This is a genomic window from Pseudomonas alcaligenes (genome assembly GCF_041729615.1).
Taxonomy (GTDB): domain Bacteria; phylum Pseudomonadota; class Gammaproteobacteria; order Pseudomonadales; family Pseudomonadaceae; genus Aquipseudomonas; species Aquipseudomonas alcaligenes_B.
The window spans coordinates 116001-342922 of sequence record NZ_CP154874.1 but is presented as its reverse complement, the minus strand read 5'-3'; the positions used below and the strand labels follow the sequence as shown (position 1 = coordinate 342922).

General features: G+C 66.0%; 200 protein-coding genes, 1 other RNA gene and 1 pseudogene (2 of these 202 cut by a window edge). 61 read left to right on the top strand and 141 right to left on the bottom strand.

Going from position 1 to position 226922, the window contains the following annotated elements; all coding sequences use genetic code 11:
- The 3 genes from AAG092_RS01595 to AAG092_RS01585 form a co-directional block, all read right to left on the bottom strand.
- On the bottom strand, nucleotides 1–435 hold the 5' portion of the coding sequence (locus AAG092_RS01595; protein WP_373388250.1) for an isovaleryl-CoA dehydrogenase. 729 nt of this gene lie to the left of the window's left edge; 435 of the gene's 1164 nt are visible here — the first part of the coding sequence; its start codon is at nucleotides 433–435; the stop codon falls past the left edge of the window.
- A 47-nt stretch (nucleotides 436–482) separates the two neighbouring features.
- Complete coding sequence (locus tag AAG092_RS01590) at nucleotides 483–863, bottom strand: MerR family DNA-binding transcriptional regulator (protein WP_110683131.1); 381 nt, start codon at nucleotides 861–863, stop codon at nucleotides 483–485.
- 145 nt (nucleotides 864–1008) lie between these two features.
- Complete coding sequence (locus AAG092_RS01585) at nucleotides 1009–1950, bottom strand: LysR family transcriptional regulator (protein WP_373388249.1); 942 nt, start codon at nucleotides 1948–1950, stop codon at nucleotides 1009–1011.
- A 131-nt stretch (nucleotides 1951–2081) separates the two neighbouring features.
- On the opposite strand from AAG092_RS01585, the gene AAG092_RS01580 reads away from it, so the two are divergent.
- Nucleotides 2082–3311 (top strand): acyl-CoA dehydrogenase, encoded by a 1230-nt coding sequence (locus AAG092_RS01580; protein ID WP_373388247.1) that lies wholly within the window; start codon nucleotides 2082–2084, stop codon nucleotides 3309–3311.
- A 186-nt stretch (nucleotides 3312–3497) separates the two neighbouring features.
- Here the strand turns inward: AAG092_RS01580 and AAG092_RS01575 are convergent, their stop codons facing one another.
- The 4 genes from AAG092_RS01575 to xthA all read right to left on the bottom strand — a co-directional run bounded on the left by AAG092_RS01575 (nucleotide 3498) and on the right by xthA (nucleotide 7092).
- Complete coding sequence (locus AAG092_RS01575; protein WP_309146487.1) at nucleotides 3498–3677, bottom strand: hypothetical protein; 180 nt, start codon at nucleotides 3675–3677, stop codon at nucleotides 3498–3500.
- Entirely contained in the window at nucleotides 3677–4666 is a 990-nt protein-coding gene (locus AAG092_RS01570) for a TerC family protein (RefSeq protein ID WP_373388246.1), read from the bottom strand. The genes AAG092_RS01575 and AAG092_RS01570 overlap by 1 nt, the downstream gene beginning before the upstream one ends.
- Before the next feature lie 158 nt (nucleotides 4667–4824).
- Nucleotides 4825–6192: a substrate-binding domain-containing protein gene (locus AAG092_RS01565; RefSeq protein ID WP_373388244.1), complete on the bottom strand. Its 1368-nt coding sequence runs from the start codon at nucleotides 6190–6192 to the stop codon at nucleotides 4825–4827.
- An 87-nt stretch (nucleotides 6193–6279) separates the two neighbouring features.
- Nucleotides 6280–7092 (bottom strand): exodeoxyribonuclease III, encoded by an 813-nt coding sequence (gene xthA / locus AAG092_RS01560; protein WP_373388243.1) that lies wholly within the window; start codon nucleotides 7090–7092, stop codon nucleotides 6280–6282.
- Between the two features lie 133 nt (nucleotides 7093–7225).
- Here xthA and AAG092_RS01555 point away from each other — a divergent pair, with 133 nt between their 5' ends.
- The 6 genes from AAG092_RS01555 (at nucleotide 7226) to AAG092_RS01530 (ending at nucleotide 17471) form a co-directional block, all read left to right on the top strand.
- Nucleotides 7226–7867, top strand: a complete 642-nt coding sequence (locus tag AAG092_RS01555) for a GNAT family N-acetyltransferase (protein ID WP_110683124.1) — start codon at nucleotides 7226–7228, stop codon at nucleotides 7865–7867.
- 82 nt (nucleotides 7868–7949) lie between these two features.
- Nucleotides 7950–8450, top strand: a complete 501-nt coding sequence (gene tpx, locus AAG092_RS01550; RefSeq protein ID WP_373388242.1) for a thiol peroxidase — start codon at nucleotides 7950–7952, stop codon at nucleotides 8448–8450.
- Nucleotides 8451–8621: 171 nt separating this feature from the next.
- Nucleotides 8622–9824, top strand: a complete 1203-nt coding sequence (locus AAG092_RS01545; protein WP_373388241.1) for an MdtA/MuxA family multidrug efflux RND transporter periplasmic adaptor subunit — start codon at nucleotides 8622–8624, stop codon at nucleotides 9822–9824.
- Complete coding sequence (locus AAG092_RS01540) at nucleotides 9821–12919, top strand: MdtB/MuxB family multidrug efflux RND transporter permease subunit (protein WP_373388240.1); 3099 nt, start codon at nucleotides 9821–9823, stop codon at nucleotides 12917–12919. The genes AAG092_RS01545 and AAG092_RS01540 overlap by 4 nt, the downstream gene beginning before the upstream one ends.
- Nucleotides 12916–16023, top strand: coding sequence for an efflux RND transporter permease subunit (locus AAG092_RS01535; RefSeq protein WP_373388238.1), 3108 nt, complete (start codon nucleotides 12916–12918; stop codon nucleotides 16021–16023). The genes AAG092_RS01540 and AAG092_RS01535 overlap by 4 nt, the downstream gene beginning before the upstream one ends.
- Nucleotides 16020–17471: an efflux transporter outer membrane subunit gene (locus tag AAG092_RS01530; RefSeq protein WP_373388236.1), complete on the top strand. Its 1452-nt coding sequence runs from the start codon at nucleotides 16020–16022 to the stop codon at nucleotides 17469–17471. The genes AAG092_RS01535 and AAG092_RS01530 overlap by 4 nt, the downstream gene beginning before the upstream one ends.
- A gap of 1 nt (nucleotide 17472) precedes the next feature.
- Here the strand turns inward: AAG092_RS01530 and AAG092_RS01525 are convergent, their stop codons facing one another.
- The 5 genes from AAG092_RS01525 to AAG092_RS01505 form a co-directional block, all read right to left on the bottom strand.
- The gene (locus tag AAG092_RS01525; RefSeq protein WP_373388235.1) at nucleotides 17473–17922 is read right to left on the bottom strand and encodes a nuclear transport factor 2 family protein; all 450 of its coding nucleotides are present in this window, start codon (nucleotides 17920–17922) and stop codon (nucleotides 17473–17475) included.
- Nucleotides 17923–18071: 149 nt separating this feature from the next.
- Nucleotides 18072–19460, bottom strand: a complete 1389-nt coding sequence (locus AAG092_RS01520) for an efflux transporter outer membrane subunit (RefSeq protein ID WP_373388234.1) — start codon at nucleotides 19458–19460, stop codon at nucleotides 18072–18074.
- Nucleotides 19457–22636, bottom strand: coding sequence for an efflux RND transporter permease subunit (locus AAG092_RS01515; RefSeq protein WP_373388233.1), 3180 nt, complete (start codon nucleotides 22634–22636; stop codon nucleotides 19457–19459). The genes AAG092_RS01520 and AAG092_RS01515 overlap by 4 nt, the downstream gene beginning before the upstream one ends.
- An 11-nt stretch (nucleotides 22637–22647) precedes the next feature.
- Nucleotides 22648–23889 (bottom strand): multidrug efflux RND transporter periplasmic adaptor subunit MexE, encoded by a 1242-nt coding sequence (mexE, locus tag AAG092_RS01510; RefSeq protein WP_373388231.1) that lies wholly within the window; start codon nucleotides 23887–23889, stop codon nucleotides 22648–22650.
- Between the two features lie 158 nt (nucleotides 23890–24047).
- Nucleotides 24048–24965, bottom strand: coding sequence for a LysR family transcriptional regulator (locus tag AAG092_RS01505; protein WP_110683114.1), 918 nt, complete (start codon nucleotides 24963–24965; stop codon nucleotides 24048–24050).
- 185 nt (nucleotides 24966–25150) lie between these two features.
- On the opposite strand from AAG092_RS01505, the gene AAG092_RS01500 reads away from it, so the two are divergent.
- From AAG092_RS01500 to fhuF, 11 genes are all read left to right on the top strand, one after another.
- Entirely contained in the window at nucleotides 25151–26173 is a 1023-nt protein-coding gene (locus AAG092_RS01500) for a zinc-dependent alcohol dehydrogenase family protein (protein ID WP_110683113.1), read from the top strand.
- Between the two features lie 174 nt (nucleotides 26174–26347).
- Nucleotides 26348–26872, top strand: a complete 525-nt coding sequence (locus tag AAG092_RS01495) for a sigma-70 family RNA polymerase sigma factor (RefSeq protein ID WP_258371551.1) — start codon at nucleotides 26348–26350, stop codon at nucleotides 26870–26872.
- A 22-nt stretch (nucleotides 26873–26894) separates the two neighbouring features.
- Nucleotides 26895–28565 (top strand): multidrug ABC transporter permease/ATP-binding protein, encoded by a 1671-nt coding sequence (locus tag AAG092_RS01490; protein ID WP_373388229.1) that lies wholly within the window; start codon nucleotides 26895–26897, stop codon nucleotides 28563–28565.
- A gap of 124 nt (nucleotides 28566–28689) precedes the next feature.
- Entirely contained in the window at nucleotides 28690–28893 is a 204-nt protein-coding gene (locus AAG092_RS01485) for an MbtH family NRPS accessory protein (RefSeq protein ID WP_061904411.1), read from the top strand.
- The gene (locus AAG092_RS01480) at nucleotides 28893–29618 is read left to right on the top strand and encodes a thioesterase II family protein (protein WP_110683110.1); all 726 of its coding nucleotides are present in this window, start codon (nucleotides 28893–28895) and stop codon (nucleotides 29616–29618) included. The genes AAG092_RS01485 and AAG092_RS01480 overlap by 1 nt, the downstream gene beginning before the upstream one ends.
- Before the next feature lie 23 nt (nucleotides 29619–29641).
- Nucleotides 29642–40429 (top strand): amino acid adenylation domain-containing protein, encoded by a 10788-nt coding sequence (locus AAG092_RS01475; RefSeq protein WP_373388228.1) that lies wholly within the window; start codon nucleotides 29642–29644, stop codon nucleotides 40427–40429.
- Nucleotides 40426–45810 carry an amino acid adenylation domain-containing protein gene (locus tag AAG092_RS01470; RefSeq protein ID WP_373388227.1) on the top strand — a complete coding sequence of 1795 codons (5385 nt, stop codon included), beginning with the start codon at nucleotides 40426–40428 and terminating at the stop codon, nucleotides 45808–45810. The genes AAG092_RS01475 and AAG092_RS01470 overlap by 4 nt, the downstream gene beginning before the upstream one ends.
- Before the next feature lie 113 nt (nucleotides 45811–45923).
- Nucleotides 45924–48083: a TonB-dependent siderophore receptor gene (locus tag AAG092_RS01465; RefSeq protein WP_373388225.1), complete on the top strand. Its 2160-nt coding sequence runs from the start codon at nucleotides 45924–45926 to the stop codon at nucleotides 48081–48083.
- Nucleotides 48073–49071: a GNAT family N-acetyltransferase gene (locus AAG092_RS01460; protein ID WP_373388224.1), complete on the top strand. Its 999-nt coding sequence runs from the start codon at nucleotides 48073–48075 to the stop codon at nucleotides 49069–49071. The genes AAG092_RS01465 and AAG092_RS01460 overlap by 11 nt, the downstream gene beginning before the upstream one ends.
- A gap of 116 nt (nucleotides 49072–49187) precedes the next feature.
- The gene (locus AAG092_RS01455; RefSeq protein WP_373388223.1) at nucleotides 49188–50483 is read left to right on the top strand and encodes a lysine N(6)-hydroxylase/L-ornithine N(5)-oxygenase family protein; all 1296 of its coding nucleotides are present in this window, start codon (nucleotides 49188–49190) and stop codon (nucleotides 50481–50483) included.
- 16 nt (nucleotides 50484–50499) lie between these two features.
- Entirely contained in the window at nucleotides 50500–51249 is a 750-nt protein-coding gene (gene fhuF, locus AAG092_RS01450; RefSeq protein WP_373388222.1) for a siderophore-iron reductase FhuF, read from the top strand.
- A 109-nt stretch (nucleotides 51250–51358) separates the two neighbouring features.
- Here the strand turns inward: fhuF and fhuB are convergent, their stop codons facing one another.
- The 4 genes from fhuB to AAG092_RS01430 all read right to left on the bottom strand — a co-directional run bounded on the left by fhuB (nucleotide 51359) and on the right by AAG092_RS01430 (nucleotide 57333).
- Nucleotides 51359–53374, bottom strand: coding sequence for a Fe(3+)-hydroxamate ABC transporter permease FhuB (fhuB, locus tag AAG092_RS01445; RefSeq protein ID WP_373388220.1), 2016 nt, complete (start codon nucleotides 53372–53374; stop codon nucleotides 51359–51361).
- Nucleotides 53371–54228, bottom strand: coding sequence for an ABC transporter substrate-binding protein (locus AAG092_RS01440; RefSeq protein WP_373388218.1), 858 nt, complete (start codon nucleotides 54226–54228; stop codon nucleotides 53371–53373). The genes fhuB and AAG092_RS01440 overlap by 4 nt, the downstream gene beginning before the upstream one ends.
- Nucleotides 54228–54995 carry an ATP-binding cassette domain-containing protein gene (locus tag AAG092_RS01435; RefSeq protein ID WP_373388217.1) on the bottom strand — a complete coding sequence of 256 codons (768 nt, stop codon included), beginning with the start codon at nucleotides 54993–54995 and terminating at the stop codon, nucleotides 54228–54230. Before AAG092_RS01435 ends, AAG092_RS01440 begins: the two co-directional genes overlap by 1 nt.
- 193 nt (nucleotides 54996–55188) lie before the next feature.
- Nucleotides 55189–57333 (bottom strand): tetratricopeptide repeat protein, encoded by a 2145-nt coding sequence (locus AAG092_RS01430; protein ID WP_373388215.1) that lies wholly within the window; start codon nucleotides 57331–57333, stop codon nucleotides 55189–55191.
- 603 nt (nucleotides 57334–57936) lie between these two features.
- Between AAG092_RS01430 and AAG092_RS01425 the strand changes: the two genes are divergently transcribed.
- The gene (locus tag AAG092_RS01425) at nucleotides 57937–60189 is read left to right on the top strand and encodes a heavy metal translocating P-type ATPase (protein ID WP_373388213.1); all 2253 of its coding nucleotides are present in this window, start codon (nucleotides 57937–57939) and stop codon (nucleotides 60187–60189) included.
- Between the two features lie 25 nt (nucleotides 60190–60214).
- Here AAG092_RS01425 and AAG092_RS01420 read toward each other — a convergent pair whose 3' ends face one another.
- Nucleotides 60215–61417, bottom strand: coding sequence for a PilT/PilU family type 4a pilus ATPase (locus tag AAG092_RS01420; protein WP_373388212.1), 1203 nt, complete (start codon nucleotides 61415–61417; stop codon nucleotides 60215–60217).
- A 145-nt stretch (nucleotides 61418–61562) separates the two neighbouring features.
- Between AAG092_RS01420 and AAG092_RS01415 the strand changes: the two genes are divergently transcribed.
- A complete protein-coding gene (locus AAG092_RS01415) occupies nucleotides 61563–61841 on the top strand; it encodes a peptidylprolyl isomerase (RefSeq protein ID WP_373388211.1) in 279 nt (92 codons plus the stop codon).
- A 103-nt stretch (nucleotides 61842–61944) separates the two neighbouring features.
- Entirely contained in the window at nucleotides 61945–63531 is a 1587-nt protein-coding gene (locus AAG092_RS01410; RefSeq protein ID WP_110683098.1) for an ABC-F family ATPase, read from the top strand.
- A 54-nt stretch (nucleotides 63532–63585) separates the two neighbouring features.
- On the opposite strand, the gene AAG092_RS01405 is transcribed toward AAG092_RS01410, so the two are convergent.
- Entirely contained in the window at nucleotides 63586–64092 is a 507-nt protein-coding gene (locus AAG092_RS01405) for a DUF1993 family protein (RefSeq protein ID WP_110683097.1), read from the bottom strand.
- Nucleotides 64093–64168: 76 nt separating this feature from the next.
- Here AAG092_RS01405 and AAG092_RS01400 point away from each other — a divergent pair, with 76 nt between their 5' ends.
- Nucleotides 64169–64507: an MmcQ/YjbR family DNA-binding protein gene (locus tag AAG092_RS01400; protein WP_373388210.1), complete on the top strand. Its 339-nt coding sequence runs from the start codon at nucleotides 64169–64171 to the stop codon at nucleotides 64505–64507.
- Here AAG092_RS01400 and AAG092_RS01395 read toward each other — a convergent pair.
- Both AAG092_RS01395 and AAG092_RS01390 read right to left on the bottom strand, forming a co-directional pair.
- Nucleotides 64504–65184, bottom strand: a complete 681-nt coding sequence (locus AAG092_RS01395) for a DUF1294 domain-containing protein (protein WP_373388209.1) — start codon at nucleotides 65182–65184, stop codon at nucleotides 64504–64506. The two genes, AAG092_RS01400 and AAG092_RS01395, sit on opposite strands and share 4 nt — an antisense overlap.
- Nucleotides 65184–66017, bottom strand: a complete 834-nt coding sequence (locus tag AAG092_RS01390; protein WP_110683094.1) for an undecaprenyl-diphosphate phosphatase — start codon at nucleotides 66015–66017, stop codon at nucleotides 65184–65186. The genes AAG092_RS01395 and AAG092_RS01390 overlap by 1 nt, the downstream gene beginning before the upstream one ends.
- A 198-nt stretch (nucleotides 66018–66215) precedes the next feature.
- Here AAG092_RS01390 and AAG092_RS01385 point away from each other — a divergent pair, with 198 nt between their 5' ends.
- The 8 genes from AAG092_RS01385 (at nucleotide 66216) to AAG092_RS01350 (ending at nucleotide 73554) form a co-directional block, all read left to right on the top strand.
- Entirely contained in the window at nucleotides 66216–67847 is a 1632-nt protein-coding gene (locus tag AAG092_RS01385) for a methyl-accepting chemotaxis protein (RefSeq protein WP_373388208.1), read from the top strand.
- A 10-nt stretch (nucleotides 67848–67857) separates the two neighbouring features.
- The gene (locus tag AAG092_RS01380; RefSeq protein ID WP_373388206.1) at nucleotides 67858–68472 is read left to right on the top strand and encodes a hypothetical protein; all 615 of its coding nucleotides are present in this window, start codon (nucleotides 67858–67860) and stop codon (nucleotides 68470–68472) included.
- Nucleotides 68473–68808: 336 nt separating this feature from the next.
- Nucleotides 68809–69258, top strand: coding sequence for a hypothetical protein (locus AAG092_RS01375; protein WP_373388205.1), 450 nt, complete (start codon nucleotides 68809–68811; stop codon nucleotides 69256–69258).
- A complete protein-coding gene (locus AAG092_RS01370) occupies nucleotides 69258–69833 on the top strand; it encodes an adhesin (RefSeq protein ID WP_373388203.1) in 576 nt (191 codons plus the stop codon). Before AAG092_RS01375 ends, AAG092_RS01370 begins: the two co-directional genes overlap by 1 nt.
- 50 nt (nucleotides 69834–69883) lie before the next feature.
- Nucleotides 69884–70789: a hypothetical protein gene (locus tag AAG092_RS01365; RefSeq protein ID WP_110683089.1), complete on the top strand. Its 906-nt coding sequence runs from the start codon at nucleotides 69884–69886 to the stop codon at nucleotides 70787–70789.
- A 49-nt stretch (nucleotides 70790–70838) separates the two neighbouring features.
- Nucleotides 70839–71525 (top strand): C39 family peptidase, encoded by a 687-nt coding sequence (locus AAG092_RS01360; RefSeq protein WP_110683088.1) that lies wholly within the window; start codon nucleotides 70839–70841, stop codon nucleotides 71523–71525.
- Between the two features lie 44 nt (nucleotides 71526–71569).
- A complete protein-coding gene (locus AAG092_RS01355) occupies nucleotides 71570–72283 on the top strand; it encodes a hypothetical protein (protein ID WP_373388202.1) in 714 nt (237 codons plus the stop codon).
- Nucleotides 72284–72318: 35 nt separating this feature from the next.
- Nucleotides 72319–73554, top strand: coding sequence for a hypothetical protein (locus tag AAG092_RS01350; protein WP_110683086.1), 1236 nt, complete (start codon nucleotides 72319–72321; stop codon nucleotides 73552–73554).
- 11 nt (nucleotides 73555–73565) lie between these two features.
- Here AAG092_RS01350 and AAG092_RS01345 read toward each other — a convergent pair whose 3' ends face one another.
- Nucleotides 73566–74897, bottom strand: coding sequence for a sigma 54-interacting transcriptional regulator (locus tag AAG092_RS01345; RefSeq protein WP_373388201.1), 1332 nt, complete (start codon nucleotides 74895–74897; stop codon nucleotides 73566–73568).
- Between the two features lie 232 nt (nucleotides 74898–75129).
- Between AAG092_RS01345 and AAG092_RS01340 the strand changes: the two genes are divergently transcribed.
- Entirely contained in the window at nucleotides 75130–77010 is a 1881-nt protein-coding gene (locus AAG092_RS01340; protein ID WP_373388200.1) for a di-heme-cytochrome C peroxidase, read from the top strand.
- Nucleotides 77011–77022: 12 nt separating this feature from the next.
- Nucleotides 77023–78168: a catalase family protein gene (locus AAG092_RS01335; protein WP_373388199.1), complete on the top strand. Its 1146-nt coding sequence runs from the start codon at nucleotides 77023–77025 to the stop codon at nucleotides 78166–78168.
- Nucleotides 78169–78201: 33 nt separating this feature from the next.
- Here the strand turns inward: AAG092_RS01335 and AAG092_RS01330 are convergent, their stop codons facing one another.
- The 6 genes from AAG092_RS01330 to aroC form a co-directional block, all read right to left on the bottom strand.
- A complete protein-coding gene (locus tag AAG092_RS01330) occupies nucleotides 78202–78585 on the bottom strand; it encodes a hypothetical protein (protein WP_373388197.1) in 384 nt (127 codons plus the stop codon).
- 16 nt (nucleotides 78586–78601) lie between these two features.
- Nucleotides 78602–79285, bottom strand: a complete 684-nt coding sequence (gene mtnC, locus AAG092_RS01325) for an acireductone synthase (RefSeq protein WP_373388196.1) — start codon at nucleotides 79283–79285, stop codon at nucleotides 78602–78604.
- A 61-nt stretch (nucleotides 79286–79346) separates the two neighbouring features.
- On the bottom strand, nucleotides 79347–79892 hold the full coding sequence (locus tag AAG092_RS01320) for an acireductone dioxygenase (protein WP_373388194.1): 546 nt from the start codon (nucleotides 79890–79892) through the stop codon (nucleotides 79347–79349).
- A 10-nt stretch (nucleotides 79893–79902) separates the two neighbouring features.
- Nucleotides 79903–80514: a methylthioribulose 1-phosphate dehydratase gene (locus AAG092_RS01315; RefSeq protein WP_373388192.1), complete on the bottom strand. Its 612-nt coding sequence runs from the start codon at nucleotides 80512–80514 to the stop codon at nucleotides 79903–79905.
- Nucleotides 80511–81665: an MFS transporter gene (locus AAG092_RS01310; protein ID WP_373388191.1), complete on the bottom strand. Its 1155-nt coding sequence runs from the start codon at nucleotides 81663–81665 to the stop codon at nucleotides 80511–80513. Before AAG092_RS01310 ends, AAG092_RS01315 begins: the two co-directional genes overlap by 4 nt.
- A complete protein-coding gene (gene aroC / locus AAG092_RS01305) occupies nucleotides 81662–82753 on the bottom strand; it encodes a chorismate synthase (RefSeq protein ID WP_373388190.1) in 1092 nt (363 codons plus the stop codon). The genes AAG092_RS01310 and aroC overlap by 4 nt, the downstream gene beginning before the upstream one ends.
- A gap of 169 nt (nucleotides 82754–82922) precedes the next feature.
- On the opposite strand from aroC, the gene AAG092_RS01300 reads away from it, so the two are divergent.
- The gene (locus AAG092_RS01300; RefSeq protein ID WP_373388188.1) at nucleotides 82923–83705 is read left to right on the top strand and encodes a hypothetical protein; all 783 of its coding nucleotides are present in this window, start codon (nucleotides 82923–82925) and stop codon (nucleotides 83703–83705) included.
- A 172-nt stretch (nucleotides 83706–83877) separates the two neighbouring features.
- Here AAG092_RS01300 and prmB read toward each other — a convergent pair whose 3' ends face one another.
- Nucleotides 83878–84792, bottom strand: coding sequence for a 50S ribosomal protein L3 N(5)-glutamine methyltransferase (gene prmB, locus AAG092_RS01295; protein ID WP_373388187.1), 915 nt, complete (start codon nucleotides 84790–84792; stop codon nucleotides 83878–83880).
- Between the two features lie 146 nt (nucleotides 84793–84938).
- On the opposite strand from prmB, the gene AAG092_RS01290 reads away from it, so the two are divergent.
- From AAG092_RS01290 to AAG092_RS01280, 3 genes are all read left to right on the top strand, one after another.
- Nucleotides 84939–85532, top strand: a complete 594-nt coding sequence (locus AAG092_RS01290) for a cysteine hydrolase family protein (protein WP_373388186.1) — start codon at nucleotides 84939–84941, stop codon at nucleotides 85530–85532.
- Nucleotides 85533–85607: 75 nt separating this feature from the next.
- Nucleotides 85608–85937 carry a hypothetical protein gene (locus AAG092_RS01285; protein ID WP_373388185.1) on the top strand — a complete coding sequence of 110 codons (330 nt, stop codon included), beginning with the start codon at nucleotides 85608–85610 and terminating at the stop codon, nucleotides 85935–85937.
- A 34-nt stretch (nucleotides 85938–85971) separates the two neighbouring features.
- Nucleotides 85972–86532 (top strand): Smr/MutS family protein, encoded by a 561-nt coding sequence (locus AAG092_RS01280; protein ID WP_373388183.1) that lies wholly within the window; start codon nucleotides 85972–85974, stop codon nucleotides 86530–86532.
- Here AAG092_RS01280 and AAG092_RS01275 read toward each other — a convergent pair whose 3' ends face one another.
- Nucleotides 86533–87081, bottom strand: a complete 549-nt coding sequence (locus AAG092_RS01275; RefSeq protein WP_373388182.1) for a carboxymuconolactone decarboxylase family protein — start codon at nucleotides 87079–87081, stop codon at nucleotides 86533–86535.
- 79 nt (nucleotides 87082–87160) lie between these two features.
- On the opposite strand from AAG092_RS01275, the gene AAG092_RS01270 reads away from it, so the two are divergent.
- Both AAG092_RS01270 and folE read left to right on the top strand, forming a co-directional pair.
- On the top strand, nucleotides 87161–87502 hold the full coding sequence (locus tag AAG092_RS01270; RefSeq protein WP_373388180.1) for a winged helix-turn-helix transcriptional regulator: 342 nt from the start codon (nucleotides 87161–87163) through the stop codon (nucleotides 87500–87502).
- Between the two features lie 87 nt (nucleotides 87503–87589).
- Nucleotides 87590–88135: a GTP cyclohydrolase I FolE gene (folE, locus tag AAG092_RS01265; RefSeq protein WP_110683069.1), complete on the top strand. Its 546-nt coding sequence runs from the start codon at nucleotides 87590–87592 to the stop codon at nucleotides 88133–88135.
- A 54-nt stretch (nucleotides 88136–88189) separates the two neighbouring features.
- Here the strand turns inward: folE and AAG092_RS01260 are convergent, their stop codons facing one another.
- The gene (locus tag AAG092_RS01260) at nucleotides 88190–88531 is read right to left on the bottom strand and encodes a YggL family protein (protein WP_110683068.1); all 342 of its coding nucleotides are present in this window, start codon (nucleotides 88529–88531) and stop codon (nucleotides 88190–88192) included.
- A 175-nt stretch (nucleotides 88532–88706) separates the two neighbouring features.
- On the opposite strand from AAG092_RS01260, the gene dacB reads away from it, so the two are divergent.
- The gene (gene dacB, locus AAG092_RS01255) at nucleotides 88707–90140 is read left to right on the top strand and encodes a D-alanyl-D-alanine carboxypeptidase/D-alanyl-D-alanine-endopeptidase (protein ID WP_110683067.1); all 1434 of its coding nucleotides are present in this window, start codon (nucleotides 88707–88709) and stop codon (nucleotides 90138–90140) included.
- Nucleotides 90141–90146: 6 nt separating this feature from the next.
- Here dacB and AAG092_RS01250 read toward each other — a convergent pair whose 3' ends face one another.
- The gene (locus AAG092_RS01250) at nucleotides 90147–92564 is read right to left on the bottom strand and encodes a diguanylate cyclase (protein WP_373388179.1); all 2418 of its coding nucleotides are present in this window, start codon (nucleotides 92562–92564) and stop codon (nucleotides 90147–90149) included.
- A gap of 76 nt (nucleotides 92565–92640) precedes the next feature.
- Nucleotides 92641–94824 (bottom strand): bifunctional 23S rRNA (guanine(2069)-N(7))-methyltransferase RlmK/23S rRNA (guanine(2445)-N(2))-methyltransferase RlmL, encoded by a 2184-nt coding sequence (gene rlmKL, locus AAG092_RS01245; protein ID WP_373388178.1) that lies wholly within the window; start codon nucleotides 94822–94824, stop codon nucleotides 92641–92643.
- Nucleotides 94825–95229: 405 nt separating this feature from the next.
- Between rlmKL and rmf the strand changes: the two genes are divergently transcribed.
- On the top strand, nucleotides 95230–95445 hold the full coding sequence (gene rmf / locus AAG092_RS01240; RefSeq protein WP_110683064.1) for a ribosome modulation factor: 216 nt from the start codon (nucleotides 95230–95232) through the stop codon (nucleotides 95443–95445).
- A 99-nt stretch (nucleotides 95446–95544) separates the two neighbouring features.
- Here the strand turns inward: rmf and AAG092_RS01235 are convergent, their stop codons facing one another.
- The gene (locus AAG092_RS01235; protein ID WP_373388176.1) at nucleotides 95545–96570 is read right to left on the bottom strand and encodes a quinone-dependent dihydroorotate dehydrogenase; all 1026 of its coding nucleotides are present in this window, start codon (nucleotides 96568–96570) and stop codon (nucleotides 95545–95547) included.
- Between the two features lie 110 nt (nucleotides 96571–96680).
- Nucleotides 96681–96902, bottom strand: a complete 222-nt coding sequence (locus tag AAG092_RS01230) for a DUF2835 domain-containing protein (protein ID WP_110683314.1) — start codon at nucleotides 96900–96902, stop codon at nucleotides 96681–96683.
- A gap of 134 nt (nucleotides 96903–97036) precedes the next feature.
- On the opposite strand from AAG092_RS01230, the gene AAG092_RS01225 reads away from it, so the two are divergent.
- The gene (locus AAG092_RS01225; protein ID WP_373388174.1) at nucleotides 97037–97927 is read left to right on the top strand and encodes a DUF6685 family protein; all 891 of its coding nucleotides are present in this window, start codon (nucleotides 97037–97039) and stop codon (nucleotides 97925–97927) included.
- 51 nt (nucleotides 97928–97978) lie between these two features.
- On the opposite strand, the gene AAG092_RS01220 is transcribed toward AAG092_RS01225, so the two are convergent.
- From AAG092_RS01220 to AAG092_RS01205, 4 genes are all read right to left on the bottom strand, one after another.
- Nucleotides 97979–98335, bottom strand: a complete 357-nt coding sequence (locus AAG092_RS01220; protein WP_373388172.1) for a ribonuclease E inhibitor RraB — start codon at nucleotides 98333–98335, stop codon at nucleotides 97979–97981.
- 243 nt (nucleotides 98336–98578) lie between these two features.
- Nucleotides 98579–99340, bottom strand: coding sequence for an SDR family oxidoreductase (locus AAG092_RS01215; RefSeq protein ID WP_373388170.1), 762 nt, complete (start codon nucleotides 99338–99340; stop codon nucleotides 98579–98581).
- Nucleotides 99337–100263, bottom strand: coding sequence for an alpha/beta hydrolase (locus AAG092_RS01210; protein ID WP_373388168.1), 927 nt, complete (start codon nucleotides 100261–100263; stop codon nucleotides 99337–99339). Before AAG092_RS01210 ends, AAG092_RS01215 begins: the two co-directional genes overlap by 4 nt.
- Entirely contained in the window at nucleotides 100247–101719 is a 1473-nt protein-coding gene (locus AAG092_RS01205) for a flavin-containing monooxygenase (RefSeq protein WP_373388166.1), read from the bottom strand. Before AAG092_RS01205 ends, AAG092_RS01210 begins: the two co-directional genes overlap by 17 nt.
- A 103-nt stretch (nucleotides 101720–101822) precedes the next feature.
- Between AAG092_RS01205 and AAG092_RS01200 the strand changes: the two genes are divergently transcribed.
- Nucleotides 101823–102830: an AraC family transcriptional regulator gene (locus tag AAG092_RS01200; protein WP_373388164.1), complete on the top strand. Its 1008-nt coding sequence runs from the start codon at nucleotides 101823–101825 to the stop codon at nucleotides 102828–102830.
- Nucleotides 102831–102835: 5 nt separating this feature from the next.
- Here the strand turns inward: AAG092_RS01200 and AAG092_RS01195 are convergent, their stop codons facing one another.
- From AAG092_RS01195 to AAG092_RS01180, 4 genes and pseudogenes are all read right to left on the bottom strand, one after another.
- Nucleotides 102836–104902 (bottom strand): LTA synthase family protein, encoded by a 2067-nt coding sequence (locus AAG092_RS01195; protein ID WP_373388162.1) that lies wholly within the window; start codon nucleotides 104900–104902, stop codon nucleotides 102836–102838.
- 161 nt (nucleotides 104903–105063) lie between these two features.
- Nucleotides 105064–105160, bottom strand: an RNA gene (gene ffs, locus AAG092_RS01190) — signal recognition particle sRNA small type.
- A 129-nt stretch (nucleotides 105161–105289) separates the two neighbouring features.
- Nucleotides 105290–106069: a methyl-accepting chemotaxis protein gene (locus tag AAG092_RS01185; protein WP_373389543.1), complete on the bottom strand. Its 780-nt coding sequence runs from the start codon at nucleotides 106067–106069 to the stop codon at nucleotides 105290–105292.
- Between the two features lie 78 nt (nucleotides 106070–106147).
- A pseudogene (locus AAG092_RS01180) lies at nucleotides 106148–106885 on the bottom strand (MCP four helix bundle domain-containing protein); the annotation flags it as partial.
- Between the two features lie 239 nt (nucleotides 106886–107124).
- Here AAG092_RS01180 and AAG092_RS01175 point away from each other — a divergent pair.
- Entirely contained in the window at nucleotides 107125–107412 is a 288-nt protein-coding gene (locus AAG092_RS01175; protein WP_110683054.1) for an HU family DNA-binding protein, read from the top strand.
- Nucleotides 107413–107424: 12 nt separating this feature from the next.
- On the opposite strand, the gene AAG092_RS01170 is transcribed toward AAG092_RS01175, so the two are convergent.
- From AAG092_RS01170 to AAG092_RS01105, 14 genes are all read right to left on the bottom strand, one after another.
- Nucleotides 107425–108459 carry a tetratricopeptide repeat protein gene (locus AAG092_RS01170; protein WP_373388160.1) on the bottom strand — a complete coding sequence of 345 codons (1035 nt, stop codon included), beginning with the start codon at nucleotides 108457–108459 and terminating at the stop codon, nucleotides 107425–107427.
- A gap of 1 nt (nucleotide 108460) precedes the next feature.
- Entirely contained in the window at nucleotides 108461–109432 is a 972-nt protein-coding gene (locus AAG092_RS01165) for a type II secretion system F family protein (protein WP_110683052.1), read from the bottom strand.
- An 8-nt stretch (nucleotides 109433–109440) separates the two neighbouring features.
- Entirely contained in the window at nucleotides 109441–110427 is a 987-nt protein-coding gene (locus AAG092_RS01160) for a type II secretion system F family protein (protein WP_110683051.1), read from the bottom strand.
- Nucleotides 110424–111851 carry a CpaF family protein gene (locus tag AAG092_RS01155; protein WP_373388158.1) on the bottom strand — a complete coding sequence of 476 codons (1428 nt, stop codon included), beginning with the start codon at nucleotides 111849–111851 and terminating at the stop codon, nucleotides 110424–110426. Before AAG092_RS01155 ends, AAG092_RS01160 begins: the two co-directional genes overlap by 4 nt.
- A gap of 3 nt (nucleotides 111852–111854) precedes the next feature.
- The gene (locus AAG092_RS01150) at nucleotides 111855–113054 is read right to left on the bottom strand and encodes an AAA family ATPase (protein ID WP_373388156.1); all 1200 of its coding nucleotides are present in this window, start codon (nucleotides 113052–113054) and stop codon (nucleotides 111855–111857) included.
- Complete coding sequence (locus AAG092_RS01145; protein WP_373388155.1) at nucleotides 113048–113551, bottom strand: TadE family protein; 504 nt, start codon at nucleotides 113549–113551, stop codon at nucleotides 113048–113050. The genes AAG092_RS01150 and AAG092_RS01145 overlap by 7 nt, the downstream gene beginning before the upstream one ends.
- Nucleotides 113548–114018, bottom strand: a complete 471-nt coding sequence (locus AAG092_RS01140; RefSeq protein ID WP_373388154.1) for a TadE family protein — start codon at nucleotides 114016–114018, stop codon at nucleotides 113548–113550. The genes AAG092_RS01145 and AAG092_RS01140 overlap by 4 nt, the downstream gene beginning before the upstream one ends.
- Before the next feature lie 9 nt (nucleotides 114019–114027).
- On the bottom strand, nucleotides 114028–115452 hold the full coding sequence (locus AAG092_RS01135; RefSeq protein ID WP_373388153.1) for a pilus assembly protein TadG-related protein: 1425 nt from the start codon (nucleotides 115450–115452) through the stop codon (nucleotides 114028–114030).
- 13 nt (nucleotides 115453–115465) lie between these two features.
- Nucleotides 115466–115735 carry a hypothetical protein gene (locus AAG092_RS01130; protein WP_373388151.1) on the bottom strand — a complete coding sequence of 90 codons (270 nt, stop codon included), beginning with the start codon at nucleotides 115733–115735 and terminating at the stop codon, nucleotides 115466–115468.
- 13 nt (nucleotides 115736–115748) lie between these two features.
- On the bottom strand, nucleotides 115749–117218 hold the full coding sequence (locus AAG092_RS01125) for a type II and III secretion system protein family protein (protein ID WP_373388150.1): 1470 nt from the start codon (nucleotides 117216–117218) through the stop codon (nucleotides 115749–115751).
- Between the two features lie 78 nt (nucleotides 117219–117296).
- A complete protein-coding gene (cpaB, locus tag AAG092_RS01120; protein ID WP_110683758.1) occupies nucleotides 117297–118091 on the bottom strand; it encodes a Flp pilus assembly protein CpaB in 795 nt (264 codons plus the stop codon).
- A gap of 12 nt (nucleotides 118092–118103) precedes the next feature.
- Nucleotides 118104–119423, bottom strand: coding sequence for an AAA family ATPase (locus tag AAG092_RS01115; RefSeq protein ID WP_110683757.1), 1320 nt, complete (start codon nucleotides 119421–119423; stop codon nucleotides 118104–118106).
- 12 nt (nucleotides 119424–119435) lie between these two features.
- A complete protein-coding gene (locus tag AAG092_RS01110; protein WP_110683756.1) occupies nucleotides 119436–119951 on the bottom strand; it encodes a prepilin peptidase in 516 nt (171 codons plus the stop codon).
- 14 nt (nucleotides 119952–119965) lie between these two features.
- The gene (locus tag AAG092_RS01105) at nucleotides 119966–120172 is read right to left on the bottom strand and encodes a Flp family type IVb pilin (RefSeq protein WP_373388148.1); all 207 of its coding nucleotides are present in this window, start codon (nucleotides 120170–120172) and stop codon (nucleotides 119966–119968) included.
- Between the two features lie 386 nt (nucleotides 120173–120558).
- On the opposite strand from AAG092_RS01105, the gene AAG092_RS01100 reads away from it, so the two are divergent.
- Nucleotides 120559–121431 carry a response regulator transcription factor gene (locus AAG092_RS01100; RefSeq protein ID WP_373388147.1) on the top strand — a complete coding sequence of 291 codons (873 nt, stop codon included), beginning with the start codon at nucleotides 120559–120561 and terminating at the stop codon, nucleotides 121429–121431.
- Between the two features lie 20 nt (nucleotides 121432–121451).
- Nucleotides 121452–123509 (top strand): sulfatase-like hydrolase/transferase, encoded by a 2058-nt coding sequence (locus AAG092_RS01095; protein WP_373388145.1) that lies wholly within the window; start codon nucleotides 121452–121454, stop codon nucleotides 123507–123509.
- Here AAG092_RS01095 and ligA read toward each other — a convergent pair whose 3' ends face one another.
- The 13 genes from ligA to ccmA form a co-directional block, all read right to left on the bottom strand.
- Nucleotides 123510–125867, bottom strand: a complete 2358-nt coding sequence (gene ligA / locus AAG092_RS01090; RefSeq protein WP_110683752.1) for an NAD-dependent DNA ligase LigA — start codon at nucleotides 125865–125867, stop codon at nucleotides 123510–123512. It abuts the gene before it with no gap.
- A 67-nt stretch (nucleotides 125868–125934) separates the two neighbouring features.
- On the bottom strand, nucleotides 125935–126744 hold the full coding sequence (gene zipA, locus AAG092_RS01085) for a cell division protein ZipA (RefSeq protein ID WP_110683751.1): 810 nt from the start codon (nucleotides 126742–126744) through the stop codon (nucleotides 125935–125937).
- Between the two features lie 174 nt (nucleotides 126745–126918).
- Nucleotides 126919–130407, bottom strand: a complete 3489-nt coding sequence (gene smc / locus AAG092_RS01080) for a chromosome segregation protein SMC (protein ID WP_373388144.1) — start codon at nucleotides 130405–130407, stop codon at nucleotides 126919–126921.
- A 159-nt stretch (nucleotides 130408–130566) separates the two neighbouring features.
- The gene (locus AAG092_RS01075; protein WP_110683749.1) at nucleotides 130567–130881 is read right to left on the bottom strand and encodes a hypothetical protein; all 315 of its coding nucleotides are present in this window, start codon (nucleotides 130879–130881) and stop codon (nucleotides 130567–130569) included.
- Nucleotides 130878–132074, bottom strand: coding sequence for a c-type cytochrome biogenesis protein CcmI (gene ccmI, locus AAG092_RS01070; protein WP_373388142.1), 1197 nt, complete (start codon nucleotides 132072–132074; stop codon nucleotides 130878–130880). The genes AAG092_RS01075 and ccmI overlap by 4 nt, the downstream gene beginning before the upstream one ends.
- A complete protein-coding gene (locus tag AAG092_RS01065) occupies nucleotides 132074–132556 on the bottom strand; it encodes a cytochrome c-type biogenesis protein (protein WP_373388140.1) in 483 nt (160 codons plus the stop codon). The genes ccmI and AAG092_RS01065 overlap by 1 nt, the downstream gene beginning before the upstream one ends.
- A complete protein-coding gene (locus AAG092_RS01060) occupies nucleotides 132553–133086 on the bottom strand; it encodes a DsbE family thiol:disulfide interchange protein (RefSeq protein WP_373388139.1) in 534 nt (177 codons plus the stop codon). Before AAG092_RS01060 ends, AAG092_RS01065 begins: the two co-directional genes overlap by 4 nt.
- Nucleotides 133083–135056: a heme lyase CcmF/NrfE family subunit gene (locus tag AAG092_RS01055; protein ID WP_373389542.1), complete on the bottom strand. Its 1974-nt coding sequence runs from the start codon at nucleotides 135054–135056 to the stop codon at nucleotides 133083–133085. Before AAG092_RS01055 ends, AAG092_RS01060 begins: the two co-directional genes overlap by 4 nt.
- Before the next feature lie 11 nt (nucleotides 135057–135067).
- On the bottom strand, nucleotides 135068–135523 hold the full coding sequence (ccmE, locus tag AAG092_RS01050) for a cytochrome c maturation protein CcmE (protein ID WP_373388138.1): 456 nt from the start codon (nucleotides 135521–135523) through the stop codon (nucleotides 135068–135070).
- On the bottom strand, nucleotides 135520–135696 hold the full coding sequence (ccmD, locus tag AAG092_RS01045) for a heme exporter protein CcmD (RefSeq protein ID WP_373388136.1): 177 nt from the start codon (nucleotides 135694–135696) through the stop codon (nucleotides 135520–135522). Before ccmD ends, ccmE begins: the two co-directional genes overlap by 4 nt.
- A complete protein-coding gene (locus AAG092_RS01040) occupies nucleotides 135693–136448 on the bottom strand; it encodes a heme ABC transporter permease (protein ID WP_373388135.1) in 756 nt (251 codons plus the stop codon). The genes ccmD and AAG092_RS01040 overlap by 4 nt, the downstream gene beginning before the upstream one ends.
- 18 nt (nucleotides 136449–136466) lie before the next feature.
- Nucleotides 136467–137138: a heme exporter protein CcmB gene (gene ccmB, locus AAG092_RS01035; protein WP_110683743.1), complete on the bottom strand. Its 672-nt coding sequence runs from the start codon at nucleotides 137136–137138 to the stop codon at nucleotides 136467–136469.
- Nucleotides 137135–137770 (bottom strand): cytochrome c biogenesis heme-transporting ATPase CcmA, encoded by a 636-nt coding sequence (gene ccmA / locus AAG092_RS01030; protein WP_373388134.1) that lies wholly within the window; start codon nucleotides 137768–137770, stop codon nucleotides 137135–137137. The genes ccmB and ccmA overlap by 4 nt, the downstream gene beginning before the upstream one ends.
- A 149-nt stretch (nucleotides 137771–137919) precedes the next feature.
- Between ccmA and AAG092_RS01025 the strand changes: the two genes are divergently transcribed.
- Both AAG092_RS01025 and AAG092_RS01020 read left to right on the top strand, forming a co-directional pair.
- Nucleotides 137920–139467 (top strand): flagellar hook-length control protein FliK, encoded by a 1548-nt coding sequence (locus tag AAG092_RS01025; protein ID WP_373388133.1) that lies wholly within the window; start codon nucleotides 137920–137922, stop codon nucleotides 139465–139467.
- Nucleotides 139464–139814 carry an EscU/YscU/HrcU family type III secretion system export apparatus switch protein gene (locus tag AAG092_RS01020; RefSeq protein WP_373388132.1) on the top strand — a complete coding sequence of 117 codons (351 nt, stop codon included), beginning with the start codon at nucleotides 139464–139466 and terminating at the stop codon, nucleotides 139812–139814. The genes AAG092_RS01025 and AAG092_RS01020 overlap by 4 nt, the downstream gene beginning before the upstream one ends.
- On the opposite strand, the gene AAG092_RS01015 is transcribed toward AAG092_RS01020, so the two are convergent.
- From AAG092_RS01015 to AAG092_RS00705, 63 genes are all read right to left on the bottom strand, one after another.
- The gene (locus AAG092_RS01015; RefSeq protein WP_110683739.1) at nucleotides 139774–140235 is read right to left on the bottom strand and encodes a rhodanese-like domain-containing protein; all 462 of its coding nucleotides are present in this window, start codon (nucleotides 140233–140235) and stop codon (nucleotides 139774–139776) included. The two genes, AAG092_RS01020 and AAG092_RS01015, sit on opposite strands and share 41 nt — an antisense overlap.
- 116 nt (nucleotides 140236–140351) lie before the next feature.
- Nucleotides 140352–140756: a DUF2802 domain-containing protein gene (locus AAG092_RS01010; RefSeq protein WP_110683738.1), complete on the bottom strand. Its 405-nt coding sequence runs from the start codon at nucleotides 140754–140756 to the stop codon at nucleotides 140352–140354.
- Nucleotides 140757–140759: 3 nt separating this feature from the next.
- Nucleotides 140760–141239: a chemotaxis protein CheW gene (locus AAG092_RS01005; RefSeq protein WP_110683737.1), complete on the bottom strand. Its 480-nt coding sequence runs from the start codon at nucleotides 141237–141239 to the stop codon at nucleotides 140760–140762.
- 83 nt (nucleotides 141240–141322) lie between these two features.
- Complete coding sequence (locus AAG092_RS01000; RefSeq protein WP_373388131.1) at nucleotides 141323–142141, bottom strand: CheW domain-containing protein; 819 nt, start codon at nucleotides 142139–142141, stop codon at nucleotides 141323–141325.
- 86 nt (nucleotides 142142–142227) lie between these two features.
- Nucleotides 142228–143016: a ParA family protein gene (locus AAG092_RS00995; protein ID WP_373388130.1), complete on the bottom strand. Its 789-nt coding sequence runs from the start codon at nucleotides 143014–143016 to the stop codon at nucleotides 142228–142230.
- A 51-nt stretch (nucleotides 143017–143067) separates the two neighbouring features.
- Nucleotides 143068–143949, bottom strand: coding sequence for a flagellar motor protein MotD (motD, locus tag AAG092_RS00990; RefSeq protein WP_373388129.1), 882 nt, complete (start codon nucleotides 143947–143949; stop codon nucleotides 143068–143070).
- Between the two features lie 13 nt (nucleotides 143950–143962).
- Nucleotides 143963–144703: a flagellar motor protein gene (locus AAG092_RS00985; RefSeq protein WP_373388128.1), complete on the bottom strand. Its 741-nt coding sequence runs from the start codon at nucleotides 144701–144703 to the stop codon at nucleotides 143963–143965.
- On the bottom strand, nucleotides 144703–145821 hold the full coding sequence (locus tag AAG092_RS00980) for a chemotaxis response regulator protein-glutamate methylesterase (protein WP_373388127.1): 1119 nt from the start codon (nucleotides 145819–145821) through the stop codon (nucleotides 144703–144705). The genes AAG092_RS00985 and AAG092_RS00980 overlap by 1 nt, the downstream gene beginning before the upstream one ends.
- A 39-nt stretch (nucleotides 145822–145860) precedes the next feature.
- Nucleotides 145861–148062 (bottom strand): chemotaxis protein CheA, encoded by a 2202-nt coding sequence (locus AAG092_RS00975; RefSeq protein ID WP_373388126.1) that lies wholly within the window; start codon nucleotides 148060–148062, stop codon nucleotides 145861–145863.
- A gap of 29 nt (nucleotides 148063–148091) precedes the next feature.
- Complete coding sequence (locus AAG092_RS00970) at nucleotides 148092–148880, bottom strand: protein phosphatase CheZ (protein WP_110683730.1); 789 nt, start codon at nucleotides 148878–148880, stop codon at nucleotides 148092–148094.
- Between the two features lie 19 nt (nucleotides 148881–148899).
- A complete protein-coding gene (locus tag AAG092_RS00965; protein ID WP_181418812.1) occupies nucleotides 148900–149274 on the bottom strand; it encodes a chemotaxis response regulator CheY in 375 nt (124 codons plus the stop codon).
- 82 nt (nucleotides 149275–149356) lie between these two features.
- Nucleotides 149357–150100 carry an RNA polymerase sigma factor FliA gene (fliA, locus tag AAG092_RS00960; protein WP_110683728.1) on the bottom strand — a complete coding sequence of 248 codons (744 nt, stop codon included), beginning with the start codon at nucleotides 150098–150100 and terminating at the stop codon, nucleotides 149357–149359.
- On the bottom strand, nucleotides 150097–150930 hold the full coding sequence (fleN, locus tag AAG092_RS00955) for a flagellar synthesis regulator FleN (protein ID WP_110683727.1): 834 nt from the start codon (nucleotides 150928–150930) through the stop codon (nucleotides 150097–150099). The genes fliA and fleN overlap by 4 nt, the downstream gene beginning before the upstream one ends.
- A gap of 97 nt (nucleotides 150931–151027) precedes the next feature.
- Nucleotides 151028–152347 (bottom strand): flagellar biosynthesis protein FlhF, encoded by a 1320-nt coding sequence (gene flhF, locus AAG092_RS00950; RefSeq protein ID WP_373388125.1) that lies wholly within the window; start codon nucleotides 152345–152347, stop codon nucleotides 151028–151030.
- Between the two features lie 12 nt (nucleotides 152348–152359).
- Nucleotides 152360–154483, bottom strand: coding sequence for a flagellar biosynthesis protein FlhA (gene flhA, locus AAG092_RS00945; RefSeq protein ID WP_373388124.1), 2124 nt, complete (start codon nucleotides 154481–154483; stop codon nucleotides 152360–152362).
- 113 nt (nucleotides 154484–154596) lie between these two features.
- A complete protein-coding gene (gene flhB, locus AAG092_RS00940) occupies nucleotides 154597–155733 on the bottom strand; it encodes a flagellar biosynthesis protein FlhB (protein WP_373388123.1) in 1137 nt (378 codons plus the stop codon).
- Between the two features lie 9 nt (nucleotides 155734–155742).
- Complete coding sequence (fliR, locus tag AAG092_RS00935; RefSeq protein ID WP_373388122.1) at nucleotides 155743–156519, bottom strand: flagellar biosynthetic protein FliR; 777 nt, start codon at nucleotides 156517–156519, stop codon at nucleotides 155743–155745.
- Nucleotides 156519–156788: a flagellar biosynthesis protein FliQ gene (fliQ, locus tag AAG092_RS00930; protein ID WP_110683722.1), complete on the bottom strand. Its 270-nt coding sequence runs from the start codon at nucleotides 156786–156788 to the stop codon at nucleotides 156519–156521. The genes fliR and fliQ overlap by 1 nt, the downstream gene beginning before the upstream one ends.
- A 10-nt stretch (nucleotides 156789–156798) precedes the next feature.
- Nucleotides 156799–157554 carry a flagellar type III secretion system pore protein FliP gene (gene fliP / locus AAG092_RS00925; protein ID WP_110683721.1) on the bottom strand — a complete coding sequence of 252 codons (756 nt, stop codon included), beginning with the start codon at nucleotides 157552–157554 and terminating at the stop codon, nucleotides 156799–156801.
- On the bottom strand, nucleotides 157551–157985 hold the full coding sequence (gene fliO, locus AAG092_RS00920) for a flagellar biosynthetic protein FliO (RefSeq protein WP_373388121.1): 435 nt from the start codon (nucleotides 157983–157985) through the stop codon (nucleotides 157551–157553). Before fliO ends, fliP begins: the two co-directional genes overlap by 4 nt.
- A 7-nt stretch (nucleotides 157986–157992) precedes the next feature.
- Nucleotides 157993–158463 (bottom strand): flagellar motor switch protein FliN, encoded by a 471-nt coding sequence (fliN, locus tag AAG092_RS00915; RefSeq protein WP_110683720.1) that lies wholly within the window; start codon nucleotides 158461–158463, stop codon nucleotides 157993–157995.
- 85 nt (nucleotides 158464–158548) lie between these two features.
- Nucleotides 158549–159520, bottom strand: coding sequence for a flagellar motor switch protein FliM (fliM, locus tag AAG092_RS00910; RefSeq protein ID WP_110683719.1), 972 nt, complete (start codon nucleotides 159518–159520; stop codon nucleotides 158549–158551).
- A 13-nt stretch (nucleotides 159521–159533) separates the two neighbouring features.
- The gene (fliL, locus tag AAG092_RS00905) at nucleotides 159534–160073 is read right to left on the bottom strand and encodes a flagellar basal body-associated protein FliL (RefSeq protein WP_110683718.1); all 540 of its coding nucleotides are present in this window, start codon (nucleotides 160071–160073) and stop codon (nucleotides 159534–159536) included.
- A gap of 212 nt (nucleotides 160074–160285) precedes the next feature.
- Nucleotides 160286–161590, bottom strand: a complete 1305-nt coding sequence (locus tag AAG092_RS00900) for a flagellar hook-length control protein FliK (protein WP_373388120.1) — start codon at nucleotides 161588–161590, stop codon at nucleotides 160286–160288.
- Nucleotides 161591–161670: 80 nt separating this feature from the next.
- Nucleotides 161671–162021 carry an Hpt domain-containing protein gene (locus AAG092_RS00895; RefSeq protein ID WP_110683716.1) on the bottom strand — a complete coding sequence of 117 codons (351 nt, stop codon included), beginning with the start codon at nucleotides 162019–162021 and terminating at the stop codon, nucleotides 161671–161673.
- Between the two features lie 87 nt (nucleotides 162022–162108).
- Nucleotides 162109–163797 (bottom strand): SpoIIE family protein phosphatase, encoded by a 1689-nt coding sequence (locus AAG092_RS00890; protein WP_373388119.1) that lies wholly within the window; start codon nucleotides 163795–163797, stop codon nucleotides 162109–162111.
- A gap of 5 nt (nucleotides 163798–163802) precedes the next feature.
- Entirely contained in the window at nucleotides 163803–164108 is a 306-nt protein-coding gene (locus tag AAG092_RS00885) for an STAS domain-containing protein (RefSeq protein ID WP_021702607.1), read from the bottom strand.
- Between the two features lie 68 nt (nucleotides 164109–164176).
- On the bottom strand, nucleotides 164177–164626 hold the full coding sequence (gene fliJ / locus AAG092_RS00880) for a flagellar export protein FliJ (RefSeq protein ID WP_110683714.1): 450 nt from the start codon (nucleotides 164624–164626) through the stop codon (nucleotides 164177–164179).
- A 3-nt stretch (nucleotides 164627–164629) separates the two neighbouring features.
- Entirely contained in the window at nucleotides 164630–165988 is a 1359-nt protein-coding gene (fliI, locus tag AAG092_RS00875) for a flagellar protein export ATPase FliI (protein ID WP_373388118.1), read from the bottom strand.
- Nucleotides 165978–166748, bottom strand: a complete 771-nt coding sequence (fliH, locus tag AAG092_RS00870; RefSeq protein WP_373388117.1) for a flagellar assembly protein FliH — start codon at nucleotides 166746–166748, stop codon at nucleotides 165978–165980. The genes fliI and fliH overlap by 11 nt, the downstream gene beginning before the upstream one ends.
- Before the next feature lie 3 nt (nucleotides 166749–166751).
- On the bottom strand, nucleotides 166752–167768 hold the full coding sequence (gene fliG / locus AAG092_RS00865) for a flagellar motor switch protein FliG (protein WP_110683711.1): 1017 nt from the start codon (nucleotides 167766–167768) through the stop codon (nucleotides 166752–166754).
- Nucleotides 167761–169545: a flagellar basal-body MS-ring/collar protein FliF gene (fliF, locus tag AAG092_RS00860; RefSeq protein WP_373388116.1), complete on the bottom strand. Its 1785-nt coding sequence runs from the start codon at nucleotides 169543–169545 to the stop codon at nucleotides 167761–167763. The genes fliG and fliF overlap by 8 nt, the downstream gene beginning before the upstream one ends.
- A gap of 17 nt (nucleotides 169546–169562) precedes the next feature.
- Nucleotides 169563–169895 carry a flagellar hook-basal body complex protein FliE gene (gene fliE / locus AAG092_RS00855; protein ID WP_110683709.1) on the bottom strand — a complete coding sequence of 111 codons (333 nt, stop codon included), beginning with the start codon at nucleotides 169893–169895 and terminating at the stop codon, nucleotides 169563–169565.
- A gap of 171 nt (nucleotides 169896–170066) precedes the next feature.
- Complete coding sequence (gene fleR / locus AAG092_RS00850; protein WP_373388115.1) at nucleotides 170067–171503, bottom strand: sigma-54-dependent response regulator transcription factor FleR; 1437 nt, start codon at nucleotides 171501–171503, stop codon at nucleotides 170067–170069.
- Nucleotides 171504–171507: 4 nt separating this feature from the next.
- Nucleotides 171508–172722: a PAS domain-containing sensor histidine kinase gene (locus AAG092_RS00845; RefSeq protein WP_373388114.1), complete on the bottom strand. Its 1215-nt coding sequence runs from the start codon at nucleotides 172720–172722 to the stop codon at nucleotides 171508–171510.
- 158 nt (nucleotides 172723–172880) lie between these two features.
- Nucleotides 172881–174356, bottom strand: coding sequence for a sigma-54 dependent transcriptional regulator (locus AAG092_RS00840; RefSeq protein WP_373388113.1), 1476 nt, complete (start codon nucleotides 174354–174356; stop codon nucleotides 172881–172883).
- A gap of 194 nt (nucleotides 174357–174550) precedes the next feature.
- Entirely contained in the window at nucleotides 174551–174847 is a 297-nt protein-coding gene (gene fliT, locus AAG092_RS00835; protein ID WP_373388112.1) for a flagellar protein FliT, read from the bottom strand.
- Between the two features lie 23 nt (nucleotides 174848–174870).
- A complete protein-coding gene (gene fliS, locus AAG092_RS00830) occupies nucleotides 174871–175251 on the bottom strand; it encodes a flagellar export chaperone FliS (protein ID WP_373388111.1) in 381 nt (126 codons plus the stop codon).
- A 79-nt stretch (nucleotides 175252–175330) separates the two neighbouring features.
- Nucleotides 175331–175726, bottom strand: coding sequence for a flagellar export chaperone FliS (gene fliS / locus AAG092_RS00825; RefSeq protein ID WP_110683704.1), 396 nt, complete (start codon nucleotides 175724–175726; stop codon nucleotides 175331–175333).
- 2 nt (nucleotides 175727–175728) lie between these two features.
- Nucleotides 175729–177483 (bottom strand): flagellar filament capping protein FliD, encoded by a 1755-nt coding sequence (gene fliD / locus AAG092_RS00820; RefSeq protein WP_373388110.1) that lies wholly within the window; start codon nucleotides 177481–177483, stop codon nucleotides 175729–175731.
- Between the two features lie 76 nt (nucleotides 177484–177559).
- Nucleotides 177560–177940, bottom strand: a complete 381-nt coding sequence (locus tag AAG092_RS00815) for a flagellar protein FlaG (RefSeq protein ID WP_373388109.1) — start codon at nucleotides 177938–177940, stop codon at nucleotides 177560–177562.
- A gap of 72 nt (nucleotides 177941–178012) precedes the next feature.
- Nucleotides 178013–179599 carry a flagellin gene (locus tag AAG092_RS00810; protein WP_373388108.1) on the bottom strand — a complete coding sequence of 529 codons (1587 nt, stop codon included), beginning with the start codon at nucleotides 179597–179599 and terminating at the stop codon, nucleotides 178013–178015.
- 268 nt (nucleotides 179600–179867) lie between these two features.
- A complete protein-coding gene (locus AAG092_RS00805) occupies nucleotides 179868–180632 on the bottom strand; it encodes a cephalosporin hydroxylase family protein (protein ID WP_373388107.1) in 765 nt (254 codons plus the stop codon).
- 20 nt (nucleotides 180633–180652) lie between these two features.
- Nucleotides 180653–181573, bottom strand: coding sequence for an NAD-dependent epimerase/dehydratase family protein (locus AAG092_RS00800; protein WP_373388106.1), 921 nt, complete (start codon nucleotides 181571–181573; stop codon nucleotides 180653–180655).
- Nucleotides 181574–181575: 2 nt separating this feature from the next.
- Complete coding sequence (locus tag AAG092_RS00795) at nucleotides 181576–182322, bottom strand: TylF/MycF/NovP-related O-methyltransferase (protein WP_373388105.1); 747 nt, start codon at nucleotides 182320–182322, stop codon at nucleotides 181576–181578.
- A gap of 15 nt (nucleotides 182323–182337) precedes the next feature.
- Complete coding sequence (locus tag AAG092_RS00790) at nucleotides 182338–183570, bottom strand: methyltransferase domain-containing protein (RefSeq protein ID WP_373388104.1); 1233 nt, start codon at nucleotides 183568–183570, stop codon at nucleotides 182338–182340.
- On the bottom strand, nucleotides 183567–184127 hold the full coding sequence (locus AAG092_RS00785) for a dTDP-4-dehydrorhamnose 3,5-epimerase family protein (RefSeq protein WP_373388103.1): 561 nt from the start codon (nucleotides 184125–184127) through the stop codon (nucleotides 183567–183569). Before AAG092_RS00785 ends, AAG092_RS00790 begins: the two co-directional genes overlap by 4 nt.
- Entirely contained in the window at nucleotides 184124–185206 is a 1083-nt protein-coding gene (gene rfbG, locus AAG092_RS00780) for a CDP-glucose 4,6-dehydratase (RefSeq protein ID WP_373388102.1), read from the bottom strand. Before rfbG ends, AAG092_RS00785 begins: the two co-directional genes overlap by 4 nt.
- Nucleotides 185188–185961, bottom strand: a complete 774-nt coding sequence (rfbF, locus tag AAG092_RS00775) for a glucose-1-phosphate cytidylyltransferase (protein ID WP_373388101.1) — start codon at nucleotides 185959–185961, stop codon at nucleotides 185188–185190. The genes rfbG and rfbF overlap by 19 nt, the downstream gene beginning before the upstream one ends.
- Nucleotides 185958–188780, bottom strand: a complete 2823-nt coding sequence (locus AAG092_RS00770) for a tetratricopeptide repeat protein (protein ID WP_373388100.1) — start codon at nucleotides 188778–188780, stop codon at nucleotides 185958–185960. The genes rfbF and AAG092_RS00770 overlap by 4 nt, the downstream gene beginning before the upstream one ends.
- A 128-nt stretch (nucleotides 188781–188908) precedes the next feature.
- A complete protein-coding gene (locus tag AAG092_RS00765) occupies nucleotides 188909–190582 on the bottom strand; it encodes a flagellar hook-associated protein 3 (RefSeq protein WP_373388099.1) in 1674 nt (557 codons plus the stop codon).
- 14 nt (nucleotides 190583–190596) lie between these two features.
- Nucleotides 190597–192660, bottom strand: coding sequence for a flagellar hook-associated protein FlgK (gene flgK, locus AAG092_RS00760; RefSeq protein ID WP_373388098.1), 2064 nt, complete (start codon nucleotides 192658–192660; stop codon nucleotides 190597–190599).
- Between the two features lie 10 nt (nucleotides 192661–192670).
- Complete coding sequence (gene flgJ, locus AAG092_RS00755) at nucleotides 192671–193846, bottom strand: flagellar assembly peptidoglycan hydrolase FlgJ (protein ID WP_373388097.1); 1176 nt, start codon at nucleotides 193844–193846, stop codon at nucleotides 192671–192673.
- Between the two features lie 11 nt (nucleotides 193847–193857).
- Entirely contained in the window at nucleotides 193858–194958 is a 1101-nt protein-coding gene (locus tag AAG092_RS00750; RefSeq protein WP_373388096.1) for a flagellar basal body P-ring protein FlgI, read from the bottom strand.
- Between the two features lie 14 nt (nucleotides 194959–194972).
- Nucleotides 194973–195686 (bottom strand): flagellar basal body L-ring protein FlgH, encoded by a 714-nt coding sequence (gene flgH, locus AAG092_RS00745; RefSeq protein WP_373388095.1) that lies wholly within the window; start codon nucleotides 195684–195686, stop codon nucleotides 194973–194975.
- A 59-nt stretch (nucleotides 195687–195745) separates the two neighbouring features.
- On the bottom strand, nucleotides 195746–196531 hold the full coding sequence (gene flgG, locus AAG092_RS00740) for a flagellar basal-body rod protein FlgG (RefSeq protein ID WP_373388094.1): 786 nt from the start codon (nucleotides 196529–196531) through the stop codon (nucleotides 195746–195748).
- A 46-nt stretch (nucleotides 196532–196577) separates the two neighbouring features.
- On the bottom strand, nucleotides 196578–197321 hold the full coding sequence (locus AAG092_RS00735; protein WP_373388093.1) for a flagellar basal body rod protein FlgF: 744 nt from the start codon (nucleotides 197319–197321) through the stop codon (nucleotides 196578–196580).
- Nucleotides 197322–197520: 199 nt separating this feature from the next.
- A complete protein-coding gene (gene flgE / locus AAG092_RS00730) occupies nucleotides 197521–198828 on the bottom strand; it encodes a flagellar hook protein FlgE (RefSeq protein ID WP_373388092.1) in 1308 nt (435 codons plus the stop codon).
- 44 nt (nucleotides 198829–198872) lie between these two features.
- On the bottom strand, nucleotides 198873–199541 hold the full coding sequence (gene flgD / locus AAG092_RS00725) for a flagellar hook assembly protein FlgD (protein ID WP_373388091.1): 669 nt from the start codon (nucleotides 199539–199541) through the stop codon (nucleotides 198873–198875).
- A gap of 22 nt (nucleotides 199542–199563) precedes the next feature.
- Entirely contained in the window at nucleotides 199564–200007 is a 444-nt protein-coding gene (gene flgC, locus AAG092_RS00720; RefSeq protein ID WP_373388090.1) for a flagellar basal body rod protein FlgC, read from the bottom strand.
- A gap of 14 nt (nucleotides 200008–200021) precedes the next feature.
- Nucleotides 200022–200429: a flagellar basal body rod protein FlgB gene (gene flgB, locus AAG092_RS00715; protein WP_373388089.1), complete on the bottom strand. Its 408-nt coding sequence runs from the start codon at nucleotides 200427–200429 to the stop codon at nucleotides 200022–200024.
- Nucleotides 200430–200660: 231 nt separating this feature from the next.
- Complete coding sequence (gene cheR, locus AAG092_RS00710; protein WP_110683764.1) at nucleotides 200661–201488, bottom strand: protein-glutamate O-methyltransferase CheR; 828 nt, start codon at nucleotides 201486–201488, stop codon at nucleotides 200661–200663.
- 44 nt (nucleotides 201489–201532) lie between these two features.
- A complete protein-coding gene (locus tag AAG092_RS00705; RefSeq protein ID WP_110683681.1) occupies nucleotides 201533–202465 on the bottom strand; it encodes a chemotaxis protein CheV in 933 nt (310 codons plus the stop codon).
- 80 nt (nucleotides 202466–202545) lie between these two features.
- Between AAG092_RS00705 and flgA the strand changes: the two genes are divergently transcribed.
- The 4 genes from flgA to AAG092_RS00685 all read left to right on the top strand — a co-directional run bounded on the left by flgA (nucleotide 202546) and on the right by AAG092_RS00685 (nucleotide 205122).
- A complete protein-coding gene (flgA, locus tag AAG092_RS00700) occupies nucleotides 202546–203304 on the top strand; it encodes a flagellar basal body P-ring formation chaperone FlgA (protein ID WP_373388088.1) in 759 nt (252 codons plus the stop codon).
- A 134-nt stretch (nucleotides 203305–203438) separates the two neighbouring features.
- Entirely contained in the window at nucleotides 203439–203780 is a 342-nt protein-coding gene (flgM, locus tag AAG092_RS00695) for a flagellar biosynthesis anti-sigma factor FlgM (RefSeq protein ID WP_110683679.1), read from the top strand.
- A gap of 49 nt (nucleotides 203781–203829) precedes the next feature.
- The gene (locus tag AAG092_RS00690) at nucleotides 203830–204297 is read left to right on the top strand and encodes a flagella synthesis protein FlgN (RefSeq protein ID WP_373388087.1); all 468 of its coding nucleotides are present in this window, start codon (nucleotides 203830–203832) and stop codon (nucleotides 204295–204297) included.
- Between the two features lie 84 nt (nucleotides 204298–204381).
- Nucleotides 204382–205122, top strand: a complete 741-nt coding sequence (locus tag AAG092_RS00685) for a flagellar brake protein (protein ID WP_373388086.1) — start codon at nucleotides 204382–204384, stop codon at nucleotides 205120–205122.
- Between the two features lie 31 nt (nucleotides 205123–205153).
- Here the strand turns inward: AAG092_RS00685 and AAG092_RS00680 are convergent, their stop codons facing one another.
- The 3 genes from AAG092_RS00680 to AAG092_RS00670 all read right to left on the bottom strand — a co-directional run bounded on the left by AAG092_RS00680 (nucleotide 205154) and on the right by AAG092_RS00670 (nucleotide 208000).
- Nucleotides 205154–206392: a glutamine synthetase family protein gene (locus AAG092_RS00680; protein ID WP_373389541.1), complete on the bottom strand. Its 1239-nt coding sequence runs from the start codon at nucleotides 206390–206392 to the stop codon at nucleotides 205154–205156.
- 182 nt (nucleotides 206393–206574) lie between these two features.
- Complete coding sequence (locus AAG092_RS00675) at nucleotides 206575–206811, bottom strand: glutaredoxin family protein (protein ID WP_110683675.1); 237 nt, start codon at nucleotides 206809–206811, stop codon at nucleotides 206575–206577.
- A gap of 46 nt (nucleotides 206812–206857) precedes the next feature.
- Nucleotides 206858–208000 (bottom strand): DUF5610 domain-containing protein, encoded by a 1143-nt coding sequence (locus AAG092_RS00670; RefSeq protein ID WP_373388085.1) that lies wholly within the window; start codon nucleotides 207998–208000, stop codon nucleotides 206858–206860.
- Nucleotides 208001–208151: 151 nt separating this feature from the next.
- Between AAG092_RS00670 and AAG092_RS00665 the strand changes: the two genes are divergently transcribed.
- Nucleotides 208152–210110, top strand: coding sequence for a cation:proton antiporter (locus AAG092_RS00665; RefSeq protein WP_373388084.1), 1959 nt, complete (start codon nucleotides 208152–208154; stop codon nucleotides 210108–210110).
- A gap of 1 nt (nucleotide 210111) precedes the next feature.
- Here the strand turns inward: AAG092_RS00665 and AAG092_RS00660 are convergent, their stop codons facing one another.
- Nucleotides 210112–210663, bottom strand: coding sequence for a TetR/AcrR family transcriptional regulator (locus AAG092_RS00660; RefSeq protein ID WP_110683672.1), 552 nt, complete (start codon nucleotides 210661–210663; stop codon nucleotides 210112–210114).
- A 128-nt stretch (nucleotides 210664–210791) separates the two neighbouring features.
- On the opposite strand from AAG092_RS00660, the gene AAG092_RS00655 reads away from it, so the two are divergent.
- The 4 genes from AAG092_RS00655 (at nucleotide 210792) to AAG092_RS00640 (ending at nucleotide 214545) form a co-directional block, all read left to right on the top strand.
- Nucleotides 210792–211388, top strand: coding sequence for a glutathione S-transferase family protein (locus AAG092_RS00655; protein ID WP_373388083.1), 597 nt, complete (start codon nucleotides 210792–210794; stop codon nucleotides 211386–211388).
- A gap of 10 nt (nucleotides 211389–211398) precedes the next feature.
- Complete coding sequence (locus AAG092_RS00650; RefSeq protein WP_373388082.1) at nucleotides 211399–212307, top strand: pyridoxamine 5'-phosphate oxidase family protein; 909 nt, start codon at nucleotides 211399–211401, stop codon at nucleotides 212305–212307.
- A 2-nt stretch (nucleotides 212308–212309) separates the two neighbouring features.
- Nucleotides 212310–213167 carry an MBL fold metallo-hydrolase gene (locus AAG092_RS00645; RefSeq protein ID WP_373388081.1) on the top strand — a complete coding sequence of 286 codons (858 nt, stop codon included), beginning with the start codon at nucleotides 212310–212312 and terminating at the stop codon, nucleotides 213165–213167.
- Between the two features lie 112 nt (nucleotides 213168–213279).
- Nucleotides 213280–214545 carry an OprD family porin gene (locus AAG092_RS00640; protein ID WP_373388080.1) on the top strand — a complete coding sequence of 422 codons (1266 nt, stop codon included), beginning with the start codon at nucleotides 213280–213282 and terminating at the stop codon, nucleotides 214543–214545.
- Nucleotides 214546–214603: 58 nt separating this feature from the next.
- Here AAG092_RS00640 and AAG092_RS00635 read toward each other — a convergent pair whose 3' ends face one another.
- Nucleotides 214604–215812: an ammonium transporter gene (locus AAG092_RS00635; protein ID WP_373388079.1), complete on the bottom strand. Its 1209-nt coding sequence runs from the start codon at nucleotides 215810–215812 to the stop codon at nucleotides 214604–214606.
- A gap of 451 nt (nucleotides 215813–216263) precedes the next feature.
- Between AAG092_RS00635 and AAG092_RS00630 the strand changes: the two genes are divergently transcribed.
- Complete coding sequence (locus tag AAG092_RS00630; RefSeq protein WP_373388078.1) at nucleotides 216264–217430, top strand: EAL domain-containing protein; 1167 nt, start codon at nucleotides 216264–216266, stop codon at nucleotides 217428–217430.
- Nucleotides 217431–217440: 10 nt separating this feature from the next.
- Here AAG092_RS00630 and AAG092_RS00625 read toward each other — a convergent pair whose 3' ends face one another.
- Complete coding sequence (locus AAG092_RS00625; RefSeq protein ID WP_373388077.1) at nucleotides 217441–218553, bottom strand: GGDEF domain-containing protein; 1113 nt, start codon at nucleotides 218551–218553, stop codon at nucleotides 217441–217443.
- Nucleotides 218554–218739: 186 nt separating this feature from the next.
- Here AAG092_RS00625 and AAG092_RS00620 point away from each other — a divergent pair, with 186 nt between their 5' ends.
- The 3 genes from AAG092_RS00620 to AAG092_RS00610 all read left to right on the top strand — a co-directional run bounded on the left by AAG092_RS00620 (nucleotide 218740) and on the right by AAG092_RS00610 (nucleotide 224170).
- A complete protein-coding gene (locus AAG092_RS00620; protein ID WP_110683663.1) occupies nucleotides 218740–220071 on the top strand; it encodes a deoxyguanosinetriphosphate triphosphohydrolase in 1332 nt (443 codons plus the stop codon).
- A 4-nt stretch (nucleotides 220072–220075) separates the two neighbouring features.
- On the top strand, nucleotides 220076–221134 hold the full coding sequence (locus AAG092_RS00615) for an FUSC family protein (RefSeq protein WP_373388076.1): 1059 nt from the start codon (nucleotides 220076–220078) through the stop codon (nucleotides 221132–221134).
- Nucleotides 221135–221212: 78 nt separating this feature from the next.
- Nucleotides 221213–224170, top strand: coding sequence for an HD domain-containing phosphohydrolase (locus tag AAG092_RS00610; protein WP_373388075.1), 2958 nt, complete (start codon nucleotides 221213–221215; stop codon nucleotides 224168–224170).
- 40 nt (nucleotides 224171–224210) lie between these two features.
- Here the strand turns inward: AAG092_RS00610 and AAG092_RS00605 are convergent, their stop codons facing one another.
- Both AAG092_RS00605 and AAG092_RS00600 read right to left on the bottom strand, forming a co-directional pair.
- Complete coding sequence (locus tag AAG092_RS00605) at nucleotides 224211–224813, bottom strand: glutathione S-transferase family protein (RefSeq protein WP_373388074.1); 603 nt, start codon at nucleotides 224811–224813, stop codon at nucleotides 224211–224213.
- On the bottom strand, nucleotides 224813–225979 hold the full coding sequence (locus tag AAG092_RS00600) for a PLP-dependent aminotransferase family protein (protein ID WP_373388073.1): 1167 nt from the start codon (nucleotides 225977–225979) through the stop codon (nucleotides 224813–224815). Before AAG092_RS00600 ends, AAG092_RS00605 begins: the two co-directional genes overlap by 1 nt.
- 82 nt (nucleotides 225980–226061) lie before the next feature.
- Between AAG092_RS00600 and AAG092_RS00595 the strand changes: the two genes are divergently transcribed.
- Entirely contained in the window at nucleotides 226062–226514 is a 453-nt protein-coding gene (locus AAG092_RS00595; protein ID WP_110683658.1) for a MarR family winged helix-turn-helix transcriptional regulator, read from the top strand.
- Nucleotides 226515–226517: 3 nt separating this feature from the next.
- Here AAG092_RS00595 and AAG092_RS00590 read toward each other — a convergent pair whose 3' ends face one another.
- Nucleotides 226518–226922 carry the 3' portion of a hypothetical protein gene (locus AAG092_RS00590; RefSeq protein ID WP_110683657.1) on the bottom strand. Its footprint extends 237 nt past the window's final position, so 405 of the gene's 642 nt are visible here — the last part of the coding sequence; its start codon lies off the right edge, out of view; the stop codon is at nucleotides 226518–226520.

Here is a 226922-nt window from a genome sequence, read left to right as displayed (position 1 = left end):
GCGCAGCTTCATCGACACCACGTCGGAGCCGGCATTCGGCTCGCTCATGGCCAGGGCGCCGATGTGCTCGCCGGAGCACAGCTTGGGCAGGTACTTGGCCTTTTGCTCGTGGGTGCCGTTCTTGCGGATCTGGTTGACGCACAGGTTGGAGTGGGCGCCGTAGGACAGGCCGACCGAGGCCGAGGCGCGACTGATCTCCTCCATGGCGATGACGTGGGCCAGGTAGCCCATGTTAGTGCCGCCGTATTCCTCTTCGACTGTCATGCCGAGCAGGCCCATGTCACCGAACTTGCGCCACATGTCCATGGGGAACTCGTTGTCGCGGTCGATCTGCGCCGCGCGCGGCGCCAGCTCGGCCTGGGCGAACTGGTGGACCGCGTCGCGGAGCATGTCGATGGTCTCGCCGAGACCGAAGTTGAGGGTCGGGTAGCTCATGGTTCCACCTGTGATTGTCTTTGTTAGGTTTGGTAGATAAGTGCCTGTCAGGCTTGAGTTTGTTCGAGCGCTGCGAGGCAGCGCTCCTCGGCCGTGTCGAGCTCCAGCTGCATCTGCCGGATATCCAGCAACTGCTGTTCGAGCTGGGCGCGGCGCTCGGCGATCTTGCTCATGAAGGTCTCCAGCTGCAGGCGGTTGCCGCCGGCCGGGTCGTACAGTTCGATCAGTTCCTTGCATTCGGCCAGGGAGAAGCCGATGCGCTTGCCGCGCAGGATCAGCTTGAGGGTAACCTTGTCCTTGGCGCTGTAGACCCGCTCCTGGCCGCGCCGTTCGGGGGCCAGCATGCCCTGTTCCTCGTAGAAGCGGATGGCGCGGGTGGTGATGTCCAGCTCGCGGGCCAGGTCGGAGATGCTGTAGTTGGCGGCCATGGGCAACCCTGGGAAGTCTGCTTTACGTTAACGTAAGGCAGGTTAACGTTAACGTCAACGTCAGGTGCAAGGCCGGCGACACTGGAAGTGACAGGCATAAAAAAGCCTCGCAGGTGCGAGGCTTATGATTCAGTAGCTTAGCGCATCAAGTTGAAGTCTTTGTTTCACTCTCGGCACGTTTTTCCTGGACGCCGATCTGCTGCGCCAGCTCGATCAGCTGTTCGCGCATCCAGCGATTGGCCGGGTCCTGGTCGGTGCTTTCGTGCCAGTACAGGTGGGTTTCCAGGGCCGGCACGTCGCTGACCGGCAGCGCCGCGAAGTGCAGGCCGTGGCGGCGAGCGAAGCGTTCCGGCACGGTCATCAGCATGTCGGTGGCCTGCAGCACGCTGGAGGCCATCAGGTAGTGCTGCGAACGCAGGGCGACCTTGCGCTGCAGGCCCATCTTGCCCAGCGACAGGTCGATGTAGCCGAGGCCGCTGCGGCGGCTGGAGATCTGGATGTGCGCCTGCGACAGGTACTCGTCCAGGCTCAGCTTGTCCTTGGCCAGCGGGTGGCCGGGGCGCATGGCGCACACGTAGCGGTCTTCCATCAGCTTGACGTGGCGCACCTGCGGGTCGGTGTTGAGCGGGGCATCGACGGCGAAGTCCAGGCGGCCGGCGGCCAGCTCCTTGGTGGTTTCGCGGCGCTTGGCCTGGAAGCTCTCGATCTGCACCGCCGGGGCCAGCCGGCGCAGGCGCTGGAACAGCGGCGGCAGGAGGATCTGCTCGGAGAGGTCGGTCATGCTGATGCGGTAGGTCTTGCTCGCCTGCTTGGCGTCGAAGGTACGGCTCTCCTGCACCGACACGCGCAGCAGCTGCAGGGCGTTGCGCACCGGGCCGATGATGTTCTGCGCCATCGGCGTGGGCACCATGCCCTGGGCGGTGCGCACGAACAGCGGATCGTTGAAGGTCTCGCGCAGGCGGGCCAGGGCGTTGGACACGGCCGGCTGGGTGATGCCGACGATCTGCCCGGCGCGGGTCAGGTTGGCCTCGGTGTAGATGGCATCGAAGACGATGAAGAGGTTGAGGTCTACCTTGTTCAGATTCATGGTCTTCTCCGTGCTTCAAGCCTTATCTCATATTGCTTATGAATGTTGATAAGGCAGGAAAATAGCTTAGATAAATCGTGGGTGCTGTTCTAGCATCATTCCACATCGAAGCCAACCACCAAGGTGTCCCCATGGATTTCGCCTATTCCCCCAAGGTTCAGGAACTGCGTGAGCGCGTCACCGCGTTCATGGAAGCCTATGTCTACCCGGCCGAAGCCGTGTTCGAAGAGCAGGTCAACCAGGGCGACCGCTGGCAGCCGACCGCGATCATGGAGGAGCTGAAAGCCAAGGCGAAGGCCGAGGGGCTGTGGAACCTGTTCCTGCCGGAATCCGAGTACGGCGCCGGCCTGACCAACATGGAATACGCGCCGCTGGCCGAGATCATGGGCCGTTCGCTGATCGGCGCCGAGCCGTTCAACTGCTCCGCGCCGGACACCGGCAACATGGAGACCCTGGTGCGCTACGCCAGCGAGGCGCAGAAGAAGCAGTGGCTGGAGCCGCTGCTGAGCGGCGAGATCCGCTCCGCCTTCGCCATGACCGAGCCGGGCGTGGCCTCCTCGGACGCCACCAATATGCAGGCCAACGCCGTGCGCGATGGCGACGAGTGGGTGATCAACGGCCGCAAGTGGTGGACTTCCGGCGCCTGCGATCCGCGCTGCAAGATCATGATCTTCATGGGCCTGACCAACCCGGACGCGCCGCGCCACCAGCAGCACTCGATGATCCTGGTGCCGAGCGACACCCCCGGTGTGAAGATCGTCCGCCCGCTGCCGGTGTTCGGCTACGACGATGCCCCGCACGGCCACGCCGAGGTGGTGTTCGAGAACGTCCGCGTGCCTTATGAGAACGTGCTGCTCGGCGAGGGCCGCGGCTTCGAGATCGCCCAGGGCCGCCTCGGCCCGGGCCGCATCCACCACTGCATGCGCTCCATCGGCATGGCCGAACGCGCGCTGGAACTGATGTGCAAGCGCGCCGTCAGTCGCACCGCCTTCGGCAAGCCGCTGGCGCGCCTGGGTGGCAACATCGACCACATCGCCAATTCGCGCATCGAGATCAACCAGGCCCGCCTGCTGACCCTGAATGCCGCGTACATGATGGACACCGTGGGCAACAAGGTGGCCGCCAGCGAGATCGCCCAGATCAAGGTGGTGGCGCCCAGCGTCGCGCTCAACGTGATCGACCGCGCCATCCAGATCCACGGCGGCGCCGGTGTGTCCAACGACTTCCCGCTGGCCTACTGGTACGCCATGCAGCGCACCCTGCGCCTGGCCGACGGCCCGGACGAGGTGCACCGTGCGGCCATCGGCAAGTACGAAGTGGGCAAGTACGTGCCGCGTGACGTGATGAAAGCCAGCCGCTGACCGCGATGGCAATGCACGAGGCCCGCATCTGCGGGCCTCGTCGTTTCTGGCTAATCGGATGCCGACTGCCCCCTCTCCCCTCGGGGAGAGGGCCAGGGAGAGGGGGCTTGGTCGGGTTGCGGATTCTTACCCTCTCCCCCAGCCCCTCTCCCGTAAACGGGAGAGGGGAGCAGTGCTGCGTTCGTTTCAGCCTTCCTTGCCGTCCTCGGCCAGGCTCTTCTGGTTCAGCCAGCCCAGGCGCAAATGCAGCTGGGCGGCGAAGGTGCGCGCCGCCAGCTCCTCATGAAAGGTCAGGCTGCGCCGGCCCATCTGCACCTGCCAGAGTATCCGGCCCTTGCGTTCCAGCCTGTCGATCCGCACTTCCATCAGGACTCCTGCTCGTGGCGATTGCGAGTTCTCAGTAGCGACAGCAGCACGCCGCCGGCCAGCAGGCCGAAGGTTACGCCAAGGGAGAGCAGGGCGGGAATCTTGCCGATGAAACCGTGCAGGAAAATCTTGCCGCCGATGAACACCAGTACCAGCGCCAGGGCGTACTTCAGGTAGACGAAGCGGTGCATCAGCGCGGCCAGGGCGAAGTACAGCGAGCGCAGGCCGAGGATGGCGAAGATGTTCGAGGTGTAGACGATGAACGGGTCCTGGGTGATGGCGAACACCGCCGGCACGCTGTCCACGGCGAACACCAGGTCGGCCAGCTCGATCAGCACCAGGGCGAGGAACAGCGGTGTCGCGTAGAGCAGATGATGCGTGGCGCCTTCCGGGCGCTTGCGCACGAAGAAGCGCCCCTCGTGCAGTTCATCGGTCACCCGGATATGCCGGCGCAGGAAACGCAGCAGGGGATTCTGCGCCAGGTCCGGGTGCTGCTCCTCGCGGCTGAACAGCATCTTCACCCCGGTGAACAGCAGGAAGGCGCCAAACACGTAGAGAATCCAGTCGAACCGCTGCACCAGCGCCGTGCCCAGGCCGATCATGATGGCGCGCAGCACGATGACCCCGAGGATGCCCCAGAACAGCACCCGGTGCTGGTAGCGCCGGGGTATGCCGAAGAAGCCGAAGATCATCGCCATGACGAACACGTTGTCCATCGACAGCGACTGCTCCACCAGCAGGCCGGTGTAGAACTCCAGGGCACTCTGCGCGCCCAGCTCGTGCCAGACCCACAGGCCGAACAGCACGCCGACGCTGAAGTAGCCGCTGTACAGCAGCAGGCTCTCGCGCATCTCGATCTCGTGCTGGTCGCGATGGAGGATGCCGAGATCGAGTACCAGCAGGGCGATGACGATGCCGAGGAAGCTCAGCCACAGCCAGGTGGCCGTGCCGAGCATGGGGGTGTTGAGAAAGTCGAGTAGCTGATCCATGGGCCCCTCCGTCGCTGCCTGATCGACAGTGACTCCGACATCGCGGCGTGGGGGCGCCGCCAGAGGGGCCCGGCGTCACTGATGGCCGCATGCCGGCTCTGGCGAGCGGTGGCCATCAGGGTCAAGGCTAGTGCCAGTCGCCGCAGGCGGCAAATGGCTCAGTACACCCAGACTTCCACCCGGCGGTTCTTCATGCGGCCCTCGTCGCCGCTGTTGGCCGCCACCGGCATCTGCTCGCCGAGGCCGGTGATCTCGCGGAAGATCACGCCGCCCTTGGACAGGTCGCGGCGCACGGCCATGGCCCGCAGCTTGGACAGCAGGGCGGCGCGCGCGGGGTCGTTCTTCGGGTCGCCGAAGCCGACCAGCACGGCCTTCTGGCGCAGCTTGTCGTTGGCCTTGAGGTACTCCAGCACCCGTGCCACGTCGCGCCTGGCCTTGTTGTCCAGCTCGGCGCTGCCTTCCTGGAAGCGGAAGTTGACCGACAGGCGCTTGGCCTCGCTGGCCAGCCTGCGGTAGTCGGCCGGCATGCCGGCGCTGGGCTCGACCTCGACCGCCTGCACGGTCTGCGGGATGAAGCCGCTCTGCTCGACGATGGCCTGGCCGGCGGGGCTGTGGGCGAACTGCACCAGGGCATTGACCCACTCGTTGGCCGTGCCCGGCGGGTTGTACAGGAACAGGCGTCGCGACAGCGGATAGTCCTCGGTGGCGATCAGCGTGGTGCTGGGCAGCATCGGCTGTGACTGGCCGTCGGCGATGGCCAGCGGCTTGCTCTGGCGCACGTAGGGCAGGCCGATGAAGCCGATGCCGTCCGGGTCCTGGCTGACCTGGTCGGACAGCTGAGTGCTCGATTCGAAACGCTGGGCGCCGGCTGCCAGGCTCTTGCCATGGGCGGCCAGAACCAGCTCCTTGAAGGTGTCGAAGGTGCCGGACTTGTCGTCGCGGGCATACAGGCGAATGGCGCCGGGCTGGCCGCCCAGGGCGCCCCAGTCCCTGATCTCGCCGGCGAACACGGCGGCCAGCTGCTCGGTGGTCAGCGCCTGCACCGGGTTGCGCGGGTGGACGATGATGGCCAGGCCGTCGATGGCGATCACCTGTTCGGCGTCTATGCCGCGCATGTCGCCGAGGGCCTGCAGGCTGGCGGCCTCGGCATCCTTGATCGGGCGCGAGGACGCGGCCAGGTCGGCGCTGCCGTCCTGCAGGGCGACGAAGCCGGTGCCCGAGCCATGCGCGGCCACCAGGCTCTGCAGGGGGCGGCCCAGCTTGTCCTCGGCGAGCACCAGCTGCTCGTTCTCCGCCGCCCCGGGGGCGATGCGCACATTGCTCAGGCCCTGGCTCTGGTAGAGGCCGCCGATCAGCGCCGGGCCCAGCTTGGCGCCTATGGTGTTGGAGCCCTGCAGGCGCAGCAGGGTGGTGGCTTCGGCGGCGAATACCGACCAGGGCAGGGCATAGCAGATGAAACCGAGCAGGAGCCAGCCATAGGCATGGCTCCAGGAGTGCCGTTCGGAGACGGGCAGGTCGCGCGACATGTGGCAGACACCTTGTGCTAGAGGGCTTTGCGGGTGCCGCGCAGATTAAGTCGGAATGATTTCAGGCAGGTTACAGCGGGCCCGGCTTCAGCTCAGCTCCAGCCAGATCGGCGCATGGTCGGAGGGTTTCTCCATGCCGCGCAGCTCGTAGTCGATGCCGCCGTCCTTGAAGCGCGCCTGCAGCGGTGTGCTGGCGAGGATCACGTCGATGCGCAGGCCGCGCTTGGGGTCGTCCTCGAAACCGCGGCTGCGATAGTCGAACCAGCTGAAGCGATCGTTCACCTGCGGATGCAGCTGGCGGAAGCTGTCCACCAGCCCCCAGCCCTTGAGCCGGGCCAGCCATTCGCGCTCCTCGGGCAGGAAGCTGCACTTGCCGGTCTTCAGCCAGCGCTTGCGGTTCTCCTCGCCGATGCCGATGTCGCAGTCCTCCGGGCTGATGTTGATGTCGCCCATCACCACCAGGGCCTGCTGCGGCGTGAAGCGGGTTTCCAGCAGGCTCTGCAGGTCCTCGTAGAAGCGCTGCTTGCCGGGGAACTTGGTCGGGTGGTCGCGGCTCTCGCCCTGCGGGAAGTAGCCGTTCATCACCGTCACCGGGTTGCCCTGCTTGTCGCTGAAGGTGCCGTAGATGAAGCGCCGCTGGGCATCTTCCGCGTCGCCGGGAAAGCCCTTGTGCAGCTCCAGCGGCGCTTCGCGCGAAAGCAGGGCGACGCCGTAGTGGCCCTTCTGGCCGTGGTAGTGCACGTGGTAGCCGAGCTGGCGGATCTCGTCTTCCGGGAACTGCTCGTCGGCCACCTTGGTTTCCTGCAGGCCGATCACGTCTGGCTGGTGCTTGTCGATCAGCGCCTGCAGCTGGTGGGGGCGGGCGCGCAGGCCGTTGATATTGAAGGAAACGATCTTCATGGAAAGCTACCGGCGGAAGAAAAGGCCGATGCTAGCCCAGCACCGGGGCGGCGGCCAGCGCCTGGCAGGTCCACAGTGCCGGTGCTAACGTGGCAGCTGGCCCGCAAAACCTACAACAACCGAGGTCAGCCCGATGCCCCATCGTACCGCCGAAGTTCGCTTGCTCGACCATGGCTACGTCCGCGAGGCACGCTCGCTGCTGTACCACGCCTACCGCCACGATCCGACCTTCGCCTACCTGTTCGAGAGTGAGCGGCCCGGCTTCGACCAGCGCGTGCGCGCCACCGTGCGCGAGCTGGTGCAGCAGCATTTCACCGAGGAACTGCCGGCCATCGGCCTGCTGATCGAGGAGCGCCTGGTCGGCATCGCCCTGATCGCCCCGCCGGTGCGCCGGCTGGACATCACCGAGAGCTGGGGCTGGCGCCTGCGCATGCTGATGACCACCGGCTTCCGCTGCACCAAACGCTACCTGGAATACCACGACGCGGTGCTCGCCTGCCTGCCGCCTGGGCCCTACCACGTGCTGCCGCTGCTCGGCGTGCACCCGCAGTTCCAGGGCCAGCACCTCGGTGAGCAACTGCTCGGTGCCCTGCACGACTGGTGCGCCGAGGATGCCGGCTCGCAGGGCGTGGTGCTCGATACCGGCAACCCGCACTACCTGGAGTTCTACAAGCGCCAGGGCTACCAGGAGATCGGCGAAGTGGCCGTGGGGCCGATCCGCGAGCACGTGTTCTTCCACCCCAATCCACAGCCTTTGCAGCAGGCCAGCGCCTAGCCGGGTTGCCGGCGGCCTTGCGCCTGTTCAGACTGCAGGGGTTTCGCCGGACAACCCGGCTTCACCACAAGGAAAACATCCCATGGCTCAAGTAACCCTCAAGGGCAACCCGGTTCAGGTCGACGGCCAGCTGCCGCAGGTCGGCCAGCAGGCCCCGGCGTTCAGCCTGGTCGGCAAGGACCTGTCCGATGTGACCCTGGCCAGCCTGGCCGGCAAGCGCAAGGTGCTGAACATCTTCCCGAGCATCGACACCCCGACCTGCGCCACCTCGGTGCGCAAGTTCAACGCCGAGGCCAGCGCGCTGCCCAACACCCTGGTGCTTTGCATCTCCGCCGACCTGCCGTTCGCCCAGGCGCGCTTCTGCGGGGCCGAGGGCCTGGACAAGGTGATCAACCTTTCGACCATGCGTGGCGCCAGCTTCCTCAAGGACTACGGCGTGGCCATCGCCAGCGGCCCGCTGGTCGGCGTCGCCGCCCGCGCCGTGGTGGTGCTGGACGAGCAGGGCAAGGTGCTGCACAGCGAGCTGGTCGGCGAGATCGCCGACGAGCCGAACTACGCCGCCGCCCTGGCCGCGCTGAAGTAAGGCGCGCCTGCGCTGCCGACGGCCTGCCTTGTGCAGGCCGTTTTTATTGGCGAGCGGCTAAATTCCTAACGTCTTGTTACGTCAAACTAGGGTAAATAGGCGGTAAAGACCCTTTGCCTGGTTGCTGGGAGTACTTATCGTTCATCCTCCCCAGGCAAGTGATTCCGCACCATGTCCGATTTTCCCTCCGCTTCGCGCTTCTCACGTCCCTGGCTGGTCGGCTCCGCCGTGCTGCTCGGCGGCCTGCTGCTCTGGTGGCTGCTGCCCGCTGGCGACAGCCCGGAACAAGAGAAGCCAGAGGGGCCCTGGGATGGCCCGACGCCGGTGCGCCTGACCGAGGTCGGCCAGGGCGACTTCCACGTCGAGCTCAAGGCCCTGGGTACCGTCACTGCCCTGAATACCGTCAACGTGCGCCCGCGCGTGGATGGCCAACTGGTCAAGGTGCTGTTCGAGGAGGGCCAGCTGGTCAAGGCCGGCGACCTGCTGGCGCAGATCGATCCGCGCCCCTACCGGGTGGCGCTGCAGCAGGCCGAGGGCGCGCTGGCGCAGAGCCAGGCGCAGCTCAGGAATGCCGAAGTCGACCTGGCCCGCTACCAGGGCCTGTACGCCGAGGACAGCATCGCCAAGCAGACCCTGGACACCCAGGCGGCGCTGGTCGGCCAGTACCGTGGCACGGTCAAGAGCAACCAGGCGGCGGTGGCCGAGGCCCGCCTGAACCTGGACTTCACCGAGGTCCGCGCGCCCATTTCCGGGCGCCTGGGCCTGCGCCAAGTGGATGTCGGCAACCTGGTCGGCAGCGGCGACACCACGCCGCTGGTGGTGATCACCCAGGTCGAGCCGATCGCGGTCAATTTCACCCTGCCGGAAAAGGACCTGCCGCCGGTGCTGGCCAGGGTGCGCGACAACCAGATGCTGCGCGTAGAGGCCTGGGACCGTGGCGAGCAGCAGCTGCTCGCCGAAGGCGTGCTGCACAGCCTGGACAACCAGATCGACGTGGCCACCGGCACGGTCAAGCTCAAGGCGCGCTTCGCCAATGCCGGCGAAGGCCTGTTTCCCAATCAGTTCGTCAATGTTCGTCTGCGCGTGGAGACCCGCCAGCAGGCCACCCTGATTCCTTCGGCCGCCGTGCAGTACGGCGCGCGCGGCACCTTCGTGTTCGTCGTCGGCCAGGATGACAAGGTGCAGCTCCGCGATGTGCGCATCGCCGCCAGCGACGGCGCCACCAGCCTGGTGGAAGAGGGCGTCAAGGTCGGCGAGCGCCTGGTGCTGGAAGGCACCGACAGGCTCAAGGACGGCAGCGAGGTGGAGGTGATCGGCGAGCCCGGCGCCCTCGCCCAGCCGCAGGGCCAGGCCGCGCAGAAGCAGGGCGCATGAACGTCTCGCGCCTGTTCATCCTGCGTCCGGTCGCCACCACGCTGCTGATGGTGGCGATCTTCCTCACCGGCCTGATCGCCTACCGCCTGCTGCCGGTCTCGGCGCTGCCGGAGGTGGACTACCCGACCATCCGCGTGCTGACACTGTATCCGGGCGCCAGCCCGCAGGTGATGACCAGTTCGGTGACCGCGCCGCTGGAGCGCCAGTTCGGCCAGATGCCGGGCCTGAAGCAGATGTCCTCGGCCAGCTCCGGCGGCGCCTCGGTGATCACCCTGCGCTTCTCACTCGAGGTAGACCTGGAAGTGGCCGAGCAGGAGGTGCAGGCGGCCATCAACGCGGCCAGCAACCTGCTGCCGGACGACCTGCCGGCGCCGCCGGTGTACAACAAGGTCAACCCGGCCGACACCCCGGTGCTGACCCTGGCGATCAGTTCGCCGACCCTGCCGCTGACCGAGGTGCACGACCTGGTCGACACGCGCATGGCGCAGAAGATCGCGCAGATCAGCGGCGTCGGCCTGGTCAGCCTGGCCGGCGGCCAGCGCCCGGCGGTGCGCATCAAGGTCGATCCCGAGGCCCTGGCCAGCCATGGCCTGAGCTTCGCTGACGTGCGCCAGCTGATCGCCGCGCAGAACGTCAACCAGCCCAAGGGCAACTTCGACGGCCCGACCCGGGTCTCCCAGCTGGACGCCAACGACCAGCTCAAGTCGGCCGTGGAATACCTCGACCTGATCCTCAAGTACGAGAACGGCGCGGCGCTGCGCCTGCGCGATGTCGCCACGGTGGTCGACGGCGCCGAGAACGAGCGCCTGGCGGCCTGGGCCGACCGCAACGAGACGGTGCTGCTGACCATTCAGCGCCAGCCCGGTGCCAACGTCATCGAGGTGGTCGACCGCGTGCAGGCGCTGCTGCCGCAGATCACCGCCGCGCTGCCGGCCAGCCTGGAGGTCAAGGTGCTCACCGATCGCACCCAGACGATCCGCGCGGCGGTCAGCGACGTGCAGTTCGAGCTGGTGCTGGCCATCGCCCTGGTGGTGCTGGTGACCTTCCTGTTCCTGCGCAAGGTCTCGGCCACTGTAATTCCCTCCATCGCTGTGCCGCTGTCGCTGATCGGCACCTTCGCGGTGATGTACCTGGCCGGTTTCTCCATCAACAACCTGACGCTGATGGCCCTGACCATCGCCACCGGCTTCGTGGTGGACGACGCCATCGTCATGCTGGAGAACATCGCCCGTCACCTGGAGGAGGGCGAGACGCCGCTGAATGCCGCGCTCAAGGGCGCCAGGCAGATCGGCTTCACCCTGATCTCGCTGACCTTCTCGCTGATCGCGGTGCTGATCCCGCTGCTGTTCATGGCCGATGTCGTGGGGCGCCTGTTCCGCGAGTTCGCCATCACCCTGGCGGTGGCCATCCTGATTTCCCTGGTGGTGTCGCTGACCCTGACGCCGATGATGTGCGCGCGCCTGCTCAAGGCCGAGAAGGACCAGCAGCAGGGGCGTTTCTACCGCTCGGCGGGCGCCCTGATCGACGGCCTGATCGCGCGCTACGCCCTGGGCCTGACCTGGACCCTGCGCCACCAGGGCCTGACCCTGCTGGTGGCCATCGGCACCCTGGCGCTCACCGTGCTGCTCTACCTGGCCGTGCCCAAGGGCTTCTTCCCGGTGCAGGACACCGGGGTGATCCAGGGCATCTCCGAGGCGCCGCAGTCGATTTCCTTCAGGGCCATGAGCGAGCGCCAGCAGCGCCTGGCCGAAGTGATCCTGCGCGACCCGGACGTGGTCAGCCTGTCGTCCTACATCGGCGTGGACGGCGACAACCCGACGCTGAACAGCGGGCGCCTGCTGATCAACCTCAGGCCGCATGCCGAGCGTGACGTCAGCGCCAGCGAAGTGATCGAGCGCCTGCGCCCCGAGCTGGCCAGGGTGCCGGGTATCACCCTGTACCTGCAGCCGGTGCAGGACCTGTCGATCGAGGACCGGGTCAGCCGTACCCAGTTCCAGTTCAGCCTGGAGTCGCCGGACGGCGCGCTGCTGGAGGAGTGGACGCCCAGGCTGCTCGCCGCGCTGGGCGAGCAGGCGGAGCTGCGTGACGTCGCCAGCGACCTGCAGAACCGCGGCCTGCAAGTGTTCCTCGAGATCGACCGCGACGCCGCCTCGCGCCTGGGCGTGAGCGTGTCCAGCATCGACGATGCGCTGTACGACGCCTTCGGCCAGCGGCAGATCTCCACCATCTTCACCCAGGCCAGCCAGTACCGCGTGGTGCTGGAGAGCGAAGGCGCCGGTGAGCTGGGCCCGCAGGCCCTGCAGCGCATCCATGTGGCCACCGCCAGTGGCGGCCAGGTGCCGCAGGCCGCGCTGGCCCGCGTCACGCAGCGTCCGGCCAGCCTGCTGGTCAACCATATCGGCCAGTTCCCGGCGGTCACCGTGTCGTTCAACCTGGCGCCGGGCGTGGCCCTGGGCGAGGCGGTGGCGGCGATCGATCAGGTCAAGCAGCGTATCGGCCTGCCGGCCGGCATCCAGACCCAGTTCCAGGGCGCCGCCGAGGCCTTCCGCGCCTCGCTCAGTTCGACCCTGCTGCTGATCCTGGCGGCCATCGTCACCATGTACATCGTGCTGGGCGTGCTCTACGAGAGCTATATCCACCCGATCACCATTCTCTCCACGCTGCCCTCGGCCGGGGTCGGCGCATTGTTGGCGTTGCTGCTGACCGGCAACGACCTGGGCCTGATCGCCGTGATCGGCATCATCCTGCTGATCGGCATCGTCAAGAAGAACGCCATCATGATGATCGACTTCGCCCTGGAGGCGGAGCGCCAGCAGGGCATGGCGCCCGAGGCGGCCATCTACCAGGCCGCGCTGCTGCGTTTTAGGCCGATCCTGATGACTACCCTGGCCGCGCTGTTCGGCGCCATCCCGCTGATGCTGGCCTCGGGTTCCGGCGCCGAGCTGCGCCAGCCGCTGGGCCTGGTGATGGTCGGCGGCCTGCTGCTATCCCAGGTGCTGACGCTGTTCACCACGCCGGTGATCTACCTGGCCTTCGATCGCCTCTCCCGGCGCCTGCTCGGCCGCAGCGCCTCGGGGGTGGTGCTGGCGCCATGAACCTTTCCGCGCCCTTTATCGGCCGTCCGGTGGCGACCCTGCTGCTGAGCCTGGCCATCCTGCTGCTCGGCGCGGTGAGTTTCCGCCTGCTGTCGGTGGCGCCGCTGCCGAACATGGATTTTCCGGCCATTGTGGTCGACGCCAGCCTGCCCGGCGCCAGCCCGCAGACCATGGCCTCCAGCGTGGCCACACCACTGGAGCGCTCGCTCGGCACCATCGCCGGTATCAGCGAGATGACCAGCCGCAGCAGCCAGGGCAACACGCGCATCATCATCCTGTTCAACATCGGCCGCGACGTCGAGGCGGCCGCGCGCGAGGTGCAAGCGGCCATCAACGCGGCGCGCAACCTGCTGCCCAGCGGCATGCGCCGCATGCCGACCTACCGCAAGTTCAACCCCTCGCAGGCGCCGATCATGGTGCTGTCGCTGACCTCGCCGCAGCTGGACAAGAGCCAGCTGTACGACCTGGCCTCCACGGTGATCGCGCAGACGCTGGCGCAGGTGCAGGGCGTGGGGCAGATCCAGATCGGCGGCAGCTCGCTGCCGGCCGTGCGCGTGGAGCTGGAGCCCCGCCTGCTCGACCAGTACGGCATCGCCCTCGACGAGGTGCGCAGCGCCATCGCCAGCGCCAATGTCGACCGCCCCAAGGGCGACGTGGCCGATGCCGAGCGGCAGTGGCAGATCCAGGCCAACGACCAGCTGGAGCGCGCCGCCCAGTACCAGGACCTGATCATCCGCTACCAGAATAGCGCCGCCGTGCGCCTGGCCGACGTGGCCACGGTGCGCGACTCGGTGGAGAACCGCTACAACAGCGGCTTCTACAACGACCGGCAGGCGGTGCTGCTGGTGGTCAACCGCCAGCCGGGCGCCAACATCATCGAGACCATCGAGGGCATCCGTGCCGAGCTGCCGGCCCTGCAGGCGGTGATTCCGGCCAGCGCCGAGCTGGAAGTGGCGATGGATCGTTCGCCGGTGATCCGCGCCACCCTGCACGAGGCCGAGCGCACCCTGCTGATCGCCGTGGGCCTGGTGATCCTGGTGGTGTTCCTGTTTCTCGGGCGCTGGCGCGCCTCGCTGATCCCGGCGCTGGCGGTGCCGGTGTCGCTGGTCGGCACCTTCGCCGTGATGTACCTGCTGGACTTCTCGCTGAACAACCTGTCGCTGATGGCGCTGATCATCGCCACCGGCCTGGTGGTGGACGACGCCATCGTCGTGCTGGAGAACATCTCGCGGCACATTGAGGCCGGCGAGAAGCCGCTGGCGGCGGCCTACAAGGGCGCCCAGGAGGTCGGCTTCACCCTGCTGTCGATGAACCTGTCGCTGGTCGCGGTGTTCCTCTCCATCCTGTTCATGGGCGGCATCGTCGGCAATTTGTTCCGCGAGTTCTCCATCACCCTGACGGTGGCGATCCTGATCTCCATGCTGGTGTCGCTGACCCTGACGCCGATGCTCTGCGCGCGCTGGCTCAAGGCCGAGCCCCAGGAGCGCGCCCCCGGGCGCCTGGCCCGCCTCGGCGCGCGGGCGCAGGAACGCCTGCTGGCCTTCTACGGGCGCAGCCTGGACTGGGCCCTGCGCCATGCGCGGCTGACCCTGTTCAGCCTGCTGGCGACGATCGGCCTCAACGTCTACCTGTTCGTCGAGGTGCCCAAGACCTTCATGCCGCAGCAGGATACCGGCCAGCTGATCGGTTTCGTGCGCGGCGACGACGGCCTGTCCTTCCAGGTCATGCAGCCGAAGATGGAAGCCTTCCGCCGCGGCCTGCTGGAGGACCCGGCGATCCACAGCGTGGCCGGCTTCATCGGCGGCGAGAGCGGTATCAACAACGCCTTCCTGGTGATCCGCCTGAAGCCCATCGGCGAACGCGAGCAGTCGGCCCAGCAGGTGATCGACCGGCTGCGCGAGAACCTGCCCAAGGTGCCCGGGGCGCGGCTGATGCTGATGGCCGATCAGGACCTGCAGTTCGGCGGGCGCCAGGGGCGCAGCTCGGAGAACGAATACGTGCTGCTGGCCAGCGAGCTGGAGCTGCTCCGCCAGTGGCTGCCCAGGGTGCGCGACGCGCTGGCGGCACTGCCCGAACTGACCGATATCGATGCCAACGAAGGCGAGGGCGCCCAGCAGATCAGCCTTGTCATCGATCGCGTCACCGCGCAGCGCCTGGGCGTGGACATGGCGATGATCAGCAGCGTGCTGAACAACGCCTTCAGTCAGCGGCAGATCTCCACCATCTACGACACTCTGAACCAGTACAGCGTGGTGATGGAGATCAATCCGAAGTACGCCCAGTATCCCGAGGCGCTGGACCAGATCCAGGTGATCGGCGCCGATGGCGCGCGCGTACCGCTGTCCAGCTTCGCCCGCTGGGAGCGCAGCCTGGAGGAGGACCGGGTCAACCACCAGGGCCAGTTCGCCGCCGAGAACATCGGTTACTCGCTAGCCCCCGAGGTGACCCAGGAGCAGGCCAACGCGGCGATCCGCCGGGCAGTGGCCGAGGTCGGCCTGCCCACCGAAGTGCAGGGCCTGCTCGGCGGTACCGGCGGAGCCTTCGAGAAGGAGGCCAAGGGCCAGCCGATCATGATCCTCACCGCGCTGCTGGTGGTGTACATCGTCCTCGGCATCCTCTACGAGAGCTACATCCACCCCCTGACCATCCTCTCCACGCTGCCCTCGGCCGGGGTCGGCGCGCTGCTGGCGATCCTGCTGACCGGCGGCGAGTTCAGCCTGATCTCGCTGCTTGGCCTGTTCCTGCTGATCGGCGTGGTGAAGAAGAACGCCATCCTGATGATCGACCTGGCCCTGGAACTGGAGCGCAGCGAACAGCTGAGCCCGCAGGAGTCGATCCGCCGCGCCTGCCTGCTGCGCTTTAGGCCGATCCTGATGACCACCCTGGCGGCCATGCTCGGCGCGCTGCCGCTGCTGCTCGGCCAGGCCGAGGGCGCCGAGATGCGCCAGCCGCTGGGCCTGGCCATCGTCGGCGGGCTGATCCTCAGCCAGATCCTCACCCTCTACACCACCCCGGTGGTCTACCTGTACCTCGACCGCCTGCGCCATCGGGTCAACCGCTGGCGCGGCGTACGCAGCGACGCCGCCCTGGAAACTCCGCTATGAAACCTGCCTTGCCCCGCATTTCCCTCTTGCTGCTCGCCCTGCTGGCGGCCGGCTGTGCCGTCGGCCCGGACTACCGGCGCCCGGACAGTGCCGCCGCGGCACAGTTCAAGCAGGCCGCCGGCTGGAAGGCCGCGGCACCGGCCGACACTGCGCTGCGCGGCGACTGGTGGAAGCTGTATGGCGACGCCGAGCTGGACGCGCTGGTCGAGCGCCTCAACGCCAACAACCAGAGCCTGGCCAGTGCCGAGGCCCAGTACCGCCAGGCCCGCGCCCTGGTGCGCGGCGCGCGCGCGGCCTTCTTCCCGACCCTGGGCCTGAACAGCGGGGTGACCCGCGCCGGGCAGGGCGGCGGCGACAGCACCATCGGCACCAGCGGCGGGGTCAGCGTCAGCGGCGCCAACGCCTCGCAGGTATCCAAGACCTACGAGGCCAGCCTGGGCGTGAGCTGGGAACTGGACCTGTGGGGCAAGCTGCGCCGCCAGCTGGAGGCGGAGAACGCCGGCCTCGACGCCAGCGCCGCCGACCTTGCCGCCGTGCGCCTCAGCCAGCAGTCCGAGCTGGTGCAGAACTACCTGCAGCTGCGCGTGCTGGATCAGCAGAAACGCCTGCTCGAGGAGACGGTGGCGGCCTACAAGCAGGCCTATCGCATCGCCGAGAACCAGTACCGGGCCGGCATAGTGCCGAAGTCCGACGTGACCCAGGCGCTGACCCAGCTCAAGGGCACCGAGGCCGAGGCGGTGGACCTGGAATACCAGCGCGCGCAGCTGGAACACGCCATCGCCGTGCTGGTGGGCGTGGCGCCGTCGGCGTTCGAGCTGGCGGTGCGCGGCCAAGTGCCGGCGCTGCCCGCCGTACCAGTCAGCCTGCCGTCGAGCCTGCTGGAGCGGCGCCCGGACGTGGCCGCCGCCGAGCGCCGGGTGATGGCCGCCAACGCCGAGATCGGCGTGGCCGAGGCCGCCTACTACCCGCAGCTGAGCCTGAGTGCCAGTGGCGGTTACCGCAGCGGCGGCCTGGACGACTGGATCAGCTCGCCCAACCGCTTCTGGTCCATCGGCCCGGCCTTCGCCATGACCCTGTTCGACGGCGGCCTGATCCGCTCGCAGGTCGAGCAGGCCGAGGCCAGCTACGACCAGACGGTGGCCGACTACCGGCAGACGGTGCTGGAAAGCTTCCGCGAGGTGGAGGACTACCTGGTGCAGCTGGCGGTGCTGGAGCGCGAGGCGCTGGTGCAGCAGGAGGCGCTGGACGCCGCCCGCGAGTCGCTGCGACTGATCCTCAACCAGTACAAGGCCGGCACCGTGGAGTTCACCGACGTGGTCAGCGTGCAGGCCAGCGCGCTGGCCAACGAACGCACCCGCCTGACCCTGCAGGGCAGCCGCCTGACCGCCAGCGTGCAGCTGATCGCGGCCCTGGGCGGCGGCTGGCAGGGCGTGCCGGAAGGCGAGTGACTCAGGGCTTGATGGTCGCCTCGATGCGGGTGATCTTCGGCTGCCCGTCGATCAGGCGCAGGCTGGCGACTTCCTGCATGCCGGTACTCATCTCGTGGCCGCCCATCGACAGGGTTTCCTGGGTGGTATCGGTGACCGTGGCACTCTGGCCGTCCTCGGCGATCTCGATCGATTCGATGTCCACCTCCATGCGGTAGCTGTCCAGCCTGCTCCAGCCCTGCTTGAGCAGCTGGCGGTACTGGGTCGCGTCCAGCTCCAGGCTGCCCTTGGGCGCGGAGATGTGGATGCGCACGTCCTCGCTCATGTGCGCCAGGGTGGCCTCGATGTCGCGCTGCGTGGCCGCCGCGGTCATGTCAGCGTAAAGCGCGCGGATATTGGCTTCGGTCAGGGCCGGTTCGGCGTGGACCAGCGGGGCGAACAGGCAGAGCAGGGACAGCGCGAGCTTTTTCATCGACCTTCCTTGAATTGTCGCCTCCGAACTGAAGGCATGCCGCGATCCTAACCCGGCCGGAGCTGGTAAAAAAATCCCCACGGCCAGGAGCTGGACCGCGGGGACAAGGGTTGGCCGACAAAGGGCGGTGTCGGCCCAGGAGGTAGGGTTCAGGCGCTGGGCTGCCAGCCGCCGCCGAGCGCCTTGTAGATGGCGACTGTGCCGCGGTACAGCTCGATCTCGGCCTGGGCCTGGGCATCCTCGGCGGCCAGGCGCTCGCGCTCGGCGTCGAGCAGCACGAGGAAGTCCTCGGTGCCCTCGCGGTAGCGCACCGCCGCCTGCTCGGCCGCGGCGCGGCTGGCTTCGACCTGGCGCACCAGCGAGACCAGGCGCTGCTGGCGCTTGGCGTAGTCGCTGAAGGCGTTCTCCGACTCTTCCAGGGCCAGCAGCACCTGCTGCTCGTAGCTGGCCAGGGCGCCGTCGGCGTCGGCCTCGGCGCCGCGCAGGCGGGCGCGCACGCTGCCCAGGTCGAAGGCCGCCCAGCTGATGGTCGGCGCCACGCCCCAGGCATTGGCCGCCGCCGCGCCCAGTTGCGAGCCGCGGCCGGCGGTAAAGCCGAGGAAGCCGGAGAGGCTGACCCGCGGGAACAGGTCGGCGGTGGCCACGCCGACATTGGCGGTGGCCGCGGCCAGCTGGCGCTCGGCGACGCGCACGTCCGGACGGCGGCGCAGCAGCTCGGCGGGATCGCCGATCGGCAGGGCCTTGGCGATCACCGGCAGGGGCCGGGGCGACAGGTCGACGCTCAGCTGCTCGGGCCGCTGGCCGAGGAGGGTGGCGATACGGTGACGGGCACGCGCCTCTTCGGCCTGCAGCTGCGGCAGGCTGGCCTCGGTGGCGGCCAGGCGCGCATCGGCGCGCAGCACGTCGAGTTCGCTGCCGATGCCGGCGTCGCGCAGCTGCTCGGTGAGGGCGCGCGACTGGCTCTGGTTCTTCAGGTTGTCGCGGGCGATGCGTTCGCGCAGCTGCGCGCCGCGCAGGTTGCCGTAGGCGTCCACCAGCTCGGCGATCAGGCTCACCTGCAGCTGGTACAGCTCGGCCTCGGCGGCCTCGCTCTGCGCCTCGCTGGCCTCGATGCTGCGCTGGATGCGGCCGAACAGGTCGAGCTCCCAGGCCATGTCCAGGCCCAGGTCGTAGCGCTCCTGGCGGATGCGCTGCTCGCTGGTGGGCGGCTGCTGGGCCTTGCCGAACTCGCCGCTGGCGCGGCTGGTGATCACCGGCAGCTGGTCGTTGCCGACATCGTCGCGGATAGCCCGGGCGGCGCGCAGGCGGGCGAAGGCCACACGCAGCTCGCGGTTTTCCTTGAGCGACTGCTGGACCAGCTGGCTCAGGGTCGGGTCGTCGAACTGCTGCCACCAGGCCGCCTCGAAGTCGGTGCGGTCGTAGTCGCCGGCCTCCAGGGCCTCGATGCGCGCCGGCGTGGTGTCCGGCGCCCGGTAGTCCGGGCCGACGGCACAGGCACTGACGGCGAGGGCGAGCAGAGCGGGAATCAACGGCTTCATGCATGCACCTCCTGCAGGCGAGCGGCTTTCTTCGCTTCGCGTTTCTCCACGAAGGCGCGGATCAGTACGTAGAACACCGGGGTCAGCAGCAGGCCGAAGAAGGTCACGCCGATCATCCCGCTGAACACCGCCACGCCCATGGCATGGCGCATCTCGGCGCCGGCACCGCTGGAGAGCACCAGGGGCACAACGCCCATGATGAAGGCGATGGAGGTCATCAGGATCGGGCGCAGACGCAGGCGGCAGGCCTCCAGCACCGCGCTGATGCGATCCAGGCCTTCTTCCTGCTTCTCCTTGGCGAACTCGACGATGAGGATGGCGTTCTTGCACGCCAGGCCCACCAATACGATCAGGCCGATCTGGGTGAACACGTTGTTGTCGCCGCCGACCAGGATCACCCCGACGATGGCGGAGAACAGCACAGTCGGCACGATCAGGATCACCGCCAGCGGCAGGCTCCAGCTCTCATACTGGGCGGCCAGTACCAGGAAGGCCAGCAGCACGCAGAGCGGGAAGATGAAGATCGCAGTGTTGCCGGCGAGGATCTGCTGGTAGGTCAGCTCGGTCCACTCGTAGGTCATGCCGTTGGGCAGCTCTTCGTCCAGCAGCTTGGCAATCGCCGCCTCGGCCTGGCCGGAGCTGTAGCCCGGCGCCGCCGCGCCATTGATCTCGGCGGTGAGGAAGCCGTTGTAGTGCATCACCCGGTCCGGGCCCGAGGCACTGTCGACCTTGACGAAGGTGGACAGCGGGATCATCTCGCCGCGGTTGTTGCGCACCTTGAGCTGGCCGATCTGCTCCGGCTCCAGGCGGAACTGCTGGTCGGCCTGGACGTTGACCTGGTAGGTGCGGCCGAAGCGGTTGAAGTCGTTGGCGTACAGTGAGCCCAGGTACACCTGCATGGTGTCGAAGATGTCGCTGATGGCCACGCCGTGGGTCTTGGCCTTCTCGCGGTCGATATTGGCGTCGATCTGCGGCACGTTGACCTGGTAGCTGGTGAACACCGACATGGGGTTCAACTCCGGCAACTGGCGCGCCTTGTTGAGGATGTTCTGGGTCTGCGCGTACAGCTCCTCGTAGCCCAGACTGCCGCGATCCTGGATCTGCAGGCGGAAGCCACCGATGGTGCCGAGGCCCTGCACGGGCGGCGGCGGGAAGATGGCGATGTAGGCGTCCTGGATCTCGGCGAACTGGGCGTTCAGCTCGGCGGCGATGGCGTTGGCCGACAGCGACGGATCACTGCGCTCGTCGAACGGCCTGAGCGGGGTGAAGACGATGCCGCTGTTCGGGCTGTTGGTGAAGCCGTTGATCGACAGGCCCGGGAAGGCCACGGTGTTCTCCACGCCCGGGTGCTTGCCGGCGATCTCCGACATGCGCTTGATCACCGCCTCGGTACGGTCGAGGGTGGCGGCGTCCGGCAGCTGGGCGAAGGCCACCAGGTACTGCTTGTCCTGCTGCGGCACGAAACCGGTCGGGGTGCTGGAGAAGCCCAGGTAGCCGAGCACCAGCAGGCCGCCGTAGACCAGCAGGGCGATCGAACTGCCGCGCAGCACGCGCTTCACGGTGCCGACGTAGCCATGGCTGGCGCGGTCGAAGAAGCGGTTGAACGGGTTGAACAGCCAGCCACCGAACAACTTGTCGAGCACGCGGGAGAAGCGGTCCTTCGGCGCGTGGTGATCCTTCAGCAGCACGGCGGCCAGGGCCGGCGACAGGGTCAGCGAGTTGAACGCCGAGATCACCGTGGAGATGGCGATGGTCAGCGCGAACTGCTGGTAGAACTGCCCGGTAAGGCCGGAGATGAAGGCGGTCGGCACGAAAACGGCGCAAAGAACGAGCGCTGTGGCGACGATCGGGCCGGTCACTTCCTTCATGGCCTGGCGGGTAGCTTCCACCGGCGACTTGCCGAGGCCGATATTACGCTCGACGTTCTCCACCACCACGATGGCGTCGTCCACCACGATGCCGATGGCTAGCACCAGGCCGAACAGCGACAGGGCGTTGAGCGAGAAGCCGAACAGGTGCATCACCGCGAAGGTACCGATCAGCGACACCGGCACGGCGGCCAGCGGGATGATCGAGGCGCGCCAGGTCTGCAGGAACAGCACCACCACCAGCACCACCAGCACGATGGCTTCGAGCAGGGTGTGCACCACCGCCTCGATGGAGCCGCGGACGAAGATGGTCGGGTCGTAGACGATCTCGTAGTCCACGCCCTGCGGGAAGCTCTGCTTCAGCTCGGCCATGCGCGCGCGCACCGAGTCGGAGATCTCGATGGCATTCGAGCCGGGGCGCTGGAACACCGGGATGGCCACGGCCGGCTGGTTGTTCAGCAGCGAGCGCAGCGCGTACTGGCTGGAACCCAGTTCGATGCGCGCGATGTCCTTGAGGCGGGTGATCTCGCCGTCGTCGCCGGCGCGGATGATGATGTTCTCGAACTCTTCCTCGCTGACCAGACGGCCCTGGGTGTTGATCGACAGCTGGAAGCTGTTGCCGGCGTCCGAGGGCGGCGCGCCGAGGGCACCGGCGGCGACCTGGCGGTTCTGCTCGCGGATCGCGGCGACCACATCCGAGGCGGTGAGGTTGCGCGAGGCCACCTTGTTCGGGTCGAGCCACACGCGCAGCGAGTAGTTGCCCATGCCGAACAGCTGCACGTCGCCAACACCGTCCAGGCGCGCCAGCTCGTCCTTGACGTTGAGCGCGGCGTAGTTGGACAGGTAGAGCATGTCGTAGCGCTGATCCGGCGAGGTCAGGTGCACCACCATGGTCAGGTCCGGGGAGGCCTTGTCCACTGTCACGCCGAGGCGCTGCACCTCGGTGGGCAGGGTCGGCATGGTGCGGGTCACGCGGTTCTGCACCTGCACCTGGGCGTTGTCCAGGTCGGTGCCGAGGGCGAAGGTGATGGTCAGGGTCAGCTTGCCGTCGGCGGTGGACTGCGACGACATGTAGAGCATGCCCTCCACGCCGGTGATGGCCTGCTCCAGCGGCGAGGCGACGGTCTCGCCGATCACCTTGGGGTTGGCGCCGGGGAAGTTGGCGCGCACCACCACGGTGGGCGGCACCACTTCCGGGTATTCGCTGATCGGCAGCTGGAACAGCGAGATCGCACCGGCGATCAGCACCAGCAGGGACAGCACGGCGGCGAAGATCGGCCGCTTGATGAAGAACTGGGAGAAGTTCATAGGGTTCTACCTCAGCCGCGCGGCGCGTTGCTGGACTTGGCTTGCTGCTCGGCTACGCGCGGGGCGTCGCGGCCATCCACGGCCTGGCGCAGGCGCGCCAACTGGGCGAGGGTGGCCTCGTCGGCCATCGGCACGGATTGCGGGTCGACGATGGCGCCGGGCATGGCGCGCTGCAGGCCGTTGACCACGATCTTCTCGCCCTTGGCAAGACCCTGGCGCACTATGCGCAGGCCTTCCAGCTTAGGGCCGAGCTCGATAGCGCGGTACTGCACGGCGTTGTCCTTGTCGAGGACCAGGACGAACTTCTTGCCCAGGTCGGTGCCGACCGCCTCGTCCTTGATCAGCGCGGCCGGGTAGGTGCCGCTGCCGACCAGCTTGAGGCGGGCATAGAGGCCGGGGGTGAAGCGACCGTCACGGTTGTCGAACACGGCGCGGCCACGGATGGTGCCGGTGCGCGGGTTGACCTGGTTGTCGAGGAAGTCCAGCTGGCCCTCATGCGGGTGGCCGCTTTCGCTGGACAGGCCGAGATACACCGGGCTGGCGCCGCGGGCATCGCTGCCGGCCTGGCGGGCCAGTTCGACGTACTTGAGGAACACGCGCTCGTCGGCGTCGAAGTAGGCGTAGACCTTGTCGGTGGAAACCACGGTGGTCAGCAGCGACTGGCCGGCGCCGACCAGGTTGCCCTCGGTAATCTCGGCGCGGCTAACGCGGCCGTCGATCGGCGAGGTGATGCGGGTGAAGCTGAGGTTGAGCAGCGCGTTGTCCAGCTCGGCCTGGGTCGCGGCGACCGCGGCCTGGGCCTCGGTGGCGGCGCTGGCGCGGGCATCGGCCAGTTCGGCGGAGATGGCGTTGCTCTGGCGCAGGCGCTCACCACGACGGGCCTCGTTGGCGGCACGGGTCTGGCTGGCGCGGGCCTGCTGCAGCTGGGCCTGCAGGCGCTTGACCTCGGCCTGGAACGGGCGCGGGTCGATCTGGAACAGCAGGTCGCCTTTCTTCACCAGGCTGCCTTCGTCGAAGGCCACCTTGTCGATATAGCCGGAGACGCGTGGCCGCACCTCGACCGACTCGGGCGCCTCCAGGCGGCCGGTGAACTCGTCCCATTCGTTGATCGGCTGCTCGATCACTTCGGCGACGCTGACCTTGGCGGCCGGCATCTGCTGGCTCACTTCCTCGCCCTTGCCGCAGGCACTCAGCAGCAGGGCCGCGGCAACGGCCAGGGGCAGGCGCCAGGAGAGATTGAATGACTGTTCCATGTTTGACTCCGCCAGTCGGATTTGTGGATGGGCGGAGTCTGCGCGGCGGAGTTTGAAGGCACGAATCGAACCATCCGAAGATGACTATCACGCGGAATGATGATTCATTCGTTCGCGTTGATAGTTGAGGCAGCGCCCGTGCCAGAGCGCCACCTGGGTCAGTTGAGGCTGTCCGGATCGCCGCAGAACATCTGGATACGCGAGCGCAGCCAGCGCTCGGCCGGGTCGTTGTCCTGGGCGCCACGCCAGGCCATGTGCAGCTCGAAGGTGCGTGAGGGCAGCGGCAGATCCTCGGCACGCAAGCCGCCGGCGGCGGTGAGGGCAGCGGCGGTGTAGTCCGGTACGGTGGCGACTATGTCGGTGCCGGCCAGCAGGGTGCCGAGACCGTTGAACTGGGGTACCGCCAGGACCACCCGGCGCTTGCGCTCAAGCTTCTCCAGTTCCTCGTCGATGAAGCCGGTGAGGTCGCCGGCGAAGGACACCAGGGCATGCGGGCGGGCACAGAAGTCATCCAGGCTGATCGCCCCGGGCACGCTGTCGGCACGCAGCAGCTTGGGTTTGCTGCGGCGCAGTACCTTGCGCTTGGCGTTGGCCGGCAGCTCCTCGGTGTAGCCGACGCCCACCGAGATCTCCCCGGAGGCCAGCAGCCCAGGCATCAACAGGTAGTTGGCGCGGCGCACCACCAGCACCACGCCGGGCGCCTCGGCGCGCAGGCGGCGTAGCAGCGGCGGCAACAGGGCGAACTCGACGTCATCGGACAGGCCGATACGAAATACCTGGCTGCTGGTGGCCGGGTCGAAATCGGTGGCGCGGCTGACGGCGGTGGAGATGGAGTCCAGCGCCGGGGAGAGCAGGGCGAAAATTTCGTTGGCCCGCGCGGTGGGTTCCATGCTGCGCCCGGTACGCACGAACAGCGGATCATCGAACAGGCTGCGCAGGCGGGCGAGGGCGGCGCTGATCGCCGGCTGGCCGAGGAACAGCTTCTCCGCCGCGCGGGTCACGCTGCGCTCGTGCATCAGCGTCTCGAACACGATCAGCAGGTTCAGGTCGACACGGCGCAGGTCGTTGCGGTTCATGTTCAGCTTCCATCCGGGAATCCGTGAAAGGTGCGGGTGCGGCGCGCCGGCGTCAAGCCCGGCGCTGAACCGGAAGCGCTGGCGGATCATCGCTATTTATGGTGACTATCGATAGTGGCGGGTAGTCTTGCCGGAAAAGCCCGTATAGAGTCCGTGGCCATAGAGATATGAAGGCGAGGTGTGTGATGTCCCGCATGATCCGTTTCCACCAGTTCGGCGATGCCAGCGTGCTGCGTCTGGAGGATGTGCCGACCCCGAAACCGGGGCACGACGAGGTGCTGGTGCGCACCCAGGCGCTCGGCGTGGGCTGGCGCGACGTGCTGTGGCGGCAGAACCTGGCGCCCGACCAGGCCGCACAGCTGCCCGCTGGCGTGGGCTTCGAGCTGTCCGGGGTGGTCGAGGCCGTCGGTGCCGGCGTCGAGGATCTCGCCCCCGGCATGGCGGTCGCCAGCTTCCCGTCCTTCAGCCCCAACCAGTATCCGGCCTGGGGCGACCTGGTGCTGATGCCGCGCCGAGCCCTGGCCCGTTATCCGGATGTGCTCAGCCCGGCCGAAGCCGCCGTGCACTACTCACCCTACATGCTGGCGTACTTTGCCCTGGTCGAGCTGGCCGATGTGCAGCCGGGACAGCGCGTGCTGATCACCGAGGCGGCCCACTGCCTGGCACCGCAGGCGGTACAGATGGCCAAGGCGCTCGGCGCCGTGGTGATCGCCGCCACCAGCGAGGGCGATACCCGGGCCTATCTACGCGAACTGGGTGCCGACAAGGTGATCGATACCGAGGAGCAGGACCTGGTGCTGGAGGTGGAGCGCTTCACCGATGGCAAAGGCGTGGAGGTGGTGCTGGACCAGTGCGCCGGGCCGCAGATGAAGCTGCTCGGCGATGTCGCGGCGACCCGCGGCAAGCTGATCCTCTACGGCGTCAACGGCGGCAACGACGCGGCGTTCCCGGCCTGCGCGGCGTTCAAGAAGCACCTGCAGTTCTTCCGCCATTGCGTATTGGATTTCACCGGCCAGCCCGAACTGGGTCTGGAACGCGACGAAGCGGCGGTGCAGCGTGCCCTGCAGCGGATCAACCAGATGACCGCCGACCGCCTGCTCAAGCCGAGTATCGCCAAGTCGTTTGCCTTCGAGGACTTCGTCGAAGCCAACCGTTTCATGGAAACCTGTCCAGCCGGTGGGCGGGTGGTGATGACGCTCGACACCTGACGCCAGGTGCCTGATTCTGCAAGACGCCGCCTCAGTGCGGCGTTTTCTTTTGCGCGGAGAATGTGAGTATAGGCTTGTATTGATAAATATTATCATTAAGATGCGCATCACGTTGCAGCCGAGGACAGGCCGATGGGGTCGTATCGCAGCTTGGGAGAACAGGGTACAGCCGCCTTGCGGCTGGCCGCGAAAATCCATCAGCGGGCTCTGGAGAGCCTGTATGCCGAGCATCGACGCACCCTGACAGACGCCGCCCAAGGCGTACTCGGCTGTCGCGCACGTGCCGAAGACGTGGTCCACGACGCCTTCCTCAAGCTGTGGGAGAGCGGCGAGCGCCATGCCATCGAAGACCCGCTGCGCTACCTGTTCCGCATGGTGCGCAACCTGGCCATCGACCGCCTGCGCCGGCAGAACCTGGAGGGCCGCTACAGTGCCGACGAGGAGCTGCTCGACGAGCTGCCCGCACCGCAGTCCGGCCCCGAGCAGCGCGCCATCGGCCAGCTGGAATGGCAGCGTCTGCAGCACGCGCTGGGCGAGTTGCCCGAGCGTACCCGTACCGTATTCACCATGAGCCAGCTGGAAGGCTACAGCCAGCGCGAGGTAGCCAGCCATCTCAGCGCCTCGCCAACCCTGGTGCATTTCCTCCTGCGTGACGCCCTGAGTCACTGCCGCAGCCGCCTCGAACCCGAGGCAGCCTGATTTCCGCCGTTCTGGACCCGCCATGAAACTGCTCAAGCTGCTGTTCCGCGACAACCGCCTGCCGCTCTCCGGCATCGTTCTGCTCAGCCTGTGCAGCGCGATGCTCAGCGTCGGCGTGATCGCCTTCATCAACCTCAAGCTGATCCGCATCGACGGCGCGCTGGCGACCACGCTGTTGAGCTTCCTCGGCCTGCTGGCGGCGCTGCTGTTGTGTTCCGGGGCAGGGCAGGTGGCCCTGCACACCCTTGGCCACCGCTTCGTCTACCGTCTGCGCCGCAGCCTGGTGCGGCGGGTGCTGGACACCGATATCGAGCGCCTGGAGCAGACCGGCGGCGCTCGCATCCTCGCCAGCCTGTCCAGTGACATCCGCAACATCACCATTGCCTTCGTCTACCTGCCGGAGCTGACCTACGGCCTGATCCTCAGCATCGCCGCCTTCACCTACCTGTCCTGGCTGTCGCCAGCGCTGTTCGGTGTCACCGCTGGCTGGCTGGGCCTGACTTTGCTGGTGGGCTGGTTCTTCGTCGGCAAGGTCAACCAGCACATCCGCCTGCTGCGCGAGGCCGAGGACCATCTGTATCAGGACTACCAGGCGATCATCGACGGCCGCAAGGAACTGGCGCTCAACCGTGACCGCGCGCGCCTGCTCTATGACGAGGAGTTCGACCGCGACGCCCGTGCCTACCGCGACAACGTCACCCGCGCCGACATCTTCAATGGCCTGGCCGGCAACTGGGCCAACGCCATGGTGCTGGGCAGCATCGGCCTGGTGTTCTTCTGCGCCAGCGGCCTGGGCTGGGCTCCGGCTGAGATCGCCGCGACCTTCGCCCTGACCGTGCTGTTCCTGCGCGCGCCGATGGTTGCCTCCGTCGCCGCGCTGCCCAGCCTGCTGGCCGCGCGTATCTCACTGGACAAGCTGGAAACCCTGGAACTGGCGCCGGAAACCGCCGAGATCGCGGCGGTCGAGAGTCTCGGCGAGTGGCAGAGCCTGCAGCTGGCCGGTGTCGAATACCGTTATCCGGGCGAGGGCGACGAGGCCGGTTTCGATGTCGGCCCCGTCGACCTGGAGCTGCGCCGTGGCGAGCTGGTGTTCCTGGTCGGTGGCAACGGCAGCGGCAAATCGACCCTGGCGCGCCTGCTCACCGGCCTGCATCGCCCGGCCGCAGGTGAAATCCGCCTGGACGGCCGCGTGGTGCAGCCCCATGAATGGCAGGCGTATCGGCAGCTGTTCGCCAGCGTCTACACCGACTTCCACCTGTTCGCCCGCCTGCTCGGCCCGGCCGGTACAGAGGTCGAGGAGTCGCTGGTCGGGCAATGGCTCGAGCGCCTGCGCCTGCGCCACAAGGTGCGTTTCGCCAACGGGCGGCTGGCCGACACGCGCTTCTCCCAGGGCCAACGCAAGCGCCTGGCGCTGATGCTGGCGATGCTGGAAGGGCGCGACATCCTGATTCTCGACGAATGGGCCGCCGACCAGGACCCGCTGTTCCGCCGCCTGTTCTACCGCGAGCTGCTGCCGCAGCTGAAGGCCGCCGGCAAGACCATCCTGGCCATCACCCATGACGACCACTACTTCGACCAGGCCGACCGTCTGCTGAAGATGGATGGCGGTCGCCTCAGCGAACTCACCGGCGAAGCCCGCGACCGCGCCACCCAGGACGCGGTGCGCGAGATCGGCGGCTCGATCCCCGCATAGCTGTTGATACCTCTGCCCCGGACGCGGGGCAGGGCACTATCATGTCCGCGCAATCGAATTAAATGAAAATTATTCGCAGCTTCGTGCGTCTTTAAAGCGTGCCACTTTCAACGAGGGATACCCCATGAGCCTGGACAACCCGCAGACCACCTTCCTGGTCGTGGTCAACGATGAGCAGCAGTACGCCATCTGGCCGGCCTACAAGGCCGTGCCGGCCGGCTGGAAGGAAGACGGCGTGCGCGGCGACAAGGCGACCTGCCTGGCGCACATCGCCAGCGTCTGGACCGACATGCGTCCGCGCAGCCTGCGCGAGGCCATGGACGCCTGATGCAGCTGTTCTGCCTGGCCCATGCCGGCGCCAGCGCCATGCCCTATGCACGCTGGCGCAAGCGCCTGCCGCGTTGGCTGGAAGTCTGCCCGCTGGAGTTGCCAGGTCGCGGCGCCCGCGAGGGTGAGCCGCTGTGCCAGGACCTGCCGGCGCTGCTGGCCGACCTGAGGCAAGCCTGGTCGCGCGAATGCAGTGGTCCGTACCTGCTGTGGGGCCACAGCCTGGGCGCCATGCTCGCCTTCGAGCTGGCCCAGGTGCTGATCGCCGAGGGACATGAGGCGCCGCTGGCGCTGTTCGCCTCGGCTTCGCGTGCGCCTTCGCGACGCCTGCAGGCGCCGCGCATGACCACGCGCAGCGACGGCGAACTGTTCGCCGGCCTCGATGGCTTCGCCCGCCTGCCGCGCGAGCTGCTGGCCGACCCGTTGTTCCGCCGCGAACTGTTGCCCGTACTGCGCAGCGACTTTGCCCTGGCCGAGAGCTACCGCTACCAGCGCCGTGCGCCCTTGCCCTGTGCCCTACACGTGCTCGGTGCGCGCCGCGACTGCCTGAGCGAGGACGACCTGCGCGCCTGGCGCCGCGAGACCCGCGGCCCCTTCACCCTGGAATGGCTGGATGGCGATCACGCCTACCTGCGCCCCCAGGAAGACGAACTGCTGTCCCTGATCGAATTCCATGCCTCGCGCCTGCTGCGGCGCGAGGCGGCCGGCATGCCACTGGGCGCCTAGGCCACTCTTTGCGAGGTTCTGCCATGAACGCACCTGTCCCGAGCAACATTGCCCTGCAATGGGCGCCGCTGTCCTTCGCCCAGCAGCGGTTGTGGTTCTTCAGTCGTCTGGAAAGCGGCAGCAGTGCCTACAACATCGGCGGGCTGTTGCGTTTCGAAGGGGCGCTGGAGCTGGACAGCCTGCGTCACGGGCTGGATCAGGTCTACGCTCGCCATGCGGCGCTGCGTACCGTATTCCGCGAGCAGGATGGCCTGGCCCAGCAGGCCGTGTTGCCGGCAGGCCCGATGCCGCTGGAGATCATCGATCTGTCGCAGAGCAGCGAGCGCGTCGAGGCGTTGGCGCGCGCTTTCATCGAGACCGACTACGACCTGACCCGCGGTCCGCTGGTGCGCTGCGTCCTCTATCGCCTTGGCGACAACAGTCATGCGTTGGCCGTGCGCATGCACCACATCATCTCCGACGCCTGGTCGGTGCGGGTGATGGTCGAGGAGGTGGGCGAGTTCTACCGCGCCCGCCAGCAGAACCGCCAGCCGTTCATGCCTTCGCAGCCGCTGCAATACAGCGAGTATGCCGTGGGCCAGCGCGAGTGGCTGGATAGCGAGGCGGGCGCCCGGCAAATGGCCTTCTGGCGCGAGCGTCTGGGCAGCGAGCAGCCGGCGCTGAGCCTGACGCCGGACTTCCCGCACGAAGCCCAGGCCGCGCGCCGCGCCGCCTACCGTAAGCTGCAGGTGGAGCCGGCCCTGGTGGCACGGCTCAGCGAGCTGGCCAAGGCTAATGGCGCGACCCTGTTCACCGTGCTGCTGGCGGCCCTGCAGCTGCAGCTGGCGCGCCTGTCCGGCCAGCGCGAAGTGCGTATCGGCGTGCCAGTGGCCGGCCGTGCCAAGGGCTTCGAACGCCTGCTCGGTTTCTTCGTCAACACCCTGGTACTCAAGGCCGAACCGCGCCCCGAGCTGTCGGTGGCCGAGTGGCTGGAGCAGACCCGCGCCGGCCTGAAAGAGGCCCAGGCCCATCAGGAAATGCCCTTCGAGCGTCTGGTGGAAGAACTCGCGCCGAGCCGCAGCCTCGGCCAGCAGCCGCTGTTCCAGGTGGCCTTCAACTACCGGCGCCAGCACCCGCTGGCGGCCAACTGGCTGCCGGGCATCGAGACCGTGCTGGACGAAGTGCCGTCCAGCCAGATTCCCTTCGACCTGGCCCTGGACGCGGTGCGCGACAAGGGTGACCAGCTGTCGATCAACTTCGCCTACGCCGCCGACCTGTTCGCCGAGAGCAGCATCGAACGGCTGATCGCCGGTTTCCTCGAGGTGCTCGACGGCTTCGCCACCTCGCCGCAGGCCGCGCTGGGCGAGCTGGAGCTGGTCAGCACCGGCGAACGCCGTCTGCTGGCCGAGTGGAACATACCGCGCCAGGGCTTCGATGCCACGTGCCTGCTGCCCGCGCTGATTGCCGAGCAGGCGCGTCTGCGCCCCGAGGCCATCGCCCTGGTGCATGGTGCCGAGCGTATTTCGTTCTCCGAACTGGAGGCCCGCGCCAATCGCCTGGCCCAGCTGCTGGTCGCCCAGGGCGTGCGTCCGGAAGCCCGCGTCGGCGTATCCCTTGAGCGCGGCAACGCGATGATCGTGGCCATGCTGGCGGTGCTGAAGGCTGGTGGCGCCTTTGTGCCGCTCGACCCGGATTATCCGCGTGAGCGCCTGGCCTACATGGTCGAGGATTCGGGGCTGAAGTGGCTGATCACCAACTCCGATCTGGCCGAGTGCCTGCCGCTGTCTTCGGCGGTTGAGCCGCTGTATCTGGATCAGCTGGATCTATCCGCCTTCGCGGCTTCCACTCCTGCGGTGCCGCTGCATCCGCTGAATCTGGCCTATCTGATCTACACCTCCGGCTCCACCGGCCAGCCGAAAGGCGTAGCGGTGAATCATCTCGGTCTGACCATGCATGTGCAGACCATCGGTCAGCGCTACGGCATGACCCCGAACGATGTGGAGCTGCACTTCGCCTCGATCAGCTTCGACGGCGCCCTGGAACGCTGGACCGTACCGCTGGCCTTCGGTAGCCGCCTGGTGATCCGCGATCAGGAGCTGTGGAGCGCGGAGAAAACCTGCCAGGTGATCGCCGACGAAGGCGTGACCATCTCCTGCCTGCCGCCGAGCTATGCCCAGCAGCTGCTGGATTGGGTGGAAAGCCAGAACCTGAAACTGCCGGTGCGCTCCTGGACCCTGGGCGGTGAGGCCTTTACCCGCGAGACCTACGAGCGTCTGCAGCGCGTCCTTGAACCCAAACGCATCATCAACGGCTACGGCCCGACCGAGACGGTGGTGACTCCGCTGATCTGGGAAGCCTTCCCCGGCGATAGCTTCGAGGCCGCCTATGCGCCCATCGGCAATCCGGTGGGGCCGCGCAGCCTGTATGTACTGGATGCCGAGCTGAACCTGCTGCCCATTGGCGTGGCCGGCGAGCTGTATATCGGTGGCGAAGTGGGCCTGGCCCGCGGCTACTTCCGGCGTCCCGAGCTGACCGCCGAACGCTTCCTGCCCGACCCGTTTGGCAAGGCAGGCGAGCGCATGTATCGCACCGGCGATCTGGTGCGCTGGCGCGCCGACGGCACCCTGGATTACCTGGGACGCGTCGATCATCAGGTGAAGATCCGTGGTTTCCGTATCGAACTGGGCGAGATCGAGAGCCAACTGCTGGCTCTCGATGGAATCCAAGAGGCGGCGGTAATTGCCCGTGAGACGCCGACCGGCAAGCAGCTGGTGGGCTATGTGGTAGCCAAACAGGGCGCCGACACTGCGCATCTGAAGAACGAGCTGGCCAGGGTGCTGCCGGACTATATGGTCCCGGCACAGATCATCGCCCTGGAAAAACTGCCACTGACTCCGGCCGGCAAGCTGGATCGCGCTGCGCTGCCGGAACCGACCTGGCAGAGCCAGGACTACGAGGCCCCGCAAACCGACAATGAGCACATCCTCGCCGCCATCTGGGCCGAGGTGCTGGGTGTAGAGCGGGTAGGGCGCCAGGATCACTTCTTCGAGCTGGGCGGCGACTCCATCGTCGCCCTGCAGGTGGTCAGCCGTGCCCGCCAGCAGGGACTGGGCCTGACGCCCAAGGACCTGTTCCAGCAGCAGACCCTGGCGCAGCTGGCCGGAGTCGCCCGCCTTGTAGCCGCCCCGCTGGCCGAGCAGGGGCCGGTGACCGGCACCGCACCGTTGCTGCCAATCCAGGCCCGTCTGTTGGCACGTGAATGCCTGGCCCCGTGCAACCAGTACCTGCTGCTGGAACTGGCCGAGCCGCTGCCGGGCGCCCAGCTGGAGCAGGCGCTGCAAGCACTGGTTCGGCACCATGATGCCCTGCGTCTGCGCTTCGAGCAGCGTGATGGTCAGTGGCAGCAGGTACATACCACCGAAGTGGCGGGTCCTCTGCTGCAACGGGTCGAACTGGCCGCTGGCGAAGATCCGCAACCGTACTATGACGCCGCTCAGCGCAGCATTGATCCAGCCAGCGGCTCACACCTGCGCGGTCTGTACCTGACCCAGCCAGGCCAGGCCGACCGCCTGCTGCTGTCCATCCACCATCTGGTGGTCGATGGCGTGTCCTGGCGCGTGCTGCTGGAAGACCTGCAGCGCGCCTGTCTGCAACTGGTCAGCGGCCTGGCGGTGCAGCTGCCGGCCAAGACCAGTGCCTTCAAGACATGGGGCGAGCGTCTGGCCGGCTGGAATGTGGACGCACAGCTGCCGTACTGGCAGGCCCAGCAGGCCGCTGGCGGCGAACTGCCGCTGCTGAGCAGCGATGCGGGTAGCGAAGGCACTCGCCAGCGTCTGGAGCTGAGCCTGGACGCCGGCTTTACCCGTGAGCTGCTGCAGGCTGGCCAGCGGTCCTATCGCCTGCGCGCCGACGAGTTGCTGCTGACCGCGCTGAGCCGCGTGCTATGCAGCTGGAGCGAGCAGCCGGCGCTGACCCTGCACCTGGAGAGCCATGGCCGCGCGCCGCTGTTCGAGGATATCGACCTGTCGCGCAGCGTCGGCTGGTTTACCAGCCTCTACCCCGTGCGCCTGCAACCGGAGGCCGAGTTGGCCGCCAGCCTCAAGGCGATCAAGGAGCAGCTGCGCGCCGTGCCCGACCTGGGTCTGGGCTTTGGTCTACTGGCCCAACAAGGTCAATTGACCGAGCGCGCGCCGCAACTGCTGTTCAACTACCTGGGCCAGTTCGACGGGGGCGAGGGCGGCTTGCGTCTGCGCGAAGGCGGCCTGTGGCGCGAAGCCCATGCGCCCATGGACGCAGCATTGGTCATCAACGCCGAGCAGCGTGGCGGTGCCCTGCAGCTGCACATCGACTTCAACCCGGCGCAGCTGGCGCGCACCACCCTGGAGGGGGTGGTCACTCGCCTGCAGGATGAGCTGCGCGCCATCGCCCAGCACTGCGCCAAGACCCAACCATTGCTGACCCCCAGCGACGTGCCGCTGGCCGGCCTGAGCCAGGCCGAGCTGGATGCGCTGGCCGGCGTGGAAGATATCCACCCGCTGTCGCCGCTGCAGCAGGGCCTGCTGTTCCACAGCCAGCTGGAAGGTGCCGGCAGCTATGTCAGCCAGCTGCTGCTGCCATTTACCGGCCTCGATCCGGCTCGCCTGCAGAATGCCTGGCGCCAGGTGCTGGCGCGCCATGGTGTGCTGCGCAGCCGCTTCCTGCTGGGCGAGCGTCCGCTGCAACTGGTGCAGGCCGAGGTGGCGCTGGACTGGCAGGATCTCGACTGGCGCGGCGTCGCCGATTTCGAGGCGCAGCTGCAGGCCTTCTGCAGCGCCGAGCGTGAGCGCGGCTTTGCCCTCGACCAGGCGCCGCTGCTGCGTCTGGCGCTGATCCAGCGTGGCGCCGGCGACTTCGTGCTGGTCTGGACCCTGCACCACCTGCTGCTCGACGGCTGGAGCAACGGCCTGCTGTTCGCCGAGGTGCTGGCTCTCTATCACGGTGACCGCCTGCCGGCACCCGGAGGCCAGTTCCGCGACTACATCCACTGGCTCGACGGCCAGGATGCTGCCGCCGAGCAGGCCTTCTGGCGTGAACAACTGTCCCCGCTGGATGGCGCCACCCGCATCGCCGGCTGCCTGCCGTGCCGTGCGCCGGAACAGGGCCATGCCCGTCATCCGCTGCCGCTGGATGCCACCACCGAACAACAGATTCGCGGTTTCGCCCAGCGCCACGGCCTGACCCTCAACACCCTGGTACAGGCCGCTTGGGCTTTGCTGCTGGCGCGCCTGACCGGCAAGCGCAGCCTGTGCTTCGGCGCCACCGTGGCCGGTCGCCCGACCGAGCTGGCTGGCAGCGAGCAGATGCTTGGCCTATTTATCAACAGCCTTCCCGTTGCCGTGCAACTGCCGGCCGAGCAGCCGCTGGGCGACTGGCTGGCCGCGCTGCAGGTGCAGAACCTGCAGCTGCGCGAGCACGAACACAGCCCGCTGCACGATATCCAGCGCTGGGTCGGTAGCGCCGGCGAAGCGCTGTTCGACAGCCTGCAGGTATTCGAGAACTACCCCCTGGGCGATGCCCTCAAGCAGGCCGAGCGTGGCGAGCTGCGCTTGGGGCTCCCGCAGAGCCATGAGTTCACCCATTACCCGATGACCCTGGCCGTGCTGCCGGGCAGCCGCCTGGAGCTGCTGCTGGCCTACGACCGCGCGCATTTCGATGCCAGCAGCATTGCTCAGGTCGAGGCGCTGCTGCGCCAGGCGCTGGATCAGGTGTGTGGCGATCCAGCGCGGACGCTGGGCAGCCTGCAGCTGAGCTCCGCCGATGAGCAGGCACGTCTGGCCGAGTGGAACACTCCGCGCCAGGCCTTCGATTCCGCCCGCCTGCTGCCCGCGCTGATCGCCGAACAGGCACGCCTTCGCCCGGAGGCCATCGCCCTGGTGCATGGCGGCGAGCGGATTGCCTTCGCCGAACTGGAGGCGCGCGCCAATCGCTTGGCCCATCTGCTGGTAGAGCAGGGCGTACGCCTGGAATCCCGTGTCGGCGTTTCGTTGGAACGTGGCAACGCGATGATCGTCGCCATGTTGGCGGTGCTGAAGTCCGGCGGCGCCTTTGTGCCGCTCGATCCGGATTACCCGCGTGAGCGCCTGAGCTACATGGTCGAGGACTCTGGGCTGAAGTGGCTGATCACCAGCTCCGGTCTGGCCGAGCGTCTGCCGCTGGGTGAGGGCGTCGAGCCGCTGTATCTGGATCAGTTGGATCTGTCTGTGTTTGATTCGTCAGCGCCTGCGGTGCAGCTGCACCCGCTGAATCTGGCCTACCTGATCTACACCTCCGGCTCCACCGGCCAGCCCAAGGGCGTGGCGGTGAACCACCTCGGTTTGAGCATGCATGTGCAGACCATCGGCCAGCGCTACGGCATGACCCCGGACGATGTCGAACTGCATTTCGCCTCGATCAGTTTCGACGGCGCCCTGGAGCGTTGGACCGTACCGCTGGCCTTCGGCAGCCGCCTGGTGATCCGCGACCAGGAACTGTGGAGCGCGGAGAAGACCTGCCAGGTCATTGCCGACGAAGGCGTGACCATCTCCTGCCTGCCGCCGAGCTATGCCCAGCAGCTGCTGGATTGGGTGGAAAGCCAGAACCTGAAACTGCCGGTGCGCTCCTGGACCCTGGGCGGTGAGGCCTTTACCCGCGAGTCCTACGAGCGTCTGCAGCGTGTCCTTGAACCCAAACGCATCATCAACGGCTACGGCCCGACCGAGACGGTGGTGACCCCGCTGATCTGGGAAGCCTATCCGGGTGACAGTTTCGAGGCGGCCTACGCCCCCATCGGCAATCCTGTCGGCCCGCGCAGCCTGTATGTGCTGGATGCCGAGCTGAACCTGCTGCCCATAGGCGTGGCTGGTGAGCTATATATCGGTGGCGAAGTGGGTCTGGCTCGCGGTTACTTCCAGCGTCCGGAACTGACCGCCGAACGCTTCCTGCCCGATCCTTTCGGCGCCGCCGGCGAGCGCATGTACCGCACCGGCGACCTGGTGCGCTGGCGCGAGGACGGTACCCTGGATTACCTGGGGCGCGTCGACCACCAGGTGAAGATCCGTGGCTTCCGCATCGAGCTGGGCGAGATCGAGAGCCAGCTGTTGGCACTCGATGGTGTGCAGGAGGCGGCGGTGATCGCTCGTGAGACGCCGACCGGCAAGCAGCTGGTGGGCTATGTCGTCGCCCGCGACAACACTGATACCAATGCCCTGCGTAGCGAGCTGACCAAGATCCTGCCGGACTATATGGTTCCCGCGCAGATCATTGCCCTGGCCAAACTGCCGCTGACCCCGGCCGGCAAGCTGGATCGCGCCGCGCTGCCGGACCCGACCTGGCAGAGCCAGGACTACGAAGCCCCGCAGACCGACAACGAGCGCATCCTCGCCACCATCTGGGCCGACGTGCTGGGCGTGGAACGGGTAGGGCGGCAGGATCATTTCTTCGAACTGGGCGGCGACTCCATTGTCGCCTTGCAGGTGGTCAGCCGCATCCGCCAGCAGGGCCTGCAGTTGCCGCTCAAGGCGCTGTTCGAGCAGAGCCGTCTGGCCGATTGCGCCGTCGCCTTGCAACGCGAAGCCGCCGATGCGCCGGTGCTGCGCGCGCTGCCGCGGGGCGGCGACCTGCCGCTGTCGCATTCCCAGCAGCGCCTGTGGTTCCTCAACCGTCTGGACCCGAGCAACGGCGCCTACCATATGCCGGCAGGCCTCGACCTGCAGGGCCGCCTGGATCGCCAGGCGCTGCAGGCCGCTTTCGACCAGTTGGAAGCGCGCCACGAGGCGCTGCGTACGCGCTTTGTCGAGGTGGGTGGCGAGGCGCGCCAGCGTATCCTGGCGCCGCAGGGCCAGCGCATCGACTGGTTCGACCTGCGTGAACTGCCGGCCAGTGAGCGTGAAGTCGAGGCGCGCGATTATGCGCAGAAGCTGCTCTCGCGCCCGTTCAACCTGGCCTCCGAGCCGCTCCTGCGGGTGAGCGTGCTGCGCCTGGCCGATCAGGAGTACCGCCTGCTGCTGGTCCAGCACCACATCGTCTCCGACGGCTGGTCGATGCAGCGTTTCATCGGCGAGTTCGCCGCCGCCTACGCGGCGTTCGCCGAGGGCCGTACCGCGCAGTTCGCGCCGCTGCCGCTGCAGTACGCCGACTATGCCCAGTGGCAGCGCGACTGGCTGAAGTCCAGCGAGGCCACACGCCAACTGGATTACTGGAAAGCCCGCCTGGGCGAACACCAGCCGCTGCTGGAACTGCCCACCGATCACCCGCGCCCAGCCCTCGGCGCCCGTCAGGGCCTGCGTTGGCGTTTCGAGCTGTCGCCGTTGCTCACCGCGCAACTGCGCGCCCTGGCCCAGCGTGAGGGCAGCACCCTGTTCAGCCTGTTGCTGGCGGCCTGGCAGACCTTGCTGCACCGCTACAGCGGCCAGGAAGATATCCGCGTCGGTGTGCCGGTGGCCGGGCGTAGCCTGGCGGAAATGGACGGCGTGCTCGGTTGCTTCATCAACACCCTGGTGCTGCGCGGCGAGCCGGCCGGGCTGAAACCCTTCCGCGACCTGCTCGGCGAACTGGCCCAGGCCAGCCGTGATGCCCTGGCCAACCAGGAATTGCCCTTCGACCAGTTGGTGGAAGCGCTGCAACCGACGCGCAGCCTGAGCCATCACCCGCTGTTCCAGGTGGCATTCAACCATCAGCAGGTGGATTTCAGCGCCCTCGGCAGCCTGCCGGGTCTGCGCGTGCAGCCGCATGACCCGGGCGCCGCGGGCGCGCAGTTCGACCTGGCGCTGGATACCGAGGAGGCGGCCGACGGCAGCCTCAGCGGTTTCGTCAGCTACGCCGCCGAGCTGTTCGAGGCGCGCACCATCGCCCGCCTGGCACGGCATTTCGTACGGCTGCTGGAAGGCATCTGCGCCGACCCGAGTCAGCCCATCGGCATGCTGCCGTTGCTGGAGGAAGACGAGCAGGCGCAGCTCGCCACCTGGAACGACACGGCCAAGGACTACGGTCCGCTGGTCAACCTCAGCGAGCGCATCAGCCAGCAGGCCGCGCGCACGCCGCAGGCGCCAGCCCTGGTGTTCGGCGCGCAGACGCTGAGCTACGCCGAGCTGGAGGCACGTATCAACCAGTTGGCCAACCGCCTGCGTAGCCTCGGCGTACAGCGTGGCAGCCTGGTCGGTATCAGCCTGGAGCGCTCGCTGGAGCTGGTGATCGGCCTGCATGCCATCGTCCGCGCCGGTGGTGCTTACGTGCCGCTCGACCCGGAATACCCGCTGGAACGCCTGGCCTATCTGCTGGAGGATTCCGGCGTCGACCTGCTACTGTCGCACAGCGCGCTGGTTGAGCGCCTGCCGCTGCCGGCCGGGCTCAAGGCCCTGGGCCTGGATCGCGAGGACTGCAGTGCCGAGCCGCTCACGCCACCGGCAGTCAGTCTGCAGGGCAACGATCTGGCCTACGTCATCTACACCTCCGGCTCCACCGGCAAGCCCAAGGGCGCCGGCAACAGCCACGAGGCCCTGGCCAACCGCATTCTGTGGATGCAGGAGGCCTATCAGCTGGGCGCTGGCGACGTTGTGCTGCAGAAGACCCCGTTCAGCTTCGACGTCTCGGTATGGGAGTTCTTCTGGCCGCTGATCACCGGCGCCTGCCTGGCCGTGGCCGCGCCGGGCGACCACCGCGATCCGCAGAAGCTGGTGGAGCTGATCCAGCGCCATAAGGTCAGCACGCTGCACTTCGTGCCCTCCATGCTGCAGGCCTTCCTTCTGCACCCGGATGTGGAGCAGTGCCAGAGCCTGACCCGCGTCATCTGCAGTGGCGAAGCGCTGCCGGCAGAACTGCAGGTGCGCACTTTCCAGCGTCTGCCGCAGGCCGGCCTGTACAACCTGTACGGCCCGACCGAGGCGGCCATCGACGTCAGTCACTGGACCTGCGTGGAGGAGGGGCGCCATGCCGTGCCGATCGGTCGGCCGATCGCCAACCTGCGCCTGCATATCCTCGATGCCCAGCTCAACCCGGTACCGCAGGGCGTGCCCGGCGAGCTGTACATCGCCGGCATCGGCCTGGCGCGCGGTTACCACCGCCGTCCGGAACTGACCGCCGAGCGCTTCCTGCCTGATCCGCATGGCCCGGCGGGCTCGCGCATGTACCGCACCGGCGACCTGGTGCGCTGGCGTGCCGACGGCGCCATCGACTACCTGGGCCGTATCGACCATCAGGTGAAGATCCGCGGCTTCCGCGTCGAACTGGGCGAGATCGAAGCCCAACTCGGTGCCCAGCCGGGCGTCGCCGAGGCCGTGGTGGTGGCCCGCGATAGCCAGATCGGCAAGCAACTGGTCGGCTATCTGGTGGCCGATCCGCTGCCGGCGGATGAGACCGCCTGGCTGGCCGGCATCAAGGCGGCATTGAAGAGCGAGCTACCCGAGCACATGGTGCCGTCGATCCTGATGCGCTTGGAACGTATGCCCCTGTCGCCCAACGGCAAGCTGGAGCGCCGTGCGCTGCCCGAGCCGGTTTGGCAGGCGCGGGTTTACCGGGCGCCACAGAGCGAACGGGAGATCGCCCTGGCGGCTATCTGGCAGGAAGTGCTGGAAGTGGCCCAGGTCGGCCTCGACGACAACTTCTTCGAACTCGGCGGGCATTCACTGCTGGCTACCCAGGCCGTGGCCCTGCTGCGCCAGCGTCTGGGGCTGGAACTGCCGCTGCGCGCCTTCTTCGAGGCGGAGAACCTGGCGGCCCTGGCCGCCAACCTCGATGGTCAGGCTCCGGCCGCCGCCGAGGAAGAAGACCAAGACCTGCGCGACATGGCCGCGCTGCTCGACGAACTGGAGGCCCTGTGAGCGCGCCCATCGACAAGGCCGCCCTGGCGCGGCGTTTTCTCGCCCTCGGTGCCCCCGAGCAGAAGCGTTTCCTCGAACTGCTGGCCAGCAAGGGCATCCGCTTCGACCGTCTGCCGCTGGTGCCGGCGCCGCGCGGCGAACACCTGCCGGCCTCGCATGCCCAGCAGCGCCTGTGGCTGGTGGCCCAGCTGGAGCCGGACAGCAGCGCCTACCACATGGTCGGCGCCTTCGCCCTGGAGGGCGAGCTGGATCGCGGTGCGCTGCTGGCGGCGCTGGAGCTGATCGTCGAGCGCCACGAGGCGCTGCGCACGCGCTTCTACGAGCACGCCGGCCAGCTGTACCAGCGCATCGACCCGCCCGGCCCGCTGGCCCTGGAGGAACGCGACCTGCGCGGCGAGACCGAGACCGTGCAGGCCCTGGCCGATGCCCATGCGGCGCGCGCCTTCGACCTGGTCGAGGGGCCGCTGCTGCGCGTGCAGCTGCTGCGCCTGGACGAGCAACGCTGGCGCTTGCAGATCGTCTGTCACCACATCGTCTCCGACGGCTGGTCGATTGGCGTATTCGCCGAGGAACTGGGCCGCGCCTATGCCGCGCTGCGCCAGGGGCAGGCGCCGCAGCTGGCCGAGCTGCCGATCCAATACGCCGATTACGCCCAGTGGCAGCGCGCCTGGCTGGAGGCCGGCGAACGCGAACGCCAGCTCGGCTACTGGCGCGAGCGCCTGGGTAGCGAGCAGCCGGTGCTGGCCTTGCCCTACAAGCTGGACGCCTCCAGCCAGCGCCATGCCGCGCGCCAGGCTGTCGCGGTGCCGCCAGCCCTGGCCGAGCGCCTGCGCCAACTGGCCCAGGGCGAGGGCGCGACCCTGTTCATGCTGTTGCTGGCCGCCTTCCAGCTGCTCTTGGCGCGCTACAGCAACCAGCGCGATATCCGCGTCGGCGTGCCGGTAGCCAACCGCCAGCGCGCCGAGACCGCGTCGTTGGTAGGTTTTTTCGTCAACACCCAGGTGCTGCGCGCCGAGTTCGATGCCGGCATGAGTTTCCGTCAGCTGCTGGCCGAGGTGCGCCGTCACGCGTTGGACGCCCAGGACCAGCAGGACCTGCCGTTCGACCAGCTGGTGGAGGCCTTGGCGCCCGAGCGCAGCCTGGGGCAGACGCCGCTGTTCCAGGTGTTGTTCAATCACCAGAAGCGCGACCTTGGCGCCTTGCAGCTGCCCGGCCTGCGCCTGGAGCCGTTGGCGCAGGGCGTGCCGCACGCACTGTTCGACCTGGCCCTGGACAGCCTGGAAGACAGCGCTGGCCAGCTGCGCCTGACCCTGACCTGGGCCCGCGAGCGGCTCGATGATGCGCAGATGCAGCAGATGACCAATCATCTGCTGGGCCTGCTGGAGCAGGTCAGCACTACGCCAGATCAGCCGCTGGTGAGCCTGCCACTGCTGGATGCCGGCGATCAGGCACGCCTGGCCGAGTGGAATACTCCGCGCCAGGGCTTCGATGCTGCGCGCCTGCTGCCCGGGCTGATCGCCGAGCAGGCGCGTCTGCGTCCAGAGGTCATCGCCCTTGTACATGGCAGCGAGCGGATTACCTTTGCCGAGCTGGAGTCCCGTTCCAACCGTTTGGCCAACCTGCTGGTGGCCCATGGCGTGCAGCCGGAGTCCCGCGTCGGTGTGTCGCTGGAGCGCGGCAACGCGATGATTATCGCCATGCTGGCAGTGCTGAAATCCGGCGGTGCCTTTGTGCCGCTCGACCCGGATTATCCGCGCGAGCGCTTGAGCTACATGGTCGAGGATTCGGGGCTGCAGTGGCTGATCACCAGTTCCGATCTGGCTGAGCGCCTGCCGCTGTCCTCGTCAGTTGAACCGCTGTATCTGGATCAGCTGGATCTATCCGCCTTCGCGGCTTCCACTCCTGCGGTGCCGCTGCATCCGCTGAATCTGGCCTATCTGATCTACACCTCCGGCTCCACTGGCCAGCCGAAAGGCGTGGCGGTGAATCATCTCGGTCTGAGCATGCATGTGCAGACTATCGGCCAGCGCTATGGCATGACCCCGAACGATGTGGAGCTGCACTTCGCCTCGATCAGCTTCGACGGCGCCCTGGAACGCTGGACCGTACCGCTGGCCTTCGGTAGCCGCCTGGTGATCCGCGATCAGGAGCTGTGGAGCGCGGAGAAAACCTGCCAGGTGATCGCCGACGAAGGCGTGACCATCTCCTGCCTGCCGCCGAGCTATGCCCAGCAGCTGCTGGATTGGGTGGAAAGCCAGAACCTGAAACTGCCGGTGCGCTCCTGGACCCTGGGCGGTGAGGCCTTTACCCGCGAGACCTACGAGCGTCTGCAGCGCGTCCTTGAACCCAAACGCATCATCAACGGCTACGGCCCGACCGAGACGGTGGTGACTCCGCTGATCTGGGAAGCCTTCCCCGGCGATAGCTTCGAGGCCGCCTATGCGCCCATCGGCAATCCGGTCGGCCCGCGCAGCCTGTATGTGCTGGATAGCGAACTGAACCTGCTGCCCATCGGCGTGGCCGGCGAGCTGTATATCGGCGGCGAAGTTGGTCTGGCCCGTGGTTACTTCCAACGTCCCGAGCTGACCGCCGAGCGCTTCCTGCCCGATCCGTTTGGTGCAGCCGGCGAGCGTATGTACCGCACTGGCGACCTGGTGCGCTGGCGTGCGGATGGCACCCTGGATTACCTGGGTCGCGTCGACCACCAGGTGAAGATCCGTGGCTTCCGTATCGAACTGGGTGAGATCGAGAGCCAGCTGTTGGCACTTGATGGCGTGCAGGAGGCGGCGGTGATCGCTCGTGAGACGCCGACCGGCAAGCAGCTGGTGGGCTATGTCGTCGCCCGCGATAACACTGATACCAATGCCCTGCGTAGCGAGCTGGCCAAGGTGTTGCCGGACTATATGGTTCCCGCGCAGATCATTGCCCTGGCCAAACTGCCGCTGACCCCGGCCGGCAAGCTGGATCGCGCCGCGCTGCCGGAACCGACCTGGCAGAGCCAGGACTACGAGGCGCCACAGAGCGACAACGAACGCATCCTCGCCGCCATCTGGGCCGAAGTGCTGGGCGTGGAGCGGGTAGGGCGCCAGGATCATTTCTTCGAGCTGGGTGGCGACTCCATCGTCGCCTTGCAGGTAGTCAGCCGCGCCCGCCAGCAGGGGTTGCAACTGGCGCCGCGCGAGCTGTTCCAGTTCCCCCGCCTGGCCGAGCTGGCCCAGGCCGCCCGGGCTGCCGGTGAGGAAATCGCGCAGGAGCCGGTCACCGGCGAACTGCCGCTGGCGCCGATCCAGGCGCATTTCTTCGCCATGAATCAGGCAGAGTCGGCGCACTGGAACCAGGCGCTGAATCTGGAGCTGCTGCGTCCGCTTGATCCGATCCTGCTGGAGCAGGCGCTGCAGGCACTGGTGGCGCATCACGATGGATTGCGCCTGCGTTTCGAGCAGCGCGACGGTCGCTGGACCCAGCACTACGGCGAGGTGCAAGCCGATCAATCGTTGCTCTGGCAGCGCGAAGCGGCCGACGACACGCAGGCCGAAGCGCTGTGCAACGGGGCGCAGCGCAGCCTGGACCTGGCCCGAGGGCCACTGCTGCGCGGCCTGTACCTGCGTCAGGCGGGCAAGGCGGACCGCCTGTTGCTCGCCGTCCATCACCTGGTGGTGGACGGGGTGTCCTGGCGCATCCTGCTGGAAGACCTGCTGGCGGCCTATCGCCAGCTGGAGGCGGGGCAGACCGTACGCCTGCCGGGCAAGAGCCTGTCCTACAAAAGCTGGAGCGAATCCCTGCAGCAATGGGCGCGCGGCGCGGCGGCTCAGGTCGAGCTGGATGCCTGGTGCAGCCGCCTGAGCGGCCCGGCGCTGGCCCTGCCACGCGAACTCGACGGCATCAGCGCCAGCCATGGCGACAAGCGCGAAGTGCGCCTGGCCCTGGATGCCGCCGAGACCAAGCGCCTGCTGCAGGCTCCGGCGCAGCTGGGCGTGCGTATCGACGCGTTGTTGCTTACCGCGCTGACGCGCACCCTGTGCCGCTGGAGTGGCCAGGCTGGGCTGCGGGTCAACCTCGAAGGCCACGGGCGCGAGGCGCTGGCCGGCGAGCTGGATCTGTCGCGTACGGTCGGCTGGTTCACCAGCCTGTATCCGCTGCAGCTGCCGCACCTGGACGATCCGCAGTTGCAACTGCAGCGTGTGCAGCAGCATCTGCAGCAGATCGAGCATGGTGGCCAGGGCTATGGCGTGCTGCGTTGGTTGGGCGATTCGCAGACGCGGGCTTCTCTTGCCGAGCTGCCGAGCGCCGAAGTGATCTTCAACTACCTCGGCCAGTATCAGGCCGGCGCGGCGGCGGACTGGTTCCGCCCGGCCGCGGGCGGTGGCGTGGCGGTGGCGGCGGACAACCCGCTGGCCGCGCGCCTGGCGGTCAATGGCCAGGTGTTCGACGGCCAGTTGCAGCTGTCCTGGGAATACGCGGCCAACCAGTACCACAGCGAGACCATCGAATCCCTGGCTGCGGACTATCGCCGGGAGCTGCTTGGCCTGCTGGAGCTGGCGCGCGGCCAGACCGTGCAGGGCCCGTCGCCGCTGCTGCGCCTGACCCGCCAGCAGGTAGATACAGCCCCGCTGTTCTGCACGCACCCGGTCACCGGCCGGGTCACCGGCTACCAGCCGCTGGCGGCACGCCTGGACGGCGTGCGCGAAGTGTTCGGCCTGCAGTGCCGCAGCTTCCTCGACCCGAGCTGGCGCGATGCTTCGCTGGCCGAGATGGCCGATGCCTACCTGGCCGCGCTGCTCCAGCAGCAGCCGCAGGGTCCGTATCACCTGGTCGGCTGGTCGCTGGGCGGCAGCCTGGCTCTGGAGCTGGCGGCACGCCTGGAGGCACGGGGCGCCGAGGTGGCCTTCCTCGGCCTGTTCGACTGCTATGTGCCGGGCACCGAGATCGCTGGCGACGACGCCCGCCATCCGCAGGCCCGAGCCAAGCTGGTCGAGCATCTGCAGCTGTTGGCGCCGGAGTTGCCGGCCAAGGCCTGGGATGGTCTGTTCGAACGACTGTTGCCACTGGAGCCGCTGGACTGGCCGCAGGTCGCCAATACCTGGTTTGCAGGGCAGGCGCTGGACGGCATGACCCGCCAGAGCCTGGAGGAACTGCTGTTCGCCTGGGCGCTGGAACAGCACATGCGTCGCTTGTGTGCCGGCTACGCACTACCCACGGTGAAGGTGCGCCCGCACTGCTGGTGGGCGGCGCAGCCGGTCGGGCGCGCGGCGCTGCTGGAGCGTGCCCTGGAGCAGGTGCAGGGCAGGGCGGCCAGCCATCGCCTGGTGGACTCCGATCACCAGGGCATTGTCCGCCATCCGCAGGTGCTGGCCGAGCTGGTGGAGCTGCTGGGTAACTAGAGAAAGAGACGAAATGTCAGCTGAAGGTAAATTTTTCCTTGGCTGCTTCGTCTAGTAGAAGCGATTCATATAAATGCGAATCCTTCTAATTTAATTTCATTGGGGAGTAGTGGATGAAACAGTCGTCGAAGGTGCCCTTCGCAAAAGCCCGCCTGCCATTGGCCATGGCCTGCGCCCTGGGCGCTTTCAGCCTGGTTGCCCAGGCTGAGGAACCGGCCCAGCAGGCCGTGGAACTCGACACGCTGAACATCAGTGGCGAACTGGACAGCCCGGTCGGCGAGGACCAGGGTTATGTGGCCAAGAACAGCCGCAGCGCTACCAAGATCAACACTCCCCTGAGCGAAACCCCGCGTTCGGTCTCGGTCGTCACCGAAGAGCAGATGAAGGACCGCAATGTCCAGACCATCAGCGAGGCGCTGCGTTATTCGGGCGGCGTACAGGCCGGCTTCTACGGTGAGGACAACAAGCAGGACTGGTTCATCATTCGTGGCTTCAAGCAGGCCAACAACGGCCTGTTCATGGACGGCTCGCGCATCTACTCCAGTGCCTTCTACAGCTGGCAGATCGACCCCTACATGCTCGAGCGCATCGAAGTGCTCAAGGGTGCGGCCTCGGTGCTCTATGGCCAGACCCCGCCCGGCGGCCTGATCAACCTGCAGAGCAAGCGTCCGAATGCCGATGCGCGCAACGAAGTTGGCGTGCAGTACGGCAGCTACAACCGCAAGCAGGTCAACCTGGACGTTGGTGGCAAGCTGGACGAAGAGGGCGATGTGCTTTACCGCATGGTGGCCCTGAGTCGCGACACCGGTACCCAGGTCGATGATGTGGATGCCGCGCGCATCCTGCTGGCACCCTCGATGACCCTCAACTTCAACGACGATACCTCGCTGACCCTGCTGGCCAGCGTGCAGAAGGATCGCTCCGACCCCCAGCTGCAGTTCCTGCCGTCCAGCGGCACCATCGAGCACAACCCGAACGGCAAGATCGACACCGACACCGCCGTTGGCGACCCTGGCTACGAGACCTTCGAGCGTGACCAGTACACCCTGGGCTACGAGCTGAACCACCGGATCAACGACAACTGGGACTTCCAGCAGAACCTGCGCTATGGCCACATGGAGCTGGAGCTGCGCCAACTGTTCTATTACTTCAACCTGACCGACAGCCTGATCGGTCGTGGTCTGACCTATAACGACGGCAAGGCCGACAATCTGTCGGTGGACAATCGCCTGCTCGGCAATTGGTTCGGTGATCGCTGGGAGAACACCCTGCTGCTGGGCGTCGACTACCAGCAGTTGAAGATCAATGATCGCAGCCCCAACGGCTACCCGAACTTCCCGATCATTCCGGCACTGGATATCTACAATCCCGTCTACGGCCAGCCTATCGGCGACTTCGACCTGGAAGACAAGGATACCCGTGCCGACCAGATGGGCTACTACATCCAGGAGCAGTTCAAGTACGACAACTGGGTGTTCCTGCTCGGCGGCCGTTTCGACAAGTCGCGCACCGACTTCGACAACAACACCACCGGCGTAAGCCATAACGTGCGTGACGAGGACTTCACCTGGAGCGGTGGTATCGCCCATGTCTTCGACAACGGCCTGACACCCTACATCAGCTACTCCGAGTTCTTCCTGCCGGTGACCGACCTGAATACCGTCACCAACGAGCCGTTCAAGCCCGAGGAAGGCAATCAGAAAGAGATCGGCATCAAGTACCAGCCGGAAGGTCTGGATGCCATGTTCACCGCGGCGGTATTCGAGCTGACCCAGGAGAACGTCAAGAAGAACCTGACCACGCCGACCGGCAGCGTGCCGACCCAGCTGGGCGAAGTGCGCAGCCGTGGCATCGAGCTGGAAGCCCAGGCCAATGTCACCGAGAACATCAGCCTGATTGCCAGCTATACCAAGCTGGATCCGGAAACCACCAAGAGCACCCGCGAGGAAGAGAAGGGCAAGGCTCCGGCCAACGTCGCCGACGAGATGGCCGCGCTGTGGGGCAAGTACCAGTTCATCGGTGGCGCACTCGACGGTCTGGAGTTCGGTGCCGGTGTACGCCATACCAGCTCCAGCTATGGCGACAACACCGAGACCCTGGAAGTGCCGTCCTACACTCTGCTGGACGCCATGGTTGGCTACCGCATCCAGGATGTACGCCTGCAGCTCACCGCCAGCAACCTGACCGACAAAGAGTACGTCACCGCGTGTGACTACTACTGCTGGTACGGCAACCGTCGCAACGTCATCGCCAGTGTCAGCTATGAGTTCTGATCGCCTGGCTCACCTTCCGCTGCCCGATGGGCGGCGGCTGGTCGGCCGCGACGACGGTGCCAGCCTGGCCCTGCATCTGGATGAGCGTGCGCTGCTGCGCGCGCGCCGCCAGGGCAGGCTGATGGTGCCGCTGGAGCTGGCAGTCGAGGAGCAGGCCGAAGCCCTGTGGGCACTGGCCTACTGGTGCTTCGCCAACGACACCCAGCTGCAGGCCGTGTGCCTGCAGCTGGACTCGGTCGACCCGGCCCTGCTGGCCAGTGGTCTGCTGGTGGGTGAGGGTGCCGATCTGCGTATCGAGCGTGGCTCGTTCTGGCAGCTGCCGAGGCCCTTCCTGCGCACTTCCGGCAGTGCCGGCTACCCGCAGCAGATGGTCATGCACCCGACGGGCCGCCGTCACCCACGCCGCGCCCCTAAGCCGGCGGGCGAGGTCTATCGGCGTTTCGATGCCACTCTGGGCGCCTGGATATCCCTGCGCACCCTGGACATCGACGAGGACCTGGAGCGCTTCAATCGCTGGCAGAACAGTGCTCGCGTGGCGGCGTTCTGGCAGGAAGAGGGCGATCTCACCAAGCATCGCCGCTACCTGGAGGAACTAGCCGTTGACCCACGCGTGCTGACGCTGATCGGCTGCTTCGACGACCAGCCCTTCGCCTACTACGAGGCCTATTGGGCCAAGGAAGACCGTATCGCGCCCTTCTTCGATGTGGACGACTACGACCGCGGCATCCATATGCTGGTGGGCGAGGAGAGCCATAGGGGCCCGCACAAGGTGGCCAGCTGGCTGAGCGCACTGACCCACTACCTGTTCCTCGACGATCCGCGCACCCAGCGCGTGGTTGCCGAACCCCGCGCGGACAACGCCCGGATGATCGGCCACATGCAGGCGCAGGGGTACCACAAGGCCAAGGAATTCGATTTCCCGCACAAGCGCGCGGCACTCATGGTGCAGTCCCGCGAGGTGTTCTTCGAACGCTGCCGCTTGGCATGACTACAAGATGAGCCGCGCCCGAGCGCGGCCGTGTACTGATGAGGTTGGGCGAGGCGAGCGCCTCCTGGGCTGACTTGGCCTTCACATGAACCATCCGCAGAGGATCGGGGCCTGACATGAGCATAGAAACACTGGAATACGATGTGATCGGGCTGGGCTTCGGCCCTGCCAACCTGGCCATTGCCGTGGCCCTGGAAGAAGACCGCCGGGTGCGTGAACACGGCCTGCGCTACTGCTTCCTGGAGAAGAAGCCGGCCTTCGAATGGCACGGCGGCATGCTGCTGGACGACAGCCGCATGCAGATTTCCTTCCTCAAGGACCTGGCCACGCTGCGCAACCCCTCCAGCCGCTACACCTTCGTCAATTACCTGCACCAGAAGCGCCGTCTGGAGGCCTTCATCAACATCAGCACCTTTACGCCGTCGCGCCTGGAGTACAACGACTACCTGAGCTGGGCTGCCAGCCACTTCGCCGAACGGGTGCACTACGGCGAGGAAGTCATAGGCGTCGAGCCGGTGCTGGACGGCGGCGAAGTAAGCCGGGTCAAGGTGATCTCACGCCTGGCCGATGGCCGCACCCGTGCGCGCATCACCCGCAACCTGGTGGTCAGCATCGGTGGCGAACCGGCGGTGCCGGAGCTGTTCCGTACACTGCGCGACGATGGCCGTGTCATTCATTCGGCCCAGTATCTGGAGCGGATCCAGGGCATCGCCGAGCCACGCCGCATCGCCGTGATCGGTTCCGGGCAGAGCGCGGCGGAGATCTTCAGCGACCTGTGCGGGCGTTATCCCAATGCCGAAGTGTCCATGGTCATGCGCAGCCAGGCCATGCGTCCGGCCGACGACAGCCCCTTCGTCAACGAGATCTTCGATCCGGCGTATACCGACGTGGTCTACGGCCAGGCACCGGAAGAGCGCGAGGCCTTCATCCAGGCCAACGCCCAGACCAACTACTCGGTGGTCAACCTGGATCTGATCGAGAGCATCTACCATCGCCTGTACCAGCAGAAGGTCACCGGCCATGCGCCGCACAGCCTGCTGACCCAGCGCAGCATCGAGGCGGTCGAGGCGGGCGCCGAGGGTATCCGCCTGGGTCTGAACGGCCCGGAAGGCCGCGAGGAGCGCCTGTTCGACGCAGTGGTTCTGGCCACCGGTTATCGCCGAGACGGCTACAAGCGCCTGCTGGCCGGGCTGCAGGCGCATCTCGGCGAAGGCGTCGGGCGCGACTACCGCCTGTGCTGCCCGCCGCAGATGAGCGCCGGTATCTACCTGCAGGGCTGCTGCGAGTCCAGCCACGGCCTGAGCGATACCCTGCTGTCGGTACTGGCGATACGTTCGCAGGAAGTGGTCGACGCTTTGCTGGATAATCGCCGCCAGCGCCACACACAGGGAGTTACCAGCGCATGTGCCTGACCCAGGCGGGGGGCCGATGATCCCGGCCATTGCCCCGCTGTTCCAAGGGCCCTTTGCCCACTACCGCGATGTTTTGACTCTCGCGGATGACCCACGCCCGGCACTGTCCGGGCGTGAGTTCGTCAGCTCCCTGCGTCTGGAAGAGCAGATGCTGCGCTTCGCCCCGGAGCATGCCGAGGGCGACCGCCGCGCGCTGATGTCGCTGTGGTCGAAGTACTATTTCCTGCGCCTGATCCCGCCAGTGCTGGCCGCCGGCCTGATCCTCAACTGGCGACTGCCACTGGCGTTCGACGAGATCCAGGTGGTGGTCGGTGCCGACGGCCTGCCCGAGGCCTTCAAGCTGCCGCATGCCGGTGAGCGCTGGGCTGCGGCGCCAGCCAACGGTTTCGAGCGCTTTTCCGGCCTGCTGGACGACAATCTGCTGCCCTTCATCGACGGCCTGCGCGCCCATCGCAAGATTGCTGCGCGGGTGCTGTGGAGCAACGCCGGCAACTACTTCGAGTGGTTCATGTCGACGCTCGGCGGCCTGCCGTTCCCCAAACCGATGCTGGCCCAGGGTTTCGAGATACTGCAAAGCAAGCTACGCCCGGATGGCAGCCGCAACCCGCTGTTCGAGCCGGTCAGCTACGTGCCGCAGGGCGAAGGCTGCGCACCCTGGCGCCAGCGCAAGCTGTGCTGCATCCGTAACGAGCTGGGCATGGCGATGTGCGACAACTGTCCGCTGCTGGAAGAGCCGCCGACGGAAGGTGTGGCCGTACTGGATTGATCGGGTACGCGAGTTAAAACCTAGCCCGGATGCAATCCGGGACGCAGGCGGCTCGGCTGCCGGATTGCATCCGGGCTACAGATATCGGGCGCGATAGCGCCCGGTGTCCTCAGCGCCGATACAGGCACAGCATGAAGTAGGCGCCACCCAGCAGTGAGGCCAGCAGCCCAGCCGGCAACTGCGCGGGGAACAGCAGGGTGCGCCCCAGCCAGTCCGCCGCCACCATCACCAGCGCACCGAGCAGCGCCGCGCCGAGCAATTGCGGTACGGCGCGGGCCAGGCCGAGCAGGCGCGCCAGGTGCGGTGCCAGCAGGCCGATGAAGCTCAGCGGCCCGACGATCAGCGTGGCACCGGCGGTCAGCAGCGCCGCCAGCAGAAGCAGCACCAGACGTCCGCGCCCCAGCGGCACACCCAGCGCGCGCGGCGTGCCTTCGCCCAGCGGCAGCAGCTCCAGCCAGCGGCCGAAGGGCAGGGCAGCGGCCAGCAGGACCAGGCTGCAGACCAGCACCCAGAGCGCCATCTGCGGACCGACGAAATAGGTGGAGCCGGACATCCAGCTGAGCAGGTTCTGCCCGCGCGGGTCGCCGCCGGCCAGCAGGATCACCTGCAGGGCATCGAACAGCGCGGTGATGCTGATGCCGATCAGCAGCACCTTCTCCGGGGCGAAGCCGGAGCGACGCGACAGGCCCAGCAGCAGGAGCAGGGTCAGGCCGGCGCCCAGCCCACCCAGCGCCAGCTGCGCCAGCGGGCCGGAGTAGGGCAGCAGGAACAGCAGGGCGATCAGCCCCAACGCGGCGCCGGCACTGATGCCGAGCACCTCGGGGCTGGACATGGGGTTGCCGGTCAGGCGCTGGATCATGCAGCCGGCCAGCGCCAGCATGCAGCCGGCAGCGGCGGCGGCCATCACCCGCGGCCAGCGCCAGTCGAGCAGCGCGGCATCGCCGAGGCTCCAGCTCCAGCCTTCCAGATCGCGCCCCAGGCCCAGCGCCAGGACGATGCCGACGGCCAATGCCAGCAGCAGTGGCAGCAGGCGCCGGGCCGGGAAAGGATGGCGAGCGAAGCTGTGCTCGGCATTGCTCTGTGGCTGGCCGCCGGCCAGGTGCAGGCGCGGCAGCAGCCAGAGCAGCAGCGGCGCGCCGAGAAGAGCCGTGGCAGCGCCTGTCGGCACCAGCTCGGCCAGGTTGCCTGCCAGGCCCTGGATACCCAGGTCGGTGACGCACAGCAGCAGGCCACCGAGCAGCGGCGCCCAGACCAGGCGCTGGGCAAAGCTGCGCGCGCCGAGCAGGCGCACCAGAGCCGGCGCGGCCAGGCCGATAAAGCCGATCACGCCGACCACGCTGACCACGCAGGCGGCCAGGTACACGGACAGGGTCAGGCTGACGATGCGCAGGAAGCGCAGCGGCACGCCGAGGCTCTTCACCCCACTGTCGTCCAGTTCCAGCAGGGCCAGCGGGCGCAGCAGCGGCAGCAGGAGCAGCAGGCCGACGGCCAGGCGTGGCAACAGGAACTGCACGCCGCCCCAGCTGTTCTGACTGAGCGAGCCCGAGCCCCAGATAAATACGGCATTGAGATCCTGCTGCTGGACCAGCATCAGGGTCACGTTCAGTGCGCTCAGGTAGAGGGTCACCACCAGGCCGGCGAGGATCAGCGTCAGCGGTGCCAGGGCACGGCGCCAGGCCAGGGCGAACACCAGCAGGGACGCCAGACCGCCACCGGCCAGGGCCACCCATTCGCGGCCGTAGTCCAGCGCCCAGGGCGCCCACAGCGTGGCGACTAGCAGGCCGAGCTGGGCGCCGCTGGATACGCCCAGGGTGGTCGGCGAGGCCAGCGGGTTACGCAACACCTGCTGCATCAGGGTGCCGGCCAGGGCCAGCACGGCGCCGCAGAGCAGGGCCATGCACAGGCGCGGCAGCCAGCTGAAATGCAGGATCAGCTGCGCCATATCGCCCTCGGCAGGGCTGATCATGGCCGCCAGCCACTCGCCAAGGGGCAGGCGTCGGCCGAGATCGCTCAACGCCAGGCCGAGGGACAGCAGCAACAGCAAGCCACACAGCCAGCCAGGGTGGCTGGAGAAACCGAAGCGCGCACGGGTAGGCAGCTGCCCCTGGGCCAGCAGGTCGGTCATGGCGCGATCTCCGGCGCCAGGCGCGCCTCCAGCAGGTTGGCAAAACGCTCGGCGGCCATCAGGCCGTTGAAACTCCATACCGGCGGCAGGCCATACAGGCGCTGCTCGCGCACGGCCGGCAACTGCTGCCACAGGGCGCTGGCTGCCAGGCCCTCGGCGGTGCCGGGCGGCATTGGCTCCAGGTAGAGCAGGGCGGCGCCGGGTTCTTCGGCCAGGCGCTCGATGCCCTGCTGGCTGAAGCCCCAGTAGTTGGTCGGGCCGCTCCAGGCGTTGCGCAGGCCGACGCGATCCAGCACGCCCTGGTAGATGCTCTGCTTGCCGAACAGGCGCACATGACGTTCGTCGAGGAAGGTCAGCACATAGAAAGGCGGCAATGCCCGCGAGGCCAGGTGCTCCTTGACCCGCGCCATAGTGGCGTCGATGCGCGCGATCATCGCCTCACCCTGCGCCTCACGGCCGAGCAACTCGGCCAGCTCGCGGGTCACCCGCTGGGCGCCGACGTAGGCCTCAGCTTCCGGCGTATAGATGGCCAGCATATGCACCGGCGCGATGCGCTCCAGCTGCGGCCGGCTGGCGGCGAACTGCGGGGTGATCAGGATCATGTCGGGCTTGAGCTGGCTGAGCAGCTCCAGGTTCGGCTCTACCCGCAGGCCCAGATCGGCCACCGAAGTCGGCAGCTCGGGCGCCTGCACCCAGCGTCGATAGCCTTCGGTCTGGGCCACGGCGATGGGCGTCACCCCCAGGCCCAGCAGGGTTTCGGTCAGGCCCCAGTCGATTACCGCGATGCGCGGCTGATGGGCATCGGCCTGGGCCAGGCCCGCCAGCAGGGCGAGCACACAGAGCAGCCAGCGCATCAGACCACCACGGCGATGGGTTGCTGGCCCTGCGGATGGCTGAGCACCTGCATGGGCAGGCCGTAGATGGCCTCCAGATTGCTGTCGGTCATCAGTTCGGCCGGGCTGCCATCCAGCAGCAGGCGACCGCTGTGCAAGGCGATCAGGCGGTCGCAGTAGCGCGCGGCCATATTGATGTCGTGCAGCACCACGATGACGCTCAGGCCGAGCTGCTGGCTGAGTCTGTGCACCAGGCCCAGCACGTCGACCTGATGGGCGATGTCCAGCGCCGAGGTCGGCTCGTCCAGCAGCAGGTAGCGGCTGTTCTGCGCCAGCAGCATGGCTAGCCACACACGCTGGCGTTCACCGCCGGACAGGCTGTCGACCATGCGCTCGGCGAAGCGCGCGGTGTCGGTGAGTTCCATGGCCTCACGCACCTTGGCGTGGTCTTCGGAGCCGAAGCGGCCGAGCAGGCCATGCCAGGGGTAGCGACCGAAGCCGACCAGCTCGCGCACCGTCAGGCTTTCGGCGGCCGGCAGCTGCTGCGGCAGGTAGGCAACCTGGCGGGCGAAGTCACGGTCCTTCCAGGCATCCAGCGGCTTGTCGTCCAGCAGCACGCGGCCGGCAGTGGCCGGCTGCTGGCGCGCCAGCATCTTCAACAGGGTGGATTTTCCGGAACCATTGTGGCCGATCAGACCGACCATCTGGCCCTGGGGGATGTCGAGCGACAACGGTTGCAGAAGAGTACGCTCCGCCAGGCTGAAGCTGACTGCATCGAGTCGGAACATAAACAATCCTTGGCATCCGAGCAGGTCGGCGACTTTATATAAAATGATAATTTACTGCAAACAGGATTGATTAGCCTTCACCCCCGATGACGAGAACGTGGGGGGAGGTAGCTCTTACCCGGAGCCAGTGACGCCGAGTGCGAACATATGGGGACAGCGCAATATCCCGTGCTTGTGTCAGATCCCGCCCCGATTACTGCAGCTGTCGCTTGATCGCCAGCAGACGAGCATCCTGAGGTGCGAGCTGCTCCATGCGGCGTATGTGGACTAGCGCCTGTGTTCTCTCGCCTGAGCTGACGTAGAGATAGGCCAATGCGTAGTGCAGATCGATGTCGTCTGGCGCCAACTGCAGCCCCACCAGTAATGACTGTCGGGCTTCAGCGTACCGATGCGCCTGCATGTGCAGCAGCCCTTGGTTGTAACGAATGCGCGCATTATCCGGCAGTGCCTTGGCAGCACTTTCCAGCCACTGCAGACCTTCGTCTGGGCGACCCTGCTCTACCAGTAGCAAGGCCAGCATGTAGGCCAGATTGCCCCGGTCCCCAGGCGGTACGCGGGGCAGGGCCAAACCCTCGCGTAGTACGCGCTCGGCCATGTCCTGACGCAGGGTGAAGTTTGCCAGGGTGGCCAGATTGACCCGGGCAGGGGAGAAGTAGGGGGCGAGCCGGAGCGCCTCACGGTACTGCTCCATCGCCTCCAGCTGCTTGCCATTGCGCTCCAGAAACACTGCGAGGTTGAGCCTGTTGCCGGGTAGATCGGCAGTGCTTCGCAGACGCTGCTCGTATTCGGCGAGACGGGCTTTGAAGTCTTCGCGGCGCTCGACAGGCAAGGCTTGCAGCGGGATGCCGGCCAGCGCGCGAAGCGCCTCGTCGCGGACCGCGCGATTGCTGTCGTCGAGCAGTGGCAGCAGCTGCTCGATCCGCTCGAGCGGGGGCTGCTCACTGAAGCCGGCCACAGCATAAGCGCGGACCAGCGGACTTGAGTCTCCGAGGGCCTGCCGTAACGACGGTAAGGCGGGCTCACCGAGCGTGGCCAGCATTTCCGCGGCCGTGGCGCGAACTATTGCAGGTTTGCCGAGGTCGGCTATGGTGGCGCCGAGCAATTCCAGGCTGGCACCGTGCCCCTCGCGGGCAGCATGGAATACCTCACCGTAGTGGCGAGGCTTCTCCGGGCTACCGAGCCAGTCAGCGATGGCTTCAGCTGCCCAGGTGGGCTGCCGATCGAGATGGCAACTGGTGCAAGCGTCCGGGCTGCCTGTCTGCCCATTGAGGTCTGGCCGCGGTATGCGCAGGCTGTGATCGCGTCGTGGATCCACCACCATGTAGGTCTTCGCCGGCATGTGACAATTGACGCACTGAGCGCCTGCAGAGCCATTCCTGTGATGATGGTGTTCGGCGCTGTCATAGCGCTTGGCTTTCAGGCCGGGAAAGCGGGGTGGGGGTGTTTCGTTATGGCATTGCAGGCAGAGCCCATTGCCATCGATCCTGACTCGCGTGCTATGGGGATCATGACAGTCGGTACAGGTCACTCCAGCGGCAAACATCTTGCTTTGGGTGAAAGAACCGAAGACATAGACTTCGCCGTCAATCTGGCCATCGGCATGGTAGAGGCCCGCACGCAATGTCGCGGGGAGGCTGGCATCCAGTTGCGAATGTCCTGTTTGCTGGCCCATGCCCAGGCTCTGACGGCGACTATGACAGTAGGCGCATTGCTCGACCTGGCCCTGGCCATTCAGGGCCTTGAAATCGACCCTCAGCCCGTGCGCAGAGGGCTTTTCGCCTTGCTCGGCATCCCTGGCCCAATCTACATGGGCCTGTCCTGGGCCATGGCACGCCTGGCAACCGACATTCTGCTCATGCCAGGTGCTGGCGAAGCTGTCGTCCTTCTCGTTGTAGTTCCTGAGCAGATTGGTTGAGTGACACTCGGCGCACATGGCATTCCAGTTCTGGTAGCGGCCGGTCCAGTGCAAAGGGTCGTCTGGGGTGAAGCGCTGTCCGGGGTAAAGCGAGAACCAGCGACGCCCACCCATGCTTTCGGGGCGGCTGTCCCAGGCGATGGTGAGTGCTTGCAGGCGGCCGCCAGGCATGTCGACGAGATATTGCTGCAAGGGATAGTGCCCAAAGGTATAGAGAATTTCGAAGTCTGCAGCCTTGCCATCGACGCCTTCGGTGTTGACGAAGAATTTTCCATTCCTGCGGAAGAAACGAGCCGAGACGCCATCCTCGTCGAATGTCGCGTTCGCGAAGTCGCCCAGAACGTTGCTCCCGGTAGCGGCTCGCATGGCCCAGTCGTGGTCGGAGTCGCGCCACGCATTGGCCTGTGTGGCATGGCATGTCATGCAGGCACTTGCCTCAGCATATCCATCGGGCTGTCGGGCCAGAGCAGGAGGCTGATCAGGTGACTGGGCACCGGCACTGGCTGACAGCAGAACGGCAGACAGCAGATACAAGATTGAGGAAGACCGCACTGATATACCTTTGCCCACATGTTGCATGTTGCGCGCTGCAAGATGCCAGAGTGTTCAGTACTGCTGAACTGATCTGATGAAGTCCCGGCGTTAGCGCGTCAGTCTACTGCCAGTAGAAGTTCACTGGCATCCAGAGTCTGCCCGAGCAAGTCATATGTTCGCATAATGTATATTATGTTAAATAATATAATTGGATGAATACCTGCAATGCCCTCAGGTCCATCCCTGCCACTCCTGACTCGCACTACCGTAATCAATACCCGCCTGCACACAACGAAGAAATCTCCAGGTCACGATCCGATCCGTCGCGCTGTTGGAAAACCTCTGCCGCACGTCGATGCTCTGCCAGCTAAAGTTCTCCCAGGACGCTTGAGAGAAGCCTTCCGTTGCCTGCGCTGGCAGCAAGGTGCAGGCGAAACACCTCAGCACTTTTAAGCAGGAGCCATCCTGAATATCTCGCGTAGCTGGAATGACATGCTGTTACCCGGAGCCGCGCTGCTGGTGTTGGCTGTTGGTCTGGTCTTGAGCGCTTTCGGGCATGGCCAGCTCGCCGCCACCCTCTGGAATGGTAGCGCCCTGCTGGCTGCTGTTCTGCTGCTGGTGGAGATCCTGGCCCGCTTGCGCCGCAGAGAAATCGGTGTCGATCTCATCGCCTTGCTGGCCATCGTAACCGCCGTACTATTCGGCCAGGCCCTCGTTGCAGCTCTGGTTGCCTTGATGCTGGCCAGCGGCCGCGCCCTGGAAAGCTACAGCGGGCGCCGCGCCGAGCACGAGTTACGCCGCCTGATCGACCGCGCCCCGCGCATGGCCTGGCGCTATCGCGACAGCGAACTGGAACAGGTGCCTGTTGAGCACATCCGGGCCGGTGATCGCTTGCTGGTACGTCTGGGGGAAATGGTGCCAGTGGACGGCGTGGTGCTCGATAAATCGGCCACTCTGGATGAATCAGCACTGACCGGCGAGCCGCTGCCGGTTCGTCGTGAGCCCGGCGACACCCTGCGCAGTGGCGCGCTGAATGCCGGTACGCCGTTCGAGATGCGGGCCAGCCACCCGGCCACCCAGAGCACCTATGCCGCCATAGTGCGGATGGTAGAGGCCGCACGCCTGTCGCGCGCACCTTTCGTGCGCCTGGCAGATCGCTATGCCCTGCTGCTGATCCCCGTCACGCTGGCCCTGGCCGGCATAGCCTGGCTGATCAGTGGCGACCCGCTGCGCGTGCTGGCGGTACTGGTGGTGGCCACCCCCTGCCCGCTTATTCTGGCCGTACCTATCGCAATCATGTCCGGCATTTCGCGCTGCGCGCACCGCGGTATCCTCATCAAGGATGGCGCCACGCTGGAAGCACTGGCTCGTGCCAGGCGGCTGTTCCTCGATAAGACCGGCACCCTGACGATGGGGCACGTCAGTGTACTTGCCGTAGAGAGTGCAGGTAGCCACTCGCGGGAACAGCTGCTGCGCCTCGCCGCCTCACTGGCCCAGTCTTCGCCGCACCTGGTAGCCCAGGCCATAGTCGAGACTGCCCAGGCCCACGGGCTGAGCCTGGAGCGCGCCCAGGAGGTGCGCGAGCAACCCGGAGCCGGCCTGTGCGGGGTGGTCGCCGGGCATGCGGTGATGCTCGGCGGTCATGACTATGTCGCCGCTGCCACCACTGCTCTGCCTTGGAGCGAAGGTATGTTGCGCCGCATGGCGTACGAGGTGGCTGGCGGTAGTTTCATCGCCATCGATGGCGTGATGGCCGGTGCCGTGCTGTTCTCCGACCGCCTGCGCCTGGAGTCCCCGCGGGCCCTGCGTTTGTTGCGCCAGGCAGGTATACGGCACATCGTCATGCTCACCGGCGATCGCGCGGATGCAGCCCAGGCGATTGGCATGGCAGTGGGTGTCGATGAGATTCATGCCGGCCTCTCCCCCGCCGGCAAGGTCGCAGCCATTGGCCAGGGGCGCGGCGAGGGCACCAGTCTGATGGTCGGCGACGGCATCAATGACGCCCCTGCCCTTGCCGCGGCCGATGTCGGGATTGCCCTGGGCGCCGGCGGTACCAGTGCCTCCTCCGAAGCGGCCGGCGTAGTGCTGTTGGTCGACCGCCTGGACCGGGTCGCCGAAGCCCTGCGAATCGCCCGACGCTCCCGAGCCATCGCGGTGCAGGGCGTGCTGGTGGGGATGGGATTGTCGCTGCTGGCCATGCTGCTGGCCGTGGCGGGATACCTGCCGGCGCTGGCCGGGGCGGTCGTCCAGGAAGCCATCGACCTGGCAGTCATCGGCAATGCGCTGCGTGCGCTTGGTGCGGGATGGCGGGAGCGAGCAACCCCCAGGCTCGCGGGCGATTGGATAGACAGCCTGCGTAAGGAGCATGCCGCCCTCCTACCCTTGCTCGAACGGCTGCGCACGGCCGCCGAGGGGCTTGATGACGCTCCACCGGCGCAGGCCCGGGAGGAGTTGGCCGGCCTTATTGAAGCGCTAAAGAGCCAGCTGGTTCCCCATGAACAAGCCGACGAGGACAGCCTCTACCCGCAATTGACTCGGCGTTTGCCAGGCGAAGATCCGCTCGCAGCCCTGAGCCATACCCATCGGGAAATATTCCGCCTGGTACACCTGCTGGAGCAAATGAACGCGGCCCCTGCCGGGAGCTCGCTGGAGGAAATCCAGCGCCTGCTGCTGCGCCTGGACACCCTGCTGAGCCTGCATTTCGCCCAGGAGGACGAGCTCTACCACAGTCTCGACAGTCGCTGAGGTGCCCTGGGCGCACCTCGCCCGATCAGATGCCGGGTCGACCGGGATCTTCCGGCGGGTTTTCCTCTTCGATCTCCTCGAGCTTGAGCTCCATCGCCCAGTTGGCTGCGGCGGCAGGCTTGGTCTCGGGAGCCGCCGCGGGCGCCGGAGCCGACTGGCTGGCCGGGTTGTCCTTGTAGAGTTTCAGCTTGAGGCGGACGTTGTTCGCCGAGTCGGCATTCTTCACCGCCTCCTCCTCGTCGATGGCACCCTCGTGGACCAGGTCGATCAGCGCCATGTCGAAGGTCTGCATGCCGAGGTTCTTCGACTTCTCCATGATCTCCTTGATCTCGGAAAATTCGTTGCGCTTGATCAGGTCGCGGATCGTCGGCGTGCCCAGCAGGACTTCCACCGCCGCACGGCGTTTGCCGTCCAGGGTCTTGACCAGGCGCTGCGAGACGAAGGCGCGCAGGTTGTTGCCCAGGTCATTGAGCAGCTGTGGGCGACGCTCCTCGGGGAAGAAGTTGATGATGCGGTCCAGCGCCTGGTTGGCGTTGTTGGCGTGCAGGGTCGAAATGGCCAGGTGGCCGGTGTCCGCGAAGGCCAGGGCGTGCTCCATGGTCTCGCGGTCGCGGATCTCGCCGATCAGGATCACGTCCGGCGCCTGGCGCAGGGTGTTCTTCAGCGCGGCATGGAAGCTGCGGGTGTCGACCCCGACTTCGCGCTGGTTGATGATCGATTTCTTGTGCCGGTGCACATACTCCACCGGGTCCTCGATGGTGATGATGTGGCCGCCGCTGTTGCGGTTGCGGTAGTCGATCAGCGCCGCCAGCGAGGTCGACTTGCCGGAGCCGGTGCCGCCGACGAACAGCACCAGACCGCGCTTCTCCATCACCGTCTTGAGCAGTACCTCGGGCAGCTTGAGGTCCTCGAACTTGGGAATCTCCATCTTGATGTTGCGCGCGACGATGGACACCTCGTTGCGCTGCTTGAAGATGTTGATGCGGAAGCGACCGACGTTGGGCACCGAGATGGCCAGGTTCATCTCCAGCTCCTTGTCGAACTCGGCGCGCTGCTCGGCATCCATCACGCCATTGGCGATAGCGGCCACATCCCCCGGCTTGAGCGGCTCCTGGCTGAGGGGCTTGAGCACCCCGTTGAACTTGGCGCAGGGCGGCGCCCCGGTGGACAGGTAGAGGTCGGACCCGTCCTGGCTGGACAGGATTTTCAGCATTGCGGTGAGGTCCATGGGGCGCGGTTCCATCTAGGTGGAATAGACAAGTTAGGCCAAGTCGGCCCGGGTTTCCGGTCGAGCGAGGCCTGAAAAATGACGCCATTCTGATGGCGCGAGGAATGCTGGCACAATAGTCGCTCCGCAAAATGAGGAACCCGTCATGCCCAAGGCGATGGCCCGCCATATTCTGGTGAAGACCGAGGCCGAAGCGGCCACCCTGAAGAAACGCATCGCCGCCGGCGAGGCCTTCGACGTGCTGGCCAAGAAGTACTCGACCTGCCCCTCCGGCAAGCGCGGCGGCGACCTCGGCGAGGTCCGCCCGGGGCAGATGGTGCGGGCGGTGGATCAGGTGATCTTCAAGAAGGCGCTGCGCGAAGTGCACGGGCCGGTGAAGACCCAGTTCGGCTTCCATCTGATCCAGGTGTTCTACCGCGAGTGACGGCTGCAGCACCGCCCGACCGATCACGGCTGCCGAGCCGACGGGAAACCGCTACAATCGCGCCCTTTTGCGCGCAAGCGCCCGCCTCTTCAGGAATACCGCCGTGATCTCCACCGCCAACATCACCATGCAGTTCGGCGCCAAGCCGCTGTTCGAGAACGTTTCCGTCAAGTTCGGCAACGGCAACCGCTACGGCCTGATCGGCGCCAACGGTTGCGGCAAGTCGACCTTCATGAAGATCCTCGGCGGCGACCTGGAGCCCTCCGCCGGCCAGGTGATGCTCGAACCCAACGTGCGCCTGGGCAAGCTGCGCCAGGATCAGTTCGCCTACGAGCAGTTCAGCGTGATCGACACCGTGATCATGGGCCACGCGGAGCTGTACAAGGTCAAGGCCGAGCGCGACCGCATCTATTCGCTGCCGGAGATGAGCGAAGAAGACGGCATGAAGGTGGGCGAGCTGGAAGGCGAGTTCGCCGAGATGGACGGCTACACCGCCGAATCCCGCGCAGGCGAGCTGCTGCTGGGGCTCGGCATTCCGCTGGAGCAGCACTTCGGCCCGATGAGCGAAGTGGCGCCGGGCTGGAAACTGCGCGTGCTGCTGGCCCAGGCGCTGTTCGCCGATCCGGACGTGCTGCTGCTCGACGAGCCGACCAACCACCTGGACATCAACACCATCCGCTGGCTGGAAAACATCCTCACGGCGCGTAACAGCACCATGATCATCATTTCCCACGACCGCCACTTCCTGAACAGCGTGTGCACCCACATGGCGGACCTGGACTACGGCGAGCTGCGCCTGTTCCCCGGCAACTACGACGAGTACATGACCGCCGCGACCCAGGCCCGCGAGCGCCTGCTGTCCGACAACGCCAAGAAGAAGGCGCAGATCGCCGAGCTGCAGACCTTCGTCAGCCGCTTCTCGGCCAACGCCTCCAAGGCCAAGCAGGCCACCAGCCGCGCCAAGCAGATCGACAAGATCCAGCTGGAGGAAGTCAAGCCGTCCAGCCGCGTCAGCCCCTTCATCCGCTTCGACCAGAACAAGAAGCTGCACCGCCAGGCCGTGACCATCGAGAAGCTGTCCAAGGCCTTCGACGACAAGGTGCTGTTCAAGAACTTCAGTTTCCAGGTCGAGGCCGGCGAGCGCGTGGCCATCATCGGCCCCAACGGTATCGGCAAGACCACCCTGCTGCGCACCCTGGTCGGTGAGCTGCAACCGGATGCCGGTGAGGTGAAATGGACCGACAGCGCCGAGGTGGGCTACTACGCCCAGGACCATGCCCACGACTTCGAGGCCGACGACAGCCTGTTCGAATGGATGGGCCAGTGGACCACCGGCGAGCAGAACATCCGCGCGGCCCTGGGCCGCATGCTGTTCTCCTCCGACGAGATCCAGAAGTCGGTCAAGGTGCTCTCCGGGGGCGAGCAGGGGCGCATGCTGTTCGGCAAGCTGGCCTGCCAGAAGCCCAACGTCCTGGTGATGGACGAACCGACCAACCACCTGGACATGGAATCCATCGAGGCGCTCAACCTGGCGCTGGAGAACTACCCGGGCACGCTGATCTTCGTCAGCCACGACCGCGAGTTCGTCAGCTCCCTGGCCACCCGCATCATCGAGCTGTCGGATAACGGCGTGACTGACTTCAGCGGCAGTTACGACGACTATCTGCGCAGCCAGGGCGTGATCGTCTGACGCCGGCGCCGCCACGAAAAAGCCCCGCCAGTGCGGGGCTTTTCATATCCGGGCTCAGACGCGGCCCAGGAAGTCCATCTTACCGATGTCCAGGCCGTTGTGGCGCAGGATAGCGTAGGCGGTAGTGATATGGAAATAGAAGTTGGGCAGGACGAAGTGCAGCAGGTAGTCCTCGCCCTGGAACTTCATTTCGGCGCCGGGGAACTTGAGCACCACCTCGCGCCCTTCCCCGCTGTCGATCTGCGCCGGCGTCAGGCCCTTGATGAACTCCAGGGTCTTGGCGATACGCGCCTGCAGCTCGGCGAAGCTGCTTTCGGTGTCCGGGAAGCTGGGAATGTCCACCCCGGCCAGGCGCGCCGCACAGCCCTTGGCCGCGTCGCTGGCGATCTGCACCTGGCGGGTCAGCGGGTGCATGTCCGGCGCCAGACGGGCATTCAGCAGTACCGCCGGGTCGATCTTCTTCGCCGCGGCGTAGGCTTCGGCCTTGTCGAGAATGGCCGACAGGTTGCCGAACATGCGCACGAAGACGGGAACGGAGGCCTGGTAGAGGGACAGCGACATGACAAACTCCTTGGCAGTGAAAGAATCGGGACTCTGCTAGGTTAGCCGCATCAACCCACAGGGAGGTGAACTAAAGATGACTCCGCAACAGGTCGCCGACTTCTGCCTGCAACTGCCGGGCGCCCGCGAGGACTACAAGTGGGGCGGCGTGCGGGTGTTCTCGGTGGCCGGCAACAAGATGTTCGCCCTGCTCAGCGAAGGCCTGGCGTTCAAGGTGGCGCCGGAGCTGTTCCTCGGCATGGTCGACCGCCCGGGCATTCGCCCAGCCCCCTACCTGGCCCGCGCCCACTGGGTGAGCATGGCCGAACCCTTCCCGCTGGGCGACGCCGAACTGCGCGAACTGCTGGTCCGCTCGCACCAGCTGGTGGTGCGCAAGCTGCCGAAGATTCGCCAGGCGGGGTTGCTGCTCGACTAGAACGGCAGCAGGTGGCCCAGGTAGCGGCCGCCCAGGGCCAGGCGGTCGAGCCAGAAGGCCTGGTGCAGCGCGACGATGGCCCAGAACACCAGCTGGAAGGAGACCTTGCGCGTCTTGTGGCGAAACACCTGTTGCGCCACCAGCGCGCCGGGCCAGCCGCCAGCCAGCTCGGCGATGTGCAGGCTGTTCTCCGGGGTGCGCCAGCGGCCCTTCTGCGCCGACTGCTTGTCCAACCAGTACTGGCAGAAGCTGAACAGGCTGAGCAGCGCATAGGCCAGCGCTACCCAGAATATGCCCTGGCCGAGCAGCGCCAGGCTGCCCCAGGCCGGCAGAACAGCCAGCGCTGCCAGTATCAGTAGCTTTGCGGGCAGATTGTGGATGCCTGCCCCCTCGCTCCGGCGCCTGCCGGGTGCGTCTGCGGCCGGCACAGGCTTGCGCCGGATCGCCGGGCGGTCGAGGCTGAGCCCGACATGGCGCATGTGCTGCGCACGCAGGCGTCCCTGGCTGTCCGGCGCGGCAACATAGAGCACCGCATCGCCTACCCTGGGGCGGCTATCCCCGCGCATGGCGGAGATGTGCACGAACACCTGCGCGCCATCAACCTCGGCCTGGATGAAACCGAAGCCCTTGGCATCGTTCCAGCTCCTGAGTGTGCCGCGTCGCTCCATGCCTTCCATCAGTGCGCCTGGGCGCTACTCCAATCGATCAGGCCGAACTGCCAGGTGGCCAGGATCAGCAGGCCGAAGCCGATGCGATACCAGGCGAAAACGGCGTAACTGTGATTGGCGATGAACTTGAGCAGTGCGCGCACGGCGATCATGGCGAAGATGAAGGACACCACGAAGCCCAGGGCGAACACCGGCAGGTCGCCGGGCTGGAACAGCTCGCGGTACTTGTAGCCGGAGTAGACGGCGGCACCGACCATGGTCGGCATGGCCAGGAAGAAGGAGAACTCGGTGGCGGCACGGCGCGACAGGCCGAACAGCAAGCCGCCGATGATGGTCGAGGCCGAACGCGAGGTGCCGGGAATCATCGCCAGGCACTGGGCGAGGCCGATTTTCAGCGCCTCCTTCCAGGTCATGTCGTCGACTTCCTCGACCGTGATCTCGTGCTTGCGCCGCTCGGCCCAGAGCATCACCAGTCCGCCGACCACCAGGGCCGTGGCCACGGTGACGGCGTTGAACAGGAAGTCATGGATGAGGTCGGCGAAGGCCACGCCGATCACCACAGCCGGCAGGAAGGCAATCAGCAGGTTGGCGGTGAAGCGCTGTGCCTGGCGCTGGCGCGGCACATTGAATACCACCTCGAGCACCTTGCGCCGGTACTCCCAGACCACCGCCAGGATGGCGCCGAGCTGGATGATGATGTTGAAGGCCTTGGCCCGGTCGCCGCCGAAGCCGATCAGGTCGGCGACTATGATCTGGTGTCCGGTACTGGAGATCGGCAGGAACTCGGTGAGCCCCTCGACTACGCCGAGAATCAGTGCCTGCAGGGCGGTCCACAAATCCATGAATACCTCTGGGCTAAGCCTTTGCCTGGGCTTGCCGATATCAAAGCAAGGGCCCGAGCGGGCCGACAAAATAGCCGCGCATGCTAGCAGAAGACAAACGTCACCGCTGCCGGGCCTACGCCTAATTGCACAACTTCTAAACTGCCTGTTAGCTCAGCGCGAACCATCCGCATAACAAGAACCTGGAGTTGCCCTTCGATGAACAGTCTGCGCAACCTGCCCATCAGCCGCCGCCTGTGGCTGATCCTGTTGTCCTCCGTGGTCATGCTGCTGGCCCTGGCCGGCCTGATGCTGCAGCAGATCCATGGCGACCTATACCAGGCCAAGGCCCTGAAGACGCGCCATGTGGTGGAAAGCACCCTGGGCATCCTCAAGCATTTCCATGGACTGGAAAGCGCCGGCATGGCCCGCGACGAGGCGCAGAAGCAGGCGATGGAGCTGATTCGCGGGCTGCGCTATGACCAGGACGACTATTTCTGGATCAACGACCTCACGCCGGTGATGGTCATGCACCCGACCAACCCCAAGCTCGAAGGGCAGAATCTCTCGGGCAACAAGGACCCCGACGGCAAGTTTTTGTTCAACGAGATGGTCGCACTGGCGAAGAAAGATGGATCGGGCCAGGTCGACTACCGCTGGCCCAAGCCGGGCTCGGACGAGCCAGTGCCGAAGATTTCCTACGTCGAGCTGTTCCAGCCCTGGGGCTGGATCCTCGGTTCCGGCATCTATGTCGATGACGTGCAGGGCGAGTTCCGCGCCCAGGCCATGCGTGCGCTGGGCATCCTGCTGGTGGTCACCCTGCTGCTGGCCGGCCTGGTGATCCTGATCACCCGCAGCATCGCCCGCCCGCTGGACGAGGCGGTCGGCGCCATGGCCAATATCGCGAGTGGCGAAGCCGACCTGACCCGCAGCCTAGACCACAGCGGGCGCGATGAACTGGCCTCGCTCGGCGAGCACTTCAACGCCTTCACCGGCAAGCTGCGCGGGGTCATCGGCCAGTCGCTGCAGGCCGCCGGCGCACTGGATCAGGCGTCGCAGTCGCTCGGCCAGATCGCCGGCAGCGCGCAGCAGCACAGCCAGCAGCAGTCGCAGCAGATGGAATTGGTAGCGACCGCCATCAACGAGGTGTCCTATGCCGTGCAGGACGTGGCGAAGAACGCCGAGCATGCCGCCAGCGAGGTGCGCCAGGCCGAGCAGCAGGCGCTGCAGGGCCAGCAGAACATCGACAGCAGCCTGCGCCAGATCGACCAGTTGTCGGAAACCATCAACCAGGCCGTCGAGGTAATCCAGAGCCTGGCCCAGGAAAGCACCCAGATCGGCAGCGTGCTGGAAGTGATCCGCTCGATCGCCGAGCAGACCAACCTGCTGGCGCTGAACGCCGCCATCGAGGCCGCTCGGGCCGGCGAGCAGGGCCGCGGCTTCGCCGTGGTGGCCGACGAGGTGCGCATGCTGGCGCAGCGGACCCAGCAGTCCACGTCGGAGATTCAGGGCATGATCGAACGCCTGCAGGGCAATTCGGAGGCCGCGGTCAAGGTGATCAACGCCAGCAGCCACGCTTCCCAGCTGACCGTGGAGCAGGCGCGCAAGGCTGGCGAGAGCCTCAGTCAGATCGCCGCCTCCCTGCGCAACCTGACCAGCTTGAATGCCTCCATCGCCAGTGCCACGCTGCAACAGTCGCATGTCGTGGACGATATCAATCAGAATGTCACCCAGGCGGCCACGCTGGCGCACGAGAACGCGCTGGCAGCCGACCAGTCCAGCGAGGCCAGCCGTCATCTGGGGCAACTGGCCGGGCAACTGAACCGCCTGTTGGGGCAATTCCGCGTGTAAAGAGGTGTCGATGAGCAGCATGGAGCATCAGGAAGTCAGTTTCGGCCAGCAGCAGAACCAGGACCTGATCTGGGACCTGGACAGCATTGCTCGCCGCGAACTGGCCGAACGCTTCATCAAGCTGTTCGAGAACCGCCTGTGCGTTTACTCGGAGTCCACCCGCCAGCTGTATACCAACTACGACCTGCACTTCCCCGCCGACTACGGGCGCAAGATGGTGGTGCTGCCGAACCCGTACGCCTTCCACGACACCCTGCATGGCATCGACCCGGTGGCAGTGCGCAAGACTGGCCTGTGCGTGCTGCCCGGCGTCGTTCTGGGCAAGCCAGGGCTGCTGCTGACTACGCAGATGAAGGACGGCGGCCCGGCGCCCAAGACCATGCCGTTCAAGCCGGCACTGGCGCAGATCATCAGCAACCAGAAGAAGATCGGCGACGTGTTCCTGCCGATCCTGATGAAGGGCGACCTGCGCGAGTTCGACCAGAGCATGCCCTACATCCACCTGCACCGCCTGCAGGTGCAGCGCCTGACCCGGTTGTCGTCGTTCGAACGGGACGACATCCAGCACACCATCACCCGCAAGCTGCTGATGCTCTATCGCCAGGCCGACAGCCTGGGTTGCTGATCCTCCCGGCCTCGCCGGGAGGCCTCCTGTCTCAATACCGATACGGTTTGCTCCTGTCCGCCACGTGGACAGGCGGGATTGCGCTTCCTGTATCAGAGCCGAAACAGGCTCCCGGCAAAGCGTCATGAAGCCTTGTTTCAGCACGCCCGGGCAGTGATTGCGGCACCGGCTCCAGGGTACCCGAGTGTTTCATCGCTGAAGCAGCGACAAGTTGCCCGCCATCCCCAATAACCAATAAGAGCATGATTTAAAAAGATTTTCTCGAACAGGCACGACTTCTGCCAGATCTGCGCCGTTGCTGGATGCACGATGCAAATATCGAGAAGGCTATCGATCATGAGACTCAAGCTGGACGAATTACCCAGGCTGACGTTCGTCACCTGTGTACTGGCTGCAACCTCCCTCCCCCTCATCCCCCAGGCGGGCGCCGGCGAAATACTGATCCTTCGCGATGTACCTTCCCGCGTGGCCACCCGTGAGGGGCCGGGACAGGTAGCCCCGGTCACCGTCGACATCTCACCCGATCAACACGTGCAGCGCACCATAGGCCCCATCGAGCCACTGGGCGATGCCGATTTCGCCCGGGTATCAGGCGGCGTTGGCAATGCCCTGCGCATGGACACCAGCCTGCGCGGCCTGCATGGCGGGGGCGAGCTGCGCGGCTTCGGCGGCCTGCACACCAGCCAGCCCAGGCACGGTGGCGGCGCCGTGCAGAATGTCGGTGGGCAGATCAACCGCAGCATCCAGCAGGGCCTCAAGCCGCTGCACAACATTGGAGGCCGCTGATGATTCGCCTAGCCATTGCCGGCGCCCTGCTGGCCAGCGCTTGCGGCCTCCAGGCCGCCGAACAACAAGCCCGTATCGAGGCCAGCGGCCAGGAATACAGCGGCAGTCTGAGCGTCAATCAGGCAGCCGGCGACTTCAATCAGCAGGTCAACGGCCGCACCCTGGCCATCGGCGGCAATGCCCAGGCTCTCCACCGGCAGGTTCTGCAACAGGCAACGAGCGACCCGCAGAGAGCCAACGCCCGCATCGATGGTGCAGCGTTCTCTGGCGGCAACGGCGTGCTGGGTGTCAACCAGGCCGCCGGCAGCGGCAACCAGAACATCAACAGCCTGAGCATACAGATGGGTGCCGGCTTAGCGCCGCAGGCACTCGACGATTTCGCCTTGGCGCAGTCCGCCGCCCAGGCGCAAGTGCACTCGGGGGCAGTGGCAGCCACTCCCAATGCCAGTCGCAGCGTTCATCTGGACGATGGCGCCTTCGCCGGCAGCAAGGGTGTGGTGCAGCTGAACCAGAGTGCCGGCGTTGGCAACCAAGCGATAAACAACGTCGGCATCCGGGTCATGTCGGTTCCCTGAACCCGGTACTTTGGCTTCAAACCAATCTGGCACAGCGTAAGGAGACACCCATGAAATCGCAGTTCGCACTCAAACCCCTGGCTTTTCTGGTCGCCGCAGCCCTCGCCTCGCCGGTGATGGCGTTCGATTTCGGTACAGACACCAGTGCCAAGGTGGAGATCAACGATACCCAGGAAAGCATCGACAACTATGTCAACAACCTGGGCACCCCCAATGATGCCCTGTTGGAGGAAGCCGCGCACAACTCCACCGGCAACCTGGGTGCCAACGTCGCCGCCGGCGACAACAACCAGCAGGCCAACAACGTGGCCGTGGCCAATACCGAGGCCGGCGATGAAGCCTTCGTCTTCGCCACCATCGATGTATCCCAGACCGGCCGCTGGAACGACGTGGTCAATATCGGTAACGACAACAATGCCACCCTGGAGAACGCGCTCTATGAGCTCAGCGGGGTCGCCGGTGCCAACGTCGCCGCGGGAGCCAACAACCAGCAGAAGAACGACCTGGCCATGGCCAATGGCGAAAGCAAGTTCGGCGCCGAGAGCAGTTACGCCAAGGCCTATGTGGATGTCTCCCAGTACAGCACCAGCAACGATGCTTACAACCTCGGCAGCGACAACAAGGCGGTGCTGAACGATGCAGTCAACGACATCAGTGGCGTGGTCGGCGCCAACGTCGCCGCCGGCAGCGGCAACCAGCAGAGCAACGCGGTGGCCGTGACCAACGCACCGGGCAGTGCGGTGGCCGACAACGACACCCTGCAAAGCTCCACCGGCAATGTCACGCTCAACTCCCCGCTCCTGCTACTCGCCGGCCCGCTGACCACCAACGATGCCAGCCTGACCAATGCCCTGGTGGGCATCAGCGGTCATGCCGGGGTCAACGTGGCCGCCGGCACCGGAAACCAGCAGGCCAACAGCCTGGTGATCTCCAACGGCTACAGCATGGGCGAATAGCCCTCGGGCCTCCGGTTTCAGCCGGAGGCCACTTCTTCCGGAGCCCGACATGTTGTTCCGTGATCTATTGCTGGTGTGCCTCGCGCTGCTGCCAGTCGCCACGCAGGCCGCACGCCTGCCGATTCCCGGCCTGGCCGGCGGCAACTTCTTCACCAAAGAAGTGGAGAGCATCCAGGAACGGCGCTTTCGTGACCTGATTCGCCAGCGTACCGACTACAGCTGCGGAGCCGCCGCCCTGGCCACCCTGCTTCGCGAAGCCTACCGACTGGACGTGGACGAGATGGCCGTGATCGAAGGCATGCTCGAGGTCGCCGATCTGCAACTGGTGGAGCGCCAGGGCTTCTCCATGCTGGACATGAAGAACTACCTGCAGACCGAAGGTTTCCGGGCCAAGGGCTATCGCCTACAGGCCAACATGCTGGCCAGCGTCAAGGTGCCGACCATAGTCCTGGTCGAGATTCGTGGCTTCAAGCATTTCGTGGTGATGCAGAAGGCCACCGACCAGTGGGTGTACATCGGCGACCCGGCACTCGGCCATCGGCGGCTGACGCTGGATGAATTCACCCAGGGCTGGAACGGCATCGTCTTCGCCGTCATCGGGCCCGGTTATGACCGCCATAACAGCCTGCTCTCCCCGCCGCAACCGCTGACGGCACGCGACCGGGTGAACGGCTTCAACCCGATTCAGGATTCCGAGCTGATCGAGTTCGGCTTCAGCCACAGCGATTTCTTCTGAGCCGGCTCGCCACTCGACGCATGGAGGTCGAGATGAGAACCCCAATGACACTGCTCCTGCCGCTGGCCCTCGTGGTCAGCCTGCCGGCGGTCGCGGAAAACCTGTTCCGCGCGGTGGAAGTGCCGGAACATGAACTGGCCGAGATGCGCGGCCGTTACGCCCTGCCCAATGGCATCGTCAGCTTCGGCGTGGTGATGCAGTCACAGTGGAATGGTCCGCAGGGCCAGTTGGCCGCCAAGGTCGGCCTGCAATTCCGGCACAACTCCGCGTTACCGGTGCTCAACGTCGACCTGCAGGAGTCCGGCCAGGGGCAGGCTCCCGCAGGCCTGGGGCAGGTCAGTGGTGGCAACGGACTCAACAGCGCCCAGGGTGTGGTGCAGAGCGTGCGTATCGCTGGCGATGGCAACCGGGGCCTGAACGATGTGCAGATCAACATCCTGCGTGGCGGCCAGGCCGGGGAGCCTGGCACGGGCAGCGGCGCGCTGAACCAGAGCGTCGAGGGCGCCCTTGGGCGCGCCGAAGTGATCGCTAAGAACGGTGGCCTGCAGATCAGCATCGATGCCGGGAGCCTGGGGCGCACCCAGCACAGCATCGGCAGCGGCGGCATCAGGCAGAACACCGCGATCAGCGGCCAGCAGCAGGTCGCGAACAATCTGGCCGCCCTGCAGGTTGTCCTCAGGGAGCGCGGCGCTACCGACAGCATGGCCCTGCAGGGTGTAATGGCTCAGCTGCGCGGCCTGCGTGGCAACGGTTTCTGATCTAGGCTTTGTCCTTTCAGCACAGGGAAGTCGTCATGCACAGTCCATTGCCCCGCCTGATCGTCTGCCTCGGCAGCCTTGTCCTGAGTGCCCCGTTGCTGGCCGACGAGGCGGCATTGCGTGCCGAGCTGGACGACCTCAAGCAGCGTTATGAGGCCCAGCAGAACGCCCTGATGATTCTCGAGCGGCGCCTACGCCAGCTGGAGGCCAGCAGTCAGCCGCGCCAGTCGGTTGCTGCGACTACCCCGGGCAGCGGGCAGCGCAGCTCCGCGTCGACTCCGTCTTATGGCAGCCAGCAGCGTGAAAGCAGCCGCCCGGCGCAGAGCGTGGCGGCGGTCTACGACGAGGCCAGTGGCTTCTTCGGTGAGGGCGCCTTCAGCCTGGAGCCGAGCATCACTTACACCCACTACGACACCCGTCAGCTGTTCCTCAACGGCTTCCTGGCCCTGGACGCCATCTTCCTCGGCGACATCGGCATCGACCAGATCAACTCCGACCTGTTCACCTTCGACCTGGCCGCCCGTTACAACTGGCGCGACCGCTGGCAGTTCGAAGTCAACGTACCCATGATCTATCGCGAATCCAGCTACGAGTCCGCCGGCGCCGGCGGCTCCTCCACCACAGTCTCGGAAACCAGCGTCAGCTCGGATGCGATGCTCGGCGATATCGGCTTCGGCATCTCCTACAAGCTGGTCGACGAGGCACCCGGCGTTCCGGACGTGGTCACCAGCCTGCGCGTCCGCGCACCCACCGGCAAGGAGCCCTACGGCATCAAGCTGCGCGAGGATCCGGCCAACGACAACCTGGCAACGCCGGAGGAGCTGCCCAGCGGCAACGGTGTATGGTCGCTGACGCCCGGCATTTCCCTGGTAAAGACGGTGGACCCGGCCGTGCTGTTCGCCAACTTTTCCTACACCTACAACTTCAAAGAGAGTTTTTCCGACATCAGCTCCCAGGAAGGCGTGAAACAACCCGGCGACGTCAAGCTGGGCAACTATTTCCAGTACGGCCTGGGAATGGCCTTCGCCCTCAACGAGCGCATGAGCCTGTCGACCTCCTTCACCCACCTGGTCAGCCAGAAGAGCAAGATCCGCGCGGACGGCGAGTCCTGGCAGTCGATCATCGGCAGCGACGCCAACGCGGCCTATTTCAACCTCGGCATGACCTTCGCCGCCAGCGACGAACTGACCATAGTGCCCAACCTGGCCATCGGCCTGACACCGGACGCCCCCGACTTCAGTTTCAGCCTGAAATTCCCCTACTACTTCTGAGATCCGTACCGTCAACGCATCTGGTGCTTGTGCAGCAGCCGGTAGAAAGTCGGTCGGGAGATACCCAAGGCCCGTGCGGCCTGGCTCATGTTGTCGGCGTGCCGCGTCAGTACGTCGTTCAGCGCCTGCTGCTCGGCGCGGCAGATGTACTCGTCCAGGGTGCCCAGCAGGCTGCCCCCCGCAACCGGGCTCTCCAGTCCAAGGTCACAGGCCTCGATCTGCCGCCCCTCGGCCAGCACCATACCGCGCCGCATGCGATTGGCCAGCTCACGCACATTGCCCGGCCAGGGATGTTCGAGCAGCGCCTGCAGCGCCTCCTCGCTGAGGTTACGCGGGCGCCGGCCTATTTCTACCGCATAGCGCCGGGCGAAATATTCGGCCAGGCAACGGATGTCCACGCTTCGCTCGCGCAATGGCGTGGTCTGCACCTGGAGGACGTTGAGCCGGTAGTACAGGTCTTCGCGAAAGCGTCCCTGGCGGATCGCCGCCTCCAGATCGATATGGGTGGCGGCCAGCACGCGTACATTGACCGAGATCGGCTTGCTGCTGCCGACCCGCTCGATCTGCATCTCTTGCAGGAAGCGCAACAGGTTGGCCTGCAATTCCAGGGGAAGATCTCCGATTTCGTCAAGGAACAGGGTGCCGCCATCGGCCGACTCGATGCGCCCGATCTTGCGTTGGTGGGCCCCGGTGAATGCCCCCTTCTCGTGACCGAACATCTCCGACTGGATCAGGTGTTCGGGAATGGCCCCGCAGTTGACCGCGACGAAAGGCGCGCTTGCCCGCCGCGACAACCGATGCAGGGTATGCGCGACCAGCTCCTTGCCGGTGCCGCTCTCGCCGCGAATCAGTACAGGAGCCTCGGTCGGCGCCAGCTTGCCGAGCAGGCGGCGCAGCTCGCGCATGCTGCGGCTGTTGCCGAGCAGTTCATGGTCATGTTCATCGCTGCCCTTGCTGACCTTGCCACGTAGGCGTGCCATGCCAAAAGCACGGCCCAGGGCGATGCTGACCCGCTCCAGGTCGAACGGCAGGGTGTGGAAGTCGAAGAACCACTCGCCGATGAAATTGCCGACCTCAGGTTGCCGCAGCGCATCCTGGCTGAGCACGGCAATCCACTCCGTACCGCTCTGGCTGATCAGTTCCTTGAGGCTCTCCGGGCGTTCCAGGTGCGGCGGTCGCAGGCGGATCAGCCCCACATCGCAGCTGGCCTCGGCGGCATCGGCCAATCCGCAGCTGTGCACCATCCAACCGCTGGCCTGCAGGCGTGGCAGCAGCTTTTCGCATTCATCACAGGGATCGACTACCAACAAACGCCGTGGCGTCGCAGCCAGGGCCTGCAACATAACCCTTCCTTGGCGCCAATTTTTTGAAAATCCAATAAAAACAATTATTTGGCGCAAACAAACTAAAGCTAGCAAGTTTGCCGGGCTGACTAGGAATGAATATTTATAAGAACATAGCCATTCAATCTCATCCAGTTGGGCTCAGTTCGAAGTGATATGGCCGCTTGCCATCGTCCGCGCGGATTGGCATAAACGTACCCCATAACAAAATCGCCACACGGATGTTGATGTCATGCGAATCCTGCGCCGCGCTTTCGCTCTGATCCTGTTGCTTATCCTCGGCGCCCTCGCGGTCGTCCTCTACTACATCGCCAATCCCAACCTGCCGGTATTCGACAGGCCGCAGCAGGTGCACTACCTCGACCAGTGGAGCGAGCAGGCCCGCCAGACCTACTACTACACCCCCCAGGGCACCACGGTGAAAGGCCTCCACTACGTCTGGTTCACCGCCTTGGAGATGCCTTTCTCGCGCGACAAGTTCGCCCGCACCGACCACTTGGCACGCTTCGGTTTCCTCACCGACCCACAGCAAAAGGCCAGCGAGCTGAACCCCGGCAACCTGCCGGTGGGCTTCGCCCGCCACCAAGACGACGAGACCGGCACCCAGTACCTCGACATCAGCTGCGCTGCCTGCCACACCGGCGAGCTGCGCTACCAGGGCCAGGCCATCCGCATCGATGGTGGCGCCGCCCTGCACTCGCTGGCTTCCACGGTGCCCACACTCAAGGGCGGCGGCTTCGGCCAGGCGCTGGGCATGAGCATGCTGTTCACCTACTACAACCCGGTGAAGTTCAACCGCTTCGCCCGTGAAGTGCTGGGCGACAACTACGACAGCGGCAAGCAGCAGCTGCGGCAGGACTTCAAGGCCGTGCTCGACCGCCTGCTGGACACCGCCATGAACGACTGGCACCGCGGCCTCTACCCCACCGAGGAAGGCTTCGGCCGCACCGACGCCTTTGGCCGCATCGCCAACAGCGTGTTCGGCGATGCCATAGACCCGAGCAACTACCGAGTGGCTAACGCCCCGGTCAGCTACCCGCAGGTGTGGGACATCTGGAAATTCGACTGGGTGCAGTGGAACGGCTCGGCCATGCAGCCGATGGCGCGCAACATCGGCGAGGCCCTGGGGGTGGGCGCCAGCCTGCACCTGTTCGACGAGAACGGCGAGCCGATGACGCACGACGAGCGCTATCCGTCCAGCGTGCGCCTGCGCGACCTCTACACCCTGGAGGAGACGCTCAAGCAGCTCAAGCCGCCGACCTGGCCGGAACAGGTGCTGGGCAAGGTCGATCTCAAGCTGGCCAGCCAGGGCCGCGCCCTGTTCGCCGAGAACTGCGCCTACTGCCACGCCCCCGACCCGGTGCCGCGCGACAAGCGCCTGGCCCCGGCGCGCGACCCGGAATGGCACCTGCGCATCGTGCCGACCCGCATCATCGGCACCGACCCGACCACCGCCGACAACATCGCCGACCACCGCTTCGACATCCGCAAGCTGGGCTGGCAGAAGGACGAGCTGGCCAAGCTGGATGTCAGGCTGTTCGGCTCCAGCCTCGGGGAAGTCGATTTCGCCAGCATCTCCAGCGCCAAGGGCTTGGCTTATGTGACCGCCTATGTGGAAGACCGCGCCTACCGCGATGCCGGCATCCAGCCACGCGAGCGCTGGCGCATGGACGGCTACGGCCTGGCCATCGGCGTGCAGGAAAAGCGCGGCTACAAGGCACGCCCGCTGCACGGCATCTGGGCCACCCCACCGTTCCTGCACAACGGCTCGGTGCCCAACCTGTTCCAGCTGCTGTCGCCGGTGGTCGAGCGCGACAGCCAGTTCTGGGTCGGCAACTTCGAGTACGACCCCAAGCGCGCCGGCTTCCTCACCGGCCAGTTCGCGGGCGGCTTCCTGTTCGACACCCGCATCACCGGCAACAGCAACCGCGGCCACGAATTCCGCGACGGCTGCCGCAACGAGGGGGTGATCGGACGCTTCCTGGAACCCGAAGAGCGCTATGCGCTGATCGAGTACCTCAAGGTGATGGGCGACGAGAAGCTGGAAAACCAGCTGCAGCCCGCCGAGAGCCGCGCCTGGACGCCGGGCCCCAACTGCCAGAACAACAACTAAGGAAGGCCCGCCATGCTCAAAGGTTTCTGGCTCTGGCTCGGTCGCGTGCTGGGCAAACTGCTGTCGATCCTGCTGCTGGTCGGCCTGGCCGGCTGGGGCATCGGCGAGGCCTACTACGCCTGGAAATTCTCCGGCCCGGTATCCACCGAGGAAGAAATCCCCAAGGACGAGGCGACCCTGACCCAGGGCATCATCGAGGACGCCATTCGCATCGTCGAACAGCACCGCGACAACACCCGCGTGTTGCGCGATGCCCACGCCAAGGCCCACGGCTGCGTGAAGGCGCAGCTGACCGTACTGCCTGACCTGGCCCCGGAGCTGCGCCATGGCGTGCTGGCCGAGCCGGGCAAGACCTGGCAGGCCTGGATGCGCCTGTCCAACGGCAACGCCTACCCGCAGTTCGACAGCGCCCGCGACGCCCGCGGCATGGCCATCAAGCTGCTCGACGTCCCTGGCGAGAAGCTGCTGAGCAGCAAGGCCACCGCCGGCAACCAGGACTTCGTGATGTTCAACAACTCGGTGTTCTTCGTCCGCGACGTCGCCGAGTACAAACAGAACTTCGCCGCCCAGGCCGACGGCCACAAGGTGTTGGCCTTCTTCCCCAGCTGGGACCCGCGCAGCTGGGAAATCCGCCACCTGATCATTGCCATGAAGACCCTGGCACCGGCGCCGGACAGCCCGGTCAGCGCCACCTACAACTCGATCGCCCCCTTCAAGCTCGGCCCGCACAACATCAAGTACCGGGTGATCCCCGATCCGCAGAGCTGTCCGCCCTACCAGTTGCCGGAGCAGAACACCAAGCTGCCCAACTTCCTGCGCAACGCCCTGTACCAGCAGCTGTCGCTGGATCGGGTGCCGGCCTGCTTTGCCCTGCAGGTGCAACGGCAGAATGCCGCGCACTACATGCCCATCGAGGACACCAGCGTGGAGTGGAGCGAGGACATCTCGCCGTTCGAGACGGTGGCGACCGTGCGCGTGGAGCCGCAGGACTTCGACACCCGCGAGCAGAACCTGGCCTGCGACAACCTGTCCTTCAACCCCTGGCATGCGCTGCCGGAACACCGCCCCATCGGCGGCATCAATCGCCTGCGCAAGGCGGTCTACGAGGCCGTCAGCGTCTACCGCCACCAGCGCAACGCCGCGCCGCAGGCGCACTGAAATGCCAAGGCCGCCTCAGGGCGGCCTTGTTGTTTAGCCCCGGCAGTGCAGGATCTGTTCGCGCCAGCGCCACTCGCAGGCCGCCAACCCACCGACAAACAGCGCTTCGCCGACCAGGTGGATCTGCGCTAACAGCGACGCAGCCCCGGCGAACTGCACCGCCATGACCACGCAAGCGCCCGCCCACAGGGCATTGCCGGCAACCAGCCCGTACAGCAGCAGGCGCGGCCGCTTGCCGCGCAGCGCCAGGGTGAAGGAATAACTGGCGTAGAGCAGGTTTGTCACGCCGATGAACAGCAGCAATCCGCGCGGCAGGCGATAGACCTCGCTCAGCCATGGGCCGAGCAACAGCACGAGCACACCCGCCGTGGCCGCTGCGGCACAATCGACCCAAAGCAGATGACGAGCTGCGCGCATGGCCGAGCCCCCGCGGCTACAGGCGATCCAGATCGATCACCGCGAAGCTGGCCACCGTGTCATGCCCGGCCAGGCGACCGCCCTCGCGGGCCAGGCCGATAGTCTGCAGGCCTGCCTGCTGGGCGGCATCCAGCTCCTGGACGATGTCGGAGAGGAACAGGATCTCCTCGCCCGGCAGGCCGATGGCCGCGGCGATGGTGCGGTACGACTCGACCTCGCGCTTGGGCCCGCTGGTGGTATCGAAATAGCCGCTGAACAGCCCGCTCAGGTCGCCGGCCTCGGAGCAGCCGAAAATCAGCTTCTGCGCCTGCACCGAGCCGGAGGAATAGACGTACAGCGCATAGCCAGCCTGATGCCAGCGCTTGAGCGCTTCCACCGCATCCGGGTAGACATGGCCCTTGAGCTGGCCGCTGGCGTAGCCCTGCTGCCAGACCATGCCCTGCAGCGCCTTGAGCGGAGTGGCCTTGCGATCCTCGGCAAGCCATTGCAGGAGGATCTCGATGACCCGGATCAGGTCTGCCCCGCCCTCGCCGCTCTCGGCCCGCACGGCGTCCAGTTGCGCGGCCACGGCAGGCTCCTCGGCGTGATCGAGGATGAACCGTGGCAGGTGCCGGGCGGCATAGGGGAACAGCACGTCGAAGACGAAGCTCACCGCGCTAGTGGTGCCTTCGATGTCGGTGAGGATGGCTTTGATCGGCATGGAGACTCCAGGGATGTGGGCGGCGCCCTCTCTCCCATTCATGGGAGAGAGGTGAAGAGCTTCAGTCTTCCAGACGCGGAAAACGACTGGCGATATCGTCGCCGGTGAAGTTGGCCACCCAGCCTTCCGGGTTGTTGAACAGGCGGATGGCGACGAAGTGCGGGAACTCGCCCATGTCGAACCAGTGGCGGGTGCCGGCCGGCACCGAGATCAGGTCGTTCTTCTCGCACAGCACGGCGTACACATAGTCGTCGATGTGCAGGCTGAACAGACCCCGGCCGGCGACGAAGAAGCGCACTTCATCCTCACCGTGACGGTGCTCGTCGAGGAACTTGGCGCGCAGCTCGTCCTTCTGCGGGTGGTCCTTGTTCAGGCTGACCACGTCGACGGTGACATAGCCCTGCTCGGCCATCAGCTTGTCGATCTGCGGGCGGTAGGCGGCGATCACCTCGTCCTGTGCAGCGCCCGGCTGGATCGGCACACTGGCCTGCCAGCGCTCGAAGCGCACGCCGACCTCAGCCAGGGTGGCGGCGATGTCCTCGAGGTGGGTCAGCACCTTGTTCGGCACGTCCGGGTTGGACTGGTAGTAGACGGTCAGGCTGCTCATGACATCTCCTCTAGCGCTGCAGGGCGCGTACTTTCAGTTCGCACTCGAACAGGAATTCGAAGGCCTCGACCTGGCGCAGGCAGTCGGCCATGGTCGCGCTCCAGGTGTACAGGCCGTGGCCGCGGATCAGGTAGCCGACGCAATCGGGGTGCTCGTCCAGCCAGGGCTGCACCTTGGCCGCCAGGCGGGCGATGTCCTGGTCGTTGTCGAAGATCGGCACCAGCACCTGGCAGTCGTGGGTGGAAATGCCGGCGAAGGCCTTCTGCAGCTCGTAGTCGGCGAACACCAGCAAATCGGCCAGGGTCAGGCGCGACAGCACGGTGGCGTTGACCGAATGGGTGTGCAGCACGGCGCCGATGGCCGGCTGCCAGCGGTACAGCTGGGTGTGCAGCAGGGTCTCGGCCGAGGGCTTCTTGCCCGCTTCCAGGCTGTTGCCGTCGAGGTCGGTGGCCAGCACGTCGTCCTCGCCCAGCTGGCCCTTGTGCTTGCCGGAGACGGTCAGCAGCGCCTGGTCGGCGCTCAGGCGCGCGGAATAGTTGCTGCTGGTGGCCGGCGACCAGCCACGGCCATACAGGAATTGCCCGGCCTCGATGATCTGCCGGGTCAGTTGTTCACGGTTCATGCCCGCTCCTCGTGCAAACGCAGTGCAATGATAATGGCGGCCGCCAGGGCGACCAAGCTGGCAATGGCGAAGGTCCAGGCCGCGCCCAGACTCTCCCAGCTATAGCCGGCGTACAGCGCACCGAGGGCGCTACCGGTGCCGGCCAGTGCCGCGTACAGCGCCTGGCCCTGGCCCTGCTGGTTGGGCCCGAAGCTGCGCTGGACGAAATGGATGGCGGCGGCATGGAAGCTGCCGAAAGTGGCGGCATGCAGCAGCTGGGCGAACAGCAGCACACCCAGGTGGTCGGCCAGGTTGCCCAGCAGCAGCCAGCGCAGCGCCGCCAGCAGGAAGCTGGCTGCCAGCACCCAGCGCACCGAGAAACGCGTGAGGATGCGCGCCATGAACAGGAACAGCACGATCTCCGCCACCACGCCCAGCGCCCACATCTGGCCGATGAAGCCACGCTCGTAGCCGAGCCGCTCCAGGTGCAGGGTCAGGAAGGTGTAGTACGGGCCATGCGACAGCTGCATCAGCGCCACGCAGAGGAAGAACGCCGGCACGCCCGGGCGCAGCAGCTGGGCGAGAAAGCCGCCCTCGCCGCCTTGCCCGGCCCGCGCCTGCGGCACCGCGTTGGGCACCCACAGGCTGCCGAGCAGGATGCCGGCGAGGATCAGCACCACCATCGCCGGGAACAGCCCGGGGCTGAAGCGCTCGAACAGCTCGCCCAGGCCGATCACCGCGACGATGAAGCCGATCGAACCCCACAGGCGGACCTGCGAATAGCGCGCGCTCTGCTCGCGCAGGTGAGCCAGGGTGATCACCTCGAACTGCGGCAGCACGGCGTGCCAGAAGAACGCATGCAGCGCCATCACCAGGGCCAGCCAGGCATAGCTCTGGTCGACGAAGATCAGGGCGAAGCTGAGCAGCGTGCACAGCGCACCGAAACGCACGATGCGCAGGCGCTGGCCGCTGCGGTCGCCCAGCCAGCCCCACAGGTTGGGCGCCAGGCAGCGCATCAGCATGGGAATGGCCACCAGCTCGCCGATGCGCGCCGGGGCGAAGCCCAGGTGCTGGAAGTACAGCGGCAGGAAGGGCGCCGTGGCGCCCAGCATGGCGAAGTAGAAGAAGTAGAACGCGGACAGCCGCCAGTACGGCAGCGGCTGGGCGGTCACAGCTGGCCGAGCACCGGGGTGTTGACCCGCACGTCGGCGTTCTGCGCACGGTGGCGCAGCAGGTGGTCGAGCAGCACGATGGCCATCATCGCCTCGGCGATCGGCGTCGCGCGGATGCCGACGCAGGGATCGTGGCGGCCCTTGGTGATCACATCCACCGGGTTGCCGTCGACGTCGATCGAGCGGCCCGGGGTGGTGATGCTGGAGGTCGGCTTGAGCGCCAGGTGGGTGACGATCGGCTGGCCGCTGGAGATGCCACCGAGGATGCCGCCGGCGTTGTTCGACAGGAAGCCCTCGGGGGTCAGCTCGTCGCGGTGTTCGGTGCCGCGCTGGGCCACGCAGGCAAAGCCGGCGCCGATTTCCACGCCCTTGACCGCGTTGATGCTCATCAGCGCGTGGGCCAGATCCGCGTCCAGGCGGTCGAAGATCGGCTCGCCCAGGCCCGGCATCACGCCCTCGGCGACCACGGTGATCTTGGCGCCCACCGAGTCCTGGTCACGGCGCAGCTGGTCCATGTAGGCCTCCAGCTCCGGCACCTTGTCCGGGTCGGGGCTGAAGAAGGCGTTCTGCTCGACGCTGTCCCAGGTCTTGAACGGGATCTCGATTGGGCCGAGCTGGCTCATGTAGCCGCGCACCTGGATGCCCAGGCCGGCCAGTACCTTCTTGGCGATGGCGCCGGCGGCCACGCGCATGGCGGTTTCGCGCGCCGAGCTGCGGCCACCGCCGCGGTAGTCGCGGATGCCGTACTTGTGGTGGTAGGTGTAATCGGCGTGGGCCGGGCGGAACAGGTCCTTGATCGCCGAGTAGTCCTTGGACTTCTGGTCGGTATTGCGGATCAGCAGGCCGATCGGGCAACCGGTGGTCTTGCCCTCGAACACCCCGGAGAGGATTTCGACGACGTCGTCTTCCTGGCGCTGGGTGGTGTGACGGCTGGTGCCCGGCTTGCGGCGGTCGAGGTCGCGCTGCATGTCTTCCAGGGACAGCTCGATGCCCGGCGGGCAACCGTCGACGATGGCGACCAGGGCCGGGCCGTGGCTTTCGCCAGCGGTGGTGACGGTGAACAGCTTGCCGTAGGTGTTGCCGGACATGCAGGGCGCTCCGCGAAATCTGCCTCGAACAAAGGTCGGCGAGTATACCGCCGGCGCCCGGCCAGTTCACCTGCGAAACGGCCACGATAGCGGCAAATGGCAGTTGGCCAGCCTGCAGTGGCGGCGAAACTTGCCGATAATGCCTGTACGCATGCCCAAGGACGCCGCGATGAGCGATACCGACGCCCAACACCCCGACGAACAGACCGAGCAGACTCCGCCGCCCCATCCCTGGGAAAGCCTGGAGGCGGAGCACTTCCAGCTGCTGCGCCTGGCGCCCCTGCCCGCCGACCGCCACACCGGCCTGCGCCCGTTGCGTTTCGTCAAGCTCGGCCGGGTCGAGCGGCATAGCAACGAGCAGAGCCTGCTGCGGCTGACGGTGGATGTCCCGGGCCAACGCCTGCGCCGTGAACAGAACCTGCTCGAAGTGTGGGCCGACCATCGCAGCCGCGAGGTACGTTTCGGTGCCGACAAAGGTTTGCAGATCGAGCCTCTCAACCGTGGGCTGGGCCGTTTCCTGCTAGCCCAGGGCATCGCCTGGGCGCGCCAGCGCTGGGGCAGCTACACGGTCGAGGGCGGAGCGCTGGCGGTGAAGGACGTGCTCAGCGAGGACGCCCGCCTACGCCGCGACCACTTCCTGCGCATCCAGGGTTTCGAGGTCAACTACCAGGACCTGGCGCAGCTCAAGGCCAGCTACAGCGCGGCGCGGGTCAGCGTGCTGAATCCGCAGTGGAACCAGGAACGGGTGCAGCCCATCGATCTGCTCGACAGTGGCGCGATGCTGCAACAGGCCGATCAGACGCTGCACGAACAGCAGGTGAAGATGACCAAGCTGGAACGACGCATCGAGGCGTTGAAGCGCGAGGATAGCGGGCTGCGCTTCACCATCGCCTGCCTGGTGGCCCTGGCACTGTTCCAGGCTGGGCTGCTGATCTGGATCGCCACGCGCTAGATCAGTTGAGCCGCCGTAGGGTGGAAAACGACCCTGGGTCTCTTCCGCCAACCTTCCCCTAACGCACTCAGGTGGAAAACGCTGCCGCGGTTTTCCACCCTACCCTCGGACCGTTGCCGGAGCAGGCAGCTCGGCCCCGGATTACATCCGGGCTACCAGAGCCAGCCCGAACTCAGCCCTTGGCGCGCGAACGGAACAGCTTCTGGTACTCGCGGCACTGCGCCGCCGCCAGCAGGAACACGCCGTGGCCGCCCTGCTCGAACTCCAGCCAGGTGAAGTCCACTTCCGGGTACAGCGCCTCGACATGCACCTGGCTGTTGCCCACCTCGACGATCAGCAGACCTTTCTCGGTCAGGTGGTCGGCGGCCTCGGCCAGCATGCGCCGCACCAGGTTGAGGCCGTCGTCGCCACAGGCCAGGCCCAGCTCCGGCTCGTGGTGGTACTCGGCCGGCATGTCGGCGAAATCCTCGGCATCCACGTAGGGCGGGTTGGACACGATCAGGTCGAAGCGCTGCCCCGGCAGGCCGGCGAAACCGTCGCCCTGCACGGTGTAGACCCGCTCTTCCAGGCCATGACGTTCGATATTCTGGTTGGCCACCTCGAGCGCGTCGAAGGACAGGTCGCCGAGCACCACCTCGGCCTCGGGGAAGGCGTAGGCACAGGCGATGCCGATGCAACCGGAGCCGGTGCACAGGTCGAGGATGCGCGCCGGCGTCGCCGGCAGCCAGGGCTCGAACTGACTGCCGATCAGCTCGGCGATAGGTGAGCGCGGCACCAGCACGCGCTCGTCGACGATGAAGGGCAAGCCGCAGAACCAGGCCTCGCCGAGCAGGTAGGCGGTGGGCACGCGCTCCTCGACACGGCGACGGATCAGCTCCAGCAGGTGCTGCTGCTCGTCCTCTTCCAGGCGGCAATCCAGGTAGGCATCGGCGATCTCGAACGGCAGGTGCAGGGCGCCCAGTACCAGTTGGCGGGCGTCGTCCCAGGCATTATCGGTGCCGTGGCCGAAGAACAGGCCGGCTTCGTGGAAACGGCTGACGGCCCAGCGGATGTGATCGCGCACGCTGCGCAGGCGGGATGGAGACACGGTTCTGACCTCGAGAAAACGATGCGCGATTCTAGCAGGCCAAGCCCCCATGCAGTCCCATCAGCGGGTTGGCAATCGGTGACGGAGGTTCACAGATCGGATCAGGAAGCAGAGAATAGACGCATCGCCGTCATAGGAGCCCGACCATGTCCGACCCGAAAACCCTGTTCCAGCTGCTCGGACGCGGTTATGCCCCGGCCACCCTGGGCAAGGCCACGCTGGTGGTGATCGACGCCCAGGAGGAGTACCGCAGCGGTACCCTGCAGCTGCCGGATATCGAGGCGGCCATCGGCGAGATCGCCACCCTGCTCAAGGCCGCGCGTTCGCTAGGTGCACCGGTGTTGCACGTGCGTCACCTGGGCATCCCCGGTGGCCTGCTCGACCCCCAGGGGCCACGCGGGCGCTTCATCGGGGGGCTGGAGCCGCAGCCGGGCGAGGCCCTGGTGGAAAAGCGCCTGCCCAACGCCTTCGCCGGCACCGATCTGCATGAGCGCCTGCAGCAGCTCGGCCATCTGGATCTGATCATCTGCGGCTTCATGACCCACTCCAGCGTCAGCACCACGGTGCGCGCCGCCAAGGACTACGGCTACCGCTGCACCCTGGTGGACGCCGCCTGCGCCACCCGCGACCTGCCGTACCAGAACGAGCTGATTCCCGCCCGCGACCTGCACCGCATGACCCTGGCCGCCCTGGCCGACAACTACGCCATGGTGGTGCCGCAGGCCCAGGCCCTGATCTAGGACGAACACGGCCGCCGACCGGAACCCTCGCCGCAACGACCGGTCATAGCGCCGATAACCGAAGAGGAAATCGGCATGAAGTTGTCCGACCATGGTTTCGATGCCCGGCGCCTGCGCCCACGCGGTCCAGGCTGTTGGCGCTGGCGCTTTCTCGGCGCCCTTGCCGCGTTGTTCGCCGCCTTCGGCGTGCTGCTCGGCATGGCCGGCGCGGCCACCCTGCTTGGCCGCCCACCCGCCCTAGGCCCGCTCAACGACAGCCTCGGCGCGGCCATCGTCCTGCTGCTGTGCGGCCTGTTCCTGCTGTGGGGCGGAATCAACGTCTGGCGGCTTTGCCGGCGGCGCATGCGCCGGCAGTACGGTAACGAGCTGAGCCTGTCGCCCCGGCTGCTGAAAAAACGTGACTGAAGCCGGTAAACTCGCCTCTTCCGTGGAGGCATTCATGCAAGACGACGATTTTTCCCTGTTCCAGTCCGCCGTGCGCGGGGTTAAGCCGATCAGCCACGATCGTGCCGACACCGGCAAGCCGCGCGCCGACCGCCAGCGCATCAGCACCCTGCGCCAGGCGGCGACGGTGAAGAGCGACGCGGTCAAGGTCGATGGCCTGTCCGACCAGTTCGTCATCGACGTCGGTGCCGAGGATGAACTCTACTGGGCCCGCGATGGCGTGCAGGATGGTCAGATGCGCAAGCTCAAGGCCGGCCAGGTGGCCTTCGAGGGAAGCCTGGATCTGCACGGCATGAGCGTGGAGAAGGCCCGCGAGACACTCTGGGACTTCTTCGCCGAAGCCGCGCGCATGGAAGTGCGCTGCGTGCGCGTGACCCACGGCAAGGCTGCGCGCATGGACGGCAAGCGACCGATGATCAAGAGCCACGTCAACACCTGGCTGCGCCAGCACCCGCAGGTGCTGGGCTTCACCTCCTGCCTGCCCAGGCACGGCGGTACCGGTGCGGTGTACGTGCTGCTCAAGCGCACCATGCTGGATGGTCGCGACGACTACTGATCAGCCGGGAAAGCGCGGCGCGTACTCCTCGCGCTCCACCCGCAGGCCGTTCACCACGAAGGACACCGCATGGTAGAAGCCGACCAGCAGCAGGCACTCGATCAGCTGCTGCTCGCTGAAATGCTCGGCCAGGCGCTGCCACAGCGCGTCATCGAGGGAGGCGCTGGCATGCAGGCTGTCTGCGAGGGCCAAGAGCGCCTGTTCCGCCGGGCTCCACAGCGTCGGGTCGATGGACTCGCGGCAGGTATCGGCGATCTGCGCGGCCGTGAAACCGGCCTTGCCGGCGAACCCCGCCACATGCACGCCCCACTCGTATTCCGCGCCACACAGCGCGGTGGCGCGCAGGATCAGCAGTTCACGCTCGCGCAGTTGGATGCTGCCACGATCCAGCAGGCCGCCGGCAAGCATGCGCTGCAGCACGCGCGGGTTGTGCGCCATGCTGCGGAACAGCTTGAGCGGCGGCATGCCGGGCGGCATGACGCGGTCGAAGGCGGCCTGGATATCGGCGTCGTAAGGCGGGTTCAGCGGTTGCACGCGGGGCTGGTTCACGGGCTGGGCTCCTGTCATGCTACGAAATAAGTAGCAAGTCGAAACTACTCCGCTACTAAAAAAGAAGCAAGGAGACGAGATGAGCTTTCCCCACCCCGGCGACCCGGTGCGCGGCTCGGCCAGCGGTCGGCCGATCATGGCCCTGCTCGACCTGCTCGGGCGGCGCTGGAGCCTGCGCGTGCTGTGGGAACTGCAGCAGGCGCCAGCCAGCTTCCGCGACCTGCAGGCGCGCTGCGCGGGAGTCTCGCCCTCGGTACTCAACACCCGCCTGGGCGAGTTGCGCGAAGCGCGCCTGCTGGAAAACGGCGAGCACGGCTACCAGCTCTCGCCCCTTGGCCTGGAGCTGGTGCAACGCTGCCTGCCGCTGGCGCAATGGGCCGAGGACTGGGCCACGCAACTGCCGCCGCGGCCGGAAAAGTAGGCCGCGCTGGCGCACTCCGCCCTTGCCAGGGGCACGACCGCGCCCTACCCTGCGCCCCTGTGCATGACCACCCCCACAGGAAGACCCATGTCCCTGGAACAGCAATACACCGCGATCCTCGGCCAGCTCGGCGAGGACGTGACCCGCGAAGGCCTGCTGGATACCCCGAAGCGCGCCGCCAAAGCCATGCAGTACCTGTGCCGTGGCTACCAGCAGACGCTGGAGGAAGTCACCAACGGCGCCCTGTTCAGCTCCGACAACAGCGAGATGGTGCTGGTGAAGAACATCGAGCTGTACTCGCTGTGCGAGCACCACCTGCTGCCCTTCATCGGCAAGGCCCACGTGGCCTACATCCCCAACGGCAAGGTGCTGGGCCTGTCCAAGGTGGCGCGTATCGTCGACATGTACGCCCGCCGCCTGCAGATCCAGGAGAACCTCAGCCGGCAGATCGCCGAGGCGATCCAGCAGGTCACCGGCGCCCTGGGTGTGGCCGTGGTGATCGAGGCCCAGCACATGTGCATGATGATGCGCGGCGTGGAGAAGCAGAACTCGTCCATGGTCACCTCGGTGATGCTCGGCGAATTCCGCGACAACGCCGCCACCCGCAGCGAGTTCCTCAGCCTGATCGGCTGAATCGCGCGCATAAAAAAACCGTTACCCGGGGGTAACGGCTTTTTTGTTGCCGATTCACGCCTGGTTGATCGGATTCTCCGGATACCAGACATCCATCAGCGGGCTCAGGTTGAACTCGGTCAGTTCCTTGCGCCCTTTCAGCCAGGCTTCCAGCTGGGTGCGCTGCTCTTCGCTGACCGAGCCACGCTTGGCCAGGCAGACGAAACCGTAGTCTTCGCCGCCGACATAACCCAGGCCGTTGCCATCGATGGCATCGCGCAGGAACTGCTCGACGAACTGGTCGGCCTCGGCCTCGGTCAGCCCCTCGCGGAAGCTCAGGGTCAGCTCGCAGCCCAGTTCCTGGAATTCGTCGACGCACAGTTTCTTGCGCAGGCGGCGGGAACGGTTGGTGGCCATAAAAACTCCTAGATACTCGATGAAATAACGGGCGGCACTCTAGCAGGTTGCCGCGCCGGCTGCCCGCACGATCAGAAAAAAGCCCGCCCGGGCGCTGCCATCGCGCCCGGTTCGGGCATAATGCGCGGCAAATCCGCACCTCTCTTCTCGCCCCTTTCGACCTGGGCCCGTGCCAATGATCAGAACGCTTCGCCACTTCGTCTTCGCTTCGCTTCTACTGCCCACCGCCCTGCCCCTCTCCGCCGCCCAGGTCAGCAGCGTGCTGCCGGCCAAGGTCCAGCAGTCGCTCAAGGCCAACAAGATTTCCCCCAATAGCCTGTCGGTGGTGGCCCTGCCGCTGGACGGCGCCGGCAATGGCATCGTCTACAACGCCGATGTCTCGGTGAACCCCGCCTCGACCATGAAGCTGGTCACCACCTACGCCGCCCTGGAGCTGCTCGGCCCCACCCACCAGTGGCGCACCGAGTTCTACGGCGACGGCCCGCTGAAGAACGGCGTACTGCATGGCAACCTCTACCTCAAGGGTGGCGGCGACCCCAAGCTGAACATGGAGAAGCTCTGGCTGATGATGCGCGACCTGCGCGCCAATGGCGTGCAGCAGATCAGCGGCGACCTGGTGCTGGACCGCAGCCACTTCAACCAGCCGCAGCTGCCCAGTTTCAATGACGATGGCGGCGACCCGAACAAGCCCTTTCTGGTCGGTCCCGACTCGCTGCTGGTCAACCTCAAGGCCGTGCGCATGATCACCCGCACCTCCGGCGGCAAGGTCAGCGTGATGATGGAGCCGCCGCTGACCAACGTGCGCATCGACAACAAGGTCAAGGCCCTCGGCGCCGCCAAGTGCCCGGCCTGGCCGGACGTGCGCTACAACCCGGTGGCCCAGTACGACGGCACCACCCTGGTGGTCACCGGCAAGCTGCCCGAGGGCTGCAGTGCCCAGAGCTACCTGGCCCTGCTCGACCATCCCTCCTACGCCGCCGGGGCCGTGCGCGCCATCTGGCAGGAATTGGGCGGCAGCATCCTTGGCAAGGACCGGGTCGGTGACGTGCCGAAGAACGCCAAGCTGCTGGCGCGGACCTTCTCCCCGGACCTGGTGGAGGTGATCCGCGACATCAACAAGTACAGCAACAACACCATGGCCCAGCAGCTGTTCCTCAGCCTCGGCGCCCAGTTCCGCGACCGTGCCGACAGCGACGACGCCAAGGCCGCGCAGCGGGCGATCCGCGCCTGGCTGGCACGCAAGGGCATCACCGCGCCGCATCTGGTGATCGAGAATGGCTCCGGCCTGTCGCGCGCCGAGCGGGTCAGTGCGCGGGAGCTGGCCGGCATGCTGCAGGCCGCCTGGCACAGCCCCTATGCCGCCGAGTTCATCGCCTCGATGCCGCTGGTGGGCATGGACGGCACCATGCGCAAGCGCCTCAAGCGTACTGGCATGGAAGGCCAGGCCCATATCAAGACCGGCACCCTGAACAACGTCCGCGCCATCGCCGGCTTCACCCGCACCGCCAAGGGCAAGAACTGGGTGGTGGTGGCCATTCTCAATGACCAGCGCCCCTGGGGTGCCTCGGCGATCCTCGATCAGGTGCTGCTGGACATCTACCGGCGCTGAGCCTGTTCAGGGCAGCCGTTCGACACGGTCGCGCCCGTTCTGCTTGGCCTGGTACACCGCCATGTCGACCCGCCGCAGCATGGCGTCACTGCTCTCGCCCGCCTGCCAGGCCGTCACGCCGAAGCTGGCGGTGACCCGGCCGACCTCTCCCATCGGCGCCTCGCGCAGGATCTGCCACAGCGCCTTGGCCAGCTGGTCGGCCTGCTCCGGAGCCGTGCCGGGCGACAGCACGATGAACTCCTCGCCTCCCAGGCGACAGAGCAGATCGATGCTGCGCAGGCGCTGCCGAATGCGCGCGCAGACTTCCTTGAGCACCAGATCGCCACTCTGGTGGCCGAAGCGGTCATTGATCAGCTTGAAGTGGTCGATATCCAGCATCACCACCGACAGGCTGCCGGCATAGCGGCGGGCGCGGGCGATCTCCATCTCCAGGCGTTCCTGGAAGAAGCGCCGGTTGTAGGCGCCGGTCAACGCATCGGTGATCGACAGGGCACGCAGCTCCTGCTCCACCAGCTTGGGCCCGGTGATGTCGCTGAGATAGCCGTGCCACAGCACGCTGCCATCGCCGAGGCGCTCCGGCGTGGCTTCGCCGCGCAGCCAGCGCAGGCCCTGGCGCGGCAGCAGCACACGGTACTCCTCGCGCCAGGGCTGCAGCAGCTCTGCGGAAGCCTGGATGCTGCGTCGCAGTGCTTCGATATCCTCGGGGTGAATACGCCCGAACACGGCCGAGGCATCCTGGCGCAGTGTCTCCGGCTCCAGTTCGTAGATATTGCGGATGCCGGCACTGGCGAAAGGGAAACAGGTGCTGCCATCCGGGCGCAGCTGGTACTGGTAGATGGCCCCGGGCACATTGGCGGTGAGCTTCTCCAGCAGCAGGTCGCGGGCCTCCAGGGCCTGGCGACTGAGCTTGGCCTCGGTGATGTCGATGGCGATGCCCAGGTAGCCCACCAGCTCGCCCTGATTGCCACGGATGCCGGTGACGATCAGGTTGACCAGCAAGCGGCGGCCGTCGCGGCGCACATAGGTCCACTCATGCTGGTCATAGGCCTGAGCGCCGCCGGTGTCGGCGATGAACACCTCGAAGCCGTTGACCGGCCGGCCCAGCCGCAGGCTCAGTTCCTGGCCTCGCCTGAGCACTTCCTCTGGCAGATGGATCAGCAGCGGCGAGTGCCGGCCCACCACCTCCCCGGCCGAGTAGCCGAGCATGCGCTCGGCACCGACGTTGAAGGTACGTATGGTGCCGTCGAGGTCGGTGGCGATCACCGCCACCTGGGTCGCTGCATCCAGCACGCCGCGCAGCTGGCCATTGACCCGCGCCAGCTCGGCCTCGCGCTGACGCAGCGCAGCCGTCTGCTCGCCCACCAGGACATGGGCGCGCTGGCGCTGGCTGACCAGAACGAACAGCAGTACCGCCATCAGCAGGCTGAGCAGCAGTCCGGCGCCCAGTACCACGGTCAATACCGGTGTGCTGTTGACCTGCAGGAAGGCTTCGGTCGGGCGAATGATCAGCGCGTAGCTGCGATCGGCCAGGTGCAGCTCCCGGCGTAACTGCAGCGTGCTGCCGGTTGCCGCGATGGCCGAGCGATACTGCAGCTTGCGCCCGGGCAGGGGGCTGGTTTCCAGCAGTTCCAGGCTGAGGTTGCGGGCACTCTCCGCACTCTCCTGCTCGCGCAGCAACTGGCGGATGCTGAACGCCGCCAGGATGTAACCGCGCAGCGCCGTCCGTGGCCGGGCACTGGCGTCGCCCGGCGTGGGACCGCGGTAGATGGCTGCGGCCAGCAGAAGGCCGTCGCTGTCGCCGGCCCGGGTGCCGATGAACTCGATGACGCCTGAAGCCGCCATGCCGGCGCTACGCCGGGCCCGTTCCAGGGTGTCGCGCCGGCTGTCCAGTGCGGCAAGATCGAGTCCCAGTACCGATGAGCTGCCGCCCAGGTCGGTTTCCACGAAACGCAGGGGAAAGTACTGCTCGCGCAGGGCTGCGGGTACCAGCTCGCCAGAGCTGTTGAGGTCGCGGATCGAATAATCCGTCAGGCCTTCGGCGCGGGCCGCGCGCTCGAAACCCTGGCGCTCGGCTTGCACCACGCGCGGCAACCAGGCGTAGGAGAAGGCTCGTGGCAGTAAACCGGCGACATAGCCGGAGAACTCGCGGCTGGTGACCAGCTGGGTATTGGTGAAGAAGCGGCGCAGGCCGTCGAGGTCGGCCATGTGCGCGGCAAAGCTGTTTTGCATGGCCGTGGCGCGTTCGCTGGCCGCCCAGTGGAAGCGCTGCTCCAGCTGCCCCTGGTAGAAATGGCCGACGGCCCTGGCCAGCCCTGCGGTCAGCAGCAACCCACCCAGGCAGACGGTACCGGACAGCAGCCAGGCCACCAGGTTGTTGCGCAGCAGGTCCCGGCCGCTGGGCGGGACAGTGGGCAATGCCGCCATGCAGACTCGCTTTCGAAGGCGGACATCCCTGTCATGCGACTGCCACTCGGGCAGATGGTGTCATATTGCCTTTATGCTAGCTCGCCACGAAGCGCCAGGCACGGTGAATCTTCGGATTGCGGGCGAAGTCCTGATCGAGGGTCTGGGCGCTGATCTCCTCCACCGCATAGCGCTCGGCCAGCCCCGGGTCGAGCTGGAACTTGCGGAAGTTGTTGGAGAAGTACAGCACCCCGCCCTTGCCCAGACGGGCCATGGCCAGGTCGAGCAGGCGCACATGGTCGCGCTGCACATCGAACACCCCTTCCATGCGCTTGGAGTTGGAGAAGGTCGGCGGGTCGATGAAGATCAGGTCGTACTCGCCGCGATCGGCTTCCAGCCAGGCCATCACGTCGCCCTGCTCCAGGCGCTGCTTGTCGGAGAAGCCATTGAGCGACAGGTTGCGCCGCGCCCAGTCCAGGTAGGTCTTCGACAGGTCGACGCTGGTGGTGCTGCGCGCGCCGCCCTTGGCCGCGTGCACGGTGGCCGTGGCGGTGTAGCAGAACAGGTTGAGGAAGCGCTTGCCGACCGCCTCCTGCTGGATGCGCAGGCGCAGCGGGCGATGATCGAGGAACAGGCCGGTGTCGAGGTAGTCGGTGAGGTTGACCAGCAGGCGCACACCACCTTCGCTGACTTCCATGAACTGGCCCTGACTGGCCTGGCGCTCGTACTGCTTGCTGCCACTCTGCCGTTCGCGGCGCTTGATCACCACCTTGTCGGGCGAGATGCCCAGCGCCACCGGGATCGCCGCCAGGGCGTCGAGCAGGCGCGCCTGGGCCTTGTCCGGGTCGATGGAGCGTGGCGGCGCATATTCCTGCACGTGCACCCAGTCGCGGTACAGGTCCACGGCCAGGGCGTACTCGGGCATGTCGGCGTCGTACAGGCGATAGCACTCGATACCGGCCTTCTTCGCCCACTTGCCGAGGCTCTTGAGGTTCTTCTGCAGGCGGTTGGCGAACATCTGTCCACCCTCGGACAGGCGCGCCGGCTCGCTGGCCACCGGGGCGGCGCCCTCCTCGCCCTGGCGCCGCTCGCCGCGTTCACCGGTGACGAACTGCTCGGGCAGCACCTTGAACAGCAGCAGCTTGCACGGCAGCGCGCCGTTCCAGAAGGCGTACTGCTTGTGGCTGCGCAGGCCCATGCGCTTGCCTAACTCAGGTGCGCCGGTGAACACCGCTGCCTCCCAGTTCAGGCAGCTCTGGCGCAGGCGCTCGCCGAGGTTCTGGTAGAGGTAGAGCAGGCTCGCCTCGTCGCCCAGGCGCTCGCCGTAGGGCGGGTTGCAGACGATCAGGCCGGTCTGGTTCTTGTCCGGGCGCGGCTCGAAGGTGGCCAGCTCGCCCTGGTACAGCTTGACCCACTCGCCCAGCCCGGCGCGCTCGATGTTGTTGCGCGCCGGCGTTATCAGCCGCGGATCGGCTTCGTAGCCGCGGATCCACAGCGGCGGCCTGGCGAGGCCGGCGGCGGCACGCTGTTCGGCCTCGGCGTGCAGTTTCTTCCAGATCGCCGGCACATGACCCAGCCAGTTGGAGAAGCCCCAGCGCTCGCGCTTGAGGTTGGGCGCCAGGTCGGCGGCCATCATCGCCGCCTCGACCAGGAAGGTGCCGACCCCGCACATGGGGTCGGCCAGGGCGCCACCCGCGGCGGCGATGCGCGGCCAGCCGGCGCGGATCAGGATGGCCGCGGCCAGGTTCTCCTTGAGCGGCGCGGCGCCCTGCTGCAGGCGGTAGCCACGCTGGTGCAGGCTGTGCCCGGAGAGGTCCAGCGACAGTACCGCCTCGCCGCGATCCAGGCGCAGGTGCACGCGCAGGTGCGGGTCGACCTTGTCGATCGAGGGGCGGATGCCCTCCGCCGTGCGCAGCTTGTCGACGATGGCGTCCTTGACCTTCAGGGCGCCGAAGTGGGTGTTGTCGATGCCGGCACCATGGCCGCTGAACTCCACCGCCAGGGTGCCGGCCGGGTCCAGGTGCTCGGCCCAGTCCACCGCCAGCACGCCCTGATACAGCTCCTCGGCGTTGGCCACCGGGAAGCGTCGCAGCACCAGCAGCACGCGATTGGCCAGGCGCGACCAGAGGCACAGGCGATAGCCCACCTCGATGGGCGCGAAGCCTCGCACGGCGGCAGTCTGCTCGCGCACTTCCTCCAGCCCCAGGCCGGCGGCCTCCTCGGCCAACAGGCTTTCCAGGCTCTTGGGGCAGGTCAGGATCAGTTCGTAGCGGTCAGACATGGGCTATCCAGTAATTCAGTGCGGCCCGCGGGCCAAGATATGCGACGCGCGGTCGCATAGCGACCCTTCGTCGGAATGAACCGGCCTCGCAGACGAGAGCGGTTCGCAATGGCACAAGGCCTTCGTTCGGTACGAGGAAGCCCGTATTTCGCGGCTCGACGCACCAGTGGCAATCGCCACAAGCCACCAGCTTATGGCTCCTGCCCTATTCGCGTTACGCCCTTATGACAAAACGATCATTCACAGGGTGGAACGCATTCGTTAGAAATCAACTCAGGCCGGTACCGCAATGGTACTGGCAGGTGGCTCGCCACGCCGGCAGCGAGCCCCGCTGGCAGAACATTTCTGCCCGGTCCCACCAAGGGGCCAACGGGACATAACAGTCAACAGTGAGGGCAACACCCGATGAGAAGACTTAAGCGTGATCCGTTGGAACGAGCTTTCTTGCGCGGCTATCAGCACGGCGTTCATGGTAAATCCCGCGATATGTGTCCTTTCACCCACCCCACTACCCGTCAAGCCTGGATCAATGGCTGGCGCGAGGGCCGCGGTGACAACTGGGACGGACTGACCGGCGCCGCCGGCATCCACAGACTCAACGAACTTCACGCTGTCGGCTGAATCAGGATCACCCCGACTTCACCAGACCGTCCCATCCGGACGGCGGGCGAGAGCCCAAGGGCCCCTCAGGGGCCCTTTTTATTGCCGGTTAGAAGCCCCTCAGGATCTCGGCAGCGCGGCGATCGCATCCACCGCCTCGCGGATCAGCGCCGGCCCTTTGTAGATGAAGCCGGAGTAGATCTGCACCAGGCTGGCGCCGGCGGAGATCTTCTCGGCCGCATGCGCGCCCTCGGTGATGCCGCCCACGGCGATGATCGGCAGGCGGCCCTTGAGCTCACCGGCCAGCACGCGCACGGTGTGGGTGCTCTTGTCGCGCACTGGCGCGCCGGACAGACCGCCGGCCTCGTTACCGAACGGCAGGTTCTCCACGCCCTCGCGGCCGAGGGTAGTGTTGGTGGCGATCACCGCGTCCATGCCGGTCTCCACCAGGGCCTGGGCCACCTGTACGGTTTCCTCGTCGCTCATGTCGGGGGCGATCTTGATCGCCAGCGGCACGCGCTTGCCATGCTCCACGGCCAGGTCTTCCTGGCGCTGGCGCAGGGCCTCGAGCAGCTGCTTGAGCTGATCGCCGAACTGCAGGCTACGCAGACCGGGGGTATTCGGCGAGCTGACATTGACGGTGACATAGCTGGCGTGGGCGTAGACCTTGTCCAGGCCGATCAGGTAGTCATCCACCGCGCGCTCGACCGGGGTATCGAAGTTCTTGCCGATGTTGATGCCCAGCACGCCCTTGTACTTGGCCGCCCGCACCCGCGCCAGCAGGTGCTCAACGCCGTGGTTGTTGAAGCCCATGCGGTTGATGATGGCGGTCGCTTCCGGCAGGCGGAACAGGCGCGGCTTGGGGTTGCCCGGCTGCGGACGCGGGGTCACGGTGCCGATCTCGACAAAGCCGAAGCCCAGCTGGGCGAAGCCGTCGATGGCATCGCCGTTCTTGTCCAGGCCGGCGGCCAGGCCCACGGGGTTGGGAAAGTCCAAGCCCATCACGGTCACCGGCAACTGGCTTGGCGCCTTGCACAGCAGGCTGTTGAGGCCTAGGCGACCGCCGGCACCGATCAGGTCGATAGACAGCTCATGGGAGGTTTCGGGGGCGAGACGGAACAGCAGCGCGCGGGCCAGGTCGTACATGGGCGGGTCGGCTCGGAATAAGGGTTTCAGTGGGAAGCAGGACGCGATTATAGCCGCCGGCACTAGCCTCCGGCGAGGCAAGGGAGTAATAAGGAGTATCGTTCGGGCGCTTATCGCAACTGACGCAGGTCGAGCAGTTCACCGGCCGCGCTGAATTCCAGCTCGAACACGCCATGAATGCCGTCGTGGCGCAGGAATGGACGCAGGTGATGGGCCGGCAAGCTGACCTTGCGGCCGTCGCGGCTGTACAGCAGAACCCGATTGGCGCGCCCCTGGTAGACAGCCAGGAAGCGCTCCGCAGGCAAGGCGATATCCAGCACCAGGCTGGGCATGGAGGCACCCTCGAAATGGACGGCATCATTCTGCCACAGGCTCGCGCCGAAACGATTCAGGCTCATCCGGATAGTGCGCAGCGCAGACGGCTCTGCCACACTGGCACAGTAGTACCAGGAGCTTCCTGCGGGTCATGAGTCTGTCCGACACCTCCTCCATCGCCTCTCGCCTCTCCGCCCTGGCCCAGCGCCTGGGTCTGAGCGGCCGTGTGCCGCGCCTGGTGTTCGAGCGTGCCCGCCATCTGCAGCTGCAGTTCCAGCCGTTGCCGGTGCCGGCGGCCAGCCTCTGGTGGGCGGCCGGGCCGCCGCTGCAGCGTCTGGTGGACCTGCCGCGCGATGCGCTGTCCGGCCCGGTGCAGGAGGACAAGGCCGCCGCCCGCGCCGTACTGATGGGGGTGGTCGAGCGCGAGGTGTTGCACCTGGATGACTTCGATCTGCGCCGCATCGATGGCCTGTGCAGCCCGCCGCCGAGCCTGGATGACCGCCTGGCCAGCTTCGAGGAACTGGCGGCCAGCCCCCTGGGCCGCGGCGTCCGCATCATCAGCTACAAGGACTTTCTCAAGACCATCAGCCAGGCCATGCCGCGCTTCCTCGCCGCCGAAGCAGTCGAAGTGCGCCAGGCCAGCTGGTACGGCGAGCGGCTGTTCTGGGCCGGCGAACAGCAGGGCGAAGCCTTCGCCTGCGCCATCGCCTACGCCCGCCTGCGCGGCCTGGAAGTGACCCTGCCGGCCGAACTGACGCGCTACCGCCTCAGCGCCAGCGGGCTGGGCGAATTGCGCCGGCGCTACCACATGCTGGCCATGCCGGTGCAGGCCTGGAGCGAACCGGCCTTCATGAGCCTGCTGCTCAATCACGGCCTGCCCTATGCTCGCCTGTCACTGCTGCGCTACGCCGATGCCCCGGAGTTCCTGCTGCTGCCCAAGAATTCGGCGGAAGCCAATGCTCTGGGCGAAGGTCTGCGCCTGGCAGGTGCCCCGGACGTGATCGGTTATCTGGACGCGCTGCATCAGCGCACCACGGGCTGAGCCGAGGAAAAGGATGGGACCGGCCAGCCCCGCAGGACTGGCCGGCTTTGCTCAGACCCTGCTGACGGCCTGAACGTCGAGACGCACTTCCTGAGTCACCCCCCAGCCATCCAGCACACCGCCCAGGGGCACCACCAGGGCCTCCAGATCCTGCTCGAAGTCGCCGATGCCGGCATGGGTGGCATACATCACCTTGCTGACCTGCAGGTGCCAGGCGCCATCCTCACGCACGCAGACCTGTGCATTGAGGGATTCACCGCGAAACTGCCTTGCCGCCTGTCTGGCCCGGTCCTCATCCGGGAAAATGGCGTAGAACTCGATGGGATGAACCCGGGCAAAATCGAAACCACCCTCTTTCATGCGGCGCAGAACACTACTGCTGACATCATCTTGGAAGGTTGTGCTCATGTAACGACCTCCTCTCAGGCGATGGATAGACCGCAACCGCCAGGAATCCGACGGCACAGCGACACCTTAGGGTGTCGCACGATAGCCAGGCAAGCGCTGCCTGGCCTTTCCTGCGCGGACCTCAAGCCCGCAGGCGGCCGGCCAGGCGCACGCCCGTCGATTCCGCCACCTCTTCAGGGTAGCGTCTGCGCCGGCAGACTGCTGGCACACCGACCATTGGCCAGGGCTTCGGCGACGGGTGGCTCAGTCGCGGCTGAGCCAGCCCATCAACAGACGGCTGATCGAGGGCGGTGACACCTGGCCGGCGGCATACATCAGGCGGAACAGCCAATGCAGGGGCCGGTGCACCCGGGGCCGAGCGGCCTGCTGCCACACCGCCCGGGCGATGTCTTCGGCCGCCAGCCGGACGCCCAGGCGACGCAGGGCCGGTGGCTCGAAGCCCTGCCGCGTCACCATCGGTGTGCGCACGAATGGCGGCATCAGGTCGCCGACATGGATGCCGTGGCGCCGCCACTCCAGCTCCAGGGCCTCGGTCAGACCGCGCACGGCGAACTTGGACGCCGAATAGCTGACCATGTGCGGCGTGCCATAGAGACCCGAAGCCGAGCCCATGTTGATCACCTGGGCATGCGGGCTGCCCTTGAGGTAGGGAAAGGCCGCATGGGTGACCTGCAGCAGGCCGAGCACGTTGATCTGCAGGATGCGCGCGTGCTCCTCGAGGGCGATCTCCTCGAAATGGCCGAAGCGCAGCACCCCGGCGGAATTGAACAGCAGGCGCAGGCGGCCACCGTGAGCGGCGCAGAAGTCCTGCAAGGCCTCGCGCACCGCGCCGGCGTCGGTCACGTCCAGCTCGGCGTGCCAGGCCCCGCCCAGTTCCGCGGCCAGTTCGGCCAGGGCCCGGTGTTCGATATCGAGCAGGCCGACGCTCCAGCCTCGCGCATGGAACAGCCGCGCGGTGGCGGCGCCGATGCCGGAAGCGGCGCCAGTGATCAGGATGTTGTTCATCGGCAGCCCCTCTCCCCGAGAAATTCGGCGACCCGCCGCAGCGCCAGCGTGGCGACGTCGAGCAGGCCGCAGTTGATCTGGAACACATGCCACTGCCCGGGATAGACCTCCAGCTGCAGGTCCAGACCGGCGCACTCGCGCAACCGCAGGCTGTGCTGCAACAGGTGCTCATCCTCGCCGACCTGCACCAGCAGTGGTGGCAGGCCATGCAGGTCGGCGAACAGCGGCGACAGCAGCGGGTCGCGCCGGTCCACCCCGGGCGGACAATAGGCGTCTATCCCCTGGCGCAGCCAGGCCGCGGTGATCAGCGGATCGCCGGCCGGCGGCTCGTGCCAGGTTCCGCCGCCGAGGTCGCTGAGCGGCGACAGGCACACCAGCGCCGCCGGCTGCGGCAGGCCCAGTTGGCGCAGGCGCAGGGCGCAGTTGAGGGTCAGGTTGCCGCCGGCCGAATCGCCGGCGATGACGATGCGCTCTGCCGGCTGCCCCTGCGCCAGCAGCGCCCGGTAGGCCGCCAGCGCATCGTCGGAGGCGGCCGGCCAGGGATGCTCCGGCGCCAGCCGGTAATCCAGGGCGCAGACCCGCAGCTCGCCCAGGCGGGCCAGCGCGCTGGTGATCGCCCGGTGGGTCTGCGGCGAGCCGACCATGAAAGCGCCACCGTGCAGGTAGAGCAGCACCCAGCCGTTGTCGCGCGCGGCCGTGAGCCACTCGCAGGGCACGCCGGCGAGCCGGGCCGATTCGATGCGCACGCCGCGGGCTGGTGGCGCCAGCAGCGTGGCCAGGCGCAGCACGCGCCGCTGCAGCGACGGTGCCAGGCGTGGATGCAGGCCCGTGCGAAACACCAGCCGCGTGCTGCCGCGCAGCACCCCGCTGAGCAGGCGCTGCCCCAGGCCTGGCGGGCTTGCCAGCTCAACGGACCTGGTCATAGTCGCTCCACTGTGGCCGCCGGGTGTGGCGGCGGTAGCTGAAAGTGAAGCCCGACCAGTTGTTAGTGTGCTTGCCGGCGGCGTTCTTGTACCAGCTGGTACACCCCTGCTCCCAGACCGAGTTCTCGATGTCGTGCTGCACCTGGCGGTTCCAGGCCTCCTGCGCCGGCTGGCGCACGTCCAGGTAGCGCAAGCCCTGCTCCAGCCTGGCCAGGCACTGCAACACATGGGGATACTGGCTTTCGAGCATGTAGATGATCGAGTTGTGCCCCAGGTTGGTGTTCGGCCCGTAGAGGATGAACAGATTGGGGAAGCCGCTGACGCTGATGCCCTTGTAAGCCTCGGCGCCATCCTTCCAGGCCTGGCCCAGCTCGCGGCCGCCGAGGCCGCGGATGCGCATGGGGGCGAGGAAGTCGCTGGCGGCGAAGCCGGTGCCGTAGATCAGCACATCCACGGCGCGCTCCTGACCATCGGCCGTGACTATGCCGTGCTCGGTCACTTCGCGGATCGCCTCGCCCACCACCTCCACCTGCGGCTGCACCAGCGCCGGGTAGTAGTCGTTGCTGATCAGGATGCGCTTGCAGCCTAGCGGATAGTCCGGCGTCAGCCTGGCGCGCAGCACCGGGTCGGCCACCTCGCGGGCGAGGTGGCGGAGGAACTGCCGGCGATAGGGCTTCATCAGCCAGGGCAGCAGGAAGAAGGCCACGCCACGCACTTCGTGATGGAGGTACTGCAGGCCGCGGTCGAGCTTCTGCGTCCAGGGCCAGCGCTGCATCAGGGCCAGTTCCAGACGGCTATAGACGCGATCCGGCTTGGGTAGCACGTAGGCCGGAGTGCGCTGGAACAGGTGCAGGCGCGCCACCTTGGGCACTATCTGCGGCACGAACTGGATGGCGCTGGCGCCGGTGCCGATCACCGCCACGCGCTTGCCGGCAAGGTCGATGTCATGGCGCCAGCGGGCCGAGTGGAAACTCGCCCCGGCAAAACGCTCCAGCCCGGCAATGCGCGGGTAGAACGGCCGGTTGAGCTGACCGCAGGCGCTGACCAGGGCCCGCGCGCGGAAAGTCACGCCATCGGTGGTGGTGACCCGCCACAGGGCGGCGCGCTCGTCGAACTCGGCCTCGGCCACCTCGCTGTTGCAGCGGATGCGCGACGCCAGGCCGTGGCGCTCGATGCACTGGCGCACATAGGCATGGATCTCCGCCTGCGGCGCATAACGCCGGGTCCAGTCGGTCTTCGGTTCGAAGGAAAAGGAATACAGGTGCGAGGGCACGTCGCAGGCCGCGCCGGGATAGTTGTTGTCGCGCCAGGTGCCGCCCGGGGCAGCGGCTTTTTCCAGAATCAGGAAGTCGTCCTGCCCCTGCTGGCGCAGGCGCATGGCCAGGCCGAGGCCGGCGAAGCCGGAACCGATGATCAGCACGCGGGTGAACGCCTGCTCGGGAGTCTCGTTATCCATTGTTATCTCCTTGAGCCTTGGTACTCGGCGCCATGCTAAGCATTGCCCGCGTTTGGGTTTATGGCATAGTCGGCCACAAAATTGTGAGTTTCGGCCAAAAATCATGCCACTCCCCCGCCGCAGCGCCATCAGCGTCCAGCTCATCAGCCAGTACGGCCTGGATCTGGGCCTGCCCCTCGACATCTGCCTGCAGGACACCGGCCTGGACTGGGCCCTGCTCGCCGACCCGGGCGCGGAGATCACCGCCGAGCAGGAGCTGCAGCTGGCGCACAACCTGGTTCGGGCCTGCGACGATCGCCCTGGACTGGGCCTGAAACTGGGCCGCCGCTATCGGCTCAACAGCTATGGCATCTGGGGCTTCGCCCTGCTGTCCAGCCCGACCTTCCGGGATGCCGCCAGCCTGGGCCTGCGCTACCTGGACCTGACCTATGCCTTCCACGGCATGCGCGTGGAGGAAAGCGGCGACGAGGTCAACCTGTGGCTGGACGATGCACAGGTTCCGCTGGAGCTGCGGCGCTTCCTGCTGGAGCGCGACCTGGCGGGCATGCTGCAAGTGCTGCGCGAGCTGTTTGGCGGCGACCCGCCCCTGCTGCGGGTTGAACTGCGCCTGCCGGCACCCAGCGACACCGAGCCCTACCGCGAGGAGCTGGGCCTGCTGCCGCTGTTCGGCCAGGCGCACAACCGCATCGCCTTTCCCCGCCAGCTGCTCGACCTGCCACTGGCGGGTGCCAACCCGCAGGCGGTGCGGCTGTGCGAGGAGCAGTGCCAGCGCCTGCTGGCCAGGCGCAACCAGCGCAGCGGGCTGGCCGGGCGTATCCGCGGCCTACTGCTGGAGCGCCCGGGGCGACTGCCGGACATGCAGCAGGTGGCGAGCAGCCTGCACATGAGCTCGCGCACCCTGCGCCGTCGCCTGGAAGCGGAGGGTTGCCACTTCCGCCAGCTGCTCGACGAAGTACGCCAGGCCCTGGCCGAGGAGTTGCTGGCCACCGGCGGCCTGACCCTGGAGGAAATCGCCGAGCGCCTGGGCTATGGCGAAGTGTCCAACTTCATCCACGCCTTCAAGCGCTGGAAAGGCAAGGCGCCCCGCCAGTTCCAGCGCGAATCAGGCTGACGGCCTCAGTCGCTGCGACGGGCCGCCACATCGACGCCGTCAGTGACACCGGCGGTGTTGGCCAGCAGGCTGCCGGTCGCGACCTGCAGGAAAGCCTCGAGACGCCGCTGCAGCGTCTCCTGGCGCGGATCGCCCTGCACAAGTTCGGTCCTGCGCGCGCCGAGCTGGTAACGGTAGAGCCTGGCCGGCAGGCCCTTGGGTTGCACCAAAATGCTGTCGCCGTTGACGATCGCCACCGTCTGGTCACTACCGGACGGCTTGATCACGCCGATGCCCTGATCCCCCTCCGGCAGGTTGAGCAGGTCGCGCCCCCAGCACTGCTGGCGGGTCGTGCCGCCGAGGCGGCCCATGATGGTCGGCACCACGTCGACCTGGGTACCGACGGTGTCGCGACGCTCGCCGAAGCGCTCCTGGATGCCGGGGGCGATCAACAGCAGGGGCACGTTGAAGCGGAACAGGTCCAGCTCGGTGAGTTGCTCCGGGCTGCCGAAACCGTGGTCGCCGACGATGACGAACAGGGTGTCGCGGTAATAGGGCGACTTCCGCGCCTGTTCGAAGAAGCGGCCCAGCGCCCAGTCGGAATAGCGCATGGCGGTGAGGTGCTGGTTGTGCGAGCCATGCTCGGTCACCGGCGCTACCGGCAACTGCTCGGGCAGGGCGTAGGGCGTGTGGTTGGAAAGGGTCTGCAGCAGCGCATAGAACGGCTTTGCCGGGTCGAGCTTGGCCAGCTCCTCGGCAGCCCGATCGAACATATCCTGGTCGGATACGCCCCAAGTCGGGTCGATGAACACCGGATCGACGAAATCCTCGCGGCCGATGAAGTTGCGCATGCCCTGGTTACCGAAGAAACCGGACTGGTTGTCCCACTGGAAATTGCCGTTGTAGACGTACAGGTCGTCATAGCCCCGGGCGCTGAGCTGCTGCGGCAGGCCGGAGAAACGGTGGCTCCCCTCGGGAGTGCGCATCAGGTACTCGAAACCCGGCAGATTGGGGAAGCAGGCCATGGTGGCGAACATGCCCTGGTGGGTATGGGTGCCGTTGGAGAAGAAACGGGTGAACAGCAGTCCTTCCCGGCTCAGGCGGTCGAAGTTGGGCGTGATGCCCGCATCGCTGCCCAGCGCTCCGACCCAGCGACCGGCGAAGCTCTCCATCAGGATCACCACCACATGCTTGATCGGCAGGGTTCCGGCAGCCGGCGGACTGAAGTCGCGACGCACCGCCGCGCTCTCGGCATCCACCAGGCGCTCATGCGGGCCGACCAGCATCTCGCGCACCACCTGCAACGCCTCGGCCTCGGGTAGCGTGGCCTTCCAGGCATTGTCGCGATGGCTGGAGAAGCTGTTCTCTGCAGCGTCGGCCAGGGTCAGCACGCCATTGAGGCCCAGGTGGTTGGCAAACATGGAGTCGGTGGTGAAGGCGTCGCCCCAGCGCAGTGGCGGCCCCTGCTTGAGGGTGCCGCGACCGGCGATCACCGCCAGCACCAGGCAGAGGACGAAAACGCCCGTGCGCCAGGGCCAGGACAGCGGCGCAATGGGCCGACTCGGCCGGCTCACCTGCGCCAGCCAGTGGAACAGCAGGCCCAAGGCCAGGCTGCCGAGTACCCAGGCCAGCAGGTAGCGCACCACCGGGAAACCATGCCAGAGCATGCTCGACACGGTGCCCAGGTCTTCTTCCAGGTACTGGAACACCAGGCCGTTCAGGCGCTGGTGGAACTCCCGGTAGAAGTCCAGCTCGGCCACCCCGAGCAACAGCGCCAGGCTGGCCACCAGACTCAGCCAGAGCACCTGGGCCCGGCGTGCGGCCATGGCTCGGGGGCTGAGCAAGGCCAGCAAGAGGGGGGCACAGGCGATCACCACGACGCGGATGTCGAAGCGCAGGCCGTTGCCGAAGGCTTCCAGCAGGTCGGCGGTCGTGGCCTCGCCGATCTGCTCGGCGTTATACCAGAGCAGGGCCAGGCGCAGCAGCGAAAACAGCAGCATCAGCAGCAGCATGCTGCCAAGGGTGAAAATCAGATGGTGACGGACACTGCTGAGCGGAAGCTGCGGGGTCGCCGGTTGATCCACTGAATGCATGGCTAATGGAGTCCGTTGGGAAGGCAGGTGACCCGGCAAAGACCTGCCCTGATGGCATTAGTTCAATGCTGGCCGGCGCCGACGGTTTCGCGCATGCACACAAAGGCACGCCCCACAGAGGCGGAACGAGCTGAGGATACTGGGGGGAAGATTGGAGGCGGCCCCACCAGCCACACCCCGGCACACGATGTTCCCGCTATGGCTGCTTCCTTCCGGACCTGACCAGGTTGACGGGTAATCGTTGCGGGGGGACCGATGGGACCACCATAACGCAGCCCGTCGAGCGACGGGCCGCGCCATTGTACTGGCTGAATGCAAAGTTACAAGCGCTTCAACCACTTAGAACGGGAAGCACATATCCGGCGTGCCGATCGGCAGCCATGGCGGTCAGACGCGGAAGCGGCCGACCAGCTGCGCCAGCCCGTGGGACAGTTCGGACAGCCGGGCACTGGCCTGGGTGCTCTGCTCCGAGGTCTGCGCCGCCTCGTTGGACAGATCGCGGATATCGCTGATGTTGCGCGCAATCTCCTCGGTCACGCTGCTCTGCTGCTCGCAGGCGCTGGCAATCTGCGCGGCCATGTCGTTGATCCGGGCCACCGAGTCACCGGTGGCGGACAACGCACCGTCCACCCCGGCGGCGCGCTCGACACTGTCGCGAGCCTTCTCGCTGCCGGAATGCATGGCCTTGACCGCATTCTGCACACCAGCCTGCAGGCGCTCGATCATCTGCTGGATGTCCTTGGTCGAGTCCTGGGTACGTGCGGCCAGGGCTCGCACCTCGTCGGCCACCACGGCGAAGCCCCTGCCCTGCTCGCCGGCGCGCGCCGCCTCAATGGCGGCGTTGAGCGCCAGCAGGTTGGTCTGTTCGGCGATGCCCTTGATCACCGCCAGCACGGCGCCGATGTTGGCCGTTTCCTGTTCCAGGGTCTGGATGGTGTCCGATGCACTCTCCACTTCATGGGCCAGCTGGCGAATGGCGTGGATGGTGGCGCCCACCACCTGGGCGCCTTCGCGCGACTGCACTTCGGCGCTGCGGGCGGCATCGGCGGCATTCTGGGCGTTGCGCGCCACCTCATGCACGGCCGTGCTCATCTCGGTGGCGGCAGTGCTGACCTGATCCACGGCGAGGTGCTCGTGGCTGATCAGGCGGTCGTTGGCTGCGGCCATGCTGGCCAGGGTCTCGGCCGAGGTGGCGACCTCCCCCGTCACCCGCCCCACTTCACGAATCAGTGGCTGCAGCTTGTCGAGGAAGCGATTGAAGGCATCGCTGAGCTTGCCCAGTTCATCGCGCGACAGGACTTCCAGGCGCACCCGCAGGTCACCATCACCCTCGGCGATCTGCTCGATACGATGCAGCAGGTTGTGCAGGGGGCGGGTCACCAGCACCGGGAAGCCGAGCACCAGCACGGCGCAGACCAGTAGACCGACGAGGGTGATGCCGCCCTGTTGCCAGCTGAGGTCGTCGCCCAGGGCGATGGCCTTGAGACCTTCGGCGTTGGCTTCGCTGTCTTCCAGCTCGCCGAGCTTGTCGATGGCATCGCGCATGGCCTCGAACTGCGCCTCGCTGTCGCCGTAACTCAGCGCGGAGGCGGCCGCCGGATCGCTCGCCGCCAGCTCCAGCACCCGGCTGGAAGTCGCCTTCCACTGGGCGTAGCCGCTGTCGAACTTGGCGACCAGCGCCAGTGCCTCGGCCCCCGGCTGCATCTCGGCATACTTGTGCACGCGGTCGTAGGCCTGCTGCAGGTTTTCCGCATGGGCGGCGCGCAGCGCCTCGGCATGGGCACTAGCACCCTCATCGAGCAAGCTGCGCTCGGCGACGAAGCCCTGGTAAAGATCACGGTCGGCATTCAGCAGCAGGCTGATGGCGGGCAGGTAGCGATTGGTCAGGCGCGTGCTGGAGTCGGCGACCTGGCCGATGCCCTGCACGCTCAGGGCGCCCATGAGCACCAGCAATACGGCGAGCAGCAGAATCGGCAGAGCCATCTTCCAGCGGAATCCAAGATCGGCAAATAGGCGCAACATGGTGGCCTCCAGGAGGTCGGTGGTGCTGTTGTTGTGCCACTAAGCATAGACTCTGCCCGCATGCCCGCCGCTCGTGCACTCTGGCCGGTTCACTGAAGCGGACTCCACGGCACCGAGTGCAGAAGTACCCAGGCATGCACAGGGTGACTACGGGGAATTTGTGCTAGCTTGCCCGCCGAATCCACCTCGCGGAGCCCTCCATGGCCATCACCAAAGACCAGCTGATTTCCGACCTCGCCGAAGCCACCGACCTGCAGAAGACCGATGTGCGCGCCCTCCTCGACCAGCTCGGTGAAATAGTCGCGGACGCCCTGGAGAACGATGGGGAAATCACCCTGCCGGGTATCGGCAAGCTCAAGGTCAACGAGCGTCCGGCCCGCACCGGGCGCAACCCGGCCACTGGCAAGGCGATCCAGATCGCTGCCAAGAAGGCGGTCAAGCTGGTGGCAGCCAAGGCGCTGACCGACAGCCTCAACGCCAGCAACTGAGGCCGTTTGCGCTCAGGGCGCTGCCTTGAGCGCTTCGCTCGGCACCACGGCGAAGGCCTCGACCTCGTCGACGGTGTCCTGCCCGATGCCACGCTGGCGCAGACGACGAATCTGCTCGATGCGCTGCAGGTTCTCCCAGGCCATCTCGTAGTGCGAAGGGGACTGGTCGATGGCGCTGCGGAAGAACTGCTCGGCCTCATCCAGCTTGCCTTCGATCATGCAGATGTAGCCCACATCGTTGCTGGCGGCTGCACGACTCTCGACCCGTTCGAAGCTGGATAGCGCCTCCTCGTAGCGTCCCATCCGTGCCAACAGCAGGCCATAGTTGCGCCACAGCGGCTCGTAACGGCCATCGAAACCAAGACCTCTTCTGTACTGTGCCTCGGCCTCGCTCCACTGTCCGGCCAGGTAGTAGGAGTAGCCCTGGCTGTTCGCGACCAGCGGCGAGCGCGGTTCGATCTGCTGGGCCAGACGATAGAACTCTCCGGCCCGGGAGAAATCGTTATCCAGGTCAGCCAGCACCCCCAGGCCGTTGTAAAGCTTGAGCGGTGACTTGCTATCGACCTTGAGGCCGCTCGGCTCACTCGAGGCTGAGCCGCCCAGGCGACGCTGGTCCATCTCCAAGGCCTTGCCCAGCATCTCCTTGGCGCTGTCGGAGCGGCGCAGGGCCAACTGCAGCAAGCCCATTTCCGTGAGAGCCGAAAGATTGCCTGGCTGGCTCTGCAGCACATCGGCAAAGGCCAGTTCGGCCAAATGGCTATTGCCGCGCTCACGGTGGATGCGCCCAACCCAGACCATGGCCTCATACTGCTCGGGATCAAGTTCGATGGCGCGCAGGTACTGGTACAGCGCCTGATCCAGGGCTCCCCCCTGATAGGCAATGGCCGCCATGCGCATGGCCTGATCTGGCGAGCTGGCCTGCTCCTGTACCTGATACAGCACGGAATTCTGGCCATTGAAGATCGAGCGGTCGGTGCCGAGCTCGGGCATGCTCTGACAGCCGGCCAGAACGAGCGACAAGGCGAGCAACGAAAGATTCCTGTTCATGTCATAGCTTCCCGAAAGTCCTGAGGATCCCGACGATCACGGGGCCGATTGCAACGAGGAAGAAACTGGGCCAGAGGCAGAGCACCAGAGGAAAGATCAGCTTGGTCCCGACCTTGGCAGCCTGTTCCTCCGCCGCCTGGGTACGACGGTCGCGGAATTCCTCCGCATAAACCCGCAGGGTGTCGGCAACGCTGGTGCCAAAGCGGATGCTCTGGGCCAGCAGGCTGACCAGCCCCTGTACATCATCCAGACCGGTACGCTCGGCCAGATGCTTGAGTGCCTGGGTGTTGGGTATCCCGGCACGAATTTCGGCATTCACCATGGCCAGCTCCTCGGCCAGTTCGGGTTGGCTGACCAGCATCTCCTCGGCCACCCGCTCCATCGCCTGGGGCAGGGACAAGCCCGACTCGACGCAGACCACCATCAGGTCCAGCGCATCGGGAAATGCGACCCGCAGGCGCCGCATGCGCCCTTCCTTGCGCTTGTCGACGTAGATGGCCGGCAGCAGCCAGCCGACGCCAACAGCCGTGGCAACCAGCATGATGCCGACATTCAGGGAGAGCTCGGGTACCAGAGGCAGGGTCAGCAGCGAGGCGATCAGCAGCAGCACCGGCAACAGCAGACGAATAGCCCAGTAGACCTGGGGCGCCGAACCGGAGCGATAGCCGGCATGGGTGAGCAGCTGGCGGGTCGGCGAGTTGTTGCGGGCCTCGTCGCTGGCAAAGCGCTGCCCGACCTGCTCCAGCAGGAGTTGCAGGTTGCTCGGCGCGGCATAGGTGCCGGCTGCGCCATGCCCGTGCCCGCGCTTGATCATGCCCAAGCGCCGCTGTACCGGGTCCTGCAGGCCAAACAGGAGCAACACCAGAGTCGCCACCAGCAGGACTACGCTGAGAGAAATGCCCCCGACGAACAGCAGCCGGGCAATTTCCTCGTTGCCGACCATGCGGTTGATCAGAGCCAGCAGGTAATCCATGGCGCCTCCTACACATCGAGCCGGATGATCCGGCGAATCCAGAAGATGCCCAGCAACATGGCACCAAAGGCCGCCATCACCAGCTTCTGGCCGAATTCATCCTTGACCAGCAGCGGCATGTACTCCGGGGTGGTCGCGGCAATCCCGGCGGCCAGCACGAAGGGAATCGCCACCAGCACCCAGGCCGACATGCGCCCCTCCGCCGACAGGGTCTTGACCTTGCGCTGGAAGCGGAACCGCGCGCGAATGAGGCCGCTGATGCGCTCCAGCACTTCGGTGAGGTTGCCGCCGCTCTCGCGGTGGATGAGGATGGTGGTCACCAGCATCATCACCGTCATGCTCGGCATGCGTTCCAGCAGCCCGAGCATGGCGCGGCGCACATCATTACCGTAGTTGATGTCGGCGAAAGTCAGGCCGAATTCGTGAGCCACCGGCCCCTTGTGCTCCTCGGCCACCAGGCGCAGGGTCTCGTTGAACGGGTGGCCGGCGCGCAGGGCCCGGCACATCGCGTCGAGGGCATCGGGCAGCCCCGCCTCGAAATCGGCAAAGCGCTTGGCGCGGTCGCTGCCGATCTTGATGAAGGGCACGCAGCCAGCCAGCAGGGCCAAGACCAGGGCCGCCCACCACAACTTGAGCAGCAGCCAGGCGGCGACACCGACCAGCACGACCAGCGCCAGCGCCAGCAGCATCACCCGGTAGGCGCGATAGTCGTGCCCGGACTGCTCGATCATCTGCGCCAGACGCTCGCACCAGGGCAGCTGTTCCAGCGCGGCCTCCAGCGGGGAGAGGCGTTTTAGGTACTTCTGCCGCAGCACCGTCTGCATGTTCGGCAGATGGTTGGCCGTCTCCAGCAGGTGCAGGCGCGAGCGGATGCGCTTGCGCATCTTGCCCGCCTCGCCGAACACCGGCACCACCAGCCCCTGGCTGAGCAGGAACACGGCCGCGAAGACCATGCCGAGGAAGGCCAGGATCATCTCGCTGGGAATCTGGTTCATGACTGCATCGCCTCCATCCAGTCCGGACGGAACAGGCTCAGCGGCAACTCGATGCCACGCTTGGCCAGCACGTCACGGAAGGCTGGCACCATGCCGGTGGGACGATACTCGCCGAGCACTTCACCATGTTCGCCAAGGCCGCGCCGTTCGAAGGTGAAGATCTCGGTCATGGTGACGATCTCCCCTTCCATGCCGTTGATCTCCTGCACGCTCACCAGGCGGCGCTTGCCATCTTCCTGGCGTTCCAGCTGGATGACCACGTCGATGGCCGAGGCAATCTGCTGGCGCATGGCCTTGATCGGGAACGTGGCACCGGTCATCGACACCATGTTCTCGATCCGCCCCAACGCATCGCGCGGGGTATTGGCGTGGATAGTGGTCAACGAACCGTCATGGCCGGTGTTCATCGCCGTGAGCATGTCCAGGGCCTCGGCGCCGCGCACCTCGCCGATGACGATGCGGTCCGGGCGCATGCGCAGGCTGTTGCGCACCAGCTCGCGCTGGTTCACCTCGCCGCGCCCCTCGATGTTCGGCGGGCGGGTTTCCAGGCGCACCACATGCGGTTGCTGCAGCTGCAGCTCGGCCGAATCCTCGATGGTTACGATGCGCTCGTTGTCAGGGATGAAACTGGACAGCACGTTGAGCATGGTGGTCTTGCCGGTACCGGTACCACCGGACACCAGCACGTTGAGGCGACCACGCACTATGGCCTTGAGCATCAGGGCGATACCCGGGGTGATGGTGCCCATCTGGATCAGGCTCTCGGCGTTGAGCAGGTCCACGGCGAAACGACGGATGGACATGCTCGGTCCATCGATGGCCAGCGGCGGGATGATGGCATTGACCCGCGAGCCATCCTTCAGGCGCGCATCCACCAGCGGCGAGGACTCGTCGATGCGCCGGCCCAGGCTGGAAACGATACGGTCGATAATATTGAGCAGGTGCTGGTCATCGCGGAAGCGCACGTCGGTGCGTTGCAGCTTGCCGAAGCGCTCGACGTAGACCGAGGCGTGCCCGTTGACCAGGATGTCCGACACGCTGTGGTCGGCCAGCAGCGGTTCCAGCGGCCCCAGGCCGAGCACCTCGTCGCCGATCTGCTTGATGATCAGCTGCCGGCTGCTGGTCGATACCGGCGCCGAATGTTCGTCCAGCAGGCGCTGGCAGATATCGCGGATCTGCCGGGCCGCCTCGGCGGGCTCCAGCGAGTCCAGCAGTGACAGGTCCATGACCTTGAGCAGCTGCTGGTAGATCTTCTCGCGCCACTCGGTTTCCACCTGATTGAGCTGGGTGCGGGTCTCATAGACTTCCGAGGGTACGGAAACCTCCCAGCTCATCACGCTGGGGGGCGCCGGCTCTGTGGACGCGACGCCGTCCTTGGCCTTGCCACTCTGCTGACGCAGTCGATTACGAAAGTCGCTGAGCATGACTCACCCCCTGAACAGGCGGCTGAAGGTACGTTTGAACAATCCCTGTTCGCCGGCCTCGGTACCGGCCAACTCCTGCTTCAGGCTGCGCAGGGCGAGGGTAATGGGCGCACGCGGGGCATGCAGCTCAAGCGGTATGCCGCTGTTCTGGCTTTCGCTGACGGCGGCGAAGTCGTTCGGCAGTTTCTGCAGGTCGGGGCAATGCAGAGCGTCATCGATATCCTGCAGGGTGATCGGCGCGGCCTTGTTGTAACGGTTGACCACCACATGCAGGCGGTTGCTCTGCACGCCCAGATCGTTGCGCAGGATCTGCAGCAGCCGGCTGGCATCCTTCAGGTGGCTGAGGCTCTGCTGCAGCAGGATGTAGCAGTGATCAGCCTGCTCCAGGGTGATGCCCGTCAGATGGTCGATCTGCCGCGGCAGGTCCACCACGACCCAGTCGTAGCTGGCACGGGCCAACTGGAGCAGGGTCTCCAGCTGCTCCAGGCGGACATCCTGGGCCAGGCACAGATCACTGGAGCGCCCGCCCAGAACATGCAGGGTCGGGCTGAAGTGGCTGCAGAAACCGCGCAGGGCCACGCTGTCGAGCCCCTCCACCTGCTGCATGACTTCCACGTGGCTGTGCGTAGGAGCAATGTCCAGGCTGTGTGCCACGCTGCCGAACTGCAGGTCGAGATCCAGCAGCAAGGTGCTGGCACCGGTCGCGCTGAGCTGGTGCGCCAGGTTGCAGGCGAACATGGTCGCTCCCGAGCCGCCCTTGGCATTCATCACCGCCACCAGCTTGCCACCGGCGCCGGTGCTCACATGGCTTTCGCGCAGCATGCGCTGCAGGGCGCCCAGCAGTTCTGCCTCCACCACCGCGTCGGAGAGGAAGTCGCGGGCGCCGGCCTGCATCGCCATGCGCATACCCTCGCGCTCCTCCAGCGGGCCGCACACCAACAGCGGCGGGCGCTCACTGAGCGGCCGCTGCAGCAGGGCCTCCAGCTCGTCACGCCACAGATGACTGACCCAGAGCAGGAGGAAGTCCGGCAACTCGTCGAGACCATAGAGCGGATCGGTATGCCCATTGCTGACCAGGCGTGTGCTGACCTGCAGCCCCGGAATGCGCTGGCTGATCTCCTGCAGTTGATTGAGCGCGCGGGCATCGCGGCTACTGATCAGCAGCCGCGGGCCGCTGCGAGAAGAACTGGATGGGGTCAGCATGGCGTGATCTCCGGAGTCACCCCATCCTCGGCATGGCGCCCGAGGCTTTCGCGCGGCAGGGTTGCCCGGAAACTGGGCAGGGTGATCTGGGTGCCGAGCAAGGGGATCAACAGGTCAAAGGTGAAGTTGTCCACCCGCAACTGAACGTAGCGGATGGCACGGAAACCATTGCTGCCGGAGGTGTCGCTGGGCGCTGCGACGACCGCTCCGTTGATGTCCAGATAAGTCAGCGTCAGGTCGGCGGTATCCAGATTGGCAATCAGGCCGCTGGCGCCGGTTTCATCCGCAGCGTTAAAGATTGCCCGGCGCAGGATGATCGGGTCGCTGATGTCGCATACGGCGGCCAGGCGCGCGCCACGCCGCACCGTCTCGTTCAGAGTGTTGACGGTGAAGTACAGGCGCCCCATCTCGATCACACCAAACAGCAGGGTAAATAGCAGCACACCCACGACGGCGAACTCGACTACATAGATGCCCTGCATGCGCTTTTTCATCACAGTGCCCTCATCACGACCGTCGAGTTGAGCTCGACGGCGAGCGGCACATCGTTGCCGAAGAGCGATGGCAGCACACTGCCGATCACCGGCTGGAAGTCATAGGAAAGCTGTACCTCGACATAGCGGGCATCACTGGCGGAGGGGCGCACCTGCACATCGTCAGGCGTGAGACCCGGCACCACGGCAGAGAAGCCAGCGGTGGTGGATGGCACCCCATATACGGCTACATTCTTGATTTCCGTCTGCAAGCTGGTGCTCAGATCGAGCCTGCCCAGGGTGGCATTCCAGGCCTTGCTCGCGGCATAACGGCCGGCATCCCGGCTGGCCTGCAGCAGGTTGTTGTAGTGGAACAGCATGCGTCCGAACTCGGCGACGCCCAGTAGCAGGAGCACCAGCAACGGCAAGGCGATGGCGAACTCGACCATCGCCATGCCCTGCTGCCCTCTCTTACCCGCCGCGAGCTTCATTCAGCCACCTCAGGAGTCGATGCTGGGGACGGCGATGCCGTCGATGTAGGTCTTGTACAGCTGGATGATCTGCGGACCGTTCTCGTCAGCAGGCGTCGGCCCCGGCACCCCGTCGCTCGAGCACATTTCAACGAACTGGCCGAATATCTGTGATTCGTTGCCTTTCTGATCCGCCGGCTGCAGCACGAAGAAGCAGCCAAACCCCAGCACTGGAACCTGGCTGGTACCGGAGTCGGTTCCCGTACAGGGACCGCCTATCACTACCCGCAGTATGCGCCGGCCGGCCACGCCATCATCCTCGCACCCCCCGCCACCACTGGCGCAGGAGTTCGCAGCATCCAGCCAGTCGTTGTAGTCGAACAGTGCCTGGCCGCCCGCAGTTATATTGCCGTCCGAGTCGGCCACGGCAGGGACAGAGGAGCCACCTCCACCGCCCCCTCCCTGTCCACCACCTTTGCCGCCGCCTCGACCACCACCGCTGCCCCCTCCGCCTCCGCCGCCGGAGTTGCTGTTGCCGAACAGGATGGTCGAGCCGTCGTCAGCCAGGCTGAAGCTGCCGGAATTGCCGGTGCCGCCCTCCTGACCATGGTCGGTCACCAGATCCGGGGGGTAGTCGTCGGCGTCATAGCCGCCGCTGTAATCACCGAAACGGGTGTTCAGGCCCTTGACGGAGGGGCCGACGGTATTGCCTGGCTTGGTCTGCACGTTCTCGCCGATCTGCGGACAGATGGTGCCACCTCCGGCCATCAAGTCGCCGACTGTCTTGCCCCCGGAGCCGAAGTCGAGCAGCTGGAAATTGCCCGGACCGATATTGGCGTCCTTGTGCGAGGCTGACTTGAGCACCTGGAGCGCACCGAAGTCGAAGCCGAAGTTCGCTTGCCCAGGCTCGCCGCAGACCATCACCGGAGCCAGTTCGCAGGGGCTGGTCGGGCTGGGGCCTGCCGTGGCGATGGCGGCTACGGCCTTGTCCGCCGGGTTGCCGAACATCTGCAGGACACCCCAGAAGAACCCTGCCAGCGGGAAGTCCGGCACGGCCACCCGCACGTAGCGCGAATCACTGCCGGCGCTCGTCGCGAAGGGGCCGTAGACACTTGCCGAGAAGGTGACCAGAGCCAGGTCGCTGACGCCAGCCAACTCGGCATTGCCGGAAGCGGCTGCGTTCAGATCGAGTGTCAGCGTCACCGCGGCCTGGGCGGCAGAGGCCCCGGCGCTCATGTCGCCGCCGACATATTCGCTCAGGGTCTTAGCCCCACTGAGTGCGGCGGCGTCCACCGCGCTCTGCAGGCGGGTCTTGTTGACCAGCATGTGCCCGCCATCCAGGGCCAGGGCGGACATCAGCAGGATGGACACCAGGGCGATGACGATCAGCACTATGGCAGCGCCCCGCTGACGTTGTGGCAGCGCGGTGGAGCGGCGCGGCTTGCGGGGGCTCATGGTGCAGGCTCCTCTAGTCGATGTTGATCTGGATGGGCTGGCTTACCTGCTTGGCATCGCTGGTCTTGCCCCGATAGCCGTCCAGCACGCGCTCGGTCAGCGGCCCGTCGGTTCCCACCGCCGAGGGTGCGCTGCCGGGATTGGCAGCCCGCTCCTTGTCGGCGATCTGCTCATAGTTGGTGGCGTACACGCTCTGTCCCAGGTGACCGACACGCCCCTCGTCGTAGGTCATGCATCCACCCAGCACAACGGCCATGACACACAGCAGGCTTAGCGTCTTCATCGTGGCGTCTCCGTTATTTGAGGTCATGGCCGAAGCTGCTGCCGGTGACACCCAGGCTGACCGGCACGGCACGATCGGGGCCGTCACCCTTGGTCTTGCCGAGCAGGTAGAAATCGAGGTCGCTGGGCTCGACGAAACGCTCCGTGGGCAGACGTACCAGCTTGGCATCGACCGGCTTGGCGATATGCGGGGTCACCAGTATCACCAGCTCGGTTTCGCCCTTGATGAACTCCTGGCTGCGGAACAGGTGGCCGATTACGGCGATATCGCCGAGGCCGGGGAAGCGGCTGACCAGATCGCGGGTGCTCTCGTTGATCAGGCCGGCGATGGCTATGGTCTGGCCGTTGGCAAGCTCCACCGTGGACTGCGCACTGCGCTTGGTCAGCGACGGAATGACCTGGCCTACCCCGTCGCCTAGCGGCGTATCCAGGCCGGTATCCAGAACCAGAGCGTTGGCGTTAGAGATCTCGCTGACCGAGACATTCAGGTTCAGGTTGATGCGGTCGGCATCCAGCACCACCGGCAGGAAGCGCACGCCAACCCCGAACTCCTTGTATTCGATGGTGATGCCATCCTCTTCGGTGATCGGCACCGGGAACTCGCCACCGGAGATGAACTCGGCCTGCTGGCCGGTCAGGGTGACCAGTGTCGGCTCGGCCAGGACCTTGGCCGAGCCATTGTCCTTGGCCGCCTCGAGAACCACGTCGAAGAGGAAGCTGCCGGAGGCGAACTGGGCCAGGAAGCCCTTGCTGTCGCGCAGCAGGCCATCTTCCAGCAGCGAGGAGCCGCCGTTGAAGGTGCCGATATCCCAGTTGCCGGCTTCGCCGATGGCCAGGAAATTCACCCCGAGACGCTTGACCAGGTTGCGCTGCATCTCGGCCACCTTGACCTCGAGCATCACCTGCTGGCCACCGCCCACACTAAGCAAGTTGACCACCTCCAGCGACTTGCTGGGGCCCGCCTTGGCATCCTGCCCCTCGCCCTGGGCAACGCTGACGCTCTGGGCCGCATAGCTCTTGGCGATGCTCATCGCCGAGTCCATGGCCGCCGCGCTGCTGACCTGGCCGCGCAGCACCAGCGCACCCTGGGCGCTGAACACCTCGATCTTCTCGTTCGGCAACAGCTGGTAGAGCTTGCTCTTGAGACCGCCAAGATCGTGCACGACCTCCAGGTCGAGACTGTCGATCAGCCTGTTGTTGCCGTCCCAGAGCAGCACGTTGGTGCTGCCCAGGGCACGCCCGAGCAGGTAGAGCTGGGATGGGCTGGTGATCAGGATATCGGCGATGTCCGGGTTGCCGACCGAAATGCGCTTGACCGGCACCCGCGTGCTAAGCACCCGGGACTTGTAGATCGGTACCTGGATGCTGCCGTCATTGAGCGCCGGCATCACGCTGACGGCCGGTTTCTCGGCTGCCTGCAGCTGGGCCACCATCAGGCTCAGGCCCAAGAGCAACGCCGAACCCATCACTCGAATGCTTTGCATATCCCTCTCCTTGCCGGGCCGCTTGTCCCGTATGCGCGGGCTCGGCCCGCGAAGCCTGTCTCGCCAGAGCGCTGGCGCCTACAAACGCACGTTGGCCACTGCAGTACCGCGAATCACCGTCACCCCTGCGCCCTCGTTGCTGCGCCGTACCACCGGCTTCGGCTGAGGAGCCGGCGCCGGGGCCGGCTGAGCGGCAACAGGCGGGGGTTCGGGCGGGCGCTTCTGGTTATCCAGCGGATTGCGCAGGGCCAGCTGCAGGCGCCCCTCAGCCATCGCCTTGACCAGGATTTCAGCCTCCTCGGGGGTCATCTCCAGGGTGACCGCACGCACCACCACGGGCTGGGTCTTGTCGGTGCTGGCGGTCTGATCGACAGCCAGCACGCGCAGGTCCTCGAGAATGGTCTCGGCCTGGGCATTGGCATTGCCGGTCTTCTTGGTGGCCAGTACATCCACCCGGTTACCCGGCAACAGGAATCCGGCCACCCCGACCACATCGTCGACCCGGACCGAGATGGCACGCTTGTCGGTTTCGATCAGCGAGGCCAGGGTGCTGCCGCCCAGGTGCTCGGCCAGCCGAGCACTGCGCAGGATGTCTCCACGCAGCATGGAGAAGGTGGCGATCTTGCCGATGGCCTTCTCCGGACTGTCGAACGAGTCGTCGGGAGCCGTGGCCTTGGGCATGCGCACCATGGTGATGTGCTGGGCCTCGATCATGGTGCCGAAGGGAATTTCAACGGCTGCCACCATCACTCCGCGCATGTTGTCATCGGGAGCGGCGCTGAGCCGCTCGCTAAGCCAGTTGTTGGCCATCCAGGCGGCCCCCAGCCCGAGTACCACGGACAGGACCACCAGCGTGAGAGTACGAGAACTCATGTCTGCATCTCCTCAGCCGAGAAAATCGAGTTGCACGAAGTAGTTGTGCCATGCCCACTCGAGCTCCCGAGGCGACAGCGGCCCGGGACTATCGAGGTAGCGTTGGCGGTCCAGCGCCATGCCGAGCAGATCGCGCGGATGACAGGGCACCAGTGGCATGCCCTCCGCCTCGTACAGCCCCTGCAGGACATAGCGCAGCAGGATCGGATCGAATGCGATGCCGAGCCGCTCGCACTCCTGCCGCCAGATGCGCTCGTAGTCATCCGGCTTGAGGTAATCGAAGTGCAGCTTGTAGCCGATGCGCCGCAGGAAGGCCTCGTCGGCCAGCTCCAGCGGGTTCAGGTTGGTGGAGAACACCAGGATCAGGTCGAACGGCAGTTCGCAGTGCCGGCCGCCACCAAGGCTGAGGAAGTCGCGCTTCTCCTCCATCGGCACTATCCAGCGGTTGAGCAGCTCCGCCGGCGCCATGCGCTGGCGCCCCATGTCGTCGATGATGAACATGCCGTTGCTGGCCTTGAGCTGCAGCGGTGCCTGGTACTGGCGGCTGTAAGGGTCATAGCGGACGTCCAGCTGCTCCATGGTCAGCTCGCCGCCGGTGATCACGATCGGTCGCTTGCAGCACAGCAGCCGGCGGTCGATACCCTCGTCCAGCAACAGTGGATTCTGCTGCGGATCTTCCAGGCTCTGGTGCACCTGGGGGTCGTAGACCTCCACCACCGACTCGTTGATGACGATGGCATAGGGCACCCAGATGGCCTCGGCGAACAGGCGGATCAGCTTGGTGCTGATGTAGGTCTTCCCGGTACCGGCAGGGCCGTAGATCATGATCGCCCGACCGGAATTCATCGCCACGCCGAGCTGATCCAACATGCCCTCGCTGAGGACCACGCCCCCGAAGGCCGATCGCATGTCGCGTGACGTGATGTTGCCATGGTGGATGGTCTGTACCTTCAGCAACGAGCGATAGGCGCTCACCGGGAAAGGTGCCGCCCCCAGGTAGCCGCTGCGCTCGAGGGCATCGCGCGCCGAGACCCTGCCACGTTCGGTCAGGCCATAGCGCAGCGCCTGTCCCCCTGTCTGCCCCAGCACCTCGATACGTCCCTGCTTGCGCAGGAACTGCAGCACCTCTTCCACCACTGCGCCCGTCAGTGCCAGGCGCTCGACCAGGCGCGGCAGGTCGAGGACGCCGGCATCGTGAAGGTGTTTGCACAGCAGATCGCCGAGAAAGTTCTCGTTCAGGCCGGTGTCACGGATGCACTTGGGCTGAGGTGCAAGCTTCTGGACGGCCTCGCGCTCGCTGGGATAGGCGTTACTGTCGCTGATGGCGTACATGATTCCCCTCCCTCACCAGGGCCGCAGCGGTAGCCAGTAGAGACTGGCCACAGTCCCCAGCAGGATGGCCAGGGCGAAGGGGAAGCGCAGCTGCGAGGCATCCCCGGCCTGCGCCGGTACGTAGGCACGCAAACTGGCCATGGCCCAGTAACGCTGCGCGAATCGGAACAGCTGGCCGCGCCACAGAAGGATCAGGATGCCCATCAGGCTGCCCGCGATCAGCGTCAGCGCGGCAGCCCATGCCACGCCCAGTGGGCCGAGAAAAGCGCCGACCACGGCCATCAGCTTCACATCGCCCGCCGCCATTCCCCCCATCGCATAGAAGGGCATGAACAGCGCCAGGCCAGCCAGAGCGCCATAAATCGCCTGGGCCGGACTGCCAGACAGCAGGTACTGGCCGAGCAGCCCGGCAAGCAGGCCGATCAGCACGAAAAGATTGGGAATGCGGCGGCAAGCGACATCGCTCGCCGCCGCGAGCATCAGCAGAGCCACCAGCCAATACTGCATCGACATCTGCCAAGCATTCATGGTGGACGACCCGACTAGCAGGGAGTGACGGAGCCGTTGCTCGAGCTCACTGCGCCGCAGAGCTCGCGAATATTGGTGTCCACCGCACCGCCTAGCAGGTTGAACGCAGCCACCACCGCCAGAGTGATCAGCCCCCCGGCCACCGCGTACTCCACAATCGTCAGGCCTTCTTCATCCTTCAGGAACCTCACTACCGAGGCTTTGACAGTATCGATTTTCATCTCGCTCACCTCATCAGTTGGATCAACGCCAATCTGGCTGGCAGTCGCGCCTCACGCCCGACCTGATCCTGACGCTAGTGAAGGCTGGCTCGATGGGTTAGGAGTTTTTTGTCGATCACTAGGAGTTTTTTGCTGCTTCCTCGCATTCGGCATGAATGCCATGCGTGTGCTCCTGCACCCCATTCGCATGCGACAGACGGCAGCCCGTGCGGCAGCCTCTGGCAAGTTTCCGCCGAAGTGCTTCCCTATATGTTTCAAATAGTTGTCATGTCTCCACGGAGCGGTTATCAAAAAATTGACGGATATTGCCATTCGGTATTTGCACTAGTGGCACTGTGACAATACTGCTCAAGTGGGGCGAGAGAAAAAGGCGCAGAGCTAAGGTTATGAAGTCGGACTTGGCCAAAGCACAACGCAGACCATTCCTGTTGTGGATGGATCTGACTCACGATCGTTCGGCAGACGAGCTGATCGCGCAGTTTCGTTCGACCTGCGATTGCCGCCTGGCCAAGGACTCGACGATCTCCGGGCGTGACTCGGGGCAGCCGCCGGACATGATCTGCATGCACTTCGACAGGCCCGATGCTCTGGGGCTGAACCTGCTGCTGGAAGTCAAGCGCACGGTCCCCTCGATCCCCATCAGCATGTTCACCGTCCAGCACTCCGAGGAGTTGGCCGTCTGGGCGATGCGCTCGGGCGTCTGGGAGTACGTGGCACTCCCGCTGTGCGGCACGGAAAAGAGCCGCTTCCTCAGGGCTCTGGAGCGACTCTGCCAACTGCGCTGGCAGGAGGATGTACATGCCCGGAAGCTGCAGATCGAGCGCAGCAGCAACCTGCCGGACAGCATTCGCCTGACCAAGGAGCACCAGAAGCACCATGCTCTGCAGAAGGCCGTGAGTTACATCGACCAGCACTATCAGGAAGGCATCGACCAGAAGGACCTGGCCCAGCGCTGTGGCATGACTCCGTTCCGTTTCTCCCGTCTGTTCAAGGAGGTGCTGGGGCTGGGCTTCATGGAGTACGTGCTGAACAAGCGCATGGAACTGGCCAAGGACCTGCTCGCCAATAGCCAGATGCCGGTCACCAGTATCGGCTACGAGGCGGGCTTCAAGGACCCCTCCTACTTTGCGCGCGCCTTCAAGCAATGCCTGGGCTGTACTCCCAGCGAATACCGCAATGAAAGCCGGCCTCGGGAGATGCCGCGCTTCATGGGCGATGACGAAAAGGCGGGCACCAACGAAGCGCCCAGGGCCTCATGACGCAGGAGTGAATGCAGGCCATGACAATGGAACCCGGCAGGCATCAAGGCAGCTCCGTGGCCTCCTGGCGCCTCTGGCTGGGGGGAACGGTATTCCTGCTGCTGCTCAGCCTGGTCTACCTGCTGTTAACCAGCGCGCCGAAACTGCACATCCTGCTGAAAACGCGGGTTTATGAGTCGATCTTCTCCGGCGGACTGCTTCACTCCCAGTTCGCCTTCGACATGCTGTGGTTCGCCGTGGCGTTCATCCTGCTGCACCTCCTACTCGCCGCGCTGATCCTGGGTTGCTGGCGCTGGCTGTCACCACGCTGGCTTGCCAGGGAAAGAAGCGGATACAGCCTGTTGCTGGTATGGGGCGTCGTACTCGCGCTGCTAGCCAACAGGTGCTTCTTTCCGCAGAGCTTCTTCTCTGGCAGTGAGGAGGCTGGCCCCGTGCTCTGGGCCCTCTTGTGGGGCGGTAGCGCACTCTGGCTGGTGCTGCTACTAGGCGGAGGGATGCTGCGCAAACCCGTGTGGGCGCTGGCACTCATAGGCGTTCTGGCCGCCTGGCTGCCCTGGCCGGGTAACCTGGTCACAGACGATGGGCCCAGAGTGCTGCGAGCTCATCCCGATGTCATCATCGTCGGCTTCGACTCCCTGCGCCCGGATGTGATTGGCGACACCTACACGCCACACCTGCAGGGTTATCTGCGCGACGCCGTGATCTTCCCCGATGCGGTGACGCCCCTGGCACATACCTACCCGGCCTGGATGAGCATATTGACCGGCGTCTATCCGGTTCGCCACGGGGCACGCTTCAATCTGATTCCGGACAGCTTCCTGGATCCACAGTACAGGACCCTCCCCCAGTATCTGAAAGCACTCGGCTATCAAAGCATCCTGGCGATGGACGAACGCCGCTTCGCCAATATCTCAGGCCAGCATGGCTTCGACCGAATAGTCGGCCCAGACGTAGGTGCGGGGGATTTCATGCTCGGTGCCACCTCCGACACCCCCGTGCTGAACTTCGCTCGCCAGACCTCGCTGGGTCGCCACCTCTTTCCTTACATCCACAACAACAGAGCGGCCTACAACGCATACCGCGGCTCGGTATTCGTCGACAGTGCAGCCGCCGAACTGGGCGGTATTCCTGCCGAGACCCCCGCTCTGGCTGCCGTGCATTTCTGCATGGCTCACTGGCCTTATGCATTCGTTCCCAAGCGCGCTCTTGCAGAGGAACGCTTCAAGCGTTTCTCTCCTGAGGTCTACAGCGATGAGTACTACCTCAACTACCTGAAAGCCGTCAGCGAAGCCGACGCGCAGTTCGGCCGCTTCATGGCTCAACTGAGGTCTGCCGGCCGTCTCGACAATGCGCTGATCTTCTTCATTTCGGACCATGGAGAATCCTTCTCGACCGATGCCCTGGACCTGGCCGGCACAAGAAGCGATGAGAACAGGTGGCAGTTGTCGGTCAATGGGCACGGAACCCATGCCACGCTCCCCGCCCAGTACCGGGTCCTGCTTGCCATGCAGGTCTATCGGAAGGGTAAACCGACGCTCTCCAGCACGAGTCTGTCGGTCGACAGGCCGGTCGGGCTGATCGATATTCTGCCTACGACTCTCGACCACCTCGGGCTGTCTCCAGATGCCAAACCCGATGGCCTGTCGCTATTCCAGTCTGCCCCCACGCAGCGCGATTTCTTCGTCGAATCGGGATTCTCGGTACCCGCCGTCCTCAGCAACGACCCCGACCCCGACCAGGCACTGCAGCAAGGTATCGGCTATTACCGAGTCCGCCCGAGCGGCGAAATCGAGCTGAAGCCGGAATGGATTCCTGCGCTCATCGAGCGCAAGGAATACACACATATCGGCACAGGCGACATGCTTACCTACGGCAACTATGACGAAGAGCGGGTCGGCTTCCGCCTCCTCGACCTGCGTAACGCGACATGGCAGAAAGTGGATGAGCGCGCCCCCGCCGAACTACTGGCACGGGCACGGAAGCTCTGTCAGCAATTCGCCGGTGACCCCCGCCTGACCAGAGAGCCCGTCTGCCGGCAGACGCTGGTGGTGCAAGACACCGATCAGGCCGCACGTTAATCAGCCCGGATGTTGGGCCAGAAGGTCGATGAACGCGGCCTCGTCCAGCACGCGAACCCCCAGCTCACCGGCCTTGGCCAGCTTCGAGCCAGCCCCTGGCCCTGCCACCACGCAGGTGGTCTTGGCCGACACCGAGCCGGCCACCTTGGCGCCCAGGCTCTCCAGCTTCTCCTTTGCCTGGTCGCGGCTCATGACTTCCAGGGTGCCGGTCAGCACCCAGGTCTGGCCGGCCAGCGGCAAGCCATCGACCACCTTCTTCTCGCTCGCCCAGTGCATGCCGAACTCGCGCAGCTGCGCCTCAATGCGCAAAGCGCGCTCGGCGTTGGCCGGGATGTCGAAGAACTCGCGCAGCGACCTGGCGGCCTTCTCGTTGAGGCGCTCGACCTGGCGCAGGTCGAGCCAGTCGGCGTTGATCACGCCTTGCAGACTGCCGAACCTGGCCGCCAGCTTCTCCGCGCCGGTGGCGGCGATGAAGGGGATGTTGAGCTTGTCGATGAAGCCCGCCAGGGACGCGCAGGCGGAGAACTCGGGACTGAGATCGCCCTCCTCCTGCAACTCGATGCCACGGGCCAGCAGGTCATCGATGACCTTGAGGTTGTGCGCGTCCTCGAAGAAGTTGCGAATTTCCGAGGCCACTTCCAGGCCGACGTCCGGCAGGTAGGTCAGCACTTCCGGCAGGGCCACGCGGATGCGCGCCAGCGAGCCGAGGGCACGGGCCAGCAGTTTGGCGGTCTCCTCGCCTACGTCCGGAATGCCCAGGGCATAGATGAAGCGCGCCAGGGTCGGTCTAGCGCTATCGCGGATTGCCGCCAGCAGGTTGCGCGTGGACAGGTCGGCGAAGCCTTCCAGAACCACCACCTGCTCGTAGGTCAGGGTGTAGAGGTCGGCCGGCGAGGCCACCAGGCCGGTATCGACCAGCTGCTCGACAATCTTGTCGCCCAGGCCCTCGATGTCCAGGGCACGGCGCGAGGCGAAGTGGATGATCGCCTGCTTGAGCTGGGCGGCGCAGGACAGACGACCGACGCAGCGATAGACCGAGCCCTCGCTGGTGGTTTCGCGGCCCTTGCTGCGTTTGACCAGCTGGGTGCGCTCGACAGCCGAGCCACACACCGGGCACTGCTCGGGCACCTGCACCGGGCGGGCATCGGTCGGGCGGCGCTCGGCCACCACCTGCATCACCTGCGGGATCACGTCGCCGGCGCGGCGGATGATCACGGTGTCGCCGATCATCAGGCCCAGGCGCGCGACCTCGTCCATGTTGTGCAGGGTCGCGTTGGAGACGGTGACGCCGGCCACCTTGACTGGTTTCAGGCGCGCCACCGGGGTGACGGCGCCGGTGCGGCCGACCTGGAACTCCACATCGAGCAGCTCGGTGAGCTCCTCCTGGGCGGGGAACTTGTGGGCCAGAGCCCAGTGCGGGGTGCGCGCGCGGAAACCGAGCTGCTGCTGGTCCTCGATGTTGTTGACCTTGAATACCACACCGTCGATGTCATAGGGCAGCGCCATGCGCCGCTCGCCGATATCGCGGTAGTAGGCCAGGCACTGCTCGATGCCGCGCGCCAGCTTCAGCTCGCGGCTGATCGGCACGCCCCAGGCCTTGAGCTGTTCGAGCATGCCGACCTGGGTGGCCGGCAGCTCGCCGCTGACCTGGCCGACGCCGTAGCAGCAGAACTCCAGCGGGCGGCTGGCGGTGATCTTCGGATCGAGCTGGCGCAGGCTGCCGGCGGCCGCATTGCGCGGGTTGGCGAAGGTCTTGGCGCCGCTCTCGGCCTGGCGCGCATTCAGTTCGTCGAAGCCGGCCCTGGGCATGTAGACCTCGCCGCGCACTTCCAGCACAGCCGGCCAGCCCTCGCCCTTGAGCTTCAGCGGCACGTTGCGGATGGTGCGCACGTTGGCGCTGATGTCCTCGCCGGTGCTGCCGTCGCCGCGGGTGGCGCCGCGCACCAGCTGGCCATCGCGGTACAGCAGGCTGACGGCCAGGCCATCGAGTTTGGGCTCGCAGCTGTATTCCACCTCGGCGCCGCCACCGAACAAGTCGCCGCCAGAGAGGCCGAGGCCACCCTGCACGCTGCGGTCGAAGGCGCGCAGGTCCTCCTCCTCGAAGCCGTTGCCCAGGCTGAGCATGGGCACCTCGTGGCGCACCTCGCCGAAGGCGCTGAGCGCCTCGCCACCGACGCGCTGGGTCGGCGACTCCGGCGTCACCAGCTCCGGATGCTCGGCCTCCAGCGCCTGCAGCTCGCGGAACAGACGGTCATACTCGGCGTCGGGCACGCTCGGCTCGTCCAGCACGTAGTAGCGATAGTTGTGCTCATCCAGCTCGGCGCGGAGCTCGGCAATGCGTTGGGCGGCGTCGGTCATGGCTTGGGTCCTGAGAAACGACAAGAGCAGCCTAGGCTGCTCTTGGGGTTGCATGGGGGTGGAGCGCTTAGCGTTTGCCGGCGAGCTGCTTCTTGCGCTCGAACTCGACGATACGCTGGCGATAATGCTCGATGGTCTGCGCGGTCATCACGCTGCGCTGGTCGTCCTTCAGCTCGCCGTTCAGCTCGTGAGCAAGCTTGCGCGCGGCGGCGATCATCACGTCGAAGGCCTGCTTCGGATGGCGCGGGCCCGGCAGGCCGAGGAAGAAGCTCACCGCCGGGGTGTAGAACAGCTCGAAGTCGTCCAGGTCGAAGGTGCCGGGCTTGACGCCGTTGGCCATGGAGAACAGCACTTCGCCGTTGCCAGCCATGCTCTCGTGACGGTGGAAGATGTCCATCTCGCCGAAGCGCAGGCCGCTCTCCAGGATGTTCTGCAGCAGTGCCGGGCCCTTGAAGCCCTCGGCATCGCGGGCGATCACATTGATCACCAGCACTTCCTCGACCGGCGCCTGTTCCTTGGGTTTGGCGGCCGGCTTGTCTTCCTCTTCCTCGACCGGCGTCAGCAGCGTGGGCACAGGCTCGTCAGAATCCAGATTGAGGTCGCCCTGCTGCGGCTCGAGGTTGCGCCGGCGATTGATCTCGCTGGCGCTCATGCTGGGCATGTCGGCTTCGTTGAATTCGGGTTCGCGCTTGCGATCGATGACCCGCGCCGGGCCCAGCAGATCGGGGTCGGCATCGTCGTCGGGCAGATTGCTGAAGCTATGGTCGAGTTTGAACTTCAGCTTGCCGCTACCGCCCCGCATGCGGCGCCAGCCGTCGAACAGAATGCCGACGATGACGATGACACCAATGACGATCAGCCAATAGCGCAGCTCCATGAAACTCCCAAGCCCCTGAACGATGAAAATGTAATGAAAATAAGGGCTTCCTGCCCCTTTGGAACGCGAACAACTGTATGTTTTTACAGGTGATTTTCGCGTGTAACAAAAGTGAGGCCTAAGCTAGCACGACGAACGGTAAATGTGCACCGTCGCAAGGCATTTCCTGACTTTTCAGGCCTCGACCAGGGTCATGGCCTCCTCGACATCCACCGCCACCAGACGCGAGCAGCCCGGCTCGTGCATGGTCACGCCCATCAGCTGATCGGCCATCTCCATGGCGATCTTGTTGTGGGTGATATAGATGAACTGCACCGTCTCCGACATTTCCTTGACCAGCCGCGCATAGCGGCCGACGTTGGCGTCGTCGAGCGGCGCATCCACTTCGTCGAGCATGCAGAACGGCGCCGGATTCAGCTTGAAGATGGCAAACACCAGGGCCAGCGCGGTCAGCGCCTTCTCGCCGCCGGACAGCAGGTGGATGGTGCTGTTCTTCTTGCCCGGCGGCCGCGCCATGATCGCCACGCCGGTATCCAGCAGGTCCTCGCCGGTCAGCTCCAGGTAGGCATGGCCGCCACCGAAGACCTTGGGGAACAGCGCCTGCAGGCCGGCGTTGATCTGGTCGAAGGTCTCCTTGAAGCGGTTGCGGGTTTCCTTGTCGATCTTGCGGATGACGTTTTCCAGGGTCTCCAGCGCCTCCACCAGGTCGGCGTTCTGCGCATCCAGGTAGCGTTTGCGCTCGGACTGCTGCTGGTATTCGTCGATCGCCGCCAGGTTGATCGCGCCTAGCCGGGCGATGCGCCCGGCCAGTTGCTCCAGCTGCTGGTCCCAGGCTGCCTCGCTGGCGTCGCTGGGCAGGGTGGCGAGCACCCCGTGCAGGTCGTAGCCGTCTTCCAGCAACTGGTCCTGCAGGGCCTTGCGCCGCACGTTGAGGCCCTGCCAGTCCATGCGCTGCTGCTCCAGCTGGCCGCGCAGCAGTTGCGCCTGCTGCTCGGCCTGGCTGCGCCGCTTCTCGGCATCACGCAGCTCGCGATCGGCATCTTCCAGGGCCAGACGGGCGAGCTTGAGCTCGTCCTCCACGCCCATGCGCTTCTCCAGCAGCTCTTCGAGCTTCATGCGCAGCTCTTCCAGCGGCGCGGCACCCTCCTCCAGGTTCAGCGAAAGCTGCTCGCGGCGCTCGATGGCGCGCTCGAACTGCAGCTCCAGACGCTCCAGCGCCTGGCGCGTGGACTCGTGCTGAGCCTTGATCGAACCCAGGCGCACGGCCAGCTGGTGGGCATGATCCTTGTGCTGGCGCGCCTCCTGGCGCACCCGGTCGAGCCGCTCGCGCAGCTGGTCGCGAGTGGCCAGCAGTTGCTCGCGCTGCTCGGTATCGGTGGCCATGGCGTCCAGCGCATCCTGCAGCACCAGGCGCGCTTCGCCCAGCTGCTCCTGCTCCAGCTCGCGCTGCTCGGCAGCCTCCTCCTGCTCTTCCTCCAAGCGGCGACGGCGCAGCGCCAGTTGCTCGGCCTTGGCCTGGCCGGCGGAAAGCCTGGCTTTCAGCTCGCCCTGGCGACGTGATTCGTCCTGCACCAGGCGGCGCTGTTGCTCACGCACCTCTTCCTGTTGGCGCTGGCCGGCCTGCAGGCGCTGCAGGTTGTCCTCGAGATCGGCCAGGGCCGCCTCGCGTTCGTCGCGCTCGCCCTGCAGGCGCTCCAGCTCCTGACCACGGGCGAGCACGCCACTCTCGGCCTCGCTGGCACGGCGCACACGCAGGAAGTGTCGGCCGACCCAGTAGCCGTCACGGCTGATCAGGCTCTCGCCCTCGCCCAGCTGCAAGCGCTGGGCCAGGGCCTGATCGAGGCTCTCCACCGGGCGTACCTTGCCCAGCCAGGGCGCCAGGTCGATGCTGGCCTCGACCTTGTCCAGCAGGCTGCCAGCGACGCGGCCTCCACCGTTCTGCGGATTGACCAGACGCAGCTCGCCCTGGTCGAAACCGCCCAGGTTCAGATTATTGAAATCGTCCAGCAGCACGGCCTGCAGATCGGCACCGAGCACCGTCTCCACCGCCAGCTCCCAGCCGCTTTCCACGCGCAGGCCTTCGGCCAGGCGCGGACGGTTGTTCAACTGGTGTTCGCGCAGCCATTCGGCGGCGCCCTTGCCCGGGTTCAGCGCGGCCTGCTGCAACGCCTCCAGCGAGGCGATGCGGCCATTCAGCCGCTGCAGCTCGCCCTGGGCCTGCTGCTGGGCCTGGGTGGCCTGCTGCAGCTCGCCACGCAACTGTTCGAGGCGTTCGGCCTGGCCTGCTTCGGCGGCGTGCAGCTCTTCCAGCTGCAGCTCGCTGGCGGCCAGCTGTTCGGCCAGCTCGAGGATGGCAGCATCTTCCGGATCGGCCGCCAACTGGGCCAATTCGTCGGCCAGGCGGCGCTGGCGCTCGGCCAGACGCTCCAGGCTCTGCTCCAGCTGGGCGATGCGAGACTGCTGTACTTCGGCCTGGCGGCGCGGCTCGGCGCTGCGCTGGTTGAAGCCTTCCCACTGCTCCTGCCAGCCATGCATGGCGCTCTCGGCCTCTTCCAGGGCGGCGGCGGACTCCTCGGCGGCGGCGCTGGTCAGCTCCTGCTCGGGTTCGAGCATGGCCAGCTCTTCCGCCAGGGTCGCCAGCAGGGTGCGGTCATGGCCCAGGTGCGATTCGGTCTCCAGACGCGCGCGCTCGGCCTCGTTGAGATCATCCTGCAGCTGGCGCAGGCGCTGCTGGCCGTGCTGGATGCTCTGTTCGACCCGGGCGATGTCGCCGCCCACGGAATAGAAGCGCGCCTGCACCTGGTTGAAGCGTTCGGACAGCTCGTGGTGGCCGTCGCGCAGGCGCTCGATGCTCGCGTCGGCGCTGCGCTGCTCGGCCACCAGGGCCTCGTAGGCCACTTCCTGGTCGCCGATCACCTGTTCGCGGCTACCGACCTGCAGGTTCAGCGTCTGCCAGCGCAGGGCCGCCAGCTGAGCCTTGAGCTGACGTTCCTCGGCCTTGTATTCCTGGTACTTCTCGGCGGCCTGGGCCTGGCGGTGCAGGCGTTCGAGCTGGCGCTCCAGCTCTTCGCGCAGGTCGGTCAGGCGCGCCAGGTTCTCCTGGGTACGACGAATGCGGCTCTCGGTCTCGCGGCGGCGCTCCTTGTACTTGGAGATGCCGGCGGCTTCCTCGATGAAATTCCGCAGATCCTCGGGCTTGGCCTCGATCAGCTTGGAAATCATGCCCTGCTCGATGATCGAGTAGCTGCGCGGGCCCAGGCCGGTGCCGAGGAAGATGTCGGTGATGTCGCGGCGGCGGCACTTGGTGCCGTTGAGGAAGTAGGTGTTCTGCCCGTCGCGGGTGACCCGGCGGCGGATGGAAATCTCGGCGAACGCCGCGTACTCGCCCACCAGCGAGTTGTCGCTGTTGTCGAAGATCAGCTCGATGGAGGCCTGGGTCACCGGCTTGCGGGTGTTGGAGCCATTGAAGATGACGTCGGTCATCGACTCGCCGCGGAGGTTCTTCGCCGAACTCTCGCCCATCACCCAACGCACGGCGTCGATGATGTTGGACTTGCCGCAGCCGTTGGGGCCGACCACCGCCGCCATGTTGCTGGGAAAACTGACGGTGGTGGGGTCTACGAAGGACTTGAAGCCCGCCAGCTTGATGCACTTCAGGCGCATGCCGAGGCCTCCGCGAAGGACGGGCGGAAAATGCGCAGGACGAGGCGGTCCGCTGCCATGAAGTGCATGGAGATCCTTGTGACAAGGGGCGAAACGGGAAGTCGCGCGAGTGTATCACAGGGTTTTCCGCGGCCAAGGGCGAGCGCGGAGTGACGCCGCTCAGTGACCTAGGCTGCGCCCCAGAGCGGCCGGCACGCCGCTGCTGTCGGTGGGCTGCCAGGGCCCGCGGGGGCTGCTGGCCCAGCTCCAGCCGCGATCCCAGCGGTAGTAGACGCGCTCGCGGTAATACAGCTTGCTGCTGCCCTGGAGCACGTACACGCCCAGCGCCGGGTCCCAGTAGGCATTGCCGCCGGGTGGCGGCGCGTAGCGCGGATGGCTGTGCTGGCGTGCGGGCTCACCCGCCCCGGGCGTAATGGCGGGTTGCAGGGAGCAACCCGCCAGGGCCAGCGCCAGCAGTGCCGGGGCGAGCCTCACGGGGCCTGCTCCGGGCTGTCGATCAGCAGCTGTTGCGGCTCGCGGGTGCTGCTGGAGATCGGTTGGCCGCGTCCGACCCATTCACCCTGGGTGGCCACGCCGCTGCGCGAAACGCGGGCGACCAGCTGGATCTCGGGGAAGCTGGAGAGCTTGAGCTGCTCCATCATCGCATCGGCATCGCTGAGCTCGACCTGGGTCGGCAGATCCGCCACGGTCAGACGCTTGACCGCCAGCGGCATGGGCGGGCCGGAGGCGGCGCGGGCGAAGACGAACACCGCATCGCCCGGCTGCACCTTGGCCTTGAGCTCTGGCGCCAGGTCGACGCTGACGCTGATCACCGCCGCGCTCGGGGCTGCCGGCGTCTCGGGCAGCGACTGGCCGGCGGCCTGCAGCTGCTCACGGGCACGGTCGATGCCAATCTGGATCGAGGCGCGTGACGGGTCGTCCGCCGGCATCTGCGCCAGCAGGCGCTGCCAGTAGTCGACGGCATCGGCGAAGCGCTGGTCCTCGAAGGCGGCGATACCCAGCAGCCCGAGGCTGGTGACCTCGCCCGGGTCGCCCTTGAGCGCCTCGTCGGTCAGCGCCTGCAGTTCGCCGCCCCACTGCTTGCCGGCGGCGAAGTAGCGGGCCTGGGCCAGCTGGCCGAGCAGCTCAGGCGCACGCCCAGCGATGCGGATCACCTGCTCGAAGGCCTTGGCCGCCTCGGCGGCACGGCCCTCGCCCATGTAGATGCGACCGAGGAAATACCAGGCCTCGGAAGAATCGGGATTGTCCTTGACCGCCTGCTCCAGCTGCGCGGTCATGCGCTGGATCGATGGCTGCTCCTGCATGGCCGCCAGCTGCTGGCTGGCGCCCCACTGCCAGTACAGGCCGAAGGCCAGGCCCGGCACGGCCAGCGCCATCAGCAACGGCAGCGCCTTGCCCAGGCGATGGACACGCCCGCCCCTGCCGCCCTCGGTATCGGCCAGCAGCTCGCGCGCAGCCTCGGCCTGGCCGGCGTCGAACTGTTCGACGGTCAGGGTGCCCGCCTCACGCTGGGCAGTGAGCTCGGCCAGACGCTCCTGGTACAGGGCGACGTTGAGTGCGGTACGGTCTTCCTCGGCCTGGGCGCGGCGGCCGCGCAGCACGGGAATCAGCAGAAAAGCCGTGCCGACCAGCAAAAGCAGGCCGACGGCGAGCCAGAATTCGATCATCAGTCTTGGGTATCCCGGTTTTCTTTCAGCAGAGCGTCGAGGCGCTCACGTTCGGCGGCGCTCAGGGCGACCTGCGCGGGCGCCCGCTCCACCTTGCGCCGGCGCAGCACCAGCACGCAGAGCACGACGGCGCCCAGGCCCAGCAGGCCGAAGGGGCCGTACCAGAGCAGCCAAGTGCGGCTGTCCAGCGGCGGCTTGTACATGACGAAGTCGCCATAGCGCATGACCAGAAAATCGACGATTTCCTTGTCGCTACGACCATCGTCGAGCATGCGGTAGATCTCGCGGCGCAGGTCAGTGGCGATCGGTGCGTTGGAGTCGGCGATGTTCTGGTTCTGGCACTTGGGGCAACGCAGTTCCTCGGTGAGGCTGCGGAAGCGCTCGCGCTCCACCTCGTCCTTGAACTCGTAGGTGTCGATGGCGGCGCGGGCCACACCGACCAGGCTCAGGCCGAGTAGGCAGGCGATCAGCAGGCGCTTCACAGTTTGCTCTCCAACAGCGCCTGGTAGCGCGGCGCCAGTTCCTCGCGCCAGACGCGCTCATCGATGGCGCCGACGTACTTGTGGCGGATGATGCCCTGGGCATCGATCAGGAAAGTCTCGGGCGCGCCATACACGCCCAGGTTGATGCCCAGCGAGCCTTGCGGGTCAGCCACGTTGACCCGGTAGGGGTCGAGGTAGTCCTTCAGCCACTGGCGCGCGGCCACGCTGTCGTCCTTGTAGTTGACGCCATGGATCACCACGCCAGCCTTGGCCAGCTGGTTGAGCATCTGGTGCTCGGCCTTGCAGGTCGGGCACCAGGTGGCCCAGACGTTGACCAAGGCCGGCCCCTTGAGGTCCTTCTCGGTGATCAGGCGCTGCTCGTCCTTCAGGTCCGGCAGGCTGAAGGCCGGCAACGGCTTGTTGATCAGTGCCGAGGGCAGCTCCTGCGGATCGAGGAACAGGCCACGGTAGAGAAACAGTGCCATGCCGAGGAACAGCGCCAGCGGCAGCAACAAGATCAGGCGTTTCATGCGGCAGCCTCCTTCATGCCCAACACATCACGCACGCGGGTACGCACCTTGACCCGGTAGCGCGGATCGAAGGCCGCCAGCAGGCCGCCCAGGCCCATCATCAGACCACCCAGCCAAATCCAGCGCACGTAGGGCTTGATGTGCACGCGCACGGCCCAGGCGCCATTCTCCAGCGGCTCGCCGAGGGCCACATAGAGGTCGCGGGTGAAGCCGGCGTCGATGCCCGCCTCGGTCATCGGCATCTGCTGCACGGTGTACAGACGCTTCTCCGGGTGCAGCACGGCGACTTCCTCGCCGTCCTCCAGCACGCGTACGGTGCCCTTGTCCGAGGTGAAGTTGGGGCCTTCGAAATGCTCGGCGCCTTCGAAGACGAACCGATAGCCGCCCAGCTCCAGCGACTCGCCCGGGGCCAGGCGCAGATCGCGCTCGGCACTGCTATGGCTGACCAGCACCACACCGATGGCGCAAACGGCCATCCCCAGGTGTGCCAGATGCATCCCCCAGTAGCTGCTGGAGAGGCTGCGCATGCCCTTGAACAGGCCCTTGTGCCGACACTTGTCGAGCAGGTCGCGTACACCGGCCAGCAGCACCCAGAAGGCCAGCAGGAACACCGCCAGCACGCTCCAGTGGAAGTCGCCGAAAGCCCAGCTGGCGATGAAACCGAGGATCACGGCGCCGACCAGCACCGGGGTGAGCATGCCAAGCAGCCACTGCACCGGCGTGTCCTTCCAGCGCACCAGCACGCCGACCGCCATGACCAGCATCAGCAGCGCCATCAGCGGCACGAACAGCGCGTTGAAATACGGCGGGCCAACCGACAGCTTGGCGCCGGTCAGGGCGTCCAGCACCAGCGGATAGAGGGTGCCGAGCAGAATCATGGCAGCCGACACCACCAGTACCAGGTTGTTGCCCAGCAACAGGGTCTCGCGCGACCACAGGGCAAAGCCGACCTGGCTCTTGACCACCGGTGCGCGCAGGGCGAACAGCGCCAGCGAACTGCCAACCACGATCAGCAGGAACACCAGGATGAACACGCCGCGCTCGGGGTCGTTGGCGAAGGCATGCACCGAGGTGAGCACGCCGGAGCGGACCAGGAAGGTGCCGAGCAGGCTCAGGGAAAATGCGGCGATGGCCAGCAGCACGGTCCAGCTCTTGAACACGCCACGTTTCTCGGTCACCGCCAGGGAGTGGATCAGCGCGGTGCCGACCAGCCAGGGCATGAACGAGGCGTTCTCCACCGGGTCCCAGAACCACCAGCCGCCCCAGCCCAGTTCGTAGTAGGCCCACCAGGAGCCGAGGGCGATACCGACACCGAGGAAGGCCCAGGCGACTATGGTCCAGGGCCGCGACCAGCGCGCCCAGGCGGCGTCCAGCTTGCCGCCGAGCAAGGCGGCGATGGAGAAAGCGAAGGCCACCGAGAAGCCGACATAGCCCATGTACAGCATCGGCGGGTGGACGATCAGGCCGAAGTCCTGCAGCAGCGGGTTGAGGTCACGGCCATCGGCAGGGCTGTTGGGCAGCAGGCGCGCGAAGGGGTTGGAGGTGATGATCAGAAACAGCAGGAAGCCGACGCTGATCATGCCCATCACGGCCAGCACGCGTGCCAGCATCTCGTCCGGCAGCTGGCGCGAGAAAATCGCCACGGCGAAGGTCCAGCCGGCCAGGATCAGTGCCCACAGCAGCAGCGAGCCCTCGTGAGCGCCCCACACGGCGCTGAACTTGTAGTACCAGGGCAAGGCGCTGTTGGAATTCTGCGCCACGTAGGCCACGGAGAAGTCGTCGGCCATGAAGGCCCAGGTCAGGCAGGCGAAGGCGAAGGCCAGCATGGCGAACTGGCCCCAGGCCGCCGGTTGGGCCAGGCCCATCCACTGGCGGTCGCCCAACCAGGCGCCGACCAGCGGCAGGCTCGACTGCACCACGGCCAGACACAGCGCCAGGATCAGGGCCAGGTGGCCCAGCTCCGGAATCATCAAAGCGGCAGTCATGGCTTGACCTCGGCGTCGGCCGGCAGCTTACCGCTCTCCTTGAGCGCCTTGGTCACTTCCGGCGGCATGTAGTTCTCGTCGTGCTTGGCCAGCACCTCGTCGGCCACCAGAACGCCGTCCGCGCCCAGCTTGCCGAGGGCGACTATGCCCTGTTCCTCGCGGAACAGGTCCGGCAGGATGCCGCGGTAGCGGATGGTCACATTCTTGGCGAAGTCGGTGACCACGAACTCGACGTCCAACGAGTCGGCGGAACGCTTGACCGAGCCCTTGGCCACCATGCCGCCGGCGCGGATGCGGGTGTCTTGGGGCGCCTCGCCATTGGCGATCTGGGTCGGGGTGTAGAACAGGTTGATGTTCTCCTGCAGCGCCGTCAGCGCCAGGGCGACGGCGGCGGAGACGCCAACCAGGATGGCCAGAACGATATACAGGCGTTTCTTGCGGACCGCGTTCACTGTTGCTTCTCCCGGCGCAAACGGCGCGCCTCGTCTTGCAGATAACGCCGGCGCGCGAGGATCGGCAGCGCGACGTTGATGGCCAGCACCGCCAGGCTGATGGCGTAGGCCGACCACACGTAGGGGCCATGGTTGCCCATGGCGAGGAATTCGCCGAAGGATTCGAAACTCATGCCCTGCCCTCCACCAGCCTTGCCACTTCGGCACGCACCCAGCTGCTGCGGGCCTCGCGCTTGAGCACCTCGGTGCGCATGCGATAGAGCAGCACGGCGCCGAGGAAGCAGTAGAAGCCGAGCACGCAGAGCAGCAGCGGCAGCCACATCTCCATGCTCATGCTGGCCTTGCCGGTGACCTTGAAGGTGGCCGGCTGGTGCAGGGTGTTCCACCACTCCACCGACTTCTGGATGATCGGGATATTCACCGCGCCGACCAGCGCCAGTACGGCGCAGGCCTTGGCCGCGCTGTCACGATTGGAGATGGCGTTGCCCAGGGCGATGATGCCGAAATAGAGGAACAGCAGGATCAGCATCGAGGTCAGGCGCGCGTCCCACACCCAGTAGGTGCCCCAGGTCGGCTTGCCCCAGATGGCCCCGGTGACCAGCGCCAGGAAGCACAGCCAGGCGCCGATCGGCGCGGCCTGCTGCAGGGCGACGTCGGCCAGCTTCATCTTCCACACCAGGCCGACCAGGCCGGCCACCGCCATCAACAGGTAGCAGGACTGGGCGAGGAAGGCCGCCGGTACGTGGATGTAGATGATCCGGTAGCTGTTGCCCTGGTACTTCTCCGGTGGCGCGAAGGCCAGGCCCCAGGCGATGCCGACCACCAGCAGCAGAACGGCGGCGGCGGCCAGCCACGGCAGCCAGCGGCCGCTACGTTCGTAGAACCACTTGGGCGAACCCCATTGATGGAACCAAGTCCACTTCATCTTCACGCCAACTCTTGGTTATTCGCCGACGCTGATCTTCAGCCCGGCGCCGATTGCAAAGGGTGTCAGGGTGACCGCCAGGGCGGTCAGGCTGGCCAGCCACAACAGGTGGCCGGTCGCCGGCAATCCTTGCAGAGCCGCCTGCAGCGCCCCGCTTCCGAGGATCAGCACCGGGATATACAGCGGCAGTATCAGCAGGGCCAGCAGCAGGCCACCGCGTTTGAGACCGACAGTCAGCGCCGCGCCCACTGCGCCGAGCAGGCTCAGCACCGGGGTGCCGAGCAGCAGCGACAGCAGCAGTACCGGCAGGCAGCGCCCCGGCAAGCCGAGCATCAAGGCCAGCAGCGGCGCCAGCAGCACCAACGCCAGCCCCGAGAACAGCCAGTGTGCCAGCACCTTGGCCAGCACCAGAAGGGGCAGCGGGTGCGACGAAAGGACCCACTGCTCCAGCGAGCCATCCTCGAAATCGCTGCGGAACAGCCCGTCCAGCGAGAGCAGCACGGCCAGCAGCGCCGCAACCCAGATCAGCCCGGGCGACAAGGTCTGTAACAGATTGGTCTCCGGGCCGACCGCCAGCGGGAACAGGGCGATGACGATGGCGAAGAACACCAGCGGGTTGGCCAGCTCGGCCGGGCGGCGGAACAGCAGGCGCGACTCGCGGGCCAGCAGCAGGAGGAAGACGTTGTTCATACGCTGCGCTGCCCCAGGTCGAGTACCCGATAACCAGAGGGGGTCTGCTGCAGGCTGTGGTGGGTGGTCAGCACCACCAGGCCACCCTGCTCGCAATGCGCCGCCAGATGGGCCTCCAGCTGCACCACGCCCTGCTTATCGAGGGCGGTGAAGGGTTCGTCGAGAATCCACAGCGGCGGCGCGCCCAGGTACAGCCGGGCCAGAGCCACGCGGCGCTGCTGACCGGCAGACAGGGTGTGACAGGGCACATCCTCGAAGCCGCGCAGGCCCACCGCCTCCAGCGCCTGCCAGATCGCCTCGCGGGTGGCCGGCTGATGCAGGGCGCAGAGCCAGGCCAGGTTTTCCTCGGCGGTGAGCAGGCCCTTGATCCCGGCGGCGTGGCCGATCCACAGCAGGCTACGGCCCAGTTCGCCATGCTGGCGGGCCAGCGGCTTGCCGTTCAGCAGCACGTCGCCAGCGGTCGGCTGCATCAGCCCGGCGAGCAGGCGCAGCAGGCTGGTCTTGCCGCTGCCGTTGGGCCCGGCCACCTGCAGCAGGGTGCCACCGGCGAGGTCCAGTTCCAGGCCGTCGAAGAGCAGGCGCCAGTCCCGCTCGCAGGCGAGGGCAACGGCTTGGAGTCGTGGACTGGTCACTGCATGGCGTCCCGCAGGGGTTCAAGTCGGAGGGGGGCTGGCCGCTATACTGTGGCAAGTTGACCGCATAGCCAGCCCGAACGGGACGGCATTATACATGCCGGGCTTCGCCCTCCGAAGCCGGCTTTTTGACAGGGTGTAACCCGGCCATGGCAGAAATCAGCAGTCCTCGCCCGCTCCCCGCGACGCCAGCGGCCGTTCGCCCCGCCCAAGTCAGCGCCGCCGACCTGGCGGTGAAGCTACTGCAGCCCCTGGAAGGCCTGCTGGCCGCCGGCGAAACCGCCAAGGCCGAGGTGCTGGCCGCCAAGGAAACCGCGCAAAGCTTCCAACTGCTACTCAAGCTGACGCTGGATAGCGGCAAGCAGGCCACCCTGCAGGCCAGCAGCCCACGGCCACTGGCCCAGGGCACCGCGCTGGCCGTCACCGCGCTGTCGGAAACACGCCTGGCGCTGGCCCTGCAGGGCGGCGACAGCAAGCTGCTGACCAGTCTGGACCTGGAGCAGCTGCCGGTCGGCACCTTGCTGCAGGGCAAGGTCGAGGCCCGTGAGCAGCTCGCCCAGCTCAAGGCCCAGCAGGTCCTGTACCGGGTAGTGGTCAACCTGCTCAACACGCCACTGGCCGGCAGCAAGCTGAGCGTCGAGACGCCATTGCCGCTGCCGCTGGGCAGCCTGCTCACCGCCCAGGTACAAGGCAGCCAGAGCCTCGGATTCCTGCCCCTGAGCGGCCGCCTGGACCAACTGGTGCTGGGCCAACAACTGGCGGCCCAGCAAGGTCGCCAGGGCTCGCTGGAGGGCCTGTTCAAGGGCCTACAGGGCATGGCCCGGCAGGATGGCCTGCCGACCGAACTGCGCGCCAGCATCGACAAGCTGCTCGGCCTGCTGCCCGACGGCAAGCAGCTGGGTAGCGCCGACGGCCTGGCCAAGGCCATGGAGCAGAGCGGCGTGTTCCTCGAAGCCAAGCTGCTCGGCGGCCAGACCCAGCAGCTGCCGCAGGATCTCAAGGCCAACCTGCTGCGCCTGGTCGCCCAGCTGCTGCCCAGCCTGCCTGGCAGTGCTGCCCTACCCTCGGCCAACGCCGGCAATGCCCTGGCGCAGGCCCTGCCCAGCTTCCTCCGCAATGCCCTGGGCGCACTCGGCCAGGCCAGCCTGCGGCAGCAGGCCATGAGCTTCCCCCTGCCCTCGCGCCTGCTGCAGTCAATGGACGAAGAGGCCGACCTGGAAACCCTGCTCAAGCTGGCCGCGGCCGCCGTGTCGCGCCTGCAGACCCACCAGCTGTCGAGCCTGGCGCAGACCCAGGTGACCCCGGAAGGCAACCTGCTGACCACCTGGCAGCTGGAGCTGCCGATGCGCAACCAGCAGGACGTGGTACCCCTGCAGGTCAAGCTGCAGCGCGAGGAGTCCGGCGCGCAGGGCGGCAAGGAGCAGAAGGAAACCCTGTGGCGCATCGAGCTGGCTTTCGACCTCGATCCCCTGGGGCCGCTGCAGGTGCAGGCACAGCTGCTGCGCGGCAGCCTGTCCAGCCAGCTGTGGGCCGAGCGTGCCGACACCGCGCAGCTGATCGACCGCGAACTGGACAACCTGCGCCAGCGCCTGCAGGGCGCTGGCCTGGAGGTCGGCGAGCTGAGCTGTCGCCAGGGCATGCCGCCACAAGGGCCGAAGACTCATCTGGAACAGCGCTGGGTGGACGAGACCGCATGAAGCACAAAGCACCACGCCAGGCCATCGCCCTCTCCTACGACGGCGCCAGCGCCCCCAGCCTGACCGCCAAGGGCGACGATGAACTGGCGGAAGCCATCCTGGCCATCGCCCGCGAGTACGAGGTGCCGATCTACGAGAATGCCGAGCTGGTGCGCCTGCTGGCTCGCCTGGAACTGGGCGATGCGATCCCCGAGCCGCTGTACCGCAGCATCGCCGAGATCATCGCCTTCGCCTGGTACCTGAAGGGCAAGCGCCCGGACGGTTTCGTCGAGAATCCGGCGGAGCGCGACGTCACGCCAGACCGGGTCAGTCCGGCCCCGCCGCTGTTGGCGGCGCCCCGGGAATGAAGGCGATCAGCTCACCCGCGCTGCCCTTGCCCTGGGGAAAGTCCAGCAACTGCCAGGCGAAGTAGCCGGAGCGGAAGTAGTACACCTGCTGATAGCCCCAGCCCACGGCGCGGCGCGCGGCCTCGGCGCCCTGCGGGCAGACCTCACTGTCGCAGTACAGCACCATCGGCATGCCACGCGGCCAGTCAGGCTGGGCCAGGTCGGCGAAACGCCCGTCCAGCGCCATGTGCAGGGCACCATGCACGTGGCCCCAGCTCCACTCGCGGGCCGGCCGTACATCGATGAACAGCACGCCGAGCTCGTAGAGCTGGCGCGCCTGCGCCGCGTTCACCGTGGTGGCCCCCCTGACTTCCAGCGGCGCCTCGCTGGCCTCCAGATTCGGCACGACCAGGCACAACAGCAACATCAGTGCAAAACGCATAGTGGACCTCCTCGGAAGCCGGCCCCATGCATTCAGCTTAGGTAGAGGGGTGCGCCGCGCTTGGAATCAATAGCGCGGGCCACCGGAAAGGTAAGAACGGAAGGGAGTAAGGCAGCTCAGCCGCGCTGCTTCTGCGCCTGGTGCAAGCGACTGACCAGCTCGGCCTCGGCCTGGCTGAGGCCGCAGGAGTGGGTCAGGTCGTCGACGCTGGCGCCCATCCCCACCAGGCGCGCGGCCTGGGTGAAGGACAGGCTGGAGGGATCGCGCTGCTCCATCTGGCTGAGCTTGTCTGGCAGCGGTGCGACGATGCGGCGCAGCTCGTGCAGCTCCTCGCCCATGCGGATGCTGCCGGTCAGGTAGGCATCCAGGCGCCGGCTCACCTCCTTGAGCCGCTGATCGCGGAGGGCGTCACGCTCCTTCTGCAGCTCGGCCTGCTGGCGCAGCTTCAGCGACAGCTGGTAGCAGAAGCCTGCGAGCAGCACGCAGAACAGGCCGAGCACGGCCACCGCGATCTCCAACATGGGTCAGATGCTCTCCAGCTCAGACCACTCTTCCTCGGACATCATCTTGTCCAGCTCGACCAGGATGAGCAGTTCGCCGTTCTTGTTGCACACGCCCTGGATGAACTTGGCCGACTCCTCGTTGCCCACGTTCGGCGCGGTCTCGACCTCGGACTGGCGCAGGTAGACCACCTCGGCGACGCTGTCGACCAGGATGCCCACCACCTGCTTGTCCGCCTCGATGATGACGATGCGGGTGTTGTCGGTCACGGGCGCCGGCGACAGGCCGAAGCGCTGGCGGGTATCGATCACCGTGACCACGTTGCCGCGCAGGTTGATGATGCCCAGCACATAGGCCGGCGCGCCCGGAACCGGGGCGATCTCGGTGTAGCGCAGGACTTCCTGCACCTGCATCACGTTGATGCCGTAGGTCTCGTTATCCAGGCGGAAGGTTACCCACTGCAGGATAGGATCTTCGGAACCTTGCGCTGACGTTTTCTTCATGTCCCTAGCCTCGGTCTGATTGCCGCCCTTGGCGGCGTTCGCGGGTGAGCCCGCTTGTCATTAACTATAGAGCGCCGGCCGCTTCAGTGCGGGCGGGCCGCCCCGTTGCGCGTGGCGCCACTGGCGATCAGCTCGGCCAGGGCCGAGACGTCCAGCAGCGCACACATGTGTTCGATCACCGTACCGGCCAGCCAGGGGCGTTGCGAGCGCTGGCTGCGCCACTTGATCTCGCTCGGCTGCAGGCGGATCGAGCGGCTGACCTGGTGCACCGCCAGGCCCCATTCGTAGCCCTCGACGGAGATCACGTACTGCAGGCCCTCGCGGAAATCATCGCGGTAGCGCTCGGGCATCACCCAGCGCGCGGTATCCAGTACCTTCAGGTTGCCGGCCTGGCACGGCAGTATGCCGAGGAACCAGTCCGGCTGGCCGAACAGCGGGGTCAGCTCGGCGCCCGCCAGCGGGTAGATGCTGCCCAGGCACACCAGCGGTACCGCAAGGGTCAGGCCGGCGACGTCGAACAGCAGGCACTCGAACGGCTCCTCGGCCCAGCTCGGCCGGCCGTCGAAACTGACTGCGGCAGCCGGAAGCTCCGCCTGCACCACAGTAGGCTGCGGCTCGACAACCTGGACCACCGGTGCGGCGGGTTCCTGCACCACCGGCATGGGCAGCTCGATGGTCGGCAGCACCGCGGGCCTGGCCTCGGCCAGCGCCAGGGGGCGGGCCAGGACCGGGCGCGGCTCGTCGCGGCGCGCGTCGCGCACCTGCTCCTCGAGCACCGCAGCCTCGAATTCATCGATGTCGACGCTCTGTTCCAGCTCGGCAGCCGCCTCCTGCAGCAGGGCGTCCAGATAGGACTGCAGGGCCTGCTGGGAGCGGGTGGCGGGGACGGCGGTGCGACTCATAGGGCGTTCCACGAAAGAGGTCTGTACAGCCTATCGGCAGGTCTGGGCGCTGACTTGAACAGGTTTGTTGAGCATAGCCGGCTCCCTCAGGCTACCTGAGCGGCCGGCTGGCCGGCCAGCAAATGCTTGAGCAGCGCACGATAGGCGATCACGCCACGGCTGTTGCCGTCGAACTGCGAGGGCGTGAGCCCGGCGCGGCTGGCATCGCGCAGGCGGGTGTCGACCGGGATGTAGGCCTGCCACAGGTGCTCGGGATAGGCGTTGCGCAACACCCGCAGGGTGTTCAGCGAGGCCTGGGTGCGGCGGTCGAACAGGGTCGGCACTATGGTGTAGGGCAAGGCCTGCTTGCGCGAGCGGTTGACCATGTTGAGGGTGTTGACCATACGTTCCAGGCCCTTCACGGCGAGAAACTCGGTCTGTACCGGAATCACCAGCTGCTGGCTGGCGGCCAGGGCATTGACCATCAGCACGCCGAGCAACGGCGGACTGTCGATGATGGCATGATCGAACTTGTCCCACAGCTGCGCCAGGCTTTTGGCGATGACCAGCCCCAGACCGCTCTGCCCCGGCGACTGGCGCTCCAGGGTGGCCAGCGCGGTGCTGGACGGCAGCAAGGCAATGCTCTCGTGGCTGGTCGGCAGCAGCAGACTGGCCGGCAGGTCCCGCGGCACATTGCCCTGGTGCAGGAACAGGTCGTAGTTGCTGTGCTCCAGGGTATCCGGATCGTGGCCGAAATAGCTGGTCATCGACCCATGCGGATCGAGGTCGACCACCACCACGCGCTTGCCGGCATCGGCCAGCAGGCCCGCCAGGGCGATGGACGTGGTGGTCTTGCCGACCCCACCTTTTTGATTGGCTACTGCCCAGACTTTCATCGTCATCGTCCTCCCGGCGCGGTCATGCCTTACCGAGAACTGATAGGCGCCTCATGGCGCAGGCGTCGAAATATTGGCGGGACCGGTCACCGGCGCCGCCACTGGAGCTGGCGGTGCAGATTGCGTGCCAGCCCGCTGCAGTGCGGGGTCCGCCTGGGCCTTGGCACTGCCGACCCCGCTGATACTGCGCCGAACATCGAGATTGCGCGAGATCACCAGCACCACCCGGCGGTTGCGCGAGCGCCCCTCCTCGGTGGCATTGTCGGCCACCGGCTGGAACTCGCCATAGCCGACCGCCGCCAGACGCCCCGGGTTGACCCCGTCCATCGCCAGCATCCGCACTATGCTGGCCGCCCGCGCGGTGGACAGCTCCCAGTTGCTGGGGAACTGCGCGGTATTGATCGGCAGGTTATCGGTGAAGCCCTCCACGTGGATCGGGTTCTCGTAGGGCGCGAGGATCTTCGCCACCTTCTCGATCAAAGTGAAGGCCGTCTCGTTGGGCACCGCGTCGCCGCTGGGGAACAGCAGACTGGAATTCAGTTCGATCTCCACCCACAGCTCATTGCCGCGCACGGTCAGCTGCTCGGAGGCGATCAGATCGCCGAAGGCATCGCGCATGCTGGAGGCGATCTCCTGCAGTGGGTCGCTCGGCTCCTCGCTGGCGCTGCCGTTGGGATTGTCCTCGATCATCGAGCGGTCGGGCTCGGTGGTGCGCGGCTTCTCGTCGCCGATGGGAATCGGCTTGATCGCCCGCTCCGGCTCGCTGAACACCCCGACCAGGCTCTCCGACAGCACCTTGTACTTGCCTTCGTTGATCGAGGAGATCGAGTACATCACCACGAAGAAAGCGAACAGCAGGGTGATGAAGTCCGCGTAGGACACCAGCCAGCGTTCGTGATTCTCGTGCTCTTCGTGATTGCGCCGCCGGGCCATGCGCCCTACCCCGTCAGTCCATGAAGCCTTGCAGCTTCAGCTCGATGGAACGGGGGTTCTCACCCTCGGCGATGGACAGGATGCCTTCCAGCAGCATCTCGCGATAACGCGACTGACGCATGGCAATGGCCTTGAGCTTGTTGCCCACCGGCAGCAGCAGCAGGTTGGCGAAGGCGACGCCGTAGATGGTGGCGACGAAGGCTACGGCGATACCGCTGCCGAGCTTGCTCGGGTCGGCCAGGTTGCCCATCACATGGATCAGGCCCATCACCGCACCGATGATACCGATGGTCGGTGCATAGCCGCCCATGCTCTCGTAGACCTTGGCCGCCTGAATGTCACGGGCCTCCTGGGTATACAGGTCGACTTCGAGGATGCTGCGGATGGCCTCCGGCTCGGCACCGTCCACCAGCAGCTGCAGGCCCTTGCGCGCATAGGGGTCGGTCTCGATGTCGGCCACCGACTCGAGGCCCAGCAGGCCCTCCTTGCGCGCGGTCATGCTCCAGGCCACCACGCTGTTGATGCCACCGGCCAGGTCGATGCGCGGCGGGAAGATGATCCAGCGCAGGATCGCCAGCGCGCGCTTGAAAACCGCCATCGGCGCCTGGATGAAGGCGGCACCCAGGGTACCGCCGATCACGATCAGTGCCGCAGGGCCGTTGACCAACGCGCCAGCATGCCCGCCTTCCAGGTAGTTGCCGCCGATGATGGCGACGAAGGCGAGGATGACGCCGATGAGGCTGAGTACATCCATCAGACGCAGGCCTCGGCCAGGTGCCGGCCGATCTCGTCGAGGCCGTACACGGCGTCGGCCAGGTTGGCCTTGACCACCGCCATGGGCATGCCATAGATCACGCAGCTGGCCTCGTCCTGGGCCCACACCTGGCTGCCGCTCTGCTTGAGCAGGCGCGCACCCTCGCGGCCATCGGCGCCCATGCCGGTGAGCACCACGGCCAGCACCTTGTCGCTGAACGACTTGGCCGCCGAGCCGAAGGTGATGTCGACGCAGGGTTTGTAGTTGAGACGCTCATCACCCGGCAGGATGCGCACCGCACCGCGCGGATCGACCATCATCTGCTTGCCACCGGGCGCCAGCAGGGCCAGGCCAGGACGCAGCACATCGCCATCCTCGGCTTCCTTCACACTGATCCGGCACAGTTTGTCCAGGCGCTCGGCAAAAGCCTTGGTAAAGGCTGCCGGCATGTGCTGGATAAGCACGATGGGCGCCGGAAAATTGGCCGGCAGCTGGGTCAGTACGCGCTGCAGGGCCACCGGGCCACCGGTGGAAGTACCGATGGCCACCAGCTTGTAGGACTTGCGCTTTGGCGCCGCACCCTGAGCCGGAGTCGCCGGTGCCACGCTGGGCCGGCTGGAAGGGGCCGCGGCGGGTGTGGCGCTACTACGCGCTGTTGCCTGGGGCGCGGCAGCCGGCGCCGGGCTGGCCGCGGGACTGCTGAAAGTACTGTAACGCCGGTTGCTGCGGGCGATGGTATGGACTTTCTCGCACAGCAGCGCCTTGACCTTCTCTGGGTTGCGCGAGATGTCCTCGAAGTTCTTCGGCAGGTAGTCCACCGCGCCGGCATCCAGCGCATCGAGGGTGACGCGGGCGCCCTCGTGGGTCAGCGAGGAGAACATCAGTACCGGGGTCGGGCAGCGCTGCATGATGTTCTTGACCGCCGTGATGCCATCCATCATCGGCATCTCGTAGTCCATGGTGATCACGTCCGGCTTCAGCGCCAGTGCCTGATCGATGGCCTCGCGACCGTTGGTGGCGGTACCAACCACCTGAATATCGGGGTCGGCGGAGAGAATCTCCGAGACCCGGCGGCGGAAAAAGCCGGAATCATCCACCACCAGGACCTTGACTGCCATAAACACTCCAGAGGGACTGGCCGAGCCAGCCGCGAACGATCAGATACGACGCGCGTAGCGCTTGAGCATGCTCGGCACGTCGAGAATCAGGGCGATGCGCCCGTCACCGGTAATGGTAGCGCCGGACATGCCCGGGGTGCCCTGCAGCATCTTGCCCAGCGGCTTGATCACCACCTCCTCCTGGCCCACCAGCTGGTCGACCACGAAGCCGATGCGCTGGCTGCCAACGGTGAGGATGACCACATGTCCCTCGCGCTGCTCCTCGTCGACCGCGCCATTGACCAGCCAGCGCTTGAGGTAGAACAGCGGCAGCGCCTTGTCGCGCACGATGACCACTTCCTGGCCGTCCACCACGTTGGTGCGCGACAGGTCGAGGTGGAAGATCTCGTTGACGTTGACCAGCGGGAAGGCGAAGGCCTGGTTGCCCAGCATCACCATCAGGGTCGGCATGATCGCCAGGGTCAGCGGCACCTTGATGACGATCTTCGAGCCCTGGCCCTTGGCCGAGTGCACGTTGATGATGCCGTTGAGCTGGGAAATCTTGGTCTTCACCACATCCATGCCAACACCGCGGCCGGACACGTCGGAAATTTCGGTCTTGGTCGAGAAGCCCGGGGCGAAGATCAGGTTGTAGCACTCGGTCTCGCTCAGGCGATCGGCCGCGTCCTTGTCCAGCAGCCCCTTCTCCACCGCCTTGGCGCGGAGGATCTCCGGGTCCATGCCCTTGCCGTCGTCGGAGATCGACAACAGGATGTGGTCGCCCTCCTGCTCGGCCGACAGCACCACGCGGCCAGCCCGCGCCTTGCCTGCGGCCTCGCGTTCCTCGGGGCTCTCGATGCCATGGTCGACGGCGTTGCGCACCAGGTGCACCAACGGGTCGGCGAGGGCCTCGACCAGGTTCTTGTCGAGGTCGGTTTCTTCGCCGACCAGCTCCAGGTTGATCTCTTTCTTCAGGTTGCGCGCCAGGTCGCGAACCAGGCGCGGAAAGCGGCCGAAGACCTTCTTGATCGGCTGCATGCGGGTCTTCATGACCGAGGTCTGCAGGTCCGCGGTGACCACATCGAGGTTGGACACGGCCTTAGCCATGGCCTCGTCGCCGCTGTTCAGGCCCAGGCGCACCAGGCGGTTACGCACCAGCACCAGCTCGCCGACCATGTTCATGATCTCGTCCAGGCGTGCGGTATCGACGCGCACCGTGGTTTCCGCCTCGCTGGGGGCGGCGGCCGCAGCGGCAGGAGCCGCGGCGGGTGTCGGCTTGGCGGGCTCGGGCTTGGCTGCGGGTTTGGCAGCCACGGGCTTGGCCGGCTCCACCTTCTTGGCTGCAGGCGCCGGGGTCGCCGCTTTGATTGCAGGCGCCTCTTCCACGGCGCCGGCGAACTTGCCCTTGCCATGCAGCTGGTCGAGCAGCGCCTCGAACTCGTCATCGGTGATCTCGTCGCCACCGCTCGCCGCAACCGGAGCAGCTGGGGCTGCCGCTTTGGCTGCGGGGGCCTCTTCCACGGCGCCGGCGAACTTGCCCTTGCCGTGCAGCTGGTCGAGCAGCGCCTCGAACTCGTCGTCGGTGATCTCGTCAGCAGCGGATGCAGCAGCCGGGGCCGCCGCTTTGGCTACCGGGGCCTCTTCGGCCGCGCCGGCGAACTTGCCCTTGCCGTGCAGCTGGTCGAGCAGCGCCTCGAACTCGTCATCGGTGATCTCGTCGCCACCGCCTGCGGCGGGAGTCTCGGCAGCCGGCTGGTCGCCGATGGCATCGAGCAGCTGCTCGAACTCACTGTCGGTGATATCGCCACCGGGTGCCGCTTCGGCCACCGGCTCGGGCTCAGGCTCAGGCTCGGCAGCCTGCTCGTCGGCGCTCTCCGGTTCGGCCAGGCGTGCCAGCGCGGCCAGCAGCTCGGGAGTGGCCGGGGTCGGCTCGGTGCGTTCGCGCACCTGACTGAACATTTCGTTGACCGCATCCAGCGCCTGCAGGACCACGTCCATCAGCTCGGCAGTGACCCGCCGCTCACCCTTGCGCAGGATGTCGAAGACGTTCTCCGCGATGTGACAGCACTCCACCAGCTCATTGAGCTGGAGGAAGCCGGCGCCACCCTTGACCGTGTGGAAACCACGGAAGATGGCATTGAGCAGGTCCATGTCATCCGGCCGGCTCTCCAGCTCGACCAGTTGCTCGGACAGCAGCTCAAGAATTTCGCCGGCCTCTACCAGGAAGTCCTGGAGGATTTCTTCATCGGCGTCGAAGCTCATCGGTGCGCTCCAAAGGCTCTTCTAGAGCCCTAAAATCCAAGGCTGGACAGCAGGTCGTCGACATCGTCCTGGCTGGACGCGACGTCATCACGCTTATCGGCATGAATCTGCGGACCTTCACCCTTGGAAGGCTCTTTTTGTTGTTCTTGCTCGGCACGCAGCGCCTCCAGGTCATGCTCGATACCGGCGAAGCGGTCGACATGGCTGGCCATCAGCATCAGCTTGAGCAGGTCGCGCTCCACTTCGGTGACCAGCTGGGTCACGCGCTTGATCACCTGCCCGGTGAGATCCTGGAAATCCTGGGCCAAGAGAATGTCGTTGAGGTAGCCGGACAGACGCTGGCTGTCACGCTCGCTGCGAGCGAGGAAGAGTTCGATGCGCTTGGCCAGGTCGCGGAAAGCGTCGGCGCCCATCTCGCGGCGCATGAACTTGCCCCAGTCGGCAGACAGGGCCTGTGCCTCATCGCCCAGGTCGTTGACCAGCGGCGCACTCTGCTCGACCAGGTCCATGGTGCGGTTGGCCGCTTTCTCGGTCATCTGCACCACATAGGACAAGCGCTCGGTGGCGTCGGTGATCTGCGAGATCTCCTGCGCGTGCGGATTGCGCGGGTCGATCTGGAAGTTGACGATCGAGTTGTGCAGTTCGCGGGTGAGCTTGCCGACTTCCTGATACAGGCCGTGGTCGCGCGCCTTGTTGAGCTCGTGGATCAGGCTGACCGCCTCGCCGAAACGGCCCTTCTCCAGGCTCTCGACGAGTTGGGTGGCATGCGCCTTCAGGGTCGATTCGAGTTCGCCCAGGTGTGAATCATCGTGTGCCATAGCGCCCTCGCGGCGATCATCAGCCGTTAACCCGTTCGAAGATCTTCTCGATCTTCTCCTTCAGCACCTGGGCGGTGAACGGCTTGACGACATAGCCATTCACGCCAGCCTGGGCGGCCTCGATGATCTGTTCGCGCTTGGCCTCGGCGGTCACCATCAGCACCGGCAGATTCTTCAGGCGCTCGTCCGCACGCACCGCGCGCAGCAGGTCGATACCGGTCATGCCGGGCATGTTCCAGTCGGTCACCAGGAAGTCGAAACTACCGCTCTGCAGCATGGGCAGGGCCGTATTGCCGTCGTCGGCCTCGGCCGTGTTGGTGAACCCCAGATCACGCAGGAGGTTCTTGATGATCCGTCGCATCGTCGAGAAATCGTCAACGATGAGGATTTTCATGTTCTTGTCCAAGTCGACCTCCGTACAGTCCTAAACGCCACCGGCACCCCGGGACGTCGCAAATCTTGAAACCGGCTCTTCGTCAGCTGGCCCGCCACTCACCCAGACGTGCGCGCAAACGGGCGGCGCACTGGCTGTGCAACTGGCTGACCCGGGACTCGCTGACCCCCAGAACTTCGCCGATTTCCTTCAAATTCAATTCTTCGTCGTAGTACAGCGCCAGCACCAGCCGCTCGCGCTCCGGCAGGTGGGCGATGGCATCGGCCAGCGCCGCCTGGAAACGCTCGTCTTCCAGGCCGTGCAGGGGACCGCTGTGGCTACTGGCATCCTCGAGCAAACCGCCATGCTCGCCGTCCTGCATCAGGTCGTCGAAGCTGAACAGGCGGCTCCCCTGAGTGTCGCCAAGGATGCCGTAGTAATCCTCGAGACTCAATTGGAGTTCGGCCGCAACCTCTTGATCTTTAGCGTCTCGACCGGTTCTGGCCTCGATTGCGCGGATGGCATCGCTGACCATGCGGCTGTTGCGGTGGACCGAGCGCGGTGCCCAGTCACCCTTGCGCACCTCGTCGAGCATGGCGCCACGGATGCGGATGCCGGCGTAGGTCTCGAAGCTGGCGCCCTTGCTGCCATCGTATTTCTTCGAGGCCTCCAGCAGGCCGATCATGCCGGCCTGCATCAGATCGTCGACCTGCACGCTGGCCGGCAGGCGCGCCAGCAGGTGATAGGCGATGCGCTTGACCAGCGGCGCGTATCGCTCGATCAGCTGGTGCTGGGAATCCTGCGCTTGCGCCTTGTTGTACATGCGAAGTCCACTGGCTGCTGTCATACGGCCGTCCCCGCGATCGGCTGCTGCACCAGACGCTCGACGAAGAACTCCAGATGGCCGCGCGGGTTGGCCGGAAGCGGCCAGGTGTCGACTTTCTGGGCAATCGCCTTGAACGCCAGTGCGCATTTCGAGCGCGGGAAGGCTTCGTACACCGCGCGCTGTTTCTGCACGGCCTTGCGGACGGATTCGTCGTAGGGAACGGCGCCCACGTACTGCAAGGCCACATCGAGGAAGCGATCGGTCACCTTGGTCAGTTTAGCAAAGAGGTTGCGCCCTTCCTGCGGGCTGTGGGCCATGTTGGCCAGGACGCGGAAGCGGTTCATGCCGTAATCGCGGTTGAGCAGCTTGATCAGCGCGTAGGCGTCGGTGATCGAGGTCGGCTCGTCGCAGACCACCACCAGCACCTCCTGGGCGGCACGGACGAAGCTGACCACGCCGTCGCCGATGCCGGCGGCGGTGTCGATTACCAGCACATCAAGGTTGTCGCTGATGTCGCTGAAGGCCTGGATCAGGCCGGCATGCTGTACCGGCGACAGCTGCACCATGCTCTGCGTACCGGATGCCGCGGGCACGATGCGGATGCCGCCGGGCCCTTGCAGCAGCACGTCCTTGAGGTCGCACTCGCCGTTTATCACATCGGCCAGGGTGCGCTTGGGCGTCAGGCCGAGCAGTACGTCGACGTTGGCCAGGCCCAGGTCGGCGTCCATCAGCATGACCCGGCGACCGAGGTCGGCCAGCGCCAGCGACAGATTCACCGACACGTTGGTCTTGCCGACGCCGCCCTTGCCGCCAGTGACTGCGATCACCTGTACGGGATGCATACTACCCATGTTCTTCTCTTACCTTGTCTTGCCTGGTCTGGGCTGGTCGGGCAACTACACCGACCTGTTCCTACACACTAGAACGCCTTGCGCGCCACCGCCTGCCCTACCCCGCGCGACGCGGGTGGTAGAAGCCGGCAAACATGTCGGCCATGGCTTCCTCGCTCGGATCTTCCTCGGTCTGCAGGCTCACGGCGCGACTCACCAACTGGTGGCTGCGCGGTACCTGCAGATCGTCCGGAATCTTCGGCCCGTCAGCCAGATAGGCTACCGGGAGATGCTGGCTGATGGCCAGCCCCAGAACTTCACCTAGATTGGCCGCCTCGTCCACCTTGCTCAGGATGCAGCCGGCCAGGCCGCACTGCTTGTAGCTGTGATAGGCGGCCTTGAGCACCTGGGCCTGGCTGGTGGCAGCCAGCACCAGGTAGTTCTTCGCCTTCAGGCCGCGCGCAGCCAGGCTCTCCAGCTGCAGGCGCAGGGCCGGGTCGTTGCCCGGCAGGCCGGCGGTGTCGATCAGGATCACCTTCTTGCGCGCCAGCGGTGCCAGGGCCTGGATCAGCGACTGGCCCGGATCGACCTGGGTCACGGAAACGTTGAGGATGCGGCCGAGGGTCTTGATCTGCTCCTGGGCGCCGATACGGAAGCTGTCCATGCTGACCAGGGCGATGCTCTGCGAGCCGTACTTCAGCACGTAGCGCGCGGCCATCTTGGCCAGGGTGGTGGTCTTGCCCATGCCGGCCGGGCCGACCAGGGCGATCACCCCGCCCTCCTCCAGCGGCTCGACCGCCGGGGTCTTGATCGCATGGGCCAGATGGGCCAGCAGCATGCGCCAGGCCTGGCGCGGATCGGCGACCTTGGCCACGCGCTCCAGCAGCGCCTTGGACAGCTCGGCGGACAGGCCCATGCGCTGCAGGCGACGCCACAGGTTGGCCTGCTGCGGCTTGCGGTTCTGCAGCTGGCCCCAGGCGATGGAGCCCAACTGCACCTCGATCAGTTCACGCAGACCGTGCAGCTCGAAGCGCATGGCATCCAGGGCGCGCTGGTCGACCGCGGCGGCGGTCGGCTTGCTGGCAGCCTGCGGAGCGGCCACCGGGCGCTGCACCTTGACCGCAGTGGCCGGCAGCTCGGGAGCGATCAGCGATTCGTTGGCGAACAGCTGGCGATCCTTGCGCTCGTCGGCCACCGCGCGGATGGTCAGCTCGGCCTGGGCATTGGCGATCTTCGCCTGGGTCTTGCGCAGCTCGGCCTCCAGCGCCGGGTTGGGCGTACGCGCCGGGGTGGCCGGCTGGTAGTCCAGCGCCGCGGTCAGCTCCACGCCGCCGGCCACGCGGCGGTTGCCGATGATGGCGGCGTCGGCGCCCAGTTCGTCACGCACCAGCTTCATGGCGGTACGCATATCGGCGGCGAAGAAGCGTTTGACTTGCATGGCTTAGAACCCTCAGTTCTGGCCGACCGTGGCGACGATCGTGACCTGCTTGTTGTCCGGTATTTCCTGGTAGGCCAGTACATGCATGTTGGGTACGGCGAGCCGCGCGAATCGCGACAGCATCGCCCGGACCGGGCCGGCCACCAGCAGGATCACCGGCTTGCCGAGCATTTCCTGGCGCTGCGCCGCTTCCACCAGGGAGCGTTGCAGCTTCTCGGCCATTCCGGGTTCGAGGAGGATGCCATCCTCAGAGCCCTGACCGGCCTTCTGCAGGCTATTGAGCAATAACTGTTCCAACCTGGGCTCCAGAGTGATCACAGGCAGCTCCGGCTCTAGTCCCACAATGCTTTGCACGATTGCACGGGCCAGTGCGACGCGAACCGCGGCGACCATCGCGGCGGGATCTTGACTCTTGCCGGCGACATTGGAGATGGCCTCGGCGATGCTGCGGATATCGCGCACCGGCACCTGCTCCTGCAGCAGCGCCTGCAGCACCTTGAGCAGGGTCGACAGCGAGACCATGCCCGGCACCAGCTCCTCGGCCAGCTTCGGCGAGGTCTTGGCCAGCAGCTGCAGCAACTGCTGCACCTCCTCATGGCCGATCAGCTCATGGGCATGCTTGTGCAGGACCTGGTTGAGGTGGGTGGCGACCACGGTGCTGGCATCCACCACCGTGTAGCCGAGCGACTGCGCCTGGTCGCGCTGGCTCGGGTCGATCCACACCGCTTCCAGGCCGAACGCCGGATCCTTGGCGGCGATGCCGTTGAGGGTGCCGAACACCTGGCCGGGGTTGATCGCCAGTTCGCGCTCCGGATACACCTCGGCCTCGGCCACGCTGACGCCCATCAGGGTCAGGCGATAGGCATTGGGCAACAGGTCGAGGTTGTCGCGGATATGTACCGACGGCATCAGGAAGCCCATCTCCTGCGACAGCTTCTTGCGCACGCCCTTGATCCGCGCCAGCAACTGCCCCCCCTGGTTGCGATCCACCAGCGGGATCAGGCGGTAGCCGACCTCCAGGCCTACCATGTCCACCGGGGTGACGTCGTCCCAGCCCAGCTCCTTGACCTCCTGGGCCTTCTGCGCCGGCAGCAGCTCCTGCTGGCGCTTGACCTCCTTGACCTCCTCCTCCTTGACCTTGCGCTGCTTGTTGGCAATCCAGTAGGCCGCGCCGGCCGCGATCAGGCCGAGACCGATGAAAGGTACGTGCGGCATGCCCGGCACCAGGCCCATGGTGATCATGATCGCTGCCGACACGGCCAGGGCCTTGGGCGAGGCGAACATCTGTCGGCTGACCTGGGCCCCCATATCTTCGGAAGTGGAGACCCGGGTGACCATGATGGCGGCGGCGGTGGACAGCAGCAGCGAGGGGATCTGCGCCACCAGGCCGTCGCCGATGGTCAGCAGGGTGTAGATGCGCCCGGCCTCGGCAAAGGCCAGGTCGTGCTGCAGCACGCCGATGGCAATGCCGCCGATGAGGTTGATGAAGAGAATCAGCAGGCCGGCCACGGCGTCGCCGCGGACGAACTTCGAGGCACCGTCCATCGAACCGTAGAAGTCGGCCTCCTGGGCCACCTCGGCACGGCGCCGCTTGGCCTCGGCCTGGTCGATCAGGCCGGCATTGAGGTCGGCGTCGATGGCCATCTGCTTGCCGGGCATGGCGTCCAGGGTGAAACGCGCGCTCACCTCGGAAATGCGCCCTGCACCCTTGGTGACCACCACGAAGTTGATGATCATCAGGATGGCGAACACCACGGCGCCGACCACGTAGTTGCCGCCGATCACCACCTCGCCGAAGGCCTGGATCACCTTGCCCGCGGCGTCATGCCCCTCCTGGCCGTGCAGCAGCACCACGCGGGTGGAGGCGACGTTCAGCGCCAGGCGCAGCAGGGTCGCGGCCAGCAGCACGGTGGGGAAGACGGCGAAGTCCAGCGGCCTCAGCGAGTAGATGGCGACCAGCAGGACCACGATGGACAGGGCGATGCTGAAGGTGAACAGCACGTCGAGGAGGAACGGCGGGATCGGCAGCATGACCATGGCGAGCATGACCAGCAGCAGCAGCGGAATACCCAGATTGCCATGGCGCAACCCCGCCAGGTTGCTGCGTACGTCCCCGATGATTTGCGCACGATCCACTGCCACTTGTTATCCCCAGCCCATTCAATCTTTTGACGCGAAAGGCGCCGTGCAGGGGTAATGGCAAGAAGCATTCCAACTCTGCCGCGAAGGCAAGAGAGACGGCCGCGCCGCTACTCGTCGCGGCGCAAATCCGGCGGGATCGGCAGGTCCGGCAGCGGCCCCGGGCGCTTGCCCTTGCCGGCGCGGAACTGCTTGAGCTGATAGACGTAGGCCAGTACCTGGGCCACGGCCAGGTACAGGCCGGCGGGAATTTCCTGGTCGACCTCGGTGGAGAAGTACACCGCCCGCGCCAGGGCCGGCGACTCGAGCAGGGTGACCTTGTGCTCCTGGGCGATCTCGCGGATCTTCAGCGCCAGGAAATCGCCACCCTTGGCCAGCAGCACCGGCGCATTGCCCTTCTCCGGGTCGTACTTGAGGGCCACGGCGAAGTGGGTCGGGTTGGTGATCACCACGTCCGCCTCCGGCACCTGCTGCATCATGCGCCGCTCCGCCATCTGCCGCTGCAGCTGGCGGATCTTCGACTTGACCTCGGGCTTGCCTTCGCTGTCCTTGTACTCGTCCTTGACCTCCTGCTTGGTCATCATCAGCTTCTGCTTGGTATCCCAGAGCTGGAACGGCACGTCCACCGCGGCGATCAGGATCAACCCGCAGGCCATCCACAGCAGGCTCCAGCCGGTCACCAGCATGGCATGCAGGATGGCCGCCTCGACCGGCTCGTCAGCGATGGCCAGCAGGTCGTCCTGGTCCGCCTTGAGCACCGCCAGGGCCACCAGCAGGATGATCACGAACTTGGCCAGGGCCTTGAGCAGCTCGACCAGGGCCTTGGTGGAGAACATGCGCTTGAGCCCCTCCCAAGGGTTCATGCGGCTGAACTTGGGCTGCAGCGCCTCGCTGGAAAACAGCCAGCCGCCCAGGGCGACCGGCCCTATGATGGAGGCGATCAGCATCACGATGAAGAACGGCTGCAGCGCCAGCAACGCCTCCATGCCGGTGCTCAGCAGGTGGCGGACCATGGAGCCGTCGTCCAGCAGCACTTCGCGCGGCAGGGCGAAATTTCCCTGCATCATGCCGAGCATGGCCTGGCCCATCTGCGCGCCGAAGATCAGCAGCGCCGCAGCGCCGCCGAAGGTCACCGCCAGGGTGCTGAGCTCCCGCGAACGGGCGATCTGGCCTTTCTTGCGCGCCTCTTCCAGACGCTTGCTTGTTGGCTCCTCGCTCTTGTCCGCGCCGCTTTCGCTCTCTGCCACGGAGCCTCCTCAGCGTACGCGCGCGAGTTCGCGCAACTGTTGTAGGGCTTCGCTGGTGAGCACCTGGAAGTGCGCCAGGAAGTCGGTCAGCCCCAGCCAGAAGATGAACATGCCGAGCACCAGGGTCAGCGGGAAGCCGATGGAGAAGATGTTCAGCTGCGGCGCGGCGCGGGTCATCACGCCGAAGGCCAGGTTGATGATCAGCAGCGCGGTGACCGTCGGCAGCGACAGCAGCAGGCCGGCGGCGATCACCCAGGCCAGCTTGCCGGCCAGTTCCCAGTAATGGTCGAGCAGCAGGCCCTGGCCCACCGGTAGGGTGACGAAACTCTCGGCCAGCACCTCGAACACCACCAGGTGTCCGTTCATGGCGAGGAACAGCAGGGTCACCAGCATCAGCAGGAATTGCGCCAGCACCGGCACCGACACGCCGTTGGCCGGATCGACCATGGAGGCGAAACCCAGGCCCATCTGCATGGCGATGATCTGCCCGGCCACGGTGAACAGGTGGAAGTACAGCTGCAGGACGAAGCCGAACATCACCCCGATCAGCACCTGTTCGCCGATCAGCAGCATGGCCTGCAGGCTCACCGCATCCACCCGCGGCATCGGCGGCAGGGTCGGCGCCAGCACCAGGCAGATGGCCAGGGCTAGGTACAGGCGCACCCGCGCCGGCACCAGCTGGGTGCCGATCACCGGCATCACCATCAGCATGGAGGCGATGCGAAACAGCGGCAGGAGGAACTGGCCCACCCAGCCGCCGATCTGCGCATTGGTCAGTTCGAGCATCAGCCTATCAACAGCGGAATGTTCTGCACCAGCGTCTGGGTGTACTCCATCAGCTCGCGCACCAGCCAGGGCCCCGCCCACATCAGGGTGAGCAACATCACCAGCAGGCGCGGGATGAAGCTCAGGGTCTGTTCGTTGATCTGCGTGGCGGCCTGGAACATAGCCACCAGCAGGCCCACCAGCAGGCTCGGCAGCACCAGCAGGCCGACGATCAGGGCGGTCAGCCAGAGCGCTTCGCGGAACAGGTCGACGGCGATTTCGGGAGTCATCTGGGCCTCGCTATATCGTGCCGAAGCTGCCGGCCAGGGTGCCCATGATCAGCGCCCAGCCATCGACCAGGACGAACAGCATGATCTTGAACGGCAGGGAAATGATCAGTGGCGACAGCATCATCATGCCCATGGCCATGAGGATGCTGGCCACCACCATGTCGATGATCAGGAACGGGATGAAGATCATGAAGCCGATCTGGAACGCGGTCTTCAGCTCGGAGGTGACGAAGGCCGGGATCAGGATGGTCAGCGGCGCCTGCTCGGGCGAGGCGATATCGGTACGCTTGGACAGGCGCACGAACAGCTCCAGGTCCGAGGCGCGGGTCTGCGCCAGCATGAACTCCTTGATCGGCACCTCGGCCCGGGCGATCGCCTGCTGCGCCGGCAGCTGCTCGTTGAGGTAGGGTTGCAGGGCGTCCTGGTTAATCCTGTCGAACACCGGGGCCATGATGAACAGGGTCAGGAACAGGGCCAGGCCGATGAGAATCTGGTTCGACGGCGTCTGCTGCAGGCCCAGGGCCTGGCGCAGGATGGAGAACACGATGATGATGCGGGTGAAGCTGGTCATCAGCATGACGAACGCCGGGATGAAACTCAGCGCCGTCATGATCAGCAGGATCTGCAGGCTGACCGAATACTCCTGCTGCCCCTCGGCATTGGTGCTGAGGGTGATGGCCTTGATCGACAGCGGGTCGTCAGCGCCGAACGCCAGGGGCGCGGCCAGGGCCAGCAAGAGGGTCAGCAGGATGCGCCAGGGGCTCATGTCTTGTCCTTCTGGTCCTTGCCGAGTAGCTCCATCAGGCGCTGGGCGAATTCCGGGGTAGCCGGCGTAGCGGCGTCGAGCGGCACCGGCTCCCTGAGCACGTGCAGCGGCGTGATGCGCCCGGCGCTGATGCCAAGCAGAATCTGCTCGCCACCGACCTGGACCAGCAGCAGGCGGTCACGCGGGCCCAGGGCCTGGCTGGCCACCAGCTTGATCGCCTGACTGCCGCGCGGGCCGATCTGCTGCACCCGGCGCAGCAGCCAGGCCAGGGCGAAGATCAGGCCGACCACCAGCAGCAGGCCGAACAGCAACTGCGCCAGCTGGCCACCGATATCGCTGCCGGCCATGGGCGTGGTCGCCACCTTGGCCACCGGTTCGGCCGCCAGCGCCGTCAACGGCGCCAGCAGGAGAAGGCTGCAAAGTCCACGCATCATCACCTCAGCGCAGTTTCTTGATGCGTTCGCTGGGGCTGATCACGTCGGTCAGGCGGATGCCGAACTTCTCGTTGACCACCACCACCTCGCCATGGGCGATCAGGGTGCCGTTGACCAGCACGTCCAGCGGCTCGCCGGCCAGGCGGTCGAGTTCCACCACCGAGCCCTGGTTGAGCTGCAGCAGGTTGCGGATGCTGATCTCGGTGCTGCCGACTTCCATGGAGATGGACACCGGGATGTCGAGGATCACGTCCAGGTTCGGGCCCTCCAGGGCCACCGGACCATTGCCCGGCTTGGGCGCGGCGCCGAACTCTTCCATCGCCATGCGCGGCGCGGCCGGAGCGGCGGCGCCACCCTGGTTCATCAGCGCATCGATGTCGTCCTGCCCGGCATCGCCGGCCTCGGCCAGGGCCGCGGCCCACTCGTCGGCCAGGGCCTGCTCTTCTGGGCTGGTACCTTCGTTTTCGTCTGCCATCGCTCTACCTCGGCTGGCTGTCTATCTGTTCATCTGGCGGGCCGGACCGGCCGCTCAGGTTAATGACTACCCGCATCAGCGCGCCTTAGCGCAGGCGTTCCACGGGTTCGAGAATCTGCAGGGCCAGGTTGCCCTTGTGCGCGCCCAGCTTGACCTTGAAGGCAGCCACGCCGTTGGCGCGCATGATCATCTGCTCCGGCAGTTCCACCGGGATCACATCGCCCGGCTGCATGTGCAGGATGTCGCGCAGCTTGAGCTGGCGGTGGGCCAGGGTCGCGCCGAGCGGCACCTTGACGTCGAGGATGTCCTCGCGCAGGGCCTTGATCCAGCGCTCGTCCTGGTCGTCGACGTCGGACTGGAAGCCGGCGTCGAGCATCTCGCGGATCGGCTCGATCATCGAATAGGGCATGGTGATGTGCAGGTCGCCACCACCACCGTCCAGCTCGATATGGAAGGTGGAAACCACCACCACCTCACTGGGGCTGACGATGTTGGCCAGGGCCGGGTTCACTTCCGAGTTGATGTACTCGAAGTTGACGTCCATCACCGCGTGCCAGGCTTCCTTCAGGTCGATGAAGGCCTGGTCGATGACCATGCGCACCACGCGCAGCTCGGTGGGGGTGAACTCGCGGCCCTCGATCTTGGCGTGGCGACCGTCGCCACCGAAGAAGTTGTCCACCAGCTTGAACACCAGTTTGGCGTCGAGGATGAACAGCGCGGTGCCGCGCAGCGGCTTCATCTTCACCAGGTTGAGGCTGGTCGGCACGTAGAGCGAATGCACGTACTCGCCGAACTTCATCACCTGCACGCCGCCCACCGCCACATCGGCGGAGCGGCGCAGCAGGTTGAACATGCTGATGCGGGTATAGCGGGCGAAACGCTCGTTGATCATCTCCAGGGTCGGCATGCGTCCGCGGACGATGCGATCCTGGCTGGTCAGGTCGTAGCTCTTGACGCTGCCGGGCTCGCCGGCATCCTCGGTCTCGACCAGGCCATCGTCGACGCCATGCAGCAGCGCGTCGATCTCGTCCTGTGACAGCAGGTCTTGTACGGCCATGGCTAGCTCCCGCCTACTGCAGCACGATATTGGTGAACAGTACCTGTTCGACCACGGTTTTGCCGGTTTCCTTCTGCGCCAGCTCCTGCACCACCGCGGTGGCCTGGCTGCGCAGCATCTCCTTGCCGACCGGGGTCATCAGGGCGCCGAAATCCTGGCCGGAGAACAGCATGACCAGGCGGTTGCGCACCAGCGGCAGATGCACCTTGAGGGCGTCCAGTTCGGCCTGGTTGCGCGCCATCAGCGCCACGCTGACCTGCATGTAGCGCTGCCGCCCCTGGTAGTTGTAGTTGGCGATGAAAGCCGGGGCGATGGCCTCGTAGATGGCCGGCTGCTTGACCGGTGGCGCCGTTTCGCTGGCGCTCTCCTCGGCCGCCGCCTCATCCTCAGCCCCCTTGTCCTTGCCCAGGAAGAACAGCGTCGCGCCTACCGAGAGGCCCACCGCCAGCAGCAGGGCCACGACGATCAGGATGATGAGCTTGAGCTTGCCCTTGCCGCCGGTCTTCTCGCCGCCTTCGGCCGCCGGGGGTTTGGGAGCTGGTTTCTTTGCCATGCCAGAAATCCGTCACTGAACTGAGATTTGTCCTTGGTCAAGGGCTTAGGAGCAAGTGTTATGCCACCTTGTAAACAAGATAGTCCTTTACCGCGTCCCCCGATACCGGCTGCCGATATACCAAGGCAACGGTCACCTGTCACCCTAAAACGACTGCGCCCGGTGCTTTATCGGCACCGGGCGCAGTTCCCTGTAACAGGCTCTGGCAGGCGTCAGGCGTAGTAATCCACCAGCCAGCGCGGCGCCGATCCGGCGGCCGGAGTGCGGATCTCGCTGACACCGCTCAGCACTTCCTCATCGCCGGAGCCACCCAGGCCACGACCCGCGGAGCGCCCCTGGCCCTCCTCGCCACCGCCCTGGGAGCCACGCGCCAGGGACTGGTCGGAGACGTTGACGTCGAGCTGGTTCATGCCCTGCTGGGCGAACAGCTCGCGCAGGCGGTGGGCCTGGCCTTCCAGCTGGTCACGCACGTTGGCGTTGGCGCTGACGAAGGTGACCTGGGCCGCCTGGTCCTTGTTCAGCTCGATACGCACCTCCAGGCGCCCCAGCTCGGCCGGGTCGAGCTGGATCTCGGCGGACTTGAGGTTCTGGCTGGACAGCCACATGACCTTGTCCACCACCGCCTCGCTCATCCCAGGCTGGCCGACCTGCAGCGGCTGACCCGGTACCAGTGGCGGGCGCTGGGCGGCGCCGGTCTGCTGGTTGATGGCCTGGCTCAGGGCGCTGAGCTTGCTGGCGAAGGCTTCGGCCCGCGCATCACTCTGCCCTTCGCGAAGATTCGGCACTGAGGTATCCAGGGCCTCGCCGAGCAACTCGCCCTCCAGCCCCTCGCTCGGCGCGTCCTCGCTGGGCATGGCTTCGCCGGCGAAGGCCGCCAGGGCATTGGCGAAGCCCTGGCCCGGGTTGCTGGCCCGCTCGGCGGCGACCGCGCCAGGACTCAACTGCTGCTGGGCTGCGGCCTGATTCTGGGCGCCGACCTCAAGCGCCAGCTTCACCGCTGGCAGACTGTTGAGCATGTCCAGCTCGGGATCGTGACTGGCCTCGGTGAGGGTGGCCGGTGCGGCGCTGGCCACCGTCGGGGTTGCCGCCTGCAACAGCGGATCGGCCGTGTCGGCCGTCATCTGCGCGTCACCGCTCAGTGCCGGATCGACGGTCTCCTCGGCCGGCAGTTGGCCAGTCATGGCCATCAGCAGCAGCGGGTCGACGACCTCCTCGCCGCCTTCGGGCAGATCCTCCGGCAAGCCTTTGCCGCTTTCGGCAACGACCGGCTGCTCGACGGCTGCCTCGTCCTCGGCCTCGTCTGTCGGCCTGGCTTCGGCCGAGCGTTCCTCGGCAGCCTTGGCGCTCGCCTCCTTGCGCTCGGCAGCCTTGGCCTGGCGCTCCTTGGCATAGACCTCGGCGAAGCTGGAGTCCCCGTTCTTGACGGGCTCCGCGCCTCCGGACGGGGCCTTGGCGGCAGGCGCCTTGGGCCGCACTTCGGGCGCGGACTGGAGGAGGAAGTCGGGTGCAACGGACATGGGTACTCTCCGTTAGGGATGGATCGTACCGGGGATAGAGCAAGGGCCGGGCCAACTCGGCCACCCCGCCCGAAAAGACTTCAGCGGTAACGCTGGCGCTCGGACTTGAGCAGGATGCGCACGATGGCGAACTCGCGGCCGATCTGTTCGATCAGCGCCGGCGCTTCCTCCAGCCGCTCGCGCCGGGCGGCCTCCTCCAACTGCTTGCACAGCCCGGCCAGCAGGGGCGCGCCCATGTTGCTGCAGCTGCCTTTGAAGCTGTGGGCGGCCAGGCGCAGGGCCTGGGCGTCGGCGGCGGCCATGGCCGCCTGGATATGCCGTTGGCGCTCGTCCGAATCGACCAGGAAGGTATCCAGCAGCACGGGATACTCTTCCCCCATGACATCCTGCAGGGAGGCCAACACGTTCTGATCGAGATGGTTATCGGACACCGGCTCACTCCATGATCGGACAACGCCGCGATTATGCCTGAGATGGGAGGCGCGTCGCCTGCGCATATTGGCAATACGCCATCACCGTCACACTGGCCAGCGAAACTCCACCCTCACGCCGCGGCCATCGCTGCTCCACTGGCACTGGTCGGCCAGCTTGCGCACCAGGTGCAGGCCGCGCCCGCTCAGGCGTCCGCAATCGGCCGGCTGGGCGAAGGTGCCGGCCACGTCGAAACCGGCGCCGCTATCCTGCACGCCGATACTCAGGCGCCCGCCCTCGGCTTCCGGGCTCAGGTGCAGGTCGAAGCGTACGAAACCATCCTGCAGCCCCTGCAGGCGCGAACCACGCTCCTGGTAATAGCGGGCAAAGCCCTGGGCATCGGCCTTGAGCGCCGAGTCCAGGCCCAGCACGCCATGCTCCAGGGCATTGGAATAGAGCTCGGCCAGCACGGTGTAGAGCGCCCCGCCCTGGGCCCGCAGGCCTTGCACTTCCATCAGCAGCTGCAGCAGGAAGGGCAGCGGGTTGAAGCGCTTGAGCGTCTCGGCACGAAACTCGAAGCTGGCCGACCAGTCCAGCGGGCTGCTCTGCCCGCTGTCGGAAAAGGACAGCGCCGGGCGTCTGAGCTCGCCCTCCTCGGCCATGCACAGCTCGATCATGCTGACATCGTCCTGGGCCTCGCCGCGAAAAGCCGCCAGGGCCCGCTGGATCTCGTCGAACATGTCTGCCGGCGGGTGACCGGCGGCGAACACCTGCAGCAGGCGCTCCTCGCCGAACAGATGGCCGGCGGCATCGCGGGTCTCCAGCACGCCGTCGGACAACAGGAAGATGCGATCGCCCGCCTCCAGCGGGTGAACTTCGTAGTCGTCCTTGAAGGACGCCGGCTCGAGCACACCCAGCGGCAGATGGCGCGACACCAGCGGCACCCGCTCGCCAGTGGCGGCGCGCAGCAGGTGGCCATCCGGCAGGCCACCGTTCCATACCTCCACCACCCGGCGCTGGAAACTCAGGTTGAGCAGCGTGGCGCAGCAGAACACGCCAACCGGCAGGATGCGTTTGAGCTTGGCGTTCATCTCGCGCAGGATCTCGGCCATCGAGAAGCCCTTGGCGGTCATGCCGTAGAACACCTCGGCCAGCGGCATGGCGCCGATCGCCGCCGGCAGGCCGTGGCCGGTGAAGTCGCCGAGCAGCACGTGCATGCCGCCGGAGGGCTTGAACGCGGCCAGCAGCAGGTCGCCATTGAACAGGGCGAAGGGCGACTGCAGGTAGCGGATATTGGCGGCATTGAGGCAGCCGGAATGGGCCACCTTGTCGAACACCGCCTTGGCCACCCGTTGCTCGTTGACCAGATGCTCGTTGTGCTTGGCGATCAGGTCACGCTGCCGGCGCACCGTGTCCTGCAGGCGGCGCAGGCGATCCATGGCACGGATCTTGGCATCCAGGATGACCTGGTTGTAGGGCTTGGCGAGGAAGTCGTCGCCCACCTCCAGACAGCGCACCAGGGCTTCGCTTTCGGTCAGCGAGGTGAGGAAGATGATCGGCACCAGCTCCTCGCCGGCCAGCTCCTTGATCCGCCGCGCGGCCTCGAAACCGTCCATCACCGGCATCAGGGCGTCCATCAGCACCAGCTGCGGGCGTTCCTGCTCGAACAGCGCCAGCGCCTCCAGGCCGTTGCCCGCGGTCAGCACCCGGTGCCCCTGGCGGCTGACGATGGTGGACAGCAGCATGCGGTCGGCCGCGCTGTCCTCGGCGATCAGGATGGACAGGCGCCCGGTCATGGTGATCAGCCGATCTGGAACAGCTGTTCGAAGTTGGAGATGGAGAGGATCTTGCGCACGTCGGGGTTGCAGTTGACCAGGCTGATGCGCGCATGGTCGCCGCCGGCGTGGTCGCGCAGCAACAGGAGCATGCCCAGGGCCGAGCTGTCCAGGTAGGTGGCGCCCTTGAGGTCGACCACATAACGCTTGGGCGTGGCGCTCACCCGCTCGTAGGCATCGCGGAATTCCTGATGCGCGGAGAAGTCGAAGCGGCCCTGGATATGGATGGTCAGCTCCTGTCCGTCGCTCGAGGGCAGCGCGGTGATGGCCATGTGGAACTCCTTGTTGGTTCTTGTGCAGACAAGATGTAGCACCCGAGCGTGACGGCGGCAACCGCGATTCAGCCCTGATCCCTCTGTGGCAAGCGCTGCGACAGCTCGTCGAGCAGCTTCTGCTCGCGCTTGTCCTCGGCCGCGCGGGCCTCGTCCAGGTAGCGCTGGACCAGCTTGCGCAGGCCCTCCACCCGCGCATAGCGCTGCTGCCAGGCGGCCCGCGCCTTCTGCAGGTTCTGCCGGTGCCAGTTGATGCTCTGCAGCTGCTGGCCAATGGCGGTTTCCAGCTGGCTGAGAAAGCGCTGGTAGTTCATCAGCCACTGGCCGGAAACGCCCTTGCTGCCCTCGCTGATCCACTGCTGCTGGTAATCGGCGCGATAGCGCTCCAGCTCGCCCAGCTGCGCCTCGGCCTTGGCCAGCAGGCCCTGCATGTGCGCCATCTGGCGGGCCGCCTCGCGTTCGGCGCGCTCGGCCATCTCGACCACCGGCGCCAGGCGCGCGGCACGGCTGACCGCCATCTATCAGGCCTGCGCTTGCGGGTTGAACACTTGCGCCAGCTGGCTGACGCTGGCCTCCATCGGCTCGCTGTCCTCCAGGCCCTGGCGCAGGTAGCGGGCCATGGCCGGCTGGCGGGCGATGGCCAGGTCAGTGTCGGCATCGCCACCCGGCACATAGGCGCCGACGCTGATCAAATCGCGGCTCTGCTGGTAGCGCGACCACAGCTGCTTGAAGCGCTGCGCCAGCTTGAGGTGCTCGGGGCTGACCACCTGGGGCATGACCCGGCTGATCGAGGCCTCGATGTCGATGGCTGGATAGTGGCCTTCCTCGGCCAGCCGGCGCGACAGCACGAAGTGTCCGTCGAGCACGCCGCGGGCGGCGTCGGCGATCGGGTCCTGCTGGTCGTCGCCCTCGGAGAGCACGGTGTAGAAGGCGGTGATCGAGCCACCTCCGGCCTCCGCGTTGCCGGCGCGCTCGACCAGGCGCGGCAGACGGGCGAACACCGAGGGCGGGTAGCCCTTGGTCGCCGGTGGCTCGCCGATGGCCAGGGCGATCTCGCGCTGGGCCTGGGCGAAGCGGGTCAGCGAATCCATCAGCAGCAGGACGTTCTTGCCCTTGTCGCGGAAGTATTCGGCGATGCGTGTGCAGTACATGGCCGCGCGCAGGCGCATCAGCGGCGCATCGTCGGCCGGCGAGGCGACCACCACGGAACGCTTGAGGCCCTCCTCGCCGAGGATCTCGTCGATGAATTCCTTGACCTCGCGGCCCCGCTCGCCGATCAGGCCGACCACGATGATCTCGGCCTCGGTGAAGCGGGTCATCATGCCCAGCAGCACCGACTTGCCCACGCCTGTACCGGCGAACAGGCCCAGGCGCTGGCCACGGCCGACGGTGAGCAGGCCGTTGATCGAGCGGATGCCGACGTCCAGCGGCTCGCTGATCGGGTGGCGGTTGAGCGGGTTGATGGTCGGGCCGTCCATCGGCACCCAGTCCTCGGCCTTCATCCCGCCCTTGCCGTCCAGCGCACGGCCGGCGCCGTCCAGCACCCGGCCGAGCATGGACATGCCCATGGGCAGGCGGCCGGTATCCGGCAGCGGTACCACGCGGGCCCCGGGGGCGATGCCGGCCAGGCTGCCGACCGGCATCAGGTAGATCTTGCCGGCGGCGAAGCCCATCACCTCGGCCTCCACCTGCACCGGGTGATAGCTGTCGTCGTTGATCACCAGGCAGCGACTGCCCAGCGCGGCACGCAGGCCCTCGGCCTCCAGGGTGAGGCCGACCATGCGCAGCAGGCGGCCCTCCACCACCGGCTGGGCCGGCAGGTCTATGGCATCGGCGTAGCCGGCCAGGCGTCTGGCGAAGCTGGTGCGCTCAAGGCGCATCGGGGCCTCCGAGGTCGACCTGGATGTCGGCTTCCGGCGGCTGGGTGGCCTGCGCCCGCTGCTGCTCGAATAATTGCTTGAGCGCCGTGGCCAGGCGCGTCTCGACGCTGGCGTCGATGCGGCTGCTCTCGCTCTCCACCCGGCAGCCGCCGGGCTGCAGGCTCTCGTCCTCGAGGATGCGCCAGCTTTCCTCGTGGCGTTCGCGCAGCGCCTTGACCAGCTCGAAGTCCTGCGGATGGACATGGATGCGGATATTGCTGGCGCCCATCGGCAGCAGCTTGAGCGCTTCGCGCAGCACGTGGCGGATCTGACTGGAGTCGGTGGCCAGCTCGCGCTGGATCACCTGGCGGGTCATCTGGCTGACCAGGTTGACCAGGCCCTGCTCCAGTTCGCGGTCCTGGTTGGCGATGGGCTCCAGCAGGTGCCCCATCAGCTCCTCCAGGCTGGCGATCTTGGCCGCCAGGGCGACTTCGGCCTCCTGCTTGGCCTTCAGCTGGCCGGCGCGGAAACCGTCCTTCTCGCCGGTGGCGAAGCCTTCGTTGTAGGCCTCCTGGCGAATCGCCTCGAGCTCCTCCAGCGTCAGTGGCTTGACGTCCTCGACCGCCACCTCCTCGATCTGCGGTTCGGGCTCCGGCTCGGGTTGCGGCTCAGGCTCGGGGGCCTCCTCGACCTGCGGATCGAAGCTGGGTATCGCCCAGCGGTCGAACTCCACCACGTCCTTGGCGCGGATCAGCTCGCTGGGTGCTTCCTTGGGAGCCATGGCTTAGATCATCGCCTCGCCGCCGGCACCGCCGAGGACGATCTCGCCGGACTCGGCCATGCGCCGGGCGATGGTGAGGATTTCCTTCTGCGCCGTCTCCACTTCGCTGACGCGCACCGGGCCCTTGGCCTCCAGGTCGTCGCGCAGCAGCTCGGCGGCGCGCTTGGACATGTTCTTGAACACCTTCTCCTTGATCCCCTCGTCGGCGCCCTTGAGCGCCAGCACCAGGATGTCGGAGGACACCTCGCGCAGCAGCGCCTGGATACCGCGGTCGTCGACGTCGGCCAGGTTGTCGAAGACGAACATCAGGTCCTCGATCTGGCTGGACAGGTCCTCGTCCACCTCGCGGATGGAGTCCATCAGTTGGCCTTCCACCGAGCTGTCGAGGAAGTTCATGATGTCGGCCGCGCGCTTGACCCCGCCGAGGCTGGCGCGGGTGGTGTTGGCGCTGCCGGAGAACTGCTTCTCGAGGATCTGGTTGAGCTCCTTGAGCGCGGCCGGCTGCACGGTATTCAGGGAGGATACGCGCAGCACGATGTCCAGGCGCACCTTGTGGTCGAAGTGGCTGAGCACTTCGGCGGCCTGGTCCGGGTCCAGGTAGGCGACCACGATGGCCTGGATCTGCGGGTGTTCGTAGCGGATCACGTCGGCCACCGCACGCGGCTCCATCCACTTCAGGCTGTCCAGGCCGCTGGTGCTGCCGCCGAGCAGGATGCGGTCGATCAGGTTGCCGGCCTTGTCCTCGCCCAGCGCCGCGGTGAGCATCTTGCGGATGTAGGCGTCGGAGCCGACGCCCAGGCTGGTCTGGTCGCCGACTATGTCGACGAACTCGCCCATCACCTGCTCGACCTGTTCGCGCTGCACGTTGCGCATGCCGGCCATGGCCACGCCGACCTTCTGCACTTCCTTGGGGCCGAGGTGGCGCAGCACCTGGGCCGCGTCGGTCTCGCCGAGGGACAGCAGGAGGATGGCGGCCTTGTCGACCTTGTTCAGCTTGGCAGGAGCACGATTGTCACTCATCGGCGTTGATCCACTCTTTGACTACCTGGGCCACACGGCCCGGATCTTCTGCCACCAGACTCTTGATGGCGTTCAACTGTGCATCATACCCCTCGGACGGGCTGGGCAGCAGGATGCTCTGCGGCCCGCCGAGGCTCACCCGGTCGGCCGCCAGCTCGCCCTCCAGGCCACCCATGTCGCCCAGTTCGACGTCGCCCTCGCCGGACGCACCGGCGCCTTTGCCACCGGCGGTGATGTTGTTGAGCACCGGGCGCAGCACGCCGAACACCAGGACCAGGATGAACAGCACGCCCAGTACCTGTTTGACGATGTCCCAGAACCAGGGTTGCGAGTAGAACGGGATTTCGATGCTTTCCTCGCCGGTCTCGGCGGAGAACGGCGCATTGATCACGCTGACGCTGTCGCCGCGGCTGGCATCGAAGCCCACCGAGTCCTGCACCAGGCGGGTGAAGCGGGCCAGGTCCTCGGCGTCCCAGGGGGTGCGGGTGACCTCGCCGGTCTCGGCATTGATGCTGACCTTGTCATCCAGCACCACGGCCACCGACAGGCGCTTGAGACGGCCCTGCTGCTGCTTGGTGTAGCTGATCGAACGGTCCAGCTCGAAGTTGCGGGTGGACTGCTCGCGCTTGTCCGCCGGGTACGGCGCCAGCATCGGCTGGCCGGTGGCCGGGTCCATGATCTGCTGGCCGTTGGCGTCCAGCAGCGGCTGGCCGGGGGCGACCGGGCCGGCCGGCGCCGGCTGGGCAGCGGCCTGCTCGGGAGCGCTGGCGGCGCCCGGCGGCTGGTTGCTCAGAGCACCCGGCACGCCCTGCGGCGGCAGGCTGCTGGAGCGCTGCTCGTTGACCTGCTGCTCGCTGCGCAGGGCCGGCTGGTCCGGGTTGAACATCTCGGAGGTGGATTCCACCGCGCTGAAGTCGACGTCGGCGGACACCTCGGCCTTGTAGCGGCCGTTGCCCAGCACCGGCTGCAGGATGTTGTGCACGCGCTGGGTGAACAGGCTTTCCATGCGCCGGGTGTAGTCGAACTGCTTGCCGGCCATGGTCAGCTCGGACAGCTCCTGCTGGTCGGACAGCAGGTTGCCCTTCTGGTCGACTACGGTGACCTGCGACTTGGTCAGTTCCGGCACGCTGGTGGCCACCAGGTTGACGATCGCCATCACCTGGCTCGGCTCCAGGCTGCGGCCCGGGTACAGCTCGACCAGCACCGAGGCGGTCGGCTTGCGCTCGTCGCGCACGAACACCGAACTCTTCGGGATGGCCAGATGCACACGGGCACCCTTGACGTTGTTCAGGCTGGAGATGGTGCGCGCCAGCTCGCCTTCCAGGCCGCGGCGGTAGCGGGTGGCCTCCATGAACTGGCTGGTGCCCAGGCTCTGCTCCTGATCGAGGATCTCGAAGCCGACGTTGCCATCGCTGGGCGCTACGCCGGCGGCGGCCAGCTTCATGCGTGCGCGGCCCAGCTCGTCGGACTTGACCAGCAGCGCACCGGAATTCGGCTCCACGGTGTAGGCGATGTCGGCGGCGTTGAGCACCTCCATCACCTGGTTGCTGTCCATGCCGGCCAGGTTGCCCAGCAGCGGCTTGTAGTCCGGCTGCTGCGACCACAGGACCACGGCGAAACCGATCGCCACGCTGGCGGCCAGGCCGACCAACAGGCCGATCTGGCGCAGCATGGACATCTCGGAGAGGTTTTCCAGGAAGGACAGCCCGAACAGCGGCTTCTTCGCCTCTTCGGCGCCAGTGGTGGCGGGTACGTTTGCAGCGACTGCTTCAGCCATGACTCAACTCCGCCCCGTTAGACCGGCATCTGCATGATGTCTTGGTAGGCCTGGACCAGCTTGTTGCGCACCTGGGTCATGGCCTGGAAAGACACACTGGCCTTCTGCGAGGCGATCATCACATCGGTGATATCGACACCACCCTGCCCCATCTCGAAGGCCGTGGCCAGCTGGCTGGAGGCCTGCTGCGTCTCGCTCACCTTGTTCACCGCCTGGCCGAGCATCTCCGAGAAGCTTGGCGCACCCGGCTCCGGCGCAGCAACCTGCACGGGCTTGATCTTGGCCATGGCCTCCATCTGCATGGAGCGCATTTCCAACATCAGGCGATTGAATTCGACACCCTGGCTCATGACCTTTCTTCCTCCAGCTGCCGCGGTTTTTTGACGCTGCGCGGCTTTTGCAGAGGTATCTGCAAGCACAGTGCCAAAAAAACAAAGACCCGCACAGTGGCGGGCCAAGAGGGGAACAGTGAGCCTGCGCGGAACGGGATGGGTTGGCCGCATGGCCACCCATCCCGGCCATCAGCTGGCGTAGAGATAGGCCTCGACGTCCATGCCGGCATCGCGCATCTGCGCCAGCTTGTAGCGCAGGGTGCGCGGGCTGATGCCAAGGCGCTCGGCGGCTTCCTTGCGCCGGCCACGCTCGGCACGCAGGGTGTCGATGATCATCTGGAACTCGCGGCGGCGCAGGTCCTCGCCCAGGGCGCCAGCGCCCTCGGCAACGCCGGGCTCTGCACTCGCCGGCGCGCCACCGGCCAGCGGCGCGCCGGCAAGCGGGTTGCTGACCACCAGGCTCACGGCTGGCGCGGCGGGCATCGGCGCCATGCCGATGGGCGCGGTCAGGCACAGGTCATGGGGCTGGATCAGCCCGCCCTGCTGCAGGATCAGGGCACGCTGGATGGCGTTGTCCAGCTCGCGCACGTTGCCCGGCCAGGAATGCGCCACCAGGGCCGCGCGAGCCTGCGGCGAGAGCTGCACGGCGGCATGGTTCATTTTTTTGACGTGCTTGGCCAGCAGGCGCTCGGCCAGCGGCAGAATGTCGGCGGGACGCTCGCGCAGGGCGCGCCAGGCCAGCGGGAACACCGACAGGCGATAGTAGAGATCCTCGCGGAAGCGCCCGGCGGCCACTTCGCCAGCCAGGTCGCGGTTGGTGGTGGCCAGCACTCGGATGTCCAGGCTGATCGGCTTGCGCGCGCCGACCCGCTCCACCTCGCGTTCCTGCAGCACGCGCAGGAGCTTGGCCTGCAGGCTCAGCGGCATCTCGGAGATTTCGTCGAGGAGGATGGTACCGCCATCGGCCAGCTCGAACTTGCCCGGCTGGGCGGCGATGGCACCGGTGAAGGCGCCCTTCTCGTGGCCGAACAGGGTGGCCTCGAGCATGTTGTCGGGAATCGCCGCGCAGTTGATGGCGATGAAGGGACCGTCGGCACGGGTCGACTGCTGGTGGATATAGCGCGCCAGTACCTCCTTGCCGGTGCCGGACTCGCCGGAGATCAGCACGGTGGAGTCGCTCCTGGCCACCCGCGCGGCCAGCTCCAGCAGCTGCTGGCTGGCCGGCTCGCAGGCCACCGGGCCCTCGCCTTCGCCGGCACTGATGCGGCCGAGCGCATGGCGTGCCACCAGCTCCAGCAGGGTGCGCGGCTCGAACGGCTTGACCAGGTAATCGGCGGCGCCCTGACGCATGGCCTCCACCGCGCGCTCCACGGCGCCGTAGGCGGTCATCAGCAGCACCGGCAATTGCGGATAACGTGCGCGGATCAGGCCAAGCAACTGGTGACCGTCCATGCCGGGCATGTTGACGTCGCTGACCACCAGGCCGAAGGCCTCCTCGCCCAGCGCGGCAAGCGCATCCTCGGCACATTCCACGGCGCGGAAGTCATGCCCGCCGATCATCAGCGTGTCGGCAAGGGCCTCGCGCAGCGCGCGGTCGTCTTCGACCAGCAGAACCTTGGCAGTCATGGGCTTACTCCTGATTATCCGGTTGCGCCGCAGAGATCAGCGGCAATACGAGGGTGGCGCTGGTGCCACGGCCGACGCGCGAGCGCAGGCGCAGTTCGCCCTGGTGGGCACGCACCACCGCCTTGACCACGGCGAGGCCGAGGCCGGTACCGGTGGTCTTGGTGGTAAAGAACGGCTCGCCGAGGCGCGCCAGGGTGGCGCGGTCGATGCCCGGGCCGTTGTCGCTGACGCACAGGCGCAGGCTGTTACCGCGCGCATAAAGGTGAATCTTCAGGCGCGCCTCGCGGCCACCGGCCTGGATGGCGTTCTCGATCAGGTTGAGCACGGTGCCGACCAGGGTGTCGCGGTTGCACAGCAGTTCGCCCAGGCGAGCGTCGCACTGCCAACGCACCTGCATACCCAGCACATGGGGTTCGGCGGCGCCGCGCAGGGCATCGAACAGGGCGTTAGGAGCGATGCGATCGGGCAGCGGCAGCTCGCCACGGGCAAACACCAGCATGTCGCGCACCTGGTGCTCCAGCTCGTGCAGGCGCTCCTTGATGCGCCCGGCAAAGCGCTGCTGCTGCGCGAACGGCAGCTCCTGCTCGGATAGATGGCTGGCATACAGCAGCGCGGCGGACAGCGGCGTGCGGATCTGGTGGGCCAGCGAGGCGACCATCCGGCCGAGGGCGGACAGGCGCTCGTGACGGGCCAGCTGGTCCTGCAGGCGCCGGGTTTCCGTCAGATCAGTCAACAGCACCAGCTGCCCCGGCTCGCCCTGCAGGGAGCGGGTGGCGATGGACAGGCGGCGCCCGTCCTTGAGGGAAATCTCGTGTCCATCGTCCTCGCGCGGCGCGAAGTTGCGCGCGATCACCTCGCGCCAGAGCATGCCCACCAGCGGCTTACCGAGCAGGCTGCGGGCCACCGGGTTGGCTTCGCGCACCACACCCTGGCCGTCGATGACGATGACACCGCCAGGCAGTAGGTCGAGCAGGCTCTGCAGACGGTTGGCCAGGCGCTCCTTCTCCGCCAGCTCCTGCATGCGCTGGGCACTGACCAGGGCCAGCTGGCCCTTGAGCTCGTTCACCCGCGCCTCCAGCATGCTGTAGGAACTGCTCAGCTGGGTGGACATCTGATTGAACAGGGCGAAGGCCTGTTCCAGGCTGGCGCGACTGGCCTGCTCGACCGGCGCTGCGGCGCTGCTATCAGGGATGTCTGGCTGTGGGGCGGCTTGGCTCATGCTCTTCTCTCGGCTGGCGAACCGTCAGCAGACGGTCGGACAGAAGAGTCTTAGCAATCCCCATGCCTAAAAAATAATCCTTTATTTTCAAAAGCTTAAAAAACAAAGCCGGAGCTTGCGTCAAAGCTCCGGCTTAATTGGGCGAGACGAGAGGCCGATCAGTCCTCGTCACTACCCTCCTCGTCGCGACGGCTCATGCCGTACTTGCGCATCTTCTCCACCAGGGTGGTGCGGCGAATGCGCAAGCGTTCGGCGGCACGCGCCACCACGCCACCAGCATCGTCCAGCGCCTGCTGGATCAGGCCCTGCTCGAGGTTGCCCAGGTAGTCCTTCAGGTCCAGGCCTTCCGGCGGCAGCATGGCGGCATTGGCGATACCCGGCAGGCCGGCACCGATCACCGCACGCTCGTCCAGCTCCTCGCGGATGCTGATGGCCAGCTGCTCGTCCTCGTCGTCGACGTGGCGGAACTTCTTCGGCAACTCGCCGACACCGATCACCCCGTAGGGATGCATGATCGCCATGCGCTCGACCAGGTTGGCCAGCTCGCGCACGTTGCCCGGCCAGTCATGGCGGCACAGCGACATGATGGCGGCGGAGTTGAAGCGAATGGAGCCGCGTTTCTCGAACTCCATGCGCGAGATCAGCTCGTTGAGCAGCAGCGGGATGTCTTCCACACGCTCGCGCAGCGGCGCCATCTCGATCGGGAAGACGTTGAGGCGGTAGTAGAGGTCCTCACGGAAGGTCCCCTCCTCGATCATCTTCTCCAGGTTCTTGTGGGTGGCGGCGATGATGCGCACATCCACGCTCTGGGTCTTGTTGCTGCCGACCCGTTCGAAGGTGCGCTCCTGCAGCACACGCAGCAGCTTGACCTGCATCGGCAGCGGCATGTCGCCGATCTCGTCGAGGAACAGGGTGCCGCCGTTGGCCAGCTCGAAGCGCCCGGCCCGGCTGGTGATGGCGCCAGTGAAAGCGCCCTTCTCGTGGCCGAACAGCTCGCTCTCTAGCAGCTCCGCCGGGATCGCGCCGCAGTTGACCGGCACGAAGGGCGCCTCGCGACGCTTGGAGTGATAGTGCAGGTTGCGCGCCACCACTTCCTTGCCGGTACCGGACTCGCCGAGGATCAGCACGCTGGCCTCGGTATCGGCCACCTGCTGCATCATCTGGCGTACCTGATGGATGGCCCGGCTGGTGCCGACCAGGCTGCGGAACAGGTTGGGCTCGCGCTGGCGACCGCGCTCACGGGCCTGGTCGTACATCTCGCGGTAGACCTGGGCACGGTGCAGGGAGTCGAGCAGCTTGTTGTAGCTGGGCGGCATCTCCAGGCTGGCCAACACGCGGCGGCGCAGGTCCTCGGCCCACTCGGCCGGAGCCGGCTCACCGATCAGCAGCAGCGGCAGGTTCTCGTCCCAGGCGGCGAGCTGCTTGAGCAACTCCAGCGCACCGCCCTTGGCGGTCACGTCGCCGAGCAGGACGTTGAGCACTTCGCGGCTGGATTCGAGCTTGTCCACCGTCTGGCGCCAGTCGCTGCTGCCACAGGCCAGGTGGTCTTCACCGAGGAAACCGAGAATCACCGCCAGGTCGCGGCGGCGTTCGGCATTGTCATCAATCAGGAGGATCTTGGTTTCACGCCACATCTTGTTCTGTTCTGGCTCGAGGGCTGGGAGAGGGGGTCGCCGAGCGGAATCACAAGCGACAACGGCAATTGGCCACTAGTAAAGTCAAAAATCAGACAAGAGTCAATTTTATGGCGTAGATTTTTCCATGAATCCCGACGGCATCCGCAATAGTCCGTAGATGCCCGGGAAAGCCTCCAGGAAGGAGGCCTGGCTCAGGTGAACAGCTGATAGACCTTGGCGCCCTGCTGCGACTGGTTGAGCTGGACCAGCTCCCCGGCCAGGCGACGCTGCTCGGCCTGGCAGGTGGCGACCAGTTCCCGGTAGAGGTCAAGCAGCTCCTGCATGCGCTGCTGCAGCAGCCCCTCGTCGCGCACCGCTTCGACCATGGCCTCTTCCACGGCCTGGCGGCACTGCGCATCCAGCTCACCGATGGCGGTCCAGTCGCGACGCTGCAGGGCATCGCGCAGGGCGCTTCCGGTGGCTTCAAGGAGCTGGACGGACGAACTCATGGTATTCCCCTTCTGCTGGCCCATCAGTGGCTGATGGCATCCCAACCGGACTTGACGTTGCGCAACAGGCCGGCGACCTCGTCGAGGATAGCCGCATCGTTGGTGACATTGGCCTCGACCAGGCGTGCCACCATGTATTCGTAAAGACGATCCAGGTTGACGGCCACTTCGCCGCCGCGCTGCTGATCCAGCCCTTCGCGCAGGCCGCCGATGATACCAATGGCCTTGCTGATCAGCTCGCCTTTCTGTGCGGCCTGCCCGTGCAGCATGGCGCCCTTGGCCTGGGCCAGACGGGAGAGACCGCCCTCCATCAGCATCTGGATCAGACGATGCGGACTGGCATCGGCTACCTGAGCTTGGGTGTTGACGGTTTGGTACTGCTTGAGGGCCGCCATCGCGTTCATGATCGCTCCGCTGAAATTGCCTGACTACTGTCCTTGTATCGGCAATCCCGGGCGCGGCTTTAGCGGCAAAACGGAAGAATCACTCCGCCGCCGCAGCCGGCTCGACCTCGGGACCGATGGCGTCCCAGGCGGATTTGATCTGGCTGAGCAGCTGCTGTACTTCGTCCAGGCTGCGCGGCGTGTCGTCCAGCGCAACGCCTGCCAGGCGCCGGGTCATGTAGTCGTAGAGCGCATCGAGGTTCTCGGCGATTTCCCCGCCCAGCTGCTTGTCCAGGCTGGACTGCAGCACACCGAGGATGGTGATGGTGCTGCCCACGGCCAGGCCACGGATCTCGATATCCCCTTCCAGTTGAGCCTGGCGTGCCAGCAAAACGCGCTCCAGGGCACCGTCCAGAAGCATCTGCACGGCACGGTACGGGCTGACTTCCTGAGCAGTCTTGACCTGCTTGTAGGTGTCGATGGGTTTCTTGCTCATCATCAATCCTTCTTCACGAAACCGGGCAGACTGGCCAGCTGGTTGGTCAGGCTCTCGCTAGTCTTCTGCAGACGCGCAACCAGCTGGTCCATCGCGGTATACTGGGCGACCAAGCGCTCCTGAACCTTGGCGATACGCAGATCTAGAGCATCGCGCTGGTCGTCGATATTGGTCAGGGTGCTCTGCAACGCCTTGGTGCGCTGATCGAAGACACCGCCAGCCTTCAGGTAATTACCGACACTGGCCTCCAGGCGGCCCATCAGCCCCTTGTCACCGGCCAGATACTCCGCGACCTTGTCGAAGTTACTGTCGAGAGCCGTCGTCAGGACGGTATCGTCGATCTTCAGAGTGCCATCTTTCTGAGTGGTGATACCCAGTTCGGCCAGTGCTCGCACGCCACTATCGCCAGCCATCTTGACCAGCTCGCCGCGCAGCCCTGCAACGAGCCCTCGCACCGTGGCATCGCCCACCAGGGCACCGGTCACCGGATTCTCGTCCTCGCCAACCGGCACTACAGCCGTCAGCTGGCCGGCAGTGGTCATGAGACTGTTGTAGGCGTCGACAAACTTCTGCAGGTTGGACTTGACCGTCGCCTTGTCGATACCGACCGTGACATCGACCGTCTTGCCAGCAGCGATGTCGGCTGAGCTCTGCACGCTGGCCAGATTCAGGGTTACCCCGTCGATGGCGCTAGTCACCGAATTGCTCTCGCTGACCACCTTGAGCCCGTCGACGTAGAGCACGGCAGATTGTGCCTTGGTGATGATGCCGGCTGCCCCAGTCGTGGAATTGGGACCACTGACTGTCGCCATCACACCGGAGGCAGGATTGAGGGTGGTCAATGCATTGCTGCCGATAGCTCCGCCAGTGGAAGTTACACTGGCCATGAGCCCGGTACCGTTGCTGGAGCTGAGTACCAACCGTGAACCCGAGGCATCCGTCTCGATGGCGGCGGAAATGCCCTGCGGATTGCCATTGATATTGATCATGTCGCGGACGTCTTCGAGCGTGAAACCATCGGGAATGGTCACGTTCAGGTTGACGTCGCCAGCTGTAATGGCGATGTCCCCACCCTGGAAAGTGGTTGTGGGGCCGCTTGCAAAGCTCGGTAACCGCAGGCTGGCGGATGGCTGGAAAGCCTGAGTCGTCAACGCCACGGAACCGCTGGTGACCCCATCTTCGGTCACAGCCACGGCGATGTCGTTGCCCTCACCTGCCTTGCTCGAACTCAGAACCAGGCGCGAGCCCGAGGCATCTGAAACGATGGTCGCACTAATACCCGCACTCTTGCCTTGCTCATTGATGCTGTCGCGAATTCCGGCAAGGGTGTTGTTATCGTCGGTGACATCCACCTCGATGCTGCTGGAGCCGGCAGAGATAGTGAGCTTGCCGCTATTGAAGGTAGTGGTACTGGTGGCGACGGACTGCAGACCCACCTTGCTGCTGGAAGCCAGCTGCTCGACTTGTACGCTGTACTTGCCGGCAATCGCCGAACTGGCGGCCTTGGCCGTCAGTACACTGCTGTTATTTGTCGATGCCGTACGTGTTTCGAAGATGGAGGTCTTGTTGAGACTCTGAACAGCAGTCTGGAAAGCGCTTAGCGAACCTTTCAGGGTTCCCAATGCGGAGAAACGCGAAGTGGTGGCCTTTTCGAGGCGGTCCAGCTGCTGGGTCTTCGGCGCCTTCTCGGCGTTGACCAGCGCTGTCACGATGCTATCGATATCGATGCCCGACCCGACACCCAGAATTCCAGCCATGGTTCACCTCGCCAAAAATATGACTCTCAACGCCTTGTGAGCGCTTAACAGTCAAAAGCCGTGCCAATGCCTGGCGTCAGGCTTCGGCCTTGAACAGCAGACTGCGCACCTCTTCCAGGCTTTCTGCCAGCTGCAGCGCCTCTTCCGAGGGAATCTGCCGGATGATGTCACCGGAGGAAGCATCGGTGACTTTCACCACCACCCTGCCGGAGCTGTCTTCCAGGGAAAAGTTGATACTACGGCGAACCGACTGGACAAACTCCTGAATAGTCGAGACAGCAGACTCGACTTGCTCACGGGGAATTTCCGTCTTTTCAGTTGCCGCAGCCTTGGCAGCCTGCTCTTCGCCGCCCGGTTCAGCGGCGCCGACTGCCTGCTTGCGCACCACGTCCACAGCGGTTTTTCCAGCGCCGGGAAGTACCGGATTCAGCGAATTCTTGATTGAGCCGACGTCCATAAATTTCTCCTCACAATGAGGTAGCGGGGAGAAGAGCCTAGCCCTTCTCCCCGCAGTCTAGCGCTTCCGACCTTAGCCGAGCAGGCTGAGTACAGCCTGCGGCAGCTGATTGGCCTGGGCCAGGATTGCGGTACCAGCCTGCTGCAGGATCTGATTCTTGGTCAGCTCCGAGGTTTCGGCAGCGAAGTCGGTGTCGCGGATCCGGCTACGAGCAGCGGAGGCGTTCTCGGAGATGTTCTGCAGGTTCGAGATGGTGTTCTCGAAGCGGTTCTGCACGGCACCGAGCTGAGCACGCTGGCTGTCGATGTTGGAGATCGCGGCACTGATGATGCCCAGAGAGTTCTGTGCGCCGATGGAGGTGCTGATGTCGACGCTGTCGACAGCCTCCAGGGTACTGAACACGCTGGCAGCCTGGATGCCACCGTCGATGGTGTCGAAGTTCTCAACCTGGAAGGCATCGGCGGACTCGAAGCGTACCTGACCGACCGAGACGGCGCCCGCACCGGCAGCCAGAGTGGCTACTGCCCCGACCAGATCGCTGGCATCTTCGGCGTCATCGACACCGTTATCGCCATTGAAGGACAGGCTCTGCAGGTCTGCACCGACAGCAGTACCATCCTCAAGCTGAGCAGCCCACTCGGTGATGACGATGTCGTCACCGCGCTCGCTGGTCATTTCCAGGGTGCCGTCGTTGTTGATCTTGGCGGATATGCCGGTACGACCGGTTTCCTTGTTGATCTCATCGGCCAGGGCAGACAGATCGCTCCAGTCGGAGATGCTGGCGGAGATCGCTACACCATCGCTTTCCTCGGAGTTGTTCGAACCGTAGAGGGTGAAGCTGATGGTGCCCGGATCGGTGGTGGTACCGGTGAAGTTCTCCAGGCGAGCCGAGGTGCGGGCAGTGGCGGTTACGCCAGTGGAGCCGGACACGCCGTTGACGGCTTCGGCCAGTTCACGAGCGGAGCTGCCACTATTGAGGGCAACGGAGGCATCGCCCAGCTTGCCGGAGATGGTCAGGCCAGCACTGGTGGCCGGCGAGGAGGCGTAACCATAAGCGGTGGTGTAGGCCGCGAAGTCAGCCACAGCGGAGGCAGCGATACCATCCTGAGAGTTGGTGGAGTCGGCCACGCTGCTGTTGAAGCGGCTGGCACCGATGCGCGAGGCACCGGCAGCACCAATCGAGACACTGATGGTTTCGAAGGCGTTGGCACCTACCTGGAAGCTCTGGGAGCCGAAGGTACCGTCGAGGATCTTGCGACCGCCGAAGCTGGTGGTGTCGGCGATACGGTTCAGTTCCTGTTGCAGCTGAGCCACTTCGGACTGCAGTGCTGCACGTTCGCTGGCGCCGTTGGAGCCGTTGGCGGATTGCAGAGCCAGATCACGCATACGCTGCAGGATGCCGGTGGACTGCTGCAGGGCGCCTTCAGCGGTCTGCGACAGGGAGATACCGTCGTTGGCGTTGCGGGTGGCAACGTTCAGACCGTTGATCTGGCTGGTCAGACGGTTGGAAATCTGCAGGCCAGCCGCATCGTCTTTGGCGCTGTTGATGCGGAAACCGGTGGACAGGCGCTGGAGGGAAGTATCCAGACCCTTGGACGAAGTGTTGAGGTTGCGCTGAGTGTTCAGCGAAGCGACGTTTGTGTTGACTGTCAGGGCCATGGTGTTTGCCTCCAAAGGACCGTGCTGCTGAGTTTGTCTGAGCCTGCGAGCTTTGGGCCTGCTTGCTCAGACGCCCCATAAAGTTCGCATTCGGTCTTTGTATCGGCGCTTTCCGACGCAACTTTAGGCGGCTTTAGCAAGGAAAAACGATTTTTTTTATTCCTTTTAAAACAGGCAATTACCATCACTTCAGCGCGAAAAAAGACAGACTGTCGCGAGTTTGACGCGCCATGTTCAAGAGAACGGCGCGCCTTGCTCACCTTTCACCCTAGATACGCTTCAACCAGGCATCGGGCCAGTGGGTGATGTTCTTGCTGAGACCACTCTCGTTGAACGGCCAGGACGGCTGCTCGATGACGAACTGCGGGTTGGCCTTGGCGAAATCGATGGCTGCATTGGACGGGTTGTCGGTCCCCCAGTCCTTGCCGGCACGCGGTACATCCTTGACCTCCTTCATCACCCCATCGGTGGAGACGATGTACGAGCCCTTGGTCACCAGCGGCGAATACAGGCGCAGCTCTTCGGTCACATGAGCATAGCTATGGTTGGAATCGAGGATCACCAGCACAGTCTCGCCGGGCTTGATCAGCGACTTGACCTGGGCGACCACCTCGTCGGCCACCGAACTGCCCTCGATCAGGGTCAGGTAGCTGAACAGCTCGTGTTCCTCGATGGCCTTGCGGTTGTGCGGACGGATCTCGATGTCCACGCCGATCACCCGCCCCTTGCCCATGGCCTTGAACAGGCTGGCGTAATAGATGAGTGAGCCGCCGTGGGCGACACCGGTCTCGACTATCACGTCCGGCTTGACACTGTAGATCACTTCCTGGATGCGGATCATGTCTTCCGGCAGCTGGATCACCGGGCGGCCCATCCAGGAGAAGGTATAGGGGTACTTCTGGTTCCAGCCGAGGTTTACCCACTGCTGGGAGAGAATCTCGAAAGACTCGTCGGTGTACAGATCCAGCTCGCGGACGGCACCGCCCTCTTCCAGGACCAGTTTCTTGTTATCAGTATCGACTGTCAGTTTCACTTCCTGCTCCTTTCCGAGTATCAAATTCGCCCGCGCCACCAGGCGAGGACATCATCCAAACCACTGTGCAGATCGAACCGTGGCCGCCAGCCGGTCGCCAGCAAGCGCTGGTTATCGGCGATCAGCAACGGCGGATCGTTGGCCGCAACCGGTATAGCCCCGAATTGCAGCAGGTGTTCTGCGTTCAGCTGCCTGGCCAGGTACTCGATGACCTCGCGCAGGCGTATCGGCTGACCGCCGCCAATGTTGAAGGCGCCATCGGCCTTCACGTTCATCAACTGCACCAGCGCCGCGGCAACATCCGCCACATGAAGCAGATCGCGCAGCTGTTCGCCATGAGAGCAACGCGCCGGCTCCCCCTTGAGCAAGGCCGCCAGCACCGCTGGTACCAGCCGACCTTGAGCCTCAAAGGGGCCATAGGCGTGGAAGATCCGCGCCCAAGCGATCGGTATGCCATGTAGCTGGCCGAATAGCTCGGCCAACTCACGAGTCGCATTCTTGCAGCGGCCGTAAGGAGTCGCCGGACGCAGAGGAGTCGCATACTCCTGGCAGATGCCATTGCCGCTCCAGTCATATTCGGCACAGGTGCCCACCAGCACCGCCTGCTCGCCACCATGAATCCGGAAGGATTCGAGCAACTCCAGAGTGGCCCGCACCCAGCCAAGGTTTTCCGACGAGGTCCAGTACTCGCCAGGCTTCGCACACCAGGCCAGGTGCAACAGGCGTTGCGGCCTTACGGCTCCGAGCAAAGTATCGGCGGCTCCGGGTAGCAACAAGTCCACCGAATGAACTTGCGCCTTGCCCTGCACCTCAGCCGACGGCCCCCCGGGACGATAGACGGCATGCACATCCCAGCCCGAATCAAGCAATTGACCCAGCACATGACGGCCAACGAAGCCCCCCGCCCCTGTAACCAGAACACACTCGCGAGCACTTGGCATATTCAGAGCTTGACCAGCAGGCCTTGCCCGGTTGGCAACTCCAGGATGCGCTCACCATGATGTCGGTTGAGCCACGCATCCTCGGCATGCTGCTGGGCCTGATACCACAACCAGCCATAGTCATCGAAAACTATCATTCCGCCGGGTACCAGACGCTCATAGAAGCGATCCAGAACCGCAACCTCTGCATCCGCGTTGTTCATATCGATGTGCATGAAGGCGATCCTCTCGGGCACGCCCTTGGCAAAAGATTCGGGCACCAACCCCTGCACGACCTTCACCCTGGGATAATCCCTGAAACGCTCGCAAACCTGCGCGTACAGATGCTCGCCATGCGCACTCAGGGCATGATGTTTCATCTCCGGGGAGTGACAAAATACGTCGTATAAATAGTAATCACGCTCCAGAGAGTTGAAGCCCAAGTAATCGCAGATGACTTTAACCGTGAAACCCTTGTAAACCCCGGCCTCGACAAAATCCCCATCCAGCCGACTGCACTGCCTGGCGGCCCAGCACAATGTATGCAAGCGCCATATCAGCGACTGCTCCTGAATATCCGGGGAGTTGCTGTTGATTGCAGAAACGAATTTCTCGTCCTGCAGAAAGCCCATGTTCCGATTCCAGGTAATCAGGTTATCGGCAACAAAAATCCCATCTGGCTGCAAGGTGTTTAGAGCACGGGCAATGCCGTCGACAAATTGCTCCTGATCTCGCACCCCGTAAAACGCTTCCGTAATGAAGTTAGCCATGATCCCCCCCGAGGATTAACGAGCGGCAAACTCTTGCAGCCCTGGCACGGCAACCACGAAGCGGCCACCCCAGGTCTTGACCACGGCCTGCTGCTCCATCACCTCACTCAGCAGGTTCCACGGCAGCACCAGCACATAGTCCGGTTTCTCGATGGCGATGCGCGCCGGTTCGACGATAGGAATGCGGCTGCCCGGCAGGAACTTGCCCTGCTTGTGCGGGTTGGCATCGGCCACCCAGGCCAGTAGGTCGCCACGCACCCCGGCGTAGTTGAGCAGGGTGTTGCCCTTGGCCGCCGCGCCGTAGCCGACCACCTTCTTGCCCTCGGCCTTGGCCTTGAGCAGGAAGCGCAGCAGCTCGTGCTTGATGCGCTCGGCGGCCGGCGCCAGGCTCTCGTAATAGGCGACGGTCTTCACCCCGCTCGCTTCCTCGCGCGCCAGCAACTCGCCGACGGCGGCAGAAACCGGGCGCGCGCCCCCGGTACGCTGCACGAAGACCCGCAGCGAACCGCCATGGGTCGGCAGCTCCTCGACATCGAACACGGCCAGACCGTTGCGCTCACAGAGTGTCTGCACTGCGGTCAGCGACAGATAGGAATAGTGCTCATGATAGAGAGTATCGAACTGGTGTTCGGCCATCAGCCGCAGCAGATGGGGAAACTCGAAGGTGGCCACGCCAGTCGGCTTCAGCAGCGCAGCGAAGCCCTTGAGGAAGTCGTTGATGTCCGGCACGTGGGCCAACACATTGTTGGCCGCCATCAGATCGGCGCTCCAGCCCTCCTCCGCCAGTTGACGACCAACGGCCTCGCCGAAGAACAGCTCGCGAATCTCCAGGCCCTTCTCCCTCGCCGCACGCGCCGTGCTGGCGGTGGGCTCGATACCCAGACAGGGCATGCCGCGCCCCGCCACATACTGCAGCAGGTAGCCGTCATTGGCGGCGATTTCTACTACCCGACTCTGCGCATTCAGGCCGAAGCGCTCGGTCATGCTGGCGACGTAGCGCTCGGCATGGGCCAGCCAGCTGCTGGAGAAGGAGCTGAAGTAGGCATAGTCGGCATCGAAGAGGCTGTCGGCGGCGCGGTAGTCCTCGGTCTGCACCAGCCAGCACGAGTCACATACCTGCACCCTTAGCGGCACCCACTGCTCGGCCTGGTCGAGTTGCGCGGCGCTCACATAAGCGTTGGACGGCGGCGCCGTGCCCAGGTCGATCAACGGCAGGTGCAGGTGCGCACCGCAGCCACGGCAGTTCATAAGCGGACTCCTTGGAAACTCTCATCCAACAGCGGATGGCCGACATCGCGGGCCGACAGGTTCTTGAATGGCAGCGGCCAGTCGATGGCCAGACGTGGGTCGCCAACGGACAAGCCGCCTTCGTGGCCCGGGGTGTAATCGGCGCTGTGCAGGTAGAGCAGCTCGGCATCGTCACTGAGAGCCTGGAAGCCGTGGGCGAAACCTGGCGGCAACAGCAAGCTGCGGCCGTCACCGGCCTCCAGCCGCTCGGCGTGCCAGCGCAGGAAGGTCGGCGAGCCCTGTCGTACGTCCACCGCCACATCCCACACCACACCACGCAGGCAGGTGATCAGCTTGCTCTCGGCATGCGGCGGGTACTGGAAGTGCAGACCGCGCACGGTGCCGCGTTCGCGGGTCAGCGACTGGTTGATCTGCCGCACATGGAAAGGCTGGCCGAACAACTCCAGGCTGCCTTCGCAATACAGGCGGGCGAAACGACCGCGCTCGTCCTGATGCACGCGATGCTGCAGGGCGGACAGCCCCGGCAGCGGCAGCTCGATCAGCTGGAGCTCGCTCATGCCTGCCCCCAGTAGCCGGCCAGCTGGGCCAGGGTCACGGCGCGCATGTCGTCGCCACGCTGCCAGGCCAGGTGCCAGTCGAGGGTCTGCGCCAGGCAGTCGTCCAGCCCCCAGCGCGGCTGCCAGCCGAGCAGCTGGCGCGCACGACTGCTGTCCAGGCGCAGCAGGCCGGCCTCGTGCAGCTCGCTGGGTTCGATCTTCAGACCCGGCGCCTGCGGCCAGCGCGCGGCCAGACGCGCCACCACCTCGCCAACATTGCAGGTGTCGCTGTCGGCGGGGCCGAAGTTCCAGGCGCCGGCTACGACCGGCCCCTGCTCGTAGAGCCCCTGGGCCAGCTGCAGGTAACCGGCCAGCGGCTCCAGGGCATGCTGCCAGGGGCGTACGGCCTGCGGGTAACGCAGGGTCACCGGCTCGCCACGCGTCCAGGCAGCCAAAACGTCCGGCACCAGGCGATCGGCCGAGAAGTCGCCACCGCCCAGCACATTGCCGGCCCGAGCGGTGGCCAGGGCCAACCCGTGCTCAGCATGGCGGGACGCCGGAAAATAGGAGGCAGCAAATGACTGCGCCAGCAACTCGCAACAGGCCTTGCTGCTGCTGTAGGGGTCGTGACCGCCGAGTGGCTCGTTCTCCCGGTAGGGCCAGGCCCATTCGTTATTGGCATAGACCTTGTCGGTGGTCACCACCACGCAGGCCCTGACACCGCAGACCTGGCGCAGCGCCTCAAGCAGATGCAGGGTGCCCATTACATTGCTGGCATAGGTGCCCAGCGGATCGCGGTAGCCCTCGCGCACCAACGGCTGAGCGGCCAGATGCAGAACGATCTCGGGCTTGACCTCGGCCACCAGCGCCAGCAAAGCCGGCAGATCACGCAGGTCGCCGATGCGGCTGTCGATGCCCTCACCTACCCGCGCCAGCTCGAACAGACTGGGATCGGTGGAGGGATCGAGGGCGAATCCGGTCACTTGGGCACCCCAGCTCTGCAGCCAGAGCGCCAGCCAGCCGCCCTTGAAGCCGGTGTGACCGGTCAGCAGGACCCGCTTGCCGTGCCAGAACTCGCGACTCAGTTCCACTGCTTCCAAGGTGCCTCTCCACTCTGCCACAGCTGTTCCAGGTAGTTCTTGTCGCGCAGGGTATCCATCGGGTGCCAGAAACCTTCATGCTGGAAGGCCATCAGCTGCCCCTCGCTGGCCAGCTGGCCCAACGGTTCGGCCTCCCAGGTGGTGGAGTCCTCGGCGATATAGGGCAATACCTTGGGTGACAGCACGAAGAAACCACCGTTGATCCAACCGCCGTCGCCGCGTGGCTTCTCGACGAACCCGGTGACCTGATCGCCCTCGCGAGCCAGGGCACCATAGCGGCCAGGCGGCTGCACGGCGGTAACGGTGGCGTGCTTGCCGTGCCGCTTGTGGAAGTCAACCAGGGCGCCGATGTCCAGGTCGGATACGCCGTCGCCGTAGGTGAAGCAGAAGGCCTCGTCCTGCTCGAGAAAGCGTCCGACACGGCGCAAGCGGCCACCGGTCATGGTGTCCTCGCCGGTATCCACCAGCGTCACGCGCCAGGGTTCGCTGTAGTTCTGATGCACCTCCATCTGGTTGTTGCGCATGTCGAAGGTGACATCGGAGGTGTGCAGGAAGTAGTTGGCGAAGAAGTCCTTGATCGCATAGCCCTTGTAGCCCAGGCAGATGACGAAGTCCTGAATACCGTGGGCCGAGTACTGCTTCATGATGTGCCAGAGAATCGGCTTGCCACCGATCTCGATCATCGGCTTGGGCTTGAGGTGCGATTCCTCGCTGATGCGGGTGCCCAGGCCGCCGGCCAGGATCACTGCTTTCATTGTTGTTCTCCTTGCTCGCAGTAGCGCTGCCACATCTGCTGGTAAGTCAGCTCCATGCGGCGAGCGAAATCGACTCCGTCGCACAGCGGCGAGTTGCGCATTTCTTCACGCAGCCCCGCGCGTATGCGCGCCAGTTCACCGGGATCGGCCGCCAGGGCCGCCAATTTGTCGAGATACTCCTCCTCGCTATCGGCACACCACTCGCCACGCCCCATGCCATGCAGGATCAGCGCGCCCACCCGCCCCATGGAGGGCCGATGGCGCAGCGTGACCACCGGAAGCCCCATCCACAGGCTCTCATAGAGGGTAGTGCCGGAGTTGTGCGGGAAGCAGTCCAGTGCGATATCCATCTTGCCGAGCGCATCCCAGACCGGCGCGGTGTAGCCAAAATCCAGGCGCGCAGGGTCGATACCCTGCTCGGCGAACTTGTGCCGATAGTGCTCACACAGGCCAGCGTCATCGAAGGCACTGCTATCGAGGATCAGGCGCGAGTTGGGCACTCGTTTGAGCAACTCCGACCAGACACGAATCACCCGATGATTGAGGCGTACCGGGCGGGTCAGGCTGCCAAAGGTGATATGACCGTTGCTCAGCGCCGGCAGCGGCGATACTTCCGGCATCATGGCATTGGGCATGTAGGCCACCGCCGGCCCAGGCATGCGCCAGAGCTGCTCGGCAAACGAGGCCTCGCAGCCGGGCGGCAGCATCTGCTCGTCGGCCAGGAAATAGTCCACCGCCTTCAGACCGGTGCCGAAGGCAAAACCCATCCACCAGCTGACCTGGACCGGTGCAGGCTTGAGCGCCAGGCAGGCCAGCCCATTGTTGGCGGTATGCCCGGCGAGATCGACAAGAATATCGATCTGATCGGCCCGGATCTGCTCGGCGATCAGCTCATTGCTCAGGCCGACGCAATGCCGCCAATGATCCGCATAGCCCATGAAGCGCTCGGTCACCTGGTCCTCCAGGCGCACTAGCGAGTAGGCAAATACTTCTACCTTCTCGTGATCGTGATTGCGCATCAGCGGCTCGATGAAGAGCGCGCAGACGTGATGACGGAAGTCCGGTGAGATATAGCCGATACGCAGGCGCCGCTTGGGCTGCAGGCTGTTGGCGTAGTCGAAATAACGACGCTGGGGAAAGAAGCGCTCGATGATGTCCCAATAGACAGCAAAGACCTGCTCACCACTCCAGTCTGCATGATAGTTGGCGAAGAAGAAGGTATTGGTACGCGCCTGGGCGGCATCCAGAACTCCTCTCAGCAACTCGATGGCCCGATCCAGATTGCCGAAGTTGGCCTCGACCCCGGCCAGATTGATCAGCACCGGCCGGTAGTCCGGGGCTACCTCCAAGGCCTTCTGGTAAGCCTCGCGCGCCTCGCTGATGCGCTTGGCGGCACTGAGAATGTTGCCGAGATTGTTCCACAAGTTGGGCTCTCGGCCATTCAGGCTGATGCCTACATGCATGACCCGCTCGGCTTCGTCGAGCAGCCGTGCATCCAAATAGGTATTGGCCAGGTTGTTCCAGGCCTCGGCCTGGTCCGGAGTGATCGCCAGGGCACGCATGAAGCAGCCCTCGGCCTCATGCTGGCGCCCCACCGAGTGGTAGACCCCGCCGAGCATATTCCAGCCCACCTGATAATCGGGCTTGATCTGCAAACCGAGCATCAGATGTTCCAGAGCGCGATGTGGATTCTGTTCGTTCTGGTAGGACTGCCCTATCCAGCAATGCGCCTCGTGATTGTGAGGATCGAGAGCAAGGGCCTGATTCAAATGAGCCCGCGCTTCATCACCGCGCGCCGCAAGGACCGCAGACATGCCACGATGGAGCCAGGCCACTGGGTTATCCGGGCAACGCTCGGTCCATTCACGCATCAGCTGCGCCTCTTCCTGCTCGCGCTGGGATTTGCGCAGGAAATTGCTCAAGCGCAACCAGGCGGTGTCACAGGCGGGATCGATACGTACCAGCTCGCGCAGAGCCGCCTCGGATGCCGCCGTCTGCCCCTGCCGTGCATGAACCGCAGCCAGCACCAGGCTGGCACGCCATTGTCCCGGCTGCGCAGCCAGGACGACTTCGGCCAGCCGCTGCGCGGCGGCAACATCATGATCCAATTCCAGGTCGGCAAGCGCGGCCGTCACCTCGAGATCATCAGGCCAACGACGCCGAGCAACCTTGAGCAGCGGATAGGCATGCTGGCGCTGCCCCAGCTGGTAACGCGCCATCGCCAGCAGCAACTCATGGCGAGGTGCAAGCACCTCCAGATCGGCAATCAGGCCCAATACCTGCTGCCACTCGCCGGCAGAGTAGGCTTCTTCGATGCGCTGCTGGGCAATCTGCTGCGCCCCCTTGAGCAGGCAGCACTTCTTGTACTTCAAGCCACTGCCACAGGGACAAGGGTCATTGCGCCCGGGTATCGCCTCAGGCAGCTGTCCCAGGATATCGAGCTTGGCCTGCAGTTGGCCGATGAGCTCCAAGGCCTCGCGGGCTGCCGGGTGGCCGGGTTGAAGCTTCAGGACCTGATCGAATGCGGCCACCGCCGATGGCCAGTCCTGGGCCTGCAGGCTCGCCTGGCCAAGCCGCATCGCATAGTCGGCGTTCTGGGGATCCAGCTCGAGCAGATGATCGAAAGCGCGCAAGGCCGTCACATTGTCGCGACTGGCCAGGGCCGCCTCGCCGAGCAACTGCCAGGCCTCGCGATCCTTGGGTAGCTGTTGCAGCAACTCCCGGCAGCAATTGCGGGTACGAGTGTAATCGCCCTCCTCGAAACCAAGGCGCGCCTGTCGGCGAAAGAACTCCACTAGCCACTCGGTATCAACTGACATGCCTGATTCCGTCAATTTTTCATCTCTATCCGTGCAAGTTAGCAATTAACAAGCCAGATGAAATCAGAAAAATCGGCACGAAGAGGCAAAAGAAGTGATAGCGCCCTACGGCAACCGAGGGCCTAGGCTCAACGCAACTGATTGAACAGGTTGAGCCCGGCGATCTTCACGTAGCTCTGCTGCGCAGCTTCGAGAATGACGGTCTGGAACGACAGCCGTGACAACGCCTCGGCATAGTCAAGCTCGCGCAGATCGGCCTGCACCGCCTTGTTGACCAGCGTGACATCCTCGTTGTCGACCTCGGTGGATTCCACCAGGTTGAGACGGGCACCGATTTCGGTTTGTACCTCCAATACCTGGCCAATGCCGTTGTCGAGATTCTTCAGTGCAATGGAAACCTCATCGCGCACTGCCAGATTGCCGACCGATGTTGTCGGGGCGCTCTCTAGCGCCTGACGCAGCTGGGAGATGGTGTTGAGGATACTGCGCTGCTCCTGGAATTGCGGCTTGATACCGAACTCGTCACCGGCAGCCGCCGCGACGTCGATATCGAAATCGACCCCGAACACGTTGAAGGTGCCCGGTGCCGGCGCTGAGCCACTGGCGATCGGCGTGCTGCTCGGCCCTACCGGCTGGGCATAGACGTCGAAGTCGGTGGCATTGGTGAAGCGCAAGACCACTCCAGAGGTAGGAAACTGCGAATTGAAGGTAGCCTGGTTGGTGATGGTGCCGCCGCTGACCACCGCCGTGGAGGCGTTGGTCGAGGAGCGGGTGACGGCGAATTCGGTCGGAGCAGCCTGCAAAGTGAAGCTGTGGGTGCCTATGCCCGGGCTTCCCGGGGTGGCCGTGTCGGCGAGCAGTTGATCGAGATCCTGCTCGTTGTCGCCGGCCTGCAGAACCACATCCAGCTGGAAGCGCATGCCGCGGAAGTTGATGACATTGCCGCCATTGGCCAGGGGGTCGATCTGACCGCCCCCGGAGACCTCGGAGGTCACATCGGCTCCAGCACCATCGTAGATGCGGAACTCGCTGCCGCTGACGAATACCAGTGAGTAGGGCTCGCTGGCGCGGAAGTTGTTATTGAAGGCATCCTGGTCCTCGACCAGCCCCTGGGACATGAACACACGCTGGTCGTCGGCCGGCACCGCCGGAATGGTGGTGGCCGGCAGCGGTGGCACCTGCCCCGCCAGCGCCGGATTGTCGATGCCCCCGGTCTCCAGTACCCGATCGGCGTTGGTCACGTCCTCGAACAGGCGCTTGCCGTTGTCGTTGATCGCCACCGTGGTCGAACTGGCCACCTGCAGGCGGCGCTGGCCCTCGTCACCGAAATAGGAATAGGTACCATCGGGGTTGCGGATGAAGGGCTCGGTCTTGCCCAGGAAGCCGGAGAACAGGTACTCGCCTCGGGCATTACGACTGTTCATCAGGTTGAGCAGCTCGGCCTCGCGCTCACCCAGTTCCTTGGCAATGGACTTGCGATCCTCGGCCGACAGCGCGCCACCACCTGCCTGCACCGCCAGTTCGCGAATGCGTTGCAGCACTGTATTGACCGAGTTGAGGGCGGTCTCCTCCTGGGTCAGGCTGTTCTTCGCCGCCGTCAGGTTGTCCTTGTACTGCCCCAGCACCGCCTGCTGCTGCTCCAGCTGCAGCAGGCGCACCGAGGCCACCGGATCATCCGCCGGGGTGAGTATGCGCTTGCCGCTGCTGATCTGCTCCTGAGTGCGGATCACGTTGGAATAGTTGCGCCCGATGCCGTTCACACCGTTGTTGAAGGCCTGGATGGAGGAGATGCGCATGACCATGGTGGCTATCCGGCTTAGAAGGTGTTGATCAGGGTATCGAACAGGGTACGCGCGACTTGAATGATCTGCGCCGAGGCCTGGTAATACTGCTCGAACTGGATCAGCTTGGCCGCCTCCTCGTCGAGGTTCACGGCCGATACCGAGTCGCGGTTGTCCGTGGCCTGCTTGAGGATCGCCCCGGTCGCCTCGCCATCGACACGGGCCTGACTGGTCAGGGTACCGACCCGCTCCACCAGATCGCCGTAGGAGTCAGTAAAACTCGCACCGGTGGTGTTGGGGAAGTTGGGATCGATACCGACTGTCGCCTTGTTCTGCAGATCGGCCAGCTTCAAGGCATTGCGGTTATCCGAGACGCCGTTGGTGTTGAAGGCGATGGTGAAGTTGTCACCGGTGGTCGGGCGGCCGCTGATGGTGAACTCGAAGGTGAAGTCGTTGGGCGGCGTACCGGCGGTGATCTGCTGGGTATTGTTCTGCCCAGGTACGATGACGTTGCTGCTCAGCACCGCCCCCGTGGTATCGACCACATCGTAGTCAGTGGCCGAGGTGAACACGATGCGCAGTGGTGGCGTAGTGCGCAGGCTGCTTTCCAGCGCGGCCTGAGCGACCGGATCGTAGATGTCGATCTCGGTGATCAGGCTCGGCTGGGTAATGACTCCGGTACCGACGTTACCGGGACTGGTCTCGGCCTTCAGCGGCGAGGCGAATGCCAGCTCCTCGGCGTTCTTAAGATCGGCACGGATGTCGCTGCCACCGGTACGGGTCGGCATGACGCGGAAGCGGTCGCCGGCGGCGAAGGTGCCGGAGGCCACGTTCATCGAGAAGCCATCGAAGATCAGCGGGGTACCCGAAGTGATGTCGTAGGGCGAAGGCGCCGCCACCAGCGGGGTGTCCGGGTCGCCATCGTCGTCATAGAGCGCGGAGACCGTCTGACCGTCGGAGACCCGCCGCACGGTGTACTCGGTAGCGCTGGTGAACTCGATCTCATAGTCGCTGGTGGTCAGCGCGGTGGTGTCTTCGATCAGCACATTGAGATTGGCCGAGGGGTCGCTGTTGCCGACCCGGGCCAGGCTGCGCTGGCCGATCAGCAGCGGATCGTTGATCTCACGGAACAGCGGCTCGCCGAAGTTGCCCTTGAGGTCCAGGCCCTGCCCGAGCTGGCTGTTGATCTGGTCGGCGACCGACAGCGCCAGGCGCCCGACGGCATTCAGCGACTCGTCCAGCACGTCCTCGCGATAGCGGATCAGACCGCCCATCTCGCCACCGGTAATCAGCGAGGTGATGCCCTGGCGCGAGTTGCCGCTGACGAACTGTACTTCGGCGCGCAGGGGGTCGGCGGTGCCGGGTACCACCTCCAGGCGCGAGGCGGTGGCTCCCACTACCAACGGCTGGCCGGAGCCGATGAACAGGTTGTAGCTGCTGTCGTCCTGCGGAACCACGGTCACGCCGATGAACTCGGAGAGCTTGCGCACGGCCTCCTCGCGGGCATCGAGCAGATCGTTGGGCTGCTTGCCATTGGCTGCGGCCACGGCGATGGCGTTGTTGTAGCCGGCGATCGAGGTGGCCAGCTGGTTGACTTGGTCGGTCACCGCCTCGAGCTGCTTGTTGATGAAGGCATTCTGCTCGTAGAGACGGTCGTAGATGGTGTTGAAGCGCTTGGCCAGGCCCTCGGCCTCGGACAGTACCAGCTGCCGCGCCGGAATATTGGCAGGGTCCTCGGCAGCGGTCTGCAGCGAGGCGAACAGCTTCTGCAGGCCGGGGGTGATGCCGGTGGTGCTGCCGGCCAGCAGCGAATCGAGCTGGTTGATCTGCCCCAGGTAGGCGGACACATCGCTGTTCAGTGCCGTGCTGGTACGCACCTGGGTGGTGAGGAATTCGTTGTAGATGCGCCGCACATCCACCAGGGTGGTGCCCGAACCTATGTAGCCGGCACCACTGAACTGCGGGATGCGCGTGGCCTGCACCGTGTCCTGCCGGGAAAAGCCCGGCGTGTTGACGTTGGTGATGTTGTGGCCGGTGACCGCCAGCGAGGTCTTGTTCGCGGCGAGGCCCGACAGGCCAATGCTCAGTAGGTCAGCCATGATTCAGCTCTCAGGTCCTCGTGGTCGGACTGTCGGCGGCAGCCACAGCCTGGTAGGTCTGCATCTGCCGGGCGATCTGCGCGATCTTGCGGGCGTACTGGGGGTCGGTGGCGTAACCGGCCTCCTGCAGCTCGCGCACGAAGCTCTCCGGGTTATCGGTCGCGGCCAGCGCTTCTTGATAGCGGCCGTTGCCCTGCAGGAAGCTCACGTAGTCGTTGAAACTCTGCCGGTAGGAGTCATAGGCGCGGAAGGAAGCCGCCTCCTTGACCGCCTCACCGCCCTTGTATTCGGTGGTCAGTACCCGTGCCGACTCACCCTGCCAGCCGCCGTGGGCCTTGATGCCGAACAGGTTGTGGCTGCTGGAGCCGTCGGCCTGGCGGATGATCGACTTGCCCCAGCCGGTTTCCAGGGCGGCCTGGGCCACCAGGTAACGGGCGTCGACGCCGATCTTCTGCGCGGCCTCCTCGGCCAGCGGCAGCATGGTGGCGACGAAGTCGGCGGCCGAGGCGAACGCCGACTTGCCCTTGGCCAGCGGCGGCTGGGCCACCCGGCGACCACTGATGGCGTCGCTGTCGCCCAGGCTCAACGGCTTGCCGTCGACCACCGCACTGGCCTGCGCCGGCACCCAGTCACTGCCAGCCAGCGGCTGGCCTTCGCCGCTAGCCGGGACTATGCCGGCCAGCAGGCGGTCGGTGAGCTTGCTCGGCAGGCTCAGGCGTCGCTGGTTGAGCAGTTGCGAATCGTCACGGGCGGTGACACCGCCCTCGCCCGCCGGTTTGAACGCGCCAGCGTGGCCCAAGGCACCGGCGCGCGCGCTGGCGCTTGGCGCCTCGACCTGGGCAAAGGGGTTGACCCGCTGCGGTCCGCTCTTCATCTGGCTGAGCTGGCGCTCCAGCACCGAGGCCAGCCCGATACCGCCGTTGTTCTTCGACAGGGTCACGGCCAACTGCTGGTCGTGCATGTCCTGGTAGGTCTTGCTCTCGTTGCTGTTCATGAAGTTGCCTTCGGCGAACACCTCGTTCGCCTTGCGCATGGCCTTCATCATTTCGTTGAGGAACAGCGATTCGAATTCCTGGGCGACCTTCTTGATGTTGCCTGCGCTGTCGCCGCCGACCTTGAACTGGTTGAGCCGGTTCAGGTCGGTGTAGGCGCCGCTGTCGAGGCCGGCTGCGAGTCTGGAGTCCATGGTCGCCTCCGTCAGATCACGATCAGGTCGGCCTGCAAGGCGCCGGCTTGCTTGAGCGCCTCGAGGATGGCCATCAGGTCGGAAGGCGCGGCGCCCACCTGGTTGACCGCGCGGACGATCTCGTCGAGCGTGGTGCCGGGGCCGAACTTGAACATCGGCTTGGCCTCCTGTTCGGCATCCACACGGGAGTTCGGCACCACCGCGGTCTGCCCGCCGGAGAAGGCCTCGGGCTGGCTGACGATGGGGTCTTCGGTGATGGTCACGGTGAGGCTGCCGTGGGTCACCGCGGCCGGCTGCACCTTGACGTTCTGGCCGATGACAATGGTGCCGGTCCGCGAGTTGATGATGACCTTGGCCGCCGCCTGGCCGGCCTCGATCTCGATATTCTCCAGCACCGCCAGGTAGTCGACGCGCTGGTTCGGATCCAGCGGCGCGCTGACGCGGATCGAGCCGCCGTCGATGGCCTGGGCCACGCCCGGGCCGAGCAGGCCGTTGATCTGGTCGACGATGTTCTTCGCCGTAGTGAAGTCCGGACGGTTGAGGTTCAGCGTCAGGCTGTTGCCCTGGTCGAAGCCGCTCGGCACCGGGCGTTCGACCGTGGCGCCGGCGGGGATGCGGCCAGCCGACGGCACGTTGACGGTGATGCGCGAGCCGTCGGCACCGCCGGCGTCGAAGCCACCGACCACCAGGTTGCCCTGGGCGATGGCGTAGACGTTGCCGTCGATGCCCTTGAGTGGGGTCATCAGCAGGCTGCCGCCGCGCAGGCTCTTCGAGTTGCCGATCGAGGAGATGGTCACGTCCAGGGTCTGCCCCGGCTTGGCGAACGGCGGCAGCTCGGCATGCACGGACACCGCGGCGACGTTCTTCAGCTGCACGTTGCCGCTGCCGGCCGGCACCTTGATGCCGAACTGCGCCAGCATGTTGTTGAAGGTCTGCAGGGTGAAGGGCGTCTGCGTGGTCTGGTCGCCGGTGCCGTTGAGGCCGACCACCAGGCCATAGCCGATCAGCTGGTTGGTTCGCACGCCCTGGATGCTGGCCAGGTCCTTCAGGCGCTCGGCCTGCACGGTGCTCGCGGCGAGCAGCAGGCAGAGGGCGGAAATCAGTCGCTTCATGGTCGGCTACCTGCTCAGAACGGGAACAACGGGCTCATGAAGAAACGGTCGAACCACCCCGGTTGGCTGGCATCGGCGAAGGCACCGGTGCCCGAGTAGGTGATCCGGGCATTAGCCACGCGGGTCGAGGACACGGTGTTGTCGGTGGCGATGTCATCGGCGCGGATCAGCCCGGCGATGCGCACCAGTTCATCGCCGGTGTTCAGCGTCAGCCACTTCTCGCCACGTACGGCGAGAATGCCGTTGGGCAGCACTTCGGCCACCGTCACGGTGATCGAGCCGGACAGGCTGTTGCTCTGGTTGGCCGCGCTCTCCCCCTCGGTCGAGCGGGTACCGCTGTAACCCACATCCAGGCTGAGGTCCTCGGCCTTGAGCGGATTGAGGCTGGTGCTGGGGTTGTCCAGCGACAGGGCGCCGCCGAACAGCGAGGTCAGACCGAGGTTGGCGCTGCTGTCCTTGGACATGTCCGAGCCGGCCGCCTTGCTCGCCTGGGTACGCTCGCTGAGGGTGATGGTGATGATGTCGCCGACCCGGTAGGCCTTGCGATCGTCGTACAGGTTGGTCTCGAAGCCGGCCTGGTAGATGGCGCCGTTGGTCTGTGCTGCCGGCAGCGGGGTGCGCGGCAGTACCGGGGCGTAGTAGGGATCGTCCGGCTTCGGCGGGGGCGTAACGCAGCCACTCAGGAGCACGCAGCCCAGCAGGGAGAGAAGAATCATCGGCCGGTTCATAACCACTTACCTCACGGCGTTCGTGTTGCTAGTTGCCGGCGCCTGGGGCGCCTGCGCTATTAAAGGTTCTGCGTGATGAAGGAGAGCATCTGGTCCGAGGTGGAGATCACCTTGGAGTTCATCTCGTAGGCGCGCTGGGTGGTGATCATGTTGACCAGCTCCTCCACCACGCTGACGTTGGAGTTCTCCAGGGTGTTCTGCAGCACGGTGCCGAGGCCGGTAAGGCCCGGGGTACCGACCTGCGGCGCGCCGCTGGAAGCGGTCTCGAGGAACAGGTTGTTGCCGATCGCCTGCAGGCCCGCCGGGTTGACGAAGTCGGCGGTCTGGATGTTGCCGATCACCTGGGCGGCCGGGTTGCCGGCGGTGGTCACCGAGACGGTGCCGTCCTCGCCGACGGTGAAGGTCTGCACCTCGGCCGGCAGGACGATGGCCGGCTCCAGCGGGAAACCGCTGGAGGTGACGATCTGCCCGTCGGAGTCCAGGTGGAAGCTGCCATCGCGGGTGTAGCCGACGGTGCCGTCCGGCATCAGTATCTGGAAGAAACCACGACCGTTGACTGCCATGTCCAGCGGCTGCTCGGTGGTCTGCAGGCTGCCGGCGGTGAAGATCTTCTGGGTGCCGGCGATGCGCACGCCGGTGCCCAGCTGCAGGCCGGTGGGCAGCTCGCTGTCCTGGCTGGACTGACCGCCGGGCTGGCGACGGATCTGGTACAGCAGGTCCTCGAACTCGGCGCGATCACGCTTGAAGCCGGTGGTCGAGACGTTGGCCAGGTTGTTGGAGATGGTGGTCAGGTTCATGTCCTGGGCGGACAGGCCGGTCTTGGCGACCCACAGAGCCGGAAGCATGTTCTTTCTCCTCGAGCGCCGGTTTCATGGCGCTTCGCGTTGGTGATTAGCTGATTTGCATGACCCGTGCCATGGCGGAGGCGCCGTCTTCGGCGGTACGCATCATCTTCACGTGCAGCTCGAACTGGCGGGACAACGAGAGGATCGCGGTCATCTCCTCGACGGCGTTGACGTTGCTCGACTCAAGGAAGCCGGAAGTCAGGCGTACGGTGGCATCGGGCTCCTGCGGTCCGGTCGCATCCTTGACGCGGATCAGGCCATCGGTGCCCTTCTCCATGCTCCTGAGGTCGGGATTGACCAGCTTGATGCGGTCCACCTCGGCCATCACGTTGGGGGCCTCGCCAAGGGCGCGAATGCTGATGGTGCCGTCCTGGCCGATCTCGACCTTCTGCTCCGGCGGCACGGCGATCGGCCCGCCATTGCCGAGCACCGGCAAACCGTTGCCGGTGCGCAGCTGGCCGAGGGCGTCGATCTGCAGGCTGGCGGTGCGCACGTAGGCCTCGCTGCCATCGGCCGCCTGCACGGCGATCCAGCCCTGGCCCTCGATGGCCACGTCCAGGTCGCGCCCCGTCTCCTGCAGGGAGCCGGGCGTGAAGTCGGTGGCGGGACGCTCGGTCATGGCGTAGACCCGCGCCGGGTAGCTGTCGCCGAACACCGGCATGGAACGCGCTTGCTCGTAGTCGCGGCGAAAGCCGGTGGTCGAGATGTTCGCCAGGTTGTTGGCGTGGGCACGCTGGGCCAGAGTGTTTTGGCTGGCGCCGGTCATGGAGATGTACAGCATCTTGTCCATGGGTTGCTCCGCAATTCGGCCGATTGCCGCTCGTAATTCAGTTACAAGCTCTTCAGCAAACTGCGTGCCAGGACAAAAATAGAATTACATCTATTTGATTTTTATAGTTTTTCTATAAATAAAAGGCTCCATGAGGAGCCTTTGCCGAAGGGATTACGGCGAGGGCTTGCCGCTGGCGGCAAGCCCCCTCCTCCACTCATCAACGCAGGTTGATGATGGTCTGGGTGATGGCGCTTTCGGTTTCGATGGTCTTGGCGTTGGCCTGGTAGTTGCGCTGGGCGACGATCAGGTTGACCAGCTGGTCCGACAACTCGACGTTGGAATCCTCCAGCGCGCCGGCCTGCAGGGCGCCCAGGGTGCCGGAGCGCGGCGTACCGACCACCGGCTCACCGGACTGGAAGGACTGCACCCAGGCGGTCTTGCCGACCGGGGTCAGGCCCTGCACGTTGGCGAAGTTGGCCAGCACTACCTGACCCTGGATCAGCGACTGGCCATTGGTGTAGCGGGCGAAGATCACCCCGGTATCGTCGATCTCCAGGCCGGCCAGCTCGCCGGTGGTATAGCCATCCTGTCTGACCGCGGTGACGGCGAAGGCGCTGGCGAACTGGGTGGCATCACGGATATCGATGGTGATACCCGCCGCTGCCGCGTTGGCACCGTTAGGGCTCCACACCGGTGGCACCGAAGTATCCGGGGCAGCGGGCACCCAGTTGGTCAGGGCCAGGGTGCCGTCGGCGTTCACCGTGAAGTCGGCAGAGGCCAGCGCCGCAGTATCCAGCTGGCCTGCGGCGGTGAAGCTCAGGTCGACGGTGTAGGGCGTGGTCAGCGTCGGATCGTTGGGATTTCGCCCGTCGATCAGCACGTTCATGGTCCAGGTGTTGGCTGCCGTCTTGACGAAGTACTGGGTCAGCACGTGGGCATTGCCCTGGGTATCGTAGATATTGGTCGAGGTCGACGAGTTGTAGGTGGTCGGGTCGGCCGGGTCGAAGGGCACGGTGGTCGGCACCGTGTTGTTCGAGTTGAGGTTGAAGGTCTGCGCCATGTTCTCGGTGGCACGCGGCGACTGGGCGGCAGTGCGGATCTGGATGTCGTCGACGATACCGTTCTGCAGGTTGCCGGCGTCATCCACCGCGTAACCCTGCAGGCGATAGCCGAAGTTGTTGACCACGTAACCATCGCGGTCGGTACCGAAGTAGCCGGCACGGGTGTAGCTGATCTCACCGTTGTTGCTGGTAACGAAGAAGCCGTTGCCGTTGATGGCCAGGTCCAGGGCGTTCTGGGTGTAGTTGATGTTGCCCTGGTTGAACAGCTGCGACACGTCGCCCAGTAGCACACCACTGCCCTGGGCATTGGAACCGGTGCCGAGCACCGAAGCGGCATAGACGTCGGCGAACTCCGCGCGCGACTGCTTGAAGCCCGCGGTGCCGGCGTTGGCGATGTTGTTGCCGGTGACGTTGAGGTCGTTGGTGGCTGCCCGCAGACCGCTGAGACCGATATTGAAAGCCATGGAAGTGCTCCTTTGCCGTTACTGCCGGCGCTTACAGCCTGGGGTTATTGACCGATGACCTGGACCTGGGACAGCGGCACGCTGCCGACACCCGCCAGGTTGAGTTTCATTTCGCCGCCGTTCTGCCCCAGCACGACGCTGTCGACGTTGGCCGGCAGCAGGGTGTAGAGACCCTTGGTACCGTCGGCGTAGGTGGCCTGCGCCTCGAACTTGTAGGTGCCCGGCGGCATGAGATTGCCGCTGGAATCCTTGCCGTCCCACATGAAGCTGACGTTGCCGGCGGCCTGCTGGCCGAGGTTGACGCGGTTCACCACCTTGCCGGCGCTGTCGTAGACGTTGACGTAGACGTTGCTGCTGGTGACCGGCAGGACCAGGCTGCCCTTGAAGGTCTCGCTGGTATCCACCACCGCCTTTTCGCTCGGCACTATCACCTTGCGGCCGACCAGGGAGGATGCCTGCAGGGCCTGCGAGGACTGGTAACCGGACAGCAGCGACTCCATGCGGGTGTTGAGCTGTTCGATGCCCTCGACCTGGCTGAACTGCGCCAGCTGGGCGATGAACTCGCCGTTCTCCTGGGGCTCCAGCGGGTTCTGGTTATTCAGCTGGGCCACCAGCAGTTCGAGGAACTCGTTCTTGCCAAGCTCCTTGTTCTGGGTGCTGTCCTGCTTGATCTGGTACTGGTCCAGTACGGAACCGACGCCACTGACACTCATTGTCTCGCTCCTCGTTCGCCGCTTACTGGCCCAGGGTCAGCACGCGCTGCATCATCTGCTTGGCGGTATTCATCATTTCCACGTTGGTCTGGAAGGCACGGCTGGCGGAGATCATGTCGGCCATTTCCTCGACCACGTTGACGTTCGGGTAGTACACGTAGCCCTTGTCGTCCGCCGCCGGGTGGTTCGGCTCGTAACGCGGGGTCAGGCTGCTCTGGTCCTCGACCACGCCCAGCACCTGCACACCACGCCCGGCCTGGTCCTGGTCGGCGAACAGCGAGCCGCGATCACCCTCCAGGCTCGACTCGAACACGGTGGCGAACACCGGGTGGCGCGCGCGATAGGTCTGCTCGATGCTCGAGGAGACGGTCTCGGCGTTGGCGATGTTGCTGGAGATGGTATTCAGGCGAGTGCTCTGGGCGCTCATGCCGGTACCGGCGATGTTGAAGACACTGGCGAGTGACATGTTCGTGATCTCCCTTATTCGCCGCGCAGGGCGCTGACCAGCCCTTTGAACTTGCTGTTGAGAAAGGTGAAGCTGGCCTGGAACTGCACCGCGTTCTCGGCGTAGTTGGCTTGCTCCTGCTGCATGTCGACGCTGTTCTGGTCGATGGACGGATGGAACGGGGTGCGGAAGCGCAGTGCCGGATCGGCCAACTGGATGCCGTCGGCGGCAATGTGCTGGCTGTCGGTGCGGCTCAGGCCGAAGGTCTTGCCACCCTGTTTCTCGTTCTGCTCGGCGAGCACGGCGGCGAAGTCCAGGTCACGGGCCTTGTAGTGCGGGGTGTCGGCGTTGGCGATGTTGTTGGCCAGCACTTCGGCACGCTGAGCGCGGAAGCTGAGGGCCTTTTCGTGGATGCCGAGTGCTTTGTCGAAACTGATACTCATGACCTGGAACCTTTGCCGTGTGGGCGTCGTGCCAGACATTCAGCAAAGGCTGTGCCAATTTTATTTATCTTTATTTTTCAATGATTTAGAATCTTGAAAGCCATCTAGGGAGCGGCAAGCGGCAAGGCTTTTCCGCTTTCGCGGTGACAAGCGGCAAAGCCGGCAATGCCCTTTGCCGCCCCAAAAGAAAACGGGAGGCCATTGGCCTCCCGTTGCACGTCCCAGGCGGGATCACTTCACCTTGTAGATGATCCCCGGGCTGCACTGGACCATCTGGTACAGGTCCGGCAGGCCGTTGAGCGCCTCGGAGGCGCCGAGGAACAGGTAGCCGCCCGGCTTGAGGGTGGCATGGATGCGGGTGAGGATGTCCTTCTTCACCTCGGCGGAGAAGTAGATCAGCACGTTGCGGCAGAACACCACGTCGAACTTGCCGAGCGCGGCGTAGCTCTCCAGCAGGTTGAGCGGGCGGAACTCCACGCGACTCTTGATCGCCGGCTTGACCACCCAGCGCCCCGGCCCCTTGGGATCGAAGTAACGCTGCAGGCGCTCCTGCGACAGGCCGCGGCCCATGGCCAGGCTGTCGTACTCGCCGGACTTGCAGGCCGTCAGCATCGACGGCGACAGGTCGGTGGCGACTATCTGCACGCCGGCCTTGAGCTGGCCCAGGTTGGTCTTCTCGAACTCGTCGATGGTCATCGACAGCGAATAGGGCTCCTGCCCGGAAGAGCAGGCCGCCGACCAGATGCGCAGGCGCTGGCTGGGATTGGCCTTGATCAGCTCCGGCAGAACCCGGTTTTTCATCACCTCGAAAGGATAGGTATCGCGAAACCACAGGGTCTCGTTGGTGGTCATGGCATCGACCACCTGCTCGCGCAGACCGCCGCGCGGCTGGGCCTGCATCTTCTGCACCAGCTCGCCGAGGCTCTTGATGCCCTGCTGCTCCATCAGCTTGTTGAGGCGACTGGAAACCAGGTACTGCTTGTTGCTCCCCAGCAGAATGCCGCAGGCCTTCTCCAGAAAGGTCCGAAACTGCTCGAAGTCCAAATTGCCTGAAGACACTAATGCCGCCTCGCCAAACATAGTCCTAACCGAGGGTCTGGCCCTCAGCCTCCATCAGCTACCCGGATGCGCTCGACCACGCGGGAGGCCAGATCGTCCGGACGGAATTTCGCGAGGAAATCGTCCGCCCCCACTTTCTTGACCATTGCCTGGTTGAACACGCCGGAGAGCGAAGTATGCAGAATCACATGGAGGTTCTGCATCCTCGGATCGGAACGGATCTCCGCCGTGAGGGTGTAGCCGTCCATTTCCGGCATCTCGATGTCGGAGATCAGCATGAGGAATTCCTGCGCCGGGTTCTTGCCCTCCTCCACCATCTTGCGCAGATAGTCGTAGGCTTCGCGCCCGTCATTGAGCGCCACCACCTCGACACCTACGCTTTCCAGGCAGCGCGAAACCTGCTTGCGTGCCACCGAGGAGTCGTCGCAGATCAGCACCCGCTTGGACACCGCCTTGGCCTGCGTCTCGACATCGACCACGCCCTCGGAGATGGCCTCGGACATAGGCGCGACCTCGGCGAGGATCTTCTCCACGTCGATGATTTCCACCAGCTTGTTGTCGACCCGGGTCACGGCCGTCAGGTAGTGATCGCGGCCGGTACCCTTGGGCGGCGGATGGATCTCTTCCCAGTTCATGTTGACGATGCGTTCCACCGAGCGCACCAGGAACCCCTGCACCTTGGTGTTGTATTCGGTGATGATCACGAAACTGTTCTGGATGTCGTCCAGCGCCGACCTACCGGTGGCCAGGGCCAGATCGAGAATCGGGATGGTGCCCCCACGGATGTTCGCCACACCACGTACCACCTGGCTGGACTTGGGCATCACGGTGAGCTTGGGGCACTGCAGCACCTCCTTCACCTTGAACACGTTGATGCCATAGAGCTGCTGACCGTCCAGACGGAACAGCAAGAGCTCCAGGCGGTTCTGCCCGACCAGTTGGGTACGCTGGTTAACCGAGTCCAATACTCCGGCCATGCCCAGACTCCTTATTGTTCATATCGCCGCGCGTTCTGCTAAAGCCTAGCAGGCGGCACGGGCCTTGCTTCGTGAGTTGCATGAACGCACTCACGACACTTTCCCGACGCATGATGGCAAAACGCCTTGTGCTTGCCGGTGTTTTACCCGCTTTGGGCCTGCTCTGCTACAGCTCGCCGCATGCGGCTCCGCTGACCTTGCCCGAAGAGCTTATCGGCGCTACCGAAGGCTTTCTTGAATTCATGGTCGAGGATTATCTAGAGCGTAGCGAAATCCCTGCGAGGCATGAGATTCAGGTCAGCGCGCTCGATCCACGCTTGCGCCTGGCTGCCTGCGACAGCGATTTGACACAGAGCCTGGAAAGCCCGACCCAGCCTGTCGGCAGGGTCACGGTGCGGGTCAGCTGCGAAGGTAGTACACCCTGGACGGTGTTCGTCCCCGCCCAGGTGCGCATCTTCCGTCCCGTTGCGGTACTCAAGACCCCGCTCAAGCGCGACAGCATCATCGGTCCGGCGGATATCGCCATGATCGAGCAGGATGTCGGCCTGCTTAACCGAGGCTATATCAGCGATCCCGGGCAGGCTATCGGCAAAAAACTGACGCGCCCGCTTCAGGCAGATCAGGTATTGACCCCGGCGCACCTGCAGGTGGCGGAGAGCGTGAAACGCGGCGACCAGGTGGTAATCGCCGCACGCGGAGGTGGAATCAATGTGCGCATGCAGGGCGAGGCCTTGTCTGGCGGCACTCTCGGCCAGCAGATCAGCGTACGCAACCTGAGCTCCCAGCGTGTGATCAGGGCTCGCGTGGTAGGACCTGGCCAGGTCGAAGTGGACATGTAGGCACGATTCTTGTAGCGCAAATCCCCGACGATTTCCTACACTGTTAAACGACGCACATAATTGCGCCCTAAAGTTTCGACGGAACCGGCCGACATCATAGTCAAGCGTCCAGATACCGTCAGAGGTTTACCAACATGGTCATCGACTTCAACCGGCTGAACAATGCCGCCGGCCCCGCCAACAACGGGCGTGCCGGTAGCGCTCAGGCCAGCGGCCGCAACGAGGCCGTCAGCAACACGCCGCCGAGTGCGGTTCAGGTTGCCGACGAGCAGGCCTCGAGCGCCAAGACCGGCGAATCCGTGCAACTCAGCCGCGAAGCCCAGCAGTTGCAGAAGGTCAGCGACAAGCTGCGCGATCTGCCGACCGTGGACAAAGAGCGCGTCGCCAAGCTGAAGCAGGCCATCGCCGATGGCAGCTACCAGGTGGACGCCCAGCGCGTCGCCGGCAAGCTCCTCGATTTCGAATCCCAGCGCTAGTCCAAGGGCTGCGCTGGGGGTGTTGGACGCCCGATCCCCAGAGCCCGCGATGCAAGATAACGACCTGCTGCACCTTTTCATCGAAGATATCGGCACGGCCCAGCGCCTGCTTGAACTGATCGATGCCGAATTCCAGGCCATGGGCGAACGCGACCTGCCGCGCCTGGAGCAGATCCTCGGCGAAAAGCTCCCCCTCCTCGGCCTGCTCGAACAGCACGGCACGGCCCGCAGCCAACTGCTCGCAGCGCAACAACTGAGCGCCGACCGCGCCGGCCTGGAAGCCCTGGCCAGCCGCAGTGCCAACGGCACCGAGCTGCTTTCCCGCAGTGACGAGCTGAATGCCCTCCTGGAGCAATGCCGCGACGCCAACCAGCGCAACGGCCGGCTGATCCGCGCCAACCAGGCCTCGCTGAAGAGCGTGCTGGGCATCCTGCGTGGCGGCGAAACGCCGGGGCTCTATGACAGCCGCGGCGGCGCCGCTAGAATCGCGCAGCAACGCCCCCTCAGCCAAGCCTGAGCATAACAACGAGCACAGGGACATACAGGCAATATGCCAGTATTCTAGTGCAGTAGTACTTTTGCGCCTGGAGACTCCCGGATCGTGTCCAATCCATTCATCGAGGAAGATGGTCCGCAGCCACCCAAGGTGCTGACCGCCCCCTTGGAAATCTTCGCCAACCTGCGTCTGCTGCAGCAGGGCCACGACCCGCTGATCATCAAGTTCAAGGACCGCAACCAGCGCTTCCAGAGTTATCTGGTCGAGGTCAACCGCGAGCGCGGAGTAATAGCCCTGGACGAGCTGATCCCCAGCGACGGCGAACGCTTCCTGCAAAATGGCGAGGCCTTCAGCGTCGAGGCCTTTCACGATGGCGTGCGCATCGCCTGGGAGTGCGAGGACCCGGTGCGCATCGGCGAGCTGGAGGGCGCGCGCTGCTACTGGGGCTATATGCCCGAACGCATCACCTACCACCAGCGCCGCAATGCCTTCCGCGCCGCTCTGGGCCAGGGTCAGCTGGTCAATATCGAACTGTCCGGCAGCAAGCTCAACCCGGCCCTCAAGGGCCAGATGCTGGACATCTCGGCCACCGGCTGCCGCCTGCGCTTTCCCGGCAACGTGGTCGACCGCCTGCAGCCCGGCCAGGTCTACGAACGTTTCGCGGCCATGCTGCCGATCGGCGCGATGAGCACCGCCGCCGAACTGCGCCACGTGCACTTCGAGGAGAAGGCCAACATGACCTTCGTCGGCCTGCGCTTCTTCCGCATGAGCGGCCTGGAGCAGCGCCAGGTCGAGCGCTTCGTCTACCAGTTGCAGCGCGAGGCGCGGCGCATCGAACAGGAATAGCAGGAGGCCGCCGCGAGGCGGCCTTCGCGCTTCAGGCCTGGGCGCCCAGCACCCGTCGCTCCCAGGGCGTGATCTCGTCCAGGTAGCTCATCAGCTCCATCTCCTTGCTGGCGCAGTAGCCATCGACGAACTCGTCGCCGAACCACTGGCGCGCCAGCGCACTGCCCTTGAGGCGCTGCAGCGCCGCATGCAGGGTGCATGGCAGGCTCAGCACCTCCGGCACCTCGAACTCGCCCTGGATCGGCGCGCTCGGCTGCAGGTCGCAGCGCAGGCCGTGCAGGCCGGCGGCCAGACTGGCGGCGATGGCCAGGTAGGGATTGGCGTCCGCTCCCGGCAGACGATTCTCCACCCGTCGTGCCGCCGGAGCGCTGGCCGGAATGCGCAGGCCGGCGGCACGGTTGTCATGCGACCAGCAGGCGTTGTTCGGCGAGGCGTAGGGATGGCACAGGCGCTGGTAGGAATTCACGTGGGGGGCAAACAGCAGGGTGAAGTCGGCCATTGCCGCCTGCTGGCCGGCGATGAAGTGGAAGAATGCTGGCGTCGCCTCGCCATCGGCGGAGCTGAAGATGTTGTCGCCGCCCTGCTCCACCACGCTCTGGTGGATATGCATGGAACTGCCCGGCGTATGCGGCAGCGGCTTGGCCATGCACACCACGCTGAGACCGTGCTTGAGGCCGACCTCCTTGAGCAGGTGCTTGAACAGGAAGGTCTGGTCGGCCACCTGCAGCGGATCGCCATGCAGCAGGTTGATCTCGAACTGGCTGAGCCCCATTTCGTGCATGAAGGTATCGCGCGGCAGGTCCAGCGCCTCCATGCAGCGGTAAACCTCGGCGAAAAAAGGGCGCAGGCCGTTGTTCGAGGACACGCTGAACGCCGAGTGCCCGCACTCGCGGCGTCCGTCCAGCCCGGCCGGAGGCAGGAAAGGCTGCTGCGGATCGGCATGCCGCTCGAAGACGAAGAACTCCAGCTCGGTGGCCACCACCGGCTGCCAGCCATGCTCGGCATAGCCCTCGACCACGCGCCGCAGCAGGCCGCGGGTGGACAGGCCGCAGCTGCGCCCGTCCAGTTCCTCGGCATCGCAGATCGCCAGGGCTCGCGGCGTTTCGCTCCAGGGCAGGCGGAAGACCCGCTCCGGGGGGCAGGTCAGTGCCAGGTCGCCATCGTCGCTGCCGTAGTAACGCGCCGGCGGGTAGCCGCCCATCATGCACTGCAGCAGCACCCCACGCGCCAGCTGCAGGCGCCGTCCCTCGAGGAAGCCGGCAGCGCTCATCACCTTGCCCCGCGGCACCCCGTTGAGGTCCGCGGTGACGCATTCGATCTCGTCGATTCCCTTCAAGCGCTCGGCGAGCGAACGGCGGTCGTCGGCTGTCATGTCCTGTTGTCCCTGTGATGCCGCGAACGCGGCGATCCGTACAAAATACGCATCACCCGTTCAAGATATCAAGCAGCGACTCAGCGCAGGAAGGTCACCACCTGCTCGGCATCGAAGGGCCAGTTGAGCTCGGCGCCACTGTCGCAGCGGCGCAGCACCGGGATGCGCAGGCCGTACTGCTCGACCCAGTCCTCGCGCTCGGCGATATCGACCAGCTCGACCAGCAGGCCGTGCTCGACGAAGGGCATCAGCAGCGCCTCGGCCACCTCGCACAGGTGGCAGCCAAGGGTGCCGAAGAGTTGGCATTCGGGCGGCATCGACTAGAACCTCGGAAGCATGCGAAGGCCCAGTCTAACACCGCACTCAGGCAGCCGGCGCCTCGTCCTGCAGCAGCCCCTGCAGGCCATCGAGCAGGCGCTGGTTGAGCGCACCGGCCTTGTCCAGCAGCTCGTCGCCGAAGCGCTCGTCGAGGGCTAAGCCGCCTTCGAGCAGTTGCTCCAGGGTGCCCTTGGCATCGTCCGCCAGCCTGTCGGCGCTGCGCAGCGCCTCCAGCAGGCCGCGCGCGTAGTCCACCAGGCTGTCGTTGACCGCGCTGGCCGCCTGGCCACCCTGCTGCGCCACGGCGCTGTAGGCATCGGTGGCCTGGCGCACGGTGGTCTGGGTCAGACGCAGGGACATGGAGGCCAGCTGCGAGCCGTCCATGTCCAGCGCCAGGGCTCGGTCGAAGGCGCCGGCCAGGTCGCCGGCATAGAACTGGTTGGACAGCTCCTGCACCTGGCCGAACAGGTCCTCCAGCGCGGCGCGCTCCTCATCGTCCAGCTCGCCCTCGACCTGCACCTGCCAGGCACCGATCTGGATGCTGCTGGAACTGCTGCTGGCCGCCAGCAGCGCCGTGCTGCCATCGCTGGCGGCCACGGCGCGGCTCTGCGACCAGCTGGCCGAGGCTGCCGCCACGGAGATGCGCAAGCGGTCGCCATCGCGGGTAGTAACCTGCATGTCGAAGGTCTCGGCGCGGGCGGCGAAACGCTCGCTGTAGGCCGCTGCCGCGACCTGGCCTGGGCTGCCGCTGTCGGTCGGGGTCTTGGGCGCGTAGTCCTGCTGCAGCCCCTGCAGACCGGCCTGGATCTTGTCGTAGGTGCTGTCGATATCCTCGGCCACCCGGCCCTTGAGCATGCCCATGCCGTCGAGGATCTTGCGCGCCTCGGCGAAGCCCTTCTCCACCCCCTCGCGGGCCTGGGCCAGCAGCCCCTCCAGCCTGGCCGGATCGGCGCCGGCGGCGGCCTCACCCTGCAGGCGCTGCTCGATGAAACCGAGTACGCGCTCCGCCACCTTGTCCGGGCTGAAGTCCTCGCGCGCGCCACTCAGCGCACCGGGTTCCAGGCCCAGGCGCTCAGCCAGGCGGTTAGCCAGGGTGTTCTGCGCATCGGCCTGGCCGCGCGGAGCGGACAGGTTGTTGAGCAGCGACGGGCGGGACAGCGACGGGGAAAGCGAAGCCAGAGTGTTCATGGCGGCGTACCAGGGCAGGACATCTGATCCGTTGACGGCCAGCGCCGGGGAAACTTGAATCTCAACCGACCAGCGGCCAGGTATTGCCACGGATCATGGACGACCCCGTCCGGCTTCGGCATGCTCGGTGCCATCGATGGGGAGAATCCACTTGTTTACCGACCTGCTGATCATCCTGGCCTGCTCGCTGCTGGTCATCGCCCTGTTCCGCCGCCTGCGCCTGCCGCCGGTGCTCGGCTACCTGTGCGTCGGCCTGCTGGTCGGCCCGGCCGCACTGGACTGGATCGACTCGGCCCGCGATCTGCCACGGCTGGCCGAACTGGGCGTGGTGTTCCTGCTATTCAGCCTGGGGCTGGAATTCTCCCTGCCGCGCATGCTGGCCATGCGCGGCACCGTGTTCGGCCTCGGTAGCGCCCAGGTGGCCCTGTGCGGTACGGCCCTGGGGGCGGCCCTCTGGCTGGCGGGTCTGGCCCCGGTCAGCGCGGCACTGCTGGGCCTGGGCCTGGCGCTGTCGTCCACCGCCATCGTCGGCAAGGAGCTGGTCAGCCTCGGCGAGGTGTTCAGCGGCCACGGGCAGAACGCCATGGGCGTGCTGCTGTTCCAGGATCTGGTGGCGGTGCTGCTGCTGACCCTGGTGCCGGTGGTCGCCGGCCAGGGCGGCGAGCCCTGGTATTGGGCGCTGCCGCTGACCCTGGGCAAGACCCTGCTGCTGTTCTTCGGCCTGCTGCTGGCCAGCCGTTGGCTGCTGCCCAAGCTGTTCCACGAAGTGGCGCAGTCGCACTCGGCCGAACTGTTCGTCATGCTCGCCCTGGTCATCGTCCTGCTCACCGCCTGGCTCACCCACCTGCTGGGCCTGTCCATGGCCCTGGGCGCCTTCCTCGCCGGCATGCTGCTCGGCGAGAGCCATTACCGCCACCAGATCGAGGCGGACATCCGGCCATTTCGCGACATCCTCCTCGGCCTGTTCTTCGTCAGCGTCGGCATGCTGATCGACCTGCGCCTGTTCGCCGAGCAGGGCTGGGCCATCCTCGGCGCCACCCTGCTGCTGCTGACGCTCAAGTTCGGCCTGGTGGCGTTGCTGGTCAGGCTGCGCGGCGAGGACAACGAAACCGCCTGGCGCAGCGGCCTGGCCCTGGCCCAGGCGGGCGAATTCTTCTTCGCCCTGGTCGCCCTGATGCGCCAGCAGAACCTGCTGGAGGCCCCCCTGGCCGGCCTGCTGCTGGCCGCGGCCTTCTGTTCCATGGCGCTCACGCCACTGCTGCTGCGCGGCGCGCCCCTGCTGGCCCTGCGCCTGCGGCGCAAGGCTGGACGCGAGAGCCCGCTGGAGGAGATCGCCAGCCGCAGCGCCGAGCTGGAGGGTCACGTGGTGATCTGCGGCTACGGCCGGGTCGGCCAGTCCATCGGTCGCTTCCTGCAGCGCGAAGGCCAGGTCTTCGTCGCCCTGGACGACGACCCGGTGCGGGTCGAGGAGGCCAGCGCCGGCGAGAGCAATGTGCACTATGGCGACTCGCGCCGCCGCGACCTGCTCGAGGCCGTCGGCCTCGAGCGGGCACGCCTGCTGGTGGTGGCGGTGGACAAGACCGACGTGGCCCTGCACATAGTCGAGCAGGCGCGCCTGCACTGCCCCGAGCTGCAGATCCTGGTGCGCACCCGCGATGACAGCCGCCTCGCCGAGCTGCAGGCCGCCGGCGCCAGCGAGGTGGTGCCGGAGGTGCTGGAATCCAGCCTGATGCTGGCCTCCCACGCCTTGGTCATGCTGGGCATCCCCGAGCGGAGGGTGCGCCAGCACCTGGACGAGGTTCGGCGCAATCGCTATCGCCTGCTGCACGGCTTCTATCACGGCGCGCAGACCAACCTGCTGGACGCCCAGGGACAGCCGCGCCTGCTGCTGCACGCGGTCAACCTGCCGGAAGACGCCTATGCCTGCGGCCAGTGCCCCGCGGACCTGCACCTGGAGGAGCTGGGGCTGGAGGTGCAGGCGGTGCGCCGCGACGGCATCGACCTGCCGCTGGAACAGCGCCCGCAGTTGCGCGAGGGGGATGCCGTGCTGCTGTCCGGGCCGCTGCAGGCCATCGAGGCCGGCGAGGCACGCCTGCTCGGCGGCGACTGACTCAGGCCGCGCCGAGCAGCACTTCGGCGGCGGCCCTGGCCTGCAGCGCCTGGTCGCCCGGCCCCTGCACGTGGGCGATGGTCAGCGCCCCCTCGAGCAGAAACTGCAGCTGCCCGGCCAGCAGCTCCGCCCGTTCGAACCCCGCCGCCTGCAACAGTTCGCGGAAATGCCCGGCGAAGGCCGCCTTGAACGCGGCCGCCTGGCGATGAATGGGGTGCTCGCGTTGGTGGAACTCGGCCGCGGCGTGAATGAAGCTGCAGCCGCAGAAATCCTCCTGGTGAATCCAGGCGTGCAGACCGTCGAAGGTGCGCAGCAGCGCCTCGCGCGGCGGGCAGCTGGCGCGCAGCTGCGCCAGGCCCTCGAGGGTCTCGCGCTCGCGCCGTTCCAGCACGGCCAGAATCAGCTCGTCCTTGGAGCGGAAGTGCTTGTACAGGGTCATCTTGGCCACGCCGGACTCGGCCAGGATGCGGTCGATGCCGGTGGCATGGTAGCCCTCCCGGGCGAACAGGGTCTGGGCGGTGCTGATCAGTTGTTCGCGTTTGCTCGATGCCATCGGGTCCTCCAGGTGGCGGACATTATGCGGGGGGCGGCGACTCCCGCTCCAGTTCGGAAAGGCTTCGCTTGAAATATACAGACCTGTCTGTCTATTATCGAGTCACTTTTCACCCCGAGGCTATTCCCATGCGACTCCATGACTTCACCCTGTCCGGCAACTGCTACAAGGTCCGCCTGTTCCTCGCCCTGCTCGGTCGCGAGGCCGAGCTGGTGCAGACCGACCTGCTCGGCGGTGCGCAGAAACGCGCCGAGTTCCTCGCCTTCAACCCGCGCGGCCAGGTACCGGTGCTGGAGGATGAAGGTCGCGCCATCTACGACTCCCAGGCCATCCTGGTCTACCTGGCGCGGCGCTACGCCGAGACCAGCTGGTATCCGCAGGATGCCCTGAGCCAGGCGCGCATCGCCGGCTGGCTCAGCTTCGCCGCCAACGAAGTGGCCCAGGGCCCCGGCCAGGCCAGGCTGCACGCGCTGTTCCGCATGCCCGGCGACCTGCCCCTGGCCCAGCAGCGCGCGACCCAGACCCTGGAACTGCTGGAGGCCCACCTGGCCCGCCACGACTGGCTGGCCGAAGGGGCTGCGCCGAGCATCGCCGACATCGCGGTCTACCCTTATGTCGCCCTGGCCGGCGATGGCGGCCTCGACCTCGCGCCCTATGCCCATCTCGCCGCCTGGTTCGCGCGCATCCGCGCCCTGCCCGGCTACATCGGCATGCCCGGTCTCTGAGGAGCCTTCCATGGACACCCCCTTCCATCCCGGTGAACAGCAGATCCAGGCCCGTCTCGGCGTGCGCGACAAGCTGGCGGAGATCGGTCGGCGGGTAATCCGCGACCACATGCCGGAGCAGCATCGCGATTTCTTCGCCCTGCTGCCCTGGCTGCTGGTCGGCAGCCGTGACGCCAACGGCCAGCCGCAGGCCTCCGTGCTCTGGGGCACGCCCGGTTTCGCCCGCTCACCGCAGCCGCGCTGCCTGTGCATCGACGCCCGCCCCGAGGCGGACGATCCGCTGGCCGCCAATCTGCGGGCGGGCGCCAGCCTCGGCCTGCTCGGCATCGAGCTGCCGACGCGCCGGCGCAACCGCATGAACGGCCATGTCGAAGCGCTGGACGACGCGGGTTTCGCCGTCGCCGTGCAGCAGTCCTTCGGCAACTGCCCCAAGTACATCCAGGTCCGCGCCTGGCATGCCGAGCCGCGTCAGCCGGGGCCGCTGGAACAGGGCGAGGGGCTCGACCCGCGCTGGCTGCGCCTGGTCGAGGGCAGCGACACCCTGTTCATCGCCAGCTGCCATGGCGAGGACATCGATGTCTCGCACCGTGGCGGCCCGCCCGGCTTCGTCCGCCTGGGCGCCGACGGCCGCCTGTGGCTGCCCGACTACAGCGGCAACTTCATGTTCAACACCCTCGGCAACCTGTTGCTGGAGCCGCGCTGCGCGCTGCTGTGGATCGATTTCGCCAGCGGCGATCTGCTGCATCTGGAAGCCCGCGCCGAGCTGGTGTGGCCCGAGGACTACGCCGAGCCCGCACCACCCGGCGCCGAACGCATGCTGGCGCTCAGTCCCGGTCGCTGGCGCCTGCGCCGCGCCCGCCTGCCGCTGGCCTTCGGCGCCGCCGAACCGTCGCCCTACCTGCCCGTTCAAGGAGCCTGAACATGCGTATCCTGCTTCTCTGCCTGCTGCTGGTCCTTGCCGGCACCGGCCAGGCCGCCGGCCTGCGCTTCGCCCTGGTCAAGACCGCCGAGACCGAGACCCGTGACGCCTTCACCATCGAAGGTGGCGCCTGGACCGAGAAGGCCATCGCCAACCACGTCGCCGTGCTGATCGAGCACCACGCCGCCACCCTGCTGCTGGACACCTCCCTGGGCCGCCAGGTGGACCGGCAGTTCGAAGCGGAGATGCCCTGGTACGACAAGCCGCTGCTGCGCTATGGCAAGGTTACCCCGGTGCGCGACCAGCTGGAGCGCGACGGCATCCGCATCGACCGCATCCTCCTCACCCACAGCCACTGGGACCACGCCTCGGGCCTGGCCGATTTCGCCGAGGTTCCGGTGTGGGCGCCCTACGAGGAAATCGAGTTCAGCCAGATCGCCGGCCCGCCGGCGGTACTGCCCAGCCAGTTCGCCCACGGTGTGCGCTGGGTGCCTTTCCTCTACGCCGCCCAGCCCTTCATGGGCTTCGAACGCAGCCACGACATGTTCGGCGATGGCAGCCTGGTGCTGGTGCCGCTGGACGGCCATACCCCGGGCTCGGTGGGGCTGTTCCTCACCCTCGACGACGGCCGGCGCTTCTTTTTCACCGGCGACACCAGCTGGCGCCTGGAGGGCTTCACCGGCCCGCGGGAGAAGTTCTGGATCAGCAAGCGCATGGTCGACAACGACCCACAGGGCACCCGTCTGCAGCTGGAGAGGGTCCATCGCCTGCTGCAAGAGCATCCCGACCTGACCGTGATCCCGGCCCACGACGAAGCGGTGCAACGCCGGATCGGCTACTACCCGCGCTGGATCGAGTGAGGCTCGACTCGACCAAGGTCTAGAGGCCGCCGCCGCGGCAAAGTGGTTTATTCGCCCTCGCTGCAACCGGACCGGACAACCGGGCCGCCATCACCAGCCGAGGACAATAACAATGAGCAAGTCCCCCCTTGCCCGCGGCGTGGCCCTCGCCGCGCTGGGCACCAGCCTCACCCTGCCGACCATCAGCCAGGCCGCCTTCATCGAAGACAGCAAGGCCAGTGTGGAGCTGCGCAACTTCTACATGAACCGCGACTTCCGCCAGGAAGGTGCCGCCCAGTCCAAGGCCGAGGAATGGGCCCAGGGCTTCCTGCTGCGCGTTGAATCCGGCTACACCGAAGGCACCGTCGGCTTCGGCGTCGACGCCATCGGCACCCTGGGCCTGAAACTCGACTCCGGTGGCGGCACCAGCGGCACCGGCCTGCTGCAGCGCGACCGCGAGAGTGGCGAAGCCCAGGACAGCTACGGCGACCTCGGCGTCACCGCCAAGGTCAAGGTCTCCAACAGCGTGCTCAAGGCCGGCACCCTGATGCCCAAGCTGCCGGTGGTCCAGGCCAACGACTCGCGCCTGCTGCCGCAGAGCTTCCAGGGCGGCTGGATCAACTCCCAGGAAATCGCCGGGCTGACCTTCGATGCCGGCCAGCTGAGCCGGGTCAACCAGCGTGATTCCTCGGACCACGAGACCATGGTCATGACCACTGGCACCGGCCGCGGCTTCACCGGCACCAGCGGGGTCGACAGCGACGAGTTCAACTTCGCCGGCGCCAGCTACAAGTGGAACGACCAGCTGACCACCGCCTACCACTACGGCGCCCTGGACAACTTCTACCGGCAGCACATCCTCAGCGCCGTGCACGTCCTGCCGCTGGGCGACCAGCAGAGCCTGAAGAGCGATATCCGTTTCGCCCGCTCCACCGACGATGGCGACACCAACGTCGACAACAAGGCCTTCGGCGCCATGTTCACCTATGCCCTCGGCGGCCATGCCTTCGGCCTGGGCTACCAGCAGATGAACGGCGACACCGGCTACGCCTACATCGGCGGCACCGACCCCTTCCTGGTCAACTACGTGCAGATCGGCGACTTCGCCTTCAAGGACGAGAAGTCCTGGCAGGCCCGCTACGACTACAACTTCGCCGCCATCGGCATCCCCGGCCTGACCTTCATGACCCGCTACCTGTCCGGCGACAACGTCGATCGCGGTGCTGGTCTGTCCGAGGGCAAGGAGTGGGAGCGCAACACCGACATCGCCTACGTGTTCCAGGACGGTCCGCTGAAGAACTTCGGCGTGAAGTGGCGCAACGCCACGGTACGCTCCAACTTCGGCAACGACCTGGACGAGAACCGCCTGATCCTCAGCTACACCCTGGCGCTCTGGTAAACCGGAGCACCACGAAAAAGCCCGCCATACGGCGGGCTTTTCTTTATCCGGCGCGGACTCAGTCCTGACCGTTGGCACCGATCTTGTGGATCGACAGGTCGGCACCGTAGTACTCCTGCTCCTGGTTCAGGCGGATGCCGGTCGCGGCCTTGAGCAGGCCATAGACCAGGAAGCCGCCCACCAGCGCCACCAGCACGCCCAGGGCGGTGCCGATCAGCTGGCTGGCCAGGCTGACGCCGCCCAGGCCGCCCAGGTAGCTCTGGCCGAAGATGCCGCAGGCGATGCCGCCCCACACGCCGCACAGGCCGTGCAGCGGCCAGACGCCGAGCACGTCGTCGATCTTCCACTTCACCTGGGTAGCGGTGAAGGCCCAGACGAAAAGGGCGCCGGCGATGGCGCCAGTGACCAGCGCGCCAACCGGGTGCATCAGGTCGGAACCGGCGCACACCGCCACCAGGCCGGCCAGCGGACCGTTGTGCAGGAAGCCCGGGTCGTTGCGGCCGACCAGCAGCGCGGCGACCGTGCCGCCAACCATGGCCATCAGCGAGTTGACCGCCACCAGGCCGCTGATGCTGCCCAGGGTCTGCGCGCTCATCACGTTGAAGCCGAACCAGCCGATGATCAGGATCCACGAGCCGAGCGCAAGGAACGGGATGTTCGACGGCGCGAAGGCCACCAGGCGGCCATCGCGGTAGCGGCCGTCGCGGCGACCGAGCAGGATCACCGCGCCGAAGGCCAGCCAGCCGCCCACCGCGTGCACCACCACCGAGCCGGCGAAATCGTGGAAGGCGGCGCCGAAGCGCTCGGTCAGCCAGGCCTGCAGGCCGAAGTTGCCGTTCCAGATCAGGCCCTCGAAGAAGGGGTAGACGAAGGCGACGATCAGCAGCGTGGCGCACAGCTGCGGGCCGAACTTGGCGCGCTCGGCGATACCGCCGGAGATGATCGCCGGGATGGCGGCGGCGAAAGTCAGCAGGAAGAAGAACTTCACCAGGGCATAGCCGTTGCCGGCGGTCAGGGTCGCGGCCGGCTCGAGGAAGGTGACGCCATAGGCCACCCAGTAACCGACGAAGAAATAGGCCAGGGCCGAGACGGCGAAGTCCGAGAGGATCTTCGACAGGGCGTTGACCTGGTTCTTGTGGCGCACCGTGCCCACTTCGAGGAAGGCGAAGCCGGCGTGCATGGCCAGGACCATGATGGCGCCGAGCAGGATGAACAGGGTGTTGGAGCCGTGGATCAGGGTTTCCACGGCGCTGTTGAGGTTTTCCATCGGCAGTAGGCTCCGGCGGTATTGGCACCAATTCAGTTCATGACGGACGAGGGACGCACCATCCTGATGCCGCCATGCGCCAAGTCGAGGCTCGAAAGAAACCTCATCTGGCGCACGCCGACCCGTCAGAAAAACCCGAAAAGGAGCTAATTTCTTTATTTTTCAGTTATTTGTATCGACCCCAAGGATCATCTCCGGACCCTTGCAGCGCCCCATTACAAGGCAGTCGATCGACAAGACGCACCACTGAATAGCAAGCGCCGTACCACCCCCGATCGCGACCTCACAGCAGAGGCCGCCCCTACCTGCGGCGCCGCACCAAAGGTGCGCAAGGCGAACGAGCCCCAGGCGCCCGGCAGAGCCATCGGCACGACTGGCCGCATTCTTGCAATCAAGCTGCATCCCGACCGGGCCGTCCGGTCAAGTTTCCATCCACGCAAGGAACCGGTCCGTGATCGACGGCCAACCAGTCGCCGTTTTCCAGCCTTTCATCGACACCGCCACCGGGCGCATTGCCGGGGTCGAGGCACTCGGCCGCCTGCGCCAGGCCGACGGCAGCCTGCTTTCGGTGGGCCCGCTCTTCACCGACCCACGCGTCTCCCCGGCCAGCCTGCGGCGGCTCGACCGGCAGATCCGCGACGACGCCCTTGCCCGCCTGCACCAGGCCCCGGCGGACTGGTTCCTCAGCCTCAACATCTCGCCGCGCTGGATCACCCGCCTGCGCCCCAACCAGGCGCTGCCCAGCCTCAAGCAGCTGCACAGGCAGGGCATAGCGGCGCAGCGGGTGGTGTTCGAGATCACCGAACTGGGCGGTGGCAGCGACAAGCTGGCCGAGGTGGTGGCGCGCTACCGCGAAGCCGGCGCGCGCATCGCCATCGACGACTTCGGCGCCGGCTACTCGCAGCTGGACCGGGTACTGGCCCTGCAACCGGACATCCTCAAGCTGGACATGCGCCTGTTCCAGGAGGCGGCCCGTGGCGGCCCCAGCGGCGAGGTGGTCAAGGCGCTGGCGCAGATGGCGGAGAAGACCGGCTGCTGGATCATCGCCGAAGGCGTGGAGACCGAGGCCGAGCTGGATTTCGCCCTGGAGTGCGGGGCGCGCTACGTGCAGGGCTACCTGTTTGCCCGGGCGGAAGCGCAGTTCTTCGCCACCGACGCCTTCGTCGAGCGCTTCGCCCGCCTGCGCGAGCAGTACGTGCAACGCAAGCTGGCCGAGCGGGCCAGGCTGGTGACCCTGCGCCAGCAACTGGCCGAGGTGATGAACCTGATGCGCGGCTGGGTGGAGCGTGGCGCCACACTGGCGGAACTGTTCAGCCCGCTCGACTACCCCTGGCTGCTGCGCGTCTACCAGTGCGACCGCCACGGCACGCAGATCAGCCCCAACCTGCAGTGGGACGGCCGGCGCTGGCAAGAGGACCCGCGCTACCTGGGGCACAACTGGTCGTGGCGGCCCTACTTCTACCAGCTGCTGGCCGAGGGCTGGGAAGAAAGGCGCCTGACCCTGTCCAGCACCTACCGCGACGCCACCACCAACCAGTACTGCCTGACCGCCGGACAGTTCATCGACAACGGCCGCCGCCTGCTGCTGCTGGATATCGACGCGGCCGGCTTGCCCTGAGACAAGCGGGTCAGATCAGGATGGGCCTGTGATAAGGCGCCAGTTCCATGCGGTTGCGCCCGTTCTGCTTGGCCCGGTACAACGCCTTGTCGGCGCGCTCGATCAGCCCGGCCACGCTCTCCTGCAGGTAGTACTGGGCCACACCGATCGAGGCGGTGACGCGCATACCGGCCGGCAGGCCCTGGTACTCGGTCACCGCCAGCTCGTCCTGGATGCGCTTGATGCAGTGCTGGGCCATCTCCAGGGAAGTCTGTGGCAGGAACAGGAGAAACTCCTCGCCGCCGTAGCGGGCGAAGAAGTCGGTGCTGCGCAACAGCGGCTGCACGGTGTTGGCGAAGGTCTTGAGCACCTCGTCGCCCACCGGATGGCCATAGCTGTCGTTGATCCGCTTGAAGTAGTCGAGGTCGAGGATGCACACGCAGAAACCGGCGCCGCCACGGTCCGTGCGGTTCTTCTCGTGGGTCAGCATTTCCAGCAGATAGCGGCGGTTGTACACCCCGGTCAGCTCGTCATGGGTGGCCAGCTCGGTCACCTGCTGCAGCACCTCCTGCAGCTGGGCGTTGCTGGCCATGAGCTTCTTGCGCAGCTCGCTGATATTGCCACCGAGTACGGAGATGAACGGCAGGAAGGCGGAAAAGCTGCACCACAGCACCATCTCCACCGCCAGGTTGAAGCGCTCGCCCTCGATGTGCTCGATCAGCGGCAGGGTCAGGCCGTAAGCGACTATGGTCAGCAGGCTCAGGCCGAGCAGCTGGCGGGTGTGCAGGCGGAAGCAGCCGAACACCATGATGATCAGCAGCACCACCAGGTGGGCACCGCGGGCCTCGCCGGCGTAGGTCTGGGTAAACAGCACCATGGCGATGGCCGCCACCATCTGCGCCATGGTCAGGCTCGGATCGCGCAGACGCAGGTTGAGGCCGGTGTGGAACAGCAGGAAGAACCCCAGGTTGGTCAGCACCGCGATGACCAGCCAGGTGCCCATGACCCAGGCGGGCGAGATGCCGTTGTACAGCGACACGCCCTGGGGGACACAAGCCAGGACGTACATCGCCAGGCTCATCAGGAAGCGCTGGACGCGCAACTGCTGATGCGGGTCCTTGGATGAGGCAGCCAATGAAGTCACGCGTTTGCTCTCTTGTAGTTATGGAATAGGCACGTGATGGCCAGACCATATCATCGCGGCACGGGCGAGCTGCTACCGTCCGTCGTCAGCCCGACGGCAGCCCCGGCCGAACAGCACGGCACTTGCAGGCGTCGTGGCGAACACCGAAGCTAGGCAAAGACCCCTCTGCAGAAGACGAGTACCGCCTTGGATTGGCAAACCCTGCTCACCCGCGAACGCCTCGGCAAGCCGGTCTACAGCTCCGACGAGCTGGGCCGCAGCCCGTTCCACAAGGACCACGACCGCATCATCTTCTCCGGCGCCTTTCGCCGCCTCGGACGCAAGACCCAGGTCCATCCGGTGTCCAGTAACGATCACATCCACACCCGCCTGACCCACTCCCTGGAGGTCGGCTGCGTGGGGCGTTCACTGGGCATGCGCGTGGGCGAAATGTTGCGCGACGAGCTGCCTGCCTGGTGCGCTCCCAGCGATCTGGGGGTGATCGTGCAGTCGGCCTGCCTGGCCCACGACATCGGCAACCCGCCCTTCGGCCACTCCGGCGAGGATGCCATCCGCCACTGGTTCCGCCAGGCCGCCGGACGCGGCTGGCTGGACGACATGAGCGAGGCCGAGCGCGGCGACTTTCTCAGCTTCGAGGGCAACGCCCAGGGCTTTCGCGTGCTCACCCAGCTGGAATACCACCAGTTCGACGGCGGCATGCGCCTGACCTACGCCACGCTCGGCAGCTACCTCAAGTACCCCTGGACCGCGCGCCACGCCGAAGCGCTCGGCTACAAGAAGCACAAGTTCGGCTGCTACCAGAACGAGCTGCCGCGGCTGGAACAGATCGCCGCCAAGCTCGGCCTGCCCAAGCTCGACGAGCAGCGCTGGGCGCGCCACCCGCTGGTGTACCTGATGGAGGCTGCGGACGACATCTGCTACGCCCTGATCGACCTGGAGGACGGCGTGGAGATGGAGCTGCTCGACTACGCCGAGGTCGAGGCCCTGCTGTTCGACCTGGTCGGCGATGACCTGCCGCAGACCTACCGCCAGCTCGGCCCCGGCGACTCGCGGCGGCGCAAATTGGCGATCCTGCGCGGCAAGGCCATCGAGCATCTGACCAACGCCGCCGCGCGCGCCTTCGTCGCGCAGCAGCCGGCGCTGCTGCTCGGTGCTCTGGAGGGCGATCTGGTGGAGCACATGCACGGCCCGGCCAAGCGCTGCGTACTTCGCGCCAAGGCCATGGCGCGGGAGAAGATCTTCCAGGACAAGCGCAAGACCCTGCACGAGATCGGCGCCTACACCACTCTGGAAATCCTGCTCAACGCCTTCTGCGGCGCGGCGCTGGAGCAGCACGGCGGCAACGGTCTGTCCTTCAAGAACCGGCGTATCCTCGACCTGCTGGCACATTACGCACCGCAACCGGGTTGGCCGCTGTACCAATCTTTCCTGCGCATGGTCGATTTCATCGCCGGAATGACCGACAGCTACGCTACCGAAATGGCCCGGGAGATGACCGGGCGCTCCAGCCCGGTATGACACCATGAAAGACTCGTTCAGGCAGCTGTTCGGCTGGCATGCGGGGCCTCTGGACTGGGGGCCGGCATTCATCGCCGGTCTCGGCTGTGCCCTGCCCCTGCTGCTCGGCCTGCTCAGCGGCCATCCGGGCTTCCTCTGGGCTTCGGTCGGTGCCTTCCTGGCCGCGCAGTCCAATCCGCTGCACCGTTTCGGCATGCTGCGCCTGCTGCTGCTCACCCTGTTCGGCGCCTGCAGCGCGGGGCTGGGCTTCTGGGCGGCCAGCGATGCAGTGCTCAGCCTTGTCCTGTTCGCCGCCTACGGCTTTCTCCTGGCCTGGCTGCAGCGCTTCGGCACCGAGGCCGGCAAGCTCGGCCTCGGCCTGATCGTCTGCCTGTGCCTCGGCCAGGGCCAGTTCGGCATCAGCGGGCTGCACAACCCCGATGCAGTGGCCGCACTGTTCATTCTCGGCGGCCTCTGGGTCGCCCTGCTCGCTTTCGGCCTGCGCGGCCTGCACGGCCTGCGCATGTGGCCCTACATGCCACGCCTGCTGGCGGTGCTGCGGGTGCTGCGGCGCTATGCCAAGCGTCTGCCCGAACAGCGCTGGCGCCTGCATGCGCTGGCTTGCACCCTGGGCTGCGCGGCGGCCGGGCTGATCGTCCAGCTGGCCGACCTGCAGCGTGGCTACTGGCTGACCCTGGCGCTGATCGCCACCCTGCAGCTGGAGAATCGCGGCAGCCTGGCCCGCGCCCTGCAGGCGAGCATGGTCAGCCTGGGCGTCGCCCTCGCCCTCATCTACCTCGGCCACAGCCTGCAGAGCCCACCGGCGATGGTCGCCACCATACTGCCGCTGATTGTCCTCAGCCGCGCCCTGCAGGCCCAGCACTACGGCCTGTTCGTGGTGCAGGTGGGGATCAGCTTCGTGCTGCTGGCCGAGAGCCTGGCACCCGACTGGCACCAGGCCCAGGGGCGCTTGCTGAACAGCCTGATCGGCGTGTTCCTGGCACTGCTGGTGGCACTGCTGAGCCATGCCCTGCAACAGCGGCTGGAGCGCCGCGCAGAGGTCCTGCCAGCGACGAAAAATTAAGCCCGGGCGCGCGGCAGACCCGCCACGCGTTCACTATGCTTCTGTCCTGTCCCCCAGCGCAGTCAAGGAAGTGAGACGATGCACGTGAAACTCCGTGGTCAAGAACGCCGTTTCCCGCTCCACGTGCATATCAGCGTACTGTTTTCCCTTCTTCTGCTCGGTAGTGGTGTACTGCTCGGATTGTTCAACTACTACCAGACCACCAAGGTCATCCTGTCCAGCAGCAGCCAGCTATTCAACCAGTTCCGCGAGGAAGTGGAAGCCGACCTGCGTCACACCTACCAGCCGATCCGCCGCCTGCTCACCCTGCTCGCTCTCAACGAGAACAACCAGAGTGCCGAGGGCCACCAGCGCATGCACCTGCTGCCGATGTTCGCCCAGGCACTGCGCGACAACCCCAAGCTGGCGGCGCTTTACCTGGGCTACGAGGACGGCGACTTCTTCATGGTGCGCTCGCTGCGCGACGAGCGCCTGAAGAAGATCTTCGATGCGCCGGCCAACGCCGCCTTCCAGGTCTGGACCATCGACCGCACCGGCGCGGCACGGCCGATTTCCGAGTCGCAGTACTTCGATGCCGAGCTGAACTGGATCAGCCGCCGGCAGAACCTCAAGGAAACCTACGACCCACGCACTCGCCCCTGGTACCAGAGCGCCATCGACAATGGCCGGCAGATCACCACCGAGCCCTACGTGTTCTTCTCCAGCGGTGATGTCGGCACCACCCTGGCCCGCATCACCCAGGAGCGTACGGTGATAGGCGCGGACGTGACCCTGGCCGACCTCTCCGCCAGCCTGGCACGGCACAAGATCACCCCCTCCACCGAAGTGGTGCTGTATCGCCCGGATGGTGCTGCCGTGGCCTACCCGGACATCCAGCAGCTGGTGGTGAAGAACGGCACCACCCACCTGGTCCAGGTCGACAAGCTCAGCCCAGCCCTCGGCGAACTGTTCCAGCGTGGCCTGGACAAGGACCGCCAGGGCGCCATGCGCCTGGCCGGCAAGCGCTGGCAGGTGTCCTACAGCCAGTTCGAGGAGGGTGGACCCAATGGCCTGCGCCTGGCCCTGCTGGCCCCCGAGGAGGAGTTGCTGGCCGATGCCTACCGCATCCGCTGGCAGGGCGCGATGCTGACCATCGGCATCCTCCTGCTCTGCCTGCCGCTGGGCTGGCTGATGTCGCGCATCCTGGTCAAGCCGCTGCGCGCCCTGGTCAACGAAGCCGAAGCGATCCGCAGCTTCAACTTCAGCTACCCGGCCAGCGGCCACTCGCCGGTGCTGGAGATCGACCAGCTGGCGGTGGCCATGGGCAAGATGAAAGACACCCTGTCCAGCTTCCTCGACATCACCGCCAGCCTGTCCGCCGAGACCCGCTTCGATGCCCTGCTCAAGCGAGTCCTCAAGGAGACGGTGGGCCTCAGCGAGGCCGGCGCCGGCCTGCTGTTCCTGCGCGACGGCGACAGCGGTCGCCTGGAGCCGCACGGCCTGTTCATCAACGACGAGCAGCACAGCCTTGAGGAGCATCGTATTCCTACCTACCTGCCGGGCGATTCGGACATTCCCGAATGGATCCGTCAGCCCGCCGAGGGCGGCGCCACCGCCGTGGCCTCGCTCGGCTTCGACCAGGCCAACGGCCTGCAGAGCCTGCTGCACACCCTCGACAGCCCGCGCGTGCATCTGGTCGGCACCGGCCTGCACAACCGCCAGGGCGATACCCTCGGCGTGCTTCTGCTGCTGCACCGCGACAGCGGCGAGGAAAGCGAACCGGCCATGCTGCGCCCGCAGCGCATCGCCTACGTCGAGGCGGTGTCCGGGGTGGCCGCGCTATGCATCGAGAGCCAGCGTCTGCTGGAGCAACAGAAGAAGCTGCTGGACGCCTTCATCCAGCTGATCGCCGGCGCCATCGACGCCAAGAGCCCCTACACCGGCGGCCACTGCCAGCGGGTGCCGGAGCTGACCCTGATGCTGGCTCAGGCCGCCGCCGCCAGTGACGCCGCCCCTTTCCGCGACTACCAGCCCAGCGACGAGGAATGGGAGGCCCTGCACATCGCGGCCTGGCTGCACGACTGCGGCAAGGTCACCACCCCGGAGTACGTGGTGGACAAGGCGACCAAGCTGGAAACCATCTACGACCGCATCCACGAAGTACGCATGCGCTTCGAGGTGCTCAAGCGCGACGCCTGGATCGCCTACTGGGAAGGCCAGGCCAAGGGCGGCGACGAAGCCTCGCTGGCCGCGCTGCGTGACGAGGCCCTGGCCGCACTGGACGACGAGTTTGCCTTCGTCGCCCGCTGCAACCTGGGCGGTGAGGCCATGGCCGATGCCGACCTGGAGCGCCTGCGCGGCATCGCCGCACGCACCTGGACACGCACCCTGGACGACCGCCTGGGCGTGTCCTGGGAGGAAAACCAGCGCCAGGCACGCAGCCCTGCGCCCGAACTGCCGGTGCAGGAGCCGCTGCTGGCGGACAAGCCGGAGCATCTGTTCGAGCGCCCGGAAAGCGAGCTGATCCCGGCCGACAACCCCTGGGGCTTCCGGCTCGAGGTGCCGCAGTACAAACACAACCGCGGCGAGCTGTACAACCTCGGCATCGCCCGCGGCACCCTCACCGCCGAGGAGCGCTACATCATCAACAACCACATCGTGCAGACCATCCGCATGCTCGACCACCTGCCCTTCCCCAAACACCTGGCGAACGTCTCGGAGATCGCCGGCGGGCACCACGAGAAGATGGACGGCAGCGGCTACCCGAAGCGCCTGAAGCGCGAGGAGATGAGCCTGCCGGCGCGGATGATGGCGATCGCCGACATCTTCGAGGCGCTGACCGCGGTGGACCGCCCGTACAAGAAGGGCAAGACCCTCAGCGAGGCACTGGGCATCATGGCCGGCATGTGCCGCGGCGCCCATGTCGACCCCGAGCTGTTCGGGCTGTTCCTCGCCGCCGGCATCCACCAGAGCTATGCCGAGCGCTACCTGAAGCCTGAGCAGATCGACGCGGTGGATGTGCCGGCCATCCTGGCCAAGGCCGGCCTGGCCGGATAGGCGGTAATAAAAAACCGGCCAAGGCCGGTTTTTTATTGCGTCAGTCGAACATGCCCACGTGGCGCGGATGGCTGGCCACCCGCGCCAGCCAGGCCTGAATCGCCGGGTAGGTGGAAAGGTCGAAGCCGCCCTCGTGGGCCACATGGGTATAGGCATACAGGGCGATGTCGGCGATGGTGTACTGCTCGCCCACCAGGTAGGGCGTGCGCTGCAGCTGCTGCTCCATCACCTTGAGCGCCTTGCGCCCGCGCACCTGGCACACCTCGTACTCCTCGCGCCGCGCCTCAGGCAGGCCCAGGTACAGCTGGATGAAGCGCGCCACCGCCACATAGGGTTCGTGGCTGTACTGTTCGAAGAACTGCCACTGCAGCATCTGCGTGCGCAGGCGCGGCTCACTGGGGATGAACGCGCTGCCATCGGCGAGGAAGTTGAGGATGGCGTTGGACTCCCACAGGCAGGTGCCGTCTTCCAGCTCCAGCACCGGAATCTTGCCGTTGGGGTTCTTGGCCAGGAAGGCCTCGGTCTGGGTCTCGCCCTTGAGGATGTCGATCGGCAGCCACTGGTACTCGCGGCCGAGCAGGTGCAGCATCAGCTTGACCTTGTAGCAGTTGCCGGAACGGTAGTCGCCATAGACCTTGAGCATCATTGACCTCCCTGGGCCTGCGCCGCACGGATGACTGCCGCCAGACGGCGCAGGCCTTCGCCGAGCTTCTCCGGCGGTACGTGGCTGAAGTTAAGCCGCAGATGGCCGGGGTTGGCGTCCGGGTCGACGAAGAACGGCTCGCCGGGCATGAAGGCGACGTTCTGCGCCATGGCCGGTTGCAGCAGGGTGCGGGTATCCAGCTTGTCCTTCAGGGTCAGCCAGAAGAACAGGCCGCCCTGCGGCACCTGCCAGCTGGCCAGGTCGCCGAAATGCTCCTCCAGCGCCGCCTGCATGGCGTCGCGGCGCACCCGGTAGAAGTCGCGCAGCTCGGCCAGGTGCGCGCGGTACTTGTCGCTGCCCAGCCACTGCAGGGCCTGCCACTGGCCGATACGGTTGGTGTGCAGGTCGGCCGCCTGCTTCAGGCGCAGCAGATGCGGGAACAGGTCCGCACTGGCGATCAGGAAGCCCACGCGCAGGCCCGGCAGCAGGGTCTTGGATACGGTGCCGGTATAGATCCAGCTGGTGCGCTGGAGGCGGCTGACGATGGGCGTGGCGCTGCCGGCATCGAACACCAGCTCGCGGTACGGCTCGTCCTCGATCAGGGTCACGTTGAACTCGTCGAGCAGCGCCGCCACGGCGTCGCGCTTGGCCTCGCTGTAGCGCACGGCAGACGGGTTCTGGAAGGTCGGGATGAGGTAGGCGAAAGCTGGCTTGTGCTGCTGCAGGCGCTCACGCAGGGCTTCCAGCTCGGGCCCGTCGGCCTCCTGCGGCACGGTGATGCAGTCGGCACCGAACAGCTGGAAGGACTGCAGCGCGGCCAGGTAGGTCGGCGCCTCAACGAGAATTTCCGTACCCGGATCGATGAACAGCTTGCTGGCCAGGTCCAGGGTCTGCTGCGAGCCGCAGGTGATCAGCACCTGGCTGGCCTCACAGGGTACGCCCAGCTTGCGCGCCTCGGCGGCCACCGCCTCGCGCAGCGCCGGCTCGCCCTCGCTCATGCCGTACTGACCGAGCGAGGCCGGCATCTCGCTCCAGTCCACCTGCGGCAACATCGGCTCGGCCGGCAGGCCGCCGGCGAAGGACATCACCTCCGGACGCTGCGCCGCAGCGAGGATTTCGCGGATCAGGGAGCTTTTCAGGCGGGCAACGCGTTCGGAGAAGGCCATGGAGATCACCGGTAGCACAGGCAGGGAAAATTGGGTCAAACTGTTTGACCGAAACTACGACGACCGGAATGGATACGTCAATATGCTTGACCTGAAAAAAGCCACCGCCCAGCAGACCGCCATGGCGACCTTCTTCTTCGGCTACCAGGCCTTCACCGCCAAGCCCGACGAAATGCTGGCCAGGCGCGGCCTGTCGCGCGTGCACCACCGCATCCTGTTCTTCATCGCCCGCCAGCCGGGGCTCAGCGTCAGCCAGCTGCTCGCCTACCTCGGCGTGAGCAAGCAGGCGCTGAACATCCCCCTGCGCCAACTGCAGGAGATGCGCCTGGTAGAAAGCGTGGCGGCGACCGAGGACAAGCGCAAACGCCAGCTCGGCCTCACCGCCGAGGGCGCGCGCCTGGAGCAGGCCCTGCGCCGCGAGCAGACCCTGCTGCTGCAGCGGGTGCTGGAAGAAGTCGGCGAGCCGGCGCTGCAGGCCTGGCTTGAGGTCAACCAGGCGCTGAGCAAGGCCCGCCAGGGCGGCGCAGAAGCCTGAGGTTCAGGCGTTGCCTTGCCCCTCCAGTTCGCGGGCGCCGCGGAAGAACACCAGGGCCGAGGCGACTGTGCCCGCCAGCAGCGGAATGAAGGCCAGCACTATCAGGATCACGCTGGCGGCCATGATGCCGCCGACCACCTCCAGCCAGGCCATGACCCGCAGCACGGGGTAAGGGTCCCTCACCTTCAGCAACACGATGCCCAGCCAGAGCGTTGCCAGCCCCATCAGCGCGAGCAGGCCAAAGTAGCTCAGGGTCGGCCAGTCGAGACGGGCGAAGATGGCATCGCCCCACACCCAGTGCAGTCCCTCGCTCAGCAGGCTGCTGAGGATAATCAGATAGACCGGGGCGGCAAGCTTCCCGGCGGCAAAGCGCTGCTCGAGAAACGCCTTGAAACGCAGCAGCAGGTA

What these genes read in the sequence shown, in the direction of transcription:
- flhF (WP_373388125.1), bottom strand. Translation starts at nt 152,347, where the DNA reads ATGCAAGTCAAACGCTTCTTCGCCGCCGATATGCGTACCGCCATGAAG.
- flgM (WP_110683679.1), top strand. Translation starts at nt 203,439, where the DNA reads ATGGTCATCGACTTCAACCGGCTGAACAATGCCGCCGGCCCCGCCAAC.
- ccmD (WP_373388136.1), bottom strand. Translation starts at nt 135,696, where the DNA reads ATGAGTTTCGAATCCTTCGGCGAATTCCTCGCCATGGGCAACCATGGC.
- AAG092_RS00750 (WP_373388096.1), bottom strand. Translation starts at nt 194,958, where the DNA reads ATGAAGCGACTGATTTCCGCCCTCTGCCTGCTGCTCGCCGCGAGCACC.
- AAG092_RS01555 (WP_110683124.1), top strand. Translation starts at nt 7,226, where the DNA reads ATGCCCCATCGTACCGCCGAAGTTCGCTTGCTCGACCATGGCTACGTC.
- AAG092_RS00645 (WP_373388081.1), top strand. Translation starts at nt 212,310, where the DNA reads ATGCGTATCCTGCTTCTCTGCCTGCTGCTGGTCCTTGCCGGCACCGGC.
- AAG092_RS01055 (WP_373389542.1), bottom strand. Translation starts at nt 135,056, where the DNA reads ATGATTCCGGAGCTGGGCCACCTGGCCCTGATCCTGGCGCTGTGTCTG.
- AAG092_RS00640 (WP_373388080.1), top strand. Translation starts at nt 213,280, where the DNA reads ATGAGCAAGTCCCCCCTTGCCCGCGGCGTGGCCCTCGCCGCGCTGGGC.
- fliN (WP_110683720.1), bottom strand. Translation starts at nt 158,463, where the DNA reads ATGGCAGACGAAAACGAAGGTACCAGCCCAGAAGAGCAGGCCCTGGCC.
- AAG092_RS01215 (WP_373388170.1), bottom strand. Translation starts at nt 99,340, where the DNA reads ATGAACAACATCCTGATCACTGGCGCCGCTTCCGGCATCGGCGCCGCC.
- AAG092_RS01040 (WP_373388135.1), bottom strand. Translation starts at nt 136,448, where the DNA reads ATGAAGTGGACTTGGTTCCATCAATGGGGTTCGCCCAAGTGGTTCTAC.
- fliT (WP_373388112.1), bottom strand. Translation starts at nt 174,847, where the DNA reads ATGAGTTCGTCCGTCCAGCTCCTTGAAGCCACCGGAAGCGCCCTGCGC.
- AAG092_RS01525 (WP_373388235.1), bottom strand. Translation starts at nt 17,922, where the DNA reads ATGAAAAAGCTCGCGCTGTCCCTGCTCTGCCTGTTCGCCCCGCTGGTC.
- AAG092_RS00785 (WP_373388103.1), bottom strand. Translation starts at nt 184,127, where the DNA reads ATGAGCGAGCTCCAGCTGATCGAGCTGCCGCTGCCGGGGCTGTCCGCC.
- AAG092_RS01200 (WP_373388164.1), top strand. Translation starts at nt 101,823, where the DNA reads ATGCCACTCCCCCGCCGCAGCGCCATCAGCGTCCAGCTCATCAGCCAG.
- fliP (WP_110683721.1), bottom strand. Translation starts at nt 157,554, where the DNA reads ATGAGCCCCTGGCGCATCCTGCTGACCCTCTTGCTGGCCCTGGCCGCG.
- AAG092_RS01340 (WP_373388200.1), top strand. Translation starts at nt 75,130, where the DNA reads ATGCGAATCCTGCGCCGCGCTTTCGCTCTGATCCTGTTGCTTATCCTC.
- AAG092_RS01105 (WP_373388148.1), bottom strand. Translation starts at nt 120,172, where the DNA reads ATGAAAATCGATACTGTCAAAGCCTCGGTAGTGAGGTTCCTGAAGGAT.
- AAG092_RS01175 (WP_110683054.1), top strand. Translation starts at nt 107,125, where the DNA reads ATGGCCATCACCAAAGACCAGCTGATTTCCGACCTCGCCGAAGCCACC.
- flgA (WP_373388088.1), top strand. Translation starts at nt 202,546, where the DNA reads ATGAACGCACTCACGACACTTTCCCGACGCATGATGGCAAAACGCCTT.
- AAG092_RS01460 (WP_373388224.1), top strand. Translation starts at nt 48,073, where the DNA reads ATGAGTTCTGATCGCCTGGCTCACCTTCCGCTGCCCGATGGGCGGCGG.
- AAG092_RS00995 (WP_373388130.1), bottom strand. Translation starts at nt 143,016, where the DNA reads ATGAAAGTCTGGGCAGTAGCCAATCAAAAAGGTGGGGTCGGCAAGACC.
- fliD (WP_373388110.1), bottom strand. Translation starts at nt 177,483, where the DNA reads ATGGCTGGAATTCTGGGTGTCGGGTCGGGCATCGATATCGATAGCATC.
- AAG092_RS01130 (WP_373388151.1), bottom strand. Translation starts at nt 115,735, where the DNA reads ATGAAGACGCTAAGCCTGCTGTGTGTCATGGCCGTTGTGCTGGGTGGA.
- AAG092_RS01210 (WP_373388168.1), bottom strand. Translation starts at nt 100,263, where the DNA reads ATGACCAGGTCCGTTGAGCTGGCAAGCCCGCCAGGCCTGGGGCAGCGC.
- flgH (WP_373388095.1), bottom strand. Translation starts at nt 195,686, where the DNA reads ATGAACCGGCCGATGATTCTTCTCTCCCTGCTGGGCTGCGTGCTCCTG.
- AAG092_RS01385 (WP_373388208.1), top strand. Translation starts at nt 66,216, where the DNA reads ATGAACAGTCTGCGCAACCTGCCCATCAGCCGCCGCCTGTGGCTGATC.
- AAG092_RS01335 (WP_373388199.1), top strand. Translation starts at nt 77,023, where the DNA reads ATGCTCAAAGGTTTCTGGCTCTGGCTCGGTCGCGTGCTGGGCAAACTG.
- AAG092_RS01260 (WP_110683068.1), bottom strand. Translation starts at nt 88,531, where the DNA reads ATGGCCACCAACCGTTCCCGCCGCCTGCGCAAGAAACTGTGCGTCGAC.
- AAG092_RS01330 (WP_373388197.1), bottom strand. Translation starts at nt 78,585, where the DNA reads ATGCGCGCAGCTCGTCATCTGCTTTGGGTCGATTGTGCCGCAGCGGCC.
- AAG092_RS01320 (WP_373388194.1), bottom strand. Translation starts at nt 79,892, where the DNA reads ATGAGCAGCCTGACCGTCTACTACCAGTCCAACCCGGACGTGCCGAAC.
- fliF (WP_373388116.1), bottom strand. Translation starts at nt 169,545, where the DNA reads ATGGCTGAAGCAGTCGCTGCAAACGTACCCGCCACCACTGGCGCCGAA.
- AAG092_RS01475 (WP_373388228.1), top strand. Translation starts at nt 29,642, where the DNA reads ATGAACGCACCTGTCCCGAGCAACATTGCCCTGCAATGGGCGCCGCTG.
- AAG092_RS01095 (WP_373388145.1), top strand. Translation starts at nt 121,452, where the DNA reads ATGACAATGGAACCCGGCAGGCATCAAGGCAGCTCCGTGGCCTCCTGG.
- AAG092_RS01350 (WP_110683086.1), top strand. Translation starts at nt 72,319, where the DNA reads ATGCACAGTCCATTGCCCCGCCTGATCGTCTGCCTCGGCAGCCTTGTC.
- fliR (WP_373388122.1), bottom strand. Translation starts at nt 156,519, where the DNA reads ATGCTCGAACTGACCAATGCGCAGATCGGCGGCTGGGTGGGCCAGTTC.
- AAG092_RS01270 (WP_373388180.1), top strand. Translation starts at nt 87,161, where the DNA reads ATGAGCTTTCCCCACCCCGGCGACCCGGTGCGCGGCTCGGCCAGCGGT.
- fliJ (WP_110683714.1), bottom strand. Translation starts at nt 164,626, where the DNA reads ATGGCGGTCAGCCGTGCCGCGCGCCTGGCGCCGGTGGTCGAGATGGCC.
- AAG092_RS00980 (WP_373388127.1), bottom strand. Translation starts at nt 145,821, where the DNA reads ATGGCAGTCAAGGTCCTGGTGGTGGATGATTCCGGCTTTTTCCGCCGC.
- AAG092_RS01380 (WP_373388206.1), top strand. Translation starts at nt 67,858, where the DNA reads ATGAGCAGCATGGAGCATCAGGAAGTCAGTTTCGGCCAGCAGCAGAAC.
- AAG092_RS01580 (WP_373388247.1), top strand. Translation starts at nt 2,082, where the DNA reads ATGGATTTCGCCTATTCCCCCAAGGTTCAGGAACTGCGTGAGCGCGTC.
- AAG092_RS01430 (WP_373388215.1), bottom strand. Translation starts at nt 57,333, where the DNA reads ATGACATGCCATGCCACACAGGCCAATGCGTGGCGCGACTCCGACCAC.
- folE (WP_110683069.1), top strand. Translation starts at nt 87,590, where the DNA reads ATGTCCCTGGAACAGCAATACACCGCGATCCTCGGCCAGCTCGGCGAG.
- AAG092_RS01500 (WP_110683113.1), top strand. Translation starts at nt 25,151, where the DNA reads ATGTCCCGCATGATCCGTTTCCACCAGTTCGGCGATGCCAGCGTGCTG.
- AAG092_RS01515 (WP_373388233.1), bottom strand. Translation starts at nt 22,636, where the DNA reads ATGAACTTCTCCCAGTTCTTCATCAAGCGGCCGATCTTCGCCGCCGTG.
- AAG092_RS00650 (WP_373388082.1), top strand. Translation starts at nt 211,399, where the DNA reads ATGGACACCCCCTTCCATCCCGGTGAACAGCAGATCCAGGCCCGTCTC.
- rmf (WP_110683064.1), top strand. Translation starts at nt 95,230, where the DNA reads ATGAGAAGACTTAAGCGTGATCCGTTGGAACGAGCTTTCTTGCGCGGC.
- AAG092_RS01195 (WP_373388162.1), bottom strand. Translation starts at nt 104,902, where the DNA reads ATGCATTCAGTGGATCAACCGGCGACCCCGCAGCTTCCGCTCAGCAGT.
- mtnC (WP_373388196.1), bottom strand. Translation starts at nt 79,285, where the DNA reads ATGCCGATCAAAGCCATCCTCACCGACATCGAAGGCACCACTAGCGCG.
- mexE (WP_373388231.1), bottom strand. Translation starts at nt 23,889, where the DNA reads ATGGAACAGTCATTCAATCTCTCCTGGCGCCTGCCCCTGGCCGTTGCC.
- AAG092_RS01025 (WP_373388133.1), top strand. Translation starts at nt 137,920, where the DNA reads ATGGCAGAAATCAGCAGTCCTCGCCCGCTCCCCGCGACGCCAGCGGCC.
- AAG092_RS00595 (WP_110683658.1), top strand. Translation starts at nt 226,062, where the DNA reads ATGCTTGACCTGAAAAAAGCCACCGCCCAGCAGACCGCCATGGCGACC.
- fleN (WP_110683727.1), bottom strand. Translation starts at nt 150,930, where the DNA reads ATGGGTAGTATGCATCCCGTACAGGTGATCGCAGTCACTGGCGGCAAG.
- AAG092_RS01225 (WP_373388174.1), top strand. Translation starts at nt 97,037, where the DNA reads ATGAGTCTGTCCGACACCTCCTCCATCGCCTCTCGCCTCTCCGCCCTG.
- AAG092_RS01220 (WP_373388172.1), bottom strand. Translation starts at nt 98,335, where the DNA reads ATGAGCACAACCTTCCAAGATGATGTCAGCAGTAGTGTTCTGCGCCGC.
- AAG092_RS01315 (WP_373388192.1), bottom strand. Translation starts at nt 80,514, where the DNA reads ATGAACCGTGAACAACTGACCCGGCAGATCATCGAGGCCGGGCAATTC.
- AAG092_RS00655 (WP_373388083.1), top strand. Translation starts at nt 210,792, where the DNA reads ATGCGACTCCATGACTTCACCCTGTCCGGCAACTGCTACAAGGTCCGC.
- AAG092_RS00770 (WP_373388100.1), bottom strand. Translation starts at nt 188,780, where the DNA reads ATGTCAGTTGATACCGAGTGGCTAGTGGAGTTCTTTCGCCGACAGGCG.
- flgJ (WP_373388097.1), bottom strand. Translation starts at nt 193,846, where the DNA reads ATGGACTCCAGACTCGCAGCCGGCCTCGACAGCGGCGCCTACACCGAC.
- AAG092_RS01505 (WP_110683114.1), bottom strand. Translation starts at nt 24,965, where the DNA reads ATGAACCGCAACGACCTGCGCCGTGTCGACCTGAACCTGCTGATCGTG.
- AAG092_RS00810 (WP_373388108.1), bottom strand. Translation starts at nt 179,599, where the DNA reads ATGGCCCTGACAGTCAACACAAACGTCGCTTCGCTGAACACTCAGCGC.
- ccmB (WP_110683743.1), bottom strand. Translation starts at nt 137,138, where the DNA reads ATGAACAACGTCTTCCTCCTGCTGCTGGCCCGCGAGTCGCGCCTGCTG.
- cpaB (WP_110683758.1), bottom strand. Translation starts at nt 118,091, where the DNA reads ATGAGTTCTCGTACTCTCACGCTGGTGGTCCTGTCCGTGGTACTCGGG.
- AAG092_RS01415 (WP_373388211.1), top strand. Translation starts at nt 61,563, where the DNA reads ATGCCCAAGGCGATGGCCCGCCATATTCTGGTGAAGACCGAGGCCGAA.
- AAG092_RS01000 (WP_373388131.1), bottom strand. Translation starts at nt 142,141, where the DNA reads ATGAGTCGCACCGCCGTCCCCGCCACCCGCTCCCAGCAGGCCCTGCAG.
- AAG092_RS01205 (WP_373388166.1), bottom strand. Translation starts at nt 101,719, where the DNA reads ATGGATAACGAGACTCCCGAGCAGGCGTTCACCCGCGTGCTGATCATC.
- AAG092_RS01345 (WP_373388201.1), bottom strand. Translation starts at nt 74,897, where the DNA reads ATGTTGCAGGCCCTGGCTGCGACGCCACGGCGTTTGTTGGTAGTCGAT.
- AAG092_RS01165 (WP_110683052.1), bottom strand. Translation starts at nt 109,432, where the DNA reads ATGGATTACCTGCTGGCTCTGATCAACCGCATGGTCGGCAACGAGGAA.
- fliS (WP_110683704.1), bottom strand. Translation starts at nt 175,726, where the DNA reads ATGAGCAAGAAACCCATCGACACCTACAAGCAGGTCAAGACTGCTCAG.
- AAG092_RS01060 (WP_373388139.1), bottom strand. Translation starts at nt 133,086, where the DNA reads ATGAAACGCCTGATCTTGTTGCTGCCGCTGGCGCTGTTCCTCGGCATG.
- ccmI (WP_373388142.1), bottom strand. Translation starts at nt 132,074, where the DNA reads ATGATCGAATTCTGGCTCGCCGTCGGCCTGCTTTTGCTGGTCGGCACG.
- AAG092_RS00765 (WP_373388099.1), bottom strand. Translation starts at nt 190,582, where the DNA reads ATGGTCATGCGCATCTCCTCCATCCAGGCCTTCAACAACGGTGTGAAC.
- fliS (WP_373388111.1), bottom strand. Translation starts at nt 175,251, where the DNA reads ATGAACGCGATGGCGGCCCTCAAGCAGTACCAAACCGTCAACACCCAA.
- fhuF (WP_373388222.1), top strand. Translation starts at nt 50,500, where the DNA reads ATGATCCCGGCCATTGCCCCGCTGTTCCAAGGGCCCTTTGCCCACTAC.
- AAG092_RS01235 (WP_373388176.1), bottom strand. Translation starts at nt 96,570, where the DNA reads ATGTACGACCTGGCCCGCGCGCTGCTGTTCCGTCTCGCCCCCGAAACC.
- AAG092_RS01370 (WP_373388203.1), top strand. Translation starts at nt 69,258, where the DNA reads ATGATTCGCCTAGCCATTGCCGGCGCCCTGCTGGCCAGCGCTTGCGGC.
- AAG092_RS01300 (WP_373388188.1), top strand. Translation starts at nt 82,923, where the DNA reads ATGAGCGATACCGACGCCCAACACCCCGACGAACAGACCGAGCAGACT.
- fliH (WP_373388117.1), bottom strand. Translation starts at nt 166,748, where the DNA reads ATGGCTCCCAAGGAAGCACCCAGCGAGCTGATCCGCGCCAAGGACGTG.
- AAG092_RS01420 (WP_373388212.1), bottom strand. Translation starts at nt 61,417, where the DNA reads ATGGACCTCACCGCAATGCTGAAAATCCTGTCCAGCCAGGACGGGTCC.
- AAG092_RS01405 (WP_110683097.1), bottom strand. Translation starts at nt 64,092, where the DNA reads ATGTCGCTGTCCCTCTACCAGGCCTCCGTTCCCGTCTTCGTGCGCATG.
- AAG092_RS01360 (WP_110683088.1), top strand. Translation starts at nt 70,839, where the DNA reads ATGTTGTTCCGTGATCTATTGCTGGTGTGCCTCGCGCTGCTGCCAGTC.
- AAG092_RS01355 (WP_373388202.1), top strand. Translation starts at nt 71,570, where the DNA reads ATGACACTGCTCCTGCCGCTGGCCCTCGTGGTCAGCCTGCCGGCGGTC.
- AAG092_RS01170 (WP_373388160.1), bottom strand. Translation starts at nt 108,459, where the DNA reads ATGAACAGGAATCTTTCGTTGCTCGCCTTGTCGCTCGTTCTGGCCGGC.
- AAG092_RS01575 (WP_309146487.1), bottom strand. Translation starts at nt 3,677, where the DNA reads ATGGAAGTGCGGATCGACAGGCTGGAACGCAAGGGCCGGATACTCTGG.
- AAG092_RS00840 (WP_373388113.1), bottom strand. Translation starts at nt 174,356, where the DNA reads ATGTGGCGTGAAACCAAGATCCTCCTGATTGATGACAATGCCGAACGC.
- fliA (WP_110683728.1), bottom strand. Translation starts at nt 150,100, where the DNA reads ATGACAGCAGCCAGTGGACTTCGCATGTACAACAAGGCGCAAGCGCAG.
- AAG092_RS00970 (WP_110683730.1), bottom strand. Translation starts at nt 148,880, where the DNA reads ATGGCACACGATGATTCACACCTGGGCGAACTCGAATCGACCCTGAAG.
- flgG (WP_373388094.1), bottom strand. Translation starts at nt 196,531, where the DNA reads ATGCTTCCGGCTCTGTGGGTCGCCAAGACCGGCCTGTCCGCCCAGGAC.
- AAG092_RS01395 (WP_373388209.1), bottom strand. Translation starts at nt 65,184, where the DNA reads ATGGAAGGCATGGAGCGACGCGGCACACTCAGGAGCTGGAACGATGCC.
- AAG092_RS01570 (WP_373388246.1), bottom strand. Translation starts at nt 4,666, where the DNA reads ATGGATCAGCTACTCGACTTTCTCAACACCCCCATGCTCGGCACGGCC.
- AAG092_RS01010 (WP_110683738.1), bottom strand. Translation starts at nt 140,756, where the DNA reads ATGTTGGAGATCGCGGTGGCCGTGCTCGGCCTGTTCTGCGTGCTGCTC.
- fliQ (WP_110683722.1), bottom strand. Translation starts at nt 156,788, where the DNA reads ATGACTCCCGAAATCGCCGTCGACCTGTTCCGCGAAGCGCTCTGGCTG.
- AAG092_RS00800 (WP_373388106.1), bottom strand. Translation starts at nt 181,573, where the DNA reads ATGCCAAGTGCTCGCGAGTGTGTTCTGGTTACAGGGGCGGGGGGCTTC.
- rlmKL (WP_373388178.1), bottom strand. Translation starts at nt 94,824, where the DNA reads ATGTCTGACCGCTACGAACTGATCCTGACCTGCCCCAAGAGCCTGGAA.
- fliE (WP_110683709.1), bottom strand. Translation starts at nt 169,895, where the DNA reads ATGAGCCAGGGTGTCGAATTCAATCGCCTGATGTTGGAAATGCGCTCC.
- fliM (WP_110683719.1), bottom strand. Translation starts at nt 159,520, where the DNA reads ATGGCCGTACAAGACCTGCTGTCACAGGACGAGATCGACGCGCTGCTG.
- AAG092_RS00660 (WP_110683672.1), bottom strand. Translation starts at nt 210,663, where the DNA reads ATGGCATCGAGCAAACGCGAACAACTGATCAGCACCGCCCAGACCCTG.
- AAG092_RS01135 (WP_373388153.1), bottom strand. Translation starts at nt 115,452, where the DNA reads ATGAGCCCCCGCAAGCCGCGCCGCTCCACCGCGCTGCCACAACGTCAG.
- AAG092_RS00610 (WP_373388075.1), top strand. Translation starts at nt 221,213, where the DNA reads ATGCACGTGAAACTCCGTGGTCAAGAACGCCGTTTCCCGCTCCACGTG.
- flgE (WP_373388092.1), bottom strand. Translation starts at nt 198,828, where the DNA reads ATGGCTTTCAATATCGGTCTCAGCGGTCTGCGGGCAGCCACCAACGAC.
- flgD (WP_373388091.1), bottom strand. Translation starts at nt 199,541, where the DNA reads ATGAGTGTCAGTGGCGTCGGTTCCGTACTGGACCAGTACCAGATCAAG.
- xthA (WP_373388243.1), bottom strand. Translation starts at nt 7,092, where the DNA reads ATGAAGATCGTTTCCTTCAATATCAACGGCCTGCGCGCCCGCCCCCAC.
- fliG (WP_110683711.1), bottom strand. Translation starts at nt 167,768, where the DNA reads ATGAGTGACAATCGTGCTCCTGCCAAGCTGAACAAGGTCGACAAGGCC.
- AAG092_RS01100 (WP_373388147.1), top strand. Translation starts at nt 120,559, where the DNA reads ATGAAGTCGGACTTGGCCAAAGCACAACGCAGACCATTCCTGTTGTGG.
- AAG092_RS00795 (WP_373388105.1), bottom strand. Translation starts at nt 182,322, where the DNA reads ATGGCTAACTTCATTACGGAAGCGTTTTACGGGGTGCGAGATCAGGAG.
- AAG092_RS01590 (WP_110683131.1), bottom strand. Translation starts at nt 863, where the DNA reads ATGGCCGCCAACTACAGCATCTCCGACCTGGCCCGCGAGCTGGACATC.
- AAG092_RS00890 (WP_373388119.1), bottom strand. Translation starts at nt 163,797, where the DNA reads ATGACCGGGCGCCTGTCCATCCTGATCGCCGAGGACAGCGCGGCCGAC.
- rfbF (WP_373388101.1), bottom strand. Translation starts at nt 185,961, where the DNA reads ATGAAAGCAGTGATCCTGGCCGGCGGCCTGGGCACCCGCATCAGCGAG.
- AAG092_RS01565 (WP_373388244.1), bottom strand. Translation starts at nt 6,192, where the DNA reads ATGTCGCGCGACCTGCCCGTCTCCGAACGGCACTCCTGGAGCCATGCC.
- AAG092_RS00900 (WP_373388120.1), bottom strand. Translation starts at nt 161,590, where the DNA reads ATGTCCGTTGCACCCGACTTCCTCCTCCAGTCCGCGCCCGAAGTGCGG.
- fliI (WP_373388118.1), bottom strand. Translation starts at nt 165,988, where the DNA reads ATGCGCCTTGAGCGCACCAGCTTCGCCAGACGCCTGGCCGGCTACGCC.
- AAG092_RS00975 (WP_373388126.1), bottom strand. Translation starts at nt 148,062, where the DNA reads ATGAGCTTCGACGCCGATGAAGAAATCCTCCAGGACTTCCTGGTAGAG.
- AAG092_RS00790 (WP_373388104.1), bottom strand. Translation starts at nt 183,570, where the DNA reads ATGAACTGCCGTGGCTGCGGTGCGCACCTGCACCTGCCGTTGATCGAC.
- fliO (WP_373388121.1), bottom strand. Translation starts at nt 157,985, where the DNA reads ATGCGTGGACTTTGCAGCCTTCTCCTGCTGGCGCCGTTGACGGCGCTG.
- AAG092_RS01480 (WP_110683110.1), top strand. Translation starts at nt 28,893, where the DNA reads ATGCAGCTGTTCTGCCTGGCCCATGCCGGCGCCAGCGCCATGCCCTAT.
- AAG092_RS00635 (WP_373388079.1), bottom strand. Translation starts at nt 215,812, where the DNA reads ATGGAAAACCTCAACAGCGCCGTGGAAACCCTGATCCACGGCTCCAAC.
- aroC (WP_373388190.1), bottom strand. Translation starts at nt 82,753, where the DNA reads ATGTCCGGCAACACCTACGGCAAGCTGTTCACCGTCACCACCGCTGGC.
- AAG092_RS00675 (WP_110683675.1), bottom strand. Translation starts at nt 206,811, where the DNA reads ATGCCGCCCGAATGCCAACTCTTCGGCACCCTTGGCTGCCACCTGTGC.
- AAG092_RS00690 (WP_373388087.1), top strand. Translation starts at nt 203,830, where the DNA reads ATGCAAGATAACGACCTGCTGCACCTTTTCATCGAAGATATCGGCACG.
- AAG092_RS01110 (WP_110683756.1), bottom strand. Translation starts at nt 119,951, where the DNA reads ATGAATGCTTGGCAGATGTCGATGCAGTATTGGCTGGTGGCTCTGCTG.
- AAG092_RS01535 (WP_373388238.1), top strand. Translation starts at nt 12,916, where the DNA reads ATGAACCTTTCCGCGCCCTTTATCGGCCGTCCGGTGGCGACCCTGCTG.
- AAG092_RS01440 (WP_373388218.1), bottom strand. Translation starts at nt 54,228, where the DNA reads ATGCGCTGGCTGCTCTGTGTGCTCGCCCTGCTGGCGGGCCTGGCCCAG.
- AAG092_RS01185 (WP_373389543.1), bottom strand. Translation starts at nt 106,069, where the DNA reads ATGGCCGCAGCCAACGACCGCCTGATCAGCCACGAGCACCTCGCCGTG.
- AAG092_RS00600 (WP_373388073.1), bottom strand. Translation starts at nt 225,979, where the DNA reads ATGGCCTTCTCCGAACGCGTTGCCCGCCTGAAAAGCTCCCTGATCCGC.
- AAG092_RS01530 (WP_373388236.1), top strand. Translation starts at nt 16,020, where the DNA reads ATGAAACCTGCCTTGCCCCGCATTTCCCTCTTGCTGCTCGCCCTGCTG.
- AAG092_RS01365 (WP_110683089.1), top strand. Translation starts at nt 69,884, where the DNA reads ATGAAATCGCAGTTCGCACTCAAACCCCTGGCTTTTCTGGTCGCCGCA.
- AAG092_RS00605 (WP_373388074.1), bottom strand. Translation starts at nt 224,813, where the DNA reads ATGCTCAAGGTCTATGGCGACTACCGTTCCGGCAACTGCTACAAGGTC.
- AAG092_RS01485 (WP_061904411.1), top strand. Translation starts at nt 28,690, where the DNA reads ATGAGCCTGGACAACCCGCAGACCACCTTCCTGGTCGTGGTCAACGAT.
- AAG092_RS01540 (WP_373388240.1), top strand. Translation starts at nt 9,821, where the DNA reads ATGAACGTCTCGCGCCTGTTCATCCTGCGTCCGGTCGCCACCACGCTG.
- AAG092_RS01585 (WP_373388249.1), bottom strand. Translation starts at nt 1,950, where the DNA reads ATGAATCTGAACAAGGTAGACCTCAACCTCTTCATCGTCTTCGATGCC.
- AAG092_RS00735 (WP_373388093.1), bottom strand. Translation starts at nt 197,321, where the DNA reads ATGGACAAGATGCTGTACATCTCCATGACCGGCGCCAGCCAAAACACT.
- AAG092_RS00965 (WP_181418812.1), bottom strand. Translation starts at nt 149,274, where the DNA reads ATGAAAATCCTCATCGTTGACGATTTCTCGACGATGCGACGGATCATC.
- flgK (WP_373388098.1), bottom strand. Translation starts at nt 192,660, where the DNA reads ATGGCTGACCTACTGAGCATTGGCCTGTCGGGCCTCGCCGCGAACAAG.
- AAG092_RS01125 (WP_373388150.1), bottom strand. Translation starts at nt 117,218, where the DNA reads ATGCAAAGCATTCGAGTGATGGGTTCGGCGTTGCTCTTGGGCCTGAGC.
- ligA (WP_110683752.1), bottom strand. Translation starts at nt 125,867, where the DNA reads ATGACCGACGCCGCCCAACGCATTGCCGAGCTCCGCGCCGAGCTGGAT.
- AAG092_RS01020 (WP_373388132.1), top strand. Translation starts at nt 139,464, where the DNA reads ATGAAGCACAAAGCACCACGCCAGGCCATCGCCCTCTCCTACGACGGC.
- AAG092_RS00985 (WP_373388128.1), bottom strand. Translation starts at nt 144,703, where the DNA reads ATGGATGTACTCAGCCTCATCGGCGTCATCCTCGCCTTCGTCGCCATC.
- AAG092_RS00815 (WP_373388109.1), bottom strand. Translation starts at nt 177,940, where the DNA reads ATGGACGTCGGCTCAATCAAGAATTCGCTGAATCCGGTACTTCCCGGC.
- AAG092_RS01520 (WP_373388234.1), bottom strand. Translation starts at nt 19,460, where the DNA reads ATGAAGCCGTTGATTCCCGCTCTGCTCGCCCTCGCCGTCAGTGCCTGT.
- smc (WP_373388144.1), bottom strand. Translation starts at nt 130,407, where the DNA reads ATGCGCCTGAAGTGCATCAAGCTGGCGGGCTTCAAGTCCTTCGTAGAC.
- AAG092_RS01140 (WP_373388154.1), bottom strand. Translation starts at nt 114,018, where the DNA reads ATGAAGCTCGCGGCGGGTAAGAGAGGGCAGCAGGGCATGGCGATGGTC.
- AAG092_RS01545 (WP_373388241.1), top strand. Translation starts at nt 8,622, where the DNA reads ATGTCCGATTTTCCCTCCGCTTCGCGCTTCTCACGTCCCTGGCTGGTC.
- AAG092_RS01290 (WP_373388186.1), top strand. Translation starts at nt 84,939, where the DNA reads ATGTCCGACCCGAAAACCCTGTTCCAGCTGCTCGGACGCGGTTATGCC.
- AAG092_RS01465 (WP_373388225.1), top strand. Translation starts at nt 45,924, where the DNA reads ATGAAACAGTCGTCGAAGGTGCCCTTCGCAAAAGCCCGCCTGCCATTG.
- AAG092_RS00680 (WP_373389541.1), bottom strand. Translation starts at nt 206,392, where the DNA reads ATGAGCGCTGCCGGCTTCCTCGAGGGACGGCGCCTGCAGCTGGCGCGT.
- tpx (WP_373388242.1), top strand. Translation starts at nt 7,950, where the DNA reads ATGGCTCAAGTAACCCTCAAGGGCAACCCGGTTCAGGTCGACGGCCAG.
- AAG092_RS01490 (WP_373388229.1), top strand. Translation starts at nt 26,895, where the DNA reads ATGAAACTGCTCAAGCTGCTGTTCCGCGACAACCGCCTGCCGCTCTCC.
- zipA (WP_110683751.1), bottom strand. Translation starts at nt 126,744, where the DNA reads ATGGAGCTGCGCTATTGGCTGATCGTCATTGGTGTCATCGTCATCGTC.
- AAG092_RS00885 (WP_021702607.1), bottom strand. Translation starts at nt 164,108, where the DNA reads ATGGCCATCACCGCGCTGCCCTCGAGCGACGGACAGGAGCTGACCATC.
- AAG092_RS01015 (WP_110683739.1), bottom strand. Translation starts at nt 140,235, where the DNA reads ATGCGTTTTGCACTGATGTTGCTGTTGTGCCTGGTCGTGCCGAATCTG.
- fhuB (WP_373388220.1), bottom strand. Translation starts at nt 53,374, where the DNA reads ATGACCGACCTGCTGGCCCAGGGGCAGCTGCCTACCCGTGCGCGCTTC.
- AAG092_RS01455 (WP_373388223.1), top strand. Translation starts at nt 49,188, where the DNA reads ATGAGCATAGAAACACTGGAATACGATGTGATCGGGCTGGGCTTCGGC.
- flgC (WP_373388090.1), bottom strand. Translation starts at nt 200,007, where the DNA reads ATGTCACTCGCCAGTGTCTTCAACATCGCCGGTACCGGCATGAGCGCC.
- motD (WP_373388129.1), bottom strand. Translation starts at nt 143,949, where the DNA reads ATGGCCCGGCGGCGCAATCACGAAGAGCACGAGAATCACGAACGCTGG.
- AAG092_RS01400 (WP_373388210.1), top strand. Translation starts at nt 64,169, where the DNA reads ATGACTCCGCAACAGGTCGCCGACTTCTGCCTGCAACTGCCGGGCGCC.
- AAG092_RS00845 (WP_373388114.1), bottom strand. Translation starts at nt 172,722, where the DNA reads ATGAGCCAAGCCGCCCCACAGCCAGACATCCCTGATAGCAGCGCCGCA.
- AAG092_RS01155 (WP_373388158.1), bottom strand. Translation starts at nt 111,851, where the DNA reads ATGCTCAGCGACTTTCGTAATCGACTGCGTCAGCAGAGTGGCAAGGCC.
- AAG092_RS01250 (WP_373388179.1), bottom strand. Translation starts at nt 92,564, where the DNA reads ATGGCGGCATTGCCCACTGTCCCGCCCAGCGGCCGGGACCTGCTGCGC.
- AAG092_RS01160 (WP_110683051.1), bottom strand. Translation starts at nt 110,427, where the DNA reads ATGAACCAGATTCCCAGCGAGATGATCCTGGCCTTCCTCGGCATGGTC.
- AAG092_RS00615 (WP_373388076.1), top strand. Translation starts at nt 220,076, where the DNA reads ATGAAAGACTCGTTCAGGCAGCTGTTCGGCTGGCATGCGGGGCCTCTG.
- AAG092_RS01375 (WP_373388205.1), top strand. Translation starts at nt 68,809, where the DNA reads ATGAGACTCAAGCTGGACGAATTACCCAGGCTGACGTTCGTCACCTGT.
- fleR (WP_373388115.1), bottom strand. Translation starts at nt 171,503, where the DNA reads ATGACTGCCAAGGTTCTGCTGGTCGAAGACGACCGCGCGCTGCGCGAG.
- AAG092_RS01425 (WP_373388213.1), top strand. Translation starts at nt 57,937, where the DNA reads ATGCTGTTACCCGGAGCCGCGCTGCTGGTGTTGGCTGTTGGTCTGGTC.
- AAG092_RS00705 (WP_110683681.1), bottom strand. Translation starts at nt 202,465, where the DNA reads ATGGCCGGAGTATTGGACTCGGTTAACCAGCGTACCCAACTGGTCGGG.
- AAG092_RS01280 (WP_373388183.1), top strand. Translation starts at nt 85,972, where the DNA reads ATGCAAGACGACGATTTTTCCCTGTTCCAGTCCGCCGTGCGCGGGGTT.
- fliL (WP_110683718.1), bottom strand. Translation starts at nt 160,073, where the DNA reads ATGGCAAAGAAACCAGCTCCCAAACCCCCGGCGGCCGAAGGCGGCGAG.
- AAG092_RS01230 (WP_110683314.1), bottom strand. Translation starts at nt 96,902, where the DNA reads ATGCCCAGCCTGGTGCTGGATATCGCCTTGCCTGCGGAGCGCTTCCTG.
- AAG092_RS00670 (WP_373388085.1), bottom strand. Translation starts at nt 208,000, where the DNA reads ATGAACACTCTGGCTTCGCTTTCCCCGTCGCTGTCCCGCCCGTCGCTG.
- AAG092_RS01150 (WP_373388156.1), bottom strand. Translation starts at nt 113,054, where the DNA reads ATGCTGACCCCATCCAGTTCTTCTCGCAGCGGCCCGCGGCTGCTGATC.
- AAG092_RS01435 (WP_373388217.1), bottom strand. Translation starts at nt 54,995, where the DNA reads ATGTTCCGACTCGATGCAGTCAGCTTCAGCCTGGCGGAGCGTACTCTT.
- dacB (WP_110683067.1), top strand. Translation starts at nt 88,707, where the DNA reads ATGATCAGAACGCTTCGCCACTTCGTCTTCGCTTCGCTTCTACTGCCC.
- AAG092_RS01005 (WP_110683737.1), bottom strand. Translation starts at nt 141,239, where the DNA reads ATGAAGAAAACGTCAGCGCAAGGTTCCGAAGATCCTATCCTGCAGTGG.
- AAG092_RS01115 (WP_110683757.1), bottom strand. Translation starts at nt 119,423, where the DNA reads ATGTACGCCATCAGCGACAGTAACGCCTATCCCAGCGAGCGCGAGGCC.
- AAG092_RS01285 (WP_373388185.1), top strand. Translation starts at nt 85,608, where the DNA reads ATGAAGTTGTCCGACCATGGTTTCGATGCCCGGCGCCTGCGCCCACGC.
- flgB (WP_373388089.1), bottom strand. Translation starts at nt 200,429, where the DNA reads ATGAGTATCAGTTTCGACAAAGCACTCGGCATCCACGAAAAGGCCCTC.
- AAG092_RS01390 (WP_110683094.1), bottom strand. Translation starts at nt 66,017, where the DNA reads ATGGATTTGTGGACCGCCCTGCAGGCACTGATTCTCGGCGTAGTCGAG.